Annotated in this window: 210 protein-coding genes, 5 tRNA genes and 1 pseudogene (2 of these 216 running past the window's edge); 62 read left to right on the forward strand and 154 right to left on the reverse strand. The window is 69.9% G+C overall.

Annotated features, from left to right (window positions below; all coding sequences use genetic code 11):
• Positions 1–611, forward strand: the 3' portion of a protein-coding gene (locus OG226_RS15600) for a serine hydrolase domain-containing protein (protein WP_328678316.1). It extends 550 nt beyond the left edge of the window; only the last 611 of its 1161 coding nucleotides appear in the window; its start codon lies off the left edge, out of view; it ends in the stop codon at positions 609–611.
• Here the strand turns inward: OG226_RS15600 and OG226_RS15605 are convergent.
• From OG226_RS15605 to OG226_RS15640, 8 genes are all read right to left on the reverse strand, one after another.
• Positions 604–1131 (reverse strand): hypothetical protein, encoded by a 528-nt coding sequence (locus OG226_RS15605; RefSeq protein ID WP_329349262.1) that lies wholly within the window; start codon positions 1129–1131, stop codon positions 604–606. The genes OG226_RS15600 and OG226_RS15605 overlap by 8 nt on opposite strands.
• Before the next feature lie 62 nt (positions 1132–1193).
• The gene (locus OG226_RS15610) at positions 1194–1706 is read right to left on the reverse strand and encodes a hypothetical protein (protein ID WP_329349263.1); all 513 of its coding nucleotides are present in this window, start codon (positions 1704–1706) and stop codon (positions 1194–1196) included.
• Positions 1690–2181, reverse strand: coding sequence for an RNA polymerase sigma factor (locus tag OG226_RS15615; protein ID WP_328678322.1), 492 nt, complete (start codon positions 2179–2181; stop codon positions 1690–1692). Before OG226_RS15615 ends, OG226_RS15610 begins: the two co-directional genes overlap by 17 nt.
• Before the next feature lie 46 nt (positions 2182–2227).
• Complete coding sequence (locus OG226_RS15620; RefSeq protein ID WP_329349264.1) at positions 2228–2851, reverse strand: class F sortase; 624 nt, start codon at positions 2849–2851, stop codon at positions 2228–2230.
• Entirely contained in the window at positions 2848–3222 is a 375-nt protein-coding gene (locus tag OG226_RS15625; protein ID WP_328678326.1) for a sortase-dependent protein, read from the reverse strand. Before OG226_RS15625 ends, OG226_RS15620 begins: the two co-directional genes overlap by 4 nt.
• A 194-nt stretch (positions 3223–3416) precedes the next feature.
• Complete coding sequence (gene lpdA, locus OG226_RS15630; RefSeq protein WP_329349265.1) at positions 3417–4838, reverse strand: dihydrolipoyl dehydrogenase; 1422 nt, start codon at positions 4836–4838, stop codon at positions 3417–3419.
• A 72-nt stretch (positions 4839–4910) separates the two neighbouring features.
• On the reverse strand, positions 4911–5270 hold the full coding sequence (locus tag OG226_RS15635) for a nuclear transport factor 2 family protein (protein WP_328678330.1): 360 nt from the start codon (positions 5268–5270) through the stop codon (positions 4911–4913).
• An 82-nt stretch (positions 5271–5352) separates the two neighbouring features.
• Positions 5353–6429: an ABC transporter permease gene (locus OG226_RS15640; protein ID WP_328678332.1), complete on the reverse strand. Its 1077-nt coding sequence runs from the start codon at positions 6427–6429 to the stop codon at positions 5353–5355.
• 93 nt (positions 6430–6522) lie between these two features.
• Between OG226_RS15640 and OG226_RS15645 the strand changes: the two genes are divergently transcribed.
• Positions 6523–6975: a MarR family winged helix-turn-helix transcriptional regulator gene (locus OG226_RS15645; protein ID WP_328678335.1), complete on the forward strand. Its 453-nt coding sequence runs from the start codon at positions 6523–6525 to the stop codon at positions 6973–6975.
• Positions 6976–7032: 57 nt separating this feature from the next.
• Here the strand turns inward: OG226_RS15645 and OG226_RS15650 are convergent, their stop codons facing one another.
• Positions 7033–8328 carry an amidohydrolase family protein gene (locus tag OG226_RS15650; protein ID WP_329349266.1) on the reverse strand — a complete coding sequence of 432 codons (1296 nt, stop codon included), beginning with the start codon at positions 8326–8328 and terminating at the stop codon, positions 7033–7035.
• Positions 8329–8414: 86 nt separating this feature from the next.
• Positions 8415–9599, reverse strand: a complete 1185-nt coding sequence (locus tag OG226_RS15655) for a trans-sulfuration enzyme family protein (RefSeq protein WP_329349267.1) — start codon at positions 9597–9599, stop codon at positions 8415–8417.
• A 159-nt stretch (positions 9600–9758) separates the two neighbouring features.
• Between OG226_RS15655 and OG226_RS15660 the strand changes: the two genes are divergently transcribed.
• Complete coding sequence (locus OG226_RS15660) at positions 9759–10214, forward strand: Lrp/AsnC family transcriptional regulator (RefSeq protein ID WP_328678341.1); 456 nt, start codon at positions 9759–9761, stop codon at positions 10212–10214.
• 3 nt (positions 10215–10217) lie between these two features.
• Here OG226_RS15660 and OG226_RS15665 read toward each other — a convergent pair whose 3' ends face one another.
• Together OG226_RS15665 and OG226_RS15670 are read right to left on the reverse strand one after the other, a co-directional pair.
• Positions 10218–11066, reverse strand: a complete 849-nt coding sequence (locus OG226_RS15665) for a PhzF family phenazine biosynthesis protein (RefSeq protein ID WP_328678343.1) — start codon at positions 11064–11066, stop codon at positions 10218–10220.
• A gap of 100 nt (positions 11067–11166) precedes the next feature.
• Positions 11167–12395, reverse strand: a pseudogene (locus tag OG226_RS15670) (carboxylesterase family protein).
• Between the two features lie 275 nt (positions 12396–12670).
• Here OG226_RS15670 and OG226_RS15680 point away from each other — a divergent pair.
• Complete coding sequence (locus OG226_RS15680; RefSeq protein WP_329349269.1) at positions 12671–13648, forward strand: Lrp/AsnC family transcriptional regulator; 978 nt, start codon at positions 12671–12673, stop codon at positions 13646–13648.
• A 136-nt stretch (positions 13649–13784) separates the two neighbouring features.
• On the opposite strand, the gene OG226_RS15685 is transcribed toward OG226_RS15680, so the two are convergent.
• From OG226_RS15685 to OG226_RS15695, 3 genes are all read right to left on the reverse strand, one after another.
• A complete protein-coding gene (locus tag OG226_RS15685; RefSeq protein WP_329349270.1) occupies positions 13785–14702 on the reverse strand; it encodes an endo-beta-N-acetylglucosaminidase H in 918 nt (305 codons plus the stop codon).
• A 182-nt stretch (positions 14703–14884) separates the two neighbouring features.
• Entirely contained in the window at positions 14885–16075 is a 1191-nt protein-coding gene (locus OG226_RS15690; RefSeq protein WP_329349271.1) for a polyamine ABC transporter substrate-binding protein, read from the reverse strand.
• Positions 16076–16271: 196 nt separating this feature from the next.
• The gene (locus OG226_RS15695; RefSeq protein WP_329349272.1) at positions 16272–17720 is read right to left on the reverse strand and encodes a gamma-aminobutyraldehyde dehydrogenase; all 1449 of its coding nucleotides are present in this window, start codon (positions 17718–17720) and stop codon (positions 16272–16274) included.
• 166 nt (positions 17721–17886) lie between these two features.
• On the opposite strand from OG226_RS15695, the gene OG226_RS15700 reads away from it, so the two are divergent.
• The 7 genes from OG226_RS15700 (at position 17887) to OG226_RS15730 (ending at position 24529) form a co-directional block, all read left to right on the forward strand.
• Complete coding sequence (locus tag OG226_RS15700) at positions 17887–18405, forward strand: Lrp/AsnC family transcriptional regulator (protein WP_033282630.1); 519 nt, start codon at positions 17887–17889, stop codon at positions 18403–18405.
• Positions 18390–19769, forward strand: coding sequence for an aspartate aminotransferase family protein (locus OG226_RS15705; RefSeq protein ID WP_328678360.1), 1380 nt, complete (start codon positions 18390–18392; stop codon positions 19767–19769). Before OG226_RS15700 ends, OG226_RS15705 begins: the two co-directional genes overlap by 16 nt.
• A 210-nt stretch (positions 19770–19979) precedes the next feature.
• Positions 19980–20720 (forward strand): ABC transporter ATP-binding protein, encoded by a 741-nt coding sequence (locus OG226_RS15710; RefSeq protein ID WP_328678361.1) that lies wholly within the window; start codon positions 19980–19982, stop codon positions 20718–20720.
• Entirely contained in the window at positions 20702–22066 is a 1365-nt protein-coding gene (locus OG226_RS15715; RefSeq protein WP_328678363.1) for a hypothetical protein, read from the forward strand. The genes OG226_RS15710 and OG226_RS15715 overlap by 19 nt, the downstream gene beginning before the upstream one ends.
• A gap of 64 nt (positions 22067–22130) precedes the next feature.
• Positions 22131–22538 carry a VOC family protein gene (locus OG226_RS15720; RefSeq protein ID WP_328678365.1) on the forward strand — a complete coding sequence of 136 codons (408 nt, stop codon included), beginning with the start codon at positions 22131–22133 and terminating at the stop codon, positions 22536–22538.
• A 25-nt stretch (positions 22539–22563) separates the two neighbouring features.
• A complete protein-coding gene (locus tag OG226_RS15725) occupies positions 22564–23685 on the forward strand; it encodes an LOG family protein (RefSeq protein WP_328678367.1) in 1122 nt (373 codons plus the stop codon).
• 160 nt (positions 23686–23845) lie between these two features.
• Positions 23846–24529 (forward strand): LAETG motif-containing sortase-dependent surface protein, encoded by a 684-nt coding sequence (locus OG226_RS15730; protein WP_328678368.1) that lies wholly within the window; start codon positions 23846–23848, stop codon positions 24527–24529.
• Positions 24530–24875: 346 nt separating this feature from the next.
• On the opposite strand, the gene OG226_RS15735 is transcribed toward OG226_RS15730, so the two are convergent.
• The 9 genes from OG226_RS15735 to rpsB all read right to left on the reverse strand — a co-directional run bounded on the left by OG226_RS15735 (position 24876) and on the right by rpsB (position 34886).
• Positions 24876–25922, reverse strand: coding sequence for an ABC transporter ATP-binding protein (locus OG226_RS15735; RefSeq protein WP_328678369.1), 1047 nt, complete (start codon positions 25920–25922; stop codon positions 24876–24878).
• Positions 25923–27524 carry an ABC transporter permease gene (locus OG226_RS15740; protein WP_328686321.1) on the reverse strand — a complete coding sequence of 534 codons (1602 nt, stop codon included), beginning with the start codon at positions 27522–27524 and terminating at the stop codon, positions 25923–25925. It abuts the gene before it with no gap.
• 59 nt (positions 27525–27583) lie between these two features.
• Positions 27584–28660, reverse strand: coding sequence for a thiamine ABC transporter substrate-binding protein (locus tag OG226_RS15745; protein WP_328678370.1), 1077 nt, complete (start codon positions 28658–28660; stop codon positions 27584–27586).
• Positions 28661–28861: 201 nt separating this feature from the next.
• The gene (rlmN, locus tag OG226_RS15750; protein WP_328678371.1) at positions 28862–29968 is read right to left on the reverse strand and encodes a 23S rRNA (adenine(2503)-C(2))-methyltransferase RlmN; all 1107 of its coding nucleotides are present in this window, start codon (positions 29966–29968) and stop codon (positions 28862–28864) included.
• Between the two features lie 92 nt (positions 29969–30060).
• Entirely contained in the window at positions 30061–31251 is a 1191-nt protein-coding gene (locus tag OG226_RS15755) for a phosphatidate cytidylyltransferase (protein WP_329349273.1), read from the reverse strand.
• A complete protein-coding gene (gene frr, locus OG226_RS15760) occupies positions 31251–31808 on the reverse strand; it encodes a ribosome recycling factor (protein ID WP_318019085.1) in 558 nt (185 codons plus the stop codon). The genes OG226_RS15755 and frr overlap by 1 nt, the downstream gene beginning before the upstream one ends.
• Positions 31809–31938: 130 nt before the next feature.
• Positions 31939–32697 (reverse strand): UMP kinase, encoded by a 759-nt coding sequence (gene pyrH, locus OG226_RS15765; RefSeq protein ID WP_033282640.1) that lies wholly within the window; start codon positions 32695–32697, stop codon positions 31939–31941.
• 204 nt (positions 32698–32901) lie between these two features.
• The gene (gene tsf, locus OG226_RS15770; RefSeq protein ID WP_328678379.1) at positions 32902–33738 is read right to left on the reverse strand and encodes a translation elongation factor Ts; all 837 of its coding nucleotides are present in this window, start codon (positions 33736–33738) and stop codon (positions 32902–32904) included.
• 173 nt (positions 33739–33911) lie between these two features.
• Positions 33912–34886 carry a 30S ribosomal protein S2 gene (gene rpsB / locus OG226_RS15775; RefSeq protein ID WP_328678381.1) on the reverse strand — a complete coding sequence of 325 codons (975 nt, stop codon included), beginning with the start codon at positions 34884–34886 and terminating at the stop codon, positions 33912–33914.
• Positions 34887–35171: 285 nt separating this feature from the next.
• Between rpsB and OG226_RS15780 the strand changes: the two genes are divergently transcribed.
• Entirely contained in the window at positions 35172–35735 is a 564-nt protein-coding gene (locus OG226_RS15780; protein ID WP_443066995.1) for a peptidoglycan DD-metalloendopeptidase family protein, read from the forward strand.
• Between the two features lie 61 nt (positions 35736–35796).
• On the opposite strand, the gene OG226_RS15785 is transcribed toward OG226_RS15780, so the two are convergent.
• The 19 genes from OG226_RS15785 to proS all read right to left on the reverse strand — a co-directional run bounded on the left by OG226_RS15785 (position 35797) and on the right by proS (position 51188).
• Positions 35797–36354, reverse strand: coding sequence for a TetR/AcrR family transcriptional regulator (locus tag OG226_RS15785; protein WP_329353401.1), 558 nt, complete (start codon positions 36352–36354; stop codon positions 35797–35799).
• 128 nt (positions 36355–36482) lie between these two features.
• Positions 36483–37325, reverse strand: coding sequence for an RNA polymerase sigma factor WhiG (whiG, locus tag OG226_RS15790; protein ID WP_019058710.1), 843 nt, complete (start codon positions 37323–37325; stop codon positions 36483–36485).
• Between the two features lie 271 nt (positions 37326–37596).
• On the reverse strand, positions 37597–38727 hold the full coding sequence (gene dprA, locus OG226_RS15795) for a DNA-processing protein DprA (protein ID WP_328686323.1): 1131 nt from the start codon (positions 38725–38727) through the stop codon (positions 37597–37599).
• 260 nt (positions 38728–38987) lie between these two features.
• A complete protein-coding gene (locus tag OG226_RS15800; RefSeq protein WP_328678387.1) occupies positions 38988–39176 on the reverse strand; it encodes a hypothetical protein in 189 nt (62 codons plus the stop codon).
• Between the two features lie 225 nt (positions 39177–39401).
• Positions 39402–41027 carry a YifB family Mg chelatase-like AAA ATPase gene (locus tag OG226_RS15805; RefSeq protein WP_329349275.1) on the reverse strand — a complete coding sequence of 542 codons (1626 nt, stop codon included), beginning with the start codon at positions 41025–41027 and terminating at the stop codon, positions 39402–39404.
• A gap of 1 nt (position 41028) precedes the next feature.
• Positions 41029–41391: a YraN family protein gene (locus OG226_RS15810; protein ID WP_328678498.1), complete on the reverse strand. Its 363-nt coding sequence runs from the start codon at positions 41389–41391 to the stop codon at positions 41029–41031.
• 128 nt (positions 41392–41519) lie between these two features.
• Entirely contained in the window at positions 41520–41828 is a 309-nt protein-coding gene (locus tag OG226_RS15815) for a DUF2469 domain-containing protein (RefSeq protein ID WP_003965949.1), read from the reverse strand.
• Between the two features lie 56 nt (positions 41829–41884).
• Positions 41885–42424 (reverse strand): NUDIX hydrolase, encoded by a 540-nt coding sequence (locus OG226_RS15820; RefSeq protein ID WP_329349276.1) that lies wholly within the window; start codon positions 42422–42424, stop codon positions 41885–41887.
• Entirely contained in the window at positions 42414–43193 is a 780-nt protein-coding gene (lepB, locus tag OG226_RS15825; protein ID WP_328678502.1) for a signal peptidase I, read from the reverse strand. Before lepB (OG226_RS15825) ends, OG226_RS15820 begins: the two co-directional genes overlap by 11 nt.
• A 78-nt stretch (positions 43194–43271) precedes the next feature.
• Entirely contained in the window at positions 43272–44246 is a 975-nt protein-coding gene (gene lepB / locus OG226_RS15830; protein ID WP_329349277.1) for a signal peptidase I, read from the reverse strand.
• Positions 44134–45255, reverse strand: a complete 1122-nt coding sequence (lepB, locus tag OG226_RS15835) for a signal peptidase I (protein WP_329349278.1) — start codon at positions 45253–45255, stop codon at positions 44134–44136. Before lepB (OG226_RS15835) ends, lepB (OG226_RS15830) begins: the two co-directional genes overlap by 113 nt.
• On the reverse strand, positions 45248–45964 hold the full coding sequence (lepB, locus tag OG226_RS15840; RefSeq protein ID WP_329349279.1) for a signal peptidase I: 717 nt from the start codon (positions 45962–45964) through the stop codon (positions 45248–45250). Before lepB (OG226_RS15840) ends, lepB (OG226_RS15835) begins: the two co-directional genes overlap by 8 nt.
• A 45-nt stretch (positions 45965–46009) precedes the next feature.
• On the reverse strand, positions 46010–46360 hold the full coding sequence (rplS, locus tag OG226_RS15845; RefSeq protein WP_019058701.1) for a 50S ribosomal protein L19: 351 nt from the start codon (positions 46358–46360) through the stop codon (positions 46010–46012).
• A 133-nt stretch (positions 46361–46493) separates the two neighbouring features.
• Entirely contained in the window at positions 46494–47327 is an 834-nt protein-coding gene (gene trmD / locus OG226_RS15850) for a tRNA (guanosine(37)-N1)-methyltransferase TrmD (protein ID WP_329349280.1), read from the reverse strand.
• Positions 47324–47884 (reverse strand): ribosome maturation factor RimM, encoded by a 561-nt coding sequence (gene rimM / locus OG226_RS15855; protein ID WP_329349281.1) that lies wholly within the window; start codon positions 47882–47884, stop codon positions 47324–47326. Before rimM ends, trmD begins: the two co-directional genes overlap by 4 nt.
• 82 nt (positions 47885–47966) lie before the next feature.
• Positions 47967–48206, reverse strand: coding sequence for an RNA-binding protein (locus OG226_RS15860; protein ID WP_005479813.1), 240 nt, complete (start codon positions 48204–48206; stop codon positions 47967–47969).
• Positions 48207–48208: 2 nt separating this feature from the next.
• Entirely contained in the window at positions 48209–48628 is a 420-nt protein-coding gene (rpsP, locus tag OG226_RS15865; RefSeq protein WP_328678514.1) for a 30S ribosomal protein S16, read from the reverse strand.
• 287 nt (positions 48629–48915) lie between these two features.
• The gene (locus tag OG226_RS15870; RefSeq protein WP_019058697.1) at positions 48916–49512 is read right to left on the reverse strand and encodes a hypothetical protein; all 597 of its coding nucleotides are present in this window, start codon (positions 49510–49512) and stop codon (positions 48916–48918) included.
• A gap of 260 nt (positions 49513–49772) precedes the next feature.
• Positions 49773–51188 (reverse strand): proline--tRNA ligase, encoded by a 1416-nt coding sequence (gene proS / locus OG226_RS15875; RefSeq protein WP_328678518.1) that lies wholly within the window; start codon positions 51186–51188, stop codon positions 49773–49775.
• Positions 51189–51386: 198 nt separating this feature from the next.
• On the opposite strand from proS, the gene OG226_RS15880 reads away from it, so the two are divergent.
• Positions 51387–52244, forward strand: a complete 858-nt coding sequence (locus OG226_RS15880; RefSeq protein WP_329349282.1) for an SAM-dependent methyltransferase — start codon at positions 51387–51389, stop codon at positions 52242–52244.
• A gap of 6 nt (positions 52245–52250) precedes the next feature.
• Here the strand turns inward: OG226_RS15880 and ftsH are convergent, their stop codons facing one another.
• From ftsH to nsdA, 6 genes are all read right to left on the reverse strand, one after another.
• Positions 52251–54188, reverse strand: a complete 1938-nt coding sequence (gene ftsH, locus OG226_RS15885) for an ATP-dependent zinc metalloprotease FtsH (protein WP_328678522.1) — start codon at positions 54186–54188, stop codon at positions 52251–52253.
• Between the two features lie 146 nt (positions 54189–54334).
• Positions 54335–55888, reverse strand: a complete 1554-nt coding sequence (ffh, locus tag OG226_RS15890) for a signal recognition particle protein (protein WP_328678524.1) — start codon at positions 55886–55888, stop codon at positions 54335–54337.
• A gap of 144 nt (positions 55889–56032) precedes the next feature.
• Complete coding sequence (locus tag OG226_RS15895; protein ID WP_329349283.1) at positions 56033–58483, reverse strand: [protein-PII] uridylyltransferase; 2451 nt, start codon at positions 58481–58483, stop codon at positions 56033–56035.
• 24 nt (positions 58484–58507) lie between these two features.
• Positions 58508–58846: a P-II family nitrogen regulator gene (locus tag OG226_RS15900; protein ID WP_003997576.1), complete on the reverse strand. Its 339-nt coding sequence runs from the start codon at positions 58844–58846 to the stop codon at positions 58508–58510.
• On the reverse strand, positions 58843–60177 hold the full coding sequence (locus tag OG226_RS15905) for an ammonium transporter (protein WP_328678621.1): 1335 nt from the start codon (positions 60175–60177) through the stop codon (positions 58843–58845). The genes OG226_RS15900 and OG226_RS15905 overlap by 4 nt, the downstream gene beginning before the upstream one ends.
• 573 nt (positions 60178–60750) lie before the next feature.
• A complete protein-coding gene (gene nsdA / locus OG226_RS15910) occupies positions 60751–62235 on the reverse strand; it encodes a transcriptional repressor NsdA (RefSeq protein WP_328678623.1) in 1485 nt (494 codons plus the stop codon).
• A gap of 446 nt (positions 62236–62681) precedes the next feature.
• Here nsdA and OG226_RS15915 point away from each other — a divergent pair, with 446 nt between their 5' ends.
• Positions 62682–63347, forward strand: a complete 666-nt coding sequence (locus OG226_RS15915; protein ID WP_327401037.1) for a bifunctional DNA primase/polymerase — start codon at positions 62682–62684, stop codon at positions 63345–63347.
• Positions 63348–63500: 153 nt separating this feature from the next.
• Here the strand turns inward: OG226_RS15915 and ftsY are convergent, their stop codons facing one another.
• Positions 63501–64703: a signal recognition particle-docking protein FtsY gene (ftsY, locus tag OG226_RS15920; RefSeq protein ID WP_328678629.1), complete on the reverse strand. Its 1203-nt coding sequence runs from the start codon at positions 64701–64703 to the stop codon at positions 63501–63503.
• A gap of 180 nt (positions 64704–64883) precedes the next feature.
• On the opposite strand from ftsY, the gene OG226_RS15925 reads away from it, so the two are divergent.
• Entirely contained in the window at positions 64884–65855 is a 972-nt protein-coding gene (locus OG226_RS15925; RefSeq protein ID WP_328678630.1) for an LLM class flavin-dependent oxidoreductase, read from the forward strand.
• Between the two features lie 70 nt (positions 65856–65925).
• Positions 65926–66285, forward strand: a complete 360-nt coding sequence (locus tag OG226_RS15930) for a hypothetical protein (protein ID WP_328678632.1) — start codon at positions 65926–65928, stop codon at positions 66283–66285.
• 75 nt (positions 66286–66360) lie between these two features.
• Here the strand turns inward: OG226_RS15930 and OG226_RS15935 are convergent, their stop codons facing one another.
• The 4 genes from OG226_RS15935 to OG226_RS15950 form a co-directional block, all read right to left on the reverse strand.
• The gene (locus tag OG226_RS15935; RefSeq protein WP_329349284.1) at positions 66361–67782 is read right to left on the reverse strand and encodes a sugar porter family MFS transporter; all 1422 of its coding nucleotides are present in this window, start codon (positions 67780–67782) and stop codon (positions 66361–66363) included.
• 228 nt (positions 67783–68010) lie between these two features.
• Positions 68011–71640, reverse strand: coding sequence for a chromosome segregation protein SMC (gene smc, locus OG226_RS15940; RefSeq protein WP_329349285.1), 3630 nt, complete (start codon positions 71638–71640; stop codon positions 68011–68013).
• Between the two features lie 219 nt (positions 71641–71859).
• The gene (locus tag OG226_RS15945; protein ID WP_033282668.1) at positions 71860–72060 is read right to left on the reverse strand and encodes a hypothetical protein; all 201 of its coding nucleotides are present in this window, start codon (positions 72058–72060) and stop codon (positions 71860–71862) included.
• A 393-nt stretch (positions 72061–72453) separates the two neighbouring features.
• Positions 72454–72735 (reverse strand): acylphosphatase, encoded by a 282-nt coding sequence (locus OG226_RS15950; protein WP_328678639.1) that lies wholly within the window; start codon positions 72733–72735, stop codon positions 72454–72456.
• 155 nt (positions 72736–72890) lie between these two features.
• On the opposite strand from OG226_RS15950, the gene OG226_RS15955 reads away from it, so the two are divergent.
• Both OG226_RS15955 and OG226_RS15960 read left to right on the forward strand, forming a co-directional pair.
• Entirely contained in the window at positions 72891–74159 is a 1269-nt protein-coding gene (locus tag OG226_RS15955) for a CAP domain-containing protein (protein WP_329349286.1), read from the forward strand.
• Between the two features lie 99 nt (positions 74160–74258).
• On the forward strand, positions 74259–74660 hold the full coding sequence (locus OG226_RS15960) for a winged helix-turn-helix transcriptional regulator (RefSeq protein WP_329349287.1): 402 nt from the start codon (positions 74259–74261) through the stop codon (positions 74658–74660).
• A gap of 32 nt (positions 74661–74692) precedes the next feature.
• Here the strand turns inward: OG226_RS15960 and mutM are convergent, their stop codons facing one another.
• From mutM to OG226_RS16000, 8 genes are all read right to left on the reverse strand, one after another.
• The gene (gene mutM / locus OG226_RS15965; protein ID WP_329349288.1) at positions 74693–75547 is read right to left on the reverse strand and encodes a bifunctional DNA-formamidopyrimidine glycosylase/DNA-(apurinic or apyrimidinic site) lyase; all 855 of its coding nucleotides are present in this window, start codon (positions 75545–75547) and stop codon (positions 74693–74695) included.
• Between the two features lie 78 nt (positions 75548–75625).
• Positions 75626–76471, reverse strand: coding sequence for a ribonuclease III (gene rnc, locus OG226_RS15970; RefSeq protein ID WP_033282672.1), 846 nt, complete (start codon positions 76469–76471; stop codon positions 75626–75628).
• A 19-nt stretch (positions 76472–76490) separates the two neighbouring features.
• On the reverse strand, positions 76491–76664 hold the full coding sequence (gene rpmF, locus OG226_RS15975; protein ID WP_015657589.1) for a 50S ribosomal protein L32: 174 nt from the start codon (positions 76662–76664) through the stop codon (positions 76491–76493).
• Positions 76665–76666: 2 nt separating this feature from the next.
• Positions 76667–77320 carry a YceD family protein gene (locus OG226_RS15980; RefSeq protein ID WP_328678667.1) on the reverse strand — a complete coding sequence of 218 codons (654 nt, stop codon included), beginning with the start codon at positions 77318–77320 and terminating at the stop codon, positions 76667–76669.
• Between the two features lie 155 nt (positions 77321–77475).
• The gene (locus OG226_RS15985) at positions 77476–78561 is read right to left on the reverse strand and encodes an ATP synthase F0 subunit B (protein WP_328678670.1); all 1086 of its coding nucleotides are present in this window, start codon (positions 78559–78561) and stop codon (positions 77476–77478) included.
• 99 nt (positions 78562–78660) lie between these two features.
• Positions 78661–79140: a pantetheine-phosphate adenylyltransferase gene (coaD, locus tag OG226_RS15990; protein ID WP_318021832.1), complete on the reverse strand. Its 480-nt coding sequence runs from the start codon at positions 79138–79140 to the stop codon at positions 78661–78663.
• 26 nt (positions 79141–79166) lie between these two features.
• Entirely contained in the window at positions 79167–79790 is a 624-nt protein-coding gene (rsmD, locus tag OG226_RS15995; protein WP_329349289.1) for a 16S rRNA (guanine(966)-N(2))-methyltransferase RsmD, read from the reverse strand.
• 71 nt (positions 79791–79861) lie between these two features.
• Positions 79862–83089 (reverse strand): helicase-related protein, encoded by a 3228-nt coding sequence (locus OG226_RS16000; protein ID WP_329349290.1) that lies wholly within the window; start codon positions 83087–83089, stop codon positions 79862–79864.
• Between the two features lie 168 nt (positions 83090–83257).
• Here OG226_RS16000 and OG226_RS16005 point away from each other — a divergent pair, with 168 nt between their 5' ends.
• Both OG226_RS16005 and OG226_RS16010 read left to right on the forward strand, forming a co-directional pair.
• Positions 83258–85075 (forward strand): HSP90 family protein, encoded by a 1818-nt coding sequence (locus tag OG226_RS16005; RefSeq protein WP_328678674.1) that lies wholly within the window; start codon positions 83258–83260, stop codon positions 85073–85075.
• Positions 85075–88017, forward strand: a complete 2943-nt coding sequence (locus OG226_RS16010; RefSeq protein ID WP_329349291.1) for a tetratricopeptide repeat protein — start codon at positions 85075–85077, stop codon at positions 88015–88017. The genes OG226_RS16005 and OG226_RS16010 overlap by 1 nt, the downstream gene beginning before the upstream one ends.
• Before the next feature lie 25 nt (positions 88018–88042).
• On the opposite strand, the gene OG226_RS16015 is transcribed toward OG226_RS16010, so the two are convergent.
• Positions 88043–89710 carry a DAK2 domain-containing protein gene (locus tag OG226_RS16015; RefSeq protein WP_329349292.1) on the reverse strand — a complete coding sequence of 556 codons (1668 nt, stop codon included), beginning with the start codon at positions 89708–89710 and terminating at the stop codon, positions 88043–88045.
• Positions 89711–89969: 259 nt separating this feature from the next.
• Here OG226_RS16015 and rpmB point away from each other — a divergent pair, with 259 nt between their 5' ends.
• Entirely contained in the window at positions 89970–90155 is a 186-nt protein-coding gene (rpmB, locus tag OG226_RS16020) for a 50S ribosomal protein L28 (RefSeq protein ID WP_328678677.1), read from the forward strand.
• Between the two features lie 110 nt (positions 90156–90265).
• Here rpmB and thiD read toward each other — a convergent pair whose 3' ends face one another.
• Together thiD and OG226_RS16030 are read right to left on the reverse strand one after the other, a co-directional pair.
• Positions 90266–91060 (reverse strand): bifunctional hydroxymethylpyrimidine kinase/phosphomethylpyrimidine kinase, encoded by a 795-nt coding sequence (gene thiD / locus OG226_RS16025; protein ID WP_328678678.1) that lies wholly within the window; start codon positions 91058–91060, stop codon positions 90266–90268.
• Complete coding sequence (locus OG226_RS16030) at positions 91057–92022, reverse strand: thiamine-phosphate kinase (RefSeq protein ID WP_019058663.1); 966 nt, start codon at positions 92020–92022, stop codon at positions 91057–91059. Before OG226_RS16030 ends, thiD begins: the two co-directional genes overlap by 4 nt.
• A 203-nt stretch (positions 92023–92225) precedes the next feature.
• Here OG226_RS16030 and OG226_RS16035 point away from each other — a divergent pair, with 203 nt between their 5' ends.
• Positions 92226–92459, forward strand: a complete 234-nt coding sequence (locus OG226_RS16035) for an Lrp/AsnC family transcriptional regulator (protein WP_328678679.1) — start codon at positions 92226–92228, stop codon at positions 92457–92459.
• Between the two features lie 20 nt (positions 92460–92479).
• On the forward strand, positions 92480–92971 hold the full coding sequence (locus OG226_RS16040; RefSeq protein WP_328678680.1) for a DUF3515 domain-containing protein: 492 nt from the start codon (positions 92480–92482) through the stop codon (positions 92969–92971).
• 1 nt (position 92972) lies between these two features.
• Here the strand turns inward: OG226_RS16040 and OG226_RS16045 are convergent, their stop codons facing one another.
• The 3 genes from OG226_RS16045 to OG226_RS16055 all read right to left on the reverse strand — a co-directional run bounded on the left by OG226_RS16045 (position 92973) and on the right by OG226_RS16055 (position 96131).
• Complete coding sequence (locus OG226_RS16045) at positions 92973–94130, reverse strand: D-alanine--D-alanine ligase family protein (RefSeq protein WP_328678681.1); 1158 nt, start codon at positions 94128–94130, stop codon at positions 92973–92975.
• 184 nt (positions 94131–94314) lie between these two features.
• A complete protein-coding gene (locus OG226_RS16050) occupies positions 94315–95325 on the reverse strand; it encodes an NAD(P)H-dependent glycerol-3-phosphate dehydrogenase (RefSeq protein WP_033282685.1) in 1011 nt (336 codons plus the stop codon).
• Complete coding sequence (locus OG226_RS16055) at positions 95322–96131, reverse strand: lysophospholipid acyltransferase family protein (protein WP_328678682.1); 810 nt, start codon at positions 96129–96131, stop codon at positions 95322–95324. The genes OG226_RS16050 and OG226_RS16055 overlap by 4 nt, the downstream gene beginning before the upstream one ends.
• 144 nt (positions 96132–96275) lie before the next feature.
• Between OG226_RS16055 and cofC the strand changes: the two genes are divergently transcribed.
• Together cofC and OG226_RS16065 are read left to right on the forward strand one after the other, a co-directional pair.
• Positions 96276–96914 (forward strand): 2-phospho-L-lactate guanylyltransferase, encoded by a 639-nt coding sequence (gene cofC / locus OG226_RS16060; protein ID WP_328678683.1) that lies wholly within the window; start codon positions 96276–96278, stop codon positions 96912–96914.
• Positions 96915–96933: 19 nt separating this feature from the next.
• Positions 96934–97137: a hypothetical protein gene (locus tag OG226_RS16065; RefSeq protein ID WP_328678684.1), complete on the forward strand. Its 204-nt coding sequence runs from the start codon at positions 96934–96936 to the stop codon at positions 97135–97137.
• Between the two features lie 88 nt (positions 97138–97225).
• On the opposite strand, the gene OG226_RS16070 is transcribed toward OG226_RS16065, so the two are convergent.
• The 4 genes from OG226_RS16070 to leuC form a co-directional block, all read right to left on the reverse strand.
• Positions 97226–97840: an HU family DNA-binding protein gene (locus OG226_RS16070; protein ID WP_327401064.1), complete on the reverse strand. Its 615-nt coding sequence runs from the start codon at positions 97838–97840 to the stop codon at positions 97226–97228.
• A gap of 138 nt (positions 97841–97978) precedes the next feature.
• On the reverse strand, positions 97979–98209 hold the full coding sequence (locus OG226_RS16075; RefSeq protein ID WP_033282690.1) for a hypothetical protein: 231 nt from the start codon (positions 98207–98209) through the stop codon (positions 97979–97981).
• Positions 98210–98484: 275 nt separating this feature from the next.
• A complete protein-coding gene (gene leuD / locus OG226_RS16080) occupies positions 98485–99078 on the reverse strand; it encodes a 3-isopropylmalate dehydratase small subunit (RefSeq protein WP_328678694.1) in 594 nt (197 codons plus the stop codon).
• A 5-nt stretch (positions 99079–99083) separates the two neighbouring features.
• A complete protein-coding gene (leuC, locus tag OG226_RS16085; RefSeq protein WP_328678695.1) occupies positions 99084–100508 on the reverse strand; it encodes a 3-isopropylmalate dehydratase large subunit in 1425 nt (474 codons plus the stop codon).
• A 189-nt stretch (positions 100509–100697) separates the two neighbouring features.
• Here leuC and ndgR point away from each other — a divergent pair, with 189 nt between their 5' ends.
• Complete coding sequence (gene ndgR / locus OG226_RS16090; RefSeq protein WP_327401067.1) at positions 100698–101414, forward strand: IclR family transcriptional regulator NdgR; 717 nt, start codon at positions 100698–100700, stop codon at positions 101412–101414.
• Between the two features lie 155 nt (positions 101415–101569).
• Here ndgR and OG226_RS16095 read toward each other — a convergent pair.
• The 10 genes from OG226_RS16095 to OG226_RS16140 all read right to left on the reverse strand — a co-directional run bounded on the left by OG226_RS16095 (position 101570) and on the right by OG226_RS16140 (position 106241).
• Positions 101570–101642 (reverse strand) — tRNA-Glu (locus OG226_RS16095).
• 28 nt (positions 101643–101670) lie between these two features.
• Positions 101671–101742, reverse strand: a tRNA-Gln gene (locus OG226_RS16100).
• Between the two features lie 20 nt (positions 101743–101762).
• Positions 101763–101835, reverse strand: a tRNA-Glu gene (locus OG226_RS16105).
• Between the two features lie 62 nt (positions 101836–101897).
• Positions 101898–101970 (reverse strand) — tRNA-Glu (locus OG226_RS16110).
• Positions 101971–102012: 42 nt separating this feature from the next.
• A tRNA-Gln gene (locus OG226_RS16115) sits at positions 102013–102084 on the reverse strand.
• A gap of 91 nt (positions 102085–102175) precedes the next feature.
• Positions 102176–102907: an HAD family hydrolase gene (locus OG226_RS16120; protein ID WP_329349293.1), complete on the reverse strand. Its 732-nt coding sequence runs from the start codon at positions 102905–102907 to the stop codon at positions 102176–102178.
• Between the two features lie 50 nt (positions 102908–102957).
• Entirely contained in the window at positions 102958–103617 is a 660-nt protein-coding gene (locus OG226_RS16125; protein WP_328678701.1) for a DUF4241 domain-containing protein, read from the reverse strand.
• A gap of 114 nt (positions 103618–103731) precedes the next feature.
• Positions 103732–105216 carry a glutamate--tRNA ligase gene (gltX, locus tag OG226_RS16130; RefSeq protein WP_329349294.1) on the reverse strand — a complete coding sequence of 495 codons (1485 nt, stop codon included), beginning with the start codon at positions 105214–105216 and terminating at the stop codon, positions 103732–103734.
• A complete protein-coding gene (locus OG226_RS16135; RefSeq protein WP_329349295.1) occupies positions 105200–105976 on the reverse strand; it encodes a fumarylacetoacetate hydrolase family protein in 777 nt (258 codons plus the stop codon). The genes gltX and OG226_RS16135 overlap by 17 nt, the downstream gene beginning before the upstream one ends.
• A 79-nt stretch (positions 105977–106055) precedes the next feature.
• On the reverse strand, positions 106056–106241 hold the full coding sequence (locus OG226_RS16140; protein ID WP_019058645.1) for a hypothetical protein: 186 nt from the start codon (positions 106239–106241) through the stop codon (positions 106056–106058).
• Between the two features lie 572 nt (positions 106242–106813).
• On the opposite strand from OG226_RS16140, the gene OG226_RS16145 reads away from it, so the two are divergent.
• The 9 genes from OG226_RS16145 (at position 106814) to OG226_RS16185 (ending at position 120803) form a co-directional block, all read left to right on the forward strand.
• Positions 106814–110749 (forward strand): sensor histidine kinase, encoded by a 3936-nt coding sequence (locus OG226_RS16145; protein WP_328678708.1) that lies wholly within the window; start codon positions 106814–106816, stop codon positions 110747–110749.
• Between the two features lie 9 nt (positions 110750–110758).
• Positions 110759–111172 (forward strand): roadblock/LC7 domain-containing protein, encoded by a 414-nt coding sequence (locus tag OG226_RS16150; protein WP_005479910.1) that lies wholly within the window; start codon positions 110759–110761, stop codon positions 111170–111172.
• Positions 111173–111283: 111 nt separating this feature from the next.
• A complete protein-coding gene (locus tag OG226_RS16155; RefSeq protein WP_019058642.1) occupies positions 111284–111682 on the forward strand; it encodes a DUF742 domain-containing protein in 399 nt (132 codons plus the stop codon).
• A complete protein-coding gene (locus tag OG226_RS16160; protein WP_006375318.1) occupies positions 111663–112238 on the forward strand; it encodes a GTP-binding protein in 576 nt (191 codons plus the stop codon). Before OG226_RS16155 ends, OG226_RS16160 begins: the two co-directional genes overlap by 20 nt.
• A gap of 401 nt (positions 112239–112639) precedes the next feature.
• A complete protein-coding gene (locus OG226_RS16165; protein WP_329349296.1) occupies positions 112640–115945 on the forward strand; it encodes a sensor histidine kinase in 3306 nt (1101 codons plus the stop codon).
• Between the two features lie 10 nt (positions 115946–115955).
• Positions 115956–116369 (forward strand): roadblock/LC7 domain-containing protein, encoded by a 414-nt coding sequence (locus tag OG226_RS16170; RefSeq protein WP_019058640.1) that lies wholly within the window; start codon positions 115956–115958, stop codon positions 116367–116369.
• A gap of 94 nt (positions 116370–116463) precedes the next feature.
• On the forward strand, positions 116464–117036 hold the full coding sequence (locus OG226_RS16175; protein WP_328678726.1) for a DUF742 domain-containing protein: 573 nt from the start codon (positions 116464–116466) through the stop codon (positions 117034–117036).
• On the forward strand, positions 117017–117598 hold the full coding sequence (locus OG226_RS16180) for a GTP-binding protein (RefSeq protein ID WP_328678727.1): 582 nt from the start codon (positions 117017–117019) through the stop codon (positions 117596–117598). The genes OG226_RS16175 and OG226_RS16180 overlap by 20 nt, the downstream gene beginning before the upstream one ends.
• 106 nt (positions 117599–117704) lie before the next feature.
• A complete protein-coding gene (locus OG226_RS16185; protein WP_328678728.1) occupies positions 117705–120803 on the forward strand; it encodes an NACHT domain-containing protein in 3099 nt (1032 codons plus the stop codon).
• Positions 120804–120872: 69 nt separating this feature from the next.
• Here OG226_RS16185 and OG226_RS16190 read toward each other — a convergent pair whose 3' ends face one another.
• Both OG226_RS16190 and OG226_RS16195 read right to left on the reverse strand, forming a co-directional pair.
• Positions 120873–121064 (reverse strand): acyl-CoA carboxylase subunit epsilon, encoded by a 192-nt coding sequence (locus OG226_RS16190; protein ID WP_078652542.1) that lies wholly within the window; start codon positions 121062–121064, stop codon positions 120873–120875.
• 56 nt (positions 121065–121120) lie between these two features.
• Complete coding sequence (locus OG226_RS16195) at positions 121121–122704, reverse strand: acyl-CoA carboxylase subunit beta (RefSeq protein WP_327401078.1); 1584 nt, start codon at positions 122702–122704, stop codon at positions 121121–121123.
• 423 nt (positions 122705–123127) lie between these two features.
• Here OG226_RS16195 and OG226_RS16200 point away from each other — a divergent pair, with 423 nt between their 5' ends.
• Positions 123128–123736 (forward strand): YceI family protein, encoded by a 609-nt coding sequence (locus OG226_RS16200; RefSeq protein WP_328678732.1) that lies wholly within the window; start codon positions 123128–123130, stop codon positions 123734–123736.
• Here OG226_RS16200 and OG226_RS16205 read toward each other — a convergent pair.
• Together OG226_RS16205 and OG226_RS16210 are read right to left on the reverse strand one after the other, a co-directional pair.
• The gene (locus tag OG226_RS16205) at positions 123723–124793 is read right to left on the reverse strand and encodes a DNA glycosylase AlkZ-like family protein (protein ID WP_328678735.1); all 1071 of its coding nucleotides are present in this window, start codon (positions 124791–124793) and stop codon (positions 123723–123725) included. The two genes, OG226_RS16200 and OG226_RS16205, sit on opposite strands and share 14 nt — an antisense overlap.
• Complete coding sequence (locus tag OG226_RS16210; RefSeq protein ID WP_328678737.1) at positions 124786–125070, reverse strand: hypothetical protein; 285 nt, start codon at positions 125068–125070, stop codon at positions 124786–124788. The genes OG226_RS16205 and OG226_RS16210 overlap by 8 nt, the downstream gene beginning before the upstream one ends.
• A 157-nt stretch (positions 125071–125227) precedes the next feature.
• Between OG226_RS16210 and OG226_RS16215 the strand changes: the two genes are divergently transcribed.
• Complete coding sequence (locus tag OG226_RS16215; RefSeq protein ID WP_328678740.1) at positions 125228–125782, forward strand: ATP-binding protein; 555 nt, start codon at positions 125228–125230, stop codon at positions 125780–125782.
• 464 nt (positions 125783–126246) lie between these two features.
• A complete protein-coding gene (locus OG226_RS16220) occupies positions 126247–126447 on the forward strand; it encodes a DUF397 domain-containing protein (RefSeq protein WP_328678741.1) in 201 nt (66 codons plus the stop codon).
• Here the strand turns inward: OG226_RS16220 and OG226_RS16225 are convergent.
• Genes OG226_RS16225 through OG226_RS16235 form a run of 3 tightly spaced genes read right to left on the reverse strand, consistent with a single transcriptional unit; the run spans position 126428 to position 129662 of the window.
• Positions 126428–127183: an ABC transporter permease gene (locus OG226_RS16225; protein ID WP_329349297.1), complete on the reverse strand. Its 756-nt coding sequence runs from the start codon at positions 127181–127183 to the stop codon at positions 126428–126430. The genes OG226_RS16220 and OG226_RS16225 overlap by 20 nt on opposite strands.
• Complete coding sequence (locus OG226_RS16230; protein ID WP_329349298.1) at positions 127180–128706, reverse strand: hypothetical protein; 1527 nt, start codon at positions 128704–128706, stop codon at positions 127180–127182. Before OG226_RS16230 ends, OG226_RS16225 begins: the two co-directional genes overlap by 4 nt.
• A gap of 2 nt (positions 128707–128708) precedes the next feature.
• Positions 128709–129662, reverse strand: a complete 954-nt coding sequence (locus OG226_RS16235) for an ABC transporter ATP-binding protein (RefSeq protein ID WP_329349299.1) — start codon at positions 129660–129662, stop codon at positions 128709–128711.
• A gap of 134 nt (positions 129663–129796) precedes the next feature.
• Here OG226_RS16235 and OG226_RS16240 point away from each other — a divergent pair, with 134 nt between their 5' ends.
• Both OG226_RS16240 and OG226_RS16245 read left to right on the forward strand, forming a co-directional pair.
• A complete protein-coding gene (locus OG226_RS16240) occupies positions 129797–130981 on the forward strand; it encodes a sensor histidine kinase (RefSeq protein ID WP_443066996.1) in 1185 nt (394 codons plus the stop codon).
• Complete coding sequence (locus OG226_RS16245; protein ID WP_329349300.1) at positions 130978–131637, forward strand: response regulator transcription factor; 660 nt, start codon at positions 130978–130980, stop codon at positions 131635–131637. Before OG226_RS16240 ends, OG226_RS16245 begins: the two co-directional genes overlap by 4 nt.
• On the opposite strand, the gene OG226_RS16250 is transcribed toward OG226_RS16245, so the two are convergent.
• Entirely contained in the window at positions 131601–132671 is a 1071-nt protein-coding gene (locus OG226_RS16250) for an FUSC family protein (protein ID WP_329349301.1), read from the reverse strand. The genes OG226_RS16245 and OG226_RS16250 overlap by 37 nt on opposite strands.
• A 62-nt stretch (positions 132672–132733) precedes the next feature.
• Here OG226_RS16250 and OG226_RS16255 point away from each other — a divergent pair, with 62 nt between their 5' ends.
• A complete protein-coding gene (locus OG226_RS16255; RefSeq protein ID WP_329349302.1) occupies positions 132734–133156 on the forward strand; it encodes a MarR family winged helix-turn-helix transcriptional regulator in 423 nt (140 codons plus the stop codon).
• 413 nt (positions 133157–133569) lie between these two features.
• Here OG226_RS16255 and OG226_RS16260 read toward each other — a convergent pair whose 3' ends face one another.
• Genes OG226_RS16260 through OG226_RS16285 form a run of 6 tightly spaced genes read right to left on the reverse strand, consistent with a single transcriptional unit; the run spans position 133570 to position 139761 of the window.
• Positions 133570–134922, reverse strand: a complete 1353-nt coding sequence (locus OG226_RS16260) for a hypothetical protein (RefSeq protein ID WP_329349303.1) — start codon at positions 134920–134922, stop codon at positions 133570–133572.
• Positions 134923–134963: 41 nt separating this feature from the next.
• A complete protein-coding gene (gene vanX / locus OG226_RS16265; protein ID WP_329349304.1) occupies positions 134964–135572 on the reverse strand; it encodes a D-Ala-D-Ala dipeptidase VanX in 609 nt (202 codons plus the stop codon).
• The gene (gene vanA / locus OG226_RS16270; RefSeq protein ID WP_329349305.1) at positions 135569–136618 is read right to left on the reverse strand and encodes a D-alanine--(R)-lactate ligase; all 1050 of its coding nucleotides are present in this window, start codon (positions 136616–136618) and stop codon (positions 135569–135571) included. The genes vanX and vanA overlap by 4 nt, the downstream gene beginning before the upstream one ends.
• Positions 136611–137561: a D-isomer specific 2-hydroxyacid dehydrogenase family protein gene (locus OG226_RS16275; RefSeq protein WP_328678758.1), complete on the reverse strand. Its 951-nt coding sequence runs from the start codon at positions 137559–137561 to the stop codon at positions 136611–136613. Before OG226_RS16275 ends, vanA begins: the two co-directional genes overlap by 8 nt.
• On the reverse strand, positions 137558–138781 hold the full coding sequence (locus OG226_RS16280; RefSeq protein WP_443066891.1) for a lipid II:glycine glycyltransferase FemX: 1224 nt from the start codon (positions 138779–138781) through the stop codon (positions 137558–137560). Before OG226_RS16280 ends, OG226_RS16275 begins: the two co-directional genes overlap by 4 nt.
• The gene (locus OG226_RS16285; protein WP_328686327.1) at positions 138778–139761 is read right to left on the reverse strand and encodes an endonuclease/exonuclease/phosphatase family protein; all 984 of its coding nucleotides are present in this window, start codon (positions 139759–139761) and stop codon (positions 138778–138780) included. Before OG226_RS16285 ends, OG226_RS16280 begins: the two co-directional genes overlap by 4 nt.
• Positions 139762–139989: 228 nt before the next feature.
• Between OG226_RS16285 and OG226_RS16290 the strand changes: the two genes are divergently transcribed.
• Positions 139990–140697: a response regulator transcription factor gene (locus tag OG226_RS16290; protein WP_329349306.1), complete on the forward strand. Its 708-nt coding sequence runs from the start codon at positions 139990–139992 to the stop codon at positions 140695–140697.
• Positions 140690–141775 (forward strand): sensor histidine kinase, encoded by a 1086-nt coding sequence (locus tag OG226_RS16295; RefSeq protein ID WP_329349307.1) that lies wholly within the window; start codon positions 140690–140692, stop codon positions 141773–141775. Before OG226_RS16290 ends, OG226_RS16295 begins: the two co-directional genes overlap by 8 nt.
• A gap of 39 nt (positions 141776–141814) precedes the next feature.
• Here the strand turns inward: OG226_RS16295 and OG226_RS16300 are convergent, their stop codons facing one another.
• Entirely contained in the window at positions 141815–144829 is a 3015-nt protein-coding gene (locus OG226_RS16300; protein WP_329349308.1) for a glycoside hydrolase family 3 protein, read from the reverse strand.
• 134 nt (positions 144830–144963) lie between these two features.
• Here OG226_RS16300 and OG226_RS16305 point away from each other — a divergent pair, with 134 nt between their 5' ends.
• Positions 144964–146832: a ricin-type beta-trefoil lectin domain protein gene (locus OG226_RS16305; RefSeq protein ID WP_328678766.1), complete on the forward strand. Its 1869-nt coding sequence runs from the start codon at positions 144964–144966 to the stop codon at positions 146830–146832.
• Positions 146833–146943: 111 nt separating this feature from the next.
• Here OG226_RS16305 and cimA read toward each other — a convergent pair whose 3' ends face one another.
• From cimA to ureA, 6 genes are all read right to left on the reverse strand, one after another.
• Entirely contained in the window at positions 146944–148548 is a 1605-nt protein-coding gene (gene cimA, locus OG226_RS16310) for a citramalate synthase (RefSeq protein ID WP_328678768.1), read from the reverse strand.
• Between the two features lie 310 nt (positions 148549–148858).
• Positions 148859–149167 carry a hypothetical protein gene (locus OG226_RS16315; RefSeq protein WP_329349309.1) on the reverse strand — a complete coding sequence of 103 codons (309 nt, stop codon included), beginning with the start codon at positions 149165–149167 and terminating at the stop codon, positions 148859–148861.
• Between the two features lie 101 nt (positions 149168–149268).
• Positions 149269–149871 (reverse strand): TetR/AcrR family transcriptional regulator, encoded by a 603-nt coding sequence (locus OG226_RS16320; protein ID WP_329349310.1) that lies wholly within the window; start codon positions 149869–149871, stop codon positions 149269–149271.
• Positions 149872–149888: 17 nt separating this feature from the next.
• The gene (locus tag OG226_RS16325) at positions 149889–150926 is read right to left on the reverse strand and encodes an agmatine deiminase family protein (RefSeq protein ID WP_329349311.1); all 1038 of its coding nucleotides are present in this window, start codon (positions 150924–150926) and stop codon (positions 149889–149891) included.
• Between the two features lie 41 nt (positions 150927–150967).
• Positions 150968–152653 carry an urease subunit alpha gene (locus OG226_RS16330; RefSeq protein ID WP_329349312.1) on the reverse strand — a complete coding sequence of 562 codons (1686 nt, stop codon included), beginning with the start codon at positions 152651–152653 and terminating at the stop codon, positions 150968–150970.
• A complete protein-coding gene (ureA, locus tag OG226_RS16335; RefSeq protein WP_329349313.1) occupies positions 152650–153330 on the reverse strand; it encodes an urease subunit gamma in 681 nt (226 codons plus the stop codon). The genes OG226_RS16330 and ureA overlap by 4 nt, the downstream gene beginning before the upstream one ends.
• A 117-nt stretch (positions 153331–153447) precedes the next feature.
• Here ureA and OG226_RS16340 point away from each other — a divergent pair, with 117 nt between their 5' ends.
• Entirely contained in the window at positions 153448–154881 is a 1434-nt protein-coding gene (locus OG226_RS16340; protein WP_329349314.1) for a cytosine permease, read from the forward strand.
• 6 nt (positions 154882–154887) lie between these two features.
• Here OG226_RS16340 and OG226_RS16345 read toward each other — a convergent pair whose 3' ends face one another.
• Both OG226_RS16345 and OG226_RS16350 read right to left on the reverse strand, forming a co-directional pair.
• Entirely contained in the window at positions 154888–155976 is a 1089-nt protein-coding gene (locus OG226_RS16345) for a branched-chain amino acid aminotransferase (RefSeq protein ID WP_328678783.1), read from the reverse strand.
• A gap of 262 nt (positions 155977–156238) precedes the next feature.
• Positions 156239–157282 (reverse strand): 3-isopropylmalate dehydrogenase, encoded by a 1044-nt coding sequence (locus OG226_RS16350; protein WP_043680300.1) that lies wholly within the window; start codon positions 157280–157282, stop codon positions 156239–156241.
• 153 nt (positions 157283–157435) lie between these two features.
• On the opposite strand from OG226_RS16350, the gene OG226_RS16355 reads away from it, so the two are divergent.
• Entirely contained in the window at positions 157436–159001 is a 1566-nt protein-coding gene (locus OG226_RS16355) for a purple acid phosphatase family protein (protein ID WP_329349315.1), read from the forward strand.
• Positions 159002–159106: 105 nt separating this feature from the next.
• On the opposite strand, the gene OG226_RS16360 is transcribed toward OG226_RS16355, so the two are convergent.
• From OG226_RS16360 to OG226_RS16375, 4 genes are all read right to left on the reverse strand, one after another.
• Positions 159107–159238, reverse strand: coding sequence for a hypothetical protein (locus OG226_RS16360; protein WP_327401110.1), 132 nt, complete (start codon positions 159236–159238; stop codon positions 159107–159109).
• 292 nt (positions 159239–159530) lie between these two features.
• The gene (locus OG226_RS16365) at positions 159531–160070 is read right to left on the reverse strand and encodes a GNAT family N-acetyltransferase (RefSeq protein WP_328678787.1); all 540 of its coding nucleotides are present in this window, start codon (positions 160068–160070) and stop codon (positions 159531–159533) included.
• Positions 160071–160170: 100 nt separating this feature from the next.
• Positions 160171–161802, reverse strand: a complete 1632-nt coding sequence (pruA, locus tag OG226_RS16370; RefSeq protein ID WP_329349316.1) for an L-glutamate gamma-semialdehyde dehydrogenase — start codon at positions 161800–161802, stop codon at positions 160171–160173.
• A 49-nt stretch (positions 161803–161851) separates the two neighbouring features.
• On the reverse strand, positions 161852–162778 hold the full coding sequence (locus tag OG226_RS16375; protein WP_328678789.1) for a proline dehydrogenase family protein: 927 nt from the start codon (positions 162776–162778) through the stop codon (positions 161852–161854).
• Between the two features lie 149 nt (positions 162779–162927).
• Between OG226_RS16375 and OG226_RS16380 the strand changes: the two genes are divergently transcribed.
• Both OG226_RS16380 and OG226_RS16385 read left to right on the forward strand, forming a co-directional pair.
• A complete protein-coding gene (locus OG226_RS16380; RefSeq protein WP_443066892.1) occupies positions 162928–164592 on the forward strand; it encodes a helix-turn-helix domain-containing protein in 1665 nt (554 codons plus the stop codon).
• A 30-nt stretch (positions 164593–164622) separates the two neighbouring features.
• On the forward strand, positions 164623–165282 hold the full coding sequence (locus OG226_RS16385; protein WP_329349318.1) for an HAD family hydrolase: 660 nt from the start codon (positions 164623–164625) through the stop codon (positions 165280–165282).
• 33 nt (positions 165283–165315) lie between these two features.
• Here the strand turns inward: OG226_RS16385 and OG226_RS16390 are convergent, their stop codons facing one another.
• Together OG226_RS16390 and OG226_RS16395 are read right to left on the reverse strand one after the other, a co-directional pair.
• Positions 165316–165705 carry a hypothetical protein gene (locus OG226_RS16390; RefSeq protein WP_328678795.1) on the reverse strand — a complete coding sequence of 130 codons (390 nt, stop codon included), beginning with the start codon at positions 165703–165705 and terminating at the stop codon, positions 165316–165318.
• Between the two features lie 168 nt (positions 165706–165873).
• Entirely contained in the window at positions 165874–166485 is a 612-nt protein-coding gene (locus OG226_RS16395) for a DUF4240 domain-containing protein (protein WP_328678797.1), read from the reverse strand.
• Between the two features lie 197 nt (positions 166486–166682).
• Here OG226_RS16395 and OG226_RS16400 point away from each other — a divergent pair, with 197 nt between their 5' ends.
• Entirely contained in the window at positions 166683–167351 is a 669-nt protein-coding gene (locus OG226_RS16400) for a Type 1 glutamine amidotransferase-like domain-containing protein (RefSeq protein WP_328678798.1), read from the forward strand.
• A 195-nt stretch (positions 167352–167546) separates the two neighbouring features.
• On the forward strand, positions 167547–168653 hold the full coding sequence (locus tag OG226_RS16405) for an MFS transporter (protein WP_329349319.1): 1107 nt from the start codon (positions 167547–167549) through the stop codon (positions 168651–168653).
• A gap of 37 nt (positions 168654–168690) precedes the next feature.
• On the opposite strand, the gene OG226_RS16410 is transcribed toward OG226_RS16405, so the two are convergent.
• A complete protein-coding gene (locus OG226_RS16410; RefSeq protein WP_328678802.1) occupies positions 168691–169287 on the reverse strand; it encodes a TetR/AcrR family transcriptional regulator in 597 nt (198 codons plus the stop codon).
• Positions 169288–169384: 97 nt separating this feature from the next.
• On the opposite strand from OG226_RS16410, the gene OG226_RS16415 reads away from it, so the two are divergent.
• Positions 169385–170947 carry an MFS transporter gene (locus tag OG226_RS16415; protein WP_328678804.1) on the forward strand — a complete coding sequence of 521 codons (1563 nt, stop codon included), beginning with the start codon at positions 169385–169387 and terminating at the stop codon, positions 170945–170947.
• Positions 170948–171019: 72 nt separating this feature from the next.
• Here the strand turns inward: OG226_RS16415 and serA are convergent, their stop codons facing one another.
• From serA to OG226_RS16445, 6 genes are all read right to left on the reverse strand, one after another.
• A complete protein-coding gene (serA, locus tag OG226_RS16420; RefSeq protein WP_318018995.1) occupies positions 171020–172609 on the reverse strand; it encodes a phosphoglycerate dehydrogenase in 1590 nt (529 codons plus the stop codon).
• Between the two features lie 282 nt (positions 172610–172891).
• Positions 172892–173890 (reverse strand): ketol-acid reductoisomerase, encoded by a 999-nt coding sequence (gene ilvC / locus OG226_RS16425; RefSeq protein ID WP_043680264.1) that lies wholly within the window; start codon positions 173888–173890, stop codon positions 172892–172894.
• Between the two features lie 141 nt (positions 173891–174031).
• Entirely contained in the window at positions 174032–174559 is a 528-nt protein-coding gene (ilvN, locus tag OG226_RS16430; RefSeq protein WP_033282732.1) for an acetolactate synthase small subunit, read from the reverse strand.
• 20 nt (positions 174560–174579) lie between these two features.
• On the reverse strand, positions 174580–176427 hold the full coding sequence (locus OG226_RS16435; RefSeq protein WP_328678814.1) for an acetolactate synthase large subunit: 1848 nt from the start codon (positions 176425–176427) through the stop codon (positions 174580–174582).
• A gap of 352 nt (positions 176428–176779) precedes the next feature.
• Positions 176780–179773, reverse strand: coding sequence for a putative bifunctional diguanylate cyclase/phosphodiesterase (locus OG226_RS16440; RefSeq protein WP_328678816.1), 2994 nt, complete (start codon positions 179771–179773; stop codon positions 176780–176782).
• A gap of 446 nt (positions 179774–180219) precedes the next feature.
• Positions 180220–181182 (reverse strand): 2-hydroxyacid dehydrogenase, encoded by a 963-nt coding sequence (locus OG226_RS16445; protein WP_328678818.1) that lies wholly within the window; start codon positions 181180–181182, stop codon positions 180220–180222.
• Positions 181183–181258: 76 nt separating this feature from the next.
• Between OG226_RS16445 and OG226_RS16450 the strand changes: the two genes are divergently transcribed.
• Positions 181259–182257, forward strand: coding sequence for an aldo/keto reductase (locus OG226_RS16450; RefSeq protein ID WP_328678819.1), 999 nt, complete (start codon positions 181259–181261; stop codon positions 182255–182257).
• A gap of 783 nt (positions 182258–183040) precedes the next feature.
• Complete coding sequence (locus tag OG226_RS16455; RefSeq protein WP_329353407.1) at positions 183041–184195, forward strand: PQQ-dependent sugar dehydrogenase; 1155 nt, start codon at positions 183041–183043, stop codon at positions 184193–184195.
• A 936-nt stretch (positions 184196–185131) separates the two neighbouring features.
• Here OG226_RS16455 and OG226_RS16460 read toward each other — a convergent pair.
• From OG226_RS16460 to OG226_RS16490, 7 genes are all read right to left on the reverse strand, one after another.
• Positions 185132–185545 (reverse strand): DUF6191 domain-containing protein, encoded by a 414-nt coding sequence (locus OG226_RS16460; protein WP_329353408.1) that lies wholly within the window; start codon positions 185543–185545, stop codon positions 185132–185134.
• 46 nt (positions 185546–185591) lie between these two features.
• A complete protein-coding gene (locus OG226_RS16465; protein ID WP_328686329.1) occupies positions 185592–188672 on the reverse strand; it encodes a helix-turn-helix transcriptional regulator in 3081 nt (1026 codons plus the stop codon).
• Between the two features lie 113 nt (positions 188673–188785).
• Positions 188786–188971 (reverse strand): hypothetical protein, encoded by a 186-nt coding sequence (locus tag OG226_RS16470; RefSeq protein ID WP_329349320.1) that lies wholly within the window; start codon positions 188969–188971, stop codon positions 188786–188788.
• Positions 188972–189180: 209 nt separating this feature from the next.
• A complete protein-coding gene (locus tag OG226_RS16475; protein ID WP_328678825.1) occupies positions 189181–189789 on the reverse strand; it encodes a hypothetical protein in 609 nt (202 codons plus the stop codon).
• A gap of 35 nt (positions 189790–189824) precedes the next feature.
• Positions 189825–190400: a GNAT family N-acetyltransferase gene (locus OG226_RS16480; protein WP_328678827.1), complete on the reverse strand. Its 576-nt coding sequence runs from the start codon at positions 190398–190400 to the stop codon at positions 189825–189827.
• A complete protein-coding gene (locus tag OG226_RS16485; protein WP_329349321.1) occupies positions 190378–192648 on the reverse strand; it encodes an MMPL family transporter in 2271 nt (756 codons plus the stop codon). Before OG226_RS16485 ends, OG226_RS16480 begins: the two co-directional genes overlap by 23 nt.
• Positions 192649–192866: 218 nt before the next feature.
• Entirely contained in the window at positions 192867–193169 is a 303-nt protein-coding gene (locus tag OG226_RS16490) for a hypothetical protein (RefSeq protein ID WP_328678831.1), read from the reverse strand.
• Positions 193170–193286: 117 nt separating this feature from the next.
• Between OG226_RS16490 and OG226_RS16495 the strand changes: the two genes are divergently transcribed.
• Positions 193287–194075, forward strand: a complete 789-nt coding sequence (locus OG226_RS16495; RefSeq protein ID WP_328678834.1) for an SAM-dependent methyltransferase — start codon at positions 193287–193289, stop codon at positions 194073–194075.
• Between the two features lie 67 nt (positions 194076–194142).
• Here the strand turns inward: OG226_RS16495 and gatB are convergent, their stop codons facing one another.
• From gatB to OG226_RS16525, 6 genes are all read right to left on the reverse strand, one after another.
• A complete protein-coding gene (gatB, locus tag OG226_RS16500) occupies positions 194143–195657 on the reverse strand; it encodes an Asp-tRNA(Asn)/Glu-tRNA(Gln) amidotransferase subunit GatB (protein ID WP_328678835.1) in 1515 nt (504 codons plus the stop codon).
• A 15-nt stretch (positions 195658–195672) separates the two neighbouring features.
• Positions 195673–195915 carry a hypothetical protein gene (locus OG226_RS16505; protein WP_328678836.1) on the reverse strand — a complete coding sequence of 81 codons (243 nt, stop codon included), beginning with the start codon at positions 195913–195915 and terminating at the stop codon, positions 195673–195675.
• Positions 195912–197414 (reverse strand): Asp-tRNA(Asn)/Glu-tRNA(Gln) amidotransferase subunit GatA, encoded by a 1503-nt coding sequence (gene gatA, locus OG226_RS16510; protein ID WP_329349322.1) that lies wholly within the window; start codon positions 197412–197414, stop codon positions 195912–195914. Before gatA ends, OG226_RS16505 begins: the two co-directional genes overlap by 4 nt.
• Positions 197415–197419: 5 nt before the next feature.
• A complete protein-coding gene (gatC, locus tag OG226_RS16515; protein ID WP_007384860.1) occupies positions 197420–197716 on the reverse strand; it encodes an Asp-tRNA(Asn)/Glu-tRNA(Gln) amidotransferase subunit GatC in 297 nt (98 codons plus the stop codon).
• A gap of 95 nt (positions 197717–197811) precedes the next feature.
• Positions 197812–198303, reverse strand: coding sequence for a cupin domain-containing protein (locus OG226_RS16520; RefSeq protein ID WP_329349323.1), 492 nt, complete (start codon positions 198301–198303; stop codon positions 197812–197814).
• A 48-nt stretch (positions 198304–198351) separates the two neighbouring features.
• Positions 198352–198723, reverse strand: a complete 372-nt coding sequence (locus OG226_RS16525) for a DUF4267 domain-containing protein (protein ID WP_328678878.1) — start codon at positions 198721–198723, stop codon at positions 198352–198354.
• Between the two features lie 96 nt (positions 198724–198819).
• Between OG226_RS16525 and OG226_RS16530 the strand changes: the two genes are divergently transcribed.
• Positions 198820–199404, forward strand: coding sequence for a TetR/AcrR family transcriptional regulator (locus OG226_RS16530; RefSeq protein WP_329349324.1), 585 nt, complete (start codon positions 198820–198822; stop codon positions 199402–199404).
• An 87-nt stretch (positions 199405–199491) separates the two neighbouring features.
• Here the strand turns inward: OG226_RS16530 and OG226_RS16535 are convergent, their stop codons facing one another.
• From OG226_RS16535 to OG226_RS16560, 6 genes are all read right to left on the reverse strand, one after another.
• A complete protein-coding gene (locus tag OG226_RS16535) occupies positions 199492–201747 on the reverse strand; it encodes a putative bifunctional diguanylate cyclase/phosphodiesterase (protein ID WP_328678880.1) in 2256 nt (751 codons plus the stop codon).
• Positions 201748–202017: 270 nt separating this feature from the next.
• Positions 202018–204210, reverse strand: a complete 2193-nt coding sequence (ligA, locus tag OG226_RS16540; RefSeq protein WP_329349325.1) for an NAD-dependent DNA ligase LigA — start codon at positions 204208–204210, stop codon at positions 202018–202020.
• 15 nt (positions 204211–204225) lie between these two features.
• The gene (locus OG226_RS16545; RefSeq protein WP_329349326.1) at positions 204226–205233 is read right to left on the reverse strand and encodes a methionine synthase; all 1008 of its coding nucleotides are present in this window, start codon (positions 205231–205233) and stop codon (positions 204226–204228) included.
• 52 nt (positions 205234–205285) lie between these two features.
• The gene (locus OG226_RS16550; protein WP_329349327.1) at positions 205286–205669 is read right to left on the reverse strand and encodes a hypothetical protein; all 384 of its coding nucleotides are present in this window, start codon (positions 205667–205669) and stop codon (positions 205286–205288) included.
• The gene (locus OG226_RS16555; protein ID WP_329349328.1) at positions 205666–206364 is read right to left on the reverse strand and encodes an SDR family oxidoreductase; all 699 of its coding nucleotides are present in this window, start codon (positions 206362–206364) and stop codon (positions 205666–205668) included. The genes OG226_RS16550 and OG226_RS16555 overlap by 4 nt, the downstream gene beginning before the upstream one ends.
• Positions 206365–206371: 7 nt before the next feature.
• A complete protein-coding gene (locus OG226_RS16560; protein ID WP_328678885.1) occupies positions 206372–206911 on the reverse strand; it encodes a TIGR00730 family Rossman fold protein in 540 nt (179 codons plus the stop codon).
• A gap of 50 nt (positions 206912–206961) precedes the next feature.
• On the opposite strand from OG226_RS16560, the gene OG226_RS16565 reads away from it, so the two are divergent.
• Both OG226_RS16565 and OG226_RS16570 read left to right on the forward strand, forming a co-directional pair.
• Positions 206962–207285 (forward strand): DUF427 domain-containing protein, encoded by a 324-nt coding sequence (locus OG226_RS16565; protein ID WP_328678886.1) that lies wholly within the window; start codon positions 206962–206964, stop codon positions 207283–207285.
• 36 nt (positions 207286–207321) lie between these two features.
• Positions 207322–208101: an alpha/beta fold hydrolase gene (locus OG226_RS16570; RefSeq protein WP_329349329.1), complete on the forward strand. Its 780-nt coding sequence runs from the start codon at positions 207322–207324 to the stop codon at positions 208099–208101.
• A 52-nt stretch (positions 208102–208153) separates the two neighbouring features.
• On the opposite strand, the gene mnmA is transcribed toward OG226_RS16570, so the two are convergent.
• Positions 208154–209284, reverse strand: coding sequence for a tRNA 2-thiouridine(34) synthase MnmA (gene mnmA / locus OG226_RS16575; protein ID WP_329349330.1), 1131 nt, complete (start codon positions 209282–209284; stop codon positions 208154–208156).
• Positions 209285–209344: 60 nt separating this feature from the next.
• Between mnmA and OG226_RS16580 the strand changes: the two genes are divergently transcribed.
• Positions 209345–210085, forward strand: coding sequence for an N-acetylmuramoyl-L-alanine amidase (locus OG226_RS16580; protein WP_329349331.1), 741 nt, complete (start codon positions 209345–209347; stop codon positions 210083–210085).
• A gap of 214 nt (positions 210086–210299) precedes the next feature.
• Positions 210300–211865 carry a multicopper oxidase family protein gene (locus OG226_RS16585; protein WP_329349332.1) on the forward strand — a complete coding sequence of 522 codons (1566 nt, stop codon included), beginning with the start codon at positions 210300–210302 and terminating at the stop codon, positions 211863–211865.
• A 12-nt stretch (positions 211866–211877) separates the two neighbouring features.
• Here the strand turns inward: OG226_RS16585 and OG226_RS16590 are convergent, their stop codons facing one another.
• The 3 genes from OG226_RS16590 to OG226_RS16600 all read right to left on the reverse strand — a co-directional run bounded on the left by OG226_RS16590 (position 211878) and on the right by OG226_RS16600 (position 213657).
• The gene (locus OG226_RS16590; RefSeq protein WP_328678891.1) at positions 211878–213041 is read right to left on the reverse strand and encodes a cysteine desulfurase family protein; all 1164 of its coding nucleotides are present in this window, start codon (positions 213039–213041) and stop codon (positions 211878–211880) included.
• A 71-nt stretch (positions 213042–213112) separates the two neighbouring features.
• Positions 213113–213424 carry a DUF4190 domain-containing protein gene (locus OG226_RS16595; RefSeq protein ID WP_328678892.1) on the reverse strand — a complete coding sequence of 104 codons (312 nt, stop codon included), beginning with the start codon at positions 213422–213424 and terminating at the stop codon, positions 213113–213115.
• A 65-nt stretch (positions 213425–213489) separates the two neighbouring features.
• Positions 213490–213657, reverse strand: a complete 168-nt coding sequence (locus tag OG226_RS16600) for a hypothetical protein (RefSeq protein WP_328678893.1) — start codon at positions 213655–213657, stop codon at positions 213490–213492.
• A gap of 150 nt (positions 213658–213807) precedes the next feature.
• Between OG226_RS16600 and OG226_RS16605 the strand changes: the two genes are divergently transcribed.
• Positions 213808–214431: a TetR family transcriptional regulator gene (locus OG226_RS16605; RefSeq protein WP_329349333.1), complete on the forward strand. Its 624-nt coding sequence runs from the start codon at positions 213808–213810 to the stop codon at positions 214429–214431.
• Between the two features lie 580 nt (positions 214432–215011).
• Here the strand turns inward: OG226_RS16605 and OG226_RS16610 are convergent.
• On the reverse strand, positions 215012–215383 hold the full coding sequence (locus OG226_RS16610; protein WP_328678895.1) for a hypothetical protein: 372 nt from the start codon (positions 215381–215383) through the stop codon (positions 215012–215014).
• Between the two features lie 143 nt (positions 215384–215526).
• Positions 215527–216513 carry a helix-turn-helix transcriptional regulator gene (locus OG226_RS16615; protein WP_329349334.1) on the reverse strand — a complete coding sequence of 329 codons (987 nt, stop codon included), beginning with the start codon at positions 216511–216513 and terminating at the stop codon, positions 215527–215529.
• Positions 216514–216591: 78 nt separating this feature from the next.
• On the opposite strand from OG226_RS16615, the gene OG226_RS16620 reads away from it, so the two are divergent.
• A complete protein-coding gene (locus OG226_RS16620) occupies positions 216592–217179 on the forward strand; it encodes a TIGR03086 family metal-binding protein (protein ID WP_329349335.1) in 588 nt (195 codons plus the stop codon).
• On the opposite strand, the gene OG226_RS16625 is transcribed toward OG226_RS16620, so the two are convergent.
• Positions 217172–218044: a thioesterase family protein gene (locus OG226_RS16625; RefSeq protein ID WP_329349336.1), complete on the reverse strand. Its 873-nt coding sequence runs from the start codon at positions 218042–218044 to the stop codon at positions 217172–217174. The genes OG226_RS16620 and OG226_RS16625 overlap by 8 nt on opposite strands.
• Before the next feature lie 163 nt (positions 218045–218207).
• Here OG226_RS16625 and OG226_RS16630 point away from each other — a divergent pair, with 163 nt between their 5' ends.
• Complete coding sequence (locus OG226_RS16630; RefSeq protein ID WP_329349337.1) at positions 218208–219449, forward strand: alpha/beta hydrolase; 1242 nt, start codon at positions 218208–218210, stop codon at positions 219447–219449.
• Here OG226_RS16630 and OG226_RS16635 read toward each other — a convergent pair.
• The 10 genes from OG226_RS16635 to OG226_RS16680 all read right to left on the reverse strand — a co-directional run.
• Entirely contained in the window at positions 219358–220014 is a 657-nt protein-coding gene (locus OG226_RS16635; protein ID WP_329349338.1) for a trimeric intracellular cation channel family protein, read from the reverse strand. The genes OG226_RS16630 and OG226_RS16635 overlap by 92 nt on opposite strands.
• Before the next feature lie 44 nt (positions 220015–220058).
• Entirely contained in the window at positions 220059–221450 is a 1392-nt protein-coding gene (locus tag OG226_RS16640; RefSeq protein WP_328678901.1) for a M1 family metallopeptidase, read from the reverse strand.
• Between the two features lie 98 nt (positions 221451–221548).
• A complete protein-coding gene (locus tag OG226_RS16645; protein ID WP_329349339.1) occupies positions 221549–223054 on the reverse strand; it encodes an ABC transporter ATP-binding protein in 1506 nt (501 codons plus the stop codon).
• Positions 223051–224148, reverse strand: a complete 1098-nt coding sequence (locus OG226_RS16650; protein ID WP_328678903.1) for an ABC transporter ATP-binding protein — start codon at positions 224146–224148, stop codon at positions 223051–223053. Before OG226_RS16650 ends, OG226_RS16645 begins: the two co-directional genes overlap by 4 nt.
• Complete coding sequence (locus OG226_RS16655) at positions 224145–225152, reverse strand: ABC transporter permease (protein WP_033282771.1); 1008 nt, start codon at positions 225150–225152, stop codon at positions 224145–224147. Before OG226_RS16655 ends, OG226_RS16650 begins: the two co-directional genes overlap by 4 nt.
• A 75-nt stretch (positions 225153–225227) precedes the next feature.
• Positions 225228–226979: an ABC transporter substrate-binding protein gene (locus tag OG226_RS16660; protein WP_328678904.1), complete on the reverse strand. Its 1752-nt coding sequence runs from the start codon at positions 226977–226979 to the stop codon at positions 225228–225230.
• A 53-nt stretch (positions 226980–227032) separates the two neighbouring features.
• Positions 227033–228031 (reverse strand): ABC transporter permease, encoded by a 999-nt coding sequence (locus OG226_RS16665; RefSeq protein WP_328678905.1) that lies wholly within the window; start codon positions 228029–228031, stop codon positions 227033–227035.
• A gap of 343 nt (positions 228032–228374) precedes the next feature.
• Positions 228375–229163 carry an enhanced serine sensitivity protein SseB C-terminal domain-containing protein gene (locus OG226_RS16670; protein ID WP_328678906.1) on the reverse strand — a complete coding sequence of 263 codons (789 nt, stop codon included), beginning with the start codon at positions 229161–229163 and terminating at the stop codon, positions 228375–228377.
• Between the two features lie 136 nt (positions 229164–229299).
• Positions 229300–230085, reverse strand: a complete 786-nt coding sequence (locus OG226_RS16675) for an enhanced serine sensitivity protein SseB (protein WP_328678907.1) — start codon at positions 230083–230085, stop codon at positions 229300–229302.
• Positions 230086–230149: 64 nt separating this feature from the next.
• Positions 230150–230686, reverse strand: partial view of an AAA family ATPase gene (locus tag OG226_RS16680; RefSeq protein WP_329353409.1) — the 3' portion only. The gene runs 165 nt beyond the window's last position; only the last 537 of its 702 coding nucleotides appear in the window; its start codon lies beyond the right edge, outside the window; it ends in the stop codon at positions 230150–230152.

Consider the following 230686-nt stretch of genomic DNA (forward strand, 5'->3'; position numbering starts at 1 on the left):
TGGCGAAGGGCCCGGAGTTCCGGCCGGGCGAGCGGCAGGACTACCTCAACATCAACTACACGATCCTCGGCCTGCTGATCGAGAAGGTGACGGGCCACTCGTACGCCGCGGAGGCCACCCGCCTCGTGCTGCGCCCGGCGGGCATGCGGGACACGTACTTCCCCGGCACCGACCCGCGCATCCGCGGCCCGCACAACCACGGCTACCAGCTGGTCCAACAAGCGGACGGCACAGCGAAGTTCGTCGACGTCACCGACTGGAACCAGGCCGACCGCTGGGCAGCCGGCGACATGATCTCGACGACCGCCGACCTGGAGCGGCTGATCACGTCACTGTTCCGGGGCCGGATCGTGCCGGAGCCGCAACTGCGGGAGATGTTCACGGTCCCGGCGGGCATCGAGGGCGCCGACTACAGCGCGGGCCTGCAACGCTTCGAGTACGGCGGCAAGGTGTACTGGCTCAAGTCCGGTGCCCGGTACGGCTACAGCGCCGTCGTCCTCGCCACCCGCGACCTCTCCCGCACCCTCGTCTACTCGGTCAACGCGACGGACGCGAAGGGCGAGTCGATGAACGCGGTCGCGGAACGGATCGCACTGGCGGCGGTCAAGTAGCGGGGGCGAGGGCGGGAGTCGGCGCGGGCGTCACGGCTTCCAGCCGCTTGATCTTCCTCCGTACGACGTACAGCGGGACGATCCCGATGACCCCGAAGGACAGGTCGATCACCGTCCACCAGAAGGGAATTCCGCGGATCGGCCCGCAGATCAGGGCGAGCGGAACGATCCCGGCGCAGGCGATCATCGCGAACTCGACGACCCAGATGTTGCGGACCGGGTCGCGGTAGGGGCCGTAGAAGGCGATCGCGATGACGAGGTGGGCGAAGGCCAGCCAGTCCGTGCCGTAGAGGAGGAAGGGGTAGTCGGTGTCGGCGGTGTCGAGTCCCTGTCGCACCCGCACGATCCAGTCCATCAGCGTGGGCAGGTAGTGCGGTACGGACAGGGACCTCAACACGTCCTCGGTCCAGCGGAGTTCGTGGACCAGTGGAAAGGCGGTGGCGCCGCTGAGCACCAGACAGACGACGAACAGGACCAGCCAGGCGCGGATGCCCTTCAGGAGGGCGGCTCTGTCGTTCATGGCGGCAGCCTACGCCGAGAATTGAACACGTTCAAAATCAAATTCCCCTGCGGGCACGGAAGTTACCCCGTGCGCGTCTGCACGGCCGACGGCTCGACGGAGCGGGCGGTCCGCGCGGACGAGTCGGGCTCCGCCGAAGGTGCCGAGGTGGATGTCGTCGGGGTCTTGGACGGTTCCGTGGTGGGCACCGAGGTGTGGCTCGGGTCCCGGGCGTCGGCGGGGGAACTCGGGTTCGCGCTCGCCCTCGGAGTGGGTGCCTTCGTCGCCGACGGGGCGGGCGAGGGCGTAGGGCTGCTGCTCGCGGGCGGTGGGGCGAGCGGGACCGTGGGGGTCGTGGGCGAGTCGTGGTGGGCCAGTCGGAACGGGAGGGCCGCGAGGACGATCACCGCGCAGGTGGCGCCGGCGCCGACCGTCGCGCGGAGCAGGCGGCGGCGGTTCGCGCCGCGGCGGATCGTCTCGTAGCGGCCGGTGGGCGGGCCGAGGTACTCGGCGGAGGAGGGGCGCAGGATGACCGTGAGGGGGTCGTCGGGGTCGATGTCGTGGCCCTCGTCTCCCTCGTCAAAGTGTGTGGTCAAGGCTTCTCCTCAGGTGGGCGCGGAGCAGTTCGCGGGCCGCGTGGAGGTCGGCCTTGATGGTTCCTTCCTTGCGTCCGGTCAGCACGGACACCTCCCGGATCGGCATGTCGGCGTAGTAGTGCAGGAGGATCGGGACGCGCAGCCGTTCGGGCAGGGACTGTACGAGGAGTCGTACCGAGGGGTCTTCCTGTTCGGCCGGTGGGCGGACCGCCTCCTCCGTGGTCGCGCGGCGCACGGCCCGGCGTTCGCGCTCCAGTTTGCGCCAGTGGTCCCGGACGAGGTTGGCCGCGGTGACGTAGAGGAAGCCGCGGGGTTCCGCCACCTTCGTCCACCGCGCCCAGAGCCGGGTGAACGCCTCGGAGGCGATCTCGTGCGCCGTCTCGTCGTCGTCGACGAGACGGCGGCACCAGCCGGCGAGGCGCGGGTAGACGGCGGCGAACAGTTCGGACGCTGCCCTCTCGCGGGACCGTTTCAACGCTCTCCATGGTCGTGACGTGCACAGTACTTACGGGTACGGGAATTCAGCCGGTCAGCGTGGCGAAGACGATCACGTTGTCGAGGTATCCCGTACCGGTGCGGGTCCCGCCGCAGGTGATGAGACGCAGTTCGGGACGGTCCACGTTCCCGTACACCTCGTCGGACGGGAACTCGGCCTTGGCGACCGTCCGTACGGTGGTGACGGTGAACGTGGCCGTCGTGCCGTTCTCCAGGCCCGCCTCGATCCGGTCGCCCTTGCGCAGCCGCGCGAGGTGACGGAAGACACCGTCCCCGTAGGCGCCGACGGTCACATGCCCGAGGATCACCGACGGCCCGGTCTGGCCGGGCGTCGGCGAGTTCCGGTACCAGCCCGCCCGGTCGTGCGCGGCGATCGGCGGCACCTGCACGGTGCCGTCCGCCGCCAGCCCCAGCCGCATGACCGGGGTGTCGACCCCGATCGCCGGGACGCGCAGGGTGACCGGGACGGAACGCGCCAGAGCGTGCGCCGTCTTGGCGGAAGGTGGCGCGGAGGACTGTTCTGAAGGCGTCGAACTCCCTTGCTGCTGAGGGGCGTTCGCGGCCGAGGTGGTCCCGTGCCCGCCGCCGCAGCCCGCGAGCAGCGTTGCCGTCGCCGCCGTGACGAAGGCGCGCCTGGAGAGCGAGGTCATACTCCGGTCGTCCTCCGGCGCCGTACGACGACGAAGGCGCCGCCGCCGACGACCAGTGCGGCGGCTCCCCCACCGACCAGCGTGGTCGTCATGTCGCCGGACGACTTCGACTCCGTCGTGACACCGGTGTCCGGGGCGCCGCTGGGAACCACGGCGACCTGGCCAGGGGCCCGGGTGGGCGCGGCGGAGGGTGCGGCGCTCGCGTCGCTGGGGGCCTTGGTCGGCGCCCTGGTGGCGCTCGGCTCCGCGGACGGCGCCGTGGACGGGGCTCGGGTCGGGGACGCGGAGGCCCCGTCGGCGAACGCGGGCGCGGCGGACGCCAGGACCGCGCCGCACGTGAGTGCCAGGGCGCTGAGGACAGTTCGGCGCATGAATCGCTCTCTCTCGTCGGCCGCCCCACCGGGTCCGTCGGACCGTTCGGCGGTGGGGCGGGTCAGTGATCGAGCGGAGAGACGAGGCAGCGGGAGGGTGGGTTGTAAAGGGCTGGCAAAGTCGTTCGGGAGGCCGATCGGTGGGCGACCGCAAGGGCGACTCGGCAGGCAGGGAAGGCCCGTTGACCCGGGCGTCACATGTTGATCATGTGTCCCGCGAGGCCGTGCACCGCTTCCTTCACCGCCTCGCCCAGCGTCGGGTGGGCGTGCACGTTGCGGGCGACCTCGTGGACGGTGAGGTCCCACTGCTGGGCCAGGGTGAGTTCGGGGAGGAGTTCGGTGACGTCGGGGCCGATGAGGTGGCCGCCGAGGAGTTCGCCGTACTGCGCGTCGCTGATCAGCTTCACGAAACCGGTCGTGTCGCCGAGCCCGTGCGACTTGCCGTTCGCGGTGAACGGGAACTTCGCGACCTTGACGTCGTGCCCCAACTCCCGTGCCTGCGCCTCGGTGTAGCCGAAGCTGGCGATCTGCGGCTGGCAGTAGGTGGCGCGCGGGATCATCGCGTAGTCCAGTTCCATCGTCTCCGCGTCCGCGAGGGTCTCGGCGGCGATCACGCCCATCGCCTCGGCCGCGTGGGCGAGCATCAGCTTCGCGGTGACGTCGCCGATGGCGTACAGGTGCGGGACGGACGTACGGCACCGGCCGTCGACGTCGATCGCGCCGCGCTCGGTCAGCCGTACGCCCGCGTTCTCCAGGCCGTAGCCGGTGACGTTCGGGGCGAAGCCGATCGCCTGCAACACCTTGTCGGCTTCCAGGACTTGCCGCGCGCCGTCCTTGTCGGTGACGGTGACGCGGACCTGCGGGCCAGTCTCGTCGATCGACTCGACGCGGGTGGAGGTGAGGACGTCGATGCCCAACTTGCGGTACTGCTTGGCGAGTTCGGTGGAGACCTCGATGTCTTCGAGGGGTGCCATCCGGTCCAGGAACTCCACGATCGTGACCTTCACGCCGTAGTTGTGCAGCACGTACGCGAACTCGATGCCGATCGCGCCGGCACCCGCGATGACGATCGACCGCGGCAGGTCGTCGGCGAGGATCTGCTCCTCGTACGTCACCACGCGCGCGGTGCGCTTGGTGCCGGGCAGCAGCCTGGGGGTGGCGCCGGTCGCGATGACGCAGTGCTCGAAGCCGATGGTGCGCGACTCGCCGTCGTAGCCCGCGACTTGGAGCGTGTGCGGGTCGAGGAAGGTGCCGCGGCCGTCGATCTCCGTGATCTTGTTCTTCTTCATCAGGTAGTGGACGCCCTTGACCCGGCCGTCCGCGACCCGGCGGCTGCGGCGGAACGCCTCGCCGTAGTCGAAGGAGACCTCCCCCTCGACCTTGATGCCGAAGGTCTTCGCCTCACGGGTGAAGATGTGCGCCAACTCCGCGTTCCGCAAAAGGGCCTTGGTCGGGATGCAGCCCACGTTCAGACAGACACCGCCCCAGTACTTCTCCTCGACCACGGCCACCCGCTTGCCGAGTTGGGCGGCACGGATGGCGGCGACGTAACCGCCGGGGCCGGCGCCGAGTACGACGACGTCGAACCGCTCGTCCTGCGTGTCCTGCTGGTCCATCGAAAGATCCTTTCCCGAGAGGAATTCCACATAGATCCTCTACGGTGTCCAGGATGCCGCGCTCGCCGACGATCAGGCGAAAAGCGGGGCCAGGTCCAAGTAGACGCGGAAGTCGTCGATCAGGCCGGTCCCGTCCACGTGGAACATGGTGACGGCGGGGACGGTGACGGTGTCGCCGCTCAGGCGGTGGTAGTCGACCGTCTCCTCGATGATGCTGTCGGCACCGGCGTACCACTCCCGGACGACCGTGTGACGCAGCCCCTTCACGGTGGCGAAGAAGCCGGCGACCCCGGCCGCTATCTCCTCGGGTCCGGTCATCGGCTCGCCGTTCCCGAAGCGCATCCGGCCCCGCGGGGCGAACAGCCGGCTGAAGCCGACGGCGTCGGTCCCGTCGACCAGCGCGAACACCTTGGCGGCGAACTCTGCGGACATGGCGGGCTCCCTCACGTCGAAGTCGTGCGGAGATGAGCGTAGTCCCGGTCGTTTCAAGGGAGTTGGGGGCTCCGGGACAACGTCAGCCGGTCGTGGGCGCGGGCGTCCGGGCTCGGGGGCCGCGCCGGTACACGTCCTTCAGGTAGAGCACGAGGGCGGCGCCGAGCACCCACACCGGGAGGATCACCAGGGCGCGGGACAGGCCGTCGTTCTGGAAGCGGGACAGGCCCTGCATCGCGCGGACGCCGACGCCGACCGGCAGGATCTCGGAGAGCGGGCGCAGCCAGCCCGGCAGGTAGGCGGCCGGCATGATCCCGCCGCTGCTGCTGTTGCCGAGGATCAGCATGAGGATCGACGCGAGGGTGACTCCCGCCGAGCCGAACAGCCGTAGCAGCACCATGGTCGTGGCCGCGACCGCGGCGCCCATCAGGGAGATCACGACGACGAGGGGCACGAAGGAACCGGGCAGCGCGCCGAAGCCCGTGCTTCCGGCGATGGTGGCGATCAGGAGACCGCCGACGACACCGAACAGGGCGAGGCTGGCCATCCGCCAGCGGTACTGGAGGCGGGGGGCGAGCTGGTAGGTCGTCATACCGAAGAGGTAGCCCGCGAGGACCAGACCGAAGGCGGCGTAGAAGACGGAGAGGCCCCGGGTGTCTCCCGCCGCGGCCGGGGCGACGTCCTCGACGGCGAGTTCATGGTTCTCCGCGTGCGCCACGGAGCCGAAGGCGGTGGTCACGGTCGCGGTGACGGCGGCACCGTTCGCGCTGCCGTAGAGGAGCTTTCCGTCGCCGAGGTAGGCCGCGTAGACCTGCCTGTCCTGTACGGCGTTCCGGGCGGCGGACTCGTCGGGGTAGGTCTCGACGGTGAAGCCGCCGGGGGCGATGCGGTCGAGGTCCTGGTTCAGGTGGGCCTGCGCGCTGCCTATCTCCGTTGTGCCGACCCGGAGTTGGTGGGGACTCGGGGCGTGGAAGGCGGCGAGGTAGACGCTGACGAACACGGCACCGATCAGCAGCACGACCGCCACGGGGAGCAGGACGGCACGCAGGTTTCCGGGGCCGGGAGGTGGGTGGGCGACGTCGAGGGCGTGCTTGTGCGACGGCCGGGGGGTGCTTGTGGTGTCGGTGTCGGTGGCTCGGGTGGTGGCTTGCTGGGACATTGGGAGGGTCCTAGATCAGAGGGCGCCAGATTGGAAGGCAACTGATAATATTTGTACATCACCATCAGCTGCCTTACAAAAGAGGTCCGCCCTGTGAACCATCCCGACCGGCGCACCGGCTATGTCGCCTGGCAGATCGGCCAGATCATGGCGGCCCGGATGGAGCGCGCCCTGCGCCCGCTCCAGCTGACCCTCGCCCAGCACCGGGCCCTGATGCAGGCCGTCCTCGACCCGGGCGTCTCCAGCGCGACCGCGGCCCGCCGGGCGGCGATCACCCCGCAGTCGATGGGTACGGCGGTCAACGGGCTGGTCGAACGGGGGATGCTGGAGCGGCGCACCACTCCCGGCGACCGGCGCACCCAGCGCCTGCACGCGACCGAGGCCGGCGTACGGCTCGCGGCGCGGGCCGCGGAGACGGTGGACGCGGCCCACGCCGAGGCGCTTCAGGCGCTGACACCGGCGGAACAGGAGCAGACACATGCCCTGCTGCTGAAGTTGCTGGCCTCGCTGAATCCCTCGGCGCTGGAGGGCGGGGACGCCGTGTGAGGAGCCCGAGATCGGGCACATCGGGCCGGGTCCTGCCCCGGGTCCGTCCACGTGCGCCTACTTCGGTTCCGGCCGTGGGTGCCATGTCCCGTCGAGGGGAATGCCCGCGGCCGCCGCGATCCGGTCGCGGGACGCGAGCAGCCGGGTCCTCAGCGCGGGCAGGTCCACGCCCACCAACACCCCGTCGCGCTTGACCACCTGACCGGCGACGAGGACGGTGTCGACCAGGCCGGGGTGACCGGCGCTGACGATCGTTCCGACCGGGTCGGTGACCGGGAAGACGGTCAGGTCGTCGGTGCGCAGGAGGATCAGGTCGGCGTCCTTGCCGGGCGTGATGCTGCCGGTGCGGGCGCCGAGTCCGCAGGAGCCGGCGGCGTCGATCGTGGCGAACTCCAGCAGGTCCCGGGAGCGCAGGCCGCCGTCCAGGCCGCGCTGCACCGCGAAGGCCGTCCGCATGGTGGAGAACAGGTCACCGCCGACCGACGGGACGTCGTCGACGGACAGCGTCGGGCGCAGGCCCGCGGCCAGCGCACGGCCGGTGACCGGCGATCCGAACCCCATCTTCAGTTCGACGTCGGGGCTGACCGACAGCGAAGCGCCCGCGTCGGCGAGCATCCGCAGTTCTTCGTCGCTGATCCCGTTGGCGTGCACGAAGGTCGTGGTGTCCCGCAGCAGGCCGTGTCCGTGGAGGTCGGTGACCGTCCCGGCGGCTTCGATGTGCAGGCTGGTGCGCAGGCCGAGTTCGGCCGCCAGCCTCAGCTCGCGGGCGACGGTGTCCATGCCGGTGTCGTCGGGTCCGCGCAGGCCGAACGCCATGGTGACCAGGCCGTCGCCGGGCAGCTCGGAGCGGACGCGGCGGATGTCGGCGTCGACGGAGTCGGCGGTGCCCCAGCCGGCGCCGAGGCAGAGGATCGACCGTCCCGGCGCGTCCCGCAGCGCGGCGACAGCGGCGTCCTCGTGGTCGTGGGTCCGGGCGACGTGGTACCAGTCCAGCATCGTGGTCACGCCGGAGTGCAACGCCTCCAGGCGGCCGAGCAGGGTGCCGGCGTAGACGTCCTCGGGCCGGTAGTGGGGCTTGACCGTGCGGTGCATGGCCAGCGCCCACTCGGGGAACGTCCAGTCCGCGCCGACGCCTCGGAACGCGGTCTGCCAGGAGTGGCGGTGGTTGTCGACGAAACCGGGCATGACGATCCGGTCGGTCGCGTCGATCACCTCGGCGTCCGGCGCGTCGATGTGCGCGGCGACCTCGACGATCACACCGTCCTCGATCAGTACGTCACCGCGTTCGAGATCGCCGACGGCCGGGTCCATGCTGACCACGGTGCCGCCGGTGAGCAGGGTTTTCTTCGTCATCGGAGGGGCTCCTAACCAGTGGGGGGTGGGGGTATCGCCAGTAGGGAGTGACGTCACTAGTGGGGGTTGGGGGTGTCGTCGCCCGCTCAGGCGGTCGCCGCTTCCGTCAGCACGGCGTCGGCCGCTTCGAGCGCGTCGGCGACCAGATCCGCCGTGTCCTCGGTCCCCGCCGCCAGCCGGACCAGCCCCAAGGGCACTGATTCCGCGAGCTGTTGCTCGCTGAGCATCCCGCGCCACATGGACGCCGGATGCACGGCCAGCGACTCCACGCCACCGAGGCTGGCCGACCGGCGCGGGTAACGCAGCCGCCCGAGAAACGCGTCGGCCATCTCGAACCCACCGGCGAACTCGATGCCGAGCACCCCGCCGAAACCGCTCATCTGGTCCACGGCCACCGTGTGCTGCGGGTGCGTCGCCAGCCCGGGATAGTGCACCTTCGCCACGGCCGGATGCGCGCTCAACTCCTCTGCCAGGGCAAGCCCGTTGGCGTTGTGCCGCGGCACCCGCAACGGCAGGGTGCGCATCCCGCGCAGCAACAGCCACGCGTCGATCGGCCCGAGCGTGGCACCGGTGAGGAGTCCGACGTCCCATATCCGGTCGAGGATCTCGGCCGGCCCGGCGAGCACTCCCGCGGAGACATCCGAGTGACCGTTCAGATACTTGGTCGCGCTGTGCCACACCAGGTCGATGCCGAAGTCGACCGGCCGCTGGTTCAGCGGAGTGGCGAAGGTGTTGTCCGCCATGGTCGACACACCGTGCGCACGGGCCAGTTCCGCTACGGCCCGCAGGTCGGTGATCTGCAGCAACGGGTTGCTCGGGGTCTCCACCAGGATCAGCCGGGTCCGCGCGGTCAGCGCCCTCGCGAACGCCTCCGGGTCGGTCTGGTCCACCAGCGTGGTCGTCACGCCGAAGCGCGGCAGCAGGTTCAGCAGCACCGACGCCGTACCCCCGTAGGTGGACCGCTGTCCGACGACATGGTCACCGGCGGACACCAGCGCGAGCACGGCCGTGGTGAGCGCGGCCATCCCGGACGCGGTGACCATGGCCGCCTCGGTGTTCTCCAACTCGGCTACGACGGCCGCGACTTGGGCGTGGTTCGGGTTGCCGAACCGGGTGTAGAAGTCCTTGCCGCGTGCTTCTACGGCCCCTTGCGCGAACGTCTCCGCGTCCTCGGCCGAGAACGCCGCCGTCTGGTAGATGGGCGGGGCCACGGCACGGCTGGGATGGACCTCGCGGTCGGCGTGAACGGTGATGGTGCTCTTGCCCGGCATGGCTGCCCTTCCGTGGACCTGGACCGTCGGTGCGACTCCATGAAGCGTGACCGACCGACGGTCCGAAGTGACCGGATCTCGGCAACTTTGGCAGCGGATTGCGCGCTGGGCGGGCGCAGAATTGTGGTAGCAGATCTACGGGCGCAATAATCTGCCGCCATGGACGAAGTGGACCGATCGATTCTGGCCGTACTCGAAACGCACGGCCGCATCAGCAACAGCGAGCTGGCCGCCCGGGTCGGGCTCTCCCCGTCCCCCTGCCTGCGGCGCGTGCGCCGGCTGGAGGAGGCCGGGGTCATCCGCGGCTACCGCGCGCTGATCGACCCCGCCGCGATCGGCCGCAGCCTGCGGGTCTTCGCGGGCGTACGGCTGATGCGGCACAGCCGCTCGGACGTGGTCGCGTTCGAACGCGGGGTCACCCGGCTGCCCGAGGTGGTCGCCTGCCACCACATCACCGGCAACTTCGACTACCTGCTCCAGGTGGAGGTGGCCGACCTCCCCGCCTACGAGGACTTCCACGCCAACCAGCTGGCGACCCTGCCCGGCGTGGCCACGGTGACGAGCTACGTCACGATGAAGACGCTCACCGCGGACACCGACACCGACAGAACATGACGATCAGAGCGTGATGGTGCCGCGAACGCAGACGTCGGCGGCACCGCTGACCCAGACCGTGCCGTCCGCGTCGGCGGTGATCTCGATGCTCGCGGCCCGCCCCAGCCGCGTGCCCTGCGAGACGCGGTAGGAGGAGGGCACGGCACCGGTGGAGGTGAGCCACTGACCCACGCCGGCGTTCATGCTCCCGCACGCGGGGTCTTCGGGGACACCGGCGGCGGGTGCGAAGGTACGCATCTCGAACGCGTGCCGGGACCCGTCGGGGTGGGCCCCGATCGCCCCGACCATCGCGTCCGGAAAGCCGGAGAAGTCAGGTTCGAGGGCGAGCACCTCCTCGGCCGTGGCCAGCCGCACCACAGCCCACCCGGGCCCGTTGTCGACCCACTCGTGGGCCACGACCCGGTCCCGCGGGATCCCGAACGCGCCCACGATCCTCAGCAGTTGCTCCTCGTCGAGCGCCCCCTCACGCACCCGTGGCGGCGCCGCGAACGCCAGAGTGCCCTCACCCCGCCGCACGGCGACCAGTCCTACGCCGCACTCCTGCACGATGCGCTCGGCGTCCCGTGGTGTGCCACCACCGTCCAGCCAGGCACGCGCGGACCCGAGGGTGGGGTGCCCGGCGAAGGGCAGCTCGCCCCCGGGAGTGAAGATCCGCACCCGGTAGTCCGCCTCGGGGGCGGTGGGCGGCAACAGGAACGTCGTCTCGGACAGGTTCGTCCAGCGCGCCAGCCCCTGCATCTCCTCATCGCTCAGGTCGGTCCCGTCGAGCACGACGGCCACCGGGTTGCCGGTGTAGGGACTCGTGGCGAACACGTCGACCTGCACGAACGAGCGGTTGCGTGGCATCGTCATCAAGGCCCTTTCGCACAGCTGAGGGGGAAAGCGGGTCCATCCCAACGGGCGCCCGCACGGTGAGAACAGAGCCACTCACAACAAAGTGGACTGATATGCCTCAGCCGAAGTGCCGAATGCGAGCGGCCGTCGCAGGCGTGTACGGCATCCAGTCATGCACCGACCCGCTCGCGACGAACTCGGCGACCGCACCGGCGAAGGTACGCCCCAGCTCCCGTACGGCATCGGTGGTCCGCCCCAACATCGGGCTGTCCGCGAAAGCGTCGAACGAGCCGAAAAGGAAGGGGAGTTCACCGCAGTGGGTCGCACCGAGGCCATACGGGTCCTCGGCCGGCCGGTGGTCGAACTCGTAGACGTAGGTCGCGTTGCCGCCCGCCGCGTGATGGTCGGCGATCCGCAACGAGCCGTCCCGGACCAGCCCATCGGTCTGCACGGCGGTGACCACCCGCGCAGCGGTGGGCTCTTCGAACCGGTCGGCGTATCGCTGGTACAACTCGCCGGCATGTTCGTCCAGTTGGCTGGTCAGGAGGTCCAACGCACCATCGGCGGTGAGGTTCTGGATCCGCGGATCGAACGCGGTGAAGGCGCTCGCCTCGTCCCGAGTGGTACCGATCAGCAACGGCTTGCCCTCCAGCCCACCGTCCACGACCCCCCGATGCGGATCGCGGGGAACACCGGGCCCGCCGAGCACCGGATACATGGGCGGAGTGGCGTCGCCCGGCCGCGCGAACTGCCCCGCAAGTTGCCCGTAGGCGGACAGCAGCTGCTCAACGGGCAGTGCGCGCAGGGCAGTTGCCGCATCCGACCCGTCCGGCACGCCGAGCAGCCGTAGATACGCCTCGGCGTTCTCGGCCGCGTGCCGCGGATCCTGCGGGGCCAAGCCGAACGGACCGCTCTCCAGCAGCACCCGGTTCACGAGTCCCGACGTCCGCGGATCGAGGGCCGGCGCAAGGGACGAGTACGCGTCGGCCGACTGCCCGCCGACCGTCACCTCGCGCGGGTCGCCGCCGAAGGAGGCGATGTCGTCCCGCACCCAGGCGAGCAGGGCGGCCTGGTCCTGGGCGCCGAGGTCGGCGGCGCCGATCTCCGGCAGATGCAGGTAACCCAGGGGCCCACGCGGTAGTTGGCGGTGACGACCACGATGTCACCGAGCGCGGCCAGCCGCCCGCCGTCGTACCAGTCCCAGCCGCCGGAACCACTGGTGAAGCCGCCCCCATGCCACCACACGAAGGCCGGCCGGGCGGCGTTGTCCTCCAACGCCCCTGCCGGAACATGGACGTTGACGGTCAGGCAACCGTCCTCGTCCCAGTCCGGCACGCGGGCCCCCATCACCCGTTCCAGCCGGGAGGCCCCCTGTGGAACAGCCGGGGCGGCGCGAACCGCAGCTCACCGACAGGCGAAGCGGCCTAGGGAATCCCCCGGAAGGAGACCGCCTCCCCCTGCGAGACACCCCGTACCCGACCCCGATCCGTCTCCACGACACCCACGACCATGGGGCTCACCTCTCTCCGCCGTCCGCTCCGAACCGTTTCTAGCGGCGGGCGTCGATCCGGGCCAGAATGAGGAGGCAGAAGCGCGAAAGCAGGACAGAGGACCAGGCACACATGGCGAAAGCAAGCCACCCCTTGAGCGAGACGGACAGCCGGATCGCCGCCGCGATGCTGGCCTCCCCGCGGGCCTCCTGGCGTACGGTCGGCCGCGTCCTGGACATCTCGGAGCGCACGGTGGTGCGCCGCGCGGCACCGCTGTTCCACGACAGGACGCTGCGCGCCACCGCCGTACGCAACCCGGTGTGGTTCCCCGACCTGATCCCGCTGGCCCTGCGCATCCGCTGCCGCCCCCACCAGATCAGCGCCATCGCCGCCACCCTGGCCCGCCGCCCCGACACCGTCTGGGTGGACATCCTCGGCGGCGGCGACGAGATCTGCACGATCCTGTTCCTGGACGGCCCGGACGCCCGCAACTCCCTGCTCCTGCGCGACCTCCCGGCCACCCCCGCGGTCCAGTCGTGGACCTCGCACCTCCTCCTGCGGGTGTTCCCGGCGGCCTTCGACTGGAGCGGCGGCCTGCTGACGGAGGTCGAACTGACCAGCCTCAGAACGGAGTTGCCCGCCCCGGCGGCCCGCCCGTCCCTCCAACCCCTCGACCACGCCCTGATCACGACCCTGGTCGAGGACGGCCGCGCCTCCTACGCCGACCTCGCCCGCCGCGCCGACACCACCGCCCTCACGGCCCGGCGCCGACTGGAGACACTGGTCGGCAACCAGGTGGTCAGACTCGCGACCGAGGTCGACCTGGCCCGGCTGGGCATCCGTACCGAGGCCCTGCTGTGGATCACGGTGGCCCCCGGTGGACTGGAGGAGACGGGCCGCCGACTGAGCCGCCACTCCCAGGTCCGCTTCGCCTCCGCCACCACCGGCTCGGCCAACCTCCTCGTGGCCGTCGCCGCCGCGGACCTCAACGCGCTCTACCACTTCCTGAGCGACACGATCGGCGCGCTGCCCCACGTCTCCACGATCGAGGTCACCCCGATCCTGAGCGGGGTCAAGAGAACGGGCCTGGTCCGCCCGGGCAGCCTCTGAACCGACCGCCCGCATCCGGTACCCGCGGCGACCGCGCCTCCGACATCGTTGTCGAAGACGCGGCCTGCCCGAGGCGCGGTCCTACGGGATGGAGCAAGCCCTGAGCGGGCACCGGACGCCGGGGAGCATGGTCGGCCTACGGCGTGTAGCGGGCGTCACTGCCGTACAGGTTCCTGGTGAACGCGGAGACATCTGCGGTGCGGTCGGTGCCGTCGAGGTTGTACGTCAGAAAGACGCCGTACCCCTCACTGACCGTGCGGGCGGCGAGGGAGGCAGCCGTGCTCTGCGAGGTGCCGCCGATCTGGACGGCCGCCGGCGACAGCTTCGACTTGGGCAGTGCGATGCCGGGGACCTGCCAACTGCCGTAGTACGGGTTCCAGGCGTAGTCGAACTTGGAGGTGACGTCGACGCCGCCGTAGGACAGGCGCGACGCGGCCGGGCCGATGTTGTAGAGGCTGATGATCTTGGACGGCATGTTGGCGCGCAGTGCCGACACCAGGTACACGAACGAGCCGGCGTTGGGCTGGGCGGTGCCGTTGTTGCCGTAGTCGGCGTACTCGTCGTCGAAGTCGATGCCGTCGAGGCCGTACTTGGTCACGGTGTCCGACAGTTGCTTCGCGAACGTCGAAGCCGTCTGCTGGGAGGGGAAGTTGGCGAAGCCGGAGCCCTGGTGGTTGCCGAGCACCGAGAGGACGACCTTGATGCCCTTCTGCTGCAACGGCCGTATCTGCGTGGCGGCGTTGTCGAGGACGCGCTGCACGTTCGGGTTGAAGTACAGGGTCCCCGCCTTCGTGCCCGCGTCGTAGTTGATGTTCGCCGCGAAGATCACGGCGATGTCGAAGACGTTGGCGCCGCCGTTGGAGAGGGTGTACTTGCCGACGTTCAGCATGCTGTTGTTGTTCACCTCGACGTACGCCACCGAGGTCGGTCCCTGTTTCGCGGCGGCGGGGGCCGCTTCCGCGCCGCTTGTGGCGGTCGCGCCCAAGGCGAGTGCCGCCGTGGTCGAGAGCGCGAGCGCGGCCATCCGTATTCTTCTCCGCACCGGAGTGAACATCGTTGATCGGTCTCCCATCGCATGGAGCGGCGCCCGCCTGCTCATGAGCGCCGAGTGGGTCCCCCCGCCCCTTCCGTTCCCGGGACCGAATCCCCGGAACCATGCGGGAGCCCTTCCCGACTCCACGCACATCGCGCCACAACTCTCGATCCGGGCAAGGGAGTTGCCGGATCGCTACGCCGCTACAACCCGACGATCTTGTTCCACTCCTTCGCGAACTCCACCCGCTCCGTCGACGTGATGTCCCGCGCGATCGCGAGGTGCTTGCGCATCGTCGAGTCCGGGAAGATCAGCGGGTTCTCGGCCAGCTCCGCGGTGTCCTTGTCCTTGGAGTCCGCGAGGACGGCCTGGGCCGCCGGGACGGGGCAGACGTAGTTGACCCAGGCGGCGAGTTCCGCGGCGACCTCGGGGTCGTAGTAGTAGTCGATCAGCTTTTCGGCGTTGGTCCTGTGGCGGGCCAGGTCGGGGATCATCAGGGAGTCCGCCCAGAGTTCGGCGCCCTCCTCGGGGACGACGAAGCGGATGTCCGGGTTGTCGGCCTGGAGTTGGATCACGTCACCGGAGTAGGCCTGACAGGCGAGGACGTCGCCGCTGACCAGGTCCTTGGTGTAGTCGTTGCCGGTGAAGCGGCGGATCTGCTTCCGGCTGATCTGGGTCCGCACCTGGTCGCACACCTTGTGGAAGTCGGCGGCGGTCCACTTGGTGATGTCGACGCCGTTGCCCTGCATCAGCAGCGCGAACGACTCGTCCAGCCCGGAGAGCAGGGTGACCCGGCCCTTCAGGTCGCTCGCCCACAGGTCGGAGACATGGCGGATCTCGCGGCCGAGCTTGCGGTGGTTGTACGCGATACCGGTGATCCCCGACTGCCACGGCACCGTGTACCGCCGCCCCGGGTCGAACGCGGGCGAGCTGAGCTGCGGGTCGAGGTACTTCGCCACGTTGGGCTGCGCGGACCGGTCCATCCGCTGGACCCAGCCGAGACGGACGAACCGCGCGCACATCCAGTCGCTCATGACGATCAGGTCGCGGCCGGTCTGCTGGTGGTTCATGAGCGCCGGGCTGATCTTGCCGAAGAACTCGTCGTTGTCGTTGATCTCCTCGATGTAGTCGACGGAGATCCCGGTCTTCTTCTCGAAGGCGTCCAGCGTGGGCCGCTTCGTCTGGTCGTCGTCATCGGTGTCGATGTACAACGGCCAGTTCGCCCAGGTCAGCCGCTTGTCCTTGGCGGACAGATCGGCGCCGGCACGGTCCCCCGCCTTCACATACGCGGCGGGCACACCGCACCCGGCGAGCGCGCCGAGCGCGGCGGTACCGCCGAGCGCGCGCAGCAGGGAGCGACGGGAGGGCGAGGACGACTTCGGAGTCTGGGGCACCCGCGCAGCATGACCCGCCGCCCCGTGCCCGATCAATGGACGCTGCGTCGAGCGGGTTCGCGTGGACCCGACACCTTGTCGATCGGTTGCCTGTGAAGTAACCGCCCGTTCACCTGCCGCGTACGCGAACAGCGCGGCCCCGGACGGTGAACTCCCGTCCGGGGCCGCGCAGTTGTCGCTCCAGATCGCCGAAGGCCTACGCGCCCAGCGACGTCATCACGTGCTTGATCCGGGTGTAGTCCTCGAAGCCGTAGCCCGACAGGTCCTTGCCGTAGCCGGACTTCTTGAAGCCGCCGTGCGGCATCTCCGCGACCAGCGGGATGTGGGTGTTGATCCACACGCAGCCGAAGTCCAGGGACTTCGACAGCCGCATCGCCCGCCCGTGGTCCTTGGTCCACACCGAGGAGGCCAGCGCGTAGTCGACGCCGTTGGCCCACTCGATGGCCTGGGCCTCGTCCGTGAAGGACTGGACGGTGATGACCGGGCCGAAGACCTCGTTCTGGATGATCTCGTCGTCCTGCTTGAGGCCCGAGACGACGGTCGGCGCGTAGAAGTAGCCGACCTCACCGACCCGGTGGCCACCCGACTCCACCTTCGCGTGCGCCGGCAGCCGCTCGATGAAGCCGGTCACCTGCTTGAGCTGGTTGGCGTTGTTGAGGGGGCCGTAGAGCACGTCCTCGTCGTCCGGCTGACCCGTCTTCGTCTCGGCCGCCGCCTTCGCGAGCGCCGCCACGAACTCGTCGTGGATCGACTCCTGGACCAGGACGCGCGTCGCCGCCGTGCAGTCCTGGCCCGCGTTGAAGAAGCCCGCGACCGAGATGTCCTCGACGGCCTTGGCGATGGCCGCACTGTCGAGGTCCTCGAAGACGACGACGGGAGCCTTGCCGCCCAGCTCCAGGTGGACCCGCTTGAGGTCCTTGGACGCGGACTCGGCGACCGACATGCCGGCGCGTACCGAACCGGTGATGGAGGCCATCGCCGGCGTGTGGTGCTCGACCATCGCGCGGCCGGTGTCCCGGTCGCCGCACACGACGTTGAAGACGCCCTTGGGCACGATCGAGCCGATGATCTCGGCGATCAGGACGGTGGAGGCGGGGGTGGTGTCCGAGGGCTTCAGGACGACCGTGTTGCCGGCCGCGAGAGCGGGGGCGAACTTCCAGACGGCCATCATCATCGGGTAGTTCCACGGCGCGACCTGCGCGCAGACGCCGATCGGCTCGCGCCGGATGATGGAGGTCATGCCCTCCATGTACTCGCCGGCCGAGCGGCCTTCGAGCATCCGGGCCGCACCCGCGAAGAAGCGGATCTGGTCCACCATCGGCGGGATCTCCTCGGAACGGGTGAGCCCGATCGGCTTGCCGGTGTTCTCCACCTCGGCCGCGATCAGCTCCTCCGCGCGCTCCTCGAACGCGGTGGCGATGTCCAGCAGGAACTTCTGCCGCTTGGCCGGGGTCTCGTCCCGCCAGGCCGGGAAGGCGGCGGCGGCCGCCACCATCGCGGCGTCCACGTCCGCCGCTCCGGACAGCGGCGCGGTCGCGTACGCCTCCCCTTTCGCCGGGTTGACCACCTCGGTGGTCCGTCCGTCGGCGGCGTCCCGGAACTCACCGTCGATGTAATTGCGCAGACGACGCAGCTCGGTGCTCACTGCCGGCCCTCCAAGGTCTGGGTGTCCCATCACTGAGACACCCACCCTAATCGCCCGGCCCACGTTTTCAATACCCCCGATCGCGTCAAGGCTACGAAATCCGCAAGTCTCGACCACGTAAACAACGAATTTCATCGAAGCGGCCTTGCGGAACGGTCGAGACGTCGTGCACAGTGAAGCCGTGGCCAGTCGCAGCGCAGAACAGAGGGACTCCCGCGAGTCCAGGAACGGCAGCACTCCTCATCTGGACGCCGTCTCCCTCGCCATCATCGAGCAGCTCCAGGAGGACGGCCGTCGGCCGTACGCCGCGATCGGCAAGGCCGTCGGCCTCTCCGAGGCGGCCGTGCGCCAGCGCGTCCAGAAGCTGCTCGACCAGGGCGTCATGCAGATCGTCGCCGTCACGGACCCGCTCACCGTGGGCTTCCGCAGACAGGCGATGGTCGGTGTCAACGTCGAAGGTGATGTCGAGAACGTCGCCGACGCGCTGACGGCCATGCCGGAAGTGGAGTACGTGGTGATGACCGCGGGCTCGTACGACCTCCTCGCCGAGATCGTCTGCGAGGACGACGACCACCTGCTGGACGTCATCAACAAACGCATCCGGGCCCTCCCCGGCGTGCGCTCCACCGAGAGCTTCGTTTATCTGAAGCTCAAGAAGCAGACCTACATGTGGGGAACCCGATAACCGTGAGCAAGGACCTCAGCCGCACCGCGTACGACCACCTGTGGATGCACTTCACCCGCATGTCCTCGTACGAGAACGCGCCCGTTCCCACGATCGTCCGTGGTGAGGGCACCTACATCTACGACGACAAGGGCAAGCGCTACCTCGACGGTCTCGCGGGTCTGTTCGTGGTCCAGGCCGGTCACGGCCGCGCCGAGCTGGCCGAGACCGCCGCCAAGCAGGCGCAGGAGCTGGCGTTCTTCCCCATCTGGTCGTACGCCCACCCGAAGGCCATCGAGCTGGCGGAGCGTCTCGCCCACTACGCGCCGGGCGACCTGAACAAGGTCTTCTTCACCACCGGCGGCGGCGAGGCCGTCGAGACCGCCTGGAAGCTCGCCAAGCAGTACTTCAAGCTGCAGGGCAAGCCCACCAAGTACAAGGTCATCTCCCGCGCGGTCGCCTACCACGGCACCCCGCAGGGCGCCCTGTCCATCACCGGACTCCCGGCGCTGAAGGCCCCGTTCGAGCCGCTGGTCCCGGGCGCGCACAAGGTCCCGAACACCAACATCTACCGCGCCCCGCTCTTCGGCGACGACCCGGAGGCCTACGGCCGCTGGGCCGCCGACCAGATCGAGCAGGAGATCCTCTTCGAGGGCCCGGAGACCGTCGCCGCGGTCTTCCTGGAGCCGGTGCAGAACGCCGGCGGCTGCTTCCCGCCGCCGCCCGGCTACTTCCAGCGCGTGCGCGAGATCTGCGACCAGTACGACGTGCTCCTGGTCTCCGACGAGGTCATCTGCGCCTTCGGCCGCCTGGGCACGATGTTCGGCTGCGACAAGTTCGGCTACGTCCCGGACATGATCACCTGCGCCAAGGGCATGACCTCGGGCTACTCCCCGATCGGCGCCTGCATCATCTCCGACCGCCTGGCCGAGCCGTTCTACAAGGGCGACAACACCTTCCTGCACGGCTACACCTTCGGCGGCCACCCGGTCTCCGCGGCGGTCGGCCTCGCCAACCTCGACATCTTCGAGCGCGAGGGCCTCAACCAGCACGTCCTCGACAACGAGGCCAACTTCCTGCAGACCCTGCAGAAGCTGCACGACCTCCCGATCGTCGGCGACGTCCGCGGCAACGGCTTCTTCTACGGCATCGAGCTCGTCAAGGACAAGGCCACCAAGGAGACCTTCACGGACGAGGAGTCGGAGCGCGTGCTCTACGGCTTCGTCTCCAAGAAGCTCTTCGAGTACGGCCTCTACTGCCGCGCCGACGACCGCGGTGACCCGGTCATCCAGCTGTCGCCGCCGCTGATCTCCGACCAGTCGACCTTCGACGAGATCGAGGGCATCGTCCGCCAGGTCCTCACGGAGGCCTGGACGAAGCTCTAGCCTCCGGCGAAGTTCCAGCCTTCGGCGATTCAGCGGTTTATACGGCCCGGGGTGCACCCGTACGAGTGAGAAGGGCGCACCCCGGGCCGTGTGCTGTCCGGGGTCGCACCCGCATCCTCCTTAGCGTGCCTGGTAACCGATCGGCCCCGTCCTCGTTCCCCCGCAAGGGGGACGCGGTACGGAAAACGGATCAGAACGAGGTGTACGCGCATGGTGGCCCCGCCGGACAACGACGTGCTCTGGGCACGTGCCCTGCACTTCCAGCACCACGACGGAACGCCCGCGCTCGGGGGTGTCTCGCTCGGTGTCCGGGAGGGCGAGATCCTCGCCGTCACGGGCCCGCGCGGCAGCGGCAAGACGACCCTGCTGCGCTGCCTCTCCGGTCTGGAGCGCCCCAGCCGCGGCGAGGTCTGGTTCAACAGCGTGCCCGTGCACACCATGGGCCCGCTCACCCGGGAACGGCTGCGCCGCGACCGCTTCGGCTGGATCGACCCGGCCCCGGTGCTCGTCCCGGAGCTGAACGTCTGGGAGAACGCGGCCCTCCCCCTGATGCTGCGCGGCACCGGCCGCCGGCGCGCCAAGACCGCCGCCCTGGAGTGGCTGGACCGCCTCGACATCGGCGACCACGCCCGCAAACGCCCGCACGAACTGCGCCAGGCGGAGCGCCAGCGCGTCTCGATCGCCCGCGCGCTGGCCCCGGCGCCCACCGTCCTGTTCGCCGACGAGCCGACCGCCCCGCTGCACCGCGCGGACCGCGCCCAGGTCCTGCGCACGCTCACGACGGCCGCCCGCTCGCACGGCATCACGGTCGTCCTCGCGACCCACGAGGCGGAGACCGCGGCCCTCGCGGACCGTACGGTGTCGCTGCTGGACGGACGCCGTGTGAACACGGTTCACCTTCCCCCGGTCGCCGAGTCGGAAGGCCGGGCCGCGTGCTCGCTCTCCGTCTGACCCGCGGCTCGCACCCCGCCGTCCAACTGCGCCGACTGCTGGTCGCGGTGGCCTCGGCGGGCACGGGCTTCCTCCTCCTCTGCACCCTCGGTTACGCGATGGGCCACCCCGACTCCCCCGCCGCCGCGGCCCTCCGCCTCGCCTGGTGCGCGACCCCGCTGGCCGCCACGGTGTACTTCGCGGTGGCCGTCGCCCGCACCGACCCGGCGACGAAACCCCGCCCCGGCCTCTCCGCGATCGGCCTCGGCCCCGGCCGCCTGATGGCGATCTCGGCGACCACGACCGCGCTGGCCTGCACCCTCGGCTCCATGCTGGCCCTGCTCTTCTTCCTCCACCTCCGCGGCGACCTCACCGGCATGCCCTTCGACGGAGCGGCGGCGGAGTTCCTCGCCTCGGACACCCCCCTCCCCCTCCCCGCCGCACTCACCCTGCTGGCCATCGTCCCCGTGACCGCGTCCGTCTCGGTCGCCCTCACCCTCCGCCCGAAGGACACCAAGCACCCGTCCACGGCGAAGAACGGCCCGAGGTCCTACGGCCGTTTCGGCGCCTACGGCAAATCGGGCACCCGCGAGACCTTCGGGACGTACGGCAGGTTCGGCTCCCACCTGCGAACGGGCGGCCGTAAGGCGGCAGTCGAGGAGACGCCCGCCCCGGCGCCCGAGCCCGCTGCGGACGCCGAGCCGACCGCCACCGTCACGGGGCCCGTCGACCTGGACCCCACCCGCCCCCCGGCCCCCCGCGAGGTCCCCAAGGGCCTCCCCTGGGGTGTGGCCGTCCTCGCCGCCGGTCTCGCCGTCGAGGCCTACGCGAACCGGACGGCGGACACCGACGGGCTGTCGATGCCCGGCGGGCACGCGGGCGGCCCCGCGGGTGTGCTGGCCGGCTGGGTGCTGACCGCGCTCGGTCTCGCCCTGGCGGGCCCCGGCCTCACCCACCTGTGCGGACGGCTCCTCCAGGCCGTGCGCCCGGGCGCCCTGCGGCTCCTCGCGGGCCGGGTCCTCATGGAGGAGGCGACCCGCATCGGCCGCCCGCTGGGCGTGGTCTGCGCCGTGGCGTCGGGCGCGTACGCGATGACGGCGCTGTACGACACGGACGCGTCCGTCGGCCCGCTGACCACCCTGGGCACGCTCCTGGTGACCGGCTGCACGGTGGCGACCCTGCTCACCGCCGCCGTCGAGGCCCGGCAGTCCCGCGCCGACACCACGGCCGCGCTGGTACGGCTCGGCGCCCCGGCCACCGTGCTGCGCAGCGCCGCCGCTCTGCGCGCGGGCGCGCTGCTCGCCCTGTTCGTACCGCTGACCGTCGTGATCGCCGAACTCGCGGCACTTCCGCTCGCCCACCGATGAGTTTTTCGCGGAGCGTCGGTCTACCCACCGAATAGCACGCACGCCCGATGGGAAAGGCCCCAGCATGTACCAGCAGATGATCTTCGTGAACCTGGCCGTGAACGACGCCGCCGCGTCGAAGAAGTTCTTCACGGAGCTCGGTTTCTCGATCAACCCCCAGTTCAGCAACGACGAAACCACCTGTGTCGTGATCAGCGAGACGATCATCGCGATGCTCCTGGAGAAGAAGCGCTACAGCGACTTCACGAAGAAGGAGATCGCCGACTCGGCCAAGACCAGCGAGGTGCTGCTGTGCCTGAGCGCCGAGAGCCGCGAGAAGGTCGACGAGCTGATCAACAAGGCGGTCGCGGCGGGCGGCACCGCCAACGACGACGTCCAGGACCAGGGGTTCATGTACGGCCGCTCCTTCGAGGACCTCGACAGCCACTCCTGGGAGATCGTGTGGATGGACCCGGCGGCCGTCCAGGGCTGACCAGTTGGGTGCCTAGCATGGGCGCGTGCAGACGAGCCCGGCCCATGCGGCCCACCACGACGAACGCGAGATCGAGACGGTCGAGGACTTCGACGCGACCGTCTCGGCCCGCGGCACCCTCGCCGGACACCGCGTCCAGGGCGTCGATCTGACGGACCGTACGCGGGAGTTGCTCACCACGGACACCTCGGGCGCCGTCTTCCTCGGCTGCCCGATGCGCGACGAGGCGGCGGCGAAGGTCCGCGCCGACGGCGCCCTGGTCTTCCCGCCCGTCCCGCATCTCCCATTCGACCCCTACCGTGGCCGTCTCTACACGCCGGACGAGCTGTTCGCCTCGCTCGACCAGGGGTACGAGCAGACCCCGGACGCGCTCGCGTACGCGTGGTTCCGGCGGACCAAGGCCGACGGCGACATATACGCGTCGATGCTGCGCGCCGTCCACGACGACTCCATCTCCGACGCCCTCGACGAACTCCTGCGCGGCGCACGGGTGGTGGGCGTGATGGGCGGCCACGCGATGGCGCGCGGGACGGAGGCCTACGGCGGTGCCGCGCGCCTGGGCCGTGAGCTGAGCCGCGCCGGCTTCACGGTGGCGACCGGCGGCGGCCCCGGCGCGATGGAGGCGGCCAACCTGGGCGCGTACGCGGCGCCGTACGAGGACGCCATGCTGGAGGAGGCGTGTGAACTCCTCGCCGGATCACCGTCGTTCAGCCCCTCCATCACCGACTGGGCGGGAGGCGCCTTCGAGGTCCGCGCCCGCTGGCCGAAGGGCAACCACTCGATCGGCATCCCGACGTGGTTCTACGGCCATGAGCCGCCGAACGCCTTCGCCTCGCACATCGCCAAGTACTTCGCCAACGCCACCCGCGAGGACGGCCTGCTGGCCCGCTCGAACGCCGGAGTGGTGTTCCTGCCGGGCGCGGCCGGGACCGTACAGGAGATCTTCGACAACGCGACGCCCAACTACTACGAGTCGCGCGGCGAGCCCACACCGATGGTGCTCGTGGACCGGGAGCACTGGACGGAGCGGCTGCCGACCTGGCCGCTCCTGCGTGCACTTGCCCGGGAACGGCCAATGGAGGCCCGTATCGCCCTCGTTGACCGGATCGAGGAGGCTCCGGAGGCACTGAAACGTCTCACTGATTAAAGTGCAGGTAAAGGCAACTGCTGTACATCGCATATGCATTGACACTGCTTACGCAGCACTTATAGACCAGTGAGACTCCTGGGGGTAGTGGTGCCTCACCTCATTGCCGCTCCATCTCCCCCTAAACCCCCCGCAGTTGCACATCCCGTGAAGGGCAAACGTGTCCATATCTCGACGTTCCGTACGCATCCTCGGTGTCGCGTCCGCTTCGGCCGCACTCGCGCTCGGATTCGCGGGCAACGCGCTCGCTTGCAACATCAGCGAGTTCTCCGCCACCGCCACGTGTGACGGCGCCAAGGGTGTCATCACCGTCACCGACAAGGACGCCTCCGCTGCCGAGGCGACCATCACGGTGTTCCTGGAGAACAACGGTTCCGACGCCAAGCAGATCGGCGAGGCCCAGACCGTCAAGGGCTCGGCCAAGGGCGAGACCGTGTCCTTCTCCGAGGACTGGCAGCCGAGCGCCACGTACCGCATCCACGTCAAGGCGGGCAACCAGGTCGACAAGGACATCACGCCGAACCTGACCACCCCGTCCAAGGCCTGCGCGACGGACTCGCCCAGCCCGACCCCGAGCGAGTCCTCTCCGGCCCCCTCGGACTCCGCCACGACTCCGGCCGAGTCCGACACCCCGACCCCGTCGGCCACGGAGAGCAGCAGCACCGCTCCCGCGACGACGACCGACAACGCGCCGTCCCCGGCGGCCGGTTCCTCGAACCTCGCCGAGACCGGTGCCAACTCCAACACCGGCATGATCGCCGGCATCGCGGGCGCCCTCGTCGTCGTGGGCGGCGGAGCCGTCTACTTCGGCATGCGCCGTCGCGGTGCGAACAACGGCAGCTGATCCAACGGCCGCCGAAAAACCCGCTGTTGTGGCCCGTCCGGTTCGTGGGGACGGGCCACACGCATGTCCGGTGCGTGGCGGCGGGCACGCACGTGCGCGCTAGGGCCTGTCCGGCGGATCAGGTCGCGGGAAAGTGACAGTGCCTGATCAGCGCCGGTGAGCGGGATCTGGTGCGTCCAACTGCAAGGCGGAGGAGGGAGTCGACGCGGTGGGGGTACCTCCCGGCCGAAGGCTGGGGGACGTCGACGACCGACGACAACGCCGCTGGGGGTCCCCCCACGTCTTTAGGACAGTGGGGGAGGGCGTGCCAGACCCCACGTCTGCGGCAGGATCCGCCGGACAGGTCCTAGCCGCCGAGTACGACGGTCTCGGCCGCGTCGAACTCCACCCCGACCGTGTCCCCGACCTCCGGCGCCTCCCGCAGCGCACAGGCCGCCTCCAGACGCGGCGCGTCCTCCGGCTGGAGCTGTACGGCGACATGCGTGCCCTTGAAGGTGCGGGCGGCGACCGTGCAGCGCAGGCCCTCGTCGGCGGGCAACAGGCGTACGCCCGCGGGGCGCACGAGGAGTGTGCGGGTGCCCTGAGGGGCGTCCTCGGGGACCGGGACCTTGCCCCAGGGGGTGTCGGCGGCTCCTCCTACGACCGTGGCCTCGACCACGTTGTCGAAACCGAGGAAGCGGGCCACGAACTCGTCGGCGGGGTGCTGCCAGACCTCAAGCGGGCTACCGGACTGGGCGATCCGTCCGTCCCGCATCACCACGACCCGGTCGGCCAGCGCGAACGCCTCGCCCTGGTCGTGCGTGACCGCGAGCACGGTCGTGCCCAACGCGCCGAAGAGCTCCCGGAGTTCGACGACCAGCCGCTCCCGCAGCGACCGGTCGAGCTGACCGAGCGGTTCGTCGAGCATCAGGAGCCGCGGCCGGGGCGCCAACGCCCGGGCGAGCGCGACCCGTTGCTGCTCACCGCCGGACAGCCCGGCGACGGCACGGCGGGCGGCACCCGGCAGCCCGACGAGGTCGAGCAACTCGCGCACCCGAACGTCCTGTTGCTGCCTGGACGCTCCGTGCATGCGCAGGCCGAAGGCCACGTTTCCGGCCACGTCCCGCTGCGGGAACAGCTGATGGTCCTGGAACATCAGACCCACCCCCCGCTTGTGCGCGGGCACCCCGGACTGGTCACGCTCGTCGAGCAACACCCGCCCGGAGTCCAGGGGTTGCAGCCCGGCGACCGCACGCAGCAGCGTGGACTTGCCGCTGCCGCTGGGCCCGAGCACACACACGATCTCGTGCTCCACGACCCCCAGGTCGACAGCGTCCAACACCGGGCGCCCGCCGAACCGTACGGTCGCGTCCTCAAGGCTCAGCAGCATGGTCGGCGGCGTGTTCGGCGGCATCTAGAACTCCCCCGTCCGGTCGGTGCGCAGCCGCTCAAGGACCAGCAGGGCCACCGCGCACACCACCATCAGAATCGTCGAAAGGGCCATCGCCTGGCCGTAGTTGAGATCACCGGGCCGGGACAGCAGCCGGGCCACCGCGACCGGCAGCGTGGGGTTGTCGGGCCGCGCGATGAACACGGTCGCCCCGAACTCCCCCAACGACACCGCGAACGCGAACCCGGCGGCGATCAGCAACGCCCGCCGTACCAGCGGCAGATCGACCTCGCGCCAGACCCGCCACGGCGACGCCCCGAGCACGGCCGCCGCCTCCCTCAGCCGCCCGTCCACCGCCCGCAGCACGGGCAGCATCGTCCGTACGACGAAGGGGACGCCCACCAGCGCCTGCGCGAGCGGCACCAGGATCCATGAACTCCGCAGATCCACCGGGGGTTTGTCGAGCGAGATCAGGAACCCGAAGCCGACCGTCACCGCGGACACCCCGAGCGGCAGCATCAGCAGCGCGTCGAAGCCCCGCACCAGCCGCCCGGCGTCGCGCCGGGTGAGGGCCGCGGCGGCGAGACCGCCGATCACCACGGCGATGGCGGTGGCGGCGACGGCGTACTCCAGCGAGTTGCCGATCGCGCCGATCGGCGGGACCAGGAAGGTGCCGCCGTCGTCGTGGGTCAGCGCCCGGTAGTAGCCGAAGTCCGGTGTGTCCAGCGACCGTTGGACCAGCACGGCGAGCGGCAGCAGAAGCAGCACGGCGATGGACGCGACGACTCCGGCCAGCAGGGTCCACTGGCCGGCCCCACGCGGGCGCCGTGCGGTCACCGACGGGTCCACGAGCCGCAGGACGCTCTCCCGGCGTCGTACGGTCCAGGCGTGGACGGCGAGGATCGCGCCGACCGCGACGAACTGGACGATCGTGAGCACGGCCGCCGTGGACAGGTCGAAGACCTCTGACGTCTGGCGGTAGATCTCGACTTCGAGGGTCGAGAAGGTCGGGCCGCCGAGGATCTGGACCACGCCGAAGGACGTGAAGGTGAAGAGGAAGACCATCAGCGCGGCGGCGGCCACGGCGGGCCCGAGCGCGGGCAGCGTCACCTTGCGCCAGGCCCGGAGCCGGGAGGCGCCGAGCATCCGCGCCGCCTCCTCCTGCCGCGGGTCGAGCTGCGCCCAGAGGCCGCCCACCGTCCGTACGACGACCGCGTAGTTGAAGAAGACGTGCGCGAGCAGGATGGCCCACACGGTGGTGTCCAGCCGTACGCCCCACAGGTCGTCCAGGAGTCCGCCCCGGCCGACGAGCGCGAGGAAGGCCGTACCGACGACGACCGTCGGCAGCACGAAGGGGACCGTCACGACGGCCCGCAGGACATGTCTGCCCGGGAAGTCGAAGCGCGCGAAGACATACGCGCCGGGGAGCGCGATCAGCAGCGTGAGCGCGGTGGACGCGAGCGCCTGCCAGGTGGTGAACCACAGGACGTGCCGGATGTCGGACTGGACCAGCACGTCCCCGATACGGCCCAACTGCCAGGCGCCGTCGACCTTGAGGCCGCGCGCGACGATCGCGGCGACGGGGTAGGCGAAGAACACCGCGAAGAACGCGACGGGCAGGGCCATGAGGCCGAGCCGTGTCGCGTTGCCCCTGTTCTTGAGGGACTTTCGCGGGGCCGCCTCCGCTACTTCAGTACGAGCGAGGTCCACGACTTGACCCACTGGTCCCGGTCGGCGGCGATCTTCGCGGGCGCCATGGTCTCGGGGTCCGAGGCCTGGCGGCCGTACTTCACGAACTCCTGCGGCACCTGGGCGCCTTCGATCACCGGGTAGACGAACATGTTGAGCGGCATGTCCCGCTGGAACTCCTCGGTCAGCAGGAAGTCGAGGAACGCCTTGCCGCCCCTGGTGTTCCGGGCGTTGCTGAGCAGGCCCGCGTACTCGGTCTGCCGGAAGCAGGTGCCGTACGACACCCCGGTGGGCGCGGTGGTCGGCTTCGGGTCGGCGTAGATCACCTCGGCGGGCGGCGAGGAGGCGTACGAGACGACGAGGGGCCGGTCACCGCCCGCCTTCTTGCCCCCGGCGGAACCGGAGAACTCCTGGTCGTAGGCCTGCTCCCAGCCGTCGACGACCTTGACGCCGTTGGCCTTGAGCTTCTTCCAGTAGCCCTGCCAGCCGTCGTCGCCGTACTGGGCGGCGCTGCCGAGCAGGAAGCCGAGGCCGGGCGAGGAGGTGCCCGCGTTCTCGGTGACGAGGAGGTTCTTGTACTCGGGCTTGACCAGATCCGCGAAGGAGGTCGGCGGGGTCAGCTTGTGCTTGCTGAAGTAGGCCTTGTCGTAGTTGACGCAGATGTCGCCGGTGTCGATGGGCGTGACCCGGTGCCTGGTCTGGTCGACGCGGTACTCGGGCTTGACGAGGTCGGAGCCCTTCGCGTCGTAGGACTGGAAGAGGCCGTTGTCGAGCGCGCGGGAGAGCAGGGTGTTGTCGACGCCGAAGAAGACGTCGCCCTGGGGGTTGTCCTTGGTCAGGATCGCCTTGTTGACGGCCTGGCCGGCGTCGCCGTCCTTGAGGACCTTGACCGTGTAGCCGGACCGCTTCTCGAAGTCCTTGAGGACGCTCTTCGAGACGGCCCACGAGTCGTGGCTGACGAGGGTGACGGTCTTGGAGTCGCCGCCGCTGCCGCTGTCGGACGAGCCGCACGCGGAGAGCGTGAGCAACCCGAGGCCGACGGCCGCGGCCACGAACGTCTTGGTGTGGTGCACGGTTGTTTTCCTCCTGGGGTGTCCAGGAAGAGACGCGGCCCCGCCCACAGGACGTGGGCAGGGCGCAACAGCAAGAGTGGTGACCGAACTTCCTACCCAGAATGACCTGGGCGAGGTTCAGAGGGTCTGCGGACAATCCCGCACTCTCAGCGCTGTGGCGCTCCCCTGTCGGAATATGAAGATGTACCTACGCCCGTCAGCCTACCGCTCGGTCGCGGCGAGCTGACCGCACGCTCCGTCGATCTCCTGGCCCCGGGTGTCCCGGACGGTGACCGGCACCCCGTGGGCCGCGATGGCCTCGACGAACGCCTTCTCGTCCTCGGGGCGGGAGGCGGTCCACTTCGAGCCAGGCGTCGGGTTCAGCGGGATCAGGTTGACGTGCACGGGCTTGCCCTTGAGGAGGCGGCCGAGCCGGTCGCCGCGCCACGCCTGGTCGTTGATGTCGCGGATCAGCGCGTACTCGATGGACAGCCGGCGCCCCGACTTCGCCGCGTACTCCCAGCCCGCGTCGAGGACCTCGCGCACCTTCCACCGCGTGTTCACGGGGACCAGGGTGTCGCGGAGGTCGTCGTCAGGAGCGTGCAGCGAGATCGCGAGGCGGCACTTGAAGCCCTCGTCGGAGAAGCGGTGGATCGCCGGGACCAGCCCGACCGTCGAGACGGTGATCCCACGCTGCGAGAGGCCGAGGCCGTCCGGCTCGGGATCGGTGAGGGCACGGATCGACTGGACGACCCGCTTGTAGTTGGCGAGGGGTTCGCCCATCCCCATGAAGACGATGTTGGAGAGCCGCGCGGGACCACCGGGGATCTCCCCGTCCCGCAACGCCCGCATCCCGTCGACGATCTGGTGCACGATCTCACCGGTCGACAGATTGCGGTCCAGGCCGGCCTGTCCGGTCGCACAGAACGGGCAGTTCATACCGCACCCCGCCTGGGAGCTGATGCACATGGTGACCCGGTCCGGGTACCGCATCAGCACCGACTCGACGAGCGTCCCGTCGAACAGCCGCCACAGCGTCTTGCGGGTGGTCTCCTGGTCGGTCGACAGATGCCGTACGACGGTCATCAGCTCAGGAAGCAGCGCTTCCTGCAGCTTGGCGCGCGAACCGGCGGGGATGTCGGTCCACTCCGCCGGGTCGTGCGCGAGGCGCGCGAAGTAGTGCTGCGAGAGCTGCTTGGCGCGAAACGGCTTCTCCCCGACCGCGGCGACGACTTCCTTGCGCTCGGCGGGCGTGAGATCGGCAAGGTGCCGCGGCGGCTTCTGGGCTCCGCGGGGGGCGACGAATGTGAGTTCTCCGGGCTTAGGCATGGCCCTACCAGTGTCGCAGACATACGAAGAGGGACTCGCCGCCCTGTGGACAACGAGCCCCTCGTACGCAAAGCCGCAGGTCAGACCAGTCTTCAGCCGGATCCGACGAACAGCACCAGCAGCAGCCAGACCACCGGAGCCGTAGGCAGCAACGAGTCCAAGCGGTCCATGATGCCGCCGTGACCCGGCAGCAGCGTGCCCATGTCCTTGATGCCCAGGTCGCGCTTGATCATCGACTCGCCGAGGTCGCCCAGCGTGGCGCTGGCCGCGACCGCGAGGCCCAGGATCAGGCCCTGCCACCAGCTGCCGTCGTCGATCAGGAACTGCATGCACAGCGCGCCCGCGACCATCGCGAAGGACACCGCCCCGAACAGGCCCTCGCGGGTCTTCCCGGGGCTGATGCGCGGGGCGAGCTTGTGCGTGCCGAAGCGCCAGCCGATGGCGTACGCCCCGGTGTCGCTGACCACGGTCAGCAGCAGGAACGTCAGGACCCGCCAGGCGCCGTCGTCGGCGGTGAGCATCAGGGCGACGAACGTGGCCAGGAACGGCACGTAGAACGCCGCGAAGACGCCCGCCGTGACGTCCTTGAGGTAGCCCTCCGGCGGCTCCGTCATGCGCCAGACGAGGACGGCGAGCGCCGTGAGCGCCATGGCGACCCAGGCTCCCTCGGGACCCCGGACGTAACCGGCGACGACCATCGCGGCACCGCCGACCGACAGGGGCACGAGGGGCGCCTTAATGCCCTTGCGCTCCTGCAGCCGGGAGGTGAGCTCCCACAGGCCGACCACGACGGCGACCGCTATCACTCCGACGAACGCGGCCTTCACCACGAAGAGAGACGCGATGATCACCACGGCCAGCCCGACGCCGACCCCTATGGCCGCACCCAGGTCCCGGCCCGCGCTCTTCTTCTGCGGGGCGGGCGCCGGTGGCGGGACGTCGGGCATGGGCTCCGGATTCTGCGGCACCGCCCCGTAGGGCTGCGCCGGCGGCATGTGGGTCGGCTGCGTCCGCGGGTCGTACGGCTGCGGCTGCCGTACGTCGTACGGCGGTTGCTGCGTCTCGTCGCGGAACAAGGGGCCGCTCAGCCGAGCGGCCCCCCGGTCGTCATCCTGGTGTCCGCCGTGTGCGGGCTCGTCGGGCACGATGGGCATGGGGCGAGTCTGCTGCGCCTCAGGCGCATCGTACGTGGGACCCGCCGGGTCAGCCCCCTGGACAGGCCCCTGGTCGGACGGCCCCCAGTACCCGGCTTGTGGCGGTGCCCCCCAGGAAGAGTCGTTCATCAGACCTCTAGCAGCTCCGCTTCCTTGTGCTTGAGGAGTTCGTCCACCTGGGCGACGTACTTCGCCGTGGTGTCGTCGAGCTCCTTCTCCGCACGACGGACCTCGTCCTCGCCGGACTCCTTGTCCTTGACGAGCTTGTCCAGGGCGTCCTTGGCCTTGCGGCGGACGGCGCGGATGGACACCTTGGAGTCCTCGGCCTTGGCCCGGGCGACCTTGATGTAGTCCTTGCGGCGCTCCTCGGTCAGCTCGGGGAACGTCACACGGATGATGTTGCCGTCGTTGCTGGGATTCACACCCAGGTCCGAGTCGCGGATCGCCTGTTCGATGTTCCGCAGCGCGGTCTTGTCGAACGGGGTCACCACGGCCATGCGCGGCTCCGGCACGGAGAACGAAGCCAGCTGGTTGATCGGCGTCAGCGCTCCGTAGTAGTCCGCCACGATCTTGTTGAACATCGCCGGGTGCGCACGGCCGGTGCGGATCGCGGCGAAGTCCTCCTTGGCGACCACGACGGCCTTCTCCATCTTCTCCTCGGCCTCGAGGAGGGTCTCTTCGATCACCACTTGCTCCTGCGTGTCTTGAGTAGGCCCGGCTGCTGTGCTGTGTCGGCGTCGGCGGCCGGCTGCGTCGCGTCTTCTTCCTGCACGGTTCCCGACCGGCAGGACATTGTCCATCCCCCGGTCAGGGTCATCAGCCCTGGCTGCCTTGGTCACCCACAAGCGTGCCGATCTTCTCACCCTTGACGGCGCGGGCGATATTGCCCTCCGCCAGAAGCTCGAAGACCAGGATCGGAAGCTTGTTGTCGCGGCACAGCGTGATGGCGGTCATGTCCGCGACCTTGAGGTCCTGGGTGATGACCTCGCCGTAGCTGAGCGAGTCGAACTTGACGGCTTCGGAGTTCGTCTTCGGGTCGGAGTCATAGACCCCGTCCACGCCGTTCTTGCCCATCAGCAGCGCCTCGGCGTTGATCTCCAGGGCGCGCTGGGCGGCGGTGGTGTCGGTGGAGAAGTAGGGCATGCCCATACCGGCGCCGAAGATGACCACGCGGCCCTTCTCCAGGTGGCGCACGGCGCGCAGCGGGATGTACGGCTCGGCGACCTGGCCCATGGTGATGGCGGTCTGGACGCGGCTGTCGATGCCCTCCTTCTCCAGGAAGTCCTGGAGGGCGAGGCAGTTCATCACCGTGCCGAGCATGCCCATGTAGTCGGAGCGGGCCCGGTCCATGCCGCGCTGCTGGAGTTCGGCGCCGCGGAAGAAGTTGCCGCCGCCGATGACGACGGCGACCTCCGCGCCGTCCCGGACGACGGCCGCGATCTCACGGGCGATCTTGTGCACCACGTCGGGGTCCACGCCCAGGCCGCCGCCTCCGGAGAACGCCTCTCCGGACAGCTTCAGCATGAACCGGCCGCGTACCTTGCCGTCGTCGCTCTTCTGGGGCTTGGTGGTCATGGAGTTCTCGCCTCTTCAACGTGGTCGCACATACGAAGAAGGCCACTGCCGGTGGGGTGTCTGTCGCATCCCATGCTCGGCAATGGCCTCCTCGTCAGATCTGCTGTCGTCCGCCACGCGCGCGTGCGCGGCGGCGTACCGGGCCGACTTCTGACGACCCTAGCGGGATTCCGCCGGGCGTCGCGCGTCGATCGCGGTACGGACTCAGATGCCGACCTTGATGCGCGTGAAGCGCTTCAGGGTGACACCCGCCTCGTCCAGAACCTTCTGGACGGACTTCTTGGGGTCGAGCGCGTACGGCTGACCGAGCAGCGTCGCGTCCTTGAAGAAGCCGTTGACGCGACCCTCGACGATCTTGGAGATCGCGGCCTCGGGCTTGCCCTCGGCGCGGGTGACCTCCTCGGCGATGCGTCGCTCGGACTCGACGACCTCGGCCGGCACGTCGTCCTTGGCCAGGTACTTCGGCGCGAAGGCGGCGATGTGCTGGGCGACACCGCGAGCGACCTCGGCGTTCGGCTTGTCCAGCTCGACGAGGACACCGATCTGCGGGGGCAGGTCGGGCATCGTGCGGTGCATGTACGCGGAGACGTAGCCGTCGGTGTACTGGGCGAAGCGGTCCAGGACGATCTTCTCGCCCAGGTTCGCGTTGGCCTCGTCGACGAACGCCTGGACCGTCTTGCCGGACTCGATCTCGGACGCGAGGAGCGCCGCGATGTCGGCCGGAGAGGTGGCGGCGACGTGCTGGGCGATCTGGTTGGCGACGGCCTGGAACTTCTCGCCCTTGGCGACGAAGTCCGTCTCGCACTTCAGCTCGACCAGGACACCGGAGGTGTTGTCGTCGGCGATGACGGAGACCACGGCGCCGTTCTCGGCGGAGCGGCCCTCGCGCTTGGCGACGCCCTTCTGGCCCTTGATGCGGAGCGCCTCGACGGCCTTCTCGACGTTGCCGTCGGCCTCGTCCAGCGCCTTCTTGCAGTCCATCATGCCGGCGCCGGTGAGCTCGCGGAGCTTCTTGACGTCGGCGGCGGTGTAGTTCGCCATGATCTGTGAATCTCTTCTCGGAGTTCGAAGTCTCGAAGTCGGCGGCGGCCGCGGATAGCGCGGGCTTCCGCCAAGGATCTACGGGCTACGAAGATCTAGGGGCTGTGGATGAACGGCGGGTGGCGCGGTCCGCACCACCCGCCGTCCTTCTGTCAGCCCTTTGGCCCGGAAGGTCAGGCCTGCTCGGCCTCGACGGCCGGAGCGGCCTCGACCTCGGCGACCGGAGCGGCCTCGGCGGCGGGGGCCTCGACCTCGGCGGCGGCCTCAGTCGCCTCAGCGGCGGGAACCTCGTCGGCCTGCTCGGCGTCGGCGACCTTCTCCGTCTCGGCGGAGGTCTGCACCTCGGCCTCGGCGGCGGGAGCCTCGTCGGCCTTCTTCTCACCTTCGAGCAGGTCGCGCTCCCACGCGGCGAGCGGCTCGCCGGCGGCCTTGTCACCCTTGGCCTCGGCGGCGACACCGGAGCGGCTGATGAGGCCCTCGGCGACGGCGTCGGCGATCACGCGGGTGAGCAGGGTGACGGAGCGGATCGCGTCGTCGTTGCCCGGGATCTTGTAGTCGACCTCGTCGGGGTCGCAGTTCGTGTCGAGGATGGCGACGACCGGGATGTTGAGCTTCCGGGCCTCACCGACCGCGATGTGTTCCTTCTTGGTGTCCACGATCCAGACGGCGCTGGGAACCTTGGACATCTCGCGGATACCACCGAGGGTCTTCTCCAGCTTGGCCTTCTCGCGCGAGAGCACGAGAAGCTCCTTCTTGGTGAGACCGGACGCGGCGACGTCCTCGAAGTCGATCTGCTCCAGCTCCTTGAGGCGCTGCAGACGCTTGTAGACGGTGGAGAAGTTGGTGAGCATGCCGCCCAGCCAGCGCTGGTTGACGTAGGGCATGCCGACGCGGGTGGCCTGCTCGGCGATGGCCTCCTGCGCCTGCTTCTTCGTACCGACGAACATGACCGTGCCGCCGTGGGCGACGGTCTCCTTGACGAACTCGTAGGCGCGGTCGATGTACGACAGCGACTGGAGCAGGTCGATGATGTAGATGCCGTTGCGCTCCGTGAAGATGAAGCGCTTCATCTTCGGGTTCCAACGACGGGTCTGGTGACCGAAGTGGACGCCGCTTTCCAGCAGCTCCCGCATCGTGACGACGGCCATGGCCGTTCTCCTTGATTTACTCGGTTGTGCCGCGAGCACCGGACGGCACTCGCGCCTGACGCCCACGTGCGCGTGCCCAGAGGACCGAGGAGCGCTGACACCGGTTTCGTCTTGCGACGGAGGACCAGATGCCGGGGCGTGCGAAGTCGACCCGGTGACCCGGATCGCCAAAGGAAGTGTACGGGACCCGCAAGGCACCGGGTGACGCCGTTGTCCACAACCCCTCGCCGGTCCACAGGTCCCGGCCATGATCAGCCCGGGTACGGCACGGTTTGTGCCATGCGGATGCGACGAGATGACCGAACTGCGCGTAGTGGCCTCGCCTTACTACTGGCCCTCCTCTTGACCCTGCTCACCTGCACGGCCCGAGCAAGCGACACCCCTCCCCCGGCCCCCGGGGCCCCCGCCCCTTCCGTACCGGCGATCGCGCGTACCTGGCCGGTCGGCTCACACCCCTTGGTCCTACGAGGCTGGGAGCCCCCGGCGACCGTCTACGGCCGCGGCCACCGAGGGGTGGACCTGGCGACCCCGGCCGGCGCCCAGTTACGAGCGGTGGCACCGGGCCGGGTGTCCTTCGCGGGCCGGGTGGCGGGAAGAGGGGTGGTCGCGGTCGAACTGACCGGCACGGACTTACGCACGACGTACGAGCCGGTGACCGCGACCGTGAAGAAGGGCGACGAGGTCACAGCGGGCCAGGTGGTAGGCACCGTGGAAATCGCCGGCTCCCACTGCGCGACGACGTGCGTGCACTGGGGCTTGCTGAGAGGGGAGGTGTATCTGAACCCGCTGGAGCTACTGCCCCCATGGCTGCTGAGCAGGGGCCCATCCCGCCTGTTGCCGGTCCTGTGACCCGCTTCTTATAGGGGCGCGGGGAACTGCGCGCCCGGCCCCACTGGCCCGCAGTCACAACTCAACCCAGAACCCCCCGCAAAGCCATACTCACCGCAGCCTCGACAATCACCGAGGGATCCTCGGCGGCCCCCAGCTCAATCCGCCGCACAGCCGCGTCAACAACCCCCTGAACCAACATCGCCGCCAGCCGAGGCTCCCCATGCCCCATATCCCCGAGCGCGGAGACGATCATCGCCACCAACCCCCCGTGCGCGGCCCGAATCTTCTCCCGAGCCCCCGCGTCCAACTCACTCGCGGAGATGGCGACGACAGCCCGATGCCGCCGATCCCCGACCAACGCGAGCTGCTGCCGCACATACGCCTCGACCTTGCCCTCCGCCGAGTCCGCCCGCTCCATCGCCGCCGACACATCCGCCGCCCAGACGGGAAAGTCGACCTCGCACAGTTCCTCGACGACAGCGGCCCGGGAGCGGAAGTACTCGTACACGGACGACCGCGCGAGCCCCGTCCGCTCGGCCAGGGCCGGGAACGTCAGCGCCTCCGTCCCGCCCTCGGACAGCAGGGAACGAGCCGCGTCCAGCAGGGCGGCTCGCTGCATCGACCGGTGCTCGGCCACGGAGGCCGCTCGAATCCTTGGCACGTCAACCACTCTACGGACGGCGCACGCCGGGCGGGAGTGACCCAGGCCGTGCAGGGCAATGCAGGCACGATTCTGCGAGGTCGAGAAGGCCGGACGGCTTTCGCTCAACGGCCGAAACTCGCCAGTTTGGCACGTAGCTGCAGCACGGACTTGGTGTGGATCTGGCTGACCCGACTCTCGGTCACTCCGAGCACGTTGCCGATCTCGGCGAGGGTGAGGCCCTCGTAGTAGTACAGCGTGACGACGGTCTTCTCCCGCTCGGGCAACGTGTTGATCGCCCGCGCCAGGAACCGCCGCAGCTCCCGCCCCTCGGCCACCTCCACCGGGTTGTCGGCGGCGGTGTCCTCCAGGGTGTCCATCAGGCTCAGCCGGTCGCCGCCCTCGCCGCCCGCGTGCAGCAACTCCTCCAGGGCGACCACGTTCGCCAGCGACAACTGGCTGAAGACGGCGTGGAGTTCCTCCACCGCGATGCCCATCTCGGCGGCCACCTCGCCCTCGCTGGGGGTGCGCCTCAGCCGCGCCTCCAGCGTGGCGTACGCCCGCTCGACGTTCCGCGCCTTCTGCCGTACCGAGCGCGGGATCCAGTCCAGCGCGCGCAGTTCGTCGATCATCGCGCCCCGGATGCGGGTGATCGCGTACGTCTCGAACTTGATCTCCCGCTCGATGTCGAACTTCTCGATCGCGTCGATCAGTCCGAACACCCCCGACGACACGAAGTCCGCCTGTTCCACATTGGGCGGCAGCCCGACGCTCACCCGGCCCGCGACGTACTTCACGAGCGGCGAGTAGTGCAGGATCAGCTGCTCACGCAGCCGCTCGTCGCCCGTCGTCTTGTACGACCGCCACAGCTCGTCGAGCGTCGAGGGAGCGGGCGGCCGGACGCTGCCACCGTCGCGGGCGGCTGGGGGGATCGCCGCCCGGTCGGACCCGGAGGTGTGCTGGGGCATTCGTCGCCTTGTGCCGTTCTGCTGTGAAGTGGGAGTACCTGGGTGAGCTGTCGGAGTGATGGGGAGATGCCAGTCCGTGCCGGAATCCCCGTGAGCGTAGCGTGACTGGAGTGTCGCGGTGTGCGAAGGGCAGGGCTCGGACCGGGCACGGACGCGTTCGACGGGGTGCCGGAACGGGTCACCCCGATCGCTCTGCGTGATCATCGGAATGCGCCAACTGCGGGAATTCCCAAGGGTGTCGGGGTTCCCCCGGACGGCCGAACACACTCGGTCAACGGCGCCCCCGATCGGGCCGGACCGAGATCATCGCCTGGCGTGTCAACTTCCAGCCGTCGCCGTGTCGTTCGACGTAACCAAGTGCTCGGAGTTCGTACAGTCTCGCGATCGCGTCGTCCTCCGTGGTCTGCGCACCGCACGCGATCTCCCGTGGTGGCGCCGCCCTGTTGCCGGGCAGTGCGGCGAGGATGCGCCGGGCGGCCGGCTCCAACAGGTCGCGCGGGAGCACCGGTCCACGCCGGTCCGGGGCCAGTTCGCCCATACCGCCGACCAGTTCGACGATTTCCGCCGCGTCGGTGACCAGCACCGCGTCCCCGCGCAGGAGTTCGTGCACCCCGGCGGACAGCGCACTTGTGGCCGGCCCGGGCACTCCTATCGTGTGCCGCCCCAAACGCTGTGCGGCCCGTGCCGTGACGAGGGACCCGCTCCGGTACGCGGCCTCGACCACCACGGTGCCCCGCGTCAGCGCGGCGATCACCCGGTTCCGGAGGATGAACCTGCTCGGCGTCGGGTGCTCACCGGGCGGCAACTCGCCCACCACGAGCCCCTGTTCGGCGATCCTGCGGATCAACTCGGCGTGCCCGCGCGGGTAGGGCCGGTCCACGCCGCACGCGAGCACGGCGACCGTGACGCCGGTCGCGCCGAGGGCGCCGCGATGAGCGGCACCGTCGACTCCGTAGGCGCCACCGGACACGACCACCCAGCCGCGTTCGGCCAGCCCGGCGGCGAGGGTGGCGGCCATGTGCGCGCCGTATTCGGTGCAGGCGCGGGCGCCGACGACGGCGACCGACTTGAGGGCCCATGTCCGCAGGTTGGACCGCCCGCGCACCCACAGTCCGATGGGCCGCGCGTCCCCGAGATCGTCGAGCTGGGCGGGCCACTCGACATCACCGGGACACACGAACCGGACGCCGGCATCCTGCGCGACGGCCAAGTCCCGCCCGGGCTCGACCAGTCCGGCCCGTGCGCACAACCCGGCCCACCGCTTGTCGGTCACCCCGGTGAGCTGCGGCCCTCCGTTCCGCAGCCGCCGGGCGACCTCCACGGCCCCCAACTCCCGGATCCACCGGCCGCCGACCTCGTCACCGGGTTCGACGACCCGGGCCAGGAAGACGCGGGCAAGCAGGTCGTCGCCCGCGTCTTGGGTCCCGGTCCGGTCATCAGAGCCGGTCGCATCGTCGGCCCCGGCCCGGCCATGGGTCCCGACCCGGTCATCGGCACGGCCGCGGCGATCGACCCCGGTCGCGCGACTGATCCCGATCCAGGCATCGGCCCCGCTGGATTCACCGGTGCCGGTCGTGCCATCGGTCCTGGCCCGGTCATCCGCCCCGCCAGCGCCATCAACCCCGACCCGATCAGGACTCCCGGCCCAGCCATCGACCCCGCTCAATTCACCGGTCCCGACCCGGTCATCCGCCCCGCCAGCGCCATCAGCCCCAGCTCGATCAGGACTTCCAGCCCGGCCATCGGCACCCATCCGGCCGTCGGCCCCGGCCACGCCATCGATCCGCGCCCGGCCATCCGGACCGCCAGCGCCATCAACCCCAACCCGATCAGGACTCCCGGCCCGGCCATCGGCCCCCATCCAGTCGTCGGCCCCGGCCACGCCATCGATCCGCGCCCGGCCATCGGCCCGGCCAGCGCCATCAGCCCCAGCCCCAGCCCCAGCCCCAGCCCCAGCCCCAGCCCCAGCCCGATTATGATTCCCTGCCCAACCACCGCCCCCCGTCAGGTCATTGACCCCGCCCATGTCATCAGCCCTGCCCATGTCACCGGCCCGGGTCATGTCATCGCCCCGGGTCATGTCATCGCCCCGATGGCCATCGGCACGCCTCGCGGTACGCCCGTGCGCAGTTGGAGTGCGAGGGCGACATCGGTCGCGCCGGGGCGGTCGTGGCCGACGAGGTCCGCGACCGTCCAGGCCACGCGCAGCACCCGGTCGAGCCCGCGTGCGGTGAGCGCACCGCGCTCCAGAGTGCGCTCGGCCTCGTCCATCGCCCCGCGCTCGGCGTGCCAGCGGCTGCGCAGTTCGCGGCCGGGCACCTCGCTGTTGGTGCGCCAGGGTGTGTCCGCGAGCCGCGCCGCCGCCCGTTCCCTGGCCGCCCGCACCCGGTCCGCGACCGTCGCCGTGGACTCGCCCCGCGAACCGCGCCCGGTGAGCTGGTCCCGCGTGACGCGGTCGACCTCCACGCGCAGGTCCACCCGGTCGAGCAGCGGCCCGGAGAGCCTGGCCTGGTACCGCCGGATCGACATCGGCGCGCACTCGCACAGGTCGTCGGTCTGTGAGAAACGGCCGCACGGACAGGGGTTGGCAGCCAGCACCATCAGGAACCTCGCCGGGAACCGGACAACGCCCGCACTGCGCGCGATCACCACATGCCCGGCCTCAAGCGGCTGCCGTAGCGCATCGAGTGCCTGGCCGCTGAACTCGGGTGTCTCGTCGAGGAACAGGACGCCTCGATGGGACAGCGACACCGCCCCGGGCCTCGCGATCCCCTGCCCGCCCCCGACGAGTGCCTGCATCGTGGCCGAGTGGTGCGGGGCGCAGTAGGGAGCGACGTCGATCAGGGGCTTGCCCGGGGGCAGCAGGCCCGCGACCGAGTGGACCGCCGTGACTTCCAGGGACTCCTGCCGGCCGAGCCGGGGCAGGACGGCGGGCAGCCGCTCCGCGAGCATCGTCTTCCCGGCGCCCGGTGGGCCTTCGAGGAACAGGTGATGGCCGCCGGCCGCCGAGACCTCCACCGCCGTCCGCGCCGAGAACTGGCCGACGACATCGGCGAGATCGTGCCCCGGGTCGTGCTGGGACGCTCCCATGCTGTGCATCCCGGTGGCAGCTCCCGTGCCGGGCATGCGCAGCCCGGCGAGCAGCGGGTCCGGGCGCCCCAGCTCGTCCGGATCCTCGTCGGGTACGGGTTCGTCGGCGAGCACGGCGATCAGCTGCCGCAGGGTGCGGACGCCCAGGACGGACACCCCGGGCACGAGGGACGCCTCGGCGGCGGCGCACTCCGGGACGACGACCTGTTCGTATCCGGAATCGGCCGCGGCCAGCACGGCGGGCAGGATGCCCCGGACCGGCCGGACCCGTCCGTCCAGGCCGAGTTCGCCGATCATCACGATGTCGGCGAGCACCCGCGGATCGATCCGCTCGGCCGCACCGAGGACGGCCGCCGCCACGGCGAGGTCGAACCCGCTGCCACTCTTCGGCACCGACGCCGGACTGAGCCCGACGGTCAGTTTCTTCTGCGGCCAGGGCGCGCCCGAGTTGACGACCGCGGCCCGCACCCGGTCCTTGCTCTCCGTCAGGCTCTTGTCGGGCAGTCCCACCAGCGTGAACGCGGCGACGCCCGGTTCGAGGTCGGCCTGGACCTCGACCACCACACCCTCGACACCCACCAGCGCCACCGAACACGTTCGAGCGAACCCCATCTCAGGCCACCCCCCGAGCGTGCTCGACCACGGCCCTGCCGCGCCGGGGCAGGACGACTCCCACCAGGTCGATGCGGACCCCTCCCGGCGGGGCTCCGCCGTGCACGTGGATCCACCGGGCGGCGAGGCCTCGTAGGCGCTCCGCCTTCTTGGGTGTGACGGCGGCCATCGGGTGCTGGAAGGCGCCCGTCCGCCGGGTCTTGACCTCGCAGACCACCAGGACGTCGCCGTCCCGCGCCACGATGTCGATCTCGCCGGTCCTGCCACAGCGCCAGTTGCGCTCCAGGACCGTCATCCCTGCGGCGACCAGCCGTCGTGCGGCCAGTGTCTCGCCGTACTCGCCGAGTGCACTGCGTGCGTTCATGTCGGCACCACCTCCGGCACCAACCGTCACGCGGAACGGTCCACCAAGTGGATCTTGGTGGACCGTTCGGTGATTGTGGAGAACTCCGTCACCCACGCGGGTGAAATCCACCCCGCGGGCATCCGCCGTCAGCCGCCCGGCAGCTCCAGGTCGCTCTTGTTCAGCTCCTCGATGTTCACGTCCTTGAACGTGAGCACGCGGACCTGTTTGACGAAGCGAGCCGGTCGATACATGTCCCACACCCAGGCATCCGCCATGGACACCTCGAAGAACACCTCGCCCTGGACCGAGTGCACCTGCATCTCGTAGTCGTTGGTGAGGTAGAAGCGCCGTTCGGTCTCGATCACATATTTGAACAGACCGACGACATCTCGGTACTCCCGGTAGAGCTTCAGCTCCATCTCGGTCTCGTACTTTTCGAGGTCCTCGGCGCTCATGGCATGTTCCCCTTCACCCGTGCGATCCCACCATTGTGCGCCAGTCCCGTAAGCCCCTAGACGATTTCGGTGTCGAGGGTCACGGGCCCGGCCGGGGGACCTTCGTCGAGCAGCCTGCGGAGCAGCTCGGCGAGTCTGGTCGGATACACCGTCTCATGCGCCCGGTCCAGTTCCCGGCACGTCCACCAACGCGCTCCGGAGACGCTGCGGCGCTCCAGCTCGGTGAGGGCCGTGGCGCCGGGCACGCCCTCGGCCGTGGTGGACGTCCTGGCCAGGAAGTACCACTCGTCCTGGTCCCAGCGGCGGCCCGCGAACGGGAAGGAACACGTCCGCGTCCACAGCACCGGCCCGAGTTCGACCTGGGTGATGCCGGTCTCCTCGGCGAGTTCCCGTAGGGCCGCCTCCTCGTGGGTCTCGTCGCCCTCCAGGCCGCCGCCCGGGGTGAACCACCAGTCGTCGGCGGGATCGTCCGGCTCGTGGCCGTGGAGCAGCAGGATGCGGTCCTCCGGGTCGAGCAGGACGACCCGGGCGACCTTGCGCAGACCGCCCTCGTACGAGTCGCCGTACGCGCCCTCCTCGGTGGCCTCAGCGGGCACCGGCGGGCTCCGTCCGGGTGCGGGCGCGGCGGCCGGCCGCCAGCTTGGCGATCGGGCCGTAGGCGCCGCCGCCGAGGACGAGAACCCCGCCCGCGACGATCACGGCGAGGATCGTGCCCAGCGGGCCGGGGTGGGAGAGGCTGCCGAGCGGCTCGAAGCCGGTGGGGCGCTCCAGCATGCCCTTCATGGGCCAGACGACGGCGTCCACGCGGGCGCTCACGGCGCTGGTCGCGACGGTGCCGCCAGCGACGTCCGTGAGGTGGGCGCTGGAGTCCAGGGACCCCTGACGTTCGTCGCCGAGGAGGAAGAGGCGGCCCTTGGGGACCTTCACCGTGGGGATCGTCTTGTCCTCGGCCGCGCCGCCCTTGAGGTAGTCCTCGGCGATCTGCTTGCCGTTGACGACCAGCTTGCCGTTCGTGCAGCAGGAGACGGTGTCCCCGCCGACGGCGACCACCCGCTTGACCACGGGCGCGTTCGTCACCCAGGTCTTGTCCGTGAAGACCACGACGTCACCGCGGCGCACCTCGTCGCCGTCGACCCGCTGGGCCAGCACCCGGTCGCCCGCGTCGATCGTCGGCGTCATCGAACTGGTCGGCACCGTGTACGGCCGGTAGACCACCGCTCCCCAGCCGAAGCCTCCGAGGAACAGCACAAGGCCCAGCGCGACGGCCAGTCCGGACAACCGCTGTCCGGTCCGGCTGCCCACCGGGCCCTTGCCTGTGCCACCGCCGGTACGCGGGGCCGTACGTGTTGCGCTCTCGCCACCCATGGGTCCGCACCCTACCCGGCGGTACCGAGGGTGGTCAGCCCTTCCTCCGGGACCGAGGTCACAAGCTCTACAAGGCCTTTACTCGTCCTTGCCCGACCGCTTGCGACGCCACAGGGCCAACGGCAGGACACCGACGAGGGCGAGGCCCTGCGGAGCGGCCGTCAGCAGACGGGAGGCGGAGGCCTGGGTGTTGATGCCCGCCTGGTCGAAGGTGTCCGGGATCGGCAGCGTGTCCCAGCGGTTGATGGGCCAGGCCTTGACGATCGCGCGGCCGACGACGTCCTTGACCGGGACCATGCCGTGGTGCTTGTCGGACTGGTTGTAGCGCGAGTCCCGCGAGTTCTGCCGGTGGTCGCCCATCACCCAGATGTCGCCCTTGGGGACCTTGACGGTGAACTGGCCGCCCTGGTCGTCGTTGGTGCACGGGGTGTTGCCGGGGTAGACGTACGGCTCATTCAGCGCCTTGCCGTTGACCGTCAGCGGGCCCGTGCCGCTGCAGGAGATGGTGTCGCCGCCGACGCCGATGACCCGCTTGATGAGGTCCTTCTCCTGCGCGGACGGCATCAGACCGATCCAGCTGAGCACCTTCTGCAGGGCGTTGGGGTTCGCCGCCGGCTCGCCCGCCAGCCAGTCGTCCGGGTCGTGGAAGACGACGACCTCACCGCGCTCGGGCTCGGAGCCGAACCACGGGGTGAGCTTGTCGACCAGGACGCGGTCACCCTGCTGGAGGGTGTTCTGCATCGAGTCCGAGGGGATCGAGAACGCCTGCACCAGGAACGTCTTGATCAGCAGCGCGAGGACGAGCGCGATGACGACGAGGATCGGCAGCTCCTTCCAGAAGGAGCGCGGCTTCCTCGGCTGCGGGGTCGGGTCGCCCGGCCCCTGCTCCTCGGTGCGGGTCGCGTCGCCCGGCGCCGTACCGTCCTCGTCGGCTCCGGAGTCACTCCCGGAGGTCACGGCGCTGTCCGCGACCGGGTCGGGTGCTTCCACGGGACGTCCGTGGTGCTCCTCGCCGTCGTGTCCGGACCGTGCGCCAACCGCCACATCCCCCACGCCAACTCCTTACTCTGTGCCGCCGCCTGCCCCATCCTCGGCGCAGGCCCACCACTCCCATAACGAGCGGGAGTTCCGCAGGGCTCGGGAGTTGGACCGATCCGTTCGGATCGACCGGGGCAACCCTATGCGACAGTTCGGGACCGGCGGTCGTCCCCGACACGGAGTTGGAAACCGATGCGAAGGTTTTAGGTTCGTTCAGGCTGGTCCAGTGGCCCATCGGCCAGGCGATCACCTTCGCCCGCCCGACCACCGAACTGAGCGCGACCGTGCCTCCGTAGCTCGTGTTCTGGTGTGCGCGGGAGTCCGCCGAGTTGCCCCGGTGGTCGCCCATCACCCACAACCGCCCCTTGGGGACGGTGATGTCGAACGCCGTTTCGGACGGTGCGTTCCCGGGATACAGGTAGTCGGCCTCGGTCAGGGGAACGCCGTTGACGGTCACCCGCCCTTCCGAGTCACAGCACTTGACGTGGTCACCGCCGACGCCGATGACCCGCTTGATGAGGTCCTTCTCGTTGTCGGACGGCAGCAGGCCGATGAACTGGAGGCCTTCCTTGACCTGCTTGACGACGACGGGGTCGTTCTTCTTGGTGGTCTCCTCGTCCCCCAGCCAGCCGCCCGGGTCGTGGAAGACGACGACGTCACCGCGCTTGGGCTCGGAGCCGAACCACGGGGTGAACTTGTCGACCAGGACACGGTCGCCGATCCGGATCGTCTGCTCCATGGAGCCCGACGGGATCACGAACGCCTGGAGGAGGAAGGTCTTCAGCACGAGGGCTATGAGGACCGCGACACCGACCAGGAGGGGTATCTCCCGGACGGCGGAGCGCCGTCGGCGCCGCTTGACCTTGCGCTGGAGCTTGCGCCGCTCGGCCCGGCTGCGGCCGGCTGCCCCGGCCGGGGGAGACGCGCCCGCGCCCGCGCGCCGGAAGCCCGTCGGCAGCAGGTTCTCGTTCCCGAAGGAGCCGCCCGGCGGCGTCGCGCCGCGCGGTCTGCCGCGGTTACCCATGGGCGCCGTCCCCGACGGGTACGCGCGCGTAGGCGCCGGGCCGGACGAGGTGGGTCCAGTGCCCGGCGGGCCAGACGATCCAGTCGGCTCGCCCGATGACGTCACCAACAGGAATCATGCCTCCGCCCGGATCGCCCAGGTGGTCCCGGGAGTCACTTGAGTCGCCGCGGTGGTCACCGAGGACGAACAGCGCGCCGTCGGGCACGACCACGTCGAAGGCCACGGTGGACGGAGCGTCCCCGGGGTACAGGAACGCCGTCTCGTCGACCGACCGCCCGTTCACCTCAAGCCTCCCCTTCTCGTCGCAGCAGAGCACGTGGTCTCCCCCCACACCCACAACGCGCTTGATGTAGTCGGCGTCCCCGAAATAGCCGGTTCCGTCGAACACGACGATGTCGCCGCGCTGCGGATGGGCACCGAAACGGTACGCCAACTTATTTACGAGAACGCGGTCGCCGATCCTCAATCCGGATTCCATGGATCCGCTGGGAATTTGGAAAGGCTGCAGCAAGAAGGTGTTGAGCAGCAGCAGAAACACCAGACAGACCAGGGCAGTCAGGGTGATCCGGCCACCGGGCAGCCACTCGATGGCCCGTGACGCCAACGCGAAACGCGACCGGTCCTCCGGCCCTCCGGTGTCCGAGGTGTCCTCGGAGTCGGAAGGGCGGGAGGAGCGGTCGCGCTCCGTGTGCTGTGCTTCGGTGTCCATCGGAGCCAGATGTTATCCGGCCCCGATATGAACCCCGTATCAAGCTCAGTTGTCGCGCTTCTCCTTGATCTTCGCGGCCTTGCCGCGCAGGTCACGGAGGTAGTACAGCTTCGCGCGACGGACGTCACCGCGGGTCACGAGCTCGATCTTCTCGACGATCGGGGTGTGCACCGGGAAGGTGCGCTCGACGCCGACGGAGAACGAGACCTTGCGGACCGTGAAGGTCTCACGGACACCGGCGCCCTGGCGACGGATGACTACGCCCTTGAACTGCTGCACACGGGAGCGGTTGCCCTCGATGACGCGGACGTGGACGTTGACGGTGTCACCCGGGCGGAAGGCCGGGATGTCGGTGCGCAGCGAGGCGCCGTCGACGATGTCGAGCAGGTGGGACATTTCGTCTGCTTTCTTCATCGATGCCACAGGTCACCGACGGGAGTTGGGTGAAGGGAAGGATGCTGTCCGTGTCGGGGCGGGCGTCATGTCCCCCTGTGGCAGGGGCGCACGCCGGACGACGCACAACAGCGACCTATTCTTCCACGCCGTCCGGCCTGCGCCAAAATCGGCCGTACGGCTCCCCCGCCGGGTCCGGTGACCAGCCCAGGATCGAGAGCATCTCGCGGTCCTTCTTGTCGAAGGTCCTGGGCTCGCAGCGCTCGATCAGGTCGGGCCGGTGGGCGGACGTGCGCTTGAGCGCCTCGTCGCGCCGCCAGCGGGCGATCTTGCCGTGGTGGCCGCTGAGCAGCACGTCCGGGATCCCCTGGCCGCGCCACTGGGGCGGCTTGGTGTAGATCGGCCCCTCCAGGAGGTTGGCCATGGCACCGGGCGCGAAGGAGTCGTCGCGGTGGGACTCGGCGTTGCCCAGGACACCCGGCAGCAGCCGTGCCACGGCCTCCGTGACGACCAGGACGGCCGCCTCACCGCCGGCGAGCACGTAGTCGCCGATGGACACCTCGTAGACCGGCATCCGGGTCGCGTACTCGTCGATGACCCGCCGGTCGATGCCTTCGTAGCGGGCGGGCGTGAAGACCAGCCAGGGCCGCTCGGAGAGTTCCACGGCGAGTTCCTGGGTGAAGGGCCGGCCGCTGGGCGTGGGCACGATGAGCGCCGGCGCGCCGGAGCCCGTCTCGTAGCCGTCGGCCAGGACGGAGTCCAGGGCGTCGCCCCAGGGCTCGGTCTTCATGACCATGCCGGGGCCGCCGCCGTAGGGGGTGTCGTCGACCGTGTTGTGGCGGTCGTACGTCCAGGAGCGCAGATCATGCACGTGCACATTCAGCTGTCCACGCGCGCGTGCCTTGCCGACCAGGGAGACGTTCAGCGGTTCGAGGTACTCGGGGAAGATCGTGACGACGTCGAGCCTCATGCGTCGGCGTCCTCTGCGGACTCTTCCCGACTGGACACGATCTCCGCCTGGTCGTCGATCAGCCCGGGCGGCGGGTCGACGACCGCGCGCTGCTCCTCCAGGTCGATCTCGACGACGATCGACTCGACGAACGGGATCATCACCTCGCTGCCGTCGGGCCGCTCCACGATGAAGAGGTCCTGGGAGGGCAGGTGCGAGATCTCGGTGATCCGGCCGATCTCCTCGCCGTCCTTGGTGACGACGTCGAGGTCCATCAACTGGTGGTCGTAGTACTCGTCCTCCTCCTCGGGCAGCTCCTCGGGATCGATCTCGGCGATCAGGAGGGTGTTGCGCAGGGCCTCGGCGCCGGTGCGGTCGCTGACGCCCTCGAAGCGCAGGAGGAGGCGGCCGCTGTGGACGCGGCCCGTCTCGATGGTCAGGGGGCCGGTGGAGGCGGGTTCGGTGGCCAGGACGGCGCCGGGCGCGAGCCTGAGCTCCGGCTCGTCGGTGCGTACCTCGACGGTGACCTCGCCCTTGATGCCATGGGCGCGGCCGATCCGTGCGACTACCAGTTGCACGTGTCCACATCTCCTGTTTCATGCAGATCGGGCCGGGGACGGCCAGTGGCCCTCCCCGGCCCGAGCCGGTGTGCGATAAACGTCAGCGGACGTGGTCCACGTCGACAAGGTCGACGCGGACACCTCGGCCGCCGATGGCGCCCACGACGGTGCGCAGAGCGCGAGCGGTACGGCCGTTGCGACCGATCACCTTGCCGAGGTCGTCGGGGTGCACCCGGACCTCCAGCACGCGCCCGCGACGCAGGTCGCGCGAGGCGACCTGCACATCGTCAGGGTTGTCGACGATGCCCTTCACGAGGTGCTCGAGAGCCTCCTCGAGCATGCTCAGGCCTCGGTCGACTCGGACTCGGCCGCGGCCTCGTCCTTCTTGTCAGCCTTCTTCTTCTGGGTGATGGCCTCACCCTTGCTCGCGTCGTCGCCACCGAGGGCGTCGAACACGGGACGCGCGGCCTTCGGCGCGGCCACGAGCAGCGGAGCCGGGGCCGGCAGGCCCTTGAACTTCTGCCAGTCACCGGTGAGCTTCAGGATGGCGAGCACGGGCTCGGTCGGCTGCGCGCCGACACTCAGCCAGTACTGCGCGCGGTCGGTGTCGACCTCGATGCGCGAGGGGTTCTGCACCGGGTGGTACAGACCGATCTCCTCGATGGCCCGGCCATCACGGCGGGTACGGGAGTCGGCGACGACGATGCGGTAGTGAGGCGAACGGATCTTGCCCAGACGCTTCAGCTTGATCTTGACTGCCACGGGAGTGGGTTCTCCTGGATTTGACGTGAATTGGGCACGGCGGGACGGCCGCGTGGGGTTGCGGTACCCGAGTGCCCGATGGACGCGTCAGCCGGAGGCGAGAGGGTTCCTGTGCGGCTGTCGAGTACAGCTAGCCATTGTGCCACACCCCGGCGGTCCGCCCGACCGGGGAGCATGCCCCCGCATGCCCCCGCCCACGCGGAAGCGACACCCGGCGCCGGGAGGTGACCGGCGCGGGTGTGCGCAACCCGACCCGCGGGATGCGGCTGCCACGAGCAGCCGCGTCCTCAGGCCGCGCCCACGACCTCCGGGATGCGGAAGGGCTTGCCGCAGCCTCCGCACACGATCGGCGCCTGGGCCAGCACCGACGGGACGACCCGTACGTTACGACCGCAGTCGCACACCGCCTTGACGCGGACGCCGCCACCGGACGAGCCGTGACGGGCGGCCGGGCCGCGGAAGGTACGGGAGGTGTCCGCCGAGGTGGCGACGGTGTGGGCCTTGAGCGCGCGCTGGAGGCGCTCGATCGTCGGCCGGTAGCGCCGCTTCGCCTCGGGGTTGAGCTGGACCAGCGAGAAACCGCTGCTGGGATGCGGTTCGTCGGGGTGGTCCAGGCCCAGCTCCTCGGCGATCGCCAGGAATCTGCGGTTGTGGTAGCGGCCGGCACGGGACGTGTCACGCACGCCGCGCGAAGCGGCGATGCCATGGACTGCCTCATGCAGCAGTCGCTCGAAGGAGAGCTCGTGTCCGCAGGCGGACGACGACTCTCCGATCAGGGACTCGGGCGCGGCCAGATCGGGCAGTTCGGGGTGGTACCGCTGAATATCGGCCCACGCCTCTGCCAGCTCTGCGGCGAGAACAGGTGGTGTCTGTGTCGTGCTCACGTAATGACAACGAGCCGGAGTGCCCCTGTGTTCCGATTCCGGGGCATCCCAAATAATTTGCACGTACCCGTCAGTTGCCGCTGATGCGTCCGGAGGAGGGCGGGTGCGCTGATCTGCGGAGAAGCCTCGCAGCTCAGCACAAGGTGGTGCGTAGGCCCACGTACGACCCGGCGTGTAGACGGTGTCCGCGCGCTGGGTGAGCTGATGTCCGCCGTCGCGCAAGGGGCGTTTCGGTCGCTCTCCCGCCGGAGGGGCGCTCCTTAGTAGGCACGCGCGACGACCGCGACGTTACCGGGCGCCTTGTCGGCGTCCGGCACCGACCCGTCCTCCGCGACCAGACACCGTACGGTCACCGCGTGCTCGGCCAGCTCGGCCTCGCCTTCTTCGCCGAGCGTCGCCCACGGAATGCGCGCCCAGCCGCCGGAGGTCGCGGCCTCGACGGCCTCCGCGATCGTCGACACCTCGGAGGTGCGGGACTCGCGCCGCTCGCGGGACTGCTTCAGCAGCAGTGCCTGATCCTCCTCCAGGACTACGGGAAGCAGCTCTACGAGGGAGTCGATCGCCACCGGCTCCTTGCCGCCCGGGATGCGGCGGGCCAGCATCGCCGTGCCGTTCTCCAGGTCACGGGGTCCGACCTCGATCCGTACGGGCACGCCCTTCAGCTCCCAGTCGACGGCGCGGCGCCCGAAGGGGACGTCCGTGCGGTCGTCGACGCGGACGCGGACGCCCGCCGCCTTCAGCCGGGCCCCGATCTCGCGGACCTTGGCCAGAACCGCCTCGTCGCCCTTGATCGCGAGGACGACGACCTGGATGTGGGCGAGCCGCGGCGGCACCCGGAGTCCGTCGTCGTCGCCGTGCATCATCACCAGGGCGCCGATCATGCGCGTGGTGGACCCCCAGGAGGTCTGCCAGACGAGTTCCTGCTTGCCTTCCTTGGACAGGTACCGCGTGTTGAAGGCCTTGGCGAAGTTCTGGCCCAGCTCGTGACTGGTCGCCATCTGCAGCGCCTTGCCGTCGCCCATCATCCCTTCCAGGGTGAGGGTGTTGATCGCGCCCGCGAACCGCTCCCTGACCGTCTTGCGGCCCGGCACGACGTCCATCGCGAGGACGTCGACCATGAAGTCCTCGTACACCTGACGGTGGATGTGCGCGGCGAAGTCGCGCGCCTCCTCGTAGGTCGCGTGCGCCGTGTGGCCCTCCTGCCAGAGGAACTCGCTCGTGCGCAGGAAGAGCCGGGGCCGCAGCTCCCAACGGACCACGTTCGCCCACTGGTTGATCAGCAGGGGCAGGTCGCGGTAGCTCTGCACCCACTTCGCGAAGTACTCGTTGATGATCATCTCGGAGGTGGGCCGGACGACCGCGGGCTCCTCCAGCTCCTTGCCGCCGCCGTGCGTGACCACGGCCAACTCGGGCGCGAAGCCCTCGACGTGGTCGGCCTCGCGGGCGAGGTAGGACTGCGGGATCAGCAGCGGGAAGTACGCGTTCTCGGTGCCCGTCTCCTTGATGCGGGCGTCCATCTCGGCCTGCATCCGCTCCCAGATCCCGTACCCGTACGGTCGGATGACCATGGAGCCGCGCACCGGACCGTTGTCGGCCAGTTCGGCCTTGCTGATCAGATCCTGGTACCAGCGGGGGAAATCGTCCGCCCGCGGCGTGAGTACGGGTGCCTTGGCCATGGCGCGATGGTACGGGCCCACGTTGCCGTCATGTGAATTCTCGCCACTCGCACAGGGAAGCCACAAGCCGGGCCCCACAACCCCTGGACGCGGTAGCGCGTGCGGAGTTTGCTGGCATACGGGGGAAGTGCGGGCGCACATCACGGGGGCCTCGGAAACGGGCACGGTCACATCTCTCGGCGGATTGGGGCGCTTTCCATGACACCTACGCTCGTGCGGCAGTACCTGCCTCATGCGGGGCCTGCGCCTCGCGTGGACCTGGGTGCACGCGCGCGTGACTGGTCCGAGATCCAGGAGCGGATGCTGGTGCCGCTCCACGAAGCGGTCTACGAGCGACTGGAAGTGGGACCCGGCACCCGGCTGCTCGGCCTCGGCTGCGGCTCCGGGCTCGCCCTGCTGACGGCGGCCTCCAGAGGCGCGACGGTCACCGGTGTCGAGCGCTTCTCCCCCGAACGCCTGGCCCTCGCCCGGGAACGGCTGCTGCCGTCCGCCTGGTCCCCACGCGCGCGTGCGCACACCCGACTCGTCTACGGCTCCCCCAGGGACGCGGCCGGCGCGGAGACGCCCGCGTACACCCTGGTGACCGCGTTCGAGCCCATCGGGTGTCTCGCGGGCGACTCGGAGGGGCTCGGCGACATGCTCGACGCCGCGACCCCGCTCGCCGCACGCGGGACGCCCGTGGTGCTGGCGGGCTGGGGTCCGCCGGAGCGCTGCGCGACCGCGTCCGTGCTGCGGGTGGCCACCAGGCTGGCGGACCCGCTGCGCGGCACGGGCAGCCCGCGCCCGGTGCTGCGCGACGACCTGGAGGAGGTCGCCCACCGCGCGGGCCTCAGGCCGGACGGCTCGGGGCGGGTGGCGTGCCCCTTCGGGTACGCCGATGTCGAGAGCGCCGTACGGGGGCTGCTGTCGACAGGGCTCTTCGACGCGGCGATCGTCGCGACGGACCAGGCGCAGGTGGACAAGGAGTTGGCGGAGGCGTTGCATCCGTATCGACGGCAGGACGGGACGGTGTGGATGCCGAACGTCTTCCGGTATCTGATCGCGCGTACGACCTGAGGACGACTACGGCTCTTCCTTGAAGAGGCGCGTGACGCCCGCGATGCGGTAGGCGTCCGTCTCATCCAGGGTCTCGTTCTCCAGGAGGGCCGCCGCGAGCGCGTCCAACTGGTCGCGGTGGTCGCCGAGTTTGCGGATGGCCTCGTCGTAGCACTCGTCGACGATGCGGCGCATCTCGTCGTCGATCACGTCCAGGGTCTGCGGCGCGGCGGCGAGGCCGTAGGCCTGCTGGGCGTCGCTGGGGAGGGCGGAGAGGCGGCCGACGCGCTCGCTCATGCCCCAGCGGGCGACCATCCCGCGCGCGATGTTGGTGACCTGTTCGAGGTCGCTCTCGGCGCCGGTGGTGATCACGCCGTAGACGACCTGTTCCGCGGCCATGCCGCCGAGGGCGCCGATGATGCGGCCGCGCAGGTACTCCTCGGTGTACGCGTACTTGTCCGCGTCCGGTGTCGAGAGGGTGACGCCGAGGGCCCTCCCGCGCGGGACGATGGTGATCTTGCGGACCGGGTCGGCGCCGGGCTGGAGCATACCGAGGAGGGCGTGGCCGCTCTCGTGGTAGGCGGTGCGGCGGCGTTCCTCCTCGGGCATCACCAGCGGGCGTTCGGCGCCCAGTTGGACCTTCTCCAGGGCTTCGGAGAGGTCGGACTGAGTGACCTCGCTCTGCTTGCGCTTGACGGCGAGGAGGGCGGCCTCGTTGGCGAGGTTGGCCAGTTCGGCGCCGGTCATGCCCGGGGTCGTGCGGGCGACCTGGGCGAGGTTCACGTCCTTCGCGAGCGGGATCCGGCGGGTGTGGATCTCCAGGATCGCCTCGCGGCCACCCCGGTCCGGGGGCGAGACCACGACCACCCGGTCGAAGCGGCCGGGGCGGGTCAGGGCCGGGTCCAGGACGTCGGCGCGGTTGGTCGCCGCGATGACGATGACGCCCTCGGAGCCGGAGAAGCCGTCCATCTCGGTGAGGATCTGGTTCAGGGTCTGCTCGCGCTCGTCGTGACCGCCCATGCCGCTGCCGCCGCCGCGGGCCCGGCCGATGGTGTCGATCTCGTCGATGAAGATGATCGAGGGGGCCACCTTGCGGGCCTCCGCGAAGAGTTCACGCACGCGTGAGGCACCGACACCGACGATCATCTCGATGAACTCGGAGGCCGACGCCGAGAAGAACGGCACCCCGGCCTCCCCCGCGACCGCCCGCGCGAGCAGCGTCTTTCCGGTGCCGGGCGGGCCCGAGAGCAGCACGCCCCGGGGCATCTTGGCGCCCATCTTGCGGTACTCGTCGGGGTTCTTGAGGAAGTCGACGACGTCGTTCAGCTCGCCCTCGACCTCGTCGATGCCGGCCACGTCCTCGAACGTCGTGCGCTGCTTGCCAGGCTCCAGCTCGACCGGTTTCGGCGGGGCCTTGCGACCGAGCATGCCGCCCGCGCCGCCGAGCCCCGAGCTCATCCGCCGCGCGATGAAGAGCCACAGGACGACCAGGAGCAGCATCGGGGCCAGCGAGATCAGCAGATTGGCCAGAAAACTGCGGTGCTGGACGACGGGTTCCGCCGTGACGGTGACGTCGTGCTTGGTCAGGTCCTCCCAGAGCTGGTCGTCCGCGAAGGTCGGCCGCTCGGTGTCGAACTTGGTGTACTTGCCGTCGCCGTCCGGGTTCTTCTGCTCCTTCTTGAGCTGGCCCTGGATCGCGTTGCCCTTGGCGTAGATCTTGGTGACGTTGCCCGCGTCGACCTGCTTGCTGAACTCCGTGTAGGAGATCGTCGGTTCGTCGCCCTCGTTGAAGAACGACAGGATGAGGTTCGCGACCAGGTACACGACCAGCGCGGTGAGGATCAGGCTCCACCAGCCGCCGCGCATCTTCTTCCCGCCCGGCGACGGCTTCGGGGGCTCGTCCGGGGTGCCCTCGGTACGCCAGGGCTGGTCGGGAGACTTGCGCGGCGGCGCGGGGTTGGTCATATCGGCAAGTTACGACACGGGCCAGGCGTCGGCACGCCCAGCACGCGCCGAGGGCGCCCTTCCGGAGAGGGGCGCCCTCGGCGTCGTAGAAGACGGGCTGTCAGCCCGTGAACCTTCTCAAGCTCAGCCCATGAAGCTTCTGAAGCTCAACCCATGAACTTCTTGAACTCGTCCGGGAGCTCGAAGTCCTGGCCGCCCTGCTCGGGCAGTCCGAACGCGTTGCCGCCCGGAGCGGCGCCGGCCTCGCGGCGCTGGGCCTCTTCCAGTTCCTGCTGCTTGCGCTTCATCGGGTTGCCGGAGCGCTGCTTGCCCTTGGCCTGCTTGGGCTGCTTCTTGGTGCGGCCGGGGCCGCCACCCATGCCCGGCATCCCCGGCATACCGGGCATCCCGCCGCCCTGGGCCATGCGGGACATCATCTTGCGGGCCTCGAAGAACCGCTCGACCAGGCCCTTGACGGCGCTGACCTCGACGCCGGAGCCCTTGGCGATACGGGCGCGGCGCGAGCCGTTGATGATGGTGGGCTCGGCGCGCTCGCCCGGGGTCATCGACTTGATGATCGCGGCCGTACGGTCGACGTCCCGCTCGTCCAGGTTGTTGATCTGGTCCTTGATCTGGCCCATGCCGGGGAGCATGCCGAGCAGCTTGCTGATGCTGCCCATCTTCCTGACCTGTTCCATCTGGGACAGGAAGTCGTCGAGGGTGAAGTCCTGGCCCTTCTTGGACGCCAGCTTGGAGGCCATCTTCTCGGCCTCTTCTTGGCTGAACGTCTTCTCCGCCTGCTCGATCAGGGTGAGCAGGTCACCCATGTCGAGGATGCGGGAGGCCATCCGGTCCGGGTGGAAGGCGTCGAAGTCGTCGAGCTTCTCGCCGTTCGACGCGAACATGATCGGCTTGCCGGTGACCGAGGCGATCGACAGAGCCGCACCACCGCGGGCGTCACCGTCGAGCTTGGAGAGCACCACGCCGTCGAAGCCGACGCCGTCGCGGAAGGACTCGGCGGTGTTGACCGCGTCCTGACCGATCATCGCGTCGACGACGAAGAGGATCTCGTCCGGCGAGACCGCGTCGCGGATGTCCGCGGCCTGCCGCATCAGTTCCTGGTCGATGCCGAGGCGGCCCGCGGTGTCCACGATCACGATGTCGTGGACCTTGGACTTCGCGAACTCGATGGAGTCCTTGGCGACCTTGACCGGGTCCCCGACCCCGTTGCCCGGCTCGGGCGCGTAGACCGCGACACCGGCGCGCTCGGCGACGACGCTCAGCTGGTTCACGGCGTTCGGGCGCTGGAGGTCGGCGGCGACGAGCAGCGGCGAGTGCCCCTGGTCCTTGAGCCACTTGCCGAGCTTGCCCGCGAGGGTGGTCTTACCGGCACCCTGCAGACCCGCGAGCATGATCACGGTCGGCGGGTTCTTGGCGAAGCGGAGACGGCGGGTCTCGCCGCCGAGCACCCGGACCAGCTCTTCGTTGACGATCTTGAGGACCTGCTGGGCCGGGTTCAGCGCCTTGTTGACGTCGGAGTCGAGGGCGCGGTCCTTGACGTTCTTGATGAACGTGCGGACGACCGGCAGGGCCACGTCGGCTTCGAGGAGAGCGATGCGGATCTCGCGCGCCGTGGCGTCGATGTCCGCCTCGCTCAGCCTGCCTTTGCCGCGGAGGTTTTTGAAAGTCGCGCTGAGGCGGTCGGAGAGAGTATCGAACACGGCGGCGTCGGTCCTCGGGGTCGGGAGCAGTGTGGGCGTCTTCCAGGGTATCTGGCCCCGCAAGACAATCGTCCCCGCCTGCTGTATTCAGCGGGCGGGGACGGAACCCCCGCGTCCACGGGGAACAATGGCGCGCCGGTGAGGTCACTCCCTCAGTCTCTCCTCCAGCTTCCGGGCCACGGCCAGCGCCTCGTCCCCGGCCAGGGGCGCGCCCTTTGGCTGTGTCACGTAGAACGCGTCCACGGCGTTGGAGCCCAGCGTGCTGACGTGCATGCTCCGCACCCGCACCCCCGCGTCGTCCAGCGCCCGCCCGATCCGGTGCAGCAGCCCCGGGGCGTCGTGCGCGCGCACCTCGATCACCGTCGCGTGCCGGGAGGCGGCCGGGGCGACCGTCACGCGGGCCGGCGGGGCCACGACACCCCGGCGGCGCGGATACGCGGCGTCGCGCTCGGCGAGGCGGCCCGCGATGTCCAACGATCCGTCCAGGGCCCGTACGAGATCGGCGCGCAGCCGGGCGGCCTGGGGCAGGGAGCCGTACTCGGCGGCGACCCGCCAGTTCAGCAACAGGACGGAACCCTCCACGCCGTCGGGCAGATCCAGGGCACGCAGTTCCGCCGTACGGACCGTCAGGCGGTGCATCGCCAGGACGCCGGCCACCGCGGGGAGCACGCCCGGCTGGTCGGGTACGGCGATCAGGAGTTCCACGCCGAGCGGCTCGGGATCGCCGGCGGGCTCGTCCTCGGTCGGGGGTTCGGTCTGGGCGCGCAGGGCGAGGACCGGGCCGCCGGTCGCCACGGCCTCGATGGCGAGCCGTTCCTGTTCGGCGGTGGCCGCGCCCGCCTCGGGCTCCTCGGGGGCGTCCCCGGAGAGGACGGCGGCGACCCGCTTCACCAGGTCGGTGACGAGGCCGGCCCGCCAGGACGACCAGGCGGCCGGTCCGGTGGCCAGCGCGTCCGCCTCGGTGAGCGCGTGCAGCAGTTCCAGGGTGCTCGTCGTCCCGACCGCCTCGGCGACCGAGCGGACCGTCGCCGGGTCCTCCAGGTCGCGCCGGGTCGCGGTCTCGATGAGCAGCAGGTGATGACGTACGAGAGTGGCGAGTACGGCGACTTCCGAGCGGTCGAAGCCGATGCGGGCGGCCACGTCCTTGGCGATGATCTCGCCGGCCACCGAGTGGTCGCCGGGCCAGCCCTTGCCGATGTCGTGCAGCAGCGCGGCGACCAGCAGCAGGTCGGGGCGGCTGACGCGGCGGGCGAACTCCGAGGCGCGGACGGCGGTTTCGATGAGGTGCCGGTCGACGGTCCAGATGTGCACGGCGTTGCGCTGCGGACGGCAGCGCACCCGCTCCCAGTCGGGGAGCAGCCGGGTGATCAGGCCCTCCGCCTCCAGCGCCTCCCACACGTCCACCGTGGGCTGCCCGGAACCGAGCAGCGTCACGAGCTGCTCGCGCGCCTCGGCGGGCCAGGGCGTGGGCAGCGGACGCACGGTGGCCGCGAGGCGCCGTACGGCGTGCAGCGAGAGCGGAAGTCCGGCCTGCGCGGCGGCAGCGGCGGCGCGCAGCGGGAGAACGGGGTCGCGCTCGGGGCGGGCGGCGCGGGCGAGCACCACCTCGCCGTCCTGCTCCACGACCCCTTCGGCCAGCGGGGAGCGCTCGGCGGCGGGTTTGGCGCCCCCGCCGAGCATCGCGCGCAGCCTCGGACGCACGGCACGGGACCGCAGCACGCGCCCCACTTCACGCCAGGTGACATCACTGGCGTACGACACGACGCGTGCCGCTTCGTAGACCTGCCGCAGCAGGGTGTCCGCGTCGAGGAGGCCCAGCTCGGCGGCGACCTGGTCCTGCTCCTGGAGTGCGAGCCGGTCGGTCGCGCGGCCGGTGGTGAGGTGCAGGGCGTCGCGCACGTCGAGGAGCCGGCGGCGGGCGTCGGCGAGGCCCTCGCGCGGGGCGTCGGCGAGCCAGGAGGCGGCTACGGCGCGCAGCGCGGTGGCGTCGCGGAGGCCGCCGCGGGCCTCCTTGAGGTCGGGTTCGAGGAGGTACTGCAACTCGCCCTGGCGCTCGGCGCGTTCGGCGCAGAGTTCCTGGAGTTCGGGGAGGCGCTTGGGTGCCTGGTTGCGCCAGTCGGCGAGGACGGCCGTACGCAGTCCGGCGGTCAGGCCGAGGTCGCCCGCGATGTGGCGGGCGTCGAGGAGGCCGAGCTGGACCTTGAGGTCCTCGCCGGCGGTCTTGCGGGCCTCGGCGGGGGTACGGACGGAGTGGTCGAGGGCGAGGCCGAGGTCCCAGACCGGGTACCAGATGCGGTCGGCCAGCGCGGCGACCGCGCCGGAGTCGCCGCCGTCGTGCAGGAGGAGCAGGTCGAGGTCGCTGCGCGGGGAGAGCTCGCCGCGTCCGTAGCCGCCGACCGCGACCAGGGAGACGCCCTTGAGGGCGTCGGAGCCGGCGGTGAAGAGGCCGGTCAGCCAGTCGTCGGTCAGTTCGGCGAGGGCCGCACGGCGCGGCGGCCCGGACCGCACCCCCTCAGTGAGGAGGCGCAGCCGGGCCGCCGCGTAGCCACTGGGTCCGGAGTCCTCTGCATCCTTGCGCACGTCCGTACTCGTCACCCAGCGACTCCTGTTCGTTTCCTTTTAGAGCGCGTCCGGTCCGCGCTCGCCGGTCCTGACCCGGACGGCCGTCTCGACCGGGAGGGACCAGACCTTGCCGTCACCGATCTTGCCGGTGCGGGCGGCCTTGACGATGACGTCGATCAGCTGCTCGGCGTCGTCGTCCTCGGCCAGCACCTCGATGCGAATCTTGGGGACCAGGTCGACCGTGTACTCGGCGCCCCGGTAGACCTCGGTGTGTCCCCGCTGACGACCGTAACCGCTCGCCTCGGTGACCGTCAGACCGTGGACCCCGAAGGCCTGCAGGGCCTCCTTGATCTCGTCGAGCCGGTGAGGCTTCACGACGGCGGTGATGAGCTTCATGCGTCCACCTTCTTCGTCTCCGTGGCGGAGGTGACGGAGCTGCCGCCGAAGCCACCGCCGGCGCCGCTGAAGTCGTATGCGGTCTCGGCGTGCTCGGCCTGGTCGATGCCGGCGACCTCTTCGTCCTCGGTGACCCGCATACCGATGGTCTTGTCGAGGAGGAAGGCGAGGAGCGCGGAGACGACCAGGGAGTAGCCGAGGACCGCGCCGACACCGGCGAACTGCTTCCACAGCTGGGTGAAGGTGTGGTCGCCGTAGAAGACGCCGGTCGCGGCGGACTGGCCCTTGCCGGTGGCGAAGAAGCCGATGAGCAGGGAGCCGAGGATACCGCCGACCATGTGGACGCCGACGACGTCGAGGGAGTCGTCGATGTTGAACTTGTACTTCAGGCCGACGGCCGCGGCACAGCCGACGCCGGCGATGGCGCCGACGGCGATCGCGCCGAGCGGGGAGACCGCACCACCGGACGGGGTGATGGCGACCAGACCGGCGACGGCACCCGAGGCCGCGCCCAGCGTGGTGAACGCGCCGTGCCGGATCTTCTCGTAGGCGAGCCAGGCGAGCATGGCGGCGGCGGTGGCGACCTGGGTGTTGACGAACATCAGCGCGCCGACGCCGTCGTCGTTGCCGAGCCACGAACCGGCGTTGAAGCCGAACCAGCCGAACCACAGCAGACCGCAGCCGAGCATGACCAGCGGGAGGCTGTGCGGACGCATGGGGTCACGCTTGAAGCCGGCGCGCTTGCCGATGACCAGGATGACGCCGAGGGCGCCGGCACCGGCGTTGATGTGGACCGCCGTACCACCGGCGAAGTCGATCACACCGAGCTTGTAGGCCCAGCCGTCGGCGCCCCACACCCAGTGGGCGACCGGGACGTAGACGACCGTGAGCCACAGGGCGACGAAGAGCGCCCAGGCCGAGAACTTGACGCGGTCGGCGATGGCACCGCTTATCAGGGCGGGGGTGATGACGGCGAACATCATCTGGAAGACCATGAACACGAAGATCGGGATGGTGTAGCCGTCCCAGAGCTCCGTCAGCCCGACGTTGCTCATCCCCAGCCAGTCGGAGTTGTAGCCGATGAAGCCGTTACTCGAACCGAAGGCGAGGGAGAAGCCGTAGAGCACCCACAGGATGGTGACGATCCCGATGCTGATGAAGCTCATCATCAGCATGTTCAGGGTGCTCTTGACGCGGACCATGCCTCCGTAGAAGAAGGCGAGTCCGGGTGTCATGAGCAACACCAGGGCAGAACAGATCAGCATGAAGCCTGTGTTCGCGGAGGACAGTTTGGGTGCCTCAGCGGCAAGCGTGATGGCGGCTGATGCCATCGGCGTCTCCTCGTCGGTTGTACGGCCCCGTGCGGGCGAAGCCTGGATGCGGTCCGGTCAAGGCGGGGGGTCCGGTTATGCGCCCTGAGATTGGCGCAGCGCGGTTTCCGTCGAAGCCCCTCGATGTTTCACCGGAGTGACGAAGGCGCCGTACGTGTTACGCGTCGATGAACCGCCGGATCTCCGGCCGCGCGATCGTTATCGTGGCGCAACCTTTTCCGGCGGCCGGAAACCGGCCGCGGTCCGCCTCCCGACGGGTCGGCGCGGGGGCGCCGGGGCATGGGGCTCGGACCCCTTCGGCGCTCTCCCGGGGCCCGGTCGGGACCCTCTCGGCGGGGCCGACGTTTTCGGCCGGACCACGGACACCGCGGACCGCCCTGTCGACGGTCTTTCGGATACGAGTTCCGAAGGGTCGGACGGTCCTTCGACCACCCGGACCTCACCTGCCGCACCGGCGCCACCCGCTCGGTGTCGGCGGACAGGACCGGCCGCGGTCGGCCTTCCGATGACCTGGCATGGGGGAGCCGAGTCGGGCGGTTCGGGAGGGCCGGCCGCGGCCGGGGCTCGGGGGTGTCAGCCCGCTTCGGCGGTCTCCGGCAGCTCGATCGCGAGCCGCTCGGTGAGGTCGACGACCACGGCCAGTTCACCGAAGTCGCGGACCGCCGTGTCGACGGTCTTTCGGATACGAGTGTTGACGCGCTCGGAGCGCACCTTCTTGGCGACGGTCATCGCCTCCGTCGCCAGCACCGCGCTCTGCTCGGGTTCCCGCCGCAGCAGGTGCACGGTGGCCATGCCGATGAGATTGAGCGCGTACGACCGCTGGTGCACCTCGTCCTTGGCGAAGAGGTCCACCGCCCGCTGCATGACGGGCTCGGCCAGCGAGGCGTAGGCGGGGCTGCGGCCGGCGACGTAGGCGAGGTCGCGATAGGAGTGCGAGTTCTCGCCGTACAGCTCGGCCTCGGAGAAGAAGCGGATCCAGTCCGGGTCCGGGTCGTCCCAGTCGTGTACGTCCCCGAAGGTGTCCTCGGCCATCCGGACGGCCCGCTTGCACTTCCCGGGCTGCCCCATGTTGGCGTAGGCGCGGGCCTCCATCGCATACAGCATCGACTGGGTCCGCGGACTCGCGCAGTCCCGGCTGCCGTACTGCGCGAGGTGGATCAGCTCCAACGCGTCGTCGGGCCGCCCGAGATGGATCATCTGCCGGCTCATGCTGGACAGCACGTACGACCCGAGCGGCTTGTCGCCCGCCTCCTTGGCGGCGTGCAGAGCCAGGACGAAGTACTTCTGGGCGGTGGGCTGGAGCCCCACGTCGTACGACATCCACCCGGCCAGCTCGGCGAGTTCGGCGGCGACCTTGAACAACTTGCGGTTGGTGGCCTCGGGTTGGGGCTCCTGGAGGAGGTCGGTCACCTCGTGCAGCTGTCCTACGACCGCCTTGCGCCGCAGGCCGCCGCCGCACTGGGCGTCCCACTTGCGGAACATCGCGGTGGTGGACTCCAGCAGCTCCAACTCGGGCCGGGAGAGCCGCCCGACGTGCCGGGGGGCGCTCACCGGCTCGGGCTCCGGCTGGTGGGCGGAGGGGCCGGGGACGAGCCAGCGCTGCATGGGCTCGATGAGGGACGGTCCCGCCGACAGGGCCAGCGAGGCGCCGAGGAAGCCGCGCCGGGCCAGCATGAGGTCGCTGCGCGAGAACTCGCTGAGCAGGGCCACCGTCTGCGGGGCCGTCCACGGCAGGTCGACGCCGGACACGGAGGGTGCCTGGCGGGCCGCGCGCAGACCCAGGTCCTCGACCGAGACGACGCAGCCGAAGCGCTCGGAGAACAGCTCCGAGAGGATCCTCGGGATCGGCTCGCGCGGGTTCTCGCCGTCCAGCCAGCGGCGCACGCGCGAGGTGTCCGTGGAGATGTGGTTGGCCCCCAACTGCCGGGCCCTGCGGTTCACTTGACGCGCCAGCTCACCCTTGGACCAGCCGCTGCGCACGAACCACGAGCCGAGCAGCTCATTGGGGCGCTTCTCCGTACTGGCCGCGGTTGTCCCGCTTCCGCCGTTGCCGCCCACTGGAACGCCCCCATCCCTGGAACCACTTGTCGCCGCTGTGCGCCAAGCCCTATCAGAATGCCGGTAAATACGGCCTCCCGTCCCGCACTTGTCACCCTTCGAACGAGATGACGAGTTGCCTGCGGCATACCCACGAGCGCATGTGCCCCGAGGGTTTGTGCACTCAAAGTAATCCTACGATCACCCGTCCAGCCACGGCGATCGCGGAAACGCCACCATTCGCCACCCCTTCGAATGAACCTACGGTTGCCCGCGCACGATTCACTTGACATAGGACGACCGGAAGTGGGCGTAGCGGTGCACGCAGGGGCGCGCACCGTCGAGCACACCACCCGAGGCGCTCCCGGACGCTGCCTGGACCACGCGGCGCGGGGCAGGCGTGAACACAGAGTGACGACACGCATCCGTCTCGTAACCACCGGTGCGTCGGACCCGTTGGAGGGGGCATGGGCTTCACGATCGGCAGCAGCCGGGGTATCCGCGACATCCGGTCCGGCACGCGCCGCCGCGGTCGCGCGTCGGAGTGCACAGCGGTGGCCGAGTTCACCGGCCTCTGGGGCTGGGACGTGGTCGCGGGCGCACGGGCCGCCGGCGGCGCGTGTTCCTGCGGCGACACCAAGTGCCCCGCGCCGGGCGCGCATCCACTGACCTTCGCGCCCGAGGTGCGGGCCGGCGCGACCCTCGACGAAGTGACCGACGCCTGGGCCGAGTTGCCGGGCGCCGCGGTGATGCTGCCCGTGGGCCGCGCGTTCGACGTGATCGAGGTGGCCGAACCCGCAGGCCGCCGCGCGCTGGCCCGCCTGGAGCGGATGGGCCTCCCGCTCGGCCCGGTCGCGGCGACCCCCGACCACCGCGCCCACTTCTTCGTCGCCCCCGGCGCCGCCGCCGAACTCCCCGCCCTGCTCTACCGCATGGGCTGGGACGACCCCACCTCCCTGGACCTCCGCGGCCTGGGCCCCGGCACCCACATCACCGCCCCGCCCTCGGACCGAGGAGGCCTGGGCCCGGTCCGCTGGCTCCGCTCCCCCGCGCTGGACTCGGCGACAAAGCCCCCGGCGGCAAGGCTGTTGCTGGGCACCCTGGCGTACGTGGCACACAGGTCGCGCGCGTAGGCCGTAGACGACGAAGTGCCCTTCTCCAGCTTGGAGAAGGGCACTTCAGCGGCCCGCGAGGGGCGCGGGGCTGTGACATTTGCGGCTCCGCCGCGTGGGCGCGACCAGCCCCCACCGGCGCGCGGAAAAAAGAACCGCGCAACCCAGGGAACGTCAGTCGCCGATAAGGGCGTCAACAAACGCCTCCGGCTCGAACGGCGCCAGATCATCCGCGCCCTCACCGAGCCCGATCAGCTTCACCGGCACACCCAGTTCACGCTGAACCGCGATCACGATGCCACCCTTGGCGGTCCCGTCTAGCTTCGTCAGCACGATCCCGGTGATGTCGACGACCTCGGCGAAGACCCGCGCCTGCACCAACCCGTTCTGCCCGGTGGTCGCATCGAGCACCAGCAGCACCTCGTCAAGCGGCGCGTGCTTCTCGACAACCCGCTTGACCTTCCCCAGCTCGTCCATGAGCCCGGTCTTCGTGTGCAACCGCCCGGCCGTGTCGATGAGGACGACGTCGACCCCCATCTCCTTGCCCTCCTTCACCGCGTCGAACGCGACGGAGGCGGGGTCCCCGGCCTCGGGCCCGCGCACGGTGTGGGCACCGACCCGCTCGCCCCAGGTCTGCAACTGATCGGCGGCGGCGGCCCGGAACGTGTCGGCGGCGCCGAGCACGACGGTCCGCCCGTCGGCCACGAGGACGCGGGCGAGCTTGCCGGTGGTGGTGGTCTTGCCCGTGCCGTTGACCCCGACGACCATCACGATGCCGGGCTTGCGGTCCTCGGGCTCGGTCCTGACCGTGCGGTCGACGTCGGTGTCGACCAGCTTGAGCAGTTCCTCGCGCAGCAGCGTGCGCAGCTCCTGCGGGGTGCGGGTGCCGAGCACCTTCACGCGGGCGCGCAGGCCGTCGACCAGTTCCTGGGTCGGGGCCACGCCGACGTCGGCGGTGAGGAGGATGTCCTCGATCTCCTCCCAGGTGTCCTCGTCGAGGTGCTCGCGGGACAGGAGCGTGAGCAGCCCCTTGCCGAGCGCGTTCTGCGAGCGGGAGAGCCGGGACCGCAGCCGGACGAGCCGTCCGGCGGTCGGCTCGGGAACATCCAGCTCGGGGACATCCGGTACGGGGGGTTCCTCGACGGCGACCGGGGCCGAGCCGTCGGGGAGATCCACCTCCTCTATCGTCCGGCGCGCTTCGTCGCGCGGCGTCTCGGCCTCGTCGCCGACGTGCGGCTCGGCCGGCGGGGCGGTGATGTCGGGGACGGAGGTGGGCGGCGGGGGCAGCGGCTTCTTGCGCCGGCTGCCGACGACGAGCCCGCCCAGCGCACCGAGCACGACCACGGCGATGACTACAGCAAGGATGACGGTTTCCATAACCCACCCAGTATCAGCCATGGGTCTCGCCGGGGCCCAGCGCGGGCGCGCCCGGACCTCGCACGCGCCGAGAAGCCCGGAGCCCCGGAAGCCCCTAGTCATGCCCATGGCCATCTGACGTGCCGTCAGCTACCGTCCCCCACCACGCACGACCCCACCGCACACGAAGGGGGACCTCCCATGCCCGTCTCGGTCGTACGCTTCAACCTCGTCGAACCCGGCGCCACCCCCGCCTCGCTGAGCGCCCGCTACCGGGCCGCCCTGGAGATGGCCGCGTACGCCGACGAGCACGGCATCACCACCGTGCAGACGGAGGAGCACCACGGCGTCGCCAACAACTGGCTGCCCTCGCCCTTCACCTTCGCGGGCGCGGTGTTCGGCGCGACCCGGCACATCGCGGTGACCGTCTCGGCGATCATCGGCCCGCTGCACGACCCGCTCCGGCTGGCCGAGGACATCGCCGTACTGGATCTGCTGAGCGGCGGCCGGCTGGTGACCGTGGCCGGGATCGGGTACCGGCCCGAGGAGTACGCCCAGTTCGACGTGGACTGGAAGCGCCGGGGCAGGCTCCAGGACGAGCTGCTGGAGACGGTCCTGAAGGCGTGGTCCGGCGAGGAGTTCGAGTACCGCGGCCGTACGGTACGGGTCACCCCGCGCCCCTTCTCCGACCCGCACCCCCTGCTGCTGGTCGGCGGCTCCTCCAAGGCCGCCGCGCGTCGAGCCGCCCGGCTCGGTCTGCCCTTCTTCCCCAGCGCTCACCTGCCCGACCTGGAGGCGTACTACAAGGACCGGCTCGTCGAGTACGGCACCGAGGGCTGGACCATGATGCCGGGGGCGGAGACCCCGCTGCTGCACATCGCCGAGGACCCGGACCGGGCCTGGGCCGAGTACGGGGCGCACTTCCTGCACGAGGCGCGGACGTACGCCTCCTGGCAGTCAGGGGACATCCGCTCGGCGGTGAAGTCCGGGGCGACGACCGTGGCGGAGCTGCGCGCGGAGGGCGTCTACCGGATCCTCACGCCGGACGAGTGCGTGGCGCTGGGGCTCGACAACCTCGTACTGCATCCGCTGTCGGGCGGGATGCCGGTGGACGAGGGCTGGCGCAGCCTGCGGCTGTTCGCGGAGCGGGTGCTGCCACGGCTCGGGGAGTGACCCGGATTCGGAGGGTGACCTTTACCCGTAACCGGTGGACCGGCCGGTCGACCGGTGGTCCACTGCGGTCATGACCTTGGCTGTGGATGTGTTCCTGCGTGACGCGGACGGCCAGTGGAACGTGCTCGACGTTCCGGAGGGCTGCAACGACTCGGCCGGCTTCGAGAACTGGCGCGAGACCGTGTGGGGTTCGGCACCCGTGCGCGCGCTGGGCTGCGTGTACCTGCCCGTGCTGGCCTCCAGCGACCTGTACGTCGAGGCCTCGGACGTGCCGGAGTTCCTGCGCGAGCTGGCGCTGCTGCGGGAGCGGCTGGAAGCCGTCGCCGCGGCGGTCGGGGAGCGTACCGACCTCGTGGAGAGCCGCCTGGACAACATCGAGGCCGCCGCTCTCCGGGCCCGGGAGATCGGCGGCGGCGTCCTCATCTGGTGACTGAGGGGTGGTTTCGGGGAGACGGACGGCGGGGGATTGAGCCCGTCTCCCCGAGTTCAGGGGGGGTGGGCCCGGTCAGCCCATGTCCTCCAGCCTCTTGCCCTTCGTCTCCTTCACGAACTTCAGGACGAACGGGATGGAGAGCGCGGCGAAGACCGTGTAGATCACGTAGGTCGCGGAGAGGTTCCAGTCGGCCAGCGACGGGAAACTCGCGGTGATGGCCCAGTTGGCGATCCACTGCGCGGAGGCGGCGACACCGAGCGCGGCGGCGCGGATCCGGTTCGGGAACATCTCGCCGAGGAAGACCCAGACCACGACACCCCAGGACAGGGCGAAGAAGAGGACGAAGACGTGGGCCGCGATCAGCGCGGTCCAGCCCTGCGCGGAGGGCAGCTTGCCGTCGACCAGGTGGTACGAGAAGGCCCAGGCCTCCAGCGCGAGACCGACGACCATGCCGACCGAACCGATGAGGGCCAGCGGCTTACGGCCGATGCGGTCGACGAAGATCATGGCGATCACGGTGCCGATGATGTTCACGATCGACGTCGTGAAGGAGTAGAAGAACGACTGCGTCGGGTCGACTCCGACGGACTGCCACAGCGTCGAGGAGTAGTAGAACGCGACGTTGATGCCGACGAGCTGCTGGAAGGCCGAGAGGCCGATGCCGACCCAGACGATCGGCTTGAAGAAGAAGCCGCCACCGCCGAGCAGGTCCTTGAAGGTCGACTTGTGCTCGCTCTTCATCGCGTGCTCGATCTCGGCGACCCGGGCGTCGAGGTCGACGTCGTCGCCCTCGACCTCACGCAGCACCTCGTGCGCGCGGCCCAGCTTCCCCGCGGAGATCAGGAAGCGCGGGGACTCGGGGATGGCGAAGGAGAGGAGGCCGTAGAGGATGGCCGGGATCACCATGACGCCGAGCATGACCTGCCAGGCCTCCAGGCCCATGAGCTTGCCGCGCTGGTCGCCGTCGGCGGCGTTCAGCAGACCCCAGTTGACCAGCTGCGAGATCGCGATGCCGATGACGATCGCGGCCTGCTGGAAGGAGCCGAGCCGGCCGCGGTAGGCGGGCGGGGACACCTCGGCGATGTAGGCCGGGCCGATGACGGAGGCCATACCGATGGCGAAACCGCCGATGACCCGCCAGAAGGCGAGGTCCCAGAGCGCGAAGGGCAGCGCCGAACCGACGGCGCTGATGGTGAACAGCACCGCGGAGATCTGCATACAGCGGATACGGCCGATCCGGTCGGCTATCCGGCCGGCGGTCGCCGCGCCGATGGCACAGCCGATCAGGGCGATGGCGATGACCTGTGCCAGGACAGTGGAGCCGACGTCGTACCGGTCGCGGATCGCCTCGACGGCACCGTTGATCACGGAACTGTCGTAGCCGAACAGGAAGCCGCCCATCGCGGCCGCCGCCGCGATGAAGATGACGTGCGCGAGATGTTCGGGATGAGCCGGCCCGGCTCCTGACTGAGGTGCCTGCGCAGTGCTGATCACGTGTAACTCCTGAGGCCACCGGCGTCGCTGCCGGGGTGGGGGGCGACCCTTCCAGTGGCGCACAGCTTCCCGCTGCCCACCACCTGAAGGTAAAAGCAACGTTGCAGAGACTATGCCTTCAAGTTTCGAAGTCAATAGGGGGCCCCTTGTGAGATTCATCCCTACAAGTGACCGCAATACGTTCAAGACTTGAACATGCGATGAAGGTCTGCACAGATCTGTGGAGGCCTAACGAAGGCGCTGCGAAATGACCTTCGACACCCCGTCGCCCTGCATGGAGACGCCGTACAACGCGTCGGCGACCTCCATCGTTCGCTTCTGGTGGGTGATCACGATCAGCTGCGAGGCCTCCTGCAGCTCCTGCATGATCCGGATCAGCCGCTGGAGGTTGGTGTCGTCGAGCGCCGCCTCGACCTCGTCCATCACATAGAACGGGCTTGGCCGAGCCTTGAAGATCGACACCAGCAGCGCTACGGCGGTCAGGGACCGCTCCCCGCCGGAGAGCAGCGAGAGCCGCTTCACCTTCTTGCCCGGGGGACGCGCCTCGACATCCACCCCCGTGGTCAGCATGTTGTCGGGATCGGTCAGGATCAGCCGCCCCTCACCACCGGGGAACAGCCGGCTGAAGACGCCCTCGAACTGCAGGGCCGTGTCCCGGTAGGCCTCGGTGAAGACCTGCTCGACACGCTCGTCGACCTCCTTCACCACTTGAAGCAGGTCGGCACGGGTCTTCTTCAGGTCCTCCAGCTGCTCGCTGAGGAACTTGTGCCGCTCCTCCAGCGCCGCGAACTCCTCCAGCGCGAGCGGGTTCACCTTCCCGAGCTGCTGGTACGCCCGTTCGGCGGACTTGAGCCGCTTCTCCTGCTCGGCGCGGTGGAACGTACGGGGCTGGTTGCGCGGGTCCTCCGGATCATCGGGCAGCACCTCGCCCTCGGCGGCGAGCGAGGGCGGCACGAGCTGATGCGGCCCGTACTCCTCGACGAGCCCCGCGGGCTCGACCCCCAGCTCCTCCAGCGCCTTGGTCTCCAGCTGCTCGATCCGCATCCGCTTCTCGGCCCCGAGCACCTCACCCCGGTGCACCGAGTCGGTCAGCTTGTCCAGCTCGCCCTTGAGGTCGCGCCCCTGGTTGCGGGCGGCGGCCAGCTCCTGCTCACGGCGCGCCTTGGCGGCATCGGCGGCGGTGCGCTCCTCGTCGGCCCGGTGCAGCGACACCTCGACGTGCGCGAGCAGCTGCCGCGCCCCGAAGGCGACGGCTTCGGCGACAGCGGCCTCGTGCCGCAGCCGCGCGAGCCGCTGCTCCGCCCGTGCCCGTGCCTCACGCTCCGCTCGGGCAGCGCGGTCGAGCGAATCGGCCCGCCCGGCAAGCCCCTTGACCCGCTCCTCATGCGTACGGACCTGAAGCCGCGCCTCCATCTCGGTCTGCCGCGCATTGGCCCCATCGGCGGCAAGCCGATCCCGCACGGAGGTGTCCGGCTCCTCCTCGACCGGCATCTCCTCGGCCACGGCCAGCCGTTCGGCGAGCACTTCAGCCTCTTCTACGGCCTTGTCGAGCGCGTCCTGTGCCCGTGCCGCCGCCGCGGTCGACCGCTCGGCCTCGCCGGCGGCGCCCCGCGCCTGCCCAGCCAGCCGGCCCAACTGCTGTGCCACGGTTGATTTCTCGCGCTCCGCGGCTCGGCGCCGCTCCCCCAACTCCTCGACCAGCGCGGTGCATTCCTTGCGGCGCTCGCCCGCAGTCTGCTGGGTGGCGGCCAACTCCTCGCAGCGGATGGCCAGTTCTTCGAGTTCGGCTGCGGCTTCGTCTACGGAGGCCTGGACTTCGAGGAGGCTGGGGGCGCCTGCGGAGCCGCCGTGGGCGAAGTGGGCGCCGAGTAGGTCGCCTTCGGCGGTGACCGCGGTCAACTCGGGGTGGGTATATACGAGTTGCTCGGCGGCTTCGAGGGTGTCGACTACGACGATGCTGTGGAGGAGGCGGCGGATGGCGGGCATGAGGTCGTTGGGGGCGCGGACCAGATCGGCCGCGAAACGTTGTTGGGCGTCTGCAGGCTCGTCGTGGCTGGGCGCGCTCCGCGGCGGAGCCGCAAATGGATGCTGTCCCGCGCCCCCTCGGGACGCCTCAGTCACCGGGGTCGAATGCTCAGGGCCTCCTGCCAGCAGCAGCGCGGCCCTGCCCCCATCTTGCTTGCGCAGCAGGCGGATCGCGTCCGCCGCCGAGGACGGTGTCGTCACGGCGATCGCGTCCGCCGCCGCGCCGAACGCCGCCGCCAGGGCTACCTCGTGGCCCGGGGTCACCGTGAGGAGTTCCGCCGCCGGGCCCAGGATTCCGGTGAGCCTGTCCCGCGCGCCCAGCAGTATCCCGGTGCCGTCCTTGCGGCGCAGGCCCAGGGCCAGCGCGTCCCGGCGGGCCTGGGTGGCGGCGCGTTGGCGTTCCGCCGCTGTGGACGCCTCGCGGGCGGCGGCCTGGGCTGCTTCCGCCTCCGCGAGGGTGGCCCGGGCCGTCTCGTGGCGCGCGGTGAGTTCCTCGTCGCCCGCGTCGAGGCCGTCGACCTCGGACTGGAGTGCCTCGTACTCCGCCTGCGCGCTGCCCGCTCGTTCCTGGGCCTCGTCGCGGGCGGCGGCGAGGCGGTCGATCTCGGCCTGGGCGGAGGCGGCGCGTGAACGGGCCGCGTTGACCTGGCCGTTGAGCCGGGCGAGTCCCTCGCGGCGGTCGGCGATGGAACGGGCCACGTCCTTCAGGCGCCGTTCCTCGGCCGTCAACTCCCGCTCCAGGTCGGAGCGGTGGGCGACCGTGTCCTCCAGGGCGTGCTCGGCCGCCTCAAGGGCCGCTTCGAGTTCCGCCTCCTGCTCGCGGATGCGGGCGGCCTCGCGCTCCATGTCCTCGGGGTCGCGCCCGCGCCGTTCCTCCGGTGGGGCCGACGTCGCGCTCTTCACGCGGGCGTCGGCCAGCGAGATCGTGCCGCGTACCCGTTCGGCCAGCTGGGACAGCTCGTACCAGGTCTGCTGGGCGCGCTGGAGACGTGGGGTGAGCTGCCGTACCTCGTCCTCCAGGAGGCCCTCGCGCTGGAGCGCCTTGCGCAGCTCCAGTTCGGCGGCCTCCTTGCGTCCCTTCAGCGCGGCCTCGTCGGCGATCTCGGTGTTCAGCGCCTGGCGCAGTCGTACGAGATCGTCGGCCAGCAGGCGGAGGCGGGCGTCGCGGAGGTCGGCCTGGATGACGGCCGCCCTGCGCGCGACCGCGGCCTGGCGGCCCAAGGGCTTGAGCTGGCGGCGGAGTTCGTCCGTCAGGTCCTGCACGCGCGCGAGGTTGGCCTGCATCGCGTCCAGCTTGCGGAGCGCCTTCTCCTTGCGCTTGCGGTGCTTGAGGACGCCGGCCGCCTCCTCGATGAAGGCGCGGCGGCCCATGGGGTCGGCGTGGAGCACGGAGTCGAGCTGGCCCTGGCCGACGATGACGTGCATCTCGCGGCCGATGCCGGAGTCTGAGAGGAGTTCCTGGATGTCGAGGAGGCGACACGTGTCGCCGTTGATCTGGTACTCGCTGCCGCCGTTGCGGAACATGATCCGCGTGATGGTGACCTCGGCGTACTCGATGGGCAGCGCCCCGTCGGAGTTGTCGATGGTGAGGGACACCTCGGCGCGGCCCAGCGGGGGGCGGCCGGTGGTGCCGGCGAAGATGACGTCCTCCATCTTGCCGCCGCGCAGCGACTTGGCGCCCTGTTCGCCCATGACCCAGCTGAGCGCGTCCACGACATTGGACTTGCCCGAGCCGTTCGGACCGACGACGCACGTGATGCCCGGCTCGAACCGGAGCGTGGTCGCCGAGGCGAACGACTTGAACCCCCGCAGGGTCAGGGCCTTGAGGTGCACGCCGCTGGACTCTACCTTCCGCCGCTCGCTCTCTCCATGAACGTCCGGTTCCCCGCGGTTTCGCCCTTGAACGTGCAGGGCACACCAAACGTTAAAGAGGGTGGAGGCAGCACGGGGGAAAGAAAGAAGGGACGCCGAGGCGTCCCTTGCAAACTCTGACAACTCAGCGGTTGATGCGGACAGCACAACCACTGCTTGTCATGTGGTGCGTCGCAGTGATCAGGTGAGCGCGGGCTCCGCCTGGCGTGCGTCGAGCTCAAGAAGCGAATCGTGAGTTGCGGCAGCCGTCAGAGCGTCGTTCTCGTCCTGGATCCGAACGAGCTCGGATTCCAGGTCCTGGACGCGCTGCTGGAGCCGTCGCATCTCGGCGAGGAGTCGCGGGTCAGAGCCGCCGACGTAACCGAGAAGCGCCTTTGCCATGATGGATGGTCCTCCACACTGAGTGACCGACCGAAGCGGTGTGGGTCGTGAGGGAATCGCACCCGCGATGCTTGACAAACTGGGGTGTTGCTCTGCTGTTCTTCCATGCCAAACAGCTAAGGTGCGCGGGGCTTTCAGAGTCTCACCAAAAAGTTTGACGGTCAACACGATCACGCCCCGTATTGGCGGGCGACCCGGGGGCACGCGGCCCTGACCGGGCGGCACGGCGACTCCTGCGGGGCCTCGCTGGGTATGGCGATCATCCTTAGGTCCGGAGCCTGCCAGAGCGAGCCGTTCTTGGCAACCACCAGGCAGTTTCCGCTGCGGGCAGCTGCCGGTGGCATGTCCCTCCGCTTCCGCCAGGGCCGCTTTACACCGTTTCGCAGATTGTGCTCAGCGGATCGCGAAGCCGTCGTAGCCGCCGCGGGGTGTGTCCCAGATCTCGGTGACGCCATCCACGCGCCCGGGCGTGTCGTGCCCCCGGAGCCAGCCGAGGAGTCCTTCGCAGCCCTCGCGCGACCCCTCCGCGACCACCTGGACGCGTCCGTCGCCCAAATTGAGAGCAAAACCACTCAGGCCGCCGATCTCCAGAGCCTTGGCACGGGTAAACCACCGAAAACCCACACCTTGCACACGCCCTCGCACCCAGGCGACCATCCGCACATCCTCGCTCATGGCTGCAACCTAACCGGCCAAAACCTCTCTGGGCACTTGCTCCCCTCGCGCCATGCGGTACCGTCCGCCCCAATGAATCTCATATGAAACTCACTCGATCGAGTGAGCTGGGTCACCGCACGGACGAGTTGACCGCAAGGACGAAAGGCAAGGACATGGGACGCCACCGACGCTCCGCCGCCGGCCGCGCCGCCACGAGCCGCGCCACGGGGGTCACAGAGACGCACGGCTCATACACGAGCGGCTACGACCCGCATGACTCGTACGACTGGAACGACCGCGCCGACCGCTCCACCCCGAACGACCGCTTCGCCTGGAACCCGGCCGACGGCTCGACGATCGGCATGGCGCCCTATCTCCACCCGGAGGGTCCCGCCGAGTTCCACCAGCCCCACCAGGCCCCCACGGACCACCGGGTCCACGAGGGCCGCGCGAACCACGACGTCCCGCCGAAGAGCGAGGCCCGGCTGAAGGCCGAGAGCCGCCTCAAGGCCGACTCCCGCCGCACGAGCGAGGCCTACCTCTTCGCCACCGAGGAGGACTACGCCGTGGTCTTCCCCGAGGCGGCCGGCGCCACCGCCTCCCGGGGCGACGCCTCACGCCCGGGCCGCGGTCGCCGTCGTAAGCGCAAGACCGCGACGCCGGTCAAGACCGGTCTGCTCGGTGTCTCCGCCGCCGTCGCCATCGGCACGGTCGCGGTCGCTGCGGGCGCGATGCCTGGACTGGAGAACTACAAGCTCGGCGGCGGTGGCGGCTCGGACAAGGTGCAGGCGGCCGGTTCGCCGTCCAACTCGGCGACCGAGCAGGGCGGCACCTCCGGCAGCGCGGAGTCCCGCGACGACGGCTCGTCCACGAGCCGCGACGCGAACCGTGCGGCCTCCCCGTCGGCGGCTCCGACCAAGTCCGCCACCGCACCCGCCACCAAGGCCCCGGCGAAGAAGCCGGCGGCCACCCCGACCGAGGAGCCGACGACCTCGACCCCCTCGGCGAAGCCCACCACTCCGGCGCCCACGCAGTCGGCCGACGCACCGGTGACGGTCTCCACGGAGGCCGCCGCCGAGGCCGCGGTGCTCAAGCTCGTCAACGAGCAGCGCGCGCTCGTCGGCTGCAGCCCGGTGGCCGCCAACAGCTCGCTGACCACGCTGGCCGAGAACTTCAGCCAGCAGATGGCCGACCAGGACTTCTTCGACCACACCGACCCCAGCGGGGCCACCCCGTGGGACCGGGCGGAGAAGCTCGGCATCACCAACCTCGGCGGCGAGAACATCGCCCGCGGCCAGGCCGACGCGGCCGCGGTCATGGACGCCTGGATGAACAGCCCCGGCCACAAGGCCAACATCCTGAACTGCGACTTCAAGACCCTGGGCGTGGGTGTGCACTTCGGCACCGGCGGCCCCTGGTGGACGCAGGACTTCGGGTACTAGTCCGACGCCGTAGGACGCCTACAGGAACACCCGTAGGGAGCGCTAACCACTGGTTAGTGCTCCCTTTTGGTTAGCGCTGCGCTCGCGTACCCTGGCGACATGGACACCACCCAGGAGCGTACGGAGGAGCAGTACTTCCCGTACAACGTCTTCGCGAAGGCCTGCCCCTCCCGAGGCACCCTGGAGCACATCACGGGCCGCTGGGGCGGACTCACCCTGTGCGCGCTGCACGAGGGCTCGCTGCGCTTCAACGAACTGCGCCGCCGCGTCGACGGCGTGAGCGAGAAGATGCTCTCGCAGACGCTGCACGCCCTGGAGCGCGACGGCCTGGTCCACCGCGAGGCCCAGCCGACCAACCCACCGCGCGTGGACTACGAGTTGACCCCGCTGGGACATGGCGTCGCCGAACGCCTCGCGGGACTGGTCGGCTTCGTGGAGTCCCGCATGGACGACGTCCTCGCGGCCCGCACGCGCTACGACGAAACGCGCGGCGGTCTCTAGACCATCGGCGAGTTCCGGAGCCGTGGCGCCCGCTAACTCCTCGGCGCCTTCTGGCACTTCGGGCAGAAGTAGCTCGACCGGTTCATCCACGCCCGCCGGCTCATCGGCGTACCGCAGCGCCGGCACGGCAGGCCCTCGCGGCCGTACGCGTCGAGCGAGCGGTCGAAGTAGCCCGACTCCCCGTTCACGTTGACGTACAGGCTGTCGAAACTGGTGCCGCCCACGTCGAGGGCCGCGTTCATCACATCCCGTGCGTGGCCCAGGAGTTCGGCGGTGCGCGGGCGGGTGAAGGTCGCGGTCGGGCGTTCGTAGTGGACGCGGGCCCGCCAAAGGGCCTCGTCCGCATAGATGTTGCCGACTCCGCTGATCAACGACTGGTCGAGCAGGGCCCGTTTGATGGTCGTCCGCTTGCGGCGCAGGGCCTGGTGGAACAACTCGTCGTCGAACAACGGGTCCAAGGGGTCACGCGCGATGTGCGCGATGACGTCCGGCAGCCCGTCCGGGGTGGTGTCGTGCAACGACAGTCCACCGAAGGTCCGTTGGTCGACGAAGCGGAGTTCCGTGTCGAGGGAGTCGGCGAACCGGACCCGGATGCGCAGATGCTTCTCGTCGGGCAACTCGTGCGGCTGGACCAGGAGTTGACCACTCATCCCGAGGTGCGCCAGCACCGCCTGATGCGTGTCCTCCAACGGCAGCCACAGATACTTGCCGCGCCTGCTCGGCGTGCCGATCCGATGCCCCTTGAGCCGGTGCGCGAAGTCGTCGGCACCGGCGACATGCCGCCGTACCGCACGCGGATGCAGCACCTCGGCGTCGGCGACGGTGCGCTGGGCGACCCACCGCTCCAGACCGCGCCGGACGACCTCGACCTCGGGCAACTCGGGCATGACATCCCCTGGTGGCAACGGGTTAACGATCCGAGCGCCCGTCCCACGCGGGGACGGGCGCTCGGTCGCGCTGTTCGGTCAGGCGGACGCCGACGACGTGTCGGTGTTCTCCTCGGCAGGCTGCTCAGCGGCCTCGGCGGCGGTCTCGACGGCCTGTTGTTCGGCCGCCTCCTTCGCCTTCTCGGCTCGCTCGTCCGCGTCGGCCCGGATGGACCGCCAGGCGGACTCGGCGGCCTGCTGCTCCGCCTCCTTCTTGCTGCGGCCGGTGCCGGTGCCGTACGAGACGCCTCCGACGCGGGCGGCAGCAGTGAAGGTCTTCTCGTGATCGGGGCCGGTCTCCGTGACCAGGTACTCGGGGACACCGAGCCCCTCGGTCGCGGTGAGCTCCTGGAGACTGGTCTTCCAGTCCAGGCCGGCACCGAGGTTCGAGGACTTCTCGATGAGCGGGTCGAACAGGCGGTGCACCAGTTCGGAGGCCGCATCGAGGCCCTGGTCGAGATAGACCGCGCCGATCACCGCTTCCAGGGTGTCGGCGAGGATGGACGCCTTGTCCCGGCCCCCCGTGCCCTCTTCACCACGGCCGAGCCGGATGAAGGAGCCGAGTTCCAGACCGCGACCGACCTCCGCCAGCGCACGAGAATTGACCACCGCGGCCCGCAGCTTGGCCAGTTGGCCTTCGGGCAGGTCGGGGTGGGTGGTGTACAGCGTATCCGTGACGACGAGGCCGAGCACGGAGTCCCCGAGGAACTCCAGCCGCTCGTTCGTCGGCAGACCGCCGTTCTCGTACGCGTACGAACGGTGGGTCAGCGCACGCACCAGAAGGGCGGACTCGAGGTGATACCCGAGCCGCCCTTCCAACAGCGTGTGGGACGAGGCTGTGTCCGCGTGTTTCTTGGCGACTGAGTCGGCCTTGACGTCAGACATGGTGCCTCTCACCAGCCGCTCAGACCTCGAGGACCTGGCGCTTGTTGTACGTGCCGCAAGAAGGGCACGCGATGTGCTGCTGCTTGGGCTCGTGGCAGCGCTCGCACGCAACCAGAGGGGTGACCGCAGCCTTCCACTGCGACCGGCGGTGGCGCGTGTTGCTGCGCGACATCTTCCGCTTCGGAACAGCCACGGCTACTTCTCCTGCTTCTCGTTGGCGCGCGCCGGTCGGGGCGCTTCGCCACTGATCTCGTCCTTCTCGCCGTCTTCGAGTGAACCGGCGAGTCCCTGCAGTGCCGCCCAACGGATGTCGACGGCGTCATGGTGGTGGTCCGGGTCGTCCGTGAGCCGTACCCCGCACTCGGAGCACAGGCCCAGACAGTCGTCCTGGCACACCGGCTGCATCGGCAGTGCGAGCACCACCGCATCGCGCAGCACGGATTCGAGGTCGAACAAGCCGTCCTCGATGAAGAGCCTGTCCTCATCTTCCTCGGCGTCGTCGACCGGTTCCGCTTTCACACGGCCACGGTCGTCGGCGTCGGGGTACGAGAACATCTCCTGGAAGTCCGCTACGAGCGACAGCTCCAGCGGCTCCAGACACCTTACGCACTCCCCCTTGGCCAGTGCACGGGCGGTGCCTGTGACAAGCACCCCTTCCATGACCGACTCAAGGCGGAGTTCGAGCTCCATCGGGGCGCCTTCCGGCACTCCGACGACTCCCTGGATCCCGAGATCCTTGGGAGCGTCGATCGAACGGTTCAGGCGCTGCAGCGCACCAGGACGCCGACCCAGCTCGTGAGTGTCGAACACGAGAGGGTTGCGGTGGTCGAGGCGGGCGTTCAGAGCCATCCCTGTCTTTCGGTCTGCTGAGCTCATGGGGCGCTGCCCTTCGGTGCTTCCGGGCAGCGGTGATCGCGGACGTACACGCGACCGAAGAGCCAGGATACTGGACCTTTCGCTCACGGCCCAATCCGGTGTGCGCTCTCGGCCACCGGCCCGGATCCCTACAGGCCGCGACCCTGCTCGTAGGCCCTCAGCTGCTCCGCGCTGATCATGCCGGTGTCGAAGAGGCTGGTCTCGTCGAGCGCGTAGCCCTGCTGAGCCTGGGCCTGCTGGGTCTGCTGCGGGTCGAGCTGGGCCTGCTGCATCTGGTTCGGGTCGTACACGGGCTGCTGGCCGGTGTCGTAGCCCTGGTAGGCGTAGGGGTCGGCCTGCTGGTACCCGTAGGGGTCCTGCTGCTGGACGTAGCCCTGCTGCTGGTAGCCGTACGGGTCCTGCTGCTGCGCGGTCTGCTGGTAGTCGTAGGCCGCCTGCGGGGCGTAGTCCTGCTGCTCGGGCTGGAGCGGGGTGGCCGAGACCGGGGTGTCCGTGACGGTCGCGAGGTCGGCGAGGTAGTCGGCGTCGCTGGTGTGCTGGACCTGGTTGCCGTCGTCGTCGAGGGAGAGGGCGCCGAGATCGTCGCTGGCGAGCCGCCCGTGCAACTTCTGCCGGCCCTTGCCCACAGCCTCCAGGGTCTTGGCGAGCACCGCCTCGAAGGCGCCGAGCTTGACGTCCACGTACGCGTCGGCGTCGCGGCGCAGGGTCTCCGGGTCGTGGCTGCGCTCGGGGGCGTCCTCGTCCTCGTAGCCCTGGTCGTCGATGCCGGGGCCGGTGCCGAGCAGCTTCTCGCGGCCTCGCCCGACCGAGCCGAGGGTCTTGGTGAGGACGACCTCGAAGTTGGCGAGCTTGGAGTCGACGTAGTCGTCGGCCTCCGCGCGGACCTCCTCGGCCTCCTGGCGGGCCTCGGCGAGGATGCGGTCCGCCTCGTTCTGCGAGCGGCGGGCGACCTCGGTGTCGGAGATCAGCGAGCCGCGCTCGGCGTGCGCGGTATGGATGATCCGCTCGGCCTCCTGACGGGCCTGCTCGACCATCTCGTGCCGGCCGCCGATCAGCTCCTGCGCCTCCGCCAGCGAGTCCGGCAGGGCCGCGCGCACCTCTTCGAGCAGCGTGAGCAGCTCGGCGCGGTTGACCACGCACGAGGCCGACATGGGCATGGACCGGGCGCTGGAGACCGAGGCGACGATCTCGTCGAGCTTCTTCTGCACGTCCACCGTGTGCTCGCCACTCTCTACCGACGTGTTGGAGACGGACGGGTCGACTGTACGACCACACCCGCCCCGCCCGACACCGGGTGACGCACTGTCAGTGCCTCAGTCCTGGCCGAGCCGCTCGTGGAGCGCTTCCAGGACGATCGGCGGTACCAGGTGGGAGATGTCGCCGCCCCACTGCGCGACCTCCTTGACCAGCGAGGACGACAGGAAGCTGTAGGTGGGACTGGTCGGGATGAACAGGGTTTCGACGCCCGAAAGACCGTTGTTCATCTGGGCCATCTGCAGTTCGTAGTCGAAGTCGCTGACCGCGCGCAGGCCCTTGACGATGGCCGGGATGTCGCGCTGCTTGCAGAAGTCGACGAGCAGTCCGTGGTAGGCCTCGACCTGGACGTTGCCGAACTCGGCGGTGACCTCGCCGATCAGCCCGATCCGCTCGTCGACGGTGAACATGCCCTTCTTCGACTGGTTGATCATCACGACGACGTGCACGACGTCGTACAGCCGGGAGGCACGGGCGATGATGTCGAGGTGTCCATTGGTGATGGGGTCGAACGACCCCGGACAAACGGCGCGGCGCAACTGAGTTCCCTCGCTCTCCGGTCCGGTCATCGTGCGTCTTCGCACGTAGAGGCGGCGCGACCGTACCAAAAGGTCCCCTCGCCGTAGCGACGGGCCCGGATCGCGTCGAATCCGTCCGGCCACCCGAATTCGCCGCCTCTGGTGCTGCGCTCCACGGTGACGAGAGCGTCCGGCGCGAGCCAGCCCCCGGACCGGAGTGTGAGGAGAATCTCCCGAAGATCGTGATCTGCGACAACGTACGGCGGGTCGAGGAAGACGATGTCGTACGGGTCGGCCGGCGCCGGCGTCTGGACGATCTGTTCCGCTTTGCCCGCCCTGACCTCGGCACCGGGGAGGCCGATGCTCTTGACGTTCTCCCTGATGACGCGGGCGGCCTTCGGGTCGGCCTCCACGAGGAGGGTGTGGCTCGCGCCGCGGGAGAGGGCTTCGAGGCCGATGGCGCCCGAGCCCGCGTACAGGTCCAGGACCCTTTCGCCGCTCAGGGGGGCGCCGAGGAGGGACTGCCAGGTGGAGAAGAGGCCCTCGCGTGCGCGGTCGGAGGTGGGGCGGGTGCCGGTGCCTGCCGGCACGGCGAGTCGACGTCCACCGGCTTCGCCGGCGATCACGCGGGTCATCTTGGATCCTTGGTGGTGGGCGGCTTCAGGTTTCATTGTGGCTGGTCGCGCGCACGCGGCGGTAGCCGCATATTCAATACAGCCCCGCGCCCCTGGGTGGGTGGCCCCTAGCCCTTTTCCAAGTACTGCTCTCTCTCCGCGTCCAACAGCGCGTCCAGGGCCGTCCGCAGGCCCGGGAGGTTCCGCAGCTCGGGATCTGCTGCCACCACTGCCGTCGCCTCCTCCCTCGCCTCCGCGATGACCTCCTCGTCCTCGATGACCGACAGGACCCGCAGGGACGTACGGGCACCGGACTGGGCCTGCCCCAACACATCGCCCTCGCGGCGCTGTTCGAGGTCGATGCGGGAGAGTTCGAAGCCGTCGAGGGTGGAGGCGACGGCGTTGAGGCGTTGGCGGGCGGGGCTCGCCTCGGGCATCTCGCTGACCAGGAGGCAGAGACCGGCAGCCGAGCCGCGGCCCACTCGGCCTCGCAGCTGGTGGAGCTGGGAGACGCCGAAGCGGTCGGCGTCCATGATGACCATCGCGGTGGCGTTGGGCACGTTGACGCCGACCTCGATGACCGTCGTCGCGACCAGGACGTCCGTGTCCCCGGCGGCGAAGCGGCGCATCACGGCGTCCTTGTCGTCGGGGTGCATACGGCCGTGCAGCACCTCGATCTTCAAGCCCTGGAGCGGGCCCTTGGCGAGCTGCGCGGCGATGTCCAGGACGGCCAGCGGCGGGCGCTTCTCCGCGTCGTCCTCGGGGGACTTCTTCTTGGTCTTGCCGGCCTTCTTGGGGTCGTCGTCCTCGTCGCCGATGCGTGGGCAGACGACGTACGCCTGATGGCCGTTGGAGACCTCCTCGCGGACGCGCTCCCAGGCGCGGGCCAGGAAGTGCGGCTTGTCGGCGGCGGGGACGACGTGGCTGGCGATGGGTGAGCGGCCGGCCGGGAGTTGGTCGAGGACCGAGGTCTCCAGGTCGCCGAAGACCGTCATGGCGACCGTGCGCGGGATGGGGGTGGCGGTCATGACGAGGAGGTGCGGGGGTTGCTTGCCCTTGCCGCGCAGGGCGTCGCGCTGTTCGACGCCGAAGCGGTGCTGTTCGTCGACCACGACCAGGCCGAGGTCGTGGAACTGGACCTTGTCCTCGATCAACGCGTGCGTGCCGATCACGATCCCGGCCTCACCGGTGACGAGGTCGAGGAGTGCCTGACGCCGCCCGGCCGTCCCCATGGACCCGGTGAGCAGCGTCACCTTGGTCGCCCGCTCGGCCCCGCCCAGCATCCCGCCCTCGGCCAGCTCCCCCATCATCTCGGTGATCGACCGGTGATGCTGCTGAGCGAGCACTTCGGTGGGCGCGAGCATCGCGGCCTGCCCACCCGCGTCGACCACGGCGAGCATGGCTCGGAGGGCAACCATGGTGTTGTGGGTCACTGTGAAGTTGTCGGTGACGTAGGCATGGCTGGGGTGCGCGACGCTGATGCACTGGACCGGTTTACGTCCGACGTACTCAACTGCTCGGATTCCGCGGCGGAACGTGTTGTATTTCGGCCTGGGCCCTACGCGTTCGGCTTTGCGGGTGAGGCGGAACGGAGCGTACTCGTCGGGCAGGGCCACGGAGACGTTGAAGGACGCCTTCTTCGGCAGGACGCGTGCCCGACCGCCGAGTGAACGCGCCAGCCAGGCAACGTCATTCGCCAATACGAGCGAGGCAGAACAGAACGAGATGCTGAAGCCGTCCGCGCTGACGGTGCCGTCCGTGTCCATCAGCCCTTGCAGCAGAGCAAGGCGGTTCTTGATCGACGTGTTCTTGAATTCGTCGGGAACGAACTTGCCGTGCGACGTGACACCCCAGAGATTCAGATCACGCAGGACCTGGATCACGGGATTGCGGACACCTCCGGCCCGGTGGGCAAGCTGAAGCGTGAAGTCGCAACGGGAGCCCTTCACCGGGACCACGTGGCACTCAGGGGCCGCGGCCGTCGCCACGGCATCACGGATCTCCTCGTCCATCGTGGACAACCGCAGGTTGTGCCGGAATGAGCCGTCGCCCAGAAGAACACCGAACAGGTAGGGATCGAGAGGCAGTCCACAATCGCCTCCGAGATCGACCGGAGCAGCTGCCGGGAGATACCACTTCGAGGATCCGTCGGCCTTGAACGTGTCCAGGCGGATCTCCCGAGTCGTCATGACCTCGGGAGTCTGTCCTCGATGCCACCCGCAGCTCGTGCCCACGATCCAGAGATGCTCGTCGTCGCACTCCACGTGGCTTCCGTCGGAGAGGACCAAGCGCCAGACCTCACGCTCCCCCTGGGGGAAGACCCCATCGATCAGCGCGATCTCCCCGTCCGGCACGACAACCTCGTCCCTCACCGTGAGATCGCCCATACGACGGAACCCGGCGGGTGTGAGCACGAGCGAGTCGAGCGGCTGCGCCTTGCCCGATCCGACCTCCCCCTGCAGCAACCGGTGCATCGGATGCTCCGTAGCCAGGTCGTCGAAGATCTCCTTGGAGACCTTCACCTGCCCGTCCGTGAGGGTGAACGGAAGGCGGTCGTCGAAGGCCGAGAGGAGGCCGTCGGGGGACGGTTTGCGGGCTACGGCGGGGAGTTGGGCGTCCGCGTGGCGGCGGCGGGCCAGGGCCACCTGGAGGACGAAGGCCTCGTCCCACTTGAGGCGGTCGCGGGCTGCGGCGATGTCCGCCTTGGTGTGGGGGCGGTGGATCTTGAGGAGGGCCTCGGGGAGGGAGACCAGGCCGCGGCCCTCGCGCAGGGAGTCCGGGAGGGGGTCGACCGCTTCCTGGGCGCTGGGCAGTGCCGTCTGGAGGGCCTTGCCGATCTTCCAGGACTCCAGTTTGGCGGTGGCGGGGTAGATGGGGATCAGGCTGCCCGCCCAGGTCTCCACCGTTTCCTCGGCGTCGCCCTTCAGCAACTCGTACGCCGGATGGGCGAGTTGAAGACGGCGGTTGAAGACGGAGACCTTGCCGGCGAACATCGCGCGCGTGCCCGGCAGCAGTTCCTTGTGGGGTTTGTGAACTCCCGAGCCGAAGAAGACGAGTTGGAGCCGGCCGCTGCCGTCCGTGATCGTGACTTCGAGACGCTGCCCCTTGCCCCGGGGGGCCTTGCTGGACGCGAAGGTGTGCAGCCGGGCGTCGGCGACCTGGGCGACCACGGTGACGTGCTCGTCCATCGGCAGCTCGGCGAGGTGTGTGAGCTGGCCCCGCTCCTCGTACCGGCGCGGGTAGTGGTGCAGGAGGTCGCCCACTGTGTGCAGGCCGAGATGCTCGGCCATCACCTTCGCGGTGGCGGGGCCGAGCACCTTTTTCAGTGGTTCTTCCAGTGCGGGCACGAGATCCATTGCACACCACGCCACTGACAATGCCGTATACGTCTTGCGAAACTCCTGGTCAGGCGGGTCGTTCGAGGCCTAGGATGGCGCGCTCCGGCCATCCCCCGCGGTCACCGCCTCACAGGGACCGCCCGACCCTCGCGCCGTTCGCACTTCCCCCACCTCGGCGCTGCGACGATGGACTCCCAGACCTCACAGTCATCCCAGTCACCCCACACGTTCCAGGTCGACCTGCGCGGTCTGGTGGACCTGCTCTCCCATCACCTCTACTCCAGCCCCAAGGTCTATCTGCGCGAGCTGCTGCAGAACGCCGTGGACGCGATCACCGCGCGCCGGGCCGAGCAGCCCGACTCCCCTGCCCTGGTACGGCTGTTCGCCGACGGGGGCACCCTGCGCGTCGAGGACTCCGGCGTCGGGCTCACCGAGGCGGACGTGCACAACCTCCTCGCGACCATCGGCCGTAGCTCCAAGCGCGCCGACGGGCTCCAGGAGGCCCGTTCCGACTTCCTCGGGCAGTTCGGCATCGGGCTGCTCGCCTGTTTCGTGGTGGCCGAGCGGATCCGGGTCGTCAGCCGCAGCGCCCGTACGCCCGACGCGCCGCCCGTGGAGTGGACGGCGACCGACGACGGCTCGTACACCGTGCGGACCCTCCCCGACGCCGAGCGCCCCGAACCGGGCACCACCGTGCACCTGGTGGCGCGCGCGGGCGCCGGCGAATGGCTCACCAAGGAGAAGGTCCTCGCGCTGGCCCGTGACTTCGGGGCGCTGTTGCCGTACGACGTGCGCGTGGACGGCGAGGCGATCACCGATCTGCCCGCGCCCTGGGACCGGTCGTACCCGAGTCCCGGCACCCGGAGGGTGGCGCTGGCGCGGCACTGTCACGAGCTGTTCGGGTTCACGCCGTTGGACTCGATCGACCTGTCCGTGCCGCTCGCGGGAATTCGCGGGGTGGCCTACGTCCTTCCCGGTGCCGTGAGTCCGGCGCAGCGGGCGAGTCACCGGGTGCATCTCAAGGGCATGCTGCTGACCGAGCGGGCCGAACAGCTGCTGCCCGACTGGGCGTTCTTCGTGCGCTGTGTGCTGGACACGGACAGCCTGCGGCCCACGGCCTCGCGCGAGTCGCTGTACGAGGACGAGACGCTGGCCGCCGTACGGGAGGCGCTCGGGGAACGGATCCGGGCCTGGCTGACCGGGCTCGCGGCGGGTGATCCGGAGCGGCTGGCCGCGTTCCTGTCGGTGCACCACCTGGGGGTGAAGTCCCTGGCGCGGCACGACAAGGAGATGCTGCGCACGATGTTGCCGTGGCTCCCGTTCGAGACGACCGACGGACGGGTGTCCCTGGAGGAGTTCGCGCAGCGCCACCCGGTGGTGCACTTCACGCGGACCGTCGAGGAGTACCGGCAGGTCGCCCCGATCGCGTCCGCGCAGGGCATCGGGGTGATCAACGGCGGTTACACCTACGACGGCGAGCTGGTCGAGGCGCTGCCGTCGGTGCGCCCGGGGACGGTGGTCGCCGAGCTGGACTCGGACACCGTGACCGCGCACCTGGACTCGGTCGACCCGGCCGAGGAGCTGGCCCTGGCGGACTTCCTGGCCGCCGCGCGGGCCAAGCTGGACCCCCTGGGCTGCGATGTGGTCCTGCGGGCCTTCCATCCGCTGTCGGTGCCCGCGCTGCATCTGGACGACCGGTCCGCCCGGCACGAGCAGGCCCGCGCGGAGGCCGAGGAGCAGGCCGACGACCTGTGGGCGGGCATCCTGGGCTCGCTGCGGGGCAGCGCTCCCCGTGCGCGTCTCGTGCTCAACCACCTCAACCCGCTGATCCGGCGGATCAGTTCGCTGAGGGACCGGGACCTGATCGGGACGGCCACGGAGTCGCTCTACGGGCAGGCACTCCTGATGGCGCAGCGACCACTGCGCCCCGCCGATTCGGCACTGCTGAACCGGGCGTTCATCGGCCTCCTGGAGTGGGCCACACACGGGGAGGGCGACCACTGATGACAGGGATCACGGACTTCGACGCGCTGCGCCGTGCGATGGCGGAGAACTCCGAGGAGCCGGAGGGACCGGCCCGCAACGCGCGCGCGGAGCACCTGCTCGCCGAGGCCGAGAAGCTGGACGTCCCGCTCGCGGTGATCGAGGCCCTCGGACACCAGCTGAAGGTCTACAACTACAGCTCCGAGAAGGACAGGATGTTCGTCCCCTTCGCGCGCCTGCTGCGCATGTGGGACGAACGGCCGGAGGACTTCGACGAGTACGAGGTGCACTCGCTGCACTGGGTCTTCAAGTGGGTGTCGTCCGGGATGCTGGGCCAGCCGCACATCCCGCTCGCGTCGATCGAGAAGTGGCTCGGCGAGATGGAGCACCGCTACCGGCTGGCCGGACACTCCGAACGGGCCGTCCGCAGCGCCGAGTTCAGCGTCGCCTCGCACGTCGGGGACCTGGCGCGGGCCGAGCGGGCGTACGCCGCGTGGCTGGCCGCCGACCGCGACACCATGGCCGACTGCCACGCGTGCGAACTGCACACCCAGGGCGAGTGGCAGGTGTACCAGGAGCGCTACGCCGAGGCCCTCGACCTGTGGGAGCCGGTCCTGGAGGGCGAGTTCACCTGCGCCCACGAGCCGCACACGGTCCTCGCGTCCTCCCTGATCCCGCTGCTGCGCCTCGGACGGGCCGACGAGGCGCGCGCCCATCACCTGCGCGGTTTCCGTCTCGTACGGCCCATGGAGAGCATGCGGGGCGCCTACGCGGACCATGTGGAGTTCTGCGCGCTGAGCGGCAACGAGGCGCGCGGTCTGGAGCTGCTCGCGGAGCGTCCGGCGTACTTCACGGACTCCGGGAACCCGCGCAGCGGACTGGACTTCCTCTCCGTGGTGACCCTGTTGATGGACCGGCTGACCGAGCTGGGTCTCGGCGACCAGCAGGTGCCGGGCCCGGCCGGCCGCACCTGGACGGCATGCGAACTCGCCGCGCACGCACGCGTGGAGACTCTTTCCCTGGCCGCCCGCTTCGACGAGCGCAACGGCACGACCCACGTCGGCGACCAGGCACGCGCGCGCATGGACCAGCAGCCCCTGGTGGAACGGCTCCCGCTGGGAGTGCGTTCGGCGGCCCGGCCGACAGCGGTGCCGGTGACGGCCACAGCACCCGAGGTCATCCCGGAGAGGGACCTCACCGCGCTCCTCGCGGAGGCGCGGCGGCTGTCGGACACCCTCCAACCGCACGCCGTGGAGGCCTGGTTGGCGGTCTCCCGGGCTGCCGAGGGCGTCGAGCTGTCCGCCCGCGACCGCGCCGAGATCGCCGACCACCAGGCGATGGACCGCGGCCCCGAGGGCATCGCCCTCTTCGAGCGCGCGGCCGGGCTGTTCGCCGAGGCGGGCGACCCCGGGGAGGCATGGGCGGCACGCGCGCGGGGAGCGTACGTACGCGCTCTCGCGGGCGAGATCGACGAGGCCCTCACGGCGATCGCCGAGCCGTACGACGGAGTGCTCGCCCTGTACGCCGAGGACGGCACCGGCGTACGGCAGACGGCGGCCGTGCTGATGAGCCGGGCGCGCATCCTGATGCGCAGGGTCCACGGGGACTCCCCCGACCACGAACCCGACAGCGGGGACCTGGCCGCCGCCGAGGCCGCCGTACGGGAAGTGCTGGCCCTCGTCGAGGGGCGGCCCCTTCCTGGTGACGCGGCCGATGTGCGGCTGGCCGCACGGGGTGCCGAGGGGCAGGCGATGCTGGCCGAACTCGCGGTGCGGGCCGGGGATGTGGAGACGGCCGTCCGGCTGTTCTCGAAGGCGTCCACGGCGTTCGTGGTCGCGGAGCTGCCGTGGTTCGCGGTGGAGTACGAGGCCCGGCTGGCCGGGCTCGCCCATCACCTCGGCGACGTCACGGAGGCGGAACGGGCGCTGCGGGCGGCCCTGGAACACGGTGGGTCGCACCTGGAGGCCCCTGGGCGGGCGCAGCTGCATCTCCAGCTCGCCGAGGTGCTCGGCGGCCGGGGGCGGTCCGAGGAGGCCGCTGAGCACGCCCTGGAGGCCGCGCACTGGTCCGACGAGGCCGGCGAGGGCCCGACGCTGGGCGCCTGGGCGCGGCACCAGCTCGGCGGCTTCCTGCTGCGCCAGGGCCGGTGGGCCGAGGCCGCCGAGGTGCTGGAGTCGGCGCTGCCCGACCTGAGCGTCGAGACGCACGGCGACGGCGCGATCGTCCAGACGCAGTGGTGGCTAGGTGACTGTCTGAGCGAACTGGGCGAGCACCGGGCCGCTGCCGAACGGCGGTTGCAGGCGGCCGAGATCGCCCGGCACTGGCCCGAGCAGAACGACCACGCGACCCTCGCCCACCTCGCCGCCGAGTCACTGGGCCACGCGGAACTGCCCGCCGAGGCCGACCAGGCGTACGAGCGCGCGGGCGACCTGTGGCGCTCCCTGGGGAACGTGCACGGACTCGTCCGCTCGCTGCGCGCCCGCGCGTGGCTGGCGTTGCGCGCGGACCGGGGCCTCGACCGCGCGCGGGAGTTGATGGCGGGCGCGATCGAGGAGTGCGAGGCCGCGCTGCTCGTGACCGACGACCAGGAGGCACGGCAGCGGCTCACCGGCGAACTCGGCCACACGCACCGGCAGTTCGGTGAGCTGCTGGCCCGTTCGGTCGCCGAGGAGGCCGAGGACACCGCGATCCAGGCCGCGTTCGAGGACGCCCTGACGGAGACCGCGGAGTCGGTCACCGTGTTCGCGGCCCTCGGGGAGGGCGCTGTGCACACCCGCACCGGCGCCGAACTCGCCGCGGGCTGGCTGGAGGCCGACCTCGGCCGCCCCGCCGACGCGGCGGCACGCGCGCGTGGCGTGCTGAAGGCCTACGAGGGTGCCGACGACGGCGACGAGACGGTACGGGCCCGTCGCGCCGAGGCGGAGCAGCTCCTCCAGCTGATGGAGGAACAGACGGAGAAGTAGGGGGAGTTGGGGTAGGGCTGAGGGCCTACTCCACGCCGATGAGCAACAGGGCACCCTGCCGGCCGCCCCGGTACACCACCGTGTCGACGGCGAGGTACGACTCCCGGACGTGGATCTCCAGGATGTCGGCGACGCTCACGGGCGCCTCGTCGCCGAGGACGAGCGTGACCAGTTCGCCGCCGGCCGCGAGCATACGGTCCAGGACCGCCCGGGCGGTGGCCGTGACATCGGCGCCGATCACCGCCACATCGCCGTCGACGAGCCCCAGGACGTCCCCGGCCTGGCAGATGCCGGCCATGGTCCAGGACTGGCGTTCGGCGACGGCGACCTCGGCGTAGCGGGTCGCGCCCGCCGCCGAGGTCATCGAGACGACGTCCTCGTCGAAGCGCCGCTCCGGCTCGTGCACGGCGAGCGCCGCGATCCCCTGCACCGCGGAGCGCGTCGGGATCAGCGCGACCCGGATGCCCTCGGCCCGGGCCTGCTCGGCCGCAGCGGCGGCGGTGTGCCGCAGCTCCGCGTCATTGGGCAGCAGCACGACCTCACGCGCGTGTGCCCGCCGTACGGCCGCGACCAACTCCCCACTGGCGGGCGGCTCCCCGGGGCGCGCGAGCACAGTGGTCGCGCCTGCCTCGCCGTAGAGCCCCGCCAGACCCTCCCCCGGGACCACGGCGACGACGGCCCGCTGCGCGCGCTCCCTGGGCGGCCGTTCGGCACCGGTGGTGTGGACGTCACCGAGCCCGAAGTGGGTGATCCGGATCCGGTACGGCCGTCCGGCCTCGACGCCCGCCTCCACGGCGGCGCCCGCGTCGTCCACGTGCACGTGGACGTTCCACAGGCCGTCCCCGCCGACCACGACGAGCGAGTCACCGAGGGCGTCCAGCCGCTGCCGCAGTCGGGTCACGGCCGAGTCGTCGGCCTCCAGGAGGTAGATCACCTCGAAGGCGGGGCCACCGCCCTCGCACGGGGCGACTTCGGGAGCGCCTGAATCCAGAACGGCCTCCACGCGTGCGTGCGCCTCCAGGACCGTGAAGACCGGTACCTCGCCCGTGAACGTCTCCACCAGCGCGGCCAGCACCGCCACCAGCCCCCGCCCGCCCGCGTCGACGACTCCCGCGCGCTCCAGGACGGCCAGCTGCCCCGGGGTCGCGGCCAGCGCCGCGCACGCTCCCTCGTAGGCCGCCCGTGCGACGGTCCCGCAGTCGCCGTCGGTGTCGTCGGCCGCGTCCGCCGCCGCCGAGGCGACCGAGAGGACCGTGCCCTCGACGGGGTGGGCCACCGCGTGCCGGGCGGAGTCGGCCGCGCGGCGCAGGGCGAGCCGTAGGCCCTCCCCGTCCGTGTGAGCCGTCTCACCGTCGGCGGCGAGGACCTGGGCCATGCCCCGGAGCAGCTGCGCGAGGATCGTCCCGGAGTTGCCGCGGGCCCCTATGAGCGCCCCGTGGGCCATCGCGCGGGCGGCGTCGGCCAGCGGCGGTTTCCGCTCGGTGAGGGTGCCGTGTCCGTCGAACACCGCCTCGACCGCGGCGACGGCGGACTCCATGGTCAGGTACAGGTTGGTGCCGGTGTCCCCGTCGGCCACCGGGTACACGTTGATCGCGTCGATCTCCTCGCGCGCACGCCCCAGCGCCCGCAGCGCGAGACCGCACCAGGTGCGCACCGCGAGAGCATCGAAGAATGTCTGCGGCACCTGCGGCACCTGCGCCTCCCTGAGCTGCTGGACTGGACCGCAGCGTAGACCTTGGGGCGGCCCGGGCCCGAGGAGGGCCGGAGCGGGCCCCCGACCAGGCATGGTAGTTTCGTTGTACTGGCGCGGTCGTTGTATGCTGCTCCGGTTGCCCGATCCCGATCGGGCCATTCCCCCTGGCAGTGCCACTTCCAGATCCTACGATCTCGATCCCGGCATGCCGGGATCATCCGTAAGTGCATCTGTGCATCTGAAGTCTTTGGAGTGACCCGTGGCTGCCAACTGCGACGTCTGCGGCAAGGGGCCGAGCTTCGGCAACAACATCTCGCACTCGCACCGCCGTACGTCCCGTCGCTGGAACCCGAACATCCAGCGCGTGCGTACCGTGGTCAGTGGGACGCCGAAGCGCGTGAACGCTTGCACCTCGTGCATCAAGGCCGGCAAGGTCTCGCGCTGACGCACTGCCGAGCGCGCGGCCACTGCTGGTTCGCTGCATCGAGCCGGTCCACCTCGTGTGGGCCGGCTTTTTGCCGTGCCCTCTCAAAAGCACAGCTCAGGAAACCCAGTTCAGGAATCCCCGCGCCGCAGCGCCCACCCGTGATCCACCGGCCCGATCCCCCCACCGAGCGCGAATCCGGCCGCGATCGCCCCCGTGACATACGCCTTCGCCGCCGTCACCGCCTCCGGCACCGACTCCCCCTTGGCGAGCTGTGACGCGATCGCCGAGGCGAGCGTGCAGCCGGTCCCATGGGTGTGCCGGTTGTCGTGCCGGGGAGCACGCAGCCAGAGCTCCTCGGAACCGTCGGTGAGCAGATCCACCGCGTCACCCGGCAGATGACCGCCCTTGATCAACACCCAACGCGGCCCGTACGACAGCACAGCCGCCGCGGCCTCGCGCAACTGACCCTCTGACTCGACCCGTACACCGGCGAGTTGCGTCACTTCGTCCAGATTCGGCGTGGCAACGGTCGCCACCGGCAACAGCTTCGTCCGTACGGCGTCCAGCGCGGAGGCCGCCAGCAGCGAGTCCCCGTGCTTCGAGATGCCGACCGGGTCGACGACCGTGGGAACGTCCGTGTCGCCGATCAACCCCGCGACCGTCTCGACGAGTTCGGCCGACGCGAGCATCCCGGTCTTCACGGCCTGTACGCCGATGTCGTCGACGACGCTGCGGTACTGGGCGCGCACCGCCTCCGCCGGAAGTTCCCAAGCGCCTTGCACGCCGAGGGAGTTCTGCGCGGTGACCGCCGTGACGACGCTCATGCCGTGCACACCCAGCGCGAGCATCGTCTTCAAGTCGGCCTGGATTCCGGCCCCTCCACCGGAGTCGGAGCCGGCCACCGTCAGTACGCGAGGCTTCACGACTCGATGTCCCCGAAGTGGTCCCAGCCGCCCTTGCTGGTCCAGGGCGCCCCGTCGACCGTCACCTGGGGCAGTGCGGAGGGGTTGAGGACCTCGCCGATCACCTTCCAGCGGGCCGGCAGCTTCACGTCCGGCGCGAAGGTCGCCACGATCGCGTGGTCCTCTCCCCCGGTGAGCACCCACTGGATGGGGTCGACGCCGACGGCCTGCCCGATGTCGTTCATCTGCGTCGGGACGTCGATCGCGCCCGACCGGATGTCGATGCGGACCTTGCTGGCCTCCGCGATGTGCCCGAGGTCGGCGATCAGTCCGTCGCTCACGTCGCACATCGAGGTCGCGCCGAGCCCGGCCGCCGCCGGACCCGCGTGGTACGGCGGCTCGGGGCGCCGGTGCGCCTCCACGAACGCGCGCGGCGAGCGGAAGCCCCGCGACAGCACCGCGAACCCGGCGGCGGACCAGCCCAGCCAGCCCGTCACGGCGACCACGTCACCGGGCTGCGCGCCACCCCGGGTGACCGGCTCACGGCCGCGCAGATCGCCGAGCGCGGTGATCGACACCATGATCGTGTCGCCCCGTACGACATCGCCGCCGACCACCGAGGCGCCCGCGACCTGGCACTCGTCGCGCAGGCCGTCCATCAGCTCCATGGGCCAGGTGACCGGGAGTTCGGCCGGTACGACCAGGCCGAGGAGCAGCGCGGTCGGTACGGCACCCATGGCGGCGATGTCCGCGAGGTTCTGCGCGGCGGCCTTGCGTCCGACGTCGTAGGCGGTGGACCAGTCGCGGCGGAAGTGGCGGCCCTCCAGCAGTATGTCGGTGCTCGCCACGACCCTGCGGTCGGGCGCGGCGACGACCGCGGCGTCGTCGCCGGGGCCGACCCGGACCGCGGGGGTGGTGGTGAGCCGGGAAGTGAGCTCCCTGATGAGCCCGAACTCCCCCAACTCACCGACGGTGCCCTTCATCGTTCGTCCTCTTCTCGTGACGGCAGCGCCCGGTCGCGAGCCGTCGGTGTGCTCGGTACGGTCGAGGTGACCGTCGACTTCGGTCGTGCCCGCGCCCCGGCACAAGGGCCCGGACCTCCGCGGGTCTCCCCGTGGTGAGCGGCGACGCGATACCGTGGCGTTCCTTTTCCCCACATGATCCTCGTGGCCGCCCTGGAGGTTCCGTGGTACAGGCGTACATCCTGATCCAGACGGAGGTCGGCAAGGCGTCGACCGTCGCCGAATCGATCAGCAAGATCCCTGGAGTGATCCAGGCCGAGGACGTGACAGGACCGTACGACGTGATCGTGCGGGCCCAGGCCGACACGGTCGACGACCTCGGCCGCATGGTGGTCGCCAAAGTCCAGCAAGTGGACGGCATCACCCGCACCCTGACCTGCCCGGTGGTGCATCTGTAGCCCCCGTCTACCCTTGGCCGGTGAACTCTCTCCGTCACCGGCACCGTTCTGTCATCGGGCTGTCCGTGCTCGCCGCGCTGATCACCGTCGCGGGCTGCTCCTCAGCAGACGACAGTGTGTCGGCGGCGGTTCCCTCGCCGGGCGCGAAGGTCACCGGGCTGTGCCGGAACCTGGACAAGATGCTGCCGTCGAAGGTCGACGACCTGGGCCGCCGGGATCCCGAGCCCGCGTCCGCGCTGACCGCGGGCTGGGGGAACCCGGCGATCATACTGCGCTGCGGTGTCGTCAGACCCGCCAAGATGAACGACCCGGAGGCCGACGGCGTCGAGGTGAACGGCGTCGGCTGGCTCCTCCAGAAAGAGGACGACGGCTCCTTCCGCTTCACCACGACGCTGCGGAAGGCGTACGTGGAGGTGACCATCCCGAAAGACCGCACCGGAGACGGCATGGCGCCCCTGGTCGACCTCGCGAAGTCCGTCGAGAAGGCGATCCCCTCGGGGATCGCCGACTAGCTCAGCGCAGTCCGGTCGACCGGCGCAGGGCCGCCTGCACCAGAAGGTCCACCAGCTCGCCGTAGGGCACGCCGCTGGCCTCCCACATCTTCGGGTACATCGAGATCGGCGTGAACCCGGGCATCGTGTTGATCTCGTTGATGACGAACGCGCCGTCTTCGGTAAGGAAGAAGTCCGCCCGCACGAGCCCCTCGCAGGAGGCCGCGTCGAAGGCGTCCACCGCGAGCCGCTGGACCTCGGCGGTCTCCTCCGGCGTCAGCGGGGCGGGCACGATACCGGGGGTCGAGTCGATGTACTTCGCCTCGAAGTCGTAGTACGCGTGCTCCTGGGGCGGCGGAATCTCGGCCGGCACACTCGCGCGCGGGCCGTCCTCGAACTCCAGGACCCCGCACTCGATCTCCCGGCCGCGCAGCGCGGCCTCCACGAGGATCTTCGGGTCGTGCCGCTGCGCCTCCTCGATCGCCTCGTCGAGACCGGCCAGCTCGTCGACCTTGGTGATGCCGATCGACGACCCCGCGCGCGCGGGCTTCACGAACAGCGGCCAGCCGTGCTCACCCGCGAAGTCGATGATCTTCTTGCGCGCGGCGGACTCGTCCCGCGCCCACTCGCGCGGCCGGATCACCACGTAGGGGCCGACCTTGAGGCCGAACGAGGTGAACACCCGCTTCATGTACTCCTTGTCCTGGCCGACGGCCGAGGCGAGCACACCCGCGCCCACGTACGGCACACCGGACAGCTCCAGGAGTCCCTGCAGGGTGCCGTCCTCGCCGTAGGGGCCGTGCAGGACGGGGAAGACGACATCGACCTCGCCGAGCGCCTTGGGCACGGATCCCGGTTCGCTGACGACGACTTCACGGTTACCGGGGTCGAGCGGGAGCACCACGCCACCCTCGCTCGACTCGGCGAGTTCCGCGACGTCCGGGGTACGGCGGTCGGTGATCGCCATCCGCTCCGGGGCGTCGGCGGTGAGGGCCCAGCGGCCTTCGCGGGTGATGCCGATCGGCAGGACGTCGTACTTGTCCCGGTCGATGGCCGCGAGGACGGCGCCGGCGGTGACCACGGAGATCCCGTGTTCGGAGCTGCGACCGCCGAACACGACGGCCACACGCGGTTTGCGAGGCGGCTGCTCAGGGTTCTGGGAGAGGTTCTCGGTGCTCATATCGCGATGAGAGTACCTGGTGGCAGTGCTTCGAGTCAGCGTCCGTTGACGGCAGGCGGTTCGCGCAGCGCCCCAAGGGGGCGCGAGGCTGTATCGACATGCGGCTACCGCCGCGTGGGCGCGCCCAGCCACGACGGCGCCGCAGCCGCACAACGGCACCCAGCGGCAGCCCCTGGCGGAGCCCTCAGCGACGCTCAGGCTTGGCGCTGCGCGACATCAGCTCCTTGACCGCGACCACCGGCGACTTCCCCTCGTGCACGATCTCGAACACCGTCTCCGTGATGGGCATGTCGACATCGTGCCGACGGGCCAGGTCCAGCACGGACTCACAGGACTTGACGCCCTCCGCGGTCTGCTTGGTGACCGCGATGGTCTCCTGGAGGGTCATGCCCTTGCCGAGGTTGGTCCCGAAGGTGTGGTTGCGCGACAGCGGCGAGGAACAGGTCGCCACCAGGTCGCCCAGGCCCGCAAGTCCAGAGAACGTGAGCGGGTCCGCGCCCATCGCGAGACCGAGCCGGGTCGTCTCGACGAGACCCCGGGTGATGAGCGAGCCCTTCGCGTTGTCCCCGAGCCCCATGCCGTCCGCGATGCCGACGGCGAGCCCGATCACGTTCTTCACCGCGCCGCCGAGCTCGCAGCCCACGACGTCGGTGATGGTGTACGGCCTGAAGTACGGCGTGTGGCAAGCGGTTTGGAGCCGGCGGGCCACGGCCTCGTCGGTACACGCGACCACCGCGGCGGCCGGCATCCGGGAGGCGATCTCGCGCGCGAGGTTGGGTCCGGAGACCACGGCGATACGGTCCCGGCCGACCTTGGCGACGTCCTCGATGACCTCGCTCATGCGCATGACGGAGCCGAGCTCGACGCCCTTCATGAGCGAGACGAGGACCGTGTCAGGCGCCAACAGGGGTGCCCAGTCGGCCAAGTTGGCGCGCAGCGTCTGCGAAGGGACCGACAGGACGGTGAAGTCGGCGTCGGCGGCGGCCTCGGCGGCGTCGGTGGTGGCCCGCAGGTTCTCCGGGAGTTCGACGCCGGGGAAGTAATCGGGGTTCGTACGCGTGGAGTTGATGGCCTCCACGACTTCCGCGCGACGCCCCCACAGGGTGACCTCGCACCCCGCGTCGGCGAGCACCATGCCGAAAGCCGTGCCCCATGAACCGGCGCTGAAGACAGCCGCCTTGACCGGCTTGCTCACGTGCCCTGCCCCTCTTCCTGCTCGACCTTCGACTCAAGGGCCGACTGGGCCCGAGCCTCCAACTCCTGTGTTTCCGCGGCCGTCCGGCGCCGCTGCTCGATCCGCTCGCGGCGTGGGTCGTAGGGCGTCTCGGGTGCCTTCGCGTCGCGGATCCGCTCCAACAGGCGGGTGATGTCGGCCATGATGACCTCGGTCGCCTCCTTGAGGAGGTCCGGGCTCATCTCCTTGCCGTAGAAACGCGTGAGGTCCACCGGCGGGCCCGCGAGCACATGGCTGGTCTTGCGCGGAAAGACCTGCAACTTCTTGGCGTAGGGCGGGAGCAACTCGTTGGCGCCCCACTGCGCTACGGGAATCACCGGGCACTGGGTCTGCAGGGCCACCCGCGCGGCACCGGTCTTGGCGGTCATGGGCCATTGGTCGGGGTCCCGGGTGATGGTGCCCTCGGGATAGAACGCGACGCACTCACCGCGTTCCACGGCGTCGATCGCGGCGCGGAAGGCACTCAACGCGTCCGTGGTCTCGCGGTAGACGGGGATCTGTCCGGTGCCGCGCATCGCGGCGCCGACGAATCCCTTCCCGAAAAGGCCGCTCTTCGCCAGGAATCGCGGAACACGTCCGGTGTTGTACTGAAAGTGTCCGTATGCGAAGGGGTCCACTTGTGAATTGTGGTTCACGGCGGTGATAAACCCGCCCTCGGCCGGAATGTGCTCCATTCCGCCCCAGTCCCGCTTGATCAGAACCACCAGCGGCGGTTTGCAGAGGACCGCTGCGAAGCGGTACCAGAACCCGATTCTGCGGCGGGGCACGCGAACACCTTCCTCTTGGACCTGGGGGGCCGCACAAGTGTCGCCCCAGGCCGTCGGTCTGTCGAGAACACCGTACGCCCCGCCACCGACACCGCCAGGGGCGCCGGGTGACAATGGCCGCGACAAGAGAGGGGCGGAACGCCCGTGCAGTGGACCTTGGTCATCCCCCTGAAGTCTTTGGCGCGCGCCAAGAGCAGGCTCTCGGACACCGCGGGCGACGGGCTGCGCCCCGGCCTCGCCCTCGCCTTCGCCCAGGACACCGTGGCAGCCGCGCTGGCCTGCCCGGCGGTCCGCGATGTGGCGGTCGTCACGGACGACGCCCTGGCCGGCCGCGAGCTGGCCGCGTTGGGCGCCCGTATCGTCGCCGACGAGCCGGGAGGCGGCCTGAACGCCGCTCTGCGGCACGCGGCGGCGGTCGTGCGGGCTTCCCGGCCCGAAAGCGCCGTGGCGGCCCTGAACGCCGATCTGCCGGCTCTGCGCCCCGCGGAATTGGCCCGGGTCCTGGACAAGGCCGCCGAATTCCCGCGCGCATTCCTCCCGGACGCGGCCGCAATCGGCACCACGTTGCTCACCGCCCGAGAGGGCCGCGAATTGCGCCCGGCTTTCGGCACGGATTCCCGTGCCCGCCATCGCGCCTCGGGGGCGAGCGAACTCACCCTGGACGCGGTGGATTCCGTACGACAGGACGTGGACACCGGCGAGGACCTGCGGGCGGCACTGGCCCTCGGGGTGGGCCCGCGCACGGCGGCAGCGGCGGCGGGGCTGCTGATTCCGGGGCAGTGACCGGCAGTAGGCTGCGCCCATGCAGGCGACCGCTTACACGTACGACGCCGGGACCCGTACCGGAAGTGTGCTGCTCGACGACGGCACCCCGGTGTCCTTCGACGCCGCCGCGTTCGACGCGGGCGGGCTGCGGCTGCTCAGGCCGGGGCAGCGGGTGCGGATCGAGACCGAGGGGCCGCAGGACGGCCTCAGGGTCACCCTGGTGACGCTGCAGACCTTCTGAACGCCCTTTCCGTACAGCCCTGAACACGCCGCGGGCCGGACTCCCAGAGGGAGTCCGGCCCGGCGCGTGAGTGCCCTGCGCCCCGTGACTAGCGGGTGGTGGCCTTCTTGGCGGTGGTCTTGCGCGTCGCCGACTTCTTGGCGGGGGCCTTCTTGGCCGTCGCCTTCGTGGCGGTACCGGTGGCCTTCTTGGCCGCCGTCTTCTTGGCCGTCGCCGTGGTCTTCTTGGCGGTCGCCTTCTTGGCCGTGGCCTTCTTCGCGACGGTCTTCTTGGCGACCGTCTTCTTCGCCACGGTCTTCTTGGCGGCAGACGCCTTCTTGGCGGTGGTCTTCTTGGCCGCGGCCTTCTTGACCGTCGCCGAAGCGGTGCCGCTCAGGCTGCCCTTGGGCGCCTTCTTGACGGCGACCTCGCCACCGCGCGGGAGCTTCTTCGAGCCGCTCACCAGGTCCTTGAAACCCTGGCCCGCGCGGAAGCGCGGCACGGAGGTCTTCTTGACCCGGACCCGCTCGCCCGTCTGGGGGTTGCGGGCGTAACGGGCCGGACGGTCGACCTTCTCGAACGAACCGAAGCCGGTGACCGAAACCCGGTCCCCATTGACGACGGCGCGGACGACCGCGTCCAGAACCGCGTCGACCGCCTCGGCGGCCTGCTGACGGCCACCGACCTTGTCCGCAATCGCTTCTACGAGCTGCGCCTTGTTCACGTCTTCCCCTTCGGAGACATTGCCGGAACGAAACTGCTCCGGCTTTTTCGCACGTTAGGCAGATATATACCGCAAATCAAACACGAAACGGGCTAATCACCCGTGCGCCGCAACGAACTCGGCTGTCCTGGACTTGTTTCAGCGTTCCTCTTCCGGGAATCGACCCGCGTCGAGGTCCTCTGTGAACCGGTCCAGCCGCCTTGTCGCGTCGGCGAGATCGTGCTTGGCCGCGGCCGTAATGACCAGCAGCTTCCGGGCCAGCGCCATCCGTACGCCCTCCGGGACTTGCAGTGCGCGCACCCTTGTGTGCGCTTCTTTGAGTTGGTCCGCGACTGCCGCATAGAGCTTGAGTTGGCCGTCGTGTTCCATGCACAGATTGTGCCATCTGGGGCGAGTTGTCGCCTGCGGGGGTAGCAACTGGTGCCTCAAACAGCCTTCAGGGGTCCGGCGGCAGCCTTGGCTCAAAGCTGCACGTACCCCGTCAACACCCTGTCTAACATGGGAAGTTGAGCAAAGCGTTGCAGGCGCGCAGGGCCGTTCGGGTGCAGACATGGCTGTACCCCCAATCGTGGCGATCGGGGGTACAGACGGGGTGTCGCGTGGCCGAATCTCGACTCGGGGAAGGCCTCGTGGGGTCCTTCGGGTCAGACCTGGACCGTCCGCGGCTTGTACGAAGGGCGCTTGGCCTCGTACGTGGCGATGTCGCCCTCGTTCTGGAGGGTGATGGAGATGTCGTCCAGGCCGTTCAACAGCCGCCAGCGGGCGTTCTCGTCGAGTTCGAAGGCGGCGGTGATGCCTTCGGCGCGCACCTCGCGGGCCTCCAGGTCGACCGTGACCTCGGCCTGCGGGTCCTTCTCGGCGAGGTCCTGCAGCGCGTCCACGATCTTCTGCTCCAGAACCACCGTGAGCAGGCCGTTCTTGAGCGAGTTGCCGCGGAAGATGTCGGCGAACCGGGAGGAGATGACGGCCTTGAAGCCATAGTTCTGCAGCGCCCACACGGCGTGCTCACGCGAGGAGCCGGTACCGAAGTCGGGGCCGGCCACCAGGACCGTCGCGCCCTTGCGCTCGGGGCGGTTGAGGATGAAGTTCTCGTCCTTGCGCCAGGCCTCGAAGAGCCCGTCCTCGAAGCCGTCCCTGGTCACCTTCTTGAGCCAGTGGGCGGGGATGATCTGGTCGGTGTCCACGTTGCTGCGGCGCAGCGGAACGGCCCGGCCGGTGTGCGTGGTGAATGCTTCCATGACTCTCAGACTCCAGCGGGCACAGGGGCGTCGGACAGATCGGCGGGCGAGGCCAGGTGACCCAGCACGGCGGTCGCGGCGGCGACCTGCGGCGAGACGAGGTGTGTACGGCCGCCCTTGCCCTGCCTGCCCTCGAAGTTGCGGTTGGAGGTGGACGCGGAGCGCTCACCGGGCGCCAACTGGTCCGGGTTCATGCCCAGACACATCGAGCAGCCCGCGTGCCGCCATTCGGCGCCGGCGTCCTTGAACACGACGTCCAGACCCTCGGAGACGGCCTGCAGACCGACGCGGGCGGAGCCCGGGACGACCAGCATCCGTACGCCGTCGGCGACTTTGCGTCCCTCGACGATCGCGGCGGCCGCACGCAGGTCCTCGATACGGCCGTTGGTGCACGAACCTACGAAGACGGTGTCGACCTTGATGTCGCGCAGCGGCTGGCCGGCCTCCAACCCCATGTATTCCAGGGCCTTTTCGGCGGCGAAGCGCTCCGAAGCGTCTTCGTACGAAGCCGGGTCGGGGACGGACGCCGAAAGCGGCGCGCCCTGACCGGGGTTGGTGCCCCAGGTGACGAACGGCGCCAGCGAGGGACCGTCGATGACGACCTCGGCGTCGAATTCCGCGTCGGCGTCGGTCTTCAGGGTCTTCCAGTACGCGACGGCGGCGTCCCAGTCCTCGCCCTCGGGGGCGTGGGCGCGGCCCTTGATGTACTCGAAGGTGGTCTCGTCGGGGGCGATCATGCCCGCGCGGGCGCCGGCCTCGATCGACATGTTGCAGATGGTCATGCGGGCTTCCATCGAGAGCTTCTCGATGGCGGAACCGCGGTATTCGAGGATGTAGCCCTGGCCGCCGCCGGTGCCGATCTTCGCGATGATGGCGAGGATCAGGTCCTTGGCGGTGACGCCGTCGGGCAGTTCGCCGTCGACCGTGATGGCCATGGTTTTCGGGCGGGCCAGCGGCAGCGTCTGGGTGGCCAGCACGTGCTCCACCTGGGAGGTGCCGATGCCGAACGCCAGCGCGCCGAAGGCGCCGTGGGTGGAGGTGTGGGAGTCACCGCACACGACGGTGGTACCGGGCTGGGTCAGCCCCAGCTGCGGGCCTACGACGTGGACGACGCCCTGCTCGACGTCGCCCAGAGAGTGCAGGCGCACGCCGAAGTCGGCGCAGTTCTTGCGCAGCGTCTCCAGCTGGACGCGCGAGACCGGGTCCGCGATGGGCTTGTCGATGTCGAGGGTCGGGGTGTTGTGATCCTCGGTGGCGATGGTGAGGTCGAGGCGCCGCACCGGACGGCCCGCCTGACGGAGACCGTCGAAGGCCTGCGGGCTGGTCACCTCGTGCAGCAGGTGCAGATCGATGAAGAGGAGGTCGGGCTCGCCCTCGGCGCGCCGGACGACGTGGTCGTCCCAGACCTTCTCCGCGAGTGTCCTACCCATCGCTTTCCCTCCGGCCGGCGAAACAGCGCCGGCCCAACTAGAGATCTTGAGGAGGCGGCGCTCGCACCCCTGGTTCACGGGCAGCCGCCGCCTGGCCCGTTGGTCCGCGGGCCGCTGTGCCTACAAGAGTTGCGCGTCTCACGAAAAAAGGAACTTGCGTTTCACAGAGTGAGACGCGAGTATCGTTTCATGGACAACAGTAGCGGCGTCGGCGTCCTGGACAAGGCAGCCCTTGTCCTGGGCGCTCTGGAGTCCGGTCCGGCCACCCTCGCGGGTCTGGTCGCGGCGACCGGGCTGGCACGACCCACGGCACACCGGCTGGCCGTGGCTTTGGAACACCACCGCATGGTGGCGCGCGACATGCAGGGCCGGTTCATTCTCGGCCCCCGTCTCGCCGAGCTGGCCGCGGCCGCCGGCGAGGACCGGCTGCTCGCCACGGCGGGCCCGGTGCTCACGCATCTGCGGGACCTCACGGGCGAGAGCGCGCAGCTCTACCGCCGCCAGGGCGACATGCGCATCTGCGTCGCCGCGGCGGAACGCCTGTCCGGACTGCGGGACACGGTCCCGGTCGGCTCGACGCTCACGATGAAAGCCGGTTCGTCCGCGCAGATCCTGATGGCCTGGGAGGAGCCGGAGCGCCTGCACCGCGGCCTCCAGGGCGCCCGTTTCACGGCCACCGCCCTCTCGGGCGTACGGCGCCGGGGCTGGGCCCAGTCGATCGGCGAGCGGGAGCCGGGCGTCGCGTCCGTCTCGGCGCCGGTGCGCGGCCCCTCGAACCGCGTGGTGGCCGCCGTGTCCGTCTCCGGCCCCATCGAGCGCCTGACGCGTCACCCGGGCCGTATGCACGCCCAGGCGGTCATCGACGCCGCCGCCCGCCTCTCCGAGGCCCTGCGCCGCACCGGCTGATCCGCCGGGAACATCTCAAGGAGGGCCTGCCTCAACGCCGCGGCAGGTCCTTCGTCATGTCCGGCCCCCCAACTCCTGGTGGAGCACACCGAGTTGACGCACGGGGCGGACAACGCGAAAGACCCCCCACCGAAGTGGAGGGTCTTTCCTGTACGTACCCCCGACCGGATTCGAACCGGCGCTACTGCCGTGAGAGGGCAGCGTGCTAGGCCGCTACACAACGGGGGCCCAGATCGTACGTTTCCGCAGATCAAAGCTGGTCTACCAGGACTCGAACCTAGAATGACGGTACCAGAAACCGTAGTGTTGCCAATTACACCATAGACCAAGGTGATTCAAGGTAAAGCGTACCCCCGACCGGATTCGAACCGGCGCTACTGCCGTGAGAGGGCAGCGTGCTAGGCCGCTACACAACGGGGGCCCTAGCGATCCTGCATGAGAGGTGGCGGGTGCGACCCGGACCACCTTCCTGGGAAGGATCTGTACCCCCGACCGGATTCGAACCGGCGCTACTGCCGTGAGAGGGCAGCGTGCTAGGCCGCTACACAACGGGGGCTTTGCAGAGTTGACCTCTGCGGTTGCAGATGAGCTCTGCGAGCTGGCCTACCAGGACTCGAACCTAGACTAACGGAACCAGAAACCGTCGTGCTGCCAATTACACCATAGGCCACTAAGACGCAATCCCTGTCGGGATCTTGTTCTAGCGTTCGCCCCCAGGTAGCCGACCTTGCGGTCTGTTCTCCGGCGGCGCAGGAAGAACATTACCTGAAGGTGGACGGGGCTCCAAAACGGGTATCAGCGCCGAGGAGCGCGGGGAGTTCGGCGAGCGAGACGATCCGGTGCCGCCCCACGAGGGCCTCACCAGGGGCGTGCCCACCGCGGCGGTCGATCCACACGGACAGCAGGCCCGCGTCCGCGGCACCGCGCCAGTCGATCTCGGGGTGATCTCCGACATACGCCACCTCGTGCGGCGGCAGTTCCAGCGCCTCGCAGGCCGCGAGGAAGGCACCGGCCTCGGGTTTGGAGACGCCCAGCTCGGCCGCGCACAGGACGGCCTCGAAGCGGTCGTACACACCGAGGGCACGCAGTTTCCGGTCCTGGACGGTGAGGCTGGAGTTCGAGAGGACGGCGTGCCGGTGGGTGGCCGCGAGGGCGTCCAGGACGGGCAGGACGTCCGGGAAGAGGGCCCAGGAGGTCTCGTAGTGGGCCTTGTAGCGCTGGAACCAGTCCTCGGCCTCGGCGTCGGTCAACTCCCGTTCCAGGAACAGCCGGACGCGGTCCAGCCGCTGTCCCTCGAACGAGACCTCGCCGGCCGAGAAGCGTGCCCAGTGGAACTCGGTGGCCAGTCGCCAGCGCTCCAGGGCGTCCGCCACGCTCTCGCGCCCGTCGGCCAGTCCCTCGGCCAGCAGGTGCTCGCGCATGGCCGCGCGGTCCGCACCCGTGTAGTCGAACAGAGTGTCGTCGACGTCCCAGACAACGGCCCGAATGGTCATGATCCGACGGTAACCCGGGCCCCGGGGGCGCGTCTGCCCCCGGCCCGCCGTCACACGGGGACGACGAAGAAGTCCGTGACGAAGCAGGTGACTTCACCGGCCGCCGTCCGGCCGATCCAGGTGGGGTAGGCGCCGTCGCCCCAGCCGGAGGTGAAGGCGGCCAGGTTGTGCCCGGTGTCGGGGGCGGTGATCAGGTGGGGTCCCGGGGCCCACTTGTTCTGCTCGAAGGCGTCCCACAGCGGGCCCTCGTCGCCCTCGCACTCCGGGAAGGATGCGTCGACCGACGCGTCGTAGAACGCGCCCGTGCCGGCGTCGACCCCGTAGCCGTAGAACTCGCCCTCGGTGAGTTCGGCGAGGTCCTGGCCGGGCTGGAGGGCGAGTTCCCAGCCGGCGGTGGGCTCGTCCCGTATGACCAGGCGGGCGGCTGCCACGCGCAAGTGCGGTTCGTCGGACGGGAGTTGATCGGGCTGGGTGAGGGTGGCGACGGCCGCCTCGACGCGGTAGTGGCCGGGAGTCACGGCGACCGTGAACGGTTCGGCCTCGCCCTGGCCGAGGCCGACGAAGGGGTCGCAGGCGATCACCTGGCCGGTGGGGAGCCAGAGTTGGCCGCCGTCGACGAGGTGGATCACGCCGACCGTGCCGGTCTCGTCCTCCCTGAACTCGCTGCCCGGCGTGAACAGCCAGGTGTAGTCACGAGCGGTCATCGGCATGAAAGGCGCCTCTCCTGAACAATCTTCAATGATCCGGAACCCTAGCGCCCCGCACCGACAACGCCGAAGGGACGACAGGCCGTCGCGGCTGCCGCCCCTTCACGCGTGCGTGCGTTACGCGGCCAGCTTGGCGAGGGCCGCGTCGATCCTGGCGAGGGTCTTCTCCTTGCCGAGGATCTCCAGGGACTCGAAGAGCGGCAGGCCGATCGTGCGGCCGGTGACGGCGACGCGGACCGGGGCCTGCGCCTTGCCGAGCTTGAGGCCGTGGGTCTCACCGGCGGCCAGGACGGCCTCCTTGAGGGCCTCGGCCGAGGTCCAGTCCGCGGACTCCAGCTTCTCGCGGGCCGTGCGGAGAAGGGCGTCGGAGCCCTCCTTCATGGCCTTCGTCCAGGACGCCTCGTCCTCGACCGGCTCGGCCAGGAACAGGAAGTCGACGTTGTCCGTGATCTCCGACAGCACCTTCAGGCGCGTCTGCGCGTGCGGCGCGACCGCCTGCCACTTGGCCTCGTCGAAGTCCTCCGGCGCCCAGGGCGCGAACGGGGCCTGGAGCCAGGGGGCGCAGCGCTCGGTGAAGTCCTTCACGTCGAGCAGGCGGATGTGGTCGGCGTTGATCGCCTCGCACTTCTTCAGGTCGAAGCGCGCCGGGTTGGGGTTCACGTCGGAGATCTCGAAGGCCGCGACCATCTCGTCCATCGAGAAGACGTCCCGGTCGCCCGAGAGCGACCAGCCCAGCAGGGAAAGGTAGTTGAGCAGTCCCTCGGGCAGGAAACCGCGCTCCCTGTAGAGGTTGAGCGAGGACTCCGGGTCGCGCTTGGAGAGCTTCTTGTTGCCCTCGCCCATGACGTACGGCAGGTGCCCGAAGGAGGGGATCTCCTTGGCGACGCCCAGGTCGATCAGCGCCTTGTAGAGGGCGATCTGGCGCGGGGTGGAGGAGAGCAGGTCCTCGCCGCGCAGGACGTGGGTGATCTCCATCAGGGCGTCGTCGACGGGGTTGACGAGCGTGTACAGCGGGGCGCCGTTGGCCCGGACGATGCCGTAGTCCGGCACGTTCTCCGCGGTGAACGTCAGCTCGCCGCGGACCAGGTCTGTAAAGGTGATCGTCTCGTCGGGCATCCGGAACCGGACGATCGGCGTGCGGCCCTCGGCCTGGTACGCCTCGACCTGCTCGGCGCTGAGGTCGCGGCAGTGGCCGTCGTAGCCGGACGGCTTGCCGGCGGCGCGGGCGGCGTCGCGGCGGGCGTCCAGCTCCGCGGTGGAGCAGTAGCAGTGGTAGGCGCGGCCGGCGTCCTGGAGTTTCTGGGCGACGTCCTTGTAGATGTCCATGCGCTGCGACTGGCGGTACGGCGCGTGCGGGCCGCCGACCTCGGGGCCCTCGTCCCAGTCGAAGCCCAGCCAGCGCAGCGAGGCGAGCAGCTGGTCGTACGACTCCTCGGAGTCGCGGGCCGCGTCGGTGTCCTCGATGCGGAAGACCAGGGTGCCCTGGTGGTGCTTGGCGAACGCCCAGTTGAACAGGGCGGTGCGGACCAGGCCCACGTGCGGGTTGCCGGTCGGCGAGGGGCAGAAACGGACGCGTACGGGTGCGCTAGCCACGCTTGACAACCTTGTTCGTGAGAGTGCCGATGCCTTCGATGGAGACGGCGACCTCGTCGCCGACGGTGAGCGGTCCGACGCCTGCCGGGGTGCCCGTGAGGATCACGTCGCCGGGGAGCAGCGTCATGGCCTCGGTGATGTTGACGATCAGATCCTCGATCGAGTGGATCATCTCGCTGGTGCGGCCGAGCTGGCGCTGCTGTCCGTTGACCGTGAGCTGGATGGTGAGGTCGCTCGGGTCGAGGTCCGTCTCCACCCAGGGGCCGAGCGGGCAGGAGGTGTCGAAGCCCTTGGCCCGGGCCCACTGCTTCTCGCGCTTCTGGACGTCCCGCGCGGTGATGTCGTTGGCGCAGGTGTAGCCGAGGATGACGTCCTTGACGCGCTCGCGCGGGACCTCGCGGCACATCCGGCCGATGACGACGGCCAGTTCGGCCTCGTGGTGGAGGTCCTCGGTGAAGGAGGGGTACTGGATGTCGTCGCCGGAGCCGATCACCGAGGTGGACGGCTTGAAGAAGGCGAAGGGGACGTCCGGCACCTCGTTGCCCAGTTCGCGGGCGTGCTCGGCGTAGTTGCGGCCGTAGGCGACGATCTTGTTCGGGAGGACCGGCGGCAGCAGCCTGACCTTGCTGAGCGGGACCTTCGTACCGGAGAGTTCGAAGTCCGCGAACGGGATGCCCTTGATGATGTCGAGGACGAGCTCGTCCGGCTTGTCGCCCTCGACCGCGCCGAAGGCGACGTTCCCGTCGATGGAGAATCTGGCGATGCGCACGGGATCCTGGCGCCCCTCACTGAGCTGGCTGGAGTCTGACGCTCCAGGCTAACGCGGTGCGGGGCCCCTCCTCGCGCGATTACTCCGCGGCGGCCGTGACCGGGATCTCCATGAGGATGGTGCGGCGCGGGTTGGCCGTCTGGGCCGGCAGGTCGAGCGAGTGTTCCTGCAGCTCCGGCGTCTGCAGCGGCTCGGCGTCCGTGAGGTGCGCCAGCGTCGTGCGTCGCGGGTTGGCGATGTTGCGGAACATCATCGTGGTCTTCACTGTTGTACTCGACCCTCGTCGTCCGTGGGTGGGTGGTTGGCAGTAAGTGCCCTCGTGTAAAGCGTCAGGCTAAACATCCAATTCCCGGCCGAAGACGTGAAGGGTGCCCGATCCGGGTGTGAGTTTGCTCACGGCCGCATGGTCAAAGCGTCCAATTCGGACCCCCAACTCACCTCGACGAAACGGACATTGCCCCCTTGAAGCTGTCATTCCGCTCCTGATCATGGCGACTTGGGCACATGGCATGCCCTCAGAGGCCGTAGGGATATGCACCCTTTGGGGTGAATAGCTTTCTACGTCTCGTGACACAGCCCTCACGCGGTGTCACACAGGTCACAGCCTGGCCTACGGGCCTTGTTGGAGATCCGGCACTGTGCTGGAATTCCACGGACCGCCGCAGAATCAGCCCGGCGCGCAGAGGGCGCAACGCAGCGCCAGGGGCGGCGGAAGGGGGAGCAGCGCCGGTCACTCACGACCACACACTGGGGGGCGCGTTCAGGGCGCTCCCTAAGACGCCGACACCGTCCTTCCGTTCACGCGGAGGGGCGCCTGGTCCAGAGGTTGCGACGCTAGTGCAGGGACGTTTCAAGAGGGATGGCAGTGCTTCGGCGGAGCCGGAGCCGCATGGCGGGGCTGGCCCCAAGACCGGCAGCTCCTCGCCCCAGCACGCCCAGAACCCGGGCCCGGCGCCGTCAGGCGACGGTGGAGGCCCCGGGCGCCCCGGTGTGTCCGCAGCCCCGACCCCCACGCCCGCGGTGAAGCCGCCGTCGGGCGCACCAGGACCCGGACCGCGCGTCGCTCTGCGTAACTGGCGCATCTCCACGCGCCTGGTCTCGCTGCTCGCGCTCCCGGTGGTCGCGGCCACCTCGCTGGGCGCTCTGCGCATCAGCGACTCGATGACCGACATCCAGCAGCTCGACAACATGAAGCTGCTGACGGACATGACCAAGCAGGCCACCGAGCTGGCCACCGCGCTCCAGGAGGAGCGCGACCAGTCGGCCGGTCCCCTCTCGCACGGCGGCAAGGCCACCGACTACGAGGTCAAGGGCTACGAGGAGAAGACCGACCGCGCCCGCGACAACTTCATCAACGCCTCGGAAGAGGTCGACAGCGCCAGCAAGAGCGGCAACCTCCAGGGCGTCCGGGAGAGCCTGGTCGGTCTCGCGACCGAGCTGGACAACCTCGACAAGATCCGCAAGACGGCGTACCAGTCGAAGGGCAACTCGACGCAGACGGTCGACGCCTACCACCGGCTGATCAGCCAGCTGCTGGACCTCTCGCAGGACATGGCGGAGGCCACCAGCAACCCGGAGATGATCCAGCGCACCCGCGCCCTGGCGGCCTTCTCCGCCGCCAAGGAGTTCTCGTCCGTGCAGCGCGCCGTGATCGCGGCGGCCCTGCCGAACAACAACACGCAGCAGGGCACCCTCTCCCCCAACGACCGGCTCTACGCCGACTCCGCTCTGGAGAGCGAGAAGTCGGAACTGAGCATCTTCCGCAACATCTACGGCAACCAGGGCGCCGAGGACCTCATCGCGCCCATCGAGGACGGCAACCCGACCATCGAGTCGGCCGACACCTACGCCCAGCGTGTCCTCGACAACCAGAACGGCCTTGCCTCGCTGGACAAGCGGTCCTACAAGGACTGGGTGGACGACAGCTCGACCAAGATCGAGCAGATGAAGAAGATCGAGCACACGCTGCTTGAGGACATGGAGCAGAAGGCCCGCGAGCTGCGCTCCGCCTCCGAGCGCGAGGCGATCATCTCCGGTGCGCTGATCCTGCTCGTGCTCGGCGTCTCCCTCGTCGGCGCCTTCGTCATCGCCCGATCCATGATCCGCTCGCTGCGCCGCCTCCAGGAGACCGCCAACAAGGTCGCCCAGGACCGGCTGCCCGAGCTGGTCCGGCAGCTGTCCGAGTCCGACCCGCAGGACGTCGACACGTCCGTGGAGTCGGTCGGTGTGCACTCCCGGGACGAGATCGGCCAGGTGGCCTCGGCCTTCGACGACGTGCACCGCGAGGCCGTCCGCCTCGCCTCCGAGCAGGCCATGCTGCGGGGCAACGTCAACGCGATGTTCACCAACCTCTCGCGCCGCTCCCAGGGCCTCATCCAGCGTCAGCTCTCGCTCATCTCCGAGCTGGAGTCCCGCGAGGCCGACCCGGACCAGCTGTCCTCGCTCTTCAAGCTCGACCACCTCGCGACCCGCATGCGCCGTAACGGTGAGAACCTCCTGGTCCTCGCCGGTGAAGAGCCCGGCCGCCGCTGGACCCGTCCGGTCCCGCTGGTCGACGTGCTCCGCGCCGCCGCCTCCGAGGTGGAGCAGTACGAGCGCATCGAGCTCTCCTCCGTGCCGACCACCGAAGTGGCCGGCCGTGTGGTCAACGACCTCGTGCACCTCCTCGCCGAGCTGCTGGAGAACGCGACCTCCTTCTCCTCGCCGCAGACCAAGGTCAAGGTCACCGGTCACGCGCTGCCCGACGGCCGCGTCCTGATCGAGATCCACGACACCGGTATCGGCCTCTCCCCCGAGGATCTCGCGGCGATCAACGAGCGGCTCGCCTCGCCGCCCACCGTGGACGTCTCGGTCTCCCGCCGCATGGGTCTGTTCGTGGTCGGCCGCCTCTCGCAGCGCCACGGCATCCGCATCCAGCTCCGGCCGTCCGACTCCGGTGGTACGACCGCGCTGGTCATGCTCCCCGTCGACGTCGCCCAGGGCGGCAAGAAGCCCGCTCCGGGCAAGCCCGGTCAGGCCGCCGTCGGCGCCGCCGCGGCAGCCGCCGCGGCCGGTGCCGGTGCGGCCCGCCGGGGCAACGGCCAGAACGGTTCCGCGCTCGGCGCGGGCGCGCCCGCCGGTGGCAACGGCGGACTTCTCGGTGCCGGGGCCGCTCCGCGCGGCCAGGTCGGTGCCGGTCAGGGCCCGCGGGCCGCGCTGCCCGGTACGGGCGGTGGACGTCCGGGTGGACCCGGCGGTCCCGGTGGCCCGGGCGGTGCGCGTGGCCCTCAGGGTCCCTCGGCGCCGCAGGGCCGTCCGGCCACGGGTTCCGGTGCCGGTCTCTTCGGCCAGGCTCCGGGCGCCCCGCAGGGCATGCAGGCGGCCGGTACGGGTACCCCGCAGGGCTTCGGCGACGGTCGCCAGGACGCCTTCGGCGGACCCCCGCCGCAGGGCAACCCGGTGCCGCCGCAGCGCACGAGCAACGACGAGCCCGAGCCGCCCCGCGGTGGTGGCCGGCGGCGTGGCCGTCAGCCGCAGCTCCCGCCGCGCGGCGGTGCGCGGGCCGAGCTGCCCGGCGGCAACAACAACCAGCGTCCGAGCTGGAGCGACGAGAACGCGCAGCCCCCGCTGGGCCGCGGCAACCTCGACGCCCCGCGCGGTCACGACGAGCGGGACGCCGAGCAGACCTCCCGGATGCCGCGCATCGACGACCGCCAAGGCCCCGCGGCCACGACGGAGATGCCGGCGATACCGCGCCTCGACGCGCAGAACACGGGCCAGTTCCAGCGTCCCGGCACCAACGGGCAGCAGAACACCGGTCAGTTCCCCCGCCAGGGCGGCAACGGCCCGCAGGACACAGGCCAGTTCGCCCGTCCCGGTGCGAACGGATCGCAGGGCGGCGGGCAGTTCCCGCGGCCGGGTACGGGCGGCCCGCAGGACACCGGTTCGTTCCCGCGGCCGGAGTTCGACACCCCGCGTCCCGGCGCCAACTCCCCGCAGAACGGCGGCCAGTTCGTCCGCTCGGACGTCTTCGGCACCCCGCCGAGCGGTCCGTCGAACCAGGCCAACAACCCGTCGAACCCGGCCAACACGGGACAGTTCGCCGTCCCGCAGGCGTACGACCCCAGCTCCACGGGTCAGTTCGCGACACCCGGCTTTGACAACGGCTCCACCGGTCAGCACAATCTGCCGAACCGTCAGAACCCCGCGAACACCGGGCAGTTCGAGCGGCCGCAGGTCAACGGGAACCGCAACGGCGCCGACCTCGGCGCCCAGCGGCCGCCCGCCCCGCAGCGTCCCACCCGCCAGGAGCCCGAGGCGTTGCCGCCTGCCACGGGTCCCGGTGACGGCAGGACGCCGCTGTACGACACGCTGGAGACCAACTGGTTCCACGGCCAGCAGGCGGAGCAGCAGAGCCAGACCAACGGCTCCGCCCCCGTCCCGCAGCCGCAGGCACCGTCGGCTCCGGCGACACCCCCTCAACGTCCCACGGGCGGTACGTGGCGCAGCTCGCCGAACGACGACCTCGTCCGGCAGGCAGAGCGTGTACGGCAACCGGCCGCGGGCGGCGTCACCACCTCCGGCCTGCCGCGCCGGGTGCCCAGGGCGAACCTCGTCCCGGGTACGGCTCAGCAGCAACAGCACCAAACGGGTCCGCAGGTCTCCCGTGCGCCTGATGACGTACGCGGCCGGCTGACCAATCTCCGTCGGGGCATCGCACAGGGTCGACAGGCCGGTACGGGTACCGGCCAGACCGGCAGCTTCCCCAGCCCCACTCACCAGCAGGAGCGTTAGTTGAGCCAGATGAGCCAGGCGGCACAGAACCTCAACTGGTTGATAACCAACTTCGTGGACAACACCCCGGGTGTGTCCCACACCGTCGTCGTGTCTGCCGACGGACTCCTTCTGGCCATGTCCGAAGGGTTCCCGAGGGACCGCGCCGACCAGCTCGCGGCCGTGGCCTCCGGGCTCACCTCGCTGACGGCCGGGGCATCCCGGATCTTCGAGGGCGGCGACGTGGCACAGACGGTCGTGGAGATGGAGCGGGGATTCCTCTTCCTCATGTCCGTCTCGGACGGCTCGTCCCTGGCAGTGCTCGCGCATCCCGAGTGCGACATCGGTCTCGTCGGCTACGAGATGGCACTGCTCGTCGATCGTGCGGGGGCGGTCCTCACACCGGACCTGCGCGCCGAACTCCAGGGCAGTCTGCTTCACTGACCGGCCCCGGCACCACCCGTCTCACCAAATCACCGTCCGGCCGCCACAATCCCCCCACCGGCCCTGTCAGACGGCTAGCCCGACCGACTTGCTGTCCCGCCCGGAGGATTCATGACCCCGCCCACCGCCTCTCATGATCCGTACGCCGAGCCGTACGGGGACGAGGGCGACCAGCCGCTGGTACGTCCTTACGCGATGACCGGCGGCCGGACCCGGCCGCGCTACCAGCTCGCCATCGAGGCGCTGATCAGCACCACGGCCGACCCGGCAGCGCTGATGGGACTGCTCCCTGAGCACCAGCGCATCTGCCATCTGTGCCGCGAGGTCAAGTCGGTCGCGGAGGTGTCGGCACTCCTCGCCATGCCCCTCGGTGTGGCCAGGATCCTCGTCGCGGACCTCGCCGAGGCCGGACTGGTGGCCATCCACCAGCCGGGCGGCGACGAGAACAACGGCGGCGCACCGGACGTGACGCTGCTCGAAAGGGTGCTCAGTGGACTTCGCAAGCTCTGACGGAGGGCGGGCGACCACCTCCGCGAAGATCGTGGTGGCGGGTGGCTTCGGCGTCGGCAAGACCACGTTCGTGGGTGCCGTCTCGGAGATCAACCCGCTGCGCACGGAGGCCGTCATGACGTCCGCGTCCGCGGGCATCGACGACCTCACCCACACCGGGGACAAGACCACCACCACGGTGGCCATGGACTTCGGACGCATCACCCTGGACCAGGACCTGATCCTGTACCTCTTCGGTACGCCGGGTCAGGACCGCTTCTGGTTCATGTGGGACGACCTGGTACGCGGCGCGATCGGCGCCGTCGTCCTGGTCGACACCCGCCGTCTCGCCGACTGCTTCCCCGCGGTCGACTACTTCGAGAACAGCGGTCTGCCCTTCGTCATCGCCCTCAACGGCTTCGACGGGCACCAGCCGTACAACCCGGAGGAGGTGCGCGAGGCGCTGCAGATCGGTCCGGACGCACCGATCATCACGACGGACGCCCGGCACCGCTCGGACGCGAAGAGTGCGCTGATCACGCTGGTCGAGCACGCGCTCATGGCCCGGCTGCGGTAGCTTACGGCGGGGCTCTGTATGCAGTTCTCAAGTCGGCAGCGCCATACGGCAGTTGTCGTAGACACCCCGGAGCCGGCTGTGGCCTTTGACACGGTCGGCCCCGGTGTTCATAACGTTTCGGCAGAGGAATCGGGTGGTATCGCAACGCGTCGCGGTCATCCGGTGCCACTGCGCTAACAAAGCCCCGTCTTTTGGCGGGGCTCGCTCTTTATGACCGTTTTATCTGGGGCTTACATCACTCGGAATCCGCGGTTCCGACTGTTTGGAATCGCGCAGGCTGACGTGCTGGAATGCCTGAACTGCCCAATAGTCAACGACGTACTGATAAGCAGAGGTCGTTGACGGGCTTGAGACACTGCGGCACGACGATAGGTGCCGACCGCCGGAAGGTTGTTGGTCGAGTGAGGCGAAGCAAGAACGGTCCCGAGCCGTCGGCCCGGGGCAACTTCACCCCGCCGCCGCGCGGAGCGGCGTCCGCCCCTGTGCCAGGCTCGGAGCCCACGGCGCCACTCGCTCCGAGCGGCAGCCGATTCTCCCCCCGCAACTGGCGGGTGCCGACCAGGCTGAACGCGATTCTGCTCATACCCGTGGTGGTCGGCCTCGTCATGGGCGGCTTCCAGGTGAAGAGCTCGATCGACACCTGGCAGAACGCCGAGGACGCGGAGAAGACCGCCCGCCTGGTGCAGGCGGCCCTGACCTACAGCAACGCGATCACCAACGAGCGTGACTCCACCGCCGCACCGCTGCTGCTGGGCAAGGGCGTGAAGGACCCGACGGTCGTCGCCGCCCGCAAGGCCACGGACGACGCCGCGGACACCTTCGACAAGGCCGCGCAGAACATGCCGGACCAGTCGGGCCTGGAGCGCCGGCTCAGCCGTTTCCGCAAGGTCGAGCCGCAGCTGACGTCCATCCGGGCCGCCGCGTACACCACCAAGTTCACGGGTGTGCAGACCGAAGAGGCCTACGTGAACCTGGAGCACCCGCTCCTTGAGTTCTCGAACGAACTGGGCCTCGGCACCGGCAACATCACCAGCTACGGCCGCTCGGTCTACGCCATCGCACTGGCCAAGGGCGCGCTCTCCCTGGAGCGTTCCATCGGCATGCACCTCCTGGTGAAGCCGGGCCCCGGCCAGGGCAGCCTGGCCACCCAGCGCACCGCCATCACCTCGTACGCGTACCTGGAGGGCATCGCCATCCAGGAGTACCAGGCGGGTGGTACCGACGCGGACATCGCGAAGCTGAACACGGCCATGGCGAAGGTCAAGACCGACGGCGCGACGATGGTCAAGCAGGCCGCCGCGCAGGCGAAGGCCGCCAACGAGACGTATGTGCCGCCGCCGGCCAACCCGATCGACATGATCACGGCGATGTCCCAGCTGCAGACCACGGACGCCTCGGCGCGCGCGGTTCTCGCCACCAAGGGCATCACCGCGCAGAACTGGTGGGCGGGCACGACCCTCAAGTACGAGGCGTACCGCAAGATCGAGGAGGACAAGGCCGACACCGCGGTGAGCGAGGCGTCCGACATCGCCGACACCGCCAAGCGCGACGCCATCATCACCGGTGCCGCCGTCGTCGTCGCCCTGCTCCTCGCCTTCATCCTGGCCGGTGCCGTCGCCCGGCAGATGAGCCGCGCGATGCGCCAGCTGCGCAACGCCGCCTTCGGCATCGCCGAGCAGCGGCTGCCGATGCTGGTCGACCAGCTCTCGCGCACCGACCCCGGCCGGGTCGACACCCGGATCTCGCCGATCCCGATCAACACGACCGACGAGATCGGCGAAGTCGCCAGAGCCTTCGACCAGGTCCACCGCGAAGCCGTACGACTGGCCGCCGAGCAGGCCCTCCTGCGGGGCAACATCAACGCGATCTTCACCAACCTGTCGCGCCGCAACCAGTCGCTGATCGAGGGCCAACTGACCCTGATCACCGAGCTGGAGAACAACGAGGCCGACCCGGACCAGCTGGAGAACCTCTTCCGTCTGGACCACCTCGCGACCCGTATGCGCCGCAACGGCGAGAACCTCCTGGTCCTCGCCGGCGAGGAGCCGGGCCGCCGCTGGGACCAGCCGGTCCCGCTGGTCGACGTGCTGCGCGCCGCCTCCTCCGAGGTGGAGCAGTACGAGCGCATCGAGCTGTCGGGCGTCCCGGAGGCCGAGATCCACGGCCGCGCCGTGACCGACCTCGTGCACCTGCTCGCCGAGCTGCTGGAGAACGCGACGACGTTCTCCTCCCCGCAGACCAAGGTCCGCGTGACGGCCACCCGTCTTCCCGACGGCCGGGTCATGATCGAGATCCACGACAAGGGCATCGGCCTCACCGCCGAGGACTTCGCGGACATCAACCACAAGCTGGCCAACCCGCCGACCGTGGACGTCGCGATCTCCCAGCGCATGGGCCTGTTCGTGGTCGGCCGCCTGTCCGACCGGCACGGCATCCGCGTCCAGCTCCGCCCCTCCGGCGAGCAGGCCGGCACGACCTCGCTGGTCATGCTGCCGGACGCGATCACGCACGGTGGTGGTGGTGAGTCGCAGCTCCAACGCGACGAGTTCACCGTCTCGCAGATCATGCCGGAGCAGCCCCAGCAGCCGCAGTACCAGGGCGAGGACTTCAACCAGGCCCCGCTGCGCACGGCCGCCGAGCTGGGCTTCGACGACACCCGCTACTCCGAGGTGCCGGACGACATCCGCGAGCTGGACCCGGTGGGCCGCTCGCTGATGCGCGAGGAGCGCCGCGCGGCCCTGGAGTCCCAGAAGCCGGGCCAGGAGCTCGAAGCGGGCGAGTACCCGGAGTTCAACGAGTTCGACGCCCAGCAACAGCAGCAGCCGTACGGCAACGGCCAGCAGGGCTACCAGGACCAGCCGACCGGCTTCACCGGCCAGCCGGCGTACGAGGAGCAGCAGCAGACGTCGTACGACGAGCCGCGCCAACCCTCGTACGACGAGCAGTACTTCCCGCCGAACGGCGCCGCGCCGCAGGCCGACGCCTTCCCGGACTCCTTCCCGTCGAACAGCGGCTACCCGGAACCCGGGTACGCGGAGCCGGCGCGGGAGGAGCAGGCGTCGCCGCACCCCACGGGGTCGGAGACGTATGCGGGCTTCGAAGAGCCGTCCTACCAGGACGACTGGCCGCAGCAGGACGGTTACCGCAACGGGTATCCGGACCAGTACGCTCCGGAAGCGGAGTCCACGCAGGCCGCTGACGTGAGTGAGCGGGACCACGTAGGCTTCGAGCGTCCGGGACCGGCCCCCTCCGCCGTCCACGCGCTGACCGACGCGGGACTGCCGCGCCGCGGTTCGGCCGCCAACGGTACGAGCACGAACGGTTCGCAGCCCACGCAGCCGGGGCCCTCGGCCTCAGCGGCGCCGGAGAGCAAGGTCGATGTCTTCGGGACCGCGAACGGCGGCACCGGAGCCGTGGACTGGCGGTCGGCGAACGACGAGCGCTGGCAGCAGGCGTCGGCACTGAAGAAGCCGAAGGCGGGCGGGGTCACCTCCTCCGGCCTGCCGCGGCGGGTACCCAAGGCCAACCTGGTCGAGGGCACCGCCGAGAGCACCCCGCAGGGCGGCCCCCAGGTCTCCCGCGCTCCCGAGGACATCCGGGGCAGGCTCAGCAACCTGCGCCGCGGTGTTCAACGGGGACGCAGCGAAGGCAGTGAAACGAACGGCCGGGGCTTCGGCTCCGACAGCACCTACAACCAGGAGCGTTAGTGTGAGCCCGATGAGCCAGGCGGCGCAGAACCTGAACTGGTTGATCACCAACTTCGTGGACAACACCCCTGGGGTGTCCCACACGGTGGTGGTCTCCGCCGACGGACTCCTTCTGGCGATGTCCGACGGCTTCCCGCGCGATCGTGCCGATCAGTTGGCGGCCGTCGCGTCGGGCCTGACCTCGCTGACCGCGGGCGCCTCCCGCATCTTCGAGGGCGGCGCCGTGAACCAGACGGTTGTGGAGATGGAGCGGGGATTCCTCTTCCTCATGTCCGTATCCGACGGTTCCTCGCTCGCGGTTCTCGCGCACCCCGAGGCGGACATCGGCCTCATTGGGTACGAGATGGCCCTTCTGGTGGACCGTGCCGGTACGGTCCTGACCCCGGACCTTCGAGCGGAGCTCCAGGGGAGCCTTCTCAACTAACAGACGGACGGTGCGTTTTGGCGTCCTGAGGCCATAAGGTTTCGGGACGCGGCTCCACATTGATGGGTGCCCGGCACAGTCGGAGGAGGAGAAAGTGGCAACACCCCCAGGCGGTTCGTCTTCGGGCAACTGGTCGTACGGCCCCGGCCAGGGGCAGGGCGACGGTTCCCAGAACCGGTACAACTTCCCCTCCTCACCTTCCCCGCGTCACCCGCAGTACCCGCAGGGCCCCGGCCCGTCGCCGTACGACCAGCCGCCGGCTCCGCGCATCCAGCCTGTGCAGCCCCATCGACGCTCCCCCGAGTCGGCTCCCGCCGGGTCGACGAGCAACCCCTTGGTGCGTCCGTACGCCATGACCGGCGGCCGGACGCGCCCCCGCTACCAGCTCGCCATCGAGGCGCTGGTGCACACCACCGCGCAGCCGCACCAGATGCAGGGCCAGTTGCCCGAGCATCAGCGGATCTGCAACCTCTGCCGGGAGATCAAGTCGGTGGCCGAGATCTCGGCCCTCCTGACGATCCCTCTCGGTGTGGCCAGGATCCTCGTCGCCGACTTGGCGGAGGCGGGCCTGGTCGCCATTCATCAACCCGGCGGCGACGAGAACGCCGGCGGCCAGCCAGATGTGACACTGCTCGAAAGGGTGCTCAGTGGACTTCGCAAGCTCTAGCGGAGGGCCTTCCCGCTCCACCACCTCGGCGAAGATCGTGGTGGCGGGTGGCTTCGGCGTGGGCAAGACCACGTTCGTCGGGGCCGTCTCGGAGATCAACCCGCTGCGTACCGAGGCCGTCATGACGTCCGCGTCCGCGGGCATCGACGACCTCACCCACACCGGAGACAAGACGACCACGACGGTCGCGATGGACTTCGGCCGCATCACCCTGGACCAGGACCTGATCCTGTACCTCTTCGGTACGCCGGGCCAGGACCGCTTCTGGTTCATGTGGGACGACCTGGTACGCGGCGCGATCGGCGCGATCGTGCTCGTGGACACCCGTCGTCTCGCCGACTGCTTCCCCGCGGTCGACTACTTCGAGAACTCGGGTCTCCCCTTCGTCATCGCCCTCAACGGCTTCGACGGCCAGCAGCCGTACAACCCGGACGAGGTCCGCGAGGCCCTGCAGATCGGCCCCGACACCCCGATCATCACGACGGACGCCCGCCACCGCGCGGACGCGAAGTCGGGACTGATCACGCTGGTCGAGCACGCGCTGATGGCCCGCCTCCGGTAACACGCGGCATTTCGACGTCAAGGGGCCAACTCCGGCTGGAGTAGGCCCCTTTGTCGTACCCCCTGCCACAATGAACGCTCTTCGGTTCGGCAATGGGGGGGACACGATGAGCGCGGAGGCGGCTGCACTGCGGCTGGGGACGACCGTGGTGAAGGCGGCGGCGCAGACGTGGCTGGGGGGCAAACGGCGCGAGCAGGAGCGCCGGCTGCCGATGGACGAACTCGTCCGGCTGCGGGTGTCCGGGCTGCGCCAACAGCGCAGCGTCCAGCGCCAGTTCGAGGAGATGGCCGACACGGCGGCCGCGCGGATCGAACCGTTCCTGGCCCAGGAGTTCCGCGGCCTGGACGAGAGCGGCCGGGAAGCGGCGCTCAACGGGGTGTGCGACACGTTCGCCCGCGCCGACCTCTCCGACGAGGCGGTCCTGGCGGCCGACGCGCAACCGGCCGAACTGATCCGCCGCATCACGGCATCCGTGAGCCCACCGGTCGGCCTGAGCGAACCCGAGACGCGCCTCTACGAACTCCTCTTCAGCGAGTGCTGCGAGTACTACGTCAGCATCGTGCGCACCCTCCCGGTCTTCGAGGAGCGGACCCTGGCCGAACTCCTGGCCCGCACCGGCTCGTTGAGCGACCGCGTCGCCCGCGTCCTCGAACGCCTCCCCGACCGCTCCCTGTTCGCCCCCGACGGCACCGACCGGGACCACGAGTTCCGCCGCTGGTACATGGAGCTGGTCAGCAACACCCTCGACGAGGTGGAACTGTTCCGCCGCACGTCCGACCGCGCCGCCGCGCAGGTACGGCTGTCGGTGGCCTACGTCAGCCTGCGGGCCACCGGGGACGACGGGACCCGCCGCCGCGCCACCGTCCGCACGCTGCCGCTCAGGCCGGACCTGAGCGGCTGGGAGGACTCCGGGACCGAGAGCTCCGGGATGCGGGTGGAGTCGGCGCTGGGCGGGGCGTCCAGGGTCCTGCTGCGCGGCGAGGCGGGCTCCGGCAAGACCACACTGCTCCGCTGGCTGGCGATCACGGCGGCACGGGGCGCCTTCACCGCCGAACTCGCCGACTGGAACGGCCTCACACCCGTCTTCGTCAAGCTCCGCGAGTACAGCGGCCGTTCGCTGCCCAAGAAGCCCGAGGAACTGCTCGACGGCGTCGCCGGGAACATCACCGGGATCATGCCCAGGGGCTGGGTGGAACGCCAACTCCGGGACAACAAGGTCCTGTTACTGGTCGACGGAGTGGACGAGCTGCTCGGCTCGGAACGCCGATCCGTCCGGGACTGGCTGCGTAAACTCCTCGGGACGTACGGTGGCATACGGGTGGTCGTGACCTCACGTCCGACCGCCGCCGGGGCGGACTGGCTGCGCCGGGAGGACTTCACCGCGCTCCACCTGGACCGGATGACCCCACCGGACCTGGCCGCGTTCGTACGGCAGTGGCACGAGGCCGTCCGGGAACTCGGCGACGAACTCCCGTGCGGCGTCGACGAGTTGCCGCGCTACGAACAGTCCCTGCTCAACAGTCTCAAGGACCGCGCCCACCTCCAGTCCCTGGCCGGCACCCCGCTCCTGGCCGCGATGCTGTGCGCGATGCACCTGAACCGGGGCAGCCAACTCCCCCGGGACCGCATGGAGTTGTACCGCAACGCACTCCACACCCTGGTGCACGACCGAGACGCCGACCGGAACGTACCGAGCGCGCTGAACAGCAGGTTCAGCCTCGGCGACAAGCTGGTCGTGCTACGGGATCTGGCCTGGCGCCTCTCGGACAACAACCGCAGTGAGATCGCCCTGGACCAGGCGGCCGTCCATGTCGCCGCCAAGCTGTCGGCGATGCGGCACCTGGAGGTACAGGACGGCCACGGGGTCCTGGAACAGCTGCGGGACCGCTCCGGCATCCTCCGCTCCCCCGTCGAGGGACGCCTCGACTTCGTCCACCGGACCTTCCAGGAGTACCTGGCCGCCGAGGAGGCCACGGAGGAGGACCGGATCGGCAACCTCGTCGGCCGGGCCCACCTCGACCTCTGGCGCGAGACCATCATCATGGCCGCCGGGCATGCCAACTCCCGTCAGCGGCAGGAGCTGTTGGACGGGATCCTGGACCGGGCGGAGGCGGAGCCCCGGTATGCGCGGGGGCTGCGGTTGCTGGCCGCTTCTTGTCAGGAGACGCTGCCGACGATTCCGGACGGGCTGGCGGGGCGGCTGGACGGGGCGGTGTCGGCGCTGCTTCCGGCTCGACGGCTTACGGATCCGCCGGCTTTGGCGGCTGTGGGGACGAGCCTGCTGCGACGACTGCCGCGTTCCCTGGGTGAGTTGACGGAGAAGTCAGCGAAACAGACGGTACGGACTGTGGCGATGATCGGGGGTGAGGAGGCGTTGGCGCTGATGGTGGGGTACGCGGAGGACCGGCGCGGCCCCGTCGTCCAGGAAATCATCGACGCCTGGGCCTACTTCGACGCGGACGCCTACGGCGAACAGGTACTGGCCGGGCTGCCGTTGGAGGGACACGAGGTGAGTCTCAGGCACTCGCAACAGTGGCGTGCGGCGACTCGGTTGACGTCCATCACGGAGCTGTCGATCCACTACCCGCTCCCGACGCTCGCCGCCCTGGACCAACTCCCGCCCATGGAGCGCCTGTCGATCTACAACCTCCATGGCCCCGGGGACCTCTCAGTGCTGATGGCTCACCCACAGCTGCGATTGTTCACGGTCTTGGGGCGAGGAGATGTACACAGGTTCGAATCCATCGAGAACCTGGAGAACCTCTTCTACGTGGGGCTCGGCCACGGCGGCACGACCGATCTCAACAGTCTGCGTCTTGGGCCAATGACGTCCTGGTTGAGCCTGTACGAGCTGAGCGGGACCAGTGAACTGGCCGCCTTGAGCAACTTCCCCGACGTCGAGAACCTCTTCCTGATGACCCCGAGCACGTGTACGCCGCGTGGCCTGAGCAGCGTCTCCGCCATGCCCGGGCTCCTTGACCTCAGCCTCAGGAACATGCACGTGCCGGAGTGGCTGACAGAACAGGAACCCCTTCCGGCCGGACTACACGTGCTCACGCTCGATGACTGCGTCGTACCAGGGGACTCCCGCGCCTACCGCGACCTCAGTTCCCTCGACACACTGCACATCAGGTCCTGCCGAACTCCCGACGGCACCCCCATCACCACCCTCGACCTCCCGGTCAAGAACCTCAACATCGCCTGACCCGCGAACGCCAACGGCCCCACCCTCCCGAAGAAGAGTGGGGCCACGGCAAGCGCGTTGAAGCGATGCTCAGTGCCAGCTGTGCGGCGCCCGGAATCCACCCTCGCGCTCCAGCCGACGCCAGCCGGCCTTGGGCAGCGGACGGTGGGCCGGAGCTTCGGCAGGGGCAGCCGCCGCGCGGGCCAGCAGGATCGCCGTGATCGCGGCGACTTCCTCGGGCTCGGCGTGGCCCTTCTCGACACGAATGTCAGGGGTGCTCATAGGTTCAGTCTCCGTGGCTGAGGTTTCCGCACGGGTAGCGCGGAGGGTCCGCTGGGTTACTGCGGGGGGTTGCCGTGCTTACGCGAGGGCAGGTCGGCGTGCTTGGTGTGCAGCATCGCGAGCGACCTGATGAGTACTTCGCGGGTCTCGGCGGGGTCGATGACGTCGTCGACGAGTCCGCGCTCAGCCGCGTAGTACGGGTGCATCAGCTCGGACTTGTACTCCTTGACCATGCGCGTCCGCATCGCCTCGGGGTCCTCGGCGTCGGCGATCTGGCGGCGGAAGATGACGTTGGCGGCACCTTCGGCGCCCATCACGGCGATCTCGTTGGTGGGCCAGGCGTAGGTGAGGTCGGCGCCGATGGACTGGCTGTCCATGACGATGTAGGCACCTCCGTACGCCTTGCGCAGGATGAGCGAAATCCTCGGCACGGTGGCGTTGCAGTACGCGTAGAGCAGCTTCGCTCCGTGCCGGATGATTCCGCCGTGCTCCTGGTCGACGCCGGGAAGGAATCCCGGAACGTCCAGGAACGTAACGATCGGAATGTTAAAAGCGTCACACATCTGGACAAAGCGCGCAGCTTTTTCGCTGGCCTCGATGTCCAGGACGCCCGCGAGGGTCTGCGGCTGGTTGGCGACGATGCCGACGACCCGACCGTCGAGGCGGGCCAGCGCGCAGATGATGTTGCGGGCCCAACGCTCGTGGATCTCCAGGTAGTCGCCGTCGTCGACGATCTCCTCGATCACCTTGGTCATGTCGTACGGCCGGTTGCCGTCGGCCGGGACCAGGTCGAGCAGGATCTCCGAGCGGCGCTCGGCCTCGTCGCTCGACTCCGCGCGGGGCGGGTTCTCGCGGTTGTTCTGCGGGAGCATCGACAGGAGGTAGCGCACCTCGGCGAGGCAGGTCTCCTCGTCGTCGTAGGCGAAGTGGCAGACGCCGGAGGTCTCGGCGTGGACGTCGGCGCCGCCGAGGCCGTTCTGCGAGATCTCCTCGCCGGTGACCGCCTTGACGACGTCCGGGCCGGTGATGAACATCTGCGAGGTCTCGCGGACCATGAAGACGAAGTCGGTGAGGGCGGGCGAGTAGGCCGCGCCGCCGGCGCACGGGCCGAGCATCACGCTGATCTGCGGGATGACACCGGAGGCCTTGGTGTTGCGCTGGAAGATGCCGCCGTACCCGGCGAGGGCGCTGACGCCCTCCTGGATGCGGGCACCGGCGCCGTCGTTCAGGGAGACCAGCGGAGCCCCGGCCGCGATGGCCATGTCCATGATCTTGTGGATCTTCGTGGCGTGGGCCTCGCCCAGCGCGCCGCCGAAGATCCGGAAGTCGTGCGCGTAGACGAAGACCGTGCGGCCCTCGACCGTGCCCCAGCCGGTGATCACACCGTCGGTGTACGGCTTCTTGGCCTCCAGGCCGAAGCCGACGGCGCGGTGCCGGCGCAGTTGCTCGACCTCACGGAAGGACCCGGGGTCGAGGAGCAGGTCGATACGCTCCCGGCCGGTCAGCTTCCCCTTGGCGTGCTGCGCCTCGGTCGCCTTCTCGCTCGGGCCGGCCAGTGCCCGCGCACGGATCTCGTGCAGCTCGGCCACTCGCCCGCGCGCGTCAGTCGGCTCACCCGGCGCCTCATCCAAAACGGTCATGTACTGACCCTACGAAGGGGACCAAGGAAAGGGCGCCGTCGACTCTGCACAGTCTCCGGACCGTTTTCCTGGTACCCCTGAACAGAACCTCACCGGCATGCAGCCGTTCCGACTGCTCACGGGGCATGCTGGTTGTAGGGGTTACACAAACCCGACAGCTGAGAGCCACCTCACATTCACGTGCGGGGGATGCCATCCCCAGAGTGACTCCCGGAGCGATTCCCGGAGTGGTTCTCGCGTTGCCGGGTCGGCCCGGAGGGCGTACTCGTAGTAGTTGGCGCAACACCCTGCGGATGATGTTGAAAATTGAATGGAATAGGTCTACGGTCCTTCGTGTTGGCATCGTTGAACATTCAACAGATTCATCCCCGCGTCATCCCTGCACCATCCCCGCATCACTCCCGTCCCCTTTAGGAGCACGTCATGGGCATCTTCGGACGCAAGAGCGACGAGACCGACACCACCTCGGCACCCGCCGCCGTCAACCCCGACCTGGCCGCGCTGACCGGCGAGTACACCATCGACCCGTCGCACACCACGCTCGGCTTCACCGCCCGCCACGCGATGGTCACCAACGTCAAGGGCAAATTCCTCGACTTCACCGGCACGCTGCACCTGGACGGCAGTGACCCGGCCAAGTCCACCGCGTCCCTCGACATCAAGATGGACAGCATCGACACCGGTTCGCCGGACCGGGACGGTCACCTCAAGAGCGCGGACTTCTTCAAGACGGACGAGTTCCCCACGATGACCTTCCGCTCCACCTCGGCCGAAGCCCTGGGCGGCGACGACTACCGCGTCACCGGTGACCTGGAGATCCTCGGCACCACCAAGCCGATCACCATCGACCTGGAGTTCAACGGCGCGGCCAAGGACCCGTTCGGCAACGAGCGTGTCGGCTTCGAGGGCAAGGCCGAGATCCTGCGTTCCGAGTTCGGCCTCACCTGGAACGCGGCGCTGGAGACCGGTGGCGTCCTCGTCTCCGAGAAGATCAAGCTGAACTTCGACATCTCGGCGATCAAGAGCGCCTGAGCTTGAGCCAGACCGCCAGGTCCTCGATCTCGGCGTCCACGGCATCGGCGATGCTCCGGGTGAACTCCACGTCCTGATGGACGGCGTTCACCAGGAGCACGCCGGCCTTGCGGTCGGCGGTGGCGTCGAGCTTTCCGACGAGTTGGTCGCCGTAGAGGATCGGCAGGGCGAAGTAGCCCCAGCGGCGCTTCTCGGCCGGCTTGTACATCTCCAACTGGTAGTCGTAGCCAAAGAGTTCGGCGGTGCGCTTCCGGTCGTGGAGCAGCCGGTCGAAGGGTGAGAGCAGTGCGGCCCGCCCGCTGAACGGCCGTTCCAGGTACGCCGGATCGACCCGCCACTCCCCCTTCACCCCTTCTACGACGGCCGGTTCGCCGGCCTCGCCGACGACGGCGGGTTCGACCGGGAGTGCGGTGCCGGTGGCCCGGGCGATACCGAGCGCGCGCAGCCGCCGTTCGTTCCGCAGCCTGCGGGCTTCGTCGAGCGGTACGGCGGGTTCGTCCGGGTAGACGCGTGCGGCCAGGTCCCACAGCCGCTCCCGCCCCGCACGCCCCGCGATCGCGACCTCCCCCCTCAACACCATCAGCTCCAGCAGCTGGCTGACGTTGCGGTTGTGCGTCCACCCCGACGACTTCCACGGCACCGCACACGTGTCGGGCAACTCCCTTGAAGTGAGCGGCCCTTGATCGCCGAGCCGTTCCAGAACGTCCCGCCTGCACACGTCGTTGGCGACGACCCACTCGCGGTAGTGCTTCGACTCCCTCTCCCATACGGCCATGTCGGCGCGGTACAGCGCCAGGTCCTCGCTCGGGCGGATCATCGCCCGCAGTTCGAGGAGGGTCCGCTCCTTGAGCGCGGTGGCCAACTCGTCCGGTACGTACGACGAGCCGAGGCGGCTCCAGGCGACCAGGTCGGCGTTGGGGGCGATCGCTGCGATCGGGTCGATCTGAAGCAGGGTCAACTGCCTTACGACGGCGTGGAGTTCGGTGGGCCGATGGGCATCGAGGAGTTGGGCCTGGACGGCGATGCGGCGGGCTTGGGGGCGGGTCAGTTCATGCATGGGGGCTCCACTCGACGCGTTCGGTGAGGCGGTGTGCCCGTCTGTGCGACCACTCCCCACCGACGCGGATCACGGCGTTGCCCGGCCCACGGTGGGGGTAGGCGCCGATGTCGAGATCGGCCACCCCGGCGTCGGTCATCGGTTCCGCCGTCGTCCCGAGCGGTGCGCCCATCCGACGCGCGAGTTCCTCGACGCCGATGCCGCGGGCGAAGTGGACGTCCAGCATCCACCCGGAACTCGTCGTAGCGCCCACCATCCACTGAATGCCGTCCCCCACGTCCCGCCCCCCTTCCGCAACGAACAGACGTCCTGCCTGTGTCTGTTGACCCTAGGACGACCCACTGACATCCCGGGCACTATGGGTACGACGGGGGGTGGGGCGAGTGGGCGACGGGGATTACTTCGGCTTTCGGGGCGGCACGTTCCACGGGCCCGTGACGGGGAAATCGGAGTCCCCGCGTGCGGCGCCCTCCCCCACGGCGCTGTCCGCGCTGCCTGCCGCCCCCGCCGTCTTCACTGGTCGTGACGACGAGGTGGCCGAGCTGTTGGGTGCGCTCGATCCTGGGGTCGGCGGGGGTTCCGAGTCCGTCGCCATCTCCGCCGTCTCGGGGCTCGGCGGTGTCGGTAAGACCGCGCTGGCGTTGCGTGTGGCGCATGTGGCTCGGGCGCGGGGGTGGTTCTCCGGGGGCGCGTTGTTCGTCGATCTGCGGGGGTACGACGACGTTCCGGTGACGGCGGATCAGGCGGTGCTGGCGTTGTTGCGGGCGCTGGGGGTGGGGGATGCGGATCTGCCGCCTACGGCTGATGAGCAGTACGCGTGGTATCGGGGCGAGTTGGGTTCCCGTGAGCCTGTGCTGATCCTTCTGGACAACGCCTCTGACCCGGCTCAGATCGTTCCGCTGCTGCCGGGGGGAAGGGGGCGGGCATCGGGTTCTGGTGACGTCTCGGGAGGTCCAGGACTCGCTTCCGGTACGGCAGTTCAGGGTTGACGCGTTGTCGCCAGACGCGTCGCGAGAGTTGGTGGACCGGTCGCTACGGCGGTTCGACCCCGGTGATCGTCGGGTTGCGGATGAGCCCGATGCCGTACGCCGACTCACCGAGCTGTGCGGTCACTTGCCCCTTGCCCTGCTGATCGTGTCGGCGTTGCTACGGCGGCGTCGGCAGCGGCCGGTCTCCAAGCTGGTGGGTGAGCTGCGGGCGGCCGAGGATCGGGCACGGGCATTGCGGGCGAAGGGGGTTGATCAGTACGGCAAGGAACTGAGGCTACGTCCCGTGTTCGACGTGATGTACGCGCGGATGAAGCCTGAACTCGCCCGGGTTTTCGCGCTGTTGGGGCAAGCGCCCGGGGACGACATCGGGATGGGGACGGCAGTCAACCTGACCGGTCTGGCCCGGGAACACCTGGAGCCGCTCCTTGACGAACTGACCCTTCCTCACTCCTCACCGCGATTCAATGAACACCGCAGCACGGCAGCGCATGGCGTGGTTCAAGTCCAGCCACAGCAGCAACGAGGGCGGCAACTGCATCGAAGTCGCCGCCCACCCCGCCGCCGTCCACATCCGGGACTCCAAGATTCCCGCCGGTGGCATCCTCACCGTCTCACCCGGCACTTGGACGGAGTTCCTCGGTCAGGTCACGCGTCCCTCAGCCTGAACGCCGCTCCCCCGACCACCAACAACCCCACCGCATACGCCGCCAGCACCCCCAACCCCGGCCACGGAGCGATCGCCAGCCTCTCCAGGTTCTTCGTCGCCTGGATGGAGAGGGCCGCCGGCATGGGGGTCCAGCGTTGCAGACGGTGTTGCCAGGTCGGGGAGTTGACGAGGCGGGACAGGATCGGGATCACGTAGAGGACGCCCAGGCCCAGGGTGATCGCGCCGCCCGTGTCGCGGAGCAGGGTCGCCAGGGACAGGCCGAGCAGCGTGACCAGGACGAGGATCAGGATCGAACCTGCCGCCGCTCGGAGCGTCGCGCCGCCCGTGGGGGCCGGGAGGATCAGGCGGGACAGGCCCAGGGCGGACAGGACCGCCAGGGCTCCCGCCACCGCCGTCAGCAGGGACAGCGTGGCCGCCTTGGACGCCAGGACCCGCCACCTCCCCGGCATCGCCGTGAGCGTCGTGCGGATCGTGCCCGTGCTGTACTCCGCCCCCATCGACAGCACGCCCAGCACCAGGCACACCGACTGGCTCAACTGCACGCCCGTGAGGCTCAGTTTGACCGTGTCCTCGTGGCAGGCCGCCGGTGACGGGCACACCTGGGTCGTGAGCGACGAGGCCGCCGCCGCGCCGACCGCCGCCGTCAGGGCCACCGTTGCCGCCAGGAGCCACCAAGTGCTGGGCAGCGTACGGAGCTTGGTCCACTCGGCGTGGAGAGGATCGAACCACCTCATACGTCCCGCCTCCTCAGCGTCCAGGCCGCCAGCAGCAGGGCCGCCGCCGCGTAGGCCGCCAGGACCGCCAGGCCGTGGTATGGGGTGAGGGGGTAACAGCCGCTCTCCGGGAGGCAGTTGTGGTGGACCTGCGGGTAGTACGTGACCCCCTGCTGGATCGCGAAGGCCGCCGCCGGTGTCACCCTCAGCAGCCACTGCGCCGCGGGAAGCGGCAAGGCCACGGAGAGGATCTGCGGGAGGAGTACCAGGACCACCACCGTCGCGATCGTGCCCGCGCTGCTGCGCAGCACCACACCCACGGCGAGGGCCAGGACCGCGACCAGGGACAGCAGGACCGCGCTGCCTACGACCGCCCGCAGGGCCGGGTTCTCCAGGAGGGAGAGGTCGGGGAACGCGGGGGGCCTGAAGCCGTTCGAGCGCAGTGTCTTCTGCGCCAGGGTGAAACCGATTGCCGTAGCCAGCAGGCCTGTTGTGAAGGTGACGGCCGCGATCACCGTCGTCTTCGCCGCCAGCACCTTCAGGCGGGACGGCGTCGCCGTGAACGTCGTACGGATGAGGCCTCGTTTGTATTCGCTCGTCACGAAGAGCGTGCCCAGGGTGGCCATGAAGAGGAGGCCTACGAACACTCCCTGGAAGCTCATCTGGACCATGTCGGGGTTGTTCTCGTCGGGGGCGATGTCTCCCTGGCCGGTGAGGGTGTAGACGCCGGCCGGGGTCACCGTCGACGCGCCGGGCCGCGTGCTGCCCGGCGGGGCGTCGGGGGCGGGGGCACCTACGTCCGTGGCCGTCCAACCGCCCCCGCCCGACGTGCCCGTGAGGCTGAGGTGGTCGATGGTGCCGGTGGCCTGGCCGCTGCCCGCCACCGCGCTCGTGCCGCCGAAGGAACGGTGCACGACCTCACGGTTGGGAGCCGCCAGAAACACCCCCACCTGAACCGTCCTCCCCAGCCCGCCGACCCGCACCTCCCCAAGCCGGGTCCATTTCTCACCGTCTACCGACGCATAACCGGTTAGTTTTTCCCCCAGCCTTTTCAACCGGAGCCATTGCGGGGCCTTCGTCAGATCACTGCCGGGCCCCGCCATGTCGTGGGTGAAGTTCCACTGCATACGGACCCCGTGCGCGGGCGTCGCCAGCACCGCCGCGTACGGCGCCCCCTGCTTCAGGCTCGCCTTGACGATGATCCCGGCCTTGGTCCAGGGCTCCAGCGGCTGCCCGGAGGCGCTCTTCAACCCGGTGACGCGAGCCGTGACCGTGCCGTCGCCGCTCAACGGCCGGTGGACGAACCGGAAGGAGTCGTTGACGACCTCGCCCCCCGGCCCGAGCACAACCGGCGGCCCCCCACCGACAGTTGACCCACTGGCCCCCAACTGACAGACCACGACCACGACCACACCGGCGATCGCCAACACCGCCACCCAGACCCGCACCGTCCAGAACTTCGCCCACTCGGCCCGCAGCAACCGCCCGAAGCCGGCCCGGGCGGGATGGAGGGCGGAACGGTACGGAGGAATCGTCCTGGTCATCGTCACCGGGTCACCTCGTCTGCCTCTTCGGCGGGCGTGGACGTGAACTCGACCGCATCCCGGGTGAGTTCCATATAGGCCTCCTCCAACGAGGCCCGATGCGCGCCCACTTCGGCGAAGGGGACCCTGGCACCGGAGAGCAGTTCCACGACCCGTTCGGCGGAGAGACCGGTGACAGTCAGGATGTCGCGATCGACGACGGCAACCGTCCCGCCTTCCCGGGCGAGCAGTTCCATGGCTTCAGCCCGACTGCTCGTACGCAACCGCACCCGGTCACCTGAGGCCGCCGCGAGGAGATCGGCCACGGCGGTGTCGGCGATCAGACGGCCCCGCCCGATGACGACCAAGTGGTCGGCTGTGTCTTCGAGTTCGCTCATCAGATGACTGGAGACGAGGATCGCCCGCCCCTCGGAGGCGAGATGTCGCAGGAGGGTCCGGATCCACTGAATCCCCTCGGGATCAAGGCCGTTGACCGGCTCGTCGAGGAGGAGCACCGGAGGGTCGCCGAGCAACGCGACCGCCATACCGAGCCGTTGCCGCATCCCCAGGGAGTAGCCGCCCGCCCTCCTCCGCGAGGCGTCCCCCATCCCCACCTGTTCAAGCACCTCGTCCACCCGGCGCATGGACAGCCCGTGGGAGTGGGCCAGCCAACGGAGATGGTCGCGCCCCCGCCGGCTGGGGTGGAGGGCGGCGGCATCGAGGAGTGCACCGACCTCCAACAAGGGGGTACGCAGGGCGTGATAGGGACGGCCCCCGATCAACGCCTGCCCCTCATCGGGAGCATCCAGCCCCAACACAGCCCGCATGGTGGTGGACTTCCCGGCCCCGTTGGGCCCGACAAAGCCGGTCACCGACCCGGCCTCAACCCTGAAGGACAGCCCGTCAACCGCGACCGCCCGCCCGAACCGCTTCCGCAACTCCCGGACTTCGATGCTCACTTCGGCTACCTGACTCATGCTGAGCGAGGCTAGGGGCGACGAGCACCCCTCGTCGTCACGCGACAGAGGTCCCTCACGAGGGGGACGCCGACGAGGAGGGACGTCGGCACAATGACGGAGTGGGTGACAACAACAGCGAGGGCGTACGGGCGGTGAGGTCCCGATGGCAGACCGCCGAGGCCGGTACCCGCGCCCTGACCACGGGCGTCACTCTGGCCGTCCTCGCCGTCACCGAAGTCCTCGTCCGCAGCACCGACTTGGCCGGTGGCTTCGCCGCCCTGTTGCTGCTCGCCCTCGCCTCCACCCTCCCTCTCACCCTCGTCCTCGGCCCCGGACGCCTCGCCCGGACCTACGCCGCCCTCGCGCTCAGTGCCGCCTGCGTGCTCTCTCTCGTGCCCTTCGCTGGGCTCACCGTCGGCGGGGTCGTGGCCCAACTGGTGTGCGTGTACGTGCTGGGACGCGCCGGAACCACCCGGCTCGGCGGAGTCCTCGTCCTCCCCTACGTCGCGATCGCCCTCGGCAGCCACGAGGAACTGACCCGGATCGTCGCCGTCCTCGTCGCGACGCTTGCCTCCGCCGCCGCGGCGACCGGCATCGCCCATCACGTCCGCAGCACGGCACAGGCCCACAGCGCGACGGAACAGGCCTTCGCGGACACGCTCCTCGAACATGCCGCCCGGGGTGAACGGGCGCGGATCGCAAGGGAGTTGCATGATGTCGTGGCGCATCACATCTCGATGATCGCCGTTCAGGCCGAGACCGCCCGGCTCACCACTCCCGGACTTCCCGCGGAGGGCGCCCACCGGCTCCTCGCCATCGGCGACACCGCGCGCAGCGCCCTCACCGAGATGCGACGGCTGTTGGGCGTGTTGCGGGAGGACGCCGACACGGGAGTCCAGCGCCGCCCCCAGCCCGGCCTCGGCCAACTCCTGGACCTCATCGACGAGTCACGCGACGCGGCCGGCTCCCGCACCCGCCTCATCGTGAGCGGCCCCATCACCCCGCTGGACCCCGGCATCGAGGTCACCGCGTACCGGATCGTCCAGGAGGCCCTCACCAACGCCCGTCGGCACGCGCCGGGCGCGGCAGTGGACGTAGAACTCCAGTATGGGGAGCAGGACTTGGCGCTGCGTGTGCGTGACAACGGGCCGGGGGCCATCGCCGACCTCTCAGCCCTCTCCGGCCACGGTCTGCTCGGGATGCGCGAGCGTGCCGCGACGGTCGGGGGAACCCTGCGCATCGGCCCCGCTCCCGGCGGCGGGTTCCTGGTCGAGGCGCGGCTGCCCGTCAAGCCGGAGGAGACGGCGACGGAGGCGGAGGCGGAGGCGCTGCCATGAGTATCCGGATCGTCGTCGCCGACGACCACGAGATCGTCCGGTTCGGGTACGCCGGACTCCTCGCCACCCAGGCCGACTTCGCGGTCGTGGGCACGGCTCGCGACGGCGCCGAGGCGGTACGCGTCTGCCGGGAGGAGTCGCCCGACGTGGTGCTGATGGACGTACGCATGCCGGTCATGGACGGCATCGAGGCCACCGCGCGACTCCAGAACTGCCCTGCCGTACCAAGGGTGTTGGTGCTGACGACCTTCGACCTGGACGAGCATGTCTACGACGCGCTCGCTGCCGGTGCCAGCGGGTTCCTGCTGAAGGACGTGACCGCGGAACGGCTCTTCGAGGCGGTACGGGTCGTGGCCGCCGGTGAGGCGCTGCTCGCGCCCGGGATCACGCGGCGGCTGATCGCCGAGTTCGCGCGGATGCGGCCGAAGGCGCCCACACAGGGGAAGTTGGACGTCCTCACGCCGCGTGAGACCGACGTCCTGCGGCTGCTCGCGGAGGGGCTGTCCAACCCCGAACTCGCCGAACGGCTGCACGTGGGCGAGGAGACCGTGAAGACACACGTCAGCCGGATCCTGTCCAAGCTGGGGCTGCGGGATCGTACGCAGGCCGTGGTGATGGCCTACGAGACGGGACTCGTCGTGCCGAGGACCGGCTGACGGCGGCGGGCGCGCGGCACCGGCAGCAGCCACCACGCCGACGCCACCGACAGCACCGCCCCGACCGCGATCCCTTCGAGCCGGGTGGGCAACAGGCTCAGGGCGTCCTGGCCGAAGTAGCCGAGGAGGAGGGAGAGCGCGCAGGTCATTCCGGCGGCCCAGTAGGCGTAGTTGAGGGGGCGCAGCCACAACGCCACGGCGAGGACGGCGAACATCAGCGCCACGGCCGTGTGGCCGGTGACGCCGACCAGTGCGATGCCGGTGGCCAGCAGCGTGCCGACCGTGGCTCCGGCGAGGCGCTCGATTCCCTTGCGGAGTACGTCCGTTCGGCCTCGGTTGCCGCTCGCGGCGACGTACGCGGTCAGGACGACCCACGGCCAGTGGTCGTCGAAGAGGAGATGCCCGACGGTGAACGCGGCGGCGATTCCGGCCGCCATCTGGAGGGCCATGCGGGTGCTGGGGCGGGGGTGGAGGCGGGAGCGGCGCGGGGGTTGTTCGGGGCCGGGTTCCGCACGCCAGGCCGGGGGCCCGAACCGGTCGCCCAGCCCCTGCACCAGCCAGACCCCGGCACACGCGAGCGCCCCGACGAGCGCCGCCCAGCCCCAAGTGACCAGCCCGCTCTGCGCCTTGGCCGGCAGCGCGGGGCCTGGGACGACGAGGAGCGTCACGAGCGGGAGGGCAAGCAGGGTGCCTGCCTTGGTGGCGGCGGGGCCGTAGCGGCGGATCCAGATCGCCAGCGCCATGCCCGCCGTGAAGACGGTGGCGCCGAGCACGTAGTGGGAGCCGATCAGCCGCCCGACGAAGATCGAGGCACCGGCCGTGACGGGCAGCAGGACGAGCGCGGTGAGGCGGCGGCGGGTGTCGGCGGTGCGCTGAGTGTTGGCGAGGGTGAGGGTCAGCGCGACCGCGAGGACGAGCATGTCGGTGTGCAGCCCGGCGGCCCCCTCCAGTGAGAGGGCGGCGGCCCAGCAGAGCAGCACGGCGGTCATCGTCAGGGCCGCTTCGTACGCGTTGCGTATGAGTTTCAGGGTCACTTTCCTGAGGTTAGCGGGAGCTATGGCCTCTGAATAGTAAGTATCCGCGTACGATGCCCGGCATGGATCATCTCTCCGAGGCCGCCCGGATCCGTCGTGGCGTCGTACGGCTCAACCGGCGGCTGCGGCAGGAGCGCGGCAACGAGGCCGGGCTCACGCCGAACCAGCTGATCGTGCTCGGGCATCTGCACCGGCATCACTCCGCGACTCCGGGCGAGATCGCGGCGGCGGAGCGGCAGCGGCCGCAGTCTCTGACCCGGGTCTTCGGTGAGCTGGAGGCGGAGGGGTTGATCTCGCGTGCGGCGGACCCGGTCGACCGGCGTCAGTCCGTTCTCACGCTGACGGCCAAGGGGCATCGGGCGTTGGACCGGGACATGGGCGAGCGGGATGTGTGGTTGGCGGAGGCGTTGGCGTCGTTGAGCGCGACGGAGCGGGGGGTGTTGGAGTTGGCGGGGGTGTTGATGGAACGGCTCGCAGGTAGTTGATCGGCTGCGGGCCGGTGGGGGCTGGTCGCGCAGTTCCCCGCGCCCCTAAGGAAGTTGCCCCGGCCGGAGCTGGCACGCCCCGCCGCAGCAACGCGCCTTAGGGAGTTGCCCCGGCCCGGAGCTGCCACGTCCGCACAGCAACGCCCCTGAGGGAGTCGCCCCCGCCCGAGCTGGCACGCCCCGCCGCAGCAACGCCCCTGAGGGAGCCGTCCTGACCCGGAACTGCCACGTCCGCACGCAACGCCCCTGAGGGAGTCGTCCTCGCCCGGAACTGCCACGTCCGCACAGCAACGCCCCTGAGGGAGTCGCCCCCGCCCGAGCTGGCACGCCCCGCCACAGCAACGCGCCTTAGGGAATTGCCCCGGCCGGGGCTGCCTCGCATCGGCGCAGCAGGTTCCTGAGGTTTCTCTCCTTTAGAAGCCTCCGCCGAAGTCTCCGCCGCCGCCGTCTCCGCCGCCCCCGAAGTCCCCGCCCCCGCCGTCGCCGAAGCCGCCGCCGAAGTCACCCGGGTCGAAGTTCGCTCCGGAGACGTCGCCGCCGTTGTAGCCGGCGCTGCCGAAGTCGCCGTAGCCCGTGCCGTAGTCGGAGGCGTAGGACGGGGTGGACATCATGCTGCCGAGGACCGTGCCGACGAGGAGGCCGGGGAGGAGGCCGCCGCCGAAGTAGCCGCCCGCCCAGGGGCCGTAGGCGGGGCCGGCGTCCCAGTACGGGCGGCGGCCGTGGTCCGTGTCGACCTCGCGGATCATCGGGTCCCGGCCGTCGGCGAGGCGGGCCTGGTCGGCCGCGCAGACCGGGACCTCGCGGGGTGCGCCGCCGGGCGGGGTCCAGGTGGCGTCGGCGACCGACGGGCCGTGGCGCGGGTCGAAGAAGCAGGGGGCCCGGCGCTCGGGCAGGGGACGGCCCTCGCGCCGGGCGGCGAGCTGGGCGAGCGAGAAGCGGCCGTCCTCCAGGGCCTGGGTGACCGAACGGACGTCCTCCGGTTTCGTGGCCGCCGCCATGTACGACTTCGCCTGCTCGTAGGCGTCGAGGGCACGTTCGTAGTCCGCGCGCATCGCGTCGTCGGCGCCGGGTTCGGCCGGGTGGAATTCGAGGCGGTCCAGTTCCTCGCCGAACGCCGTGATGTCCTCGTCCACGACCACCCGTAGCCTGTCGAGCGCCGCCCGCTGTTCCTCCTCGCGGCGGCGACGGCCGCGCCTCACCAGCGTGTACGCCCCCGCGCCACCGGCCACCAGTACCCCGCCCGCGACGATCAGCGCCGTACCGGAGACTCCCCCGCCGCCGTCCGACGAGCCGCCCCAGGACGCGGGCGCCGAGCCTCCCATGCCGGCGAGCGCACGGTCGGTGAAGTCGGTGAGCTGGGTCGTCGCGTCCTCGCCCTGCACGCTGCTGACCAGGTTCTTCACGGCCGCGTTCGACAGGACGGAGGAGTCGGCGCGGGCGTCGAATCGGTCACCGAGGCGGACCGCGTAGAGGCCGGTGATGCCGGTCGCGGTACGGAGGTTCGTGAAGAGGTTCGCCGTCGGGTAGTCGGCGGGGAGGACCGTGATGAACACCGGCTTGTCCGCCTTCTCGATCCGCCGCGCGAGCGCGTCGGCGGACGACAGCCCGGAAGCCGCCGGGTCGACGTAGACGGGACCCTTGCGCAGGGCCTGCCCGATCGTCGAGACGCCGGTGTCCGCGGCGGCCGGGGACGCCATGGTCAGCGCGGCGAGCAGCAGGGCCAGCAGCAGCCCCGGGAGGCTTCGGGTCAGAGTCACGGCCTTCATGATTCGACGCTACCCGACACCGGCTCCCCAGGCCGGATCGGTTACGTGATGGGAAAGTCGAAACAGGTGTCCGGATGCGGTTCGGATTTCAGGCTGTAATGCCACCACTCGTTGTCATATGCGCTGAATCCGCAGGAATCCATGAGGGCGCGCAGGTGGTGACGGTTTTCCGTCTCCGCATACGTGATCCCTTTCGCTCCGTGGTGCGAGACGGAATCCATCAGGTCATGGCCCCCGCCCATGGGGGCCAGTTCACCGGTATCCAGACGGAACAGCGTCAAGTCGACCGTGCTGCCCCGACTGTGGCCCGACCTGGCGGCCACATATCCCCTCTCGAACATTCCGGCCCTGTCGATGTTCGGATAATGCCGGGGCTTGGTCCGGCCGTCCTCGGGCTGTCGTGACCAGCGCAGAAAGCAGTCCACGGCGCGTTGGGGGCGGTACCCGTCCCAGAGGAGCAGGCCGAAGCACAGGGTTTCGGCCTTCTGCTGCGCCGCTTCCAGAGCCGCGCACAGCGCCTTTGTGCCTACGATGCGATTGGCCAGGTATCCGTCCACCGGTTTGCCGGTGAAATTGTCCCAGGTGGCGTATTTGGCGTCCCAGCGTATTCCGGGTACATGCTCGTCCACGTAGACGAAGTCGTCGTTCATCGGCTTTCCCCGGCAGCGGCCAGCGCCGATGACACCAGTCGGTCGATCACCTCGGCGAGCGGAAATCCAGCGGCTGCCATCATTCTCGGGTAACGACTGTACGAGGTCATTCCGGGCAGGGTGTTGACCTCGTTGAGGACCACTTCCCCGTCCTCGGTGAGGAACATGTCCACCCGTGCGAGTCCCCTGCACCCCAAGGCGCGGTACACGGCCTTCGCCGTCTCCTGGACGCGTGTGCGCGACTCCGCCGGGATGTCGGCGGGGACGACCGCCGTCGCGTTCTCGGAACCGGTCTCGGGCTTGTCCTCCTGATGGATCCGGAAGAACCCGTGGGAGAGCGCGATGTGATCCAACTCGCCCACGACCAGGTCGAGTTCATTGCCCAGGACGGCACAGCCGATCTCGCTGCCGATGACCACCTCCTCGATCAGCACCTTCGTGTCGTACTGCCGGGCCGTGTCCACCGCGCCCGCCAGTTCCTCTTTCCGGGACACCTTGCCGACCCCGAACGACGAACCCGAACGAGCCGGCTTCACGAAGACGGGATAGGTGAGCCGGTCGGGGTCGATGTCGTCCTCCTCGCCCGTGACGGTCCAGAAATTCGGGGTGGCGATTCCCGCGCTTCCGGCGACGACGTAGGCGAGGGACTTGTCCATGCAGAGGGCGGAACTCGGGATGTCGCAGCCGACGTAAGGAAGGCCGGAGAGCTCCAACAAGCCCTGTATCGCGCCGTCTTCGCCGAGCGTGCCGTGCAGGACGGGCAGCACGACGTCCAGGCCGATCGTCTCGTATCGCCCCTGCTCCAGGATCAGCAGGCCTCGCACACTCCGGTCCGGTGACAGCACGGCCGTACGGCACCTGCCGTTCTCCCAGTCCTCGCCCGGCCTGTCGCAGAGCTTCCACGCACCGCTCTTCGTGATCCCGACATAGAACGGCTCGTACTTCTCCGTATCGAGGTTCCGCGCGATCTCCTGCGCGGACCTGACGGAGACGGGGTGTTCCTCGGAACACCCGCCGAACAGAACCGCGATCTTCGACCTAGCCATGCTGATCCCCGCTTTCGAATGCCAGACAGTTGGTGAGGGAGTTCTCGACCGTGTCCCTCAGGGCGTGGTCCGTGTAATAGGCGGTGTGCGGACTGATGAGCACATTCGGCAGCTCGTGCAGCCGCAACAACGTCTTGTTGTCGATGGGTTTGTTTCTGTGGTCGGCATAGAAGATCCCTTCCTCTCCTTCGAGGACGTCCAGCGCCGCACCGCCCAACCGGCCGCTCACCAGGGCCGTGACGAGGGCCTCGGTGTCGAGCAGCGGGCCGCGCCCGGTGTTGATGACGAACGCCCCGTCTCTCATCCGCTCGATACGCCGACGGTCGAGGAGATGGCGCGTGTCCGGGGTGAGCGGTGCGTGGAGCGTCACGATGTCGCTCAGCCGCAGCAACTCGTCCAGATCGAGGGTGGGACGACTGTCGTGGGCCAGTACTCGGCAGCCGAAACCCCGTAGCCGGTCCACAACCGCCGTGCCGATACGGCCCGTTCCGACGACCCCGACGGTCAGGTCGCGCAGTTCCTTTCCGCGCACCTCGTTCAACCTGTAGTCGTGTACGTCCGTGCGGCGGACCGTGGACCGTGCGTTGCGGATCGCCATCAGCATCAACATCACCGTGTAGTCGGCCACGCTGTCGGGCGAGTAGGCCGTGTTTCCGACGGACAGGCCCACACGGTTCGCGTAGCCCACGTCGATGTGGTCGCGACCGATGCTCCTCGTGGAGAGGTACGCCACGCCGGCTCGACTGAGCGCGAGCAGAACGGAGTTCGTGATCGGCGTTCTGTGGCTGACGCTGACACACCTGTTTCCGGAGGCCAGTTGAGTGTTCGCTTCGGACACCGGTGCCTGGGTGATGGTCGGGACGACACCGAAGCGGGGCGCCAACTCCCGGAACAGAGCGGCCTCGTCCGGCCCGCAGCCGTAGATCGTGATGCCCGTGTTCATCGGCCCCGCCGGCTCATGTAGAGGTCGAACGCCCGGTAGAGCAGCGGCCGCAACGGCAGGTCCCACTCCCCCGCGTACCGCACCGCCTGACCCCCGGTACCGACCTTGAACCGGACCAGCCCGACCTGCGGATCGTCCGCGTCGAGGGTGGGGGTGATGCCGCGCAGGTCGTAGACATCGCAGCCGGCGGCCAGCGCGTCGCGGATCATCGCCCACTGGCAGGCGTTGGAGCCGCGCACCTCGCGCTTCTCGGTGGAGGAGGCGCCGTAGGAGTACCAGGCGTGGGCGCCGACCCGGACCAGGATCGTGGCGGCGACCAAGTCGCCCTGGTGGTGGGCGAGACAGAGCTTGATCCGGTCGGGATCCTCGGCGCGCAGTGCCGCGAACATGGTCTCGAAGTAGCGCAGCGGGCGGGGCGTGAAGCGGTCGCGTCGCGCGGTGTGGACGTAGAGGTCGTGGAATGCCTTCAGGTCCTGACCGAACGAGTCCGGGGCCCCGGCTCCGGCCGTGCCCCCGATCGTGCCCCCGCCTACCGTGACTCCGCCGACTCTGACCTCGACTCCCGCCTTGGCCGCCTTCTTGAGGTTGCGGCGCCAGAGCTGGTTCATGCCCTTGAGGAGGTCGTCCTCCGTTCGTCCGGCCAGCGGGATCTCGTACTTGAACTGCGGATGCCCGACGCCGAAGCCGTCCTCCGGGTTCTGCGGCAGCCAGCCGGCGGCCCGGAGTCGGTCGGTCACACGGGTGCCGACCGGATCGGCCCACGCGGCGGACAGGTCGGTGAGCCGCCGGATGCCCGGGTCGGCGAGGCCCTCCTTCACCTGGGCCGCGCTCCAGATGTCCGTGCACACCGGTGGCCCGAGCCGGATCGCGAACGCGCCGTGTGCCTTGAGATAGGCCGCCAACGGGTCGAGCCACCGGTCGATGTCCCCGGTCCAGTCGATGACGGGGCCCTCGGGCAGGTACGCCAGCGTGCAGCGGTCCAGCTTCGGCACCGGACGGTGCAACACGAGCCCGGCGCCGACCAGTTGACGGCCGTCGTACCAACCGAGGGACTCGCTGCGCCACTCGGTCTTGACGCGGCCCCACGCCGGGGTCTGCAGGAAACTCACCGATCGCTGGGCGCGTACGAACGCCAAGTGCTCGGCGGAGCTGATCGGTTCGACGGCCAGACGACGCACGCCCGCGGCAACAGCCCCTGAGGGGTGGACGGTTCGGCTCACCAGCTGACCCGGGCCGCCACCGGCAGGTGATCGCTACCGGTCTCGGGCAGCACCCACGAACTCCGCGCCCGCACCCCCCGTACCAGGATCTGGTCGATCCGCGCGATCGGGAAGGACGCGGGCCAGGTGAGGCCGAAGCCGTTCCCGGCCGTCTCCTGGGCCGAGTTCAGCCGCGAGGTGAGGGCGTGGAACGCGCGGTCGTCCGTGGTGCCGTTCAGGTCGCCGAGCAGCACCACCCGCTGGTTCGGCTCGGCGGTGATCGCCTTGGCGAGCGCGTCCGCGCCGAAGTCGCGCGAGACCGTCCAGAAGCCGTCCCTGGGCGTCACCCGCACGGACCCCAGGTGCGCGACGTACACCGCCAGCGGCCCGCGGGCCGTGGCCACCGTCGTGCGCAGCGCCCGGACCTCGTCCGCCGCCTCCGCCTTCGACTCGGCCGGCTTGGTCCTCGCCAGCGGCCCGACATCACCCCGTACGACGTTCACCGGCCGCGTGTCCGACAGCGGCAGCCTGCTCCAGAGCCCGACCGTGCCCCGCACCACGTGGTACGGGTACGCCTTCGCGAGCCCCTTCCCGTACGTGCCCCGGGCCTGATCGGTCAGCTCCTCCAGTGCGAGCAGGTCCGCGCCGGAGGCGGCCAGTCGGCGGGCGGTGCCGGTCGGGTCGGGGTTGCCGGCGTCGACGTTGTGGCTGACCACGGTGAGGTCGCCGCCCGGGTGGGACCTGTCGGTGAGCGGCCCGCCGAAGAGGCTCAGCCAGACCGTGACCGGCAGCACCAGCGCGACCACGGCGGAGGCGGACCGGCGCCACAGCGCTCCGGCCAGCAGCACCGGCACGAACGCGCCGAACCACGGCAGGAGGCTCTCCACCAGGCTGCCGATGCCCCCGACGCTCGGGATCCGGGCGTGCAGCGCCATGAGCAGCCCGAGCAGCAGGGCGAGCGTCGCGAGCACCGGGCCGCGTCTCCAGGGTTCGCGAGGAATCCGGAGGCTCGTTGTCCGGAGGCTCGTCGTTCGCCCCGGTGGCGGGGTCCGCGTCGGTGCCGGTGCCGGTGCCGGTGATGAAGTCGGCGTCGGTACTGGCGAGAGAGTCGGTGTCGGTGCTGGTGAAGGGGTTCGCGTCACGCCGTCAGTCAAGGCGGTCCGGTGTTGCCGGCGCGTATGGGGTTTTCGATACGCGGACGATATGGGCCGACTCCTACCATCGGACCCATGCGTGTGCTGATCGTCGAGGACGAGCCCTATCTGGCGGAGGCCATCCGCGACGGCCTGCGTCTGGCGGCGATCGCGGCCGACATCGCCGGTGACGGGAACACCGCGCTGGAGCTGCTGAGCGTCAACAGCTACGACATCGCCGTCCTCGACCGCGACATCCCCGGCCCCTCCGGCGACGAGGTCGCCCGCCGTATCGTCGCCTCCGGCAGCGGTATCCCGATCCTCATGCTGACCGCCGCCGACCGTCTCGACGACAAGACCACCGGGTTCGAACTCGGCGCCGACGACTACCTCACGAAACCCTTCGAACTCCAGGAACTCGCGCTCCGGCTGCGCGCGTTGGACCGCCGACGCGCCCACAGCCGGCCGCCCGTACGGGAGCTCGCGGGCCTGCGCGTCGACCCGTTCCGCAGGGAGGTCTACCGGGACGGCCGCTATGTAGCGCTGACCAGGAAGCAGTTCGCCGTGCTGGACGTCCTCGTCGCCGCCGAGGGCGGAGTCGTCAGCGCCGAGGAACTCCTGGAGCGGGCCTGGGACGAGAACGCCGACCCGTTCACCAACGCCGTACGCATCACCGTCTCGGCGCTCCGCAAGCGGCTCGGCGAGCCCTGGATCATCGCCACCGTGCCGGGCGTCGGCTACCGCATCGACACGCGGCCGTCGGAGCAGTCGGAGCCCGACCATGAAGGGGAAGCCCATGGATAGAGCCCCCGGGATGAGCGTCCGGCTCAAACTCACCCTCAGCTATGCCGGGTTCCTCATGCTCGCCGGTGTCCTGCTGCTCGTCGCCGCGTGGACGTTCCTGACGCGGGTGTCCCACGTCGGGCTCATCATCCAGCCCGACTACACCCTGGCCGTGCTGCGCGCCTTCGCTCCGACCGCGGCCGTCACGCTGACGTTCCTGCTCGTGTTCGGTCTCGGCGGAGGATGGCTGCTCGCCGGCCGCATGCTCGCACCGCTGACCCGCATCACGGAGGCCACCCGGCTGGCCACGGACGGCTCGCTCTCCCACCGCATCCGGCTGCCGGGCCCCGAGGACGAGTTCCGCGAACTCGCCGACGCCTTCGACACGATGCTCGCCCGGCTCGAAGCCCACGTCGCCGAACAGCAGCGGTTCGCGGCCAACGCCTCCCACGAGCTGCGCACCCCGCTGGCGATCTCGAAGACCCTGCTCGACCTGGCCCGCGCCGACCCGGACCACGACACCGGCCGGATCATCGACCGCCTCCACACCGTCAACACCCGGGCGATCGACGCCACCGAGGCACTGCTCCTGCTCAGCCGCGCCAACCAACGCTCCTTCGCCCGGGAACCCGTCGACCTGTCCCTCCTGGCGGAAGAGGCCACCGAGACGCTCCTCCCCCTCGCCGAGAAGCACGGCGTCACCATCGAGACCGGCGGCGACATCACCCCCACCCGCGGCTCCCAGGCACTCCTGCTCCAACTGACCACGAACCTCGTGCAGAACGCGATCGTCCACAACCTCCCCGAGCGGGGCACCGTGTGGGTGACCACCGCCGTCGGCCCCAGGTCCGCGGTCCTCACGGTCGAGAACACCGGCGAACCGCTCACCCCGCACCAGGTCTCGACCCTCACCGAGCCCTTCCAGCGCGGCACCGAACGCGTCCACACCGACCACGCGGGAGTCGGCCTCGGCCTGGCGATCGCCAAGACCATCACCGGCGCCCACGACGGCACCCTCACACTGACCCCGCGCCCGGCCGGCGGCCTCCGCGTCACGGTGGAGCTACCGGCCAACCAGCCGCACCCCCCGCGCCGTTGAGGCCGCGGGGGGTGCGGAAACCACCGGAGAAGACGGGCTCTACGCCGCCCGGTACGCCTCCTCCAGCTTCTTCACAGCCGCCGCGTACTTCCCGGTCAGCAGCAGATGGTCCGCGTCGGCGAACGGCTTCGACACCGCCGCCGTGATGTTCTGGCCCACCTTCTGCTGGACGAGCAGCCGCGCCTTGCCGACGAGCGCCTTGCCGGTCTCCGCCGACCTGGCGTGCGCCGCCGCGTTCTCCAGCGTCTTCAAGGTGGCCGCGCCACCCGTCGGCGCCTTCGTCCCCGTCGTCAGACCCCAGCCGTACGGGAACTGCGGATCGTACGACGTGTCACCCACGTTGATCGGGAGCTGGGCCTCCGACTTCGGCCAGGTGACCGGGAGTTGACCGGTGAAGGACCGCTTGCCGTAGAGCACGTCGGCCACACCGTCGCCCTCGGTGCCCGGGAGCCAGGAGGCCACCAGGGCGTCGACCTTGGGGAGCCGGTCCCCGATCAGCTGCGGGCGCCCGGAGACGATCAGCACCGCGCACTTCATCGCCGCGCACACCTTGTCCACAGCTGCCTGGTCGGCCGGGGTGAGGGTCAGGTCGTTGCCGTTGCCGACATCGCCCACGCCCTCGGCGTACGGGGTCTCGCCGACGACGACCACACCCACGTCATAACCACTCGTGGAGGCGGAGGCGTCCTTCGAGTACGTGACGTTCCCGCCGGCGTTCTTCATCCCCTGGAGGATCGTCGTGCCGGTGGTGTTCGTACCGGACGAGCCCTGCCAGGTGATGGTCCAGCCACCGGTCTGGTTGCCGAGGTCGTCGGCGTTGGAACCGGCGACGTAGACCTTCTGGTTCTTCTTCAACGGCAGGACGCCACCCGCGTTCTTCAGCAGCACCTGCGACTCGGCCGCCGCCTGCCGGGCCACGGCCCGGTGCGAGGTCGAGCCGATCTTCGAGGCGTTGCTCGTGTCGGCGTACGGCTTCTCGAAGAGGCCGAGCTTGAACTTCTGGGTGAGGATCCGCGATACGGCGTCGTCGATCCGCTTCTCGGTGACGTGGCCCGCCTTCACCTCGGCGATGAGCGTCGAGCTGAAGTCCTTGTAGCTGTACGGGACCATCATCATGTCGACGCCCGCGTTGACCGCCGTGTCGACGTGCGAGGCGTAGTCGCCGGGGAGTTGGTCGATGGCGTTCCAGTCGCTGATGACGAAGCCGTCGAAGCCCATCCGGTTCTTGAGGACGCCGTTGATCATGTCGGCGCGGGCGTGCATCTTCACCGGGCCCAGTCCGTCGCCGACGATGTCGAGCGAGGAGTAGGACGGCATGACCGTGCCGATGCCCCGGTCCACCGCCGTCTGGTACGGCGCCAGGTGGATGGCTTCCAGCTGCTGGCGGGTGACCGTGGTGACGCCCTGGTCGATCGTGTACGTGCCCGTCGTGGAGGAGCCGTACGCGGTGCCGCCGTCGCCGACGAAGTGCTTGGCGGTGGCCAGGACCTTGTCGTCGTCCTTCAACTGCTTGCCGTTCGCGGCGCCTTGGAGACCCTGGATCACCGTCTCCATGGACTGCACGAGCGCCGGGTCCTCGCCGAAGGACTCGTAGGAGCGGCCCCAGCGTTCGTCACGGGTGACGCAGAGGCAGGGTGCGAAGTCCCACGGCACACCGGTCGAGCGGACCTCACTGGCCGTCACCGCACCGGTCCTCTGGGCGAGTTGGGGGTCGCGGGTCGCGCCGATGCCGATGTTGTGCGGCATGATCGTGGCACCGGCCAGGTTGTTGTGGCCGTGCACCGCGTCGACGCCGTAGATCAGCGGGATCTGGAACCGCGTTGCCTGCGCCCGGAGTTGGAACGAGTCGATCATCTTCGCCCAGGCGGCTGCCGTGTTGGGCGTCGGGGTGGAGCCGCCGCCGGAGAGCAGCGAGCCGAGGTCGTAGGTGGCGACGTCGGCGCCGGTGCCCACGCCGCCGCGCTCGGCCTGGGTCATCTGCCCGGCCTTCTCCTCCAGCGACATGCGCTTGACGAGGTCGGCGACGCGCTTCTTGATGGGCAACTTGCTGTCCAGGTACGGCAGTCCGTGCGCGTCGACGACGACCTGCGGGTTCTCGGTCGGGGCCTTGGCGCCGGTGACCGTGAGCTTCAGCGGGATCGTCTCGGCGTTCTCGGCCGACTTGTCCTTGAGCGTGCGGACCTTGACGGTCCGGGTGGCCCCGGACGCGGTGCCCGCCGGGAAGGTGAGCGTGCCGGCGACCGGGGTGTAGTCCTTGCCGGAGGTGGCGGTGCCGCCGTCGGACGCGTAGGCGACGGTCACCGGGTCGTCCAGCGGGACCGCGCCGGTGGTGGAGACGGTGACCCTGACCGCGGCCGTACCGCCCTCCTTGACCGGGTAGACGGCCGAGTCGGTGGTGACGGAGGCGCGCAGGGACTGGTCGGCCTTGCCGTACAACTCGACGTCGTCCATGGCGAATTGGCCGTGTGGCACACCGACCGGCAGGGTGACCGCGTAGCCCCACATCTGGGTGAGGCCGAGGACGTGGTCGATGCCGCCGACGGGCTGGTAGTCCGTGCGGTAGACGAAGTTCGTGAACGGGATCTCGATCTGCTTCCAGCCCGTGAAGTCGTCCGTGAAGGACGTCGTCCACAGCTCGGAGGCCTCGCCGTTCGCGCCGCCGTCCTTGATCTCGAAGTTGGTGGCCTTGCCGGTGTTCTGGCCGTCCCACCAGAAGCGGATGCCCTGGTGCGCGGACCAGTCGTGGCCGGGTTCGGTCGCGGCGTAGTCGTGGGTGAAGCCGCCGTAGCCGCTGATGTCGTACGTCCCGGAAAGAACCTTCGCGCCCTCGGGGGCGTCGGGTCTCGCGGTCAGGGCGAGCTGGGGCGGGTCGTCGGTGTCACCGCCCCAGGTGAAGATGCCCTCGGCGGGCTGGCTCGCGAAGGGCACCTCGCCCTCGAAGCGGTCGACGGGCGTGGGGGCTGGATCGGCGGCGGCGGCCGCCTGGGAGACGGCGGCCGGTGACAGCAGCGCGGCGCACAGGGCGGTGGAAACGAGCAGGGCGGTTCTTGGCATGGACCTTCCCTCGGCTCTGGAGCTCTGGTTCACTCTGGGTTCGCACAGTTCACTCATGACTTAGATCACGCCGTGAGTTAACTAACGGCCCGCAGACCCGTCAAGACATCTCGTCAGGAAGGGCTAACGCATCCATGTCCAGGAGAACCCCCCGCACGGCCCGGCTGCTGCTCGCCGGACTGCTCTCCGTGGCCGGCTTCACCGCGGCCGTACCCCCCGCACACGCGGCCGGTGAACAGGTCACGGCCTGGCTCACCACCACCGACGACGCCGCCGGACGCCATGTCACCCGGGGCCTCCAGGCCCAGACGCCGTTCGCCTTCTCGTCCGGGACGGGCGGCAGCGGCGAGAACATCACCGTCGACGAGAACACCCGCTACCAGACCTTCACCGGGGGCGGCGCGTCCTTCACGGACACGGCGGCCTGGCTGATGAACAGCAGCGGCGCGCTGTCGACGGCGACGCGGAACGCGACCATGACCAAGCTGTTCTCGCCGACCGACGGCATCGGGCTGTCGTTCCTGCGCAACCCGATGGGCGCCTCGGACCTGGCCCGCTACGGCTACTCGTACGACGACGTGGCGGCCGGCCAGACCGACCCGAACCTCAACTCCTTCTCGATCGCGCACGACCTGGCCGATGTCGTGCCGCTCACCAAGCAGGCGCTCGGACTGAACCCCTCTCTGACTGTCATGGCCTCGCCATGGACGGCACCGGCGTGGATGAAGGACAGCGGTTCGCTCAACGGGGGCTGGCTGAAGTCCGAGGACTACGGCGCCTACGCCAACTACTTCGTCAAGTACCTCCAGGCGTACAAGGACCAGGGCGTTCCGGTCTCGTACGTGACCGTCCAGAACGAGCCGACCTGCTGCTCCGGCTACCCGTCGATGAGCTGGAACGCGTCCGGCCTCGCCTACTTCACGAAGAGCGAGCTGCTGCCGAAGCTCAACGCGTCCGGCCTGACGACGAAGGTGCTGGCGCACGACTGGAACTGGGACGTGTACGACTCGTACGCGGCCTCGACGGTGGACGACGCGGCCGTCCGCTCGAACCCCAACTTCGGCGGGATCGCCTGGCACGGCTACGGCGGTGACGTCACCAAGCAGACCACCGTCCACAACCAGTACCCCACGCTCGACGCCTTCGGCACCGAGCACTCCGGCGGCACCTGGATCGCCAACCAGCAGCGCGAGGACATGAGCAACATCATCGACTACACCCGCAACTGGGCGAAGTCGGTGACCAAGTGGTCGCTCGCCGTGGACCAGAACATGGGCCCGCACAACGGCGGTTGCGGCACCTGCACCGGTCTGATCACCGTGCACAACGGCGACGGCGCGAGCGGGACCGTCGACTACACCGTCGAGTACTACACGATGGGCCAGCTGACGAAGTTCGTCCGCCCCGGCGCCCAGCGGATCGCGTCCACGGCGTCCACGAACGTCCCCAACGTGGCATGGCGCAACCCGGACGGCTCGAAGGCACTGATCGCCTACAACGACGCGTCCACGGCGAAGACGGTGACCATCAACTGGGGTGGCCAGCACGCGACTTACTCCCTCCCCGGCAAGACGTCCGCCACGTTCACCTGGGCGGGCACGCAGGCCGGCGGCGGCAGCCAGACCGGCGCGTTCGTCGGCCTCGGGAGCAAGTGCCTCGACGTGGCCGGGGGTTCGACCACCAACGGCACGGCCGTGCAGCTCTACGACTGCAACTCCTCGACCGCCCAGCAGTGGACCGTGGGCACCGACGGCACGGTCCGCTCCCTCGGCAAGTGCCTCGACGTGACGTCGGCCTCGACCGCCGACGGGGCGAAGATCCAGTTGTACGACTGCAACGGAACCGCCGCGCAACAGTGGTCGTACAACGCGACCACCGGTGATGTGGTGAACACGGCGGCCAACAAGTGCCTTGACGTGACGGGCAATACGTCCGCGAACGGGACTCGGGCGCAGATCTGGACGTGCACGGGGGCCGCGAACCAGAAGTGGCATCTGCAGTAGTTTTTCGCCCCCGCCGCCCCTACCCGTCCCATCCTTCTGGGGCTCCGCCCCAGGCCCCGCTCCTCAAACGCCGGAAGGGCTGAATTCCAGCCCCTCCGGCGTTCGGCTCTCCTACTCCGCCGGCTCGACTCCCGCGCGCAGCAGGCCGTATGTGTACGCGTCCTCCAGTGCCTGCCACGACGCGGCGATGACGTTCTCGGCGACGCCGACCGTCGACCACTCCGCCGAACCGTCGGACGTGGCGATCAGGACGCGGGTCGTGGAGGACGTGCCGTGCTTGCCCTCCAGGATGCGGACCTTGTAGTCGACGAGCTCCAGCTTGGCGAGTTGGGGGTAGATCTTTTCGAGGGCTACGCGGAGGGCGCGGTCCAGGGCGTGGACCGGGCCGTTGCCCTCGGCGGTGGCGACGATGCGCTCGCCCTTGGCGAAGAGCTTGACCGTGGCCTCGTTGGCGTGGGTGCCGTCGGGGCGGTCCTCCACGATCGCGCGCCAGGACTCGACATCGAAGTAGGAGCGGGCCTTGCCCTCCGCCTCCGCGCGGAGGAGGAGTTCGAACGACGCGTCCGCCGCCTCGTACGTGTAGCCCTTGAGTTCGCGTTCCTTGACCCGGTCCACGACCCTGCCCACCAGCTCGCGGTCGCCGCTGATGTCTACGCCGAGTTCCTTGCCCTTGAGTTCGATCGACGCGCGGCCCGCCATGTCGGAGACCAGCATCCGCATGGTGTTGCCGACCTGCTCGGGGTCGATGTGCTGGTACAGGTCGGGGTCGACCTTGATCGCGGAGGCGTGCAGGCCCGCCTTGTGGGCGAAGGCCGAGACGCCGACGTAGGGCTGGTGCGTGGACGGGGTGAGGTTCACGACCTCGGCGATCGCGTGCGAGATGCGGGTCATCTCGCGGAGCTTGCCGTCGGGGAGGACCTTCTTGCCGTACTTCAGCTCCAGGGCGGCGACCACCGGGAACAGGTTGGCGTTGCCTACGCGCTCGCCGTAGCCGTTCGCCGTGCACTGGACGTGGGTCGCGCCCGCGTCGACGGCGGCGAGGGTGTTGGCGACCGCGCAGCCCGTGTCGTCCTGGGTGTGGATGCCGAGCCGGGCGCCGGTGTCGGCGAGGACCGTGGAGACGACCGCCTGGATCTGCGCCGGGAGCATCCCGCCGTTGGTGTCGCAGAGGATGACGACGGACGCGCCGGCCTCGGCGGCGGACCGTACGACCGCCTTCGCGTACTCGGGGTTGGCGCGGTAGCCGTCGAAGAAGTGCTCGCAGTCGACGAAGACGCGGCGGCCCTGGGCGACCAGATGGGAGACGGTGTCACGGACCATCGCCAGGTTCTCGTCGAGGGTGGTGCGCAGAGCCAGTTCGACATGGCGGTCGTGGGACTTCGCGACGAGGCAGATGACCTCGGTGCCGGCGTCCAGGAGCGCCTTGACCTGCGGGTCCTCGCTCGCCTTCGCGCCCGCCCGCCGGGTCGCGCCGAAGGCGACCAGCTGGGCGTGCTTGAAGTCGATCTCCTGCCGGGCGCGGGCGAAGAACTCGGTGTCCCGCGGATTGGCCCCGGGCCAGCCGCCCTCGATGAAGCCGACGCCGAAGTCGTCCAGGTGCCGTGCGATGGCCAGCTTGTCCGCGACGGTGAGGTTGATGCCCTCCCGCTGCGCGCCGTCACGCAGGGTCGTGTCGAAGACGTGGAACGAATCGTCGAGTTCGCTGGTTTCCGTCATGGTCTCTGGCTCCTGAGGATCTGAATCTCGGTCTGTACCGGAATGACCGGCTCCACCGTCCCTCAATGATCCCTCGCACTGCTTTCCCGGCTGAAGGTGGGCCAGAAAAGCGAAAAACCCCTCGCGGGTGCGAGAGGTCTGCGCGCGGGTCGAGTGACGACGGTGGCCGCCCGTACCTGGTCGTACGAGGCGGTCACTGCGGACCGGCGCGCCTGCTGCCAATAATCGTGGCGAACGAGAACACGGACGCAGTCTGGCATACCCCGCGTCCGTGGTCACCGTCCGTCTCATGATGCGAACGGTCGGTTGATCAACTCGCCCGGCGGACGAAGACGTCCGACACCCCGTTGGTGTCGCCCGGCACCAGGTACGACACCGCCGAGTCGATCGCGGTCACGGCGCCGGTCTTCAGGTTCTTCACCCGCAGGCACGGGAAGTAGTCCGCGCAGCCGAAGCTCGGCGCGGTCGACGTGAACGCGACGGAACGGCCGTCGGCGGCTGCGCTGACCCGTTGCGCACCGGGCGGCCGGTGCGGTGCCGCGTCGGCCGGGACGGCGGCGGCATTCAGCGCGAGGAGCGGAGCGGCCCCCAAGGACATGCCGACGGTGCGTCTGGACATCAACACGGCTTCCCCGGTCCCGCACCGGGACTCACGGGGATGCAAGCGCACCGGGTTCCACAGGGTCAATCGGTCGTACTGCGTACAACCGGGATGGAAGGTCACGCGTCCGCGAGAAGCCCCTCGTCCAGGAACTCCCGTACGTGGCCGAGAACTTGCGCCCGGTCCGTGCCCCGCAGCCCGATCGCCACATGGATGGAGAAGCCGTCGAGGAGAGCGCGCAGCCGGGCGGCGAACCGGTCCGGGTCGACGGCCCGGAACTCACCCCGGGAGACACCCTCCGCGATCAGCGCGACCAGGTCGCGGTGCCAGACGCCCTCGATGGCGGCCTGCCGGTCGCGGGCGTCGTCGGCGGCGTTCTGCGAGCGGTTCCAGACCTCCAGCCACAGGGTCCAGTGCGGGTCGCGGTGGCCGTCCGGGACGTACAGGTCGACGTACGCGTCGACGCGCTCGCGGGCCGTGGCCGTGCTGCGGGTGAGCAGGCGTCCGCGCTCGGCGCCGAGCCTGCCCTCACTCCATTCCAGGGCCTGGAGGAGGAGTTCGTCCTTGGAGTGGAAGTAGTAGAGGAGATGGCCGCTGCTCATGCCGACCTCGCGGCCGAGCGCCGCCATGGTGAGCTGCTCCAGACCGCGTTCGGCGATCATGCCCATGGCGGCGGCGAGGACGTCCTCGCGCGGCGGCGCGTTCTTCCGCGCACCGGCCATTCCCGTCTCCTCCGGCCCTAGGTCTTCGGCTGCTGCTGGGTGATGCAGTGGATGCCTCCACCGCCCGCGAAGATCGTACGGGCGTCCACCAGTGTGACCGCCCGCTCGGGGAAGAGGCGACGGAAGATCCCGGCCGCGATCTCGTCGCCCGGGTCGTCGAAGGCGCAGAGCACGACCCCGCCGTTGCAGAGGTAGTGGTTGATGTAGGAGTAGTCGACCCACTCGCCGTCCTCGTCCTTGAGGACGGTCGGGGCCGGGACCTCGACGACCTCCAGGCGGCGGCCCTTCGCGTCGGTCTCCGCGCGGAGGAGGGCGAGGTACTCCTGCGAGCGGGCGTGATCCGGGTGGGCCGGGTCGCGCTGGCTGTGGACCAGTACGGTGCCGGGCCCGGCGAAGGCCGCGACGATGTCGACGTGGCCCTGGGTGCCGTAGAGGCCGTAGTCGCCGGTGAGGCCGTGCGGGAGCCAGATCGCCTTGGTGGTGCCGAGCCTGGCGTGGATCTCCGCCTCGACCTGCTCGCGCGTCCAGCCGGGGTTGCGGCCGGCGCCGAGCTGGACCGTCTCGGTGAGCAGCACCGTGCCCTCGCCGTCGACGTGGATCGCGCCGCCCTCGTTGACGAGCGTGCTGCCGAGTGCGGGGACCCCGGCCAGGTCGGCGACCTGGCGGGCGATCTTGGAGTCGTGCTCCCAGCGCGCCCAGCTCTGCGCGCCCCAGCCGTTGAACGTCCAGTCCACGGCGGCCAGTTCGCCCTTGTCGTCGGTGACGAACGTGGGGCCGATGTCCCGCATCCACGCGTCGTCCAGCTCGCGCTCGACCAGGTCGACGTCCGGGCCGAGCAGTTCGCGTGCCGACTCGCCCTGACCCGGCCCGTGCACCATCGTCACCGGTTCGAAGCGGCGCACGGCACGGGCCACGGACGCCCAGGCGGCACGGGCCTCGGCCAGCTCCTCCGCAGTGGTGAAGGTCGGGTTGGGGCCGGGCCAGGCCATCCAGGTGCGCTCGTGCGGGGTCCATTCGGCGGGCATCCGGAAGCCGTCGGTGGCGGGCGTGGTCATGAGGGTCCTTTCTGGAAATGTGACACTCGACCGGTCATGTGTCACAAAAAGTAGAGACGGGTCAGGGAGACCGACTCGGCCGGCTCCGAGCGCAGCGGCTCACCGTCGAGGGTGACCAGGCCGGTCCGCTGGTCCACGTCGACCGTCCCGGTACGGGAGTTGAGCCGCAGGTCGGCGGGCCCGATGCCCCGCGTGCCGCGAACTGCCACGCGTCGGCGCCGAGTTGGCATCGAGTCGTTGCCCTGGTCCAGGGCCGCCTGCGCGACGAAGGCCACGGAGATGTCGGCGGGTGTCGAGCCGTGCGCGCCGAACTGCGGGCCCAGGACGAGGGGTTCGCAGGTGTCGGTCGCCGCGTTGGGGTCGCCGACCACGCCGTAGGCCGGGAACCCGGACTTCAGCACGAGCTGCGGTTTGGCGCCGAAGTACTGCGGCTGCCACAGCACGATGTCCGCGAGCTTGCCGACCTCGATGGAGCCGACCTCGTGCGAGAGTCCGTGCGCGATCGCGGGGTTGATGGTCAGCTTGGCGATGTAGCGCAGGACGCGTTCGTTGTCGTGGTCCGTCTCCGGAGCACCGCCGAGCGCGCCGAACTCGGCCTTCATCTTCCCGGCCATCGCGAACGTACGGCGCACGGTCTCACCGGCCCGGCCCATGCCCTGCGCGTCGGACGAGGTGATGCCGATCGCGCCCAGGTCGTGCAGCACGTCCTCGGCGCCCATCGTCCCGGCGCGGATGCGGTCGCGGGCCATCGCGGCGTCGCCGGGCAGGTCGGTCTTCAGGTCGTGGACGGAGACGATCATGCCGTAGTGCTCGGCGACCGCGTCCCGGCCGAAGGGCAGGGTGGGGTTGGTGGAGGAGCCGATGACGTTGGCGACTCCCGCCATCTTCAGGACATTCGGTACGTGTCCGCCGCCGCAGCCTTCGATGTGGAAGGCGTGGATCGTCCGGCCCTCCAGGACCCGCAGGGTGTCCTCGACGGACAGGCACTCGTTCAACCCGTCGCTGTGCAGGGCGACTTGGACGTCGTACTCCTCGGCGACCCGCAACGCGGTGTCCAGCGCGCGGGTGTGGGCGCCCATGTCCTCGTGCACCTTGAAGCCGGACGCGCCGCCCTCCGCCAACGCCTCGATCAGCGGTGCGTCCGAGGACGACGAACCCCGGCCCAGGAAGCCGATGTTGACCGGCCAGGCGTCGAAGGCGTTGAAGGCGTGGCGCAGCGCCCAGGGCGAGTTGACGCCGACGCCCCAGACCGGGCCGAACTCCTGCCCGATGATCGTCGTCACCCCGGACGCCAGCGAGGCCTCCATGATGCGCGGCGAGAGCAGATGGACGTGGGTGTCGACCGCGCCGGCGGTGGCGATGAGCCCCTCGCCGGACACGATCGAGGTACCGGTGCCGACGACGACGTCCACCCCGTCGAGGGTGTCGGGGTTGCCGGCCCGCCCGATGGAGTAGATCCGCCCTTCCCTGATCCCGATGGACACCTTGCGGATACCCTGCACGGCGTCGATCACGACCACGTTGCTGATCACGACATCGCAGGTATCGCGCACGGCGGCGGCCTTCAGGTGCAGCCCGTCGCGGGCCGTCTTGCCGAACCCGGCGAGGAACTCGTCGCCGTAGCGCTGCGAGTCGGACTCGACGCGGATCGTCAGCCCGGAGTCGCCGAGGCGGACGCGGTCGCCGGCGCGGGGGCCGTGGGTGGCGGCGTACTCGTACGGGTTCACTGCTCAACTCCCAGGTAGCCGCAGGCGATTGCCCGGCGCAGCGCCTCCGCCTTCGCGCCCGGCGCGTCCAGCGGGCCGTCGACGAGGCCCGCGAAACCGATCGCGACGCGCTCGCCGCCGATGGGCAGCAGGCCGACCTCGGCACTCTCGCCCGGGCCGAAGCGGACCGAGGATCCGGCGGGGACGGCGAGCCGCATGCCGTAGGCCTCGGCGCGGGGGAAGTCGAGGCGCGGGTTGGCCTCGAAGAAGTGGAAGTGGGAGGTCACCGAGACGGGGACGGTCGCGGTGTTGGTGACGGTGAGCCGGACGACCGCCTCGGGTTCGGCGTGCGCGGGGCCGGGGAGGAGCGCGCCCGGGGCATCGGCCGCGAGTCCCCCGCCGATCGGGTCCGAGACCACCGCGAGCCGCGAACCGTCGTCGAAGACGGCCTCGACATGCACCTCGGTGACGACGTCGGCGACACCCGGCAGCACGTCGTCGGGGCCGAGGACGGACCGGGCGCGCTCGATCGCGAAGGCAAGCCGAGCACCGTCACGAGCCGCCTCGCACACCGTGTCCGCGATGAGCGCGGTGGCCTCCGGCACGTTGAGTCTCAGGCCGCGCGCCTTGCGGGCGCGGGCCAGTTCGGCAGCCGAGAAGAGCAGCAGGCGGTCGCGTTCCGTGGGGGTGAGCCTCATCCCGTATCCCTCCTTTAGAGCATCACTCTAACTGGTAAAACCCATCCCTGGAATGCTTGACGCGCCACCCTCGACCGGTTCACATTGAACGTCACTCTAAAAATGAGGTGGCCCACCATGCCGATCGAACAGCGCGGAGTCGACACCGTCCCGGACGCGGAACGCACCAGCGGACCGCGCGACCTCATGTCGATCCTCCTCGGCTCCAACCTCTGCCTCGGCGTGATCATCTTCGGCTGGCTGCCGCCGTCGTTCGGGCTCGGCTGGTGGGCTTCCGTATCCTCGATCGTCGCGGGGACGGTGGTCGGCACGCTGTTCACGGCCCCGCTGGCGCTGGTCTCGCTGCGCACCGCGACCAACCTGTCGACGTCGTCCGGCGCCCAGTTCGGGGTGCGGGGGCGGCTGGTCGGCTCGGTCGTCGGGCTGCTCCTCGCCCTCGGCTACACCGCGCTGACCGTGTGGATCGGCGGCGATGTGATGGTGGGCGTGCTGGGGCGGCTGTTCGCGCTGCCGGCGGACGGGGCGTCGTACGCCGTCGTGTACGCGCTGCTCGCGGCGGCGACCGTGGCGGGCGCGGTGTACGGCTACCGGGTGCTGCTGGCCATGTCCCGCGTCCTGTCCGTCGGAATGACGGCGCTGCTGGTCCTCGGCGTGATCGCGTACGCCCCGCACTTCACGACCGGCGCGCTGCCGGAGGCGGGCGGGTATCTGCTGGGCGGGTTCTGGCCGACGTGGTGTCTGGCGACGGTGGCGGCGGGACTGTCCGGGCCGATCGCGTTCATCACCCTCCTCGGGGACTACACGCGCTACATCTCCCCGGTCCGCCACACCTCCCGCACGGTCCTGCACGCGACCTGGCTCGGCCTGATCGCCGGGCTCCTGGTGCCCCAACTCTTCGGCACGTTCACGGCGTTCGGGGCGCGGGCGGCTCTCGACTACGCGGGCCCTCTCGTCCAGGCCTCCCCCGGCTGGTACCTGGTCCCGCTGCTGCTCGCCGCGTCGGCGGGGTCGGTCGGCAACGCCGGGCTGATGCTCTACTCGATGGGCCTCGACCTGGACGCGATCCTGCCCCGCGCGTCCCGGGCGCGGGCCACGTGCGCGGTCGCGGTCGTCGCCATGGCCTGTGTCTTCGTCGGCCACTACGCCTGGAACGCGCAGTCGGCGATGACGTCCTTCGTGCTGCTCCTGACGGCGATCGGCACGCCGTGGGCGGTCATCACGCTCATCGGTTTCGTGCGGTGCCGGGGGATGTACGACGCCGACGCCCTCCAGGTCTTCAACCGCCGTTCCCGGGGCGGGATGTACTGGTACCGGGCGGGCTGGAACGTCCCGGCGGTCATCTCCTGGGCGGTGGGCGCGGGGGTCGGTCTGCTCGCGGTGTCGCTGCCGTCGTACGAGGGGCCGTTGTTGTCGCTGACCGGCGGGGTGGACTGCAGTTTCCTGCTGTCGGGGGCGGTCGGCGGGCTGGCGTACGTGCTGCTGACGGCGGGGGCCGCCGCGGACAGCGAAACCGAGTCCGCGACGGCCCCCGAGGTGACCAGCCGTGTCTGACCGTGCCTAGCCGAGCTTGTGCATCCAGCCGTGCTTGTCGACGCTGTCGCCGCGCTGGATGTCGAGAAGTGCCGCGCGGAGCCTCAGCGTGACCTCGCCGGGCTCACCGGCGGACTGGTGCCACTCGGCGCCGGTGCGCTTGACCGTGCCGACCGGGGTGATGACCGCGGCCGTACCGCAGGCGAAGACCTCCGTCAGCGTGCCGTTCTCGGAGTCGCGCTGCCACTGGTCGATGGAGATCCGGCCCTCCTCCGGCTCGTAGCCGAGGTCGCGGGCGAGGGTGAGCAGGGAGTCGCGGGTGACGCCCTCCAGGATCGAGCCGGTGAGCGTGGGGGTGACGATCCGGTCGCCGTAGACGAAGTACAGGTTCATGCCGCCGAGTTCCTCGACCCACTTGCGCTCGACCGCGTCGAGGTAGCAGACCTGGGCGCAGCCCTGCTCGGCGGCCTCGGCCTGGGCGAGGAGGGAGGCGGCGTAGTTCCCGCCGGTCTTGGCGTCGCCCATGCCGCCGGGGACGGCGCGGACGTGGTCCTCGGAGACCCAGATGGAGACGGGCTTCACGCCACCGGGGAAGTAGGCGCCGGCCGGGGAGGCGATGACCAGGAAGAGGTACTCGTTGGCGGGCTTCACGCCCAGGCCGACCTCGGTCGCGATCATGAACGGGCGCAGGTACAGGGACTCCTCGCCGCCGTGCGCCGGGACCCAGTCGCGGTCCTGCTGGACCAGCACGTCACAGGCCTCGATGAACGTCTCGACCGGCAGCTCGGGCATGCCGAGGCGGCGGGCGGAGGTCTGGAAGCGGCGGGCGTTCTTCTCGGGGCGGAAGGTGGCGACGGAGCCGTCGGCCTGCCGGTAGGCCTTGAGGCCCTCGAAGATCTCCTGCGCGTAGTGCAGGGTCATGTTCGCGGGGTCGAGGGAGAGCGGGCCGTACGGCACGAGCTGGCCGTCGTGCCAGCCGCGGCCCTCGGTCCACTTGATCGTCACCATGTGATCGGTGAAGTGGCGGCCGAAGCCGGGGTTCGTCAGAATCGCGTCGCGCTCGGCGGCGGAGAGTGGCGAGGCCGAGGGCTTGAGCTCGATCGTGGGCGTCGTCATGAGTGGTTGTCCTTCACCGGTTGTGTGTGACGGGCCGCGCTCACGCCCTCGACTGCCAGTGGCCAGTGTTAGGACGTCCGAGCATTCCCTCATTCCGCGGCTCCGCGTTCGATTATCGCGCGTGGTGGACCGTGGACGAAACGGCGTGAATGCGACCCAGGGATGATGGTGGCACCCGGCGGGGACGTAAGAAAAGCCGCCGGGTGCGGTTGCGACCCGGCGGCTTCGAAATACTGCGTGAGTTTTTCGAGGGGCGGCGGGGTCAGCCGGCTACTCGTACGGCGAGCGCGTCGCCGATCTCGGTGGTGCTGCGGGCGGGCTTGCCGGTGCGGTCCGCGAGGTCGGCGGAGACGGCGTCCTCGATGCGGACGGCCTCGGACTCGTAGCCGAGGTGGCGCAGGAGGAGGGCGACGGACAGGACCGTGGCGGTGGGGTCGGCCTTGCCCTGGCCCGCGATGTCGGGCGCGGAGCCGTGCACGGGCTCGAACATCGAGGGGAACTCGCCGGACGGGTTGATGTTCCCGCTCGCGGCGACGCCGATGCCACCGGAGACGGCCGCGGCGAGGTCGGTGATGATGTCGCCGAAGAGGTTGTCGGTGACGATCACGTCGAAGCGGGCGGGGTCGGTGACGAGGTAGATCGTCGCCGCGTCCACGTGGATGTAGTCGGTGGTGACCTCGGGGAACTCGGCCGCGACCTTGTTGAACACGTTCGTCCACAGGTGGCCCGCGAACGTCAGCACGTTGTTCTTGTGGACCAGCGTGAGCTTCTTGCGCGGGCGGGCCTGGGCGCGGGCGAAGGCGTCGCGGACGACGCGCTCGACGCCGAAGGCCGTGTTCACGGAGACCTCGGTGGCGACCTCGTGCTCGGTGCCCTTGCGGATCGTGCCGCCGTTGCCGGTGTACGGGCCCTCGGTGCCCTCACGGACCACGACGAAGTCGATCTCCGGCTCACCGGCGAGCGGGGTCGCCACTCCCGGGAGCAGCTTGCTCGGCCGCAGGTTGACGTGGTGGTCGAAGGCGAAGCGCAGCTTGAGCAGGAAACCCCGCTCCAGCACACCGGACGGGACCGAGGGGTCACCGATCGCGCCCAGCAGGATCGCGTCGTGCGGCTTCAGCGCGGCCAGGTCTGCGTCGGTGAGGGTCTCACCGGTGGCGTGGTAGCGCCGGGCGCCGAAGTCGAACTCCTTGGTCTCCAGCTTCACATCCTGCGGAAGGACGGCGGAGAGGACTTTCAGGCCTTCGGCCACGACTTCCTGACCGATGCCGTCACCGGGGATCACTGCGAGATCGATGCTGCGAGACATGCCCGACACCGTACTCCGCGTCCCATGGGATGACACCGGGTGTCCATGATGCGGACTGCGCACGGGCTGCTCCCGGGCGCCGGCGTCGGCCGTTCGACCGGAGTTCACCCCATTGCCGGGAGGGCGTTGGAGTTCTAGGGGAACTTCATCGACATGGAGACACCTGACGTCGGCATCCCGGAACACCTCGCGACCCGGATGAGCATGGCCGAGCAGTACGAGTACCTGCGCACCAAGCTGACCAGGCGCCGCACGCTGGTGACCGCGGGCGCGGTGGCGGGCGGCCTGCTGACGGGATGCGCCGGCAGGAGCGGCACCACCGACGGCAAGGCGGCGCTTCCCTCCCCGGCCACGTCGAAGGTGCCCGGGGCGGTCGTCACCCCGTTCGGCCGCCATCTCGCCTTCGGCGCCGACCCGAAGACGGCGATGCGGATCTCCTGGCAGGTCCCGTTCGCGGTCAGGAAGCCATACGTTCGGGTGGGGTTGAAGCCGGACGACCTGAGCCGCCGGATCACCGCCGAGGTACGCGACCTGCACACCCCCGGGCTGACCGGCGTCCGCCCGGCGGTGGAGCAGTACTACGTGCACGCGGCCCTGGACGACCTCCACCCCGGCACGACGTACTACTACGGCGTCGGCCACGAGGACTTCGACCCGGCGGCACCGGCACACCGCTCCACGATCGGCTCGTTCCGTACGGCACCGGGAAACCCGGAGAAGTTCGTGTTCACGGCCTTCGGCGACCAGGGCGTGAGCAACGCCGCCGCCGCCAACGACCACGTCGTCCTGCGTGAGGACCCCGCCTTCCACCTCCACGCGGGCGACATCTGCTACGCCGACACCAACGGCCAGGGCAGGACGACGGACGGCTACGACCCGACGTACTGGAACCTGTTCCTCAAGCAGAACGAGCCCGTCTCCCGGTCCGTCCCGTGGATGGTGACGACCGGCAACCACGACATGGAGGCCTGGTACTCCCCCGACGGCTACGGCGGCCAGCTCGCCCGCTGGTCCCTCCCGGAGAACGGCTTCGACCCGACGCACGCGCCGGGCGTGTACTCCTTCGTCTACGGCAACGTCGGCGTCGTGGCGCTGGACGCGAACGACGTGTCGTACGAGATCACCGCCAACCTCGGTTACACGGACGGGAAGCAGACGAAGTGGCTGGACGGCCGGCTGCGTGAGCTGCGGGCGGCGAAGGAGGTCGACTTCGTCGTCGTCTTCTTCCACCACTGCGCCTACTCGACCTCCTCGCACGCCTCGGACGGCGGGGTACGCGCCGAGTGGCTGCCACTGTTCGCGAAGCACCAGGTGGACCTGGTGATCAACGGGCACAACCACGTCTACGAGCGGACCGACGCGATCAGGGACAACAAGGTCGGCCGGGCGGTACCGATCGGCGCGTCCACCGATCCGACGAAGGACGGGATCGTCTACGTCACGGCGGGCGGCGGCGGCCGGGATCTGTACGGCTTCCCGGCGGGCGTCAAGGAGAGCTACGAGGGGCACGTCACGCGGCACGGGACGGTCGACACCGCGGAGTGGACGAAGGGCCAGCACACGAAGGCGGAGACGGTGGAGTGGTCGCGGGTGCGCTACCGGGGCTTCTCCCTCCTCTCGGTGGAGGCGGAGAGCGGCGGCACGCCCCGACTCAGGGTGTCGGCCCTCGACGGGAACGGCGAGCGTATCGACCACTTCGAGGTGCGGCGCGGTCGGTGAGACCGCGCCGCACCTCGTGCGGGCGCGGCTCCCGGCTGGTGGGCATGCTTCAAGATGGGCGTGCTTTTTAAGGCGTTACCGCGGCCTTCAAGGCGTTACGGCGGCTCAGTGGCCGGTCTCGCCGCCGTTGTCCCGGCGGTCGAGGGCGCGCTGCAGGGCGGCTGCGGCGTTCTTGCGCTCGGACTCGCTCGTGCGGGACACGTGGCGGACGCGGGGGCGGACGGTCGTCTCGGCCATGGGGAACCGACTCCTTCGAATTTCCTGGAGTGCTGAAGGGGGTTACGAGACTCCCCCACTGCCTAATGGGCGTGGGAGGTGCCCCCGGAGAGACGGGGAGCGGCGGACCGCAGGGGTTGCCTGCACGGTGTCCGGCTCACGACCGCCATTCGCTTGGTCTAGCGAGACGTTCGGCTCCTACAAAGCTAGGACAGGACAGCGCATCTGTCTCCACAATTACTCGGACTTCCTACTATCTGAGACGGTGAAACGAGTCACACGCACCTGACCTGCACTTTTGTGATCTGGCCGATCAGAGCACATCCCCGTCACGCCAGTCGAAGAGAAGATCGCTGCCGAGATCGAGGGGCCCGGCGAGCCCGGTCCGGACGTAGGTGCTGTCCTCCTCCTCGGGCAGATGGACGATCCCGTCCGGCCCGAGGGCGGAGATCTTGCCGCCCCACAGCCGCCACCCGCGCACGGTGTAGAGCCGGGCCCCGTCGTCACTGGCCCCGAGCAGCCCGACGTCGTAGCCACGATCGACGATCCGCTCCAGCTCGGCCATGACGAGCCCCCCGTACCCTCGCCGCCGGGCATCGGGCCGTACGCCCACCCCCTCGACGTACCCGACCCGCAACCACCGTCCCCGGTACCGCACCCGGCGCATGACCACCGACCCGTGCGCGACGAGCCCGGTGTCGTCGGCGAGCAGCGCGTGCATCCCGCCGAGGCCGTGCTCCCAGTCCTGGTCGGTGAGATCGCCTCCGAAGGCCGCGTCCAGCAGTTCGCGGGCGGCACGGAGATCGGCCGGGGTGAGGTCGGCCGTGTGGACGGTGCGCATACGGATGGTCACGGGGTCAGTATCGGAGACGAGGGCTCGTCGGCCCGGCCCATTTGGAGAAACACCGAGGGGCCGGGCGATCGCCCGGCCCCTCGTGTCATACGCCCGGACGTCAGCCCATGTGCGGGTACGGGTAGTCCGTCGGCGCGACCAGGGTCTCCTTGATGGCGCGGGTCAGGGTCCAGCGCATCAGGTTCTGCGGGGCGCCGGCCTTGTCGTTGGTGCCGGAGGAACGGCCGCCGCCGAAGGGCTGCTGGCCGACCACCGCGCCCGTGGACTTGTCGTTGATGTAGAAGTTGCCCGCCGCGTAGCGGAGCTTCTCCATCGTGTGGGCCGCCGCCGCGCGGTCGTTGGAGATGACCGCGCCGGTGAGGGCGTAGTCGGAGACCGACTCCATCTGGGTCAGCATCTCGTCGTAGTTCTCGTCCTCGTAGACGTGGACCGCGAGGAACGGGCCGAAGTACTCCGTCGTGAAGACCTCGTTGGTCGGGTCGCCGCACTCGACGACCGTCGGGCGGACGAAGTAGCCGACCGAGTCGTCGTACGAACCGCCCGCGACGATCGTGCAGTCGGGGTCCGCCTTCGCGCGGTCGATGGCCGCCTTGTTCTTGGCGAAGGAGCGCTCGTCGATGACCGCGCCGATGAAGTTCGACAGGTCGGTGACGTCACCCATGGTCAAGTAGTCGACCTCGGCGGCGAATTCCTCCTTGAAACCGGAGTTCCAGATCGACGCCGGGATGTACGCCCGGGAGCTGGCGGAGCACTTCTGGCCCTGGTACTCGAAGGAGCCCCGGGTCAGCGCCGTCTTCAGCACCGCGCGGTCCGCGCTCGGGTGGGCGACGACGAAGTCCTTGCCGCCGGTCTCGCCGACCAGACGCGGGTAGGAGCGGTACTTCTCGATGTTGTTGCCGACCGTCTTCCACAGGTACTGGAAGGTCTTGGTCGACCCGGTGAAGTGGATGGCGGCCAGGTCGCGGTGCTCCAGGGCGACCTTCGACACCTCGATGCCGTCACCGGTGACGAGGTTGATGACGCCCTTGGGGAGACCCGCCTCCTCCAGCAACCGCATGAGGAGGACCGCGGAATGGGTCTGCGTCGGGCTCGGCTTCCAGACCACCACGTTGCCCATGAGCGCCGGGGCCGTCGGCAGGTTGCCCGCGATCGCGGTGAAGTTGAACGGCGTGATCGCGTAGACGAAGCCTTCGAGCGGGCGGTGGTCGAGGCGGTTCCAGACGCCCGCGGAGTTCGCCGGGGGCTGCTCGGCGAGCAGGTCGCGGGCGTACTTGACGTTGAAGCGCCAGAAGTCGACGAGCTCGCAGGGACAGTCGATCTCGGCCTGCTGGGCGGTCTTGGACTGGCCGAGCATGGTGGACGCGGCGAGGGTCTCGCGCCACGGGCCGGAGAGCAGCTCGGCGGCACGCAGGATGATCGCGGCACGGTCGTCGAAGGACATCGCACGCCAGGCGGGCGCGGCGGCGAGGGCCGCGTCGATCGCGTCCTGGGCGTCGTCCTGCGTGGCGTTGGCGTACGTGCCGATCCGCGCCTTGTGGTTGTGCGGCTGTACGACGTCCACGCGCTCGCCGCCGCCCAGCCGCTTCTCGCCGCCGATGGTCATCGGCAGGTCGATCGGGTTCTCGGCCAGCTCCTTGAGCTTGACCTCAAGACGGGCACGCTCGGGAGAACCGGGCGCGTAGCCGTGCACCGGCTCGTTGACGGGGGTGGGGACCTGGGTCACAGCGTCCATGAGATCCGTAACTCCTTGTACGTGAGCGGGTGTTGGGGTCAATCCCTGTTCAGCCCTTGGTAAGGGTCGAGCGGGCGAAGAAGAGGAGGTTGGCCGGCTTCTCCGCCAGGCGACGCATGAAGTATCCGTACCAGTCGGTGCCGTAGGCGGTGTAGACGCGCATACGGTGCCCCTCGGCGGCCAGCCGGAGATGCTCGTCGCTCCTGATGCCGTAGAGCATCTGGAACTCGTACTCGTCGAGCTTGCGGCCCGCCCGCCGGGCGAGTTCCTGGCCGATGGAGATGAGGCGCGGGTCGTGGGAGCCGATCATCGGGTACCCCTCGCCCTCCATCAGGACGCGCAGGACGCGGACGTACGCCTTGTCGATCTCGTGCTTCTGCTGGTACGCGACCTCGGCGGGCTCCTTGTACGCGCCCTTCACGAGCCGGACCCGGCTGCCGGCCTCGGCGAGGCGGCGGGCGTCGGACTCGGTGCGGAAGAGGTAGGCCTGGATGACGCAGCCGGTCTGCGGGAAGTCCTTCCGCAGTTCCTCGTGGATCGCGAACATCGAGTCGAGGGTGGTGTGGTCCTCGGCGTCGAGCGTGACGGTCGTCCCGATGGCGGCGGCGGCCTCGACGACGGGCCGGACGTTCGCGAGGGCCAGCTCGTGACCACCGTCCAGCGCCTGCCCGAACATCGACAGTTTGATGGACATCTCGGCCCGGGTGCCCAGCTCCAACTCCTTGAGCCGGTCCACGAGTTGGAGGTACGCGTCGCGGGCGGCGGCGGCCTGCTCGGGGGTGGTGATGTCCTCGCCGACGACGTCCATCGTCAGCTCAAGACCCTTGGCGGTGAGGTCCTGGACGATCGGCACGATCTCGTCCACGGTCTCGCCGGGGATGAAGCGGTCGACGACCTGCTTGGTCACCGGCGCCGCCGAGATCAGCCGACGCATCTGATCGCTGCGCGAGGCGGCGAGAATCACGGGACCCAGCACGGGGTACCTCCAAGCAGTCGGGCATACGGGAACCACCGTGAAACCTAGGGTTGTCTCCGATCGTCGACCATCGACACCTGTCACGCATCCGTGCCGCAGATCTCAGACAGATGTATGAAGACCCGGCGGGAATGCGGGAGAATGCCCGGGTGACATCCGATTCCACCGGCGACTACCAAGAGCTCGTAGACGAGATCTCGGAGCTCCTCGGCGCCCCCGCGACCCTGGAGAACCGGGACTTCGAACTGATCGCCTTCGGGGCCTACGACGGTGAGGGCGACCTGGACCCGTCCGCGCTGGACCCGGTCCGCACCCGCTCGATCCTGACCCGGCGTTCCACGGCGGCGATCCGCACGTGGTTCGAGGGCTTCGGCATCACGCGCGCCACCGGCCCGGTCCGCATCCCGCCGACCCCCGAGGCGGGCGTCTACCGCGGCCGTATCTGCCTCCCCGTACGCCATCGGGGTGTCGTCCTCGGCTACGTCTGGCTCCTGGACGACGACGATCCCGGCCCCGACGAGACACGGCTCGCGGCGGCGATGGGAGTGGCCGCCCGGATCGGCGCGCTCCTCGCGGACGAGGCCCAGGCGGGCGCCGACCTGACGCGTGAACTCCGCGCGGTCCTCACCGCCGAACGCGGCTGGCAGCGCGACATGGCGGTGGCCGCCCTCCGCACGGCCCTCGGCCCGCGCGGCGACGGCCCGCACGCGGTCGTCTGCGTCGCACCGTGGCCGTCCGCCGACCCGGACGACGCCCCGTCGGCCCGTACGATCCCGCACGCGACGGCGCTGTGCACGGTGCCGTGGGGCGCGGCGGAGGAACAGTGCCTGGCGGTGCTGGTACGCCTGCGCACGACGGACGTACGGACTCCGGCGGCGACCGCGGCGGCGCGGGTGTTGGGGGATGTACGGGGGCCCGGGGCGAGTGCGGCGGCGCGGGTGTTGGGAAATACGCGGGGACCGGGGACGAATGCGGCAGCGCAGGCGCCCGGAAATGAGCGGGGACCCGGGGCAAGTGCGGCAACGCAGGCGCCAGGGAATACGCGGGCACCCGGAACGAGCGCGGCAGCACAGGCACCGGGGAACGCGCGGGGACCCGGAGCAAGCGCGCCAGCACAGGCGCCAGGAAATACACGGGCGCCCGGAACGAGCGCGGCAGCACAGGCGCCAGGAAATACGCGGGCACCCGGAACGAGCGCGCCAGCACAGGCGCCAGGAAATACGCGGGCACCCGGAACGAGCGCGGCTTCACCGCCTGCCGCGAGCGGCCGGGTTGCGGGGGCCGGCGGCACTTCGCAAGCGTCTTCCGCTGGAGGTACTCCCACCGCGAACAGCACCTCACGGCCACCGGCAGACGGCCGGACTCCCCCGGCGAGCAGCGCCTCACGACCGCCGCGCGAGATCACCCCCGTCGCCGGCATCGGCACCCCCCGCATCGGCCTCACCGACCTGGGCACCGCCTGGCAGGAGGCCACGGCCGCGTGCCGCGCGGCCCTCGCGGAACCCCGCTTCGCCCCGGTCGCCGACTGGTCCGGCATCGGCCCGTACCGCCTCCTGACCTCCCTCTCCCCCGAGTCCCCCCACGACCCCGCGGTGGCCCCCCTCCTCTCCCCCGCCCACCACGAACTCGCCCGCACCGCCGAGGTGTACCTGGACTGCGCGGGCCAAGCTGGGCGCGCGGCGGCCGAGTTGGGGATCCACCGGCAGACGCTGTACTACCGGCTGTCGCGCGTGGAGCAGTTGACGGGCCTGGACCTGGACGACGGCGAGGACCGGCTGCTGCTCCACATGGCGTTGAAGAGAGCGCGGCTGTAGCGACCGCCGACCGGTGATCTCCTGCTCGGCGTGCCCCTGCTGATGCTCGATCCGCACAACACCCTGGTCGACCGTGACGCCGCGTTCCGGGAGGCGGTCGCCGGCTTCCTCGCCGCGCACGGTCTGCCGCCGGACGACCTCGCCGGGCTGATGTCGGTCGACGCGAGCGGCTATACGCCGAGGCAGGCCGTCGCCGAGGCCATGACCGAGCGCGACGGCGGGACGGTCACCGGCGATGCCGTACGGACGTTCCTCGACCGGGGCGCCGCCGACCGCGTCACCCTGTCCGAGCCCACGCGCGACGCCCTCGCGAAGGCCGTCGCCGCGGGCCGGACGTGTGTGATCGTCACCAACGGCCTTGTCGCACAACAGGAGTTGAAGATCCGGCACACCGGGCTCGACGTGATCGTCCACGGCTGGGTGATCTCCGAGTCGGCCGGCCGCAAGAAGCCCGCACCGGAGATCTTCCACGCGGCGGCGGCCGAGGTCGGGGCCACTGTCCGCTCGTCCTGGGTCGTCGGCGACTCGGCGCACGCCGACATCCGGGACGCGACGGGCGTCGACGCGCGCAGCGTGTGGGTGTCGAACGGTCGCCCGTGGACCGAGCCGACGTTCCGCCCCACCCACATCGCCGTCGACGCCGCGTCCGCGATCCATCACGTGATCGGTGCCCCGGAAACAGCTCGCTGATCAGGCGACTTCAGACGTCGGCGCTTCAGCCCGTCAGCACTGCCGCAGACCGGGCGCCGGGTCCTGGCCGGTCGAGACGTCGACCGCGGGAACGTTGCCCCAGGCGCCGTTGTCGAGCTGGGTCCAGTACCAGATGTCGTTGCCGCCCGGGTGCGGGTCGCCGTGGCCCCAACACTGGAACCAGCTGAAGGTGCCGTTCAACTGGCCGCGGGTCGCGGAGCGGTAGGAGCGGTCCGCGTAGCCCTTCGCCCCGGCCTTGTTCCCGCAGTACAGCCGGGCGTCGGAACGCACACCGCACTCGGCCCTCACGGACGTCACCGGCTTGCCGACCGAGCTGGCACTCGCCGGCGACTGCGCCGAGGCCATCCCCAGCGCCAGCGCGCCCGCCATGGCCAGCATGCTGATCTTCTTCCGTACGTTCACTGCCTGCTCCTCGTTCCGTGCGGTGCCTGCTTGCACGGCGATCATGGAGGAGGCGCGGAACGACCCGCAGGGGCCGTACGGGTGAACAGTGTCGATGCCGCTCGTGTGGGTGACGGGGTGCGCCCCCGGCGGAGGGCGGGGGCACGTGCGCCGTTGCAGGGCGCTCTCCTACGCCGTCCTGGAGGGGCCCTCGGACATGGGGAACAGCGCGCTGAGGCGGGGCAGCCGACGCTTCGCCTGCTCGTCGTCGTTCGCGTCCCACTGTTCACCGGCCGGGTGCATCGGCTCGGGATCCTCGGCACCCCGCGCCTCGACGGCGTCGTAGAAGTCCTGCTCCGTCCTGCCCGTCAGCTGGACGAACGCCCGCCCCGCCGCGTAGCCCAACTCCTCCCAGGCGAGCCACTCCTCCTCGCCCCAGGCCTCCCGGTGCCGGCCCACCAGCCGTACCACTTCCGGCAGTTCGGCCAGCGCGTCCGGATCACGGGTCACCCGCTCGAACGCGTCCCGCCCCAACCCGACCAGCCAGAGCCGGAAGTAGAAGAAGTTGTCGTCGGAGCACCAGCCCATGATTCTTTCCGCCGCGGCCCACAACTCCCAGGTGAACGTGGGGATCAGCACACGGTCCAGGCATACCTGGAACCGCACGATCTCCGGTTCGGCGCGGCACGCCAACTCCCCGGACAGCCAACCCACTTGCTCGTCCTGCTCGTCCTGCTCGTCAGGGCCGGGCATCCGTCGTTGGCAGCCCTCGATCAGATTCCAGAAGGTCTCGTCGTCCACGATCCCACCATGACAGGCGGCACTGACATCGCCCTCCGGGTGGGTAGGCAGGGTGCAGAAGTGTGACACTTTCTAGCAAAGTGTCACACTTCCACGAAGAGGGTCCTGACCGGGAGGCGTCGGCAGCCTTCGCACTCGCCACGAAGGAGGAGAACGCCCCGGCCAGGAGAGCAAGAACCGGACCGCGGGGTGCCCTGATGAAGCTTCTCCTCACCGACTCCGGCGTCGGGAACGCGAGCATCCTGGCGGCCCTGATCGACCTCCTGGGCAAACCGATCGCCGAGGCAAGCGCGCTCTGCATCCCCACGGCGGGGTACGGGGGTCCGTACGGCGATCCGGGCGGGCCATGGCGTTTCATCAGTGGTCAATCCCCCAGCCCCATGACCGAGTTGGGCTGGAAGTCGGTGGGCGTACTGGAACTCACCGCACTGCCCGGCATCGACAAGGAACGCTGGGTCTCCTGGGTCCGAGAGGCAGACGCCCTCCTGGTGAACGGCGGCGACGCGCTGTACCTGTGCCACTGGATGCGCCAGTCCGGCCTGGCCGACCTCTTCCCGTCCCTGCGCGACACGGTCTACGTCGGGCTGAGCGCCGGAAGCATGGTGCTGACTCCCCGCATCGGAGAGGCCTTCGCCGACTGGAAGCCGCCCACGGGTGACGACAGCGCGCTGGGAGTCGTCGATTTCTCCCTCTTCCCGCACCTCGACAGCCCGGGCCGCCCGGAGAACACCATGGCGGAGGCGGAACGTTGGGCCGCCACGACAAGGGGTCCGGCGTATGCCATCGACGCGCGGACCGCGATCAAGGTGACCGACGGTGGTGGTGTCGAGGTCGTGTCCGAGGGGCACTGGAGGCTGTTCGACTGAGCGACCGGTCCAGCGGCCCGGAATGGGAGCTGACCGTCGCCCGGCCGGACCTTAGTGTCGACGTCATGACGACCGAACCGCCCCCCGACCGCTCCATCCAGAAAGCCTCCGACTCCCCCAACTCCCCTCCCTGAGGCCACTTCAGGCACACGCCCACCGCTCCTCACGCGCCCCCTGCTCCTCCGTTTCGTCAGCGTGGTCGGGGCCAGCCTCAGTTTCTTTCTCCTGCTGTCGGTCGTACCGGCGTACGCGGCCGAGCGGGGTGGCGGCGGTGCGGCGGGGCTCGCGACCGGTTCGTTGATGCTGGCGACGGTGCTCGGGGAGTTGGTGACACCCCGGCTGGTCGGGCGCTTCGGGTATCGACTGACCCTGATCGTGGGGCTGTTCCTGCTCGGGGCACCGGCGTTGGTGCTGACCGTCTCCGGGCAGGCCGCGTGGATCGTCGCGGTGTGCTTCGTGCGCGGACTCGGTTTCGCGCTGACGATCGTCGCGGGTGGCGCCCTCACCGCGTCGCTGATCCCGGACCAACGGCGGGGCGAGGGGCTCGCGTTGGTGGGCGTGGTGTCCGGCGTGCCGTCGCTGGTCGCACTGCCGCTGGGGTTGTGGCTGGCCGACCGCGTGGGCTACGGCCCGGTCGCCGTCACCGGCGGTCTCGCCGCGCTGGCCGCGATCTTCTTCGTCCTCGGCCTGCCGAACCGCACGGCCCGTACGGACCACTCCGAGCAACCGCTGGGCGTCGTACGGGGGTTGCGCACGGGCGCGCTGCTCCGGCCGGTGCTCGTCTTCGCGGCCACGGCCACCGCCGCCGGCGTCGTGGTGACCTTCCTGCCGCTGGCCGTCCCGTCGGCGTCGGCCGGAGTCATCGCGGCGGCCCTGTTCGTACAGACCGCCACCTCGACCCTGACCCGCTGGCTGGCAGGCCGCCTCGGCGACCGCCACGGCAGCGCCCGCCTGATCCTCCCCGGCCTGCTCCTGTCGGCCGCGGGCGTCCTCGTCATCGCCCCGACCGCCAACCCGGTAGCGGTCGTTGCGGGCACCGCCGTCTTCGGCGCGGGCTTCGGCATCACCCAGAACGCCACGCTGGCCCTGATGTACACCCGCGTCTCCGCCGCTTCGTACGGCACGGTCAGCGCCCTGTGGAACCTGGCCTACGACGGCGGAATGGGCGTAGGCGCGGCAGGCTTCGGTATCGCGGCGGGCCTGACGGGTTACCCGTGGGCGTTCACGCTGACCGCGCTGTTGATGCTGGGCGCGGTGGCACCGGCGCTCCGGGACCGGCGAACACCCGCCGGACCAGCGTGACTTCGGCCCCCGTATCGCCGTGACCCCCGTCCCCGGATCAGCGCGACTTCCGTGCGCCTTCGAGCACTTGGCGCAGCCCCTCGGTGAGTTGTCCCGCGTCCGGCGCGCTCTTCGCGTCGAAGGTCCACTGCGCGATGAGCCCGGTGATCAGGGTCATGTAGAGCGCGCCGAGGGTGTCCGCGGTCTCGTCGGAGACCTCCGCCTCGGGCACGCTCGTCATCAACGCGACCATGCCCCGGCCGCCTTCACGCTGGGCCCGGACCAACTGGTCGCGCACTTCGGGCAGTTTGTCGCCCATGGTCATGATCTCCATGCCGAGCCCCCACATCGAACCGGGCTCGCTCATGCTGGCGACGATGTTCGAGAACACGGCCCGGAACCGCTCCAGTGAACCGGGTTCGCCGCCGATCTCCACGCCCTCGCCCCCGTCACCTCCCTCGAAGCCGTCGGACGCCGTCTCCACCAGCGCGATGTAGGCCTGCGCGAGCAACGCGTCCTTCGAGCCGTAGTGGTAGCCGATGGACGCGAGGTTGGTCCCCGACTCCTTGACGATGTCGCGCGCGGTGGTCCGCGCGAACCCCTTCTCCAGCAGACAGCGCTTCGCGCCTTCGAGCAGATCCTCACGGTGTCCCATGCCTCCACCGTACCGCCAGTTCCATACAACCGTCCTAGACGGATGACCTATACACTCGTTCTAGACAAGCGTTTAAGACGCGCGTACATTCACTGCCATGACGAACTCGCCGCACTCACCGAACCCCCCGAGCACCCCCAACTCCCGTGCCGGGCGCCGCGAATGGACCGCTCTGGGCGTCCTGATGCTCCCGCTGCTCCTGGTCTCGATGGACGTCTCCGTCCTCTACTTCGCCATCCCGGCGATCAGCGCGGACCTGGAGCCCAGCGGCACCCAGCAGCTGTGGATCTTCGACATCTACGCCTTCGTCCTGGCCGGCCTGCTGATGACGATGGGCTCGGTCGGCGACCGCATCGGCTACCGCCGGCTCCTCCTGATCGGCGCCGCCGCCTTCGGTACCGCCTCCGTCATCGCGGCCTACGCGGACAGCGCCGAGACCCTCATCGCCGCCCGCGCGGTCCTCGGCATCGGCGGCGCGACCCTGATGCCCTCGACGATGGCGCTGCTGCGCACGATGTTCACCGACCCCGGCCAGCGCGCGAAGGCGATCGGTCTGTGGTCCGGCGTGATGACGGCCGGTGTCGCCCTCGGCTCGGTGCTCAGCGGAGTCCTCGTCCAGTACTTCTGGTGGGGCTCGGTCTTCCTGGTCAACCTGCCCGCGATGGCCCTGCTGCTCCTGATCGGCCCGTTCCTGCTCCCCGAGTCCAGGAACCCCGCCCCCGGCCGCTTCGACTGGCCGAGCGTCCCCCTGTCGATGGCCGGCGTCCTGCCCGTGATCTACGGCCTCAAGGAGATCCCCTCCGAGGGCTGGCACGTCCAGTACGTCGTCTCGATCACGGTCGGCCTGCTCTTCGCGGCCCTGTTCGTCCACCGCCAGCGCACGACCGCCTCCCCGATGATCGACCCCACCCTGTTCCGCGCCCGCGGCTTCGGCCCCTCCGTCGTCCTCAACCTCCTCTCCGCCTTCGGGATGCTGGGCTCGGCCTTCTTCACCACGCAGTACCTCCAGTCCGTACTCGGCAAGAGCGCGATGGAGGCGGCCCTGTGGGCCCTGCTCCCCTCGGTGCCGATCGGCATGGCGGCCCCGCTCGCAACCACCCTCGTCCAGAAGGGAGTCGACCGCGCCTACGTGGTCGCGTCCGGCTTCGCGATCGCCGCCTGCGGGTACGGCATGCTCGCCCTCACCGGCACCGACTCCCTCTGGCTGGTCCTGGCCGCCGCCGGTGTCCTCGCCTCCGGGATCGTCATGGTGATGTCCCAGATCATGGACCTCGCGATGGGCAGCGCCCCGGTGGAGAAGGCGGGCGTGGCGTCCTCCCTGATGGAAACGGGTGCGGAGTTCGGCGGCGCCCTCGGCATGGCCGTCCTCGGCTCCATCGGTACGGCGATCTACCGCCACGGCATCCCGGTCTCGGCCCCCGCCCCGGCCCACGAGACCCTCGGCGGCGCCCTGGCCGTCGCCCACCAGCTGCCGGGGCGCACGGGAGACGCCCTGATCGCAACCGCCCGCGAGGCCTTCACCGACGGCATGCACGGCGCGGCGATCGCCGGTGCGGTGCTGCTGCTGGGCGCGGCCTTCGCGGCGGCACGGACCCTGCGGGGCATCCACGTACAGACACCCGAGCCGGTGGCGGCCGAGCCGCAGCAGGCGGAGGCGTGACCCCCAACTACACAGAAACGCCGGGTGGGTTGAGGATCATCTCCTCAGCCCACCCGGCGTTCTCGCGAAATCTCAGACCAGGTTCACGGAACGAGCCGACGTCGCGCCGATCTCCTCGGCCACCTCCGCCAACACGTTCGCGGCGACCGTGTCGTCGACCGTCAGCACGGCCAGCGCCTCGCCGCCCGCGACCGACCGGGACACCTGCATCCCGGCGATGTTGATCCCGGCCTCGCCGAAGACACGGCCGACCGTGCCGACGACACCCGGGCGGTCCTCGTACCGCAGCACCACCATGTGGTCGGCGAGCGCGAGGTCGACGTCGTAGTCGCCGACCGCGACGATCTTCTGCAGGTTCTTGGGGCCGGCGAGCGTGCCGGAGACCGAGACCTCCTCGCCGCTGCCGAGCGTGCCGCGCACGGTGACGACGTTGCGGTGGTCGGCGGACTCCGAGCTGGTGGTCAGCCGTACCTCGACACCCCGCTCCTGCGCGAACAGCGGAGCGTTGACGTACGACACCGTCTCGGCGACGACGTCCTCGAACACGCCCTTGAGCGCGGAGAGTTCGAGCACCTTGACGTCGTGCTGGGTGATCTCGCCGTAGACCTCGACGTCGAGGCGGACCGCGACCTCGCCCGCGAGCGCGGTGAAGATGCGGCCGAGCTTCTCGGCGAGGGGCAGGCCCGGCTTGACGTCCTCGGCGATGACGCCGCCCTGGACGTTCACCGCGTCGGGGACGAGTTCACCGGCGAGGGCGAGGCGTACCGACTTGGCGACCGAGACACCGGCCTTCTCCTGCGCCTCGTCCGTGGAGGCGCCGAGGTGCGGGGTGGAGACGACCTGGTCGAACTCGAACAGCGGGGAGTCCGTGCAGGGCTCCTTCGCGTACACGTCGAGCCCGGCGCCGGCGACGCGGCCCTCCTTGAGCGCGGAGTACAGCGCCGCCTCGTCGACGATCCCGCCACGCGCGGCGTTGACGATCCGCACGGTCGGCTTGACCTTGCGCAGCGCCTCGTCGCCGATCAGACCGACCGTCTCCGGGGTCTTGGGCAGGTGCACGGTGATGAAGTCGGAGACTTCGAGCAGCTCGTCCAGCGACAGGATCTTGACGCCCATCTGGGCGGCCCGCGCGGGCTGGATGTAGGGGTCGTAGGCCACGACCTTCATCCCGAACGCGGACATGCGCTGCGCCACGAGGGCACCGATGCGTCCCAGACCCACGACGCCGAGGGTCTTCTCGGCCAGCTCGACGCCCGTGTACTTGCTGCGCTTCCACTCGCCGTTCTTCAGCGCGGCGTTGGCCTGCGGGATGTGGCGTGCGGTCGCCAGCAGCAGACCGCAGGCCAGCTCGGCGGCGGTGACGATGTTCGAGGTGGGGGCGTTGACGACCATCACGCCGGCCTTGGTGGCGGCGGAGACGTCGACGTTGTCCAGGCCGACGCCGGCTCGTGCGACGACCTTCAACTTCCGTGCGGCGGCGACCGCTTCGGCGTCGACCTTGGTGGCCGAGCGGATCAGGATCGCGTCCACGTCGGCGATCGCGGGGAGCAACTCGCCCCGGTCGGCGCCGTTGCAGTGCCGGATCTCGAAGTCCGGGCCGAGGGCGTCCACCGTCGCGGGCGACAGCTCTTCAGCGATGAGTACGACAGGTTTCGAGCTCACGTGAGTCCTCACAAGTCCATTGCGTGCGGACGGCCGTCCCGACGGCCGCAGGCGGTGGAGGGGAAGCGGCGCCGGAGAATCTGCGGCGCGGGGGCCGCGGATTTCTCGGTGTCGCTAAGCCGCGGAGACGCACGACGCTGTGGGCCTGACGCGTATTAGTACGGCAGTGTAGTGGCGCTCCGACAGTCGTCCTGCGCCTCTGTGGAAGGATCACCCGTCCGAGGCTGGACGGGTTGGACAAAGGGGCCGGAGCGCTCGCTCCGGCCCCTCGGCCCTTCGGGCCTACGCCTCTTCGTCGACCCAGCTCATCAGCTTGCGGAGCTGCTTGCCGGTCGTCTCCAGCAGGGACTCGGCGTCCTTCTGCTTGTACTCGTTGTACTTCTTCAGGCCACCGTGGTACTCGGCCATCCACTCACGGGCGAAGGTGCCGTCCTGGATCTCGGCGAGGACCTGCTTCATCGTGGCCTTGGTCTCGTCCGTGATGATGCGCGGGCCGGTGACGTAGTCGCCCCACTCCGCGGTCTCGGAGATCGACCAGCGCATCTTCTCCAGGCCGCCCTCGTACATGAGGTCGACGATGAGCTTCAGCTCGTGCAGGCACTCGAAGTACGCGATCTCGGGCTGGTAACCGGCCTCGGTCAGCGTCTCGAAACCGGCCTTGACCAGCGCGGCCGTACCACCGCAGAGAACGGCCTGCTCACCGAACAGGTCGGTCTCGGTCTCCTCCGTGAAGGTCGTCTTGATGACGCCCGCGCGGGTGCCGCCGATGCCCTTCGCGTACGACAGCGCGAGCGCGAAGCCGTTGCCGGTCGCGTCCTGCTCGACGGCCGCGATACACGGAACGCCGCGGCCCTCCTCGTACTGGCGGCGCACGAGGTGGCCCGGACCCTTGGGGGCGACCATGCAGACGTCGACGCCGGCCGGCGGCTTGATGAAGTCGAAGCGGATGTTCAGGCCGTGGCCGAAGAACAGCGCGTCACCGTCGTTGAGGTTGTCCTTGATGGACTCCTCGTAGACCTGGGCCTGGATCGGGTCCGGCACGAGGATCATGATGACGTCGGCCTCGGCGGCGGCCTCGGACGGGGTCACCACGCGCAGGCCCTGCTCCTCGGCCTTCGCCTTGGACTTGGAGCCCTCGTGCAGACCGACGCGCACGTCGACGCCGGAGTCACGGAGCGACAGCGCGTGGGCGTGGCCCTGGCTGCCGTAGCCGATGACCGCGACCTTGCGGCCCTGGATGATGGACAGGTCGGCGTCGGCGTCGTAGAACAGCTCGGCCACTTTGGGTTCTCTCCTTGGTGTGCAGGTGTTGCGTCCCACCGTATGACGGCGGCGGGAGGTGAGGTTTCCGGGTCTCGGAATGCGGGCGGCCGACGGCTGCCGGCCGCCCGTTTCCGGTCGTGGGTGAATCGTCTACGAGGGTTACGCGGACCGGTCGAGCGCGCGCAGCGAGCGGTCGGTGATGGAGCGGGCGCCGCGGCCGATGGCGATCGTGCCGGACTGGACCAGCTCCTTGATGCCGTACGGCTCCAGCATCTTGAGCATGGCGGACAGCTTGTCGCTGGAGCCGGTGGCCTCGATGGTGACGGCCTCCGGGGAGACGTCGACCGTCTTGGCGCGGAAGAGCTGGACGATCTCGACGATCTGGGAGCGCGTCTCGTTGTCGGCGCGCACCTTCACCAGAACGAGTTCGCGCTGAACCGCGGAACCCGCCTCCAGCTCGACGATCTTCAGCACGTTGACGAGCTTGTTGAGCTGCTTGGTGACCTGTTCGAGCGGGAGTGCCTCGATCACGTTCACCACGATCGTGATGCGGGAGATGTCGGGGTGCTCGGTGACGCCGACCGCGAGGGAGTCGATGTTGAAGCCGCGCCGGGAGAACAGGGCGGTGATCCGGGCGAGGACACCTGGCTTGTTCTCCACCAGGACGGAGAGCGTGTGCTTGGACATTTCTCTTTCGTCTCTCTCGCTCAGTCGTCTTCGTTGTCGCCGAAGTCGGGGCGGACGTCCCGGGCGAACATGACCTCGTCGTTCGAGGTGCCGGCGGCGACCATCGGCCACACCATGGCGTCCTCGTGGACGATGAAGTCGACCACGACGGGGCGGTCGTTGATCGAGTTCGCCTCCTCGATCACCTTGTCCAGGTCGTCGGGGGACTCGCAGCGGATCGCGTAACAGCCCATCGCCTCCGACAACTTGACGAAGTCGGGGATGCGCGTGCCGGCGCTGGGCTGCTTGCCGTCCGCCTCCGGGCCGCTGTGCAGCACGGTGTTGGAGTAGCGCTGGTTGTAGAACAGGGTCTGCCACTGGCGGACCATGCCGAGGGCGCCGTTGTTGATGATGGCGACCTTGATCGGGATGTTGTTGAGCGCGCAGGTGGTGAGTTCCTGGTTGGTCATCTGGAAGCAGCCGTCGCCGTCGATCGCCCAGACCGTCTGGTCCGGCGCTCCGGCCTTGGCGCCCATCGCGGCCGGGACCGCGTAGCCCATGGTCCCGGCGCCGCCGGAGTTGAGCCAGGTCGCGGGCTTCTCGTACTGGATGTAGTGCGCGGCCCACATCTGGTGCTGGCCGACGCCCGCGGCGAAGATCGTTCCCTCCGGGGCGAGTTGGCCGATGCGCTCGATGACCTGCTGCGGGGCGAGCGAGCCGTTGTCGGGCTGCTCGTAGCCGAGCGGGTACGTCTCGCGCCAGCGGTTGAGGTCCTTCCACCAGGCGCTGTAGTCGCCGGTGTGACCCTCGCTGTGCTCCTTCTGGACGGCCTGCACGAGGTCGGCGATGACCTCGCGGGCGTCCCCGACGATCGGCACGTCGGCGGTGCGGTTCTTGCCGATCTCGGCCGGGTCGATGTCGGCGTGGACGATCTTCGCGTACGGGGCGAAGCTGTCCAGTTTGCCGGTGACGCGGTCGTCGAAGCGGGCTCCGAGGGCGACGATCAGGTCGGCCTTCTGCAGCGCGGTGACGGCGGTGACCGCACCGTGCATGCCCGGCATTCCCACGTGCAGCTCGTGACTGTCGGGGAATGCGCCGAGCGCCATCAGGGTGGTGGTGACGGGCGCTCCGGTGAGTTCGGCGAGGACCTTCAGTTCGGCGGTGGCGTGTGCCTTGAGGACACCGCCGCCGACGTAGAGGACGGGCCGCTTCGCGGCGGTGATCAGCTTGGCGGCCTCGCGGATCTGCTTGGCGTGCGGCTTGGTCACCGGGCGGTAGCCGGGCAGGTCCATGACCGGCGGCCAGGAGAAGGTGGTCTTCGCCTGGAGGATGTCCTTGGGGATGTCGACCAGGACCGGGCCCGGACGGCCGGTGGAGGCGATGTGGAACGCCTGCGCGATCGCCCGGGGGATGTCCTCCGCCTTGGTGACCAGGAAGCTGTGCTTGGTGATCGGCATGGTGATGCCGACGATGTCCGCCTCCTGGAAGGCGTCCGTACCGATCGCGGCGGACACGACCTGCCCGGTGATCGCGACCAGCGGCACGGAGTCCATGTTCGCGTCCGCGATGGGGGTGACCAGGTTGGTGGCACCCGGCCCGGATGTCGCCATGCACACCCCGACCTTGCCGGTGGCCTGCGCGTATCCGGTGGCGGCGTGGCCGGCGCCCTGCTCGTGGCGGACCAGCACGTGGCGCACCCGCGTGGAGTCCATCAGCGGGTCGTACGCCGGCAGGATGGTACCCCCGGGGATGCCGAATACCGTGTCGGCCCCGACTTCCTCAAGAGAGCGGATGAGGGACTGCGCGCCCGTGACGTGCTCGGGGGCGGACTGCTGTCCTCCGGATCGGGGCCGCGGCTGCGGATGGGCCCCGGTGGCCTGCTCGGTCATCGTCATTCTCTTCTCGATGCTGAGGGTTTTTGCGAGGTTTGTGCGGGGTTCTGCTGCTGCACGACTGGATCCTGTGCAACAAAAAACCCCTCGTGCCGTGAGGCAAGCGAGGGGAGCGCGCCGGGTGCGGTCGCTGGGAGTTCCGGGTCCGTCCGGACGTCACCAGCTTCAGCCGACGCGCTTTCCAAGTACGAGAATTCGGGTGCGCATGGCATTGACCCTCCCCCCGGCACGCACCGACTGTCAAGTGGGTGGGACGGGAGTCTCATTATGTGAGCGGAGGGCCGTTCCGCCCCCGAAAACCGCGGGCACGCCACTGGTGTACACCCCCAGGCCCCTTTTCATTGCTCGTTCACCTCCGGGGCGCCACAGTCGGTGTCGAGGGCACGACCGTGCTCAGCCCTTCGGGCCTCCGCGCGCTCGCACCCTCGACGCCGACGCGCCCCTGCGGTTCTCTCGCGGCCCCCGCGAACGCGGGTTCGGCCGGGCCGTGCGGCACCGGATAGTGGCCGCGCGACAGGGCCCGGCGCAGCCGGTACTCGTCCAGCGGCGCGGAGAAGGCCATGCCCTGCCCGTGCGTGCAGCCCATCGCGCGCAGGGCGACCACCTGTTCGGGCAGATCGACGCCGTCGGCGACGGACTGCAGCCCGAGGTCGCAGGCGATCCGCAGCAGCCCGCTGGTGATCTTGTGCAGCCGCGCGGACTCGACGACGCCCTCGACCAGACTGCGGTCCAGTTTCAGTACGTCGACGGGCAGCCGCCGGAGCGTCGTGATGGCCGCGTAGCCGCTGCCGAAGCCGTCGAGGGCGATCCGGACGCCGAGCCGCCGCAGGGCGGTCAGACGGCGCTCCAGCTCGTCCAGGGAGATCCTCGGGTCGGTGTCGGACAGCTCGATCACCAGCGACCCCGACGGCAGCCCGTGCCGGGTCAGCAGCGCCTCGATCGAGCCGAGCGGCATCGACTTGTCCAACAGGCGCCGGGCACTTATCCGCACGGCGACCGACACGGCGAGCCCGGTCGCCGTGCGCTCGGCGGCCTGTTCTACGGCCTCCTCCAGCATCCAGCGCCCCAGCTCGGCGGTCTTGTCGCTGTCCTCGGCCACCCGCAGGAACTCGGCCGGTGTGAACAGCACGCCCTGCGAGGAGCGCCAGCGGGCCTGTGTGGAGACCGACGCGATCCGGCCGTCCACCAGCGACACCACGGGCTGGTGCAGCAGCGCGAACTCCCCGTCGTGCAGCGCGGCCCGCAGCCGCGTGGCCAGCTCCGCCTTCCGCACGACGTCCTGTTGCATCTGTGGTGCGTACAGCTCGACGCGGCCCTTGCCCGCGCCCTTGGCGCGGTACATCGCGAGGTCCGCGTTGCGCAGCAACTCCCCGGCGCCCAGGCCCGGTTCGGCGAAGGCGACGCCGATGGAGGCGGCGACCCGGACATCGTTGCCGTCGATGAGGTACGGCTGGGACAGGGTGATTCTCAGGCGGTCCGCGAGCTCCATGATGTGCCGCTCGCGGGCGGTGCGGTCCCGGGTGCCGTCGCCGACGATCAGGGCCGCGAACTCGTCGCCGCCGAGCCGGGACGCGGTGTCGCCGTGCCGGACGGCGCCGTCGAGTCTGCGGGCGGCCTGGATGAGGAGTTCGTCGCCGGCCTGGTGGCCGATGGTGTCGTTGACCGCCTTGAAGCCGTCGAGGTCGATGAAGAGGACCGCCGTGCCGCGGTCGGTGGAGCGGCGGCCGGACAGGGCCTGCTGGACGCGCTTGGTGAACAGGGCGCGGTTGGGCAGGTCGGTGAGCGGGTCGTGCTCGGCGTTGTGCTGCAACTGCGCCTGGAGGCGCACCCGTTCGGTCACGTCCCGGCTGTTGAAGATCAGGCCGCCGTGGTGGCGGTTGACCGTCGACTCGACGTTGAGCCAGCCGTCGTCGCCGGAGCGGAAGCGGCACTCGATGCGGGTGGTGGACTCCTCGAAGGGGCTGGCGGTGAGAAAGCGGCGCACCTCGTGCACCACGCAGCCGAGGTCCTCCGGGTGGATGATCGAGGCCAGTTCGGTCCCGACCAGATCCTCCGCGGCCTTGCCGTAGACACCGGCGGCGGCCGGGGAGACGTAGCGGAGGATGCCGTTCGGGGCGGCGATCATGATGACGTCGCTGGAGCCCTGCACCAGGGAGCGGAAGTGGTTCTCCTTCTGCGCCAGCTCCTGGGTGAGGGTGATGTTGTCGAGCAGCATGATGCCCTGGCGCACCACGAGGGCGAGGACCACGCAGCCCGCGGTGATGAGCACCACGCGGTCGGGGCTGCGGCCGTTGAGCACGTTGTAGAGAATCCCCAACGTGCAGACGGCGGCGGCGAGATACGGGGTGAGCGCGGCCAGCGAACCCGCGATGGGCCGGGTCGCCGGATACCGTCCGTGATCGGCGCCGGGTGCGGCGGCCTGCGGCTGGACGCCGGTGCGCTGTCCGGGCCGGTGTTCGTGCACCACGCGCGTGTGCCCGTCGTCCTCGGGCTGGGTGTGCCGGGGCGCGGCCCAGGGGGCGTAGGCGAGGAGCAGCGAACCGGCGAACCAGCCCGCGTCGAGCAACTGGCCCGAGTGGTAGTTGTTGTGGAGCAGCGGCGAGGTGAACAGGGCGTCGCACATCACCGTCAGGGCCAGCGCGCCGATCGCGGTGTTCACCGCGGTGCGGTTGACCGAGGAGCGCCGGAAGTGCAGCGCGAGCACCATGCTGACGAGGATGATGTCGAGCAGCGGGTACGCCAGCGACAGCGCGGTGTGGGCCACGCTCGGCCCGTCGAACTTGGCTGCCTGGGCCAGCGCGAGGCTCCAGGACAGCGTGAGCAGCGAGCCCCCGATCAGCCAGGCGTCCAGCGCCAGACAGACCCAACCGGCCTTGGTGACAGGCCTTTTGGCGAGGACCAGGAGCCCGACGATGGCGGGCGGCGCGAAACACAGGAAGAACAGATCGGCGAAACTGGGACTGGGCACGGGCCGCTCCAGCACGACCTCGTACCACCCCCAGACTCCGTTGCCCAGCGCCGCCATCGCCGAGGAGAGCGAGAACAGCAGCCAGGCGGGTCGAAAGCGGATACGGCGGCTTCGCGCGTAGAGGAGGCACGAGACGGCGGCGGTACCGGCTGCCGCGCTGAGCCCGAAGTCGCCCATGACCAGGGCGAGTTGGGCGGACCCCCAGTCGAGCGCGGAACCGACGGCGTATCCCGCGCACACCAGGGCCAGGACGAGTTGCTGGACCAGGCTCCACGCGCCGCCGGTTCCCGACGGTCGTGGCTGCCGCGCTCCCGGCGAAGTCCGGTCCCGGAGCGCCCCGTTGAGGGTGGTCGTCGGAGACGGTGGCGAGCTCACCGGGCCCTCCCGGTCCGCGTCGCTCCCGGGTCCCGCGGGCCCCGGTGCGCTGGATGGGCGTGCCTGCGGCGGCTGTTGGGCCTGCGGTGGTGATGGCTGTGGTTGCTGTGATGCCCGCCGCGGCCGCCATGACCGCCGTGAGCGCAGTGGTCGGCGTGGTGGTCGCGGCTGCGCGCGGCGGTGCGCCAGGGTCGCCGTCGGCGGCCCCGCCGCGTCGGATCGCTCGTCCATAGGCCGTGCATCGCCCGTCGCCCCCCTCACAGTCTGAAATGTCCGTCCCCGGCGCCGAACGGTGCGCGGCGCAGCCCCTGCCGGGACGATACACCAGTCTCGTCACTCAGGGACATAGTTCCTCTACGCTCCGTAACGACCAGCGGAGATACGTGCACGCCCCGCTTCCGAAAGGTCGCGGAGGGTGCCGAAAGCGGATTACCGCCCCGTTGTGGTTAGTTCCCCGTTTCGCCTGTCGTAAGGATCACGTTCCGCAAGGGCTCCCGGTTCACGAACCGTCCCAACTGGTCGACGACCAGACGCTTCGCGCGCGGCAGGAACGCCGAGGTGGGCCCGCCGACATGGGGACTGATCAGCACGCCGGGCGCGTGCCACAACGGGTGCCCCTGGGGCAGCGGTTCGGGGTCGGTGACGTCCAACGCGGCGGTGATACGGCCGCTTTCGAGCTCCGCGAGCAGCGCCTTGGTGTCGACGACGGGACCGCGGGCCACGTTGACCAGCAGCGCCCCGTCCTTCATCCGGGCCAGGAACTCGGCGTCGACGAGGTGCCGGGTGGTCTCGTTCAGGGGCGTGGACAGGATGACGACGTCCGCTTCCGGGAGCAGGGCGGGCAGTTCGGCGAGTGGATGCACCGGCCCGCGCGCGGTGGCACGCGCGGAGCGCGCCACCCGCGCCACCCGCGCGAGCTCGAAGGGCGTGAGCCGGTCCTCGATGGCGGAACCGATGGCCCCGTAGCCGACGATGAGGACGGACCGGTCGGCGAGCGCCGGGTGGAAGTCCCCCTGCCAGTGCTCCTGTTGCTGCGCCCGCACGAACCCCGGGATACCGCGCAGCGAGGCGAGCGTCAGGGCCAGCGCGAGCTCGGCGGTGCTCGCCTCGTGCACTCCGCGCGCGTTGCAGAGCCGCACCCCGGGGACGATGGACGAGAGGCTCGCCGTCATGTCGTCGATGCCGGCGGTGAGCGTCTGGATGACCTGCAGATTCCGCATCCGCTCCAGGGGCCGCGTCTTCACGGGATGACGTTTCATGTACGGCACTACGTACAGGACGCAGTTGGCGGGATCACCGGGAAACGCCTGATCGCCGTCCTCACCCCCGTCCCAGAACAGGTAGTCGGGGCCCTCGGGGAGCCCTTCGATCTCCTCCGGCGGGATGGGCAGCCACACGTCAACAGTCATGGTCAGGAGGCTATGTCAGGGCCACGCGCGCGTAGAGGTTAGGTTGGGGTGCGAGAAGAAGGAAGGTCACTGGCAGGTGGAGCGCAGGACGATCGGCGCGGGGGCGCTCGCGATGGGGGCCGTCGGACTCGGCTGCATGCCGATGCACTGGGCCTACAGCGGGTCGCGGCGGCGGGGCGACGAGTCGGTCAGGGCCGTGCACCGGGCGCTCGATCTGGGGGTGACGCTGCTGGACACCGCCGACATGTACGGCCCGTTCACCAACGAGCTGTTGTTGGGGCGGGTGTTGAAGGAGCGGCGCGCGGACGCGTTCGTGTCGACCAAGGTCGGCCTGCTGGTGGGCGAACAGCACATCGTCGCCAACGGCCGCCCCGGCTACGTCAGACGAGCGTGCGACGCCTCACTGCGCCGCCTCCAGACGGACGTGATCGACCTCTACCAACTGCACCGCGCCGACCCCGAGATCCCCGTCGAGGAGACCTGGGGCGCGATGGCGGACCTCGTACAGGCCGGAAAAGTACGGGCGTTGGGCATGTGCGCGGTGGGCGCCCGCTCCGCCCGCCGCCCCGGGGCACGCCTCCATGACGGAACGATCCGCCAACTCCAGCGCGTACAGCAGGTGTTCCCGGTGACGGCGGTGCAGGCGGAGTTGTCGGTGTGGTCGTCCGAGGCCCTGGACGCGCTGCTGCCGTGGTGCACGGCCCGAGGCGTCGGCTTCCTGGCCGCGATGCCCCTGGGCAACGGCTTCCTCACCGGCACCCTCACCCCGGGCGAGGGCTTCGAACCGGACGACGTCCGCGCCCGCCACCCCCGCTTCACCGCCGAGATGACCGCCGCGAACCAGCCGATCGTCGCCGGCCTGCGCCGGATCGCCCGCCGCCACGGTCCGGAGGTGACCCCGGCCCAGGTCGCCCTGGCGTGGGTGCTGGCACAGGGGGCGCATGTGGTGGCGGTACCGGGCACGAAGCGGGAGCGGTGGGTGGTGGAGAACGCGGGGGCGGCGGGGTTGCGGTTGACGGGGGAGGATCTTGCGGAGGTGGCGGGGTTGCCGGGGGCGTTGGGGTCTTGGGATTGAGGGGGGGGCGGCTTCCTGGGGTTGGGAGGGCGTTCTCGTAGTGCGGGTTCTGGGGGGGCGGACCCGGGGTAGCGGGGGTCGGGGACTGGCTGTCGCGGGTTCGGGGGGCTTGGGACTGAGGCGTGCTGGCTTCCTGAGGTTTTTATTGGGGGGACGTTCTCGTGCGGGTTCCGGGGGCGGACCGGGCCACCGAGGCTCGGGGACTGGCTCCCACGGGATCCAGAGGCCTTGGGAGCGACTGGTTACCGGGCTTCTGGGCTTGGGGAGCAAGCGCCGCCGACCCGCTTCCACAGCCCTTGGGCCTGACCGCCCTCCCTGCTCCGGGGCTCGAAGCCGACCGGTGACCCGACCCGCGAGGCCTGAGACCGACTGCCGTGCGGGCACCGGGACTTGAGACCGACCCATTGCCGACCTCGATGAGCCTTCGGATCGACCGCCGTCCCGGTCCCGGAGGTCCCGAGACCCCGAGGTCCGGAACCCACCGGCCACCGCGTTTCCGGAACTTTGCCACTGACCGCTGCCCCGGCTTCCCCGTCCCTGCGACCAACCGCCGCACCAGCTCCAGGAGTTTCGGGACCTACCGGCGGTCCGGCTCTTCCCCAGTTTTGGAAGCGCTCACCAGCCCCGCTTCCCAGACCCCGGGCCAGATCATCGCCCTGCCTCCCCGCACCTCACGGCTCGATCGTGCGTCGGTGCGTGGTGATCGGGAACCCGGGCGGCACGAGCGGTGTATGAAAAGTAGAACCCGCCCGTCGAAAGGACCTGATCGTGCAACGTCGAGTCGTGTCGGCCGCCCTGGCCGTGACCGCACTCCTGCTGACGGCGGGCTGCTCCTCCGACGGGGGAGGTTCTCCGGGCGACGGTACGAGTGCGTCGCCCGGCAGCACCGGTACGGGTACGGGGGCCTCGCCCTCCGCGCAGGCCGCCGAGCAGACCCCGCCCGCGAAAGGCACCGTGAAGGTGCTGCGTACCGTCACCGAGGGGCTGAAGACGCCCTGGGGCCTCGCCCCGCTGCCCGACGGGAACCTGCTGGTTTCCTCGCGTGACGACGGCACGATCACCCGCATCGACGAGAAGACCGGCAAGAAGACCGAGTTGGGCAAGGTGTCCGGGGTCTCCCCGGCCGGCGAGGGCGGTCTCCTCGGCATCGCGCTCTCCCCGGACTACGCCTCGGACCACATGATCTACGCGTACTTCACCTCGGCCTCGGACAACCGCATCGTGCGCGTCCTGTACGACGAGAAGAAGCCGGCCGGTGAGCAGCTGGGCGCGCCCGACACCATCTTCAAGGGCATCCCCAAGGGCTACATCCACAACGGCGGGCGCATCGCCTTCGGCCCGGACGGCATGCTCTACGCGGGCACGGGCGAGAGCGGTCAGCGAGGCCTCGCCCAGGACAAGAAGTCCCTCGGCGGCAAGATCCTGCGGCTCACGCCTGAGGGCGACCCGGCGCCGGGCAACCCGTTCCCGAACTCGCCGGTGTACACGTATGGCCACCGCAATGTGCAGGGCCTCGCCTGGGACTCCAAACAGCGCCTGTTCGCCTCGGAGTTCGGCCAGGACACCTGGGACGAGCTGAACGCGATCACACCGGGCGACGACTACGGCTGGCCGAACGCGGAAGGCAAGGGCGACAACCCCAAGTACCACAACCCGATCACCCAGTGGCACACCGACGACGCCTCCCCCAGCGGCATCGCCTATGCCGAGGGCTCCATATGGATGGCGGGCCTCAAGGGCCAACGGCTGTGGCGCATCCCCCTGAACGGCACGAAGACATCCGCCGCCCCACAGGCCTTCCTCACCGGCGAGTACGGCCGCCTGCGCACGGTGGTCTCGGCCGGTGACGACAAGCTGTGGCTCATCACCAGCAACACGGACGGCCGCGGCACGCCCAAGTCGGGCGACGACCGGATTCTGGAGATCCAGGTGACGTAGGTCCGGGTGGGGCAGAACCGCGTGGCGGGGCCGATCCGGGCGATAGGTGGACCTGGGCGACGCAGGGTCCAGCGACTCAGACCCAGGCGATGGAGCGGTTCCGAGCGACGCGGGCCCCATCTCAGCAGGCCCAGGCAACGGAGCGGCCTCGGAATCGGGAGCGGCACGGGTTCGGACTCCGACACGGACCCGGGACCGGGCCCGGGAGCGGGAGCGGGAGCGGCCCCAGGCACGGATTCCGGGTCGGACTCAGGGTCGGACTCAGGGTCGGGAGCGAACTCCGAGTCGGGAGTGACGTCGGGCTCGGACCCCGGAGCGGGCTCGGACACCAGGCCAGGATCAGGAGCGGCCTCCGGCTCGGATTCCGGAGCGGACCTGCAAGCGGTCCCAGGGCTGAGAGCGGTAGCAAGCTCGGACCCCGAGTCGCGGACCTGGAACAGCCCTGGAAGTGAACTCAGGGTCGGGATCAGCCTAGGCCTCGGACCCCGGAACGGCCTCGGACACCAGGCCAGGATCAGGAGCGGCCTCCGGCTCGGATTCCGGAGCGGACCTGCAAGCGGTCCCAGGGCTGAGAGCCGTAGCAAGCTCGGACCCCGAGTCGGGGACCTGAAGCAGCCCTGGAAGTGAACTCAGGGTCGGGATCAGCCTAGGCCTCGGACCCCCGGAACGGGCTCGGACACCAGGCCAGGATCAGGAGCGGCCTCCGGCTCGGATTCCGGAGCGGACCTGGAAGCGGTCCCAGGGCTGAGAGCCGTAGCAAGCTCGGATTCCGGAGCGGACCTGGAAGCGGTCCCAGGGCTGAGAGCCGTAGCAAGCTCGGATTCCGGAGCGGACCTGGAAGCGGTCCCAGGGCTGAGAGCCGTAGCAAGCTCGGATTCCGGAGCGGACCTGCAAGCTGACCCGGGACCGAGACCGGGACCAGCCGCTGGGGCGGCGTCAGGAACCGGACGCGGGCCCAGTACCCGAACCCGTCTCGGGGCCGGAATCGGCTTCGTCAGCGGGGCGGGGGCCGGAATCAGGTTCGGATCCGGGATCGGCAGCGACCCCGGGATCGGACCCGGCGCCGGAACCGGCTTCAGAACTGGGATCGGTTTCGGCACCAGCATCGGTACCCGAACCGGAACCGGCATCAGGGCCGGAATCGGGATCGGATTCGGCGCCGGAACCGGACTCAGCACCCGACTCGGCTTCCGCGCCCGATTCCCCCAGCCGCACCACAACCCTCCCGGACTCCAGGTCTATCGGCCCGCGCCCGGGGTCTCCGTCCGCGACGTCGACCCTGGTCAGCTCAAGCCGGTTGGCCTCGTCCTGGGTGTGTTTGCGGCCCGGTGAGAACAACTCCTCGAACATGTTGAACACGGCGCCTCCCCTGTGCCGGTCCCCTACAGCGTACGACTCATCGCGCGGAGCGCGCGGTGAGCGGGTCTGACGGGTGGGGCGGGAACAGCTCCAGCCGGTGGGCGACGGCCGCCGCCTCTCCCCGGCCCGAGACGCCGAGCTTGCCAAGGATGTTCGAGACGTGGACGCTCGCGGTCTTCGGGGAGATGAAGAGCTCCTCGGCGATCTGCCGGTTGGTGCGGCCGGCGGAGACCAGCCGCAGGACGTCCCGCTCGCGGCTGGTGAGGCCGAGCGCCTCGACCGGGTCGGTGGGGTCGGCAGAGACCCCTCGGCGCTCCGGGGCCTTCGTGAGGGTCAGCCGGGCCCGCTGGGCGAGCAGCGTGACGGAGTCGGCGAGCGGGCGGGCGCCGAGGTGGTCGGCGACGGCGACCGACAGGCGGAGGAGTTCCGTCGCGCGGTCCCGCTCGTCGTCACCCCCGCCGGGGGCGGACAGCAGCGCTTCGGCGAGGCGGTGCCGGACGCGGGCGAGGTCGTAGGGGCGGTCGAGGCATTCGAACGCGGCGACCGCCTCGGACCAGTCGTCCGGGGTGGAGCGGCCCTCGGCGTGCCGGAGTTCGGCGCGGAGCCAGCGTTCGTGGGCCTGCCAGACGGGGACGTTGGTGGGGACCGGCTTGGCGGCCTCCCGGATGCGTTCGAGGATCTTGGGGCGGCCGGGGTCGGCGACGGGCAGGCCGACGGCCTGGGTCTCGGCGACGGCCGCGGTGACCAGCAGGGGCCAGACCTCGAAGTACGTGCCGGGGAGGAAATCGGAGTCCAGGACGAGTTCGAGGGTGGCGCGGGCGTCGAGGAGGCGGCCTTCGGCGGTGGCGACCTGGAGTTCGATCCGCTCCAGGGGCAGATGGTGCTGGGGGGCGACGTCGTGGGTGCCGAAGTGCTCGCGGGCGGCGGCCAGTTGGCGCCGGGCCTCGGGCAGGTCGCCGCGGGCGAGCGCGAGTTCGGCGCGGAGGCGGGCGTGGAAGCCACGGGGTTTGGCGCTCTGGTCCACGCGCTCCGACTTGGTCGCGGCCTCGGCGGCCTCGTCCCAACGGCCCAGCGAGAACAGGGATTCGGCGAGGTTTCCCCAGATCCAGGCCTCTTTGTCGAACTGGCCGAACTTCCTGGCGAAGGCGAGCCCCGTCTCCAGGATGGGCACGGCCTCGCGGGAGCGGCCGACGGTCTGGAGGGAGGAGGGAAGGTTCACATAGCTGCGGCCCGCGACGACGGAGATGCCCTCGGCGACCGTGCGTTCGTTCACCTCGACCAGTTCGGCGAGGCCTCCCTCGACGTCGCCGGAGGCGACCATGAGGCCGGCCAGGGTGAGCCGGGCGTCCATCTCGATCTCGCGGGCGCCGACCATGCGCGCGTACTCGACCGCGCGCTCGGCGGCCACATACGCGTCGGGTCCCGGGACGTGGACCATGGACCAGCCGGCGACCTTGGCGAGGACCTCCGCGTGCACCTCGGACGGCGGCAGTCCGCGGACCAGCTCCTGCGCGGCGGCGAGTTCCGGCCAGCCGTCGCCGCGGGCCTGGGACCGGACGAGGACGGAGCGCTGCACCCAGAACCAGGCGGCCCGCAGCGGGTCGCCCTCGTCCTCCAGGAGGTGCAGGGCCCGCTTGGTGATCTTCAGGGCGCGTTCGCGCTCCCCGCTCAGCCGCCCGGCGACGGCGGCCTCCGCCATCAGGTCGAGGTAGCGCAGGGGTGTGGTCTCGGGGTCGCAGCCGCAGGGCGGGTAAACCTCGGTGTAGTCCACGGGGCGGAGGCCCGCGCGTACGGCGTCGGGGACGGTGTCCCACAGCTCCATCGCCCGCTCCAGGAGCCGCAGTTGCTCGGAGTGGGCGTGCCGCCCGCGGGCGGCCACGGAGGCGTCCAGGACGGCGGGGAGGGCCTTGGCGGCGTCGTGGGCGTGGTACCAGTAGCTCGCCAGCCGCATGACACGCTGGTCGGCCGGGACGAGCGTCGGGTCGGCCTCCAGGACCTCGGCGTAGCGGCGGTTGATGCGGGAGCGCTCGCCGGGCAGCAGGTCGTCACCGACGGCCTCGCGGACCAGGGAGTGGCGGAAGCGGTAGCCGTCGTCGCCGGGCGCCGCCTGGAGGATGTTGGCGCCGACGGCGGCCCGGAGTGCCTCGATGAGGTCGTCCTCGGCGAGCCGGGCGACGGCGGCGAGCAGCCGGTACTCGACGGTGGACCCGCCCTCGGCGACGATCCGGGCGACCCGCTGGGCGCTCTCGGGCAGCGACTCGACACGGACGAGGAGCAGGTCGCGGAGGGAGTCGGTGAGATTGCCGCAGCAGCCGTCGTGGGCGGCGACGGCTAGTTCCTCGACGAAGAAGGCGTTGCCGTCGGAGCGTTCGAAGATCTCGTCGACCTGGGCGGGGTCGGGTTCGGCGGCGTGGATGCCGGCGATCTGGCGGCCCACCTCCTCCCGGTTGAAGCGGCCCAGTTCGATCCGGCGGACCGTGCGGAGCCGGTCGAGTTCGGCGAGGAGCGGGCGCAGCGGGTGGCGGCGGTGGATGTCGTCGGCGCGGTAGGTGGCGAGGACGACGAGGCGGCCGGTGCGCAGGGTGCGGAAGAGGTAGGCGAGGAGGTGGCGGGTGGAGGCGTCGGCCCAGTGCAGGTCCTCCAGGGCGACGACGACCGTGCGGTCGGCGGCGACGCGCTCCAGGAGGCGCGCGGTGAGTTCGAAGAGGCGGGCCATGCCCTCCTCGTCGTGCCGGCCGGCCCGCCGGAAGGTGGCCGCTTCCGCCAACTCCGGGAGGAGCCGGGCGAGTTCCTCCTCCTGACCGGCGGCAGCGGCGGACAGCTGGTCGGGCAGTTCGCGGCGCAGCGCGCGCAGGGCGGTGGAGAACGGGGCGAAGGGCAGTCCGTCCGCGCCGATCTCGACACAGCCGCCGAGCGCGACGACGGCCCCCCGGCGGCAGGCGGCGGTGGCGAACTCCTCCACCAGCCGGGTCTTGCCGACGCCCGCCTCGCCGCCCAGCAGCAACGCCTGCGGCTCGCCCGCGGCGGCGCGGGCGAGCGCATCGTTCAGCGTGTCCAGTTCGTCGGCGCGGCCGACGAAGACCGGACTGACGGACCTGGTCTCCACGCTTGCGAGCATGTCACGCGGGTCTGACAACGCGGCACCGGTTTTCGGGAGGACGGCCGCGGGGAGGAGCGCCCCGCGAGCCTGCCGGACGGGCGCCGTACGGCCGTCCTCCCGGGCCCGGACGGTCACGACGCGCGGGCGAACAGGTGCCGGCGGGGGCGTTGGGTATGCACCTCCCCCTCGGCGGCCCGGCGGGCCTGCTCGCGGCGGGCGGCGCGGGCGCCGCGCACGGCCTCGCGGGCCAGCCGCTCGTTGGCGGCCTGCCGGCGCAGTTCGGCGGAACGCATCTGGTGGAGTTCGAACTCGTACATCTCAAGTCCCTTGCTGGAGGCGGTTCTTCGGCTTCGCTTGTTGCGATGCCTCAACCTTCGTCTCCAAGGGGGGTCCGCCACATCGGGAGAGTTCCGCATCTTGCGGGGCCGGGCGGGCCTTAGACATGCGTAAGGGGTCTTAGGGCCTCCGTAAGGTGCTTACGGAGGCCCTAAGACCCCTGGTTACGTGCGGTGGAACGGCCCGGTAGTCAGCTGGCCGACGGCAGGCTGAGCAGGACGTCGGTGTACTTCAGGACGGCCAGGAGCAGTCCTACGACACCGAGCGCGACGCCCGCCCAGGCGACCGACTTGATCCAGGTGGCCTGCGGCTTGCCCGGGGTGCCGAACGCGGGGCGAACCAGGGCCGCGACACCCACGAGGGCGCCGACCAGGGCGAAGATGCCGGCCCACAGCGCGGTGGTGTGCCAGGCGTCGCCGTAGACCTCCTTGATCTGGGTGGACACGCTCGCGGTGGAGGCGGTGTGGAGCTGGCCCACGAGGGTCTCGCGGGCGGCGGCGACGGAGCCGATCCAGCCGCCGGAGAGCGAGATGAAGCCGAGCGCGGCGGAGACCACGGCGGCTGCGCCCTGGCCGACGCCGGAGGGGCCCTCCTCGGGGTGCTCCAGCCTCAGCTTCGCGAGCTCGGCCGCGTACTCCTCCTCGGAGAGGTCGTCCTCGTCCTCGGCGGCTTCGGCCTCGGTGTTCGCGGTGTCCGGCTCGGTCACTTCCTCGTCGGTCTTGGTGACATCGACGGTCTCCGCGTCGCTCTTCACCTCGGTGGCCTCGTTCGCGGCCTCGTCAACAGTCTTGGTACCCATGAGGCGCACGGTAGGGGTGAAGTCTGAGAAGTTCCTTAAAGATCGCTGTGTTGCGCACGCGCGCGTGCCTCGCGCCACTCGGGTGCGAGCACGGACCACACCTCTATGTCGTGCCTCACGCCCCCGTAGGGGTGGGACTCGCGCAGGACCGCGTCCCTGGTCATGCCCATGCGACGGGCAACATTCAGGCTCTTCTCATTGCCCGCGGCGGCATGCCATTCGACGCGGTGGATGCCGCGCTGGTCGATCGCGAAGTCGATGAGAATCCGTATCGCCCGGGTGATCAGTCCGCGCCCGGCGGCGGCGGGTTCCAGCCAGCAGCCGACCTCGCAGTTGCCCTGGTCGGCGTGGAAGTTCAGGAAGAGGACCCCGCCGACGAGCTTTCCGTCGAGCCAGATGCCGTGCAGGGACGCCTCGTCGGCGGCGCGAAGGTCGGCGTAGCGCTGGAGCATGGCCCGCGTGGAGTCGGTGTCGGTCGCCTTGGAGCCGAAGGTGATGAACTGCCCGATGAACTCCCGGCCGCGGTCCAGGTGGGCGAGGAACTCCTCGGCGTTCCACGGCTCCAGGGGACGCAGTTCGGCTCCGTCGTCACCCAGGGGTATCGCGTACATCCTGCTCCTGCTCCTTCGCCAGGACGTCCGCCACCTCGGCGTCCGTCACGGCGGCCAGCCTCTCATGGGCGGCGCGGCATTCGGGGGGCTCGATGCTGATGCGGGGCAGAACGCGGTCGAGACCCCGGGGCAGCCACCAGTTGGCGCCGCCCAGGAGGTGCATGAGGGCCGGCACCAGGAGGGTGCGCAGGACGAACGCGTCCAGGGCGACGGCGGAGGCCAGCGCGATGCCGAACATGGCGATCACGCGGTCGCCACTGAGCACGAAGGCGAGGAAGACCGAGATCATGATGACGGCGGCCGAGTTGATCACCCGGCTGGTCTCGGCTAGGCCGACGCGGACGGCACGGCGGTTGTCGCCGGTTTCCAGCCATTCCTCGTACATCCGGCTCACCAGGAAGACCTGGTAGTCCATGGAGAGCCCGAAAAGGACCGACACCATGATCACGGGGAGGAAGGGCTCTATCGGTCCGGCGCGTCCCAGGCCGAGGAATTCGCTCCCCCAGCCCCACTGGAAGATCGCGACGACGACCCCGAAGGCGGCGGCCACGGCGGCGACGTTCATCGCGGCGGCCTTGAGCGGGATGCCGATCGACCGGAAGGCGAGCAGGAGCAGCACACAGCCGAGCGAGATGACGACCCCGACGAACAGCGGGAGCTTGCCGACGATCACGTCGGCGAAGTCGTCGTAGCTCGCCGTCACGCCACCCACGTGGATGTCGAGCGAGGTGCCGGTCTCGGCCCGGGGCAGTACCTCGGTGCGCAGCCGGTCGACGAGGTCGCTGGTCCTCCGCGACTGCGGTGCCGAGTCCGGTACGACGCTGAAGTACCCGGTGGCGCCGCCGGCGTCGTAGGTCACCGGGGTCACGGAGGCGATGCCCTCGGTGGTGCGGAGGGTGGCGTCGAGGTTGTCGAGGGTGAGCCTGTCCTCGGCGCCGCCGATCTTGGTGACGAGGGTGAGGGGGCCGTTGACGCCGGGCCCGAATCCTTCCCCACTCTTCGAGCGGGAGGTGCCCCCAGCGAGGAGGTCGTAGGCCTGGCGCGTGGTCGACGACCTGGGGTCGTTGCCCTGGTCGGAGGTACCCAGGTGGAGGGTGAGGGTGGGCAGGGCGAGGACGGCCATGACGATCAGGGCGAGGGCGCCGAGCAGTTTGGGCCGCCGCTCGACGAACGCGGACCAGCGGGCGGCGAGGCCGGTGGGGAGTTCCGGCTGGGGTCCGTGCTCGGCCAGTCGGCGCCGTTCGCGGCGGCTGAGGGCGCGGGGGCCGATGAAGGACAGCAGGGCCGGGAGAAGCGTCACGGAGGCCGCGACGGTGAGTACCACGGTCGACGAGGCGGCGATCGCGACCCCGTTGAGGAAGCCGAGCCGCAGGATCAGCATCCCCAGGAGGGCGATGCAGACCGTGGCGCCGGCGAAGACGACCGCGCGTCCGGTGGTGACGACCGCGTTGGTGACCGCCTCGGTGACGGACAGGCCGCGTTTCAGCCCGCGTCGGTGCCGGGTCACGATGAACAGGGCGTAGTCGATACCGACGCCGAGCCCGATCAGCATGCCGAGCATGGGCGCGAAGTCGGCGACGGTCATGGCGTGCCCGAGCAGCACGATCGCCCCGTACGCGGTGCCGACGCTCACCAGGGCGGTGCCGATGGGCAGCAGTGAGGCGGCGAGCGACCCGAACGCGAGGAACAGCACGAGGGCGGCGACGGCGACCCCCACGATCTCGGCGGTGTGCCCGCTGGACGCCTCGGTGAGCGCGATGGCGCTGCCACCCAACTCGACCTGGAGCCCGTCGGTCTGGGCATCCTTGGCGGCGCTCACGACCGCCTGCGCCTCGGACTTGTCGATGTCCTCGGCCTGGTGCGCGAAGGTGACGGTGGCGTACGCGGTGCGTCCGTCGGCGCTGATCCGGCCCGTGCCCTGCCCGTCGTACGGACTGACGACGGAGGCGACTCCGGGCAGGGCGGCGATCCTGTCGAGGGCGCCGGTCATGGTCTGTTCGACGGCGGCGGCGCGGACGGAGCCGGGTGAGGTGCGCCAGACAACGGTGTCGCTGTCGCCGCCGAGGCCCGGAAACCCCTCCTTGAGCAGCTGGGTCGCACGCCCCGACTCGGTGCCGTGGGCCTCATAGTCGTTCGAGTACGCCGAGCCGGTGACGGCGGCGGCCGCGGTGACCCCGCCGAACGCGACGAGCCACAGCAGGACGGCGACGAGGCGGTGCCGAACACACCAGCGGGCAAGGGCTGCCACGAACGTGCTCCCGGGGATGGCGATTTGGGGATCTTTGGCCGGGAAAGTTCGTTCAAGGGATGAACAGCCCGCAAAGAACGCATGAGCAATACGGAGCCCACTCTTGCAGCAGAAAATGATCGTTCATGACGTTCGTGCCCTGAATCACGGGAGTGGGAGCCAGATCACAGGACAGTAACGGCAACTCTGTAGCCCCGGCTGACACCTTGACCGCCGTCTCAGTCGAACTGGTCCCCCAGCGCCATCACCATCGCCCCGACGACCAACAGCCAGAGCGCCCGTCTGGTACGCCCCCTGGACCCGAGCACGGACGCGAGCGCACACACCGCGGCGCCCACGGCGTAGGCGGCCGGAACGAGCACCGGCCCGGCACCACTCGCCCGCAACACCGCGGCTGCCACCCCCGCGAGGGCCAGTACGGCACCGGTCAGCGCGGCCGTCCACCGGGCCCGCCGCGCGTCCAGCGCCGGATCCCCGAAGTCCTGCACTTCGGATATCTCGGAATCTCCGCGTCCGTCCATGGCGGGCGAGCGTAGCGCCTCCGCCTGAGAAACCTGGTGCGCGGTCAACCGACGTCCTCCACAATCTCGTTGCTTCCTCACAGCAACCTACGCAGAACCGGAGGACACCGTTCACCGATGCCGGACACCGACCTGACCGCCCGCCTGACCCACCCCCGCTACCCGCGCAGCAACACCTACGACGCCCGCTGGACCATCGAGAACCAGATGGGCCCCCACGCCCTGTGGCTCCTGGAATGGCTGGCCCCGGCCCTCGGCCTGGACACCCTGCGCCCGGGCGCGCGCGTGCTCGACCTGGGCTGCGGACGCGCCATGACCTCCGTCTTCCTCGCCAAGGAGTACGACGTCCAGGTCACCGCGGCCGACCTGTGGGTGAAGCCCGAGGAGAACGCCGAACGGATCGCCGAGGCCGGTGTCGCGGACCGGGTGCTCCCCCTGCATGTGGAGGCGCACGATCTCCCCTTCGGGGACGGCACGTTCGACGCGATCGTGTCGATCGACGCCTATCAGTACTTCGGCACGGCCGACCTCTATCTGCCCACCCTGACAAGGCTGTTGAAGCCGGGTGGCCGGATCGGTGTCGTGATGCCCGCGCTGCGTGAGGAACTGACGGGAGACGAGGCGCCGGAGCATCTGAAGCAGTACTGGGAGGGGGACCCGGGCTTCTGGGCGTTCCACTCCCCCGCCTGGTGGCGCAGGCACTGGACCCGCGGCAGGGCCGTGGAGGTCGAGGCGGCCGACTGGCTGCCCGACGGATGGCGCGACTGGCTGCTGTGGAGCGAGGTGTGTGCCGAGGAGAGCCCGAGCGCGTTCATGGCGGGCATGGCGCGCACGTCGGTGGAGTTGGTGCACGCCGACGTGGACCATCTGATCGGCTTCACACGCGTCGTGGGGCGCCGCCTCTGACGTGACACGCCTGGGGGGACGCATCCGTTGCGATGCGTCCCCCCAGGTGGGTGTCGTACGACCGGGCTCAGCCTTCGCTGACGCCCAGTTGCTCCAGGATGAGCTCCTTGACGCGGGCCGCGTCGGCCTGGCCTCGGGTGGCCTTCATGACGGCGCCCACCAGGGCACCGGCCGCCGCCACCTTGCCGCTGCGGATCTTGTCGGCGATGCCCGGGTTGCCGGTGATGGCCTCCTGGACGGCGGTGGTGAGGGCGCCGTCGTCGGAGACGACCTTCAGGCCGCGCTTCTCGACGACCTCGTCCGGGGTGCCCTCGCCGGCGAGGACGCCTTCGATGACCTGGCGGGCCAGCTTGTCGTTCAGGTCGCCGGCGGTGACCAGCGCGGTGACCCGGGCGACCTGCTCCGGCGTGATGGGCAGCTCGTCGAGCGCCTTGCCGGACTCGTTGGCGCTGCGGGCGAGTTCACCCATCCACCACTTGCGCGCGGAGGCCGAGTCCGCACCGGCGTCGATCGTGGCGACGATCGGGTCGATGGCACCGGCGTTGAGGATCGACTGCATGTCGAACGCGGTGATCCCCCACTCCTCGCTCAGCCGGTTTCGGCGGGCCAGCGGCTGCTCGGGCAACTCGGCGCGGATCTCCTCGACCCACGCGCGCGAGGGGGCCACCGGCACCAGGTCCGGCTCCGGGAAGTACCGGTAGTCCTCCGCCTCCTCCTTCACGCGGCCCGAGGTCGTGGACCCGGTGTCCTCGTGGAAGTGGCGGGTCTCCTGGATGATCGTGCCGCCGGAGTTCAGCACCGCGGCGTGGCGCTGGATCTCGTAACGGGCGGCACGCTCCACGGATCGCAGCGAGTTGACGTTCTTCGTCTCGCTCCGGGTGCCGAACTTCTCGCGGCCGTGCGGACGCAGCGAGAGGTTGACGTCACAGCGCATCTGCCCCTGTTCCATGCGGGCTTCCGACACACCGAGCGCCCGGATCAGCTCGCGCAGCTCGGCGACGTACGCCTTCGCGACCTCGGGAGCACGCTCACCGGCGCCCTCGATCGGCTTGGTGACGATCTCGATGAGCGGGATGCCGGCGCGGTTGTAGTCGAGCAGCGAGTGCGAGGCGCCGTGGATACGGCCCGTCGCGCCGCCGACGTGCAGCGACTTGCCGGTGTCCTCCTCCATGTGGGCGCGTTCGATCTGCACCCGGAAGGTCTCGCCGTCCTCCAGCTGTACGTCGAGGTAGCCGTTGAAGGCGATCGGCTCGTCGTACTGGGAGGTCTGGAAGTTCTTCGGCATGTCCGGATAGAAGTAGTTCTTCCGGGCGAAGCGGCACCACTCGGCGATCTCGCAGTTCAGCGCGAGGCCGATCCTGATCGCGGACTCGACGCCGATCGCGTTGACGACCGGGAGCGCGCCGGGCATGCCGAGGCAGGTCGGGCAGGTCTGCGAGTTCGGTTCGGCGCCCAGCTCGGTCGAACAGCCGCAGAACATCTTGGTCTTGGTGCCGAGTTCGACATGGACCTCAAGGCCCATGACGGGGTCGTACGACGCCAGCGCGTCCTCGTACGACTCCAGGTCGGTCGTGGTGGTCACGGTGAACTTTCCCTCTCAGCCCAGCAGGACGTCGTCGTCGCCCAGCCGCTTCAGCTCGCGGTACAGGATGGCGAGGCCGGTGACGATCGCGGCGGCGGACACCGTGGCGTCGATCAGTCGGAGCGTGTCGTGCTCGGTACGCGCCTTCCTGATCTGCTTCGCGACGCTGAGCGCGCCGAACGCGGTGGTGGCGATGGACAGGTACGTGCCGGACTTGGACTTCTTGAAGCCCTTGGCCTTCGACAGTGCGTTGCTCACAGCGACGGTGCCTCCTCAAGCAGCGGGTGGCCCCACTTTTCCACGAAGGCGGCCTCGACGGCGGCGCCGACCTTGTAAAGCCGGTCGTCCTTCAGCGCCGGGGCGATGATCTGCAGCCCGACCGGGAGACCGTCCTCCGGCGCGAGACCGCAGGGCAGCGACATGGCCGAGTTGCCCGCCAGGTTGGTCGGGATGGTGCACAGGTCCGCGAGGTACATCGCCATCGGGTCGTCGGCGCGCTCGCCGATCGGGAAGGCGGTGGTCGGCGTCGTCGGCGAGACGATCACGTCGACGCTCTCGAACGACTTCTCGAAGTCGCGGGTGATGAGCGTACGGACCTTCTGGGCGCTGCCGTAGTACGCGTCGTAGTAGCCGGAGCTCAGCGCGTACGTCCCCAGCATGATGCGGCGCTTCACCTCGGGGCCGAAGCCCGCCTCGCGGGTGATCGAGGTGACCTCCTCGGCCGAGTGGGTGCCGTCGTCGCCGGTACGGAGGCCGTAGCGCAGGCCGTCGAAACGGGCCAGGTTCGACGAACACTCGGAGGGCGCGATCAGGTAGTACGCCGACAGGGCGAGGTCGAAGGACGGGCAGTCCAGCTCGACGATCTCCGCGCCCAGTTCCTTCAGCACCGTGACGGCCTCGTCGAAGCGCTGGATGACGCCGGCCTGGTAGCCCTCGCCGCGGAACTGCTTGACGACGCCGACGCGCATGCCCCGCACGCTGCCGTTGCGGGCTGCCTCGACGACCGGCGGGACCGGGGCGTCGATCGACGTCGAGTCGAGCGGGTCGTGTCCGGCGATGGCCTCGTGCAGGAGTGCCGCGTCCAGGACCGTACGGGCACAGGGCCCGCCCTGGTCGAGGGAGGACGAGAAGGCGACCATGCCGTAGCGGGAGACCGCGCCGTACGTCGGCTTGACGCCGACCGTGCCGGTGACGGCGGCCGGCTGGCGGATGGAACCGCCGGTGTCCGTGCCGATCGCCAGCGGCGACTGGAAGGAGGCCAGCGCGGCGGAGGAACCGCCACCGGAGCCGCCGGGGATCCTGGTGAGGTCCCAGGGGTTGCCGGTCGGCCCGTAGGCGCTGTTCTCGGTGCTGGACCCCATGGCGAACTCGTCCATGTTGGTCTTGCCGAGGATGACGACGTCGGCGGCCTTCAGCCGCTTGGTGACGGTCGCGTCGTACGGCGGGATCCAGCCTTCGAGGATCTTGGAGCCGACCGTGGTCGGGATGCCCTCGGTGGTGAAGATGTCCTTGAGCGCGAGCGGGACGCCGGCCAGGGGGCCGAGCTGCTCGCCCCGGGCCCGCTTCTCGTCGACGGCGCGGGCCTGCGCGAGGGCGCCCTCGCGGTCGACGTGCAGGAAGGCGTGCACCTTCGCGTCGACCTCGTCGATCCGGGCGAGGTGGGCCTCGGTGACCTCGACGGCCGTGAGCACGCCGGACGCGATGTTCGCGGCGATCTCGGCGGCGGTGAGCCGGATGATGCTGCTGTGGTCCGTCATGGTGGTTAGTCCTCCCCCAGGATCTGCGGCACCTTGAAACGCTGCTGCTCCTGGGCCGGGGCGCCGGAGAGCGCCTGCTCGGGGGTGAGCGAGGGACGGACCTCGTCCGCGCGCATGACGTTCGTCAGCGGCAGCGGGTGGGAGGTCGGCGGTACGTCTTGGTCGGCGACCTCGCTGACGCGGGCGACCGCGCCGATGATGTCGTCCAGCTGTCCCGCGAAGTGTTCGAGCTCTTCGGGCTTCAGCTCCAGACGCGCCAGCCGGGCGAGGTGGGCGACCTCCTCGCGCGTGATGCCAGGCATGCAGCGTTCCTCTGGGGTGAGTGTGTGTGGTTTGGCGCCAATCCTATGGGGCGGGGGCCCTCAGCCGTTAAACGGTTTCTCCGGGGCCCCGGTCCTCAGTCTCTCGCGTCCCACACCGCGCTCTTCGTGAAGTGGTTGTCGTACAGCTCCTGCACCTCCAGGAGGCTCTCCGGGCCGACCTCGCCGAGGGCGATGCGCTGCAGGTGACGGAAGTACTCGAAGCGTTCGACGCCGGGCGTGATGACGATGAGGAGGTCGGCGCCGGCACCGGGTGCGGCGGCGAAGGCGTGGGGCAGGCCGGGCGGGACGACGATCAGGTCACCGGGTCCGGCGGTGACGACCTGGTCGCCGGAGAGGATCTCGGCGGCGCCGTCGAGCAGGAAGAACATCTCGGCGGAGTTGTCGTGCCAGTGCGGTTTCGCGCCGTCCGCTCCCCCGCTGAGGGTGACGCGCTGGGTGGACAGCGCACCGCCGGTCGCACTGCTGTCCGCCAGCAGTTTCACGGTGGTCGGCGCCCGGCCCACCACCTCGGCCTCGGCATCGCGGACGATCACGGACTCGTCGAACTTCGGTACGAGCAACGACATTTCGGGTCCCCTTCGGATGCGGCGGACTCAGCTTCGGATGCGGCGGACTCAGCTGAGGAACAGCAGGACGGCACTGACGAGTACAACGATCGCCGTGGCGAAGTGGATCCCGTACGCAACGGCCTTCGCGCCGCCGTTGCGCAGCACTGTCAGGGTGTCGCCGAGCGGGACGAGCGCCACGCAGAGCATGAACCAGGCCTCGGCACGCACCCCGGCGAAGACCAGCAGGGCAAGGCCCACCACGCCCAACGTGCCGTCCCTGAGGCCCTTGATCGTGAGGTAGGCACCGGCGTCGCCGGCGGGATCGGCCGGGACTCCGTAACCGGTCGCGGCGGAGGCGGGCTGGAACAGGAACCGGTAGCCGAGGAACAGACAGAACAGGTCCAGCACGATCGCCAGGGTGTACGCGGTGATGGTCATGCCACTTCTCCTCGTCTCGTTTTCTAGCGGCGCTAGCAACAAGAGCGAAGCTAACAGAGCGACGAAAGAAAGGCTAGCGATGCTAGAATTCCGGGCATGACGATTCAGACGCGCCGGGAGCGCGAGCGGGCGGAGCGGGAGCTACTGATCATCTCGGCCGCACGCGAACTGGCCGAGACGGAGGGCTGGGACGCGGTGACGACCCGGCGCCTGGCAGCCGAGATCGAGTACAGCCAGCCCGTCCTCTACAGCCACTTCAAGGACAAGGGCGCGATCATGGCGGCGGTGGCGGTCCAGGGCTGCGAGGAGATCGCGGCCGAGATGCGCACGGCCCGCACGGCGGCGAAGGGGGCCCGCGCGGCACTGGCCGCGGTGGGCGAGTCGTACACGGCCTTCGCACGCCGCCGCCCCGCGCTCTACGACGTGATGTTCACGCACACGGTGGACCTGCCGTTCGCCACTCCCGAGGCCCCGGCGGCCCTCCAAGCGGCCTTCGGCGAACTGTTCAAGGCAGTCCAACCGATCGCGGCCAAGGGCGACGACGTAGGCCTACTGACGGAGACCTACTGGGCAGGCCTGCACGGCCTGGTAACCCTGATGCGCAGCGGCCGCCTGCCGGAGGAGGAACACGCCCAACGCCTGGCCTTGCTGATCAGTCACTTCACAACGGAGGCTGCGTAGTCAGGGGCGCGGGGAACTGCGCGACAAGCCACAACGGCGCGGCACGCGCGAACAAACAGAACCCCCCACCCCATTAGGCGCGGAAGGTCACCCGATCCGCCCCGGATCATCCGCCGCAGCCGCAGGCAACGCGGCGCGAGGCCGCTGCCAACCCCGCGACCCCCTCGCCCGAAGCCACGCGGTCATGTCCTCCGGAGGCATGGCCGCAGCAACAAGCCACCCCTGAACGGCATCACACCCCAGATCCCGCAACCGCTCCCACGTCTCGTCGTCCTCAACCCCCTCGGCCACGACGAGCAGCCCGAGGGAATGCGCGAGATCAACGGTGCACCGAACGATCTCCGCGTCCTCCGTGTCCACCGCGAGCCGAGCCACGAACGACCGGTCGATCTTCAACTCGCTGACCGGCAGCCGCCGTAGATGCACCAGGGACGAGTACCCCGTGCCGAAGTCGTCGAGGGACATCTTCACGCCGTGCCCGGTCAGTCCGTTGAGGGTGTCGGCGGCGCGCTGGGGGTCCTCCAGGAGGACGTGTTCCGTGATCTCCAGCTGGAGCGAGCCCGGCGGGACACCGTGCCGGGCGAGGCGTGCGGCGACCGAGCCGGCGAAGCCGGGGGTGTGGACGTCGCGCGGGGAGACGTTCACCGCGACCGGTACGAACAGGCCCTGGGCGCGCCATCGGGCGACCTGGGCGAGAGCGGTGTCGAGCACGTACTCGGTGAGATGGGGCATCAGCCCGGACGACTCGGCGATCGCTATGAACTCGTCCGGCGGCACCTTCCCACGCTCCGGGTGCACCCACCGCACCAGCGCCTCAAGTCCGGCGACCTGGCCGTCGAAGCGGACCTTGGGCTGGTAGTGCAGCTGCACCTCGTGCGCGTCGAGGGCGCGCCGCAGGTCACCCAACAGGCCGAGCCGGTCAGGGGTGTTGGAGTCCCGCTTGGACTCGTAGACCTCCACGCCCGTACGGTCCCGCTTCGCCTGGTACATCGCGACGTCGGCCCGGCGCAGCAGTCCCTCGGCGTCGAGGGCGTGGTCGGGGAAGACGGCGACGCCCGCGCTGGCCTCCAGGACGAGGGTGAGCCCGTCGAGGTCGAGCGGGGAGCTGAGCGCGGCGACGAGGTTGCGGGCGACCCTGGTCGCGGACGTCGTGGAGTCGGCGACGGGCAGCAGGACGGCGAACTCGTCACCGCCGAGCCGCGCGGCCTCCGCCCCGCGCGGCAGCGCCACCCGCAGCCGGTCGGCTATCTGCAACAGCAGCCGGTCACCGGCGAGATGGCCCAGGGTGTCGTTGACCGACCGGAACCGGTCGAGGTCGATCAGCATGAGCGCGGCCTTGGCGCCGATGCGCTCGGCGTCGTCCAGCGCGGTCCAGATGCGCTCCAGGAGCCACTGCCGGTTGGGCAGCCCGGTCAGCGGGTCGCGCAGCTGCTCCTCGGCCCTGGCCCGGGCCATCCACAGGGTGGAGTCGAGGGCGATGAGCGGAATCGAGAACAGGGGCAGAAGTACCGGCTGGGCTACGGCGACCACGCAGATGAGGGGTGCGATGCCGAGCAGGGCCACGGCGACCAGTCCCTGTCTGAGCAGGGCGGTGCGGGCGACGGTGGGCAGTCCGCCGTGGCGCGGGGCGTGCAGGTACCAGAGCAGGGTGCGGGTCACGGCGAGATAGGCGACGGCGACCAGGACCACTTCAGGAGCGGTGTAGACCGTCCAAGTGTCCGGGTTCCAGGGCCTCTCGACGGACGGCACCCGGCCGAAGGCGCCCAGCACGAGTGCGCCGGCGGCGATGCCGAGGATGTCCACCGCGCCGTGCAGGACACCTTGGCGCCAGCGGTTGCGCCGGGCTATGCCGACCAGGACGACGACGGTGAGGCTGACCATGCCGGCGGCGGCCCAGCCGTAGAGCAGCAGGACGCCGAGGGTGAGGGCGGCGCCGGAGCCGGTGCCGCCCCACCAGCGGGCGCGGCCGAGGGCGACGAGGTGGCCGACGATGACGCCGGTCAGAACGGCGAGCGACCAGCCGACCGTGCCGGACGGGAAGAGCGCGTGGTCGCCGGTGAACGCCCGGAAGAAGCCCGCGCCGAGGACGAACCCGGCCGCGACGACGACCGTCGTGGGCAGCGCGGGCCAGGTCAGATGGCGTTCGCCGTCACCGGGCAGTCCTGCGCCCGGATCGGCCGAGAGTGGCGCGGAGTGACGGGCATCGGGTGTGGAGTACTGTCCGGTGGCGCGCGGCTGGGCGCCCGGACGCTCCACGGGTCGCGCTCCCCAACGACTCTTCCGCCAGGCGCCGGTGAGCCGGCGCAGCGGAGAGTCCGGGGGGGCGCTCTCGGTCGGTTCCATTCCCGTCCCTCTCACAGCCGGCGGTGCCCACGCCACGCGGTCCGATGCCCGACTTCCGTCAACGGCACCGCGTTTGGAAAACCCCTCCCCCTGCTCACCAAGAGCAGGGGGTTGCCCCAACCGCAGCTGGGCACGGCAGGTGCACACCTCAACAGTAGGCCGCAGAAGGCTTCCACGGGCAGCGGTCGTAGACGGTTGCCCGAATGCGACCCGGCCACCCGTATGCATCTGGTATGCGCCGATCGGGTGGCCTTCAACCGCTGCTCCTCGCTACTCCTCGACCGGAAGCGCGACTTCGGCGGCCGCCTCGGGGCCCTGTTCCAGCAGGACGACAAAGCCGTCCTCGTTCAGAACAGGCACCTTGACCTGCATTGCCTTGTCGTACTTCGAACCAGGATTGTCACCTACGACAACGAAAGACGTCTTCTTCGAAACAGAACCGGTCACTTTCGCTCCCCGGCTCTGCAGGGCGTCCTTCGCCCCGTCCCGCGTGAAGTGCTCAAGTGTGCCGGTGACGACCACCGTGAGACCTTCGAGCGGGCGCGGGCCCTCGTCCTCGGCGGAACCCTCTTCTTCCATCCGGACCCCGGCGGCCCGCCACTTGCGCAGGATCTCCTGGTGCCAGTCCTCGGCGAACCACTCCTTGAGGGAGGCGGCGATGATCTCGCCGACGCCGTCGGTGTCCGCCAGCTCCTTCTCGGTGGCCTGCTCGATGCGCTCGATCGAGCGGAACCCGCGGGCCAGTGCCTCTGCCGCGACCGGGCCGACATGACGGATCGACAGGCCGGTGAGGACGCGGGCGAGCGGGCTGTCCTTGGCCGCCGCGATGGTCTCCAGCATCGCGAGCGCGTTCTTCTTGGGCTCGCCCTGCTGGTTGGCGAAGACCGTGGCGATCTTCTCCTCGCCGGTCTTCGGGTCCCGCTTCGGCAGTCCGCTGTTCTGGTCGAGGACGTACGCCTTGATGGGCAGCAACTGCTCGATGGTGAGGTCGAACAGGTCGCCCTCGTCGGCCAACGGCGGGTCCGCGGGCTCCAGCGGCTTGGTGAGGGCGGCGGCCGACACATAGCCGAAGTGGTCGATGTCCAGCGCCTTGCGGCCCGCGAGGTAGAAGAGGCGCTCCCTCAACTGGGCGGGGCAGGCACGGGCGTTCGGGCAGCGGAGGTCGATGTCGCCCTCCTTCATCGGCCGCAGCGGCGTCCCGCACTCGGGGCACTCGGCCGGCATCACGAACTCCCGCTCGCTGCCGTCGCGCAGGTCGGCGACCGGGCCGAGGATCTCCGGGATGACGTCACCGGCCTTGCGCAGCACCACCGTGTCGCCGATGAGGACGCCCTTGGCCTTGACGACCTCCTGGTTGTGCAGCGTCGCGAACTCGACCTCCGAGCCGGCCACCGTCACCGGCTCGACCTGGGCGTACGGCGTGACCCGGCCCGTACGGCCCACGCCCACCCGGATGTTGACGAGCTTGGTGTTGACCTCCTCGGGCGCGTACTTCCACGCGATCGCCCAGCGCGGGGCGCGGGAGGTGGAGCCGAGCCGCCCCTGAAGGGGGATCTCGTCGAGCTTGACGACGACGCCGTCGATCTCGTGCGCCACGGAGTGGCGGTTCTCGCCGTAGTACCTGATGAACTCCCGTACGCCGTCGAGGTCGTCGACGACCTTGTTGTGCGAGGAGGTGGGCAGGCCCCAGGTCTTCAGCAGGTCGTAGGCCTCGGAGAGGCGGGTGAGGGCGTCGAAGCCCTCCAGGGCGCCGATGCCGTGCACGACCATGTGCAGGGGGCGGGTGGCGGTGACGCGCGGGTCCTTCTGGCGCAGTGAACCGGCCGCCGCGTTACGGGGGTTGGCGAAGGGCTTGTCGCCGGCCTCGACCAGGCGGGCGTTGAGCTCCTCGAACTTCTCCATCGGGAAGTAGACCTCGCCGCGGATCTCCACGAGGTCGGGCACGCGGTCGCCGGTCAGCCGGTCCGGGATCTCCGCGATCGTGCGGACGTTGGGCGTGATGTCCTCGCCCGTGCGGCCGTCGCCGCGGGTCGCCGCGCGCGTGAGGCGGCCGTGCTCATACGTCAGGTTGACGGCGAGGCCGTCGACCTTCAGCTCGCACAGGAAGTGGTAGTCGGTGGTACCGACGTCCTTCTGGACGCGCTCGGCCCAGGCAGCCAGCTCCAGGTCGTCGAACGCGTTGTCCAGGGAGAGCATGCGGGAGCGGTGGACGACGGAGGTGAACTCCGTCTCGTACGCCCCCGCGACCTTCTGGGTCGGCGAGTCCGGCGTCCGCAGCTCCGGGTACTCCTCCTCCAGCGCCTCCAGGGAGCGCAGGAGCTTGTCGAAGTCCGCGTCGCTGACGACCGGGGCGTCGTTCACGTAGTACCGGAAGCGGTGCTCCTCGATCTGCTCAGCGAGCTGCGCGTGCTTCTCCCGTGCCTCTGCGGGCACCGCCGTCTCCGCTTGCCTGTCGCCGGCCACCGTGTTGTCCTTCCGTCACTCAGGGTTGTCCGCGAGGGATCTCGCCGCCCGGACGCAGTGGGCGAGAGCATGGCGCGCGTACTCGGGAGAAGCCCCCGCGAGTCCGCACGACGGGGTGATCGTGACCGCCTCCGCGAGAAGGCCCGGTCGCAGCCCCAGCCTGCGCCACAGCGTCCTGACACCCATGACGCTACCGGCAGGGTCCGACAACGCGGTGTTCGTGCCCGGCACGACACCGGCGAAGAGTCGGGTGCCGGCCTCGACCGCCTCACCGATCACGTCGTCGTCACGCTCGGTGAGGAGGGAGAAGTCGAAGGACACCCCCGCCGCGCCCGCCCGGCGCAACAGGGCGAACGGCACGTCCGGTGCGCAGGAGTGGACGACGACCGGGCCGTTCCCGTGCACCCCGACGACCTCGCGGAGCGTGTCCTCGACGAGTTGACGGTCGACGGCGCGGTGCGTGCGGTAACCGCTGGCGGACCTGACGTGTCCGCGCAGGACGGCCATGAGGGACGGTTCGTCGAGCTGGAGCACGATCTGGGCGCCGGGGACGCGGCGTTGGACGTCGGCGAGGTGATTGCGCAGCCCCTCGGCGAGCGAGCCCGCGAGGTCCCGGCTCGCCCCGAGGTCGGAGAGCACGGACTCACCGTTCCTCAACTCCAAACTCGCGGCGAGGGTCCAAGGTCCAACGGCCTGCACCTTGAGCGGCCCCTCGTACCCCTGGGTGAACTCCTCGAACGCGTCGAGGTCCTCCCCCAGCCACGCCCACGCCCGCTTCGTGTCCCGCCCCGGCCGGTCCCCGATCCGCCAACCGCTGGGCTCCACGCGCGCGTACACCTCGACGAGCAGCCCCGCGGTCCGGCCGATCATGTCCGCGCCGGGTCCCCGGGCGGGCAGCTCGGGCAGGAACGGGAAGTCCTCGAAGGCACCGGTCGCGGTCTTCGCGGCCTCACGGGCGTCACCACCGGGCAGGGAACCGACACCGGTGGCCGCGCCGAAGTTGAACTGGCTGTTGTTGCTCACCCCGGAAGACTACGGAACCCTCCGGGGGTGAGGCAGCGTGCCGGCCTGGGCTTCAAGGCATCCGGGTCCTGAGCCGCTCCAAGAACGCGACCAGCCGCTCCGGGGCCGCGACCTCCAGGTTGTTGCGGAAGCGGTCGCGTTCCCAGGAGACGTCCGTCCCGCCGTGCACGCTGCCGCTCCCGATGAACTCGCCCTCGGTGTCGAGCAGGGCGATGGTCACGCGGCCGAGGCAACGGCAGATGTCGTCCGCGAACGTGCCGGTCGTGGTGAGAGTGCGCAGCTCCGCGAGGTCCTCGGCATCGAAGACCTCACCGATGAGCCCGCGTTCGGCGAGCGGCCCGCCGTTGTCGCCGCCTTCGAGGACGACCGCGGCTGCCGTACGCCCCCAGACCTCGTCGAGCCAGCCCAGGATCTCCGCACCGCTCGCCCCGCTCACCGTCCCGGCCGCACCGTCAGGTCGTTGACCTCCGCGTCCGCCGGCAGGTCGATCGCCATCAGGATCGTCGTCGCGACCGACTCGGGGTCGATCCACTGGGAGGGGTCGTACTGCTTGCCCTCCTGTTGGTGGACCTTGGCCTGCATGGGGCTGGCGGTGCGGCCGGGGTAGACCGAGGTGACGCGGACGCCGTTGGGGTGTTCCTCGTGGCGCAGGGAGTCCGCCAGGGCCTTCAGGCCGTGCTTGGAGGCGGCGTACGCGGACCAGTCGGCGCTCGCTCGCAGGCCCGCGCCGGAGTTCACGAAGAGGACGTGGCCGCCGGACAGCCGGAGTTGGGGCAGGAGGTGGCGGGTCAGTTCGGCGGGGGCGATCAGATTGACGTTGAGCTGGTGGCGCCAGGTCTTCGGGGTCAGCTCGCCCACCGGGCCGAGGTCGACCACCCCGGCGATGTGCAGGAGCGTGTCCACCCGGTCGGGCAGGCTCTGGTGGGAGAACGCCCAGCTGAGTCTGTCCGGGTCCGCCAGATCGCCCACCAGGGTGCTCGCCCCGGGGTACTCCGCCGCCAGTTCCTTCGCGCGGCCCGCGTCGCGCGCGTGGAGCACGAGTTCGTCCCCGCGCGCGTGCAGGCGGCGGGCGACGGCCGCGCCGATGCCGGAACCGGCCCCGGTGATCACATGTGTAGCCATGACCGCCATGCTCGCATCAGCGGGTACCGAAAGACTCCTCCAGGTAGGCCAGCGCACCCACCGGCTCATCCGCGAAGAACACCAGGTCGGCCAGCGGGACGGGCAGGAACCCCTCGTCCTCCATGCGCCGGAACTGGGTCTTCAGGCCGTCGTAGAAGCCCGCGGTGTTCAGGAGCACCACCGGCTTGTCGGTGTGGCCGTGCTTCTTCAGCTCCAGGATCTCCGTCGCCTCGTCCAGCGTCCCGGTGCCGCCCACCATGATCACCACGGCGTCGGACTTCTCCAGGAGCAGCCTCTTGCGTTCGGCGAGGTCGGCCGCGATCACCATCTCGTCGGCGTCCGCTCGTGCCGACGCCGCCAGGAAGGTCACCGAGACGCCCACCAGGCGTCCGCCGGACGCCTGTACGCCGTCGGCGACCACCTTCATCAGCCCGGACTCCGAACCGCCCCACACGAGCGTGTGCCCGCCCTTGCCGAGCAGTTCCGCGAACTCGCGCGCGGGGCGCGTGTAGCGCTCGTCCAGATCGGCGGCGGAGAGAAAGACACAGATCTTCATGTCGTCACCGTACGCGGGAAGAACCACGGGCCCGCGAGTGCTTTTCCGGTATGGCCCAAGGACACACGATCACGATCGAGCAGGGCGACCGGCACGTCCGCGTCGTCCACGGCGACCAGGTGCTGGCGGAGAGCGACCGCCCCCTCGTCCTGAAGGAGACCGGTTCTCCGGTGCGGTACTACCTCCCTCCGGAGGATGTACGCCTCGACCTCCTGACCCCCTCCGAGACCCACACCCACTGCCCCTTCAAGGGCGACGCCTCCTACTGGTCCCTGCCGGACTCCCCCGACCTGGTGTGGGCGTACCCCGACCCCAAGCCCGACGTCGCCCAGATCAAGGACCACCTCTGCTTCTACGAAGTGGAAGTGTTGTGACCGATTAGTCCGCCGCCCTGCGGCAGTCTCCAGGGCATGGACAAGAAGACTGTTTCGCGCGACGGCACCGCCGTCGCGTACCAACGCATCGGTGCGGGTCCGCCCGTCGTCCTGGTCGGTGGCGCGATGACGACCGGCGACGGGCTCCTGCCGCTCGCCGCGCAGCTCGCGCACCGGTTCGAGGCCGTCCCGTACGACCGCAGGGGCCGGGGCGCGAGCGGCGACACAGCGCCGTTCGCGGTGGCCCGTGAGGTCGAGGACATCGCGGCACTGATCGACGCCGTGGGCGGCAGCGCCGCGCTCTACGGCCACTCCTCGGGCGCCGCCCTGGCCGTGCACGCGGCGGCGAGCGGCCTGCCGGTGACCGAAGTCGCCCTGTACGAGCCGCCGTTCGCCCTCGACGCGAGCGGCGCCAAGGAGCGCGCCGAGTACACCGAGCGGCTGACGGAACTCCTCGCCGAGGACCGCCGGGGTGACGCCGTGGAGCTGTTCATGGCCCTCACGGGCGCGCCCCCGCAGATGATCGAGGGCGCCCGCCGCTCCCCCATGTGGCCCGGCATGAAGGCGATCGCCCCCACCCTCGTCTACGACGACGCGGCCCTGGGCGACGGCCTGGTCCCGACGGAGCGGCTGGCCTCCCTGTCCGTCCCGGTGCTCACCATCGCGGGCGGCGCGAGCCCCGAGTGGATGCGTCGGGCCGCACGGAACGCGGCGGACGCGGCGCCGGACGGGACGTACCGCGTGCTGGACGGCCAGACCCACATGGTGGACCCGGTCGTCCTGGCACCACTGCTCACGGAGTTCTTCTCCGACTAGCCGCGCGCGGGCCCGAGTTCGCCACGACCGGGCCCGGAGTCAGCCGTGCGGGTCAGGCCATCGCCGTCGCCGCGCGCGTGGTCGTCGCGATCGTCGCCGACCCCACCACGCGCGTGTCGTCGTACAGCACGATCGCCTGCCCGGGGGCCACGCCCCGTACCGGCTCGCTGAACGACACCTCCAGGGTGCCGTCGACGAGTTCGGCGGTGACCTCGGTCTCGCCGCCGTGGGCGCGGAGCTGGGCGGTGTAGGTGCCGGGGCCGGTCGGGGCCGTGCCGCACCAGCGGGGCTTGACGGCGGTGAGGGCGCTGACGTCGAGGGAGGCGGCCGGGCCGACCGTCACCGTGTTGTCGACCGGGGAGATGTCCAGGACGTAGCGCGGCTTGCCGTCGGCGGCCGGGGTGCCGATGCGCAGGCCCTTGCGCTGGCCGATGGTGAAGCCGTACGCGCCCTCGTGCGAGCCGACGACGGAGCCGGACTCGTCGACGATGTCGCCCTCGGCCTTGCCGAGGCGGTTGGCGAGGAAGCCCTGGGTGTCGCCGTCGGCGATGAAGCAGATGTCGTGCGAGTCGGGCTTCTTGGCGACCGCGAGGCCGCGGCGCTCGGCCTCCGCGCGGATCTCGTCCTTCGTCGTCACGGTGTCGCCGAGCGGGAACAGCGCGTGCGCGAGCTGCCGCTCGTCCAGGACACCGAGGACGTACGACTGGTCCTTCGCCATGTCGGAGGCGCGGTGCAGTTCGCGGGTGCCGTCCTCGTTCACGATCACCTGGGCGTAGTGGCCGGTGCAGACCGCGTCGAAGCCGAGGGCGAGGGCCTTGTCGAGGAGGGCGGCGAACTTGATCTTCTCGTTGCAGCGCAGGCACGGGTTCGGGGTGCGGCCGGCCTCGTACTCGGCGACGAAGTCCTCGACGACGTCCTCGCGGAAGCGGTCGGCGAGGTCCCAGACGTAGAACGGGATGCCGATGACGTCGGCGGCCCGGCGGGCGTCCCGTGAGTCCTCGATCGTGCAACAGCCACGCGCGCCCGTGCGGAACGATTGCGGGTTCGCGGAGAGCGCGAGGTGGACGCCGGTCACGTCGTGGCCGGCTTCCGCGGCGCGGGCGGCGGCGACGGCGGAATCGACGCCGCCCGACATGGCGGCGAGTACGCGGAGGGGGCGGGGGCGCTGCGAGGTCTCAGTCATAACCCTTCCAGGGTACGGGTCGTCGGGAACCGGGGCCCGCGAGTATCCGTTGACGATCACATGGGGGAGACACAGAGCGACCAGAACCGTCAGGACGCCCAGGGCGATCCCGGCGATCGGGCGGGGCAGCCGCCGGGCGCCGCGGACACGTCACCCGGTTCCGTCGGCCGGCGGCCCGGGCGGCGCGCTCTGCTCATCGGCGGGGCCGTGGCCGCCGTAGGGACCGCTGTGGTGGCTCGGGACGAGTTGTCGCGGTTGTGGTGGCGGGTACCGGGGGTGGAGAAGCCGCGGACTCCGGGGGCCGTCGACTTCCCGGGGGCCACATGGGTGGCGGCGTCCTCGGCGAACTACCGGCGGGCCGACCGGCCGGACGACTACGCGATAGACCGGGTGGTCATCCATGTCACACAGGGCAGTTACGCGAGTGCGGTGAAGGCCTTCCAGGACCCCGGGCACCAGGCCGCCGCGCACTACATCGTCCGGCAGCGCGGGGACATCACGCAGATGATCCGCGAGCTGGACGTGGCCTTCCATGCGGGCAACCGGTCGTACAACGAACGCAGTGTCGGCATCGAGCACGAGGGCTTCGTGGACCGGAAGTCGTCGTTCACGGACGTGATGTACGCGAACTCCGCGCGGCTGACGGCGGAGATATGCCGACGCTACGGAATCCCTGTGGACCGGAAGCATGTCATCGGGCACGTGGAGGTGCCGGGGACCGATCACACGGATCCCGGGCGGTACTGGGACTGGGACCGGTACATGGGGCTCGTAAGGCGGGCACACCGGACACAGGTGTGACTCGGGTCACACGGCGCTTTGGCTATGAGTCGTTTCAGTCACGGCGATGTCCGATGCGTCCCCCGCTCCGGAGGTGACCTGGGGCACGTCAACTGGGCTTTCGGCCAAGGGAAGTTGGGGAGCGATCGCGCACGCTCACCTTTCACAGCTTGCCCTGCTCACTGCTAACTGCCGCCCAGTTTTTACACAGCCCTTAGGTCAAATCTCTGGCCCCATGACACACACCAGCGAGCCCGCGTCCGAAGAGAACAGAGACAACAGGGACAGCAGGGGCGACCACCGCAAGAACACGGCCGCGAAGCGCGAGCACAGCGCGGCCCGGGGCAAGGGTCTGCACCGGCGCAAGTTCCTCGGTGGCATGGCCGGGGCCGGGATCGCGGCGGTCGCGGCGGCCGGGGGCGCCTTCTCCCTGCTGAACGACGCGGCGAAGAACAAGGCGTCCGCGGCGGACAGCACCCTGGTCATCCCGGACCTTCTGGAGGGCACCACCGCCAGCGGCGTCACCACGTACACCCTGGAGGCCAAGACCGGCACCCACGAGGTGATCTCGGGCGTCACCAGCAGCACGATGGGCTACAACCAGGACTTCCTGGGCCCCACCCTGAAGTGGACGAACAGCAACGAGGTCGTCCTCAACATCACCAACGACATCGGCGAGGACACGACGGTCCACTTCCACGGCGCCCACGTGCCGGCGAAGATGGACGGCGGCCCGCAGGTCGCCTTCGCCGACGGCACGACCTGGTCGCCCACGTTCACGGTCAAGGACCCGGCCACCACGCTCTGGTACCACCCGCACGCCCTGGGCACCACCGCGAAGCAGGCCGTGCACGGCCTGGCCGGGATGATCATCGTCGAGGACTCCTCGGACGCGTCCGCCGCGCTGCCGAGCGACTACGGCGTCGACGACGTCCCGCTCATCTTCCAGTCCCTCGCCGTGGACACCACCGGGGACATCAAGTACGACGCGGCCGGCTACCGGCTGAGCACCACCACCTTCCCCTTCCTGGTCAACGGAACCAACGTGGACAGCACCACGCTCGGTTTCACCGCCACCAAGACGCGGACCCGGTTCCGCGCCCTGAACGCCTCACCGTCCGACATCATCGTGATCCAGCGCAGCGACGGCGGCACTCTCACACAGATCACCACCGACCAGGGCTATCTGACCGAGGCCACCGAGGTGACCACGATCCGTCTGGTGGCCGGCGCCCGTGCCGAGTTCGTCATGGACCTCACCGCGGACGCCACCCTGCAGGCCGTGATCACCACCGGCTGGATCCGCGGCGGCAGCGGCACGTACGACTTCCTCGCGGTGACGGCAAGCGGCACGGACACCCCGGCCGACCTGCCCGCCACTCTCAACACCATCGACCGCTACGACACGAGCGACTTCACCGCCCGGACGATCACGCTGAGCCAGAGCGGCGCCAGCATGGAGATCAACGGAGCCATCGGCACGACCATGGCCGCGATGGCGATGATCAGCACGACGGTCGGCGCGAAGGAGATCTGGACGATCCAGAACGCCACCCAGCTGGAACACTCGTTCCACCTGCACGACGTTCCGTACCAGCTGATCTCCATCAACGGCGAGGATCCCACCGGGGTCCAGCTCGGCTGGTACGACACCTACGAGGTGGTCGGCGGCGGCTCGATCAAGATCGCCATGGAGTTCACCGACTTCTCCGACGACACCTATATGTACATGCTCCACTGCCATCTCCTCCAGCACGAGGACGAGGGCATGATGGCCTCCCTTATGGTGACGGAGGCCTAGGGCGCGGTTCCCTCAGGTCAGCCCGGCGGCGCGAGCACGGTCCACCGCCGGGCCGATCGCCTTCGCGACCGCCTCCACGTCGGTCTCCGTGGAGGTGTGGCCGAGGGAGAAGCGCAGGGTGCCGCGGGCCAGGTCCGGGTCGGTGCCGGTGGCGAGGAGGACGTGGCTGGGCTGGGCGACGCCGGCCGTGCAGGCGGAGCCGGTGGAGCACTCGATGCCCTGGGCGTCCAGCAGGAGCAGCAGGGAGTCGCCCTCGCAGCCCGGGAACGTGAAGTGGGCGTTGGCCGGGAGGCGGTCCACCGGGTCGCCGCCGAGGATCGCGTCCGGGACCGCCGTACGGACGGCGGAGACCAGCTCGTCGCGCAGGGCGCCGATCTCGCGGGCGAACCACTCGCGCTGTTCGGCGGCCAGCCGGCCGGCGACCGCGAAGGAGGCGATCGCGGGGACGTCGAGGGTGCCGGAGCGGACATGGCGTTCCTGGCCGCCGCCGTGCAGGACGGGTACGGGGGTGTACTCGCGGCCCAGCAGCAGGGCGCCGATGCCGTACGGGCCGCCGATCTTGTGCGCGGAGACGGTCGCCGCGGCGAGCCCGGAGGCGGCGAAGTCGACCGGGACCTGACCGAAGGCCTGCACCGCGTCGGCGTGCAGCGGGACGCCGAACTCCCCCGCCACGTCGGCGAGTTCACGTACCGGCATGACCGTGCCGATCTCGTTGTTGGCCCACATCACGGTCGCCAGGGCGACGTCGTCGGGGTTGCGGGCGATCGCCTCGCGCAACACCTCGGGACGGACCCGGCCGTAGGAGTCGACCGGGAGGTACTCGACCGTGGCGCCCTCGTGCTCGCCCAGCCAGTGGACGGCGTCCAGGACGGCGTGGTGCTCGACGGGGCTGGCCAGGACCCGGGTGCGGGCCGGGTCGGCGTCGCGGCGGGACCAGTACAGGCCCTTCACCGCGAGGTTGTCGGCCTCGGTGCCGCCGGAGGTGAAGACGACCTCGCTGGGGCGGGCGCCGAGCGCTTCGGCGAGGGTCTCCCGGGCCTCTTCGACCGTACGGCGGGCCTTGCGGCCGGAAGCGTGGAGGGAGGAGGCGTTGCCCGTGATGCTCAGGTGGGCCGTCATCGCCTCGACTGCCTCGGGAAGCATCGGGGTGGTCGCGGCGTGGTCGAGGTATGCCATGGTGACGCCGATTCTACGGGCCCCGGTGCGCACCCTGGAGGGGCGGGCGCCCGACGGATCCGGCCGGTCCCCTAGAAGCTCCAGGAGACGGTGCTGTCCAGCTGCATGAAGGCGACGAGGACCAGCAGATCGGCGATGCCGAGTCCCAGGCCGAGGAAGGCACGGCCGCGACGGGCGGTGCCGCGCCACAGCGCCGCGCCGGCCAGGGCGATGGCGATCGGGCCGAGGAACACGTTGAGCACGAGCAGTCCGACGAGGCCGAGGATGAAGGACGCGACGGCCATGCCGTCGGCGTCACGACGGCCGGTGGGCTTCACGTCAGCGTTGTCGGTCGCGGTGCTGTTGTTGTTACTGCTGCTGGTTGCCGGTGCGGTGAGTTGCATGTGGGTTCAGCTCCCGAGGATCGGGCGGGTGGTGGGACGGGCGGTCGACTGGCAGCCGCGGACGGTCAGTTGGCGGTCGTACGGCTGCGGCGGCCGTGCCGCTCGCGGAGCGCGAAGATGCCCAGCCATACGGCGATGACGGTGGCGGCGACGGCGGTGAAGGCGAGCGGCGCGTGGGCCACGGCGCCCATTACCACGCCGAACAGCAGGAGCGCTACGACGAGGAACAGCATGGGATGAATCCCCCTCCGAGCCGACCGGGACGTCCGGGACGGCTCTCGTTACGTTTCGGTGAACGGTTGTAGTAACACTTGTTCACTGAACTTGAGTCTAGCGCGTCCGGCGACTTTCCAATTACGGAGAACGGTTGTTAACTGGATGACATGAGTCACACCCTCGGCATCCGGCAGGCACAGAAGCAGAAGACCCGACAGGCGTTGCTGGACGCCGCGTTGGGGCTGCTGGAGGAGCAGAGCCTGAGCAGCCTGGGCCTGCGCGAGGTCACCCGGGCCGTGGGCGTCGCCCCGACCGCCTTCTACCGGCACTTCCGCTCCACGGCCGACCTCGGGGTCGCGCTCGTCGAGGAGGCGCTGGGCAGTCTGCATCCGATGATCCGGCAGACGGTGGCCCCGGCGGACAGCGGCCAACGCATCACGCGGGCCGTCGAGTTGATCGCCCATCACGTGCACACGCACCCGGCGCACGTCCGCTTCATCGCGCGTGAGCGGCACGGCGGGGTGCAGCCGGTACGGGAGGCCATCCGGGACCAACTCGCCCGGTTCGCCGAGGAGGTGAAGGCCGAGCTCGCCAAGGACCCCGAGTCACACGGCTGGCGCGACGACGACCTGCTGATGCTGGCCCACCTCTACGTCGACCAGATGCTCATCACGGCCTCCCTCTTCCTGGAGACACTGGAGGCGCCGGAGGAGGAGCGCGAGCGGGTGGCCCAACTCGCCCAGCAGCAGATGCGGTTGATCAGCGTGGGGCGGCGACACTGGCTCGGCTGAGGCGCGGCACCACCTGGGCGACTCTCCATCGCCGGGCAACTCCATCGCCCGGCAACTACATCGCCGACCGACAGCTCCGCACCGGTGGCCACTCCGCACCGTGACTGAGAGTTCGGTGCCGGTCGCAACTCCGCACCGGCGCCCGGGAGTTCGACACCGGTCGCAACTCCGCACCCGGTGGCTGAGGGTTCGGTGCCGATCGCGACTCAACATCGACGACCGGGACTTCGGCACCGGTCGCAACTCCACACCGGCGGCGGCTGAGGGTCCGGTGCCGGTCGCGACTCAACATCGACGACCGAGACTTCGGCACCGGTGGCCACACCGCACCGGCGCCCGGAAGTTCGACACCGGCCGCAACTCCACACCCGGTGGCGACTGAGGGTCCGACACCGGCCGCAACTCAACATCGACGACCGGGAGTTCGACACCGGCCGCAACTCCACACCCGGTGGCCGGCAATTCCGTGGCGGTCGCAACTTCACACCGGCGGCCGGGAGTTCCATGCGGACGGCGGGCATACGGCAGGGGCGGCACGCCCGGTGTGCGAGTGTGCCGCCCCTGTCGTGCGGGAGCGTGGTCAGCCCTGTTGCGGGGCCCCGCTCATCTGGCCGCCGCCCGGGCCGCCGCCGCACCCGCCGCCGGGGCCGCCGCCCTGGCCGCCCTGGCCGCCGCCCCCGCCGGGGCCACCGGTCGGCATGCCGGAGGCGTTGCCGGTCGGCTTGCCCGTCGGCGCGCCCGAGGCCGCGGCGCCCGTGGGCGCGCCGGAGGGGGCACCGCTGGGCCGTGCCGTGGCGTTGCCGGTGGGCCTGCCGGAGGCCGAACAGGACTGGGTGGAACCGGAGTTGCCGCTGCCGGAGGACGACGACGAGTCGCTCGACCCGCAGGCCGCCAGGGCCAGGGGCGAGAGCGCCAGCAGGGCCACTGCGGGGAGGAGACGCGCACGCTTCATGAGAAACAACTCCAAAAACGATGAGGATGTCTTGTGACGGGAACTCAATCAACGCCGCTTAGGGCTTCGTTGTCGGAGCCCTGTCCTCACCCTGTGCGCGGAGTAAAGGGAAGCCCAAGTAACCGCCCTGACCTGCTACTTCACTACCGACCCGCGCCTACCCGCTGGTACAGCTCCGTGACAGAAGCAGCCGCCGCGGCCACCTCCGCACGCACCTCCGGCGGCGACATGACCTCCAACCCGTCGGCGAACTGCAGCAGTTGGCGCGCCTCGCGGACGACGCCGTAGGACAGCCGGACGGTCACCCAGTCGTCCGCACCCTCAACTGCCCCCTCGGTCTTGGGGAGTTCGGCGAGCGAGGAGGCGTTGAGGCGCAGGAACATGTCGAGTCGGGAGCGGCGGACGCGGACGGTGACGTCGAGTCCGCCGGGGCGTTCCTCGACCTGGCGGCGCAACTCCTCCCAGGCATCGGCGAGTTCGACACCCGGACGGCGCTTCACGGGGTCGGTCAGGAGGGTGGCCGAGTGGACGCGGTCGGCACGGAAGAGGCGGGGGCGCGCACGGCGGTCGGCGACGAGATACCAGACGCCGGCCTTGGAGACGAGGCCGTAGGGATCGACGGTGTAGGTGCTCGACTCCTTCGCCCCGCTGTGCCGATACCGCAGCCGCAACCGCCGGTCGGTGAAGACCGCGTCCTGCAACACGTCCAGATCCACGGCGGGTTGGGGCCCGCCCTTCCACCGCGTGGCGTCGACGAGGATGCGCCGGGAGGTCACCTCGGCGGCCGGCCGGTACGGCGCCGGCAGCGCGGCCATCACCTTGCGCAGCGCGGACCCGAGCGCGGCGTCGAGACCGAGTGCGGCATGGGCGCCCTGCGCCGCCAGGATGAACAGGGCGCGCGACTCGTCGGCGGTCAGTCCCGTCACGTCCGTACGGAACCCGGCGAGCAGTTCGATCCCACCGTGCCGCCCCCGCTCGGCGTACACCGGCACCCCGGACGCGGACAACGCCTCGACGTCCCGGTAGATGGTCCGCACCGACACCTCAAGCCGGTCGGCGAGTTCATGCGCGGGAACGCGACCCCTGGTCTGCAGAAGCAACAGGATCGAGAGCAGTCGGTCGGCCTTCACACCCCCAGAATCCACCGCCCGGAACCCCGGCGCAAATGTTGACGGAAACTGTCAGGTTATGGGTCCAGCATCGGTGCCATGAACACCAACGCGAACGACCCCCGCCCCCTGTACACCCGCGCCACCGAGCAGGCCGCCGCCCTGATCAGGACGGTACGGCCGGAGCAGTTGGCCGGTCCGACCCCCTGCGCGGAGTTCGACGTACGGACCCTGCTGAGTCATCTCGTCGGCGGCACCCACCGGATCGCTACGGTCGGCGAGGGCGGTGACGGCATGGCCGTCCACCCCTTCGTGGACGGCGTCGACGACAAGGGCTGGACGGCCGCGTACGACGAGGCCCGCGTCCGGGTCCGCGCCGCCTGGGCGGACGACGCCCGGCTGGACGCGCTGGTCCGGGTCCCGTGGGGGGAGGCACCGGGCCGGATCGCGCTCTCGGGCTATGTCATGGAGAACGTCACCCACGCCTGGGACCTCTCCGAGGCGCTGGGCCACCCCATCCAACTCGACCCGGAATTGGCCGAGTTCGCGCTCGCCATCGCCCGCCGGGTCCTCCCCGACGCCGAACGGGACGCGGACACCCCCTTCGCCACGGCACAGGCGGCACCTGAAGGAGCCGACGCGTACGGCCAGTTGGCGGCCTGGCTGGGGCGGAAGCCGGTCAGCTGAGCCGGGCCCGCGCCAACTGCCGTGACTGCGCCACCAGTCGGTCCCCGCTGTCCCAGATCTCCGCGTCCTCCTCCAGGAAACCGCCGGCCAGGTTGCGGGTGGTGATCGACACCCTCAACGGTCCCGGTGCGGGGCGGGCGCGGACGTGGACGGTGAGTTCCACCGTGGGGACCCAACCCTTGAGGCCGATCTCGAAGGCGGTCGGGGGGAGCGCGTCCACCGCGAGGAGCAGGGACAACGGGTCCGCGTCGCGACCGTCCGCCAGGCCGAACCAGGAGCGCATCTCGCCCTTGCCGGAGGGGGCGCCCAGGGCCCAGCCGAGGGTGGACGGGTCCAGCTTGAGCATCAGGCGGTCGGCGATCGCCGAGCTGCCGGAGACGGGGGTGGGGCCGTCCTCCGGGCCGAAGCACTGGTCCATGGGCGGGAACACCGGCGGGCGAGCCGTCGTACGGACGTCGTCCGGGAGGGTGTCCAGGTTGCCGTAGGACGCCAGGACCCGGATGCGTTCGACCTCCGCGCCCTCTTCGTCGTACTGGAAGAGGGAGGCCTGGCCCGTGGAGAGGGTGCGGCCGGTGCGGACCGTGTCCGTGCGGATGACCGCCGGGCCGGGCTGGGACGCCGTCAGGTAGTGCGCGGAGATCGTGAACGGGTCGCTGTGCGGGAGGGCGTCCGCCAGGGCTCGGCCCAGGACGGCGAGGAGGTAGCCGCCGTTGACGGCGCTGATGATCGTCCAGCCGGCCGAGAGGTCGATGTCGTAGACGCCCGGAGCGCGACGGGTGACCGCCGTGTCGCGGTCGAACTCGCTGTCGCCGATCGTGGCCCGTCTGGCCCGCGCGGGCGCCGGGGCGGGTGCTGCTTCTCGCATGGATGAACCGTACAACAGGTGATTACTAAGCGGTAGCTTTGTTGTTGCGGGCAGATGAAAATACCGGCAGGTTGTCGGCCGGTCGGGTGAGGAACCGGCAATTTCTTGGTAAGTGTCCGAACTCGTCCGTGACCCGTGGCCCGTGATCCCCCTCTTTGGGGACATGAGCCTCACCGGGACCTCGTTCCTCTACACCGCCGTCGTGCTGACGATCGTCGCCCTCATACTGCCGCTCGTGCTGTGGTCGCGGATGCGCGGCCCCAAGGCCGTTCGCGTGGCGGCACGGGCCCTGATGCTGCTGTTCGCCCAGGCCACGGCCGTCACCCTGGTCTTCGTCATGGTCAACAACCAGAACAACCTCTACGACAGCTGGGCCGACCTCCTCGGCACCGGCAACCACGTCCAGCAGGCCGCGAATCTCGGCAGGAACGGCACCGGAAACATCTCGCTGAATCGGCTGCCCAAGGTGAAGCAGGCCTTCTCGCCCGCCGAGGGTCCCGGCATGCGCGCGGCCGGCGGGGTCGAGGTCACCCAGCTCAAGGGCCGGGTCTCCGGCGTCGACGCCGAGGTGTACGTGTGGCTGCCACCGCAGTACAAGGAGCCCGCCTACCGGCACCACAAGTTCCCGGTGGTGGAACTGCTGCCGGGCTATCCCGGCTCGGCGAAGGCCTGGTTCGGGTCGCTGCACGCGAACGAGCAGCTGCTGCCGCTGATGAGGAGCGGGCGGGTCGCGCCGTTCATCCTGGTCGCGCCGCGCACCAACCTGCTGGCCGGCGTCGACACCGGCTGCGCCAACATCACCGGCACGGTCAACGCCGACACCTGGCTGAGCGTCGACGTACCGAAGATGGTCATGGACAACTTCCGCGCCGAGCTCGCCCCTTCGGGCTGGGCGGTGGCCGGTTACTCGGCCGGCGCGCACTGCGCGGTCAAGCTCGCCGTCGCCCACCCGGACCGCTACCGCGCGGCCGTGGGCATGTCCGGCTACAACGACCCGATCGGCGAACGCAATTCACTGGCCGCCGCGAGCCCGGCCCTGCGCGCCGCGAACAACCCGTACCTGCTGCTGAAGGGGAAGAAGACCCCGCCGCCGATCGCGCTGTACATCTCCGGCGAAGCCGGCGACGGCTACGAGGCGGGCACGGCCCTGGCGTCCGTCGCCGAGGCGCCGACGACCGTGCACGTGGTGTTCCTGCCGCGCAGCGACGGCGGTCACACGATGGCGCTGTGGCGGCCGCAGGTGAAGGCGGTCTTCCGCTGGCTGACCCTGGAGATGGGCAAGAACCATCCGCACGCGAAGACCGGGACCACCACTACTCCTCACGCACGGTCGACCTCCGGTTCCACGCACGCGGAGCTCGCCAGTGGAACCGCATCGCGAGCAGGCGCAGCACGAAAGCGGTGACGACCGCGAGCCCGCTGGTGAACGGGCCCAGCACGTCGTAGCGGATGCACATGGCGACCATGGTGGCGCCGACGATGGCGGGGACCGCGTACAGGTCGCGGTCCCAGCGGAGCAGGGACGGAGTCTCGTTGGCCAGGACGTCCCGCAGCACACCGCCGCCGACCGCGGACCCGAGACCGAGGGCCACCGAGGCGGTCAGGCCGAGCCCGTAGTCGTACGCCTTGACCGTGCCGGTGACACAGAACAGGCCGAGGCCGGCCGCGTCGAAGACGTTGACGCCGGACTGGATGCGCTCCACGTGCGGATGGAGGAAGAAGACGAGGAGCGCGGCGAAGAGCGGGGTGCTGAAGTAGCCCAGGTCCGTGAAGGCGGCCGGGGGCACCGCCCCGATGATGAGGTCGCGGAACACCCCTCCGCCCAGCGCGGTGACCTCGGCGAGCACGGCGATGCCGAACACGTCGAAGTTCTTGCGGACGGCCAGCAGCGCGCCGGAGATCGCGAACACGAAGATGCCGACGAGGTCGAGCGTGTGCTGGACGGAGGGGCTGAACAGTTGCTGAAGCACCCCACATTGTTACTCGCGGGGGATCCACAGGGGCCCAGGTGGATCTACAGGGTGGGCTTGCCCGGGGTGTACAGCCAGGTCCGGAACAGGTCGTCGAGCTGCTGCCCGCTGACCTTCTCGGCGAGCTTGATGAACCCGGCGGTGTCGCCGTTGCCGTAGCGGTGGAGTTTCGTCCAGGCGGGCAGCAGCTTGAAGAACGCGGTGTCGCCGATGCGTTCGCGGAGCATCTGGAGGGTCATCGCGCCGCGCTGGTAGACGCCGGAGGCGAACATGGTGTCCCGCTGCGGATCGGCCACGACGGTCTGCCAGAAGGAGCTGTCGGCGGGGCGGGAGTTGTAGCCGGCCAGGAACGAGTCGTGCGCGGTGCGGGTGCCCTGGTGCTCGGCCCACAGCCACTGGGCGTAGGTCGCGAAGCCCTCGTTGAGCCAGATGTCCTTCCAGTGCGCGACCGACACGGAGTCGCCGAACCACTGGTGGGCCAGCTCGTGCACGATCGTCGTCTCGTTGCGCACGGCGGAGTAGGCGGGCTTGCTCTGCACCTCCAGCGAGAACCCGGCCTGCGGCATGTCGTCGACGATCGCGCCGGTCTCCTCGAAGGGGTACGGCCCGAAGAGCTGCGACCAGTAGTCGGTGGCGGCGGCGGTCACGGCGTACACGTCGACGCTGTTGCTGTTGGCGAGGACGGGGTCGATGGCGACGTAGATGGGGATGCCGCCGGGCGTCTTCCCCGTCCTGACGTCGAACTTCCCGATGGTGGCGGTGGCGAGGTAGGTCGCCATGGGCTTGCTCTCGCGCCAGTGGGTGTACGTCGAGTCGCCCTTGCTGTACGTCGAGACGAGCCGGCCGTTGGAGACTCCGGTCAGGCCCTTGGGGGCCTTGATGCGGATGTCGTAGGTGGCCTTGTCGGAGGGGTGGTCGCTGGACGGGAACCAGGTGGAGGCGGCGTTGGGTTCGCAGGCGACGAAGACTCCGTCGGGGGTCTTCATCCAGCCGTAGTCGGAGCCGAACACGATGGGGCCGTTGAGGGGTTCGGGGACACCGCCGTAGGTGACGCTGACGGTGAAGTCCCTGCCCTTGCGGAGGAAGTCCCGCGGGGTGATGCGCAGTTCGTCGCCGGTGCGGGTGAACTGGGCCCGTCTTCCGTTCACTTGGACCTTGGTGACCTCCAGCTTCTGGAGGTCCAGGTCGAAGGAGGAGAGGTTCTGGGTGGCACGGGCGGTGAGCGTCGTACGCCCGTCGAGGCGGTCGGTGTCGGGGTTGTAGGCGACGTCGAGGGCGTAGTGCCGGGCGTCGAAGCCACCGTTGCCGAGTTGGGGAAAGTAGGGGTCACCGATGCCGTCGGCGCCGGGGGTGGGGGCGGAGGAGGCGGCGATGACAAGAAAAGAGGCCGCCGCTGTCGCGAGGGCCCCCAGACGTGCCGAACGGGAGAGTGCCATGAGTCGTCCCTTTCGGGTGCGTTTCCGATCAGACGGACGCGCTCGACTCTGCACTCTCCCGTTTCGACATGAACATGACTTTACCAACTCGTCATGTGCTACTTGGCAGTTGACTCCTGATCGCCGGATTCCGCTTCGGGGGAAGCGGCGGCCGGGGTTTCGGGGGTCTCCTGGGAGGAGGCGGCCGGGGTGTCGGCGACGGGCCGCTCCGCCGCGGTCTCCGCCGACTCCGCATCGGCGGCCTCGGGCGCCTCCGCCGCGGATTCCTCGGCGTCCGCCGGAGATTCGACGGCAGCCGTGGATTCGGCGGCAGCAGGCTCCGCGATGACAGCCGCTGCCGGCGCCGAAGGCTTCTCGGTCGCGGCGGGCGCGACCGCCGCCTCGGTCACGGCAGCGACCTCGGCCACCTCAGCCTCGGCTTCCGGCTCGGCCTCCGCTACCGCGTCGGCCTTGGCTCCCGCCCCGGCCTCCGCCGCCTTCTCCAGGACCGCCGCGCCCACCAGTTCCACCGCTTCCTTCGCGGCGGTCAGCAGGACGGTGTCCTGCGGGGCCTGGTCCGCGAAGTTCTCCGGGTGGTGGCAGGCGACCCGCTGGCCGGGCCGGAGCTCGATCAGCTGGGGCTCCTTCGTCCGGCAGATCTCCGTGGCCTTCCAGCAGCGCGTGTGGAAACGGCAGCCGCTGGGCGGGGAGATCGGCGAGGGGACGTCGCCCTTGAGCAGGATGCGGTCGCTCTTGGCGCCCCGGCGCTTGGGGTCCGGCACCGGCACGGCCGACATCAGGGCCTTGGTGTACGGGTGCATCGGCGACTCGTACAGCTTGGTGCTGTCGGCGAGTTCGACGATCTTGCCGAGGTACATCACCGCGACGCGGTCCGAGACATGGCGGACGACGGAGAGGTCGTGCGCGATGATCACGTACGTCAGGCCGAGCTCCGTCTGGAGGTCGTCCATGAGGTTGACGACCTGCGCCTGGATCGACACGTCGAGCGCCGACACAGGCTCGTCCGCCACCACGAGCTTCGGCTTCAGGGCCAGCGCGCGGGCGATGCCGATGCGCTGGCGCTGGCCGCCGGAGAACTCGTGCGGGTAGCGGTTGAAGTGCTCGGGGCTCAGACCGACCAGCTCCAGAAGGCGCTGGACCTCCTTGCGCACCCCGCCCTCGGGCTCCACGCGCTGGAGCCGGAACGGCGCCGAGACGATCGAGCCGATGGTGTGCCGGGGGTTCAGGGAGCCGTACGGGTCCTGGAAGATCATCTGGATGTCCCGCCGCAGCGGACGCATCCCGGCCGAGTTGAGGGTCGTGATGTCCTGGCCCTCGAAGTGGATCGAGCCGCCCGTCGGGTCCTGGAGCCGGGTGATGACCCGGCCCATGGTCGACTTGCCGCAGCCCGACTCCCCGACGACGCCCAGGGTCTCGCCCTTGCGCACCTCGAAGTCGATGCCGTCGACGGCCTTCACCGCGGCGACCTGACGCTGCAGGATCCCCTTCTTGATGGGGAAGTGCTTCTTCAGGCCCTCGACCTTGAGCAGCACCTCACGTTCCTCCGAGGAGGCCGCCTGCTCCGGTACGACCGCGGTGGCGGTCTGTTTGTTCGTATCGCTCACAGCTTCGGCGCAATCTCTTCGGTCCAGATCCGCGTACGGTCCTCAGCCGGGAGGTGACAGGCGGACCAGTGCCCGCCGGGGACCAGCTCCAGCTCGGGGCGCACGGTTCGCGTGACGTCGCCCTTGGGGATGTCCGCGTACGGGCAGCGCGGGTGGAAGGCGCAGCCCGAGGGGACGTTGATGAGGCTCGGCGGCTGGCCCTTGACCGGGATGAGCCGCTCCGAGGTCTCCCGGTCGATGCGCGGCATCGAGCCCAACAGGCCCCAGGTGTACGGGTGTTGCGGCTTCTCGAAGATCTCGTCGACGGGACCGCGCTCCACGCACCGGCCGCCGTACATGACCAGGACGTCGTCGGCGATCTCGGCGACGACACCGAGGTCGTGGGTGATCAGGACGACCGCGGAGCCGAACTCCTTCTGCAGATCCCGGATGAGGTCGAGGATCTGCGCCTGGACGGTCACGTCCAGGGCGGTCGTCGGCTCGTCCGCGATGAGCAGTTCGGGGTTGTTGACCAGGGCCATCGCGATCATGGCGCGCTGGCGCATACCGCCGGAGAACTCGTGCGGGTAGCCGTCGACACGCTTGGCCGGCTCGGGGATGCCGACCCGGTCGAGCATCTCGATCGCGCGCTTGCGGGCGACCTTCTTGCTGACGTCGTGGTGGACCCGGTACGCCTCGACGATCTGGTCGCCGATCTTGTAGTACGGGTGCATCGCGGACAGCGGGTCCTGGAAGATCATGGACATCTGCTGACCGCGGAGCTTGCGCACCTCGTCCGGCTGGGCGCCCACGAGTTCCTGGCCGTCGAGCCAGATCTCGCCGGTCATCCGCACGTTCTTGCCGCGCGGGCCGAGCCGGTGCAGGCCCATGATCGCCAGCGAGGTGACGGACTTGCCGGAACCCGACTCGCCCACGATGGAGAGGGTCTTGCCCTTCTCCAACGAGAAGCTGAGCCCGTCGACGGACTTGACCACGCCGTCGTCGGTCGGGAAGTGCACCTTGAGGTCGCGGACTTCGAGGAAGGCGTTCGGGGCGGACTTGGCCGTGTCGACGGGCTCGCCGACCGCGGCGCCTGTTTTGGAAAGGTCGGTCACGAGAGCCTCACCCGCGGGTCGGCGGCGGCGTACAACAGGTCCACCAGAAGGTTTGCGATCACTACGAAGAACGCTGCGAGCAGGGTCACGCCGAGGATCGGGGGCAGGTCGTTGCTCTCGATCGACTGCACCGCGTACTGGCCGATGCCGTGCAGGGAGAACACCGACTCGGTGATCAGCGCACCGCCGAGCAGCAGACCGAGGTCCATGCCGAAGACGGTGATGATCGGCGTCAGGGCGGCCCGCAGACCGTGCTTGACGACGACGTTGCGTTCCCGCAGGCCCTTGGCGCGGGCCGTGCGGATGAAGTCCTCGTTCATCGTCTCCAGCATGCCCGAGCGGGTGAGCCGCGCGTAGATGGCGGAGTAGAGGAGCGCGAGCGAACACCACGCCGGGAACAGCGTGTTGGCCCACTGCGCGGGGTTCTCGGTGAACGGGACGTAGGTGCGGCCGAAGATCGGCCACTGGTACGTGAAGAGCAGGATGGCGAGGTTGCCCGTGAAGAACATGGGCAGCGAGACACCCGCGAGCGCCACGCCCATGAAGGCGCGGTCGAAGAACGACCGCGGCTTGAGCGCGGAGATCACACCGACCGTGACACCGGACAGCAGCCAGAGCACGGCGGCGCCGGAGGCCAGCGAGATGGTGACCGGAAGGCGGGAGGTGAGCTGCGGCCAGACCTCGACGTGGTCCTTGAAGGAGTAGCCGAAGCAGGGCGCGTCGCAGTGCACCGTGGTGGGGCCGAGGTTGTAGGTGGCGCCCGCCACGATCCCCTTGATGAAGTGCCAGTACTGCAGGTAAAGGGGCTGGTCCAGACCCAGGTTGTGCTTGACCGCGGCGATGTCCGCCGCCGACGGGCTCTTCCCGATGTACTGCTGGGCCAGCTGGTCCGCGGTCTGGCCGGCGAGCCGTGGCAGCAGGAAGAAGATGCCGAAGGTGACCGCGGAGACGACCAGCAGCAGGATCACCGCTGCGACCGTCCGACGGAGAATGTACGAGATCACGGGGATCGGCGCTGGTGCCCGCGGGCCGCAAAGCCCGCGGGCACCAATGCCTTCACCTGCCTTCCGGGGCTACGACTACTTCGCGGTGCCGATGTTGAGGTAGTCGTACTGGCCGCTGAAGGCCGCCGTCGACACCAGGTTGCTGTAGTTCGCCGGACGGGCCAGCAGGACCTTGAAGTAGGTCAGCGGAACGAGGGCCGCGTCGCTCATGGTCTGCTTGTCGATCTGGGCGTACATGCTGTTACGGGTGGTCACGTCCTCGGTGCCGATGGCCTTGGCGAGGAGGTTGTTGACCGTCTTGTTGTCGTACTGCGACAGGTTGGTGTTACCCGAGGCACCGATCGCCTCACCGTTCAGGATCTGCTGCTCGAAGCCGTAGCCGGAGGGCCAGTCGGCACCCCACTGCATCATGATCAGGCCGATGTTCTGCTGCTCGGTGAACTTCGGGACACCCGCGTAGTCGGTGAAGTACTTGCCCGACGGGTACTGCTTCAGGCTGGCGTTGATGCCGACGGCCTTCAGCGAGTTGATGATCGCGGTGGCCGCGGAGATCTCCTGCGGACGGTCGCTGCGGGCCGACAGGTTCGTCGAGATCGACGTCTTGCCGCAGGCCTTCAGCTGGTCCTTGGCCTTGGCGACGTCACCCTTGTTGCCGGTGGTGGCGTACTGGTCGGCCTTCTCGTAGCCGGTGATGTCCGGCGGCAGAACGGTGCTGGCGATCTCACCGCGGATCGGGCCGCCCTCGGCGGTCTGCACGGAGACCTTGTCGATGGCGTACTCGACGGCCTTGCGGCAGGCCACGTTGTCGAACGGCTTCACCTTGGTGTTGATCGCCATGTAGACGAGACGGCCACCGAAGGTGTTGTCCGTGCCGGCCTTCTTGTCGGCGGAGGTCAGCAGCTGCGCCTGGGTCGCGGCCTGGACACCCGTACCGCCCATGTCGATCGCGTCGCCCGCGAGGACGTCCTTGTCGATCGTGTCGGCGTTGACCTTCAGGTTCACGACGATCTTGTCCGGGTACTGCTTGCGCAGCGGGTCCGTCTTCGGGTCCCAGTTCTTGTTGCGCACGAGGGTGGCCGACTTGCCGTCCTCGTAGCTGGAGAACTGGTACGAGCCGGAGGACACGATGTTCTTGACGTAGTCGACGCCCTTGTCCTTCGCCTGCGGCACCGGAGCCGTCTGCGGCGCCGCGACCAGGTAGTCGAACTCCTGGAAGGCCGTGTTCAGGTGGAAGACGATGGTGGTGTCGTCCGGCGTCGCGATGGACTTGAGGCCCTCGGCGCTCTTGTCCTTGTACGGGCCCTTGTAGTCCTTGCCGCCGACCAGGAACTGCTGGAAGTAGTTCGGGCCGAGGGAGAGGACGTCACGCGCGAAGTTCGAACGCTCGACGGCGTACTTGACGTCCTTGGACGTGATCGCCGTGCCGTCCTGGTACTTCAGGCCCGAACGCAGCTTGTACGTCCAGGTCTTGCCGCCGTCGCTGGAGACACCCTTGCTCGCGGCGAGGTCCGGGACCAGGGTGTTCCCCTTGGAACCGGGGCCGGGCTCGAACGTCATCAGCGGCCGGGCGTACAGCCGGCTGAAGTTGTACATGTACGCGTAGTACGTGTTGCCCGGGTCGAACGAGTCCGGAACGTCGGACAGTTCGTAGGTGACCGTCCCGCCCTTGTGCGTAGAGGCGTTGACGACGTCCTTGGTCGCTGCGTTGGCCCCAGCCGCCTTCGTACCACCGTTGTCACTCTTACTGTCATCGGCCTTGCTGCAACCTGCCATGAGCAGTGTCGCGGAGCCGATGGCCGCAACTGCGGCCAGCGCTGACCTTCGCATGATGGTCTGCTTCCTCCATTGTCGGAAACTTGATGGACTCTCGGGTGCGGGCCCTAGCGGCTGCGGGGGTCGAGAGCGTCACGGAGACCGTCGCCCAGCAGGTTGAACGCCAGGACGGTCACAAAGATGGCGAGGCCGGGAACGATCATGTACGCGGGGTCGACCTCGTAATAGGTGACCGCGTCCCGCAACATGCCGCCCCAGGATGCCTGCGGGGGCTGGATACCGACCCCGAGGAAGCTGAGGGACGCCTCGAAGAGGATGTTCGTCGGGATGAGCAGCGTCGAGTAGACGATGATCGGGCCGACCAGGTTGGGCAGCAGCTCCCGGAAGAGGATGTACGGCCCCCTGGCGCCCATCCCCCGGGAGGCGTCCACGAACTCCCGCTCGCGCAGGGCGAGGGTCTGACCGCGGACGATCCGGCCCAGGTAGGGCCAGTTGAAGAAGCCGATGACGAAGATCAGCACGCTCAGGTGCAGCGGCAGACCGCTGAGGCCGAAGGCGCCGCCCTGCAGGGTCGCCGAGATCGCGATGGCGAAGAGCAGCAGGGGGAAGGCGAGGAAGGTGTCCATCAGGCGGCTGATGATCGAGTCGACCCGGCCGCCGTAGAAACCCGCGACGACGCCGAGGATCGTGCCGATCACGTTCGACAGGATCGTGGCGCCGAAGGCGACCACCAGCGACACCCAGGAGCCTTCGAGGATGCGGGTGGCGACGTCCCGGCCGAACTGCGGGTCCACGCCGAGCGGGTGGTCCCAGCTCATGCCGCCCCAACCGCCCTTGGGCAGCGAGGTGTTGGCGTCGATCAGGTTCTGGTGGAAGGCGTCGGGATCCAGTCCGAACATCGACTGGATCGGACGGGAGAGTGCCGCGACCAGGATCAGCAGGACGACGATGACGCCGCCGGCGACGGCGACTCTGTCCTTCTTGAACCGGGTCCAGGCGATCTGTCCAAGGGAACGGCCCTCGATCTGCCCCTTCTCGGCGCCGACGAGCACAGCCTCCGGCTGCGCCCCGGCTTCCGCCCCCGTGGTCTCGATCGGTGCGGTCACTGTGACCCGACCCCTCTCGCCGGTGGTTACCGGCTTACGCCTGCCGCGGATTAGCGGCTTTGTCGACTTGCTGTGGACATGGGTCCCTGGACCCTGTGTCTGAGTCGCGAGTCTTCAGCGTGGCTGCGATCACCCGCCAGGTCTGACGGCGAAAGTATGCGCAACCGTGATGCTTAACTAGGGATTCCGTTATCCGAACAGTGGGTAACGCCCCCCGGACGCCGGGCACTTGGGACAGAACGGAAATTCGGCGTCTTTCGGGGCACCACACCGCCGTCTACGCGCGAAGAAAAGTGTCGTAGACGTAAATCCTGCGGAGAAGCTGAGAAGAGGACTCGCGGGCTCAGTATCCACCACGGACGGGTGGGTATCCGTACCCACCCGCCTGGGCGGGCGCCGCGTGGGCCTCGCGGTCGTAGAACGGGCGGGCGTTGGCGCGCAGCCACAGGGCCACCGGGTCGTACTCGTCGGACATCGCCACGGTCGAGACCGGCAGCCCGTCGGGGACCGCGCCGATCGACTGCTGCATCATGCCGCGCACCGAGTCCACGGCGGGCGGACTGGTGTCGTAGACGTCCAGGCCGATCGCGAGATACGGCGCTCCGAGCGCGGGCTGCACCCAGGCGCGGCGCAGGGCGCGGACCGCCGGGGTGCGGTGGGCGTTCTGCGTGAGCGTGGCGTAGAACTGCGGGATCTCGATACCCGGCTCCGACAGCCGCAGGGGCCCGGCCGGCTGGCGCTCCAGGCCGGTGGCGATCCGGCGGAGGTCCAGCCAGGGGATGCCGACGCCGCCGCCGGGGGCGTGCGGGTTGAGCCAGAGGCCGAAGTGGTCGGGGTAGAGGGTGCGGGCGACATCCAGGCCGTCGACCACCTCGTAGGAGCGGTTCCAGCCGCTCGCCGACAGTTCCTGGGCGGAGGTGACGCAGGGGGCGTAGCCGTACTTGTCGACCTGCATGTTTCCGTACTGGGCGTCCGGGGAGCCGGACTGGCCGTGCCACAGGAGCATCCAGATCTGACCGGAGTGGGGGGTCGCGAGGGCGCGCAGGAGCGCCTCGTAGGCGTCGTAGCGCCCGGGCGTCACCTGGCGCAGCATGTGCTCGACCTGGCCGGTCGCGGTGCCGCTGGCGCTCACGTGTCCGCTCCTTTTTGTAGGTGCCCTGTGATGGGGAACAGCTTAAGCGCCCAAGGGGTGGGGGCCTTGTGTGCGTTGGCGAGCGCGGGTCGCTCGTGGCCGGGTGCGCAGTTCCCCGCTCCCCTGAAGGGGCGCCTCAGTGACCCTGTGTATAGAAGGGGCGCACTGTCTGCCTCATCCAGTCCGCCACCGGGTCCTGGGTGACGTCCAGCAGGACCAGGTTGACCTGCCACTGGACCGTGACCTGGCCCAGCGCCCGCGCCAACGCCTCCATCGGGGCCGCTCTCAAGTCGCCGTCCCAGTTGGTGAGTTCGACGCCCACGAACATGACCGGGGCGGCCGTCTCGATCGAGGCCAGGCAGCGGCGGGCCGAGCCGACCACGCCGATCGCCGCGAACTCGGCGGAGGCCGCGGCGAGGAAGTCGACCGGGTCGTCCTGCCAGTCGGGTTCGAAGAGGCGGACGCGGCCACCGCTGGTGGGGCCGTCGAGGGCGGTGCGGCCGATGCGGCACAGCTCGGCCACCGCGAGAGGCGGGAGCGGGACGCCGACCATGCCGCCCGGGTTCACCGCGATGCCGACCTGCGGGGGCAGCCCGCGGGCGAACTCCACCGCCGGCGCGATCGTGAACGACAGATGCGAGCCGACGACCTGGCGGAACTGCTCCTCGGAGCTGAAGACCGGGACGAACGCCTGTCCCTCGATGTCCAGTGTCGGCAGGTCCAGGGGGCCGCTCTGCGGGCCGCCGCCGCTGGGGAGCGGGACCCAGACGAAGCTGCGGCCGAGCACCTCGACGATCCGGCCGCCGGCCGAGGGCATGCCGAGGGACGCGGAGAGCACCTCCTCCAGCTCGTTGCCCGGCCATCCGCCGTGCGGATGCGGGTGGGGGTACGCCTGACCTGGGAAGTCCGCCGGGAAGTCCATCTACCTACCGCCTGCTGGTGAAACCGCCTGCTGTAACCCTGCTGTGGCTGAAAAGGCTAGCGGCTCAGTCCGCGAAGTCGATCCGGCGCAGCACGTCCGCCGCGTCCCGGTCCAGGAGGACCGCCGAGTCGACGCCCCGGGGCAGATCACCGCGCTCCACCGCCCGCAACAGCCGGGCGGCGGCCCTGCGGTGGCGCAGGAACGCGTACCGCGAGACCCCGCGTCCGCGCTCGCGCTGGCCACCGAGCGCGGTGTCCGGGCTGACGTCGAGGAACACCAGGTGCAGCGCGCCGCCCCGGCGCCCGGCGGCGCGGGCCAGCCAGCCGCGCACCCACGTCTGCGTACCGCAGTCGTGCACGACGGCTCCGGACGCGGAACGCAGGGCGCGGTGCAGTCCCGCGTAGTGGGCGAGACGGACCAGGGGGCGGTAGACCGCGTACGGGAGGAGGCCGGGGGTGCGGAACATGCGGGACATGCCGGCTTCCCAGCGGTCCCGGGTGTCCTGGCTGTCGACGCGGACGCCGTCGGCGCCCGCCACCGCGCGCCGCATCAGCGTGGACTTGCCGCTGCCGGGCAGGCCGGTGACCACGACCAGGTCGCG

This window comes from Streptomyces sp. NBC_01261 (assembly GCF_036226385.1).
Classification (GTDB): domain Bacteria; phylum Actinomycetota; class Actinomycetes; order Streptomycetales; family Streptomycetaceae; genus Streptomyces.

Coding starts and splice junctions, on each gene's coding strand:
- OG226_RS15605 (WP_329349262.1), bottom strand. CDS start 1,131: ATGAACGACAGAGCCGCCCTCCTGAAGGGCATCCGCGCCTGGCTGGTC.
- OG226_RS15620 (WP_329349264.1), bottom strand. CDS start 2,851: ATGACCTCGCTCTCCAGGCGCGCCTTCGTCACGGCGGCGACGGCAACG.
- OG226_RS15625 (WP_328678326.1), bottom strand. CDS start 3,222: ATGCGCCGAACTGTCCTCAGCGCCCTGGCACTCACGTGCGGCGCGGTC.
- lpdA (WP_329349265.1), bottom strand. CDS start 4,838: ATGGACCAGCAGGACACGCAGGACGAGCGGTTCGACGTCGTCGTACTC.
- OG226_RS15635 (WP_328678330.1), bottom strand. CDS start 5,270: ATGTCCGCAGAGTTCGCCGCCAAGGTGTTCGCGCTGGTCGACGGGACC.
- OG226_RS15640 (WP_328678332.1), bottom strand. CDS start 6,429: ATGTCCCAGCAAGCCACCACCCGAGCCACCGACACCGACACCACAAGC.
- OG226_RS15650 (WP_329349266.1), bottom strand. CDS start 8,328: ATGACGAAGAAAACCCTGCTCACCGGCGGCACCGTGGTCAGCATGGAC.
- OG226_RS15655 (WP_329349267.1), bottom strand. CDS start 9,599: ATGCCGGGCAAGAGCACCATCACCGTTCACGCCGACCGCGAGGTCCAT.
- OG226_RS15660 (WP_328678341.1), top strand. CDS start 9,759: ATGGACGAAGTGGACCGATCGATTCTGGCCGTACTCGAAACGCACGGC.
- OG226_RS15665 (WP_328678343.1), bottom strand. CDS start 11,066: ATGACGATGCCACGCAACCGCTCGTTCGTGCAGGTCGACGTGTTCGCC.
- OG226_RS15680 (WP_329349269.1), top strand. CDS start 12,671: ATGGCGAAAGCAAGCCACCCCTTGAGCGAGACGGACAGCCGGATCGCC.
- OG226_RS15685 (WP_329349270.1), bottom strand. CDS start 14,702: ATGTTCACTCCGGTGCGGAGAAGAATACGGATGGCCGCGCTCGCGCTC.
- OG226_RS15710 (WP_328678361.1), top strand. CDS start 19,980: ATGGTGGCCCCGCCGGACAACGACGTGCTCTGGGCACGTGCCCTGCAC.
- OG226_RS15720 (WP_328678365.1), top strand. CDS start 22,131: ATGTACCAGCAGATGATCTTCGTGAACCTGGCCGTGAACGACGCCGCC.
- OG226_RS15735 (WP_328678369.1), bottom strand. CDS start 25,922: ATGCCGCCGAACACGCCGCCGACCATGCTGCTGAGCCTTGAGGACGCG.
- OG226_RS15740 (WP_328686321.1), bottom strand. CDS start 27,524: ATGGCCCTGCCCGTCGCGTTCTTCGCGGTGTTCTTCGCCTACCCCGTC.
- rlmN (WP_328678371.1), bottom strand. CDS start 29,968: ATGCCTAAGCCCGGAGAACTCACATTCGTCGCCCCCCGCGGAGCCCAG.
- OG226_RS15755 (WP_329349273.1), bottom strand. CDS start 31,251: ATGAACGACTCTTCCTGGGGGGCACCGCCACAAGCCGGGTACTGGGGG.
- pyrH (WP_033282640.1), bottom strand. CDS start 32,697: ATGACCACCAAGCCCCAGAAGAGCGACGACGGCAAGGTACGCGGCCGG.
- tsf (WP_328678379.1), bottom strand. CDS start 33,738: ATGGCGAACTACACCGCCGCCGACGTCAAGAAGCTCCGCGAGCTCACC.
- rpsB (WP_328678381.1), bottom strand. CDS start 34,886: ATGGCCGTCGTCACGATGCGGGAGCTGCTGGAAAGCGGCGTCCACTTC.
- OG226_RS15780 (WP_443066995.1), top strand. CDS start 35,172: ATGCGACGAGATGACCGAACTGCGCGTAGTGGCCTCGCCTTACTACTG.
- whiG (WP_019058710.1), bottom strand. CDS start 37,325: ATGCCCCAGCACACCTCCGGGTCCGACCGGGCGGCGATCCCCCCAGCC.
- OG226_RS15800 (WP_328678387.1), bottom strand. CDS start 39,176: ATGGCCGGGCCGGGAGTCCTGATCGGGTTGGGGTTGATGGCGCTGGCG.
- OG226_RS15805 (WP_329349275.1), bottom strand. CDS start 41,027: ATGGGGTTCGCTCGAACGTGTTCGGTGGCGCTGGTGGGTGTCGAGGGT.
- OG226_RS15810 (WP_328678498.1), bottom strand. CDS start 41,391: ATGAACGCACGCAGTGCACTCGGCGAGTACGGCGAGACACTGGCCGCA.
- OG226_RS15815 (WP_003965949.1), bottom strand. CDS start 41,828: ATGAGCGCCGAGGACCTCGAAAAGTACGAGACCGAGATGGAGCTGAAG.
- lepB (WP_328678502.1), bottom strand. CDS start 43,193: ATGGGTGGCGAGAGCGCAACACGTACGGCCCCGCGTACCGGCGGTGGC.
- lepB (WP_329349278.1), bottom strand. CDS start 45,255: ATGGGTAACCGCGGCAGACCGCGCGGCGCGACGCCGCCGGGCGGCTCC.
- lepB (WP_329349279.1), bottom strand. CDS start 45,964: ATGGACACCGAAGCACAGCACACGGAGCGCGACCGCTCCTCCCGCCCT.
- rplS (WP_019058701.1), bottom strand. CDS start 46,360: ATGTCCCACCTGCTCGACATCGTCGACGGCGCCTCGCTGCGCACCGAC.
- trmD (WP_329349280.1), bottom strand. CDS start 47,327: ATGAGGCTCGACGTCGTCACGATCTTCCCCGAGTACCTCGAACCGCTG.
- OG226_RS15860 (WP_005479813.1), bottom strand. CDS start 48,206: ATGCTCGAGGAGGCTCTCGAGCACCTCGTGAAGGGCATCGTCGACAAC.
- proS (WP_328678518.1), bottom strand. CDS start 51,188: ATGGCCAAGGCACCCGTACTCACGCCGCGGGCGGACGATTTCCCCCGC.
- OG226_RS15880 (WP_329349282.1), top strand. CDS start 51,387: ATGACACCTACGCTCGTGCGGCAGTACCTGCCTCATGCGGGGCCTGCG.
- ftsH (WP_328678522.1), bottom strand. CDS start 54,188: ATGACCAACCCCGCGCCGCCGCGCAAGTCTCCCGACCAGCCCTGGCGT.
- OG226_RS15900 (WP_003997576.1), bottom strand. CDS start 58,846: ATGAAGCTCATCACCGCCGTCGTGAAGCCTCACCGGCTCGACGAGATC.
- OG226_RS15905 (WP_328678621.1), bottom strand. CDS start 60,177: ATGGCATCAGCCGCCATCACGCTTGCCGCTGAGGCACCCAAACTGTCC.
- OG226_RS15915 (WP_327401037.1), top strand. CDS start 62,682: ATGGGCTTCACGATCGGCAGCAGCCGGGGTATCCGCGACATCCGGTCC.
- ftsY (WP_328678629.1), bottom strand. CDS start 64,703: ATGGAAACCGTCATCCTTGCTGTAGTCATCGCCGTGGTCGTGCTCGGT.
- OG226_RS15925 (WP_328678630.1), top strand. CDS start 64,884: ATGCCCGTCTCGGTCGTACGCTTCAACCTCGTCGAACCCGGCGCCACC.
- OG226_RS15930 (WP_328678632.1), top strand. CDS start 65,926: ATGACCTTGGCTGTGGATGTGTTCCTGCGTGACGCGGACGGCCAGTGG.
- OG226_RS15945 (WP_033282668.1), bottom strand. CDS start 72,060: ATGGCAAAGGCGCTTCTCGGTTACGTCGGCGGCTCTGACCCGCGACTC.
- OG226_RS15950 (WP_328678639.1), bottom strand. CDS start 72,735: ATGAGCGAGGATGTGCGGATGGTCGCCTGGGTGCGAGGGCGTGTGCAA.
- OG226_RS15955 (WP_329349286.1), top strand. CDS start 72,891: ATGGGACGCCACCGACGCTCCGCCGCCGGCCGCGCCGCCACGAGCCGC.
- OG226_RS15960 (WP_329349287.1), top strand. CDS start 74,259: ATGGACACCACCCAGGAGCGTACGGAGGAGCAGTACTTCCCGTACAAC.
- mutM (WP_329349288.1), bottom strand. CDS start 75,547: ATGCCCGAGTTGCCCGAGGTCGAGGTCGTCCGGCGCGGTCTGGAGCGG.
- rnc (WP_033282672.1), bottom strand. CDS start 76,471: ATGTCTGACGTCAAGGCCGACTCAGTCGCCAAGAAACACGCGGACACA.
- OG226_RS15980 (WP_328678667.1), bottom strand. CDS start 77,320: ATGGCTCTGAACGCCCGCCTCGACCACCGCAACCCTCTCGTGTTCGAC.
- rsmD (WP_329349289.1), bottom strand. CDS start 79,790: ATGAAACCTGAAGCCGCCCACCACCAAGGATCCAAGATGACCCGCGTG.
- OG226_RS16000 (WP_329349290.1), bottom strand. CDS start 83,089: ATGGATCTCGTGCCCGCACTGGAAGAACCACTGAAAAAGGTGCTCGGC.
- OG226_RS16005 (WP_328678674.1), top strand. CDS start 83,258: ATGGACTCCCAGACCTCACAGTCATCCCAGTCACCCCACACGTTCCAG.
- OG226_RS16010 (WP_329349291.1), top strand. CDS start 85,075: ATGACAGGGATCACGGACTTCGACGCGCTGCGCCGTGCGATGGCGGAG.
- OG226_RS16030 (WP_019058663.1), bottom strand. CDS start 92,022: ATGAAGGGCACCGTCGGTGAGTTGGGGGAGTTCGGGCTCATCAGGGAG.
- OG226_RS16045 (WP_328678681.1), bottom strand. CDS start 94,130: ATGAGCACCGAGAACCTCTCCCAGAACCCTGAGCAGCCGCCTCGCAAA.
- OG226_RS16065 (WP_328678684.1), top strand. CDS start 96,934: ATGCAGGCGACCGCTTACACGTACGACGCCGGGACCCGTACCGGAAGT.
- OG226_RS16075 (WP_033282690.1), bottom strand. CDS start 98,209: ATGGAACACGACGGCCAACTCAAGCTCTATGCGGCAGTCGCGGACCAA.
- leuD (WP_328678694.1), bottom strand. CDS start 99,078: ATGGAAGCATTCACCACGCACACCGGCCGGGCCGTTCCGCTGCGCCGC.
- leuC (WP_328678695.1), bottom strand. CDS start 100,508: ATGGGTAGGACACTCGCGGAGAAGGTCTGGGACGACCACGTCGTCCGG.
- ndgR (WP_327401067.1), top strand. CDS start 100,698: ATGGACAACAGTAGCGGCGTCGGCGTCCTGGACAAGGCAGCCCTTGTC.
- OG226_RS16120 (WP_329349293.1), bottom strand. CDS start 102,907: ATGACCATTCGGGCCGTTGTCTGGGACGTCGACGACACTCTGTTCGAC.
- OG226_RS16125 (WP_328678701.1), bottom strand. CDS start 103,617: ATGCCGATGACCGCTCGTGACTACACCTGGCTGTTCACGCCGGGCAGC.
- OG226_RS16150 (WP_005479910.1), top strand. CDS start 110,759: ATGAGCCAGGCGGCACAGAACCTCAACTGGTTGATAACCAACTTCGTG.
- OG226_RS16155 (WP_019058642.1), top strand. CDS start 111,284: ATGACCCCGCCCACCGCCTCTCATGATCCGTACGCCGAGCCGTACGGG.
- OG226_RS16170 (WP_019058640.1), top strand. CDS start 115,956: ATGAGCCAGGCGGCGCAGAACCTGAACTGGTTGATCACCAACTTCGTG.
- OG226_RS16185 (WP_328678728.1), top strand. CDS start 117,705: ATGAGCGCGGAGGCGGCTGCACTGCGGCTGGGGACGACCGTGGTGAAG.
- OG226_RS16190 (WP_078652542.1), bottom strand. CDS start 121,064: ATGAGCACCCCTGACATTCGTGTCGAGAAGGGCCACGCCGAGCCCGAG.
- OG226_RS16195 (WP_327401078.1), bottom strand. CDS start 122,704: ATGACCGTTTTGGATGAGGCGCCGGGTGAGCCGACTGACGCGCGCGGG.
- OG226_RS16200 (WP_328678732.1), top strand. CDS start 123,128: ATGGGCATCTTCGGACGCAAGAGCGACGAGACCGACACCACCTCGGCA.
- OG226_RS16205 (WP_328678735.1), bottom strand. CDS start 124,793: ATGCATGAACTGACCCGCCCCCAAGCCCGCCGCATCGCCGTCCAGGCC.
- OG226_RS16220 (WP_328678741.1), top strand. CDS start 126,247: ATGAACACCGCAGCACGGCAGCGCATGGCGTGGTTCAAGTCCAGCCAC.
- OG226_RS16225 (WP_329349297.1), bottom strand. CDS start 127,183: ATGAGGTGGTTCGATCCTCTCCACGCCGAGTGGACCAAGCTCCGTACG.
- OG226_RS16230 (WP_329349298.1), bottom strand. CDS start 128,706: ATGACCAGGACGATTCCTCCGTACCGTTCCGCCCTCCATCCCGCCCGG.
- OG226_RS16235 (WP_329349299.1), bottom strand. CDS start 129,662: ATGAGTCAGGTAGCCGAAGTGAGCATCGAAGTCCGGGAGTTGCGGAAG.
- OG226_RS16245 (WP_329349300.1), top strand. CDS start 130,978: ATGAGTATCCGGATCGTCGTCGCCGACGACCACGAGATCGTCCGGTTC.
- OG226_RS16255 (WP_329349302.1), top strand. CDS start 132,734: ATGGATCATCTCTCCGAGGCCGCCCGGATCCGTCGTGGCGTCGTACGG.
- OG226_RS16260 (WP_329349303.1), bottom strand. CDS start 134,922: ATGAAGGCCGTGACTCTGACCCGAAGCCTCCCGGGGCTGCTGCTGGCC.
- vanX (WP_329349304.1), bottom strand. CDS start 135,572: ATGAACGACGACTTCGTCTACGTGGACGAGCATGTACCCGGAATACGC.
- vanA (WP_329349305.1), bottom strand. CDS start 136,618: ATGGCTAGGTCGAAGATCGCGGTTCTGTTCGGCGGGTGTTCCGAGGAA.
- OG226_RS16275 (WP_328678758.1), bottom strand. CDS start 137,561: ATGAACACGGGCATCACGATCTACGGCTGCGGGCCGGACGAGGCCGCT.
- OG226_RS16290 (WP_329349306.1), top strand. CDS start 139,990: ATGCGTGTGCTGATCGTCGAGGACGAGCCCTATCTGGCGGAGGCCATC.
- OG226_RS16295 (WP_329349307.1), top strand. CDS start 140,690: ATGGATAGAGCCCCCGGGATGAGCGTCCGGCTCAAACTCACCCTCAGC.
- OG226_RS16300 (WP_329349308.1), bottom strand. CDS start 144,829: ATGCCAAGAACCGCCCTGCTCGTTTCCACCGCCCTGTGCGCCGCGCTG.
- OG226_RS16305 (WP_328678766.1), top strand. CDS start 144,964: ATGTCCAGGAGAACCCCCCGCACGGCCCGGCTGCTGCTCGCCGGACTG.
- cimA (WP_328678768.1), bottom strand. CDS start 148,548: ATGACGGAAACCAGCGAACTCGACGATTCGTTCCACGTCTTCGACACG.
- OG226_RS16315 (WP_329349309.1), bottom strand. CDS start 149,167: ATGTCCAGACGCACCGTCGGCATGTCCTTGGGGGCCGCTCCGCTCCTC.
- OG226_RS16320 (WP_329349310.1), bottom strand. CDS start 149,871: ATGGCCGGTGCGCGGAAGAACGCGCCGCCGCGCGAGGACGTCCTCGCC.
- OG226_RS16325 (WP_329349311.1), bottom strand. CDS start 150,926: ATGACCACGCCCGCCACCGACGGCTTCCGGATGCCCGCCGAATGGACC.
- ureA (WP_329349313.1), bottom strand. CDS start 153,330: ATGAGGCTCACCCCCACGGAACGCGACCGCCTGCTGCTCTTCTCGGCT.
- OG226_RS16340 (WP_329349314.1), top strand. CDS start 153,448: ATGCCGATCGAACAGCGCGGAGTCGACACCGTCCCGGACGCGGAACGC.
- OG226_RS16345 (WP_328678783.1), bottom strand. CDS start 155,976: ATGACGACGCCCACGATCGAGCTCAAGCCCTCGGCCTCGCCACTCTCC.
- OG226_RS16350 (WP_043680300.1), bottom strand. CDS start 157,282: ATGTCTCGCAGCATCGATCTCGCAGTGATCCCCGGTGACGGCATCGGT.
- OG226_RS16355 (WP_329349315.1), top strand. CDS start 157,436: ATGGAGACACCTGACGTCGGCATCCCGGAACACCTCGCGACCCGGATG.
- OG226_RS16360 (WP_327401110.1), bottom strand. CDS start 159,238: ATGGCCGAGACGACCGTCCGCCCCCGCGTCCGCCACGTGTCCCGCACG.
- pruA (WP_329349316.1), bottom strand. CDS start 161,802: ATGGACGCTGTGACCCAGGTCCCCACCCCCGTCAACGAGCCGGTGCAC.
- OG226_RS16400 (WP_328678798.1), top strand. CDS start 166,683: ATGAAGCTTCTCCTCACCGACTCCGGCGTCGGGAACGCGAGCATCCTG.
- OG226_RS16410 (WP_328678802.1), bottom strand. CDS start 169,287: ATGGGACACCGTGAGGATCTGCTCGAAGGCGCGAAGCGCTGTCTGCTG.
- OG226_RS16415 (WP_328678804.1), top strand. CDS start 169,385: ATGACGAACTCGCCGCACTCACCGAACCCCCCGAGCACCCCCAACTCC.
- ilvN (WP_033282732.1), bottom strand. CDS start 174,559: ATGTCCAAGCACACGCTCTCCGTCCTGGTGGAGAACAAGCCAGGTGTC.
- OG226_RS16435 (WP_328678814.1), bottom strand. CDS start 176,427: ATGACCGAGCAGGCCACCGGGGCCCATCCGCAGCCGCGGCCCCGATCC.
- OG226_RS16445 (WP_328678818.1), bottom strand. CDS start 181,182: ATGACTGTTGACGTGTGGCTGCCCATCCCGCCGGAGGAGATCGAAGGG.
- OG226_RS16460 (WP_329353408.1), bottom strand. CDS start 185,545: ATGTTCGAGGAGTTGTTCTCACCGGGCCGCAAACACACCCAGGACGAG.
- OG226_RS16465 (WP_328686329.1), bottom strand. CDS start 188,672: ATGCTCGCAAGCGTGGAGACCAGGTCCGTCAGTCCGGTCTTCGTCGGC.
- OG226_RS16470 (WP_329349320.1), bottom strand. CDS start 188,971: ATGTACGAGTTCGAACTCCACCAGATGCGTTCCGCCGAACTGCGCCGG.
- OG226_RS16475 (WP_328678825.1), bottom strand. CDS start 189,789: ATGGGTACCAAGACTGTTGACGAGGCCGCGAACGAGGCCACCGAGGTG.
- OG226_RS16480 (WP_328678827.1), bottom strand. CDS start 190,400: ATGTACGCGATACCCCTGGGTGACGACGGAGCCGAACTGCGTCCCCTG.
- OG226_RS16490 (WP_328678831.1), bottom strand. CDS start 193,169: ATGGACGGACGCGGAGATTCCGAGATATCCGAAGTGCAGGACTTCGGG.
- OG226_RS16495 (WP_328678834.1), top strand. CDS start 193,287: ATGCCGGACACCGACCTGACCGCCCGCCTGACCCACCCCCGCTACCCG.
- gatA (WP_329349322.1), bottom strand. CDS start 197,414: ATGACGGACCACAGCAGCATCATCCGGCTCACCGCCGCCGAGATCGCC.
- gatC (WP_007384860.1), bottom strand. CDS start 197,716: ATGCCTGGCATCACGCGCGAGGAGGTCGCCCACCTCGCCCGGCTGGCG.
- OG226_RS16520 (WP_329349323.1), bottom strand. CDS start 198,303: ATGTCGTTGCTCGTACCGAAGTTCGACGAGTCCGTGATCGTCCGCGAT.
- OG226_RS16525 (WP_328678878.1), bottom strand. CDS start 198,723: ATGACCATCACCGCGTACACCCTGGCGATCGTGCTGGACCTGTTCTGT.
- OG226_RS16530 (WP_329349324.1), top strand. CDS start 198,820: ATGACGATTCAGACGCGCCGGGAGCGCGAGCGGGCGGAGCGGGAGCTA.
- OG226_RS16535 (WP_328678880.1), bottom strand. CDS start 201,747: ATGGAACCGACCGAGAGCGCCCCCCCGGACTCTCCGCTGCGCCGGCTC.
- OG226_RS16555 (WP_329349328.1), bottom strand. CDS start 206,364: ATGGCGGTCATGGCTACACATGTGATCACCGGGGCCGGTTCCGGCATC.
- OG226_RS16560 (WP_328678885.1), bottom strand. CDS start 206,911: ATGAAGATCTGTGTCTTTCTCTCCGCCGCCGATCTGGACGAGCGCTAC.
- OG226_RS16565 (WP_328678886.1), top strand. CDS start 206,962: ATGGCCCAAGGACACACGATCACGATCGAGCAGGGCGACCGGCACGTC.
- OG226_RS16570 (WP_329349329.1), top strand. CDS start 207,322: ATGGACAAGAAGACTGTTTCGCGCGACGGCACCGCCGTCGCGTACCAA.
- mnmA (WP_329349330.1), bottom strand. CDS start 209,284: ATGACTGAGACCTCGCAGCGCCCCCGCCCCCTCCGCGTACTCGCCGCC.
- OG226_RS16580 (WP_329349331.1), top strand. CDS start 209,345: ATGGGGGAGACACAGAGCGACCAGAACCGTCAGGACGCCCAGGGCGAT.
- OG226_RS16585 (WP_329349332.1), top strand. CDS start 210,300: ATGACACACACCAGCGAGCCCGCGTCCGAAGAGAACAGAGACAACAGG.
- OG226_RS16590 (WP_328678891.1), bottom strand. CDS start 213,041: ATGGCATACCTCGACCACGCCGCGACCACCCCGATGCTTCCCGAGGCA.
- OG226_RS16595 (WP_328678892.1), bottom strand. CDS start 213,424: ATGCAACTCACCGCACCGGCAACCAGCAGCAGTAACAACAACAGCACC.
- OG226_RS16600 (WP_328678893.1), bottom strand. CDS start 213,657: ATGCTGTTCCTCGTCGTAGCGCTCCTGCTGTTCGGCGTGGTAATGGGC.
- OG226_RS16605 (WP_329349333.1), top strand. CDS start 213,808: ATGAGTCACACCCTCGGCATCCGGCAGGCACAGAAGCAGAAGACCCGA.
- OG226_RS16610 (WP_328678895.1), bottom strand. CDS start 215,383: ATGAAGCGTGCGCGTCTCCTCCCCGCAGTGGCCCTGCTGGCGCTCTCG.
- OG226_RS16620 (WP_329349335.1), top strand. CDS start 216,592: ATGAACACCAACGCGAACGACCCCCGCCCCCTGTACACCCGCGCCACC.
- OG226_RS16625 (WP_329349336.1), bottom strand. CDS start 218,044: ATGCGAGAAGCAGCACCCGCCCCGGCGCCCGCGCGGGCCAGACGGGCC.
- OG226_RS16630 (WP_329349337.1), top strand. CDS start 218,208: ATGAGCCTCACCGGGACCTCGTTCCTCTACACCGCCGTCGTGCTGACG.
- OG226_RS16640 (WP_328678901.1), bottom strand. CDS start 221,450: ATGGCACTCTCCCGTTCGGCACGTCTGGGGGCCCTCGCGACAGCGGCG.
- OG226_RS16660 (WP_328678904.1), bottom strand. CDS start 226,979: ATGCGAAGGTCAGCGCTGGCCGCAGTTGCGGCCATCGGCTCCGCGACA.
- OG226_RS16675 (WP_328678907.1), bottom strand. CDS start 230,085: ATGGACTTCCCGGCGGACTTCCCAGGTCAGGCGTACCCCCACCCGCAT.